This is a genomic window from Streptomyces sp. NPDC001922 (assembly GCF_042891165.1).
In the GTDB taxonomy this organism is placed as follows: domain Bacteria; phylum Actinomycetota; class Actinomycetes; order Streptomycetales; family Streptomycetaceae; genus Streptomyces.
In genome coordinates this window covers 56247-259825 of the sequence record NZ_JBIASV010000002.1, presented here as the reverse complement: position 1 = coordinate 259825, position 203579 = coordinate 56247, and the positions used below count along the sequence as shown (strand labels likewise).

Sequence of the window (203579 nt, the reverse complement as noted above, 5' to 3'; positions counted from 1 at the left end):
TCACGTCTGGCGGCCGGGCGCGGTCCGAGCCTGCGTCCGGCCCCCCCCCCCCCCGCCGCGGGGCCCCCGCGGGGGGGGGGGCGGCCCGGGGGGGGCCCCCCCCCCCGGGGGGGGGGCCCCCCACGGCTGCGGGTGGGGCCTCCCACGACGGGAACGGCGGGCGTCGGCACGGGTCCGCACCTCGCAGTTCCTGTCATTTTGTCCGGACAATCGAACTTCACGACTTCCCGTCATCTGTCCGGGCCACTACGCTCGCCCCGTGGCGAAACAGCCGGATCCGACGGGGTCTCTCCAGCTCAGCGTGGACCGCAGCAGTCCGGTCCCGCTCTATTTCCAGCTCTCCCAGCAGCTCGAGGCGGCGATCGAGAAGGGCCGGCTCGCCCCGGGCAGTCTGCTGGGCAATGAGATCGAGCTCGCCGGGCGGCTCGGCCTCTCCCGGCCCACCGTCCGCCAGGCGATCCAGTCGCTGGTCGACAAGGGTCTGCTCGTGCGCCGCAGAGGCGTCGGCACGCAGGTCGTGCACAGCCAGGTCAAGCGCCCGCTCGAACTGAGCAGCCTCTACGACGACCTGGAGGCGGCCGGTCAGCGCCCCGCCACGCGCGTGCTGCGGAACACCACCGAAGCCGCGAGCGCCGAGGTCGCCGCGGCCCTCGGGGTGCCCGAGGGGTCCGACGTGGTCCTCGTCGAGCGGCTGCGGCTCGCCCACGGCGAACCCATGGCCCACCTGCGCAACCACCTTCCGGCCGGGCTGCTCGACCTGGACACCGTGCGCCTGGAGTCGACCGGTCTGTACCGCCTCATGCGGGAGGCGGGCATCACCCTGCACAGCGCCCGGCAGGCGGTCGGCGCGCGCGCGGCCACCGCCGACGAGGGCGAGCAACTGGGGGAGCCCGAGGGGGCGCCGCTGCTCACCATGGAGCGCACGACCTTCGACGACACGGGCCGGGCGGTCGAGTTCGGCTCGCACACCTACCGCGCCTCGCGCTACGCCTTCGAGTTCCAGCTGCTCGTCCGCCCCTGAGGCGGCCCGGGGCCGTATCCCGGCTCGGTGCCGGAATCCGGGCCCCGCGGCACCCACCCCGACACTCACCCGGTTCGGTGTCACCGGCCCCGGGGTGTCGCTGTGCCGTTTTTTTGAGGTCATCCACCCCCGGCCCGGAGGCCGGGCCACCGGGCCCCCACCGCTTCCCCCGAGCCCGATACCTCCCGCCCTGCTCCCTCTGTCCACCCCGGAAACCCGTCCGCGTAAGAATGTTCGGACAAAGTATTGACGGCCTGTGCCGGCCGCCGTTAGAACTCCACCAGTCGCAATCGGGCGGCTCAGGAGGGAAGGCGGACCCACCATGGCGCGCAGACCCGGAGTCCGGACGGCGGCCGTCCGCGGTGCCCGCTTTCCCCCGCCGCCGTCGGGACCACGGAGGATCCGCGCCTGGGGATCCCGGCACCGCGGCACCCGATGAAACCGGCACGAACAGGGGTGACCGATACTTGGGCGGCCGGGCCCGGGTCCGCACGGCCCGGCAGCCCCGAGGAGCACGCACCACAGCACATGAGGCAGCAGACCGAGCAGCACATCGGGCAGCACAACAGGATCGGACGGCACAACAGGCAGGACGACGAGCGGCGCGGTGACCGGCGGGTACGGTCCGCGGCACCGTCCCGCCGTACGGTCGTCGGTCGGGGAGCCGGCACGGCTCACACAGTCAGGTCACAGCGAGAGAGGCATGTCTTCGTGGCAACGGTTCGGACAGGGGTACGCGCAACAGGTGCCGTGCTGGCGGCGGTGCTCGGCGCGACCCTCGTGGGGTGCAGCAGTACGGGCGGCAAGCGCGCGGAGGAGCGTGCGGCGCAGGCGGCCGGGGGGCGCGCGGCGGTGAACACTCCCCGCTGGACCTTCGCCATGGTCACCCACTCGGGAGACGGCGACACCTTCTGGGACATCGTGCAGAACGGTGCCCAGCAGGCGGCGGCCAAGGACAACATCAAATTCCTCTACTCGCACCACAAGGAGGGGCAGCAGCAGGCGCAGCTCGTCCAGGCGGCCATCGACCAGAAGGTGGACGGCCTGATCGTCAGCCTGGCCAAGCCGGACGCCATGAAGGACGTCGTCACCAAGGCCGTGAAGGCCGGCATCCCCGTGGTGACCGTCAACTCCGGCTCCGCCGAGTCCAAGAAGTTCGGCGCGCTCTCCCACATAGGCCAGGACGAGACCATCGCCGGTGAGGCGGTCGGCGAGGAGCTCAACAAGCGCGGCCGCAAGAAGGCCCTCTGCGTGCTGCACGAGCAGGGCAACGTGGGGCACGAACAGCGCTGCGACGGGGCCCGCAAGACCTTCGACGGCGAGCTGAAGAACCTCTACGTCGAGGGCACCAACATGCCCGAGGTCCAGTCCTCCATCGAGGCGAAGCTCCAGGCCGACCAGGACATCGACGCCGTCGTCACCCTCGGCGCGCCGTTCGCGGACACCGCCGTCAAGGCCAAGGAACAGGCGGGCAGCAAGGCCGAGATCGACACCTTCGACCTCAATGCCAAGGTCGCCCAGTCCCTCAAGGACGACGACCTCGGCTTCGCCGTCGACCAGCAGCCCTACCTCCAGGGCTACGAGGCCGTGGACCTGCTCTGGCTCAAGAAGTACAACGCCGACGTCCTCGGCGGCGGAAAGCCGGTGCTCACCGGCCCGGAGATCATCCACAAGAAGGACGCCTCGGCCCTGGAGCGGTACACGAAGCGGGGGACGCGATGACAGCCCTGGTCAAGACGCCCACCGCCACCGACGAGCGGCTGCTGGAGACCTCGCTGCTGCGCCGGTTGATGGGCCGGCCCGAGCTGGGCGCGGTCGTCGGCGCCGTCGCGGTCTTCCTCTTCTTCTCGGTCGCCGCGGAGAGCTTTCTGCGGGCGCCCAGCCTGAGCACCGTCCTCTACGCCTCGTCCACGTTCGGGATCATGGCGGTGCCGGTGGCCCTGCTGATGATCGGCGGGGAGTTCGACCTCTCCACCGGCGTCATGGTCACCTCGTCCGCGCTGATCTCCTCGATGTTCAGCTACCAGATGACGGCCAACGTGTGGGTCGGCGTCGGGGTGTCCCTGCTGGTCACGCTGGCGATCGGCTTCTTCAACGGCGTCATGCTGGTCCGGACGGAACTGCCCAGCTTCATCATCACGCTCGGCACCTTCCTGATGCTGATCGGCCTCAATCTGGGCTTCACCAAGCTCATCAGCGGCACCGTCTCCACCAAGACGATCGGCGACATGGAGGGCTTCCCCTCCGCCAAGGCCGTCTTCGCCTCCCACCTGACCGTGGGCGACGTCGACGTGCAGATCACCGTCCTCTGGTGGTTCGCGCTGGTCGCGGTGGCCACCTGGATCCTGCTGCGCACCCGCGTCGGCAACTGGATCTTCGCCGCCGGCGGGGGCGCCGCCGCCGCCCGCGCGGTCGGTGTCCCGGTCGGCCGCACCAAGATCGGCCTGTACATGGCGGTGGCCCTGTGCGCCTGGATCTCCGGGCAGCACCTGCTCTTCTCGTACGACGTGGTGCAGTCCGGCGAGGGCATCGGCAACGAGTTCCTGTACATCATCGCGGCCGTCATCGGCGGCTGTCTGATGACCGGTGGCTACGGCTCGGCCATCGGCTCGGCCTTCGGCGCCTTCATCTTCGGGATGACCAACAAGGGCATCGTCTACGCCAACTGGAACCCGGACTGGTTCAAGTTCTTCCTCGGCGGCATGCTCCTCCTGGCCACCCTGCTCAACGCCTGGGTCCGCAAGCGGGCGGAGGCCACCAAGTGAGCGCCCCGGCGAACGCGGCAGGCGAGGCCGCCCCGACGCACGACACCGAGCGAGGAGGCACGGTGACAGCCCTGGTCGAGCTCACCGAGGTGAGCAAGTTCTACGGCAACATCAAAGCCCTCCAGGACGTCTCCCTGGAGGTCCACGCCGGCGAGATCACCTGCGTCCTCGGCGACAACGGGGCCGGCAAGTCCACCCTGATCAAGATCATCGCGGGGCTGCACCGGCACGACGCCGGCACCCTGGCCGTCGACGGCGAGCCGACCTCCCTCGCCTCGCCCCGGGACGCCCTGGACCGCGGCATCGCCACCGTCTACCAGGACCTGGCCGTGGTGCCCCTGATGCCGGTCTGGCGGAACTTCTTCCTCGGCTCCGAGCCCACCAGGGGCAGGGGCCCCTTCCGCCGCCTCGACGTGCGGACGATGCGCGAGACCACCCGCAGCGCCCTGCTCCGGATGGGCATCGACCTGCGCGACGTCGACCAGCCCATCGGCACCCTCTCGGGCGGCGAGCGGCAGTGCGTGGCGATCGCCCGGGCCGTGCACTTCGGCGCCAAGGTGCTGGTGCTCGACGAGCCCACGGCCGCCCTCGGCGTGAAGCAGTCCGGCGTCGTCCTGAAGTATGTGGCGGCCGCCCGTGACGCCGGTCTCGGAGTGGTTCTGATCACCCACAACCCGCACCACGCCTACCTCGTCGGGGACCGCTTCGTGCTGCTCAAGCGGGGTGCGATGGCCGGCCGCCACACCAAGGACAAGATCACTCTGGATGAGCTCACCCGCCAGATGGCCGGCGGCTCCGAGCTGGAGGAACTCAGCCACGAACTGGAGCGGGCGCCCGTCCCGGACCACCTCGCGGCTGCCACCGACGAGGCCTGACCCGGCGGCGCCCGACGGAAGGAGCATCCCGGGCATATCGTCTCATATGTGTGCGTCCGTCCCGGTGTGATCACGGGGTCCCGGGCCTCCCCTCAGGAGGCCCCGGACCCGTGCCCCCTGGCACAATCACCAACAGCACCGAACGACCGCACACGAACCAAGGGACGAGATGAGCACGTACCGCGAGCTCGCGCACCGCGGCTCGGCCAGGGCCACCGTCCTCCGCACCGTCGGGACGCGCGAGCGCCGCTCCCACCTGAGCGCCCCGCGGGTCCCGACCGTCGGCATCGACATCGGCGGCACCAAGGTGGCCGCCGGAGTCGTCGACGCCGACGGCAACGTCCTCGAGAAGCTGCGCACCGAGACGCCGGACAAGTCCAAGAGCCCCAAGGTCGTCGAGGACACCATCGTCGAGCTGGTGCTCGACCTCTCCGACCGGCACGACGTCCACGCGGTGGGCATCGGTGCCGCCGGCTGGGTCGACGCCGACCGCTCCCGGGTGCTGTTCGCCCCGCACCTCTCCTGGCGCGACGAGCCGCTGCGCGACGCCCTCGCCGCCCGCCTCGCGGTCCCCGTGATGGTCGACAACGACGCCAACACCGCCGCCTGGGCCGAGTGGCGCTTCGGCGCCGGACGCGGCGAGGACAACCTCGTCATGATCACCCTCGGCACCGGCATCGGTGGCGCCATCCTGGAGGACGGCAAGGTCAAGCGGGGCCGCTACGGCGTCGCGGGCGAGTTCGGCCACATGCAGGTCGTCCCCGGCGGACACCGCTGCCCCTGCGGCAACCGCGGCTGCTGGGAGCAGTACAGCTCCGGCAACGCCCTGGTCCGCGAGGCCCGCGAGCTCGCCGCCGCCGACTCGCCGGTCGCGTACAACATCATCGAGCAGGTCGGCGGGCACATCGGTGACATCACCGGCCCGCTCATCACCGACCTGGCCCGGCAGGGCGACGCCATGTGCGTGGAACTGCTCCAGGACATCGGCCAGTGGCTCGGCGTCGGCATCGCCAACCTCGCCGCCGCCCTCGACCCGTCCTGCTTCGTGGTCGGCGGCGGCGTCAGCGCGGCGGACGACCTGCTCATCGGCCCGGCCCGGGAATCCTTCCGCCGCCACCTCACCGGCCGCGGCTACCGCCCCGAGGCCCGGATCGTGAAGGCGCAGCTCGGCAACGAGGCGGGCCTCGTCGGCGCCGCCGACCTCGCCCGGCTCGTCGCCCGCCGCTTCCGCCGTGCCAACCGACGCCGCGTGGAGCGGTACGAACGCTACGAGCGCTATGCGCAGAACCTACGAGGGAGCCGAGGATGACTTCCGCCGAGCGACCCGCCGTCCCCCGGCAGACCCCGCCCGCCGGCGGCGAGGGCCCGGCCGGGGCGACCCCGCTGGGCACCGGCCCCAGCCTGCGCCGCCGGATCGTCACCCTGCTGATCGTGGTGCTGCTCGTCGGCATTCCCGCGGGCTATCTCGTGGTCTCCGCCCAGCAGAGCCGGGAGAGCGGCAAGGACAAGGAGGGCAAGGCGGCGGCCACCGGCCTCACCGAGGGCTGGCCGTCCAAGGTCACCCGCCGCATCTACGACGTGCCGATCCAGCCGTACTCCGCCGACGTCGCCTTCTATGAGAGCAACTCGTGGAAGGTCAGCAAGCTGTACGTGCAGTTCGTCACGTCCGACGACGGCCTGGAGCGCTTCCTGCGCACCATCGGCTCCAGCCGCGAGGAGCTGAAGGGCGGCCGGGTCACGATCGGCACCAAGGACGCCGCGACCGTCGGCTGGAACCTCGGCGCCGGGAAGGACTGGGCGGGGACCCGCCACACCCAGCCCCAGCCGCAGCCCCAGCAGGACATCACCGTCGACCTCCGCAACAAGGCGCACCCCAAGGTGTACGTGGTCTCCACCGTGACGCCCTGACGCCCTGAGGCCGTTCCGGACCGGGATATCGGCCCGGGCCGGGGACGCGGGACCGTGTCGGGCCGCCGCTTCCGTGTGAGGTGAGGAGCCCCGTCTGCCTCCTCCCGCACGTTCCATCAGCGCCTCCTGGCGCACGGCTCTTCTCCTCCGCGCACAGCACCACCGCCTTCTCGGGCGGATGGTGGTACAGGCCGGCGACGTCGACGACCGCCAGCGGTTCACCGTCCCCTGCGATACACTGAGTTCGGCGGTGGCCTCTTTGTTCGCCCCGTCTTCCGCGCACCGCAGCACGATCCTCGCCCGCAGTGCCAGAAACTGCGCGGTCTTCGCCCGCAGCGCCCAGCCGTCAACTCCGCCCGCTCGGCCTCGGAGAACGCCGGCTCCGGCTTGCGCCGACCCAGCCGCAGCTCGTCCACCGGGCCCGCCATCCGCCGGGCCACGCATCGCGAGCGCCAGCGCACCGTCTCCGTGGATCCCCTGAAGTCCGCTGCAGCACGTGGCGTGTCAATCCTGTCCCAACTCCCTTCTGGCGGCTGATGCGAGACGCTCGGCCAGGGGATGCGCGCCGCGTTCGGGCAGGACGAGGGAGACCTGTATCGCCGGGGCGTTCTGGAGGGGCACGAATACGACAGAGGAGTGGCTGGTGCGCCGGGAGGCTAGTTCGGGCACCGTGCCAATGCCCCGGTCAGCGGCCACGGCCTCGAGCCATTCGTCGTAGTTGCCGCACCTGACGACCGTCTTGGGGCGGTGCCGTGTCGGCCAGAGGTCCGGGGAGGTCGTTCCGCTCACCGTGTTCTCGACCAACGGCCAGTCCGCGAGTTCCGCCCAGTCCAGGTGGTCGCGCCGGGCCAGCGGTGAACTGCGCGCGACGGCTGCCACCCGGGGCTCTTCCCACAGCGGGACCGCGACGACGGGCAGATGGCCAGGAACGTTGCGCAAGAGGGCGAGATGGGTGTGGCCACTGTGCAAACCGGCGGTGGCGGTGTCGTCGCGCAGGAACTCGAAGTCGACGTCGGCCTCCTTCGCGAATTGAGCGACGAACCGGGAGAATACTTCGGGGAGCAGCCAGCAGAAGCCGATCCGCAGGATCGAGGAGGAGTGCAGTCGGTTGATCGCGCGATTCAACTGGATGTACGCCTCCTGTAAGTCCCCGTGGAACCTCCTGCCCTGCTCGGTGAAAGTCAGGCGACGCGTAGAGCGGTCCAGGAGCTGGGTGTCGAGCGAGGCCTCCAGCCGCTGGATGGCGCGGGAGACAGTGGGCTGGCTCACGTGGAGCTGTTGCGCCGCATCGGTAAAACTGCCTGTCTCCACCACCGCCATGAAGCAGCGAATCTGCGACAGCTCCACATCTGTTTTTGGTGAACGCACCCGTTCGCGAATCATCGAAGCCCCCTTCTGTCCGGTGATCACAGTTCGCAGGAGAAAAAGGGGAGCTTGACGCGACGATTCTTTGAAGGACGGCCCGTCGGCCGTTTTGTCGCAGTAAATCGCGCGACAGACAGCGCCCACCACCGCGCTGCTGTCGCTCCCCCGTTCTTTCTCGGTCACGCACTGCGGGCTGGAGGAAAAGCGCGACATATTCGCTTGTCACAGTGCCGCCACCGCCTGCCCGCTGATGCATCTAACACCATACCTAGAAGGGGGCGGCATGAGTTGAAAGCTCAACTGAGCACATACCTGCTCATTCGGGTTGCGCAGCGCTCGTTAGCTGAACGCCTCTTCACTCTCGGCAGTCAAGCGTGTTCTTTCGGTGTCAATTTTCGTGATGGAGTCGGTTGAGACAGGCGTAAACCTCTGACATGGTCAAATTTTGGTAACAAATTTCGGTGTTCGTCGGCATCCTTCGTGGTCGAGGGTTTCAAGCCGGAAGGCTTGATTTCGCGCATGTCTCGCGCCGGCGTCCGTGCGGATCTGCCGAGGGTCAGGTGTGCCGAGCGGGGCGTGCCGTTTGCCCCGCGTTGATGAATCGCCTCGGATGGGCCCATGGGTGTGGCGTGAAATGGGCGTGCGCTGCATTTATGCACGCCTTGAATAAGTGATGCACGATGATCATTCTGCTTGAAGTTCCAGTCCGCGTGGGTTTGGATGAGTGTCCGGTGCGGCGGCGCCGGCGGTCGAAATGGAATCACTCCCGACACCGAATCCAGGTGGACGGAATCCTTGGTTCCGGGCATTCCGGAATATGTCACACCCAACCGTTCCTTCGGCTCTCGCGTGCGCTGAGTGCCCGCGATTCCTTTTACGTCACCGCAGAGAGTTCTCGCATCACCGTAGAGAGGAAGCACCGTGTCTCCGGTCGCCCGAGACCTGGCCATCGAAGCCGAGATGCAGGCGCGATACCACGTCGCCATCACCCAGGACGCGCCATCCCCGGACAACCTGCTGCTCCTCGACACGGCCGACCTCAGCGGTACGCCGCGTTCGACAGCGGTGACGGCATGCATCTCAAGAATTCCGGAGCCCTCGCCACGGCCGCGATGGCCGGCCTCGGCGCAACTCTGAACAGACGGCATTTCACAAGGCGTCGAGAGCCGGGACCGGCGTCCGGCGGGTGACGCCGACCTGCAACACCGGACAGATCGCGGAACCGTGGAGGGCACGTGAGGCAAACGGGGAACCCCCGGACCGACTTTTCAGGCAACACCCCCGCGGCCCTGCTGGACCTCCTTGACGGCTTTCGCAGAACCAAGGTCCTGGCAACGGCCGTCCGACTCCGTCTCTTCGACCTTCTCGCCGAGCGCGGCGCGCTGAGCACGGCCGAGGCAACCACGGCGCTGGGCCTGGCTGAGCGTCCCACGCACATGCTGCTCACCGCCTGCTGCTCACTGGGACTGCTGGACCGGGACCCGGGCACCGAGCGCTACCGCAACAGCGCCCAGGCCCAGCGGTTTCTGGTCTCCACCGGGCGGCACTACCTCGGCGGCTTCATACAACTGGTGGAGGAACAGCAGTACCCCGGCTGGGAGGACCTGCTGACCGCCATGCGCGAGAACCGGCCGACGGCATGGGACCCCGCCGCGCGTCCCAGCAAGTTCGCCGTGGACGACGCCACGGGAGAAGTCGAGCTGTTCTGGAACGCGATGGCCTCCCTGTCGTCCTCCATCGCCGAAGTGATCGTGCATGCCTACGACTTCTCCCCGTTCCGTCGCCTCCTCGATGTCGGCGGCGGCCCGGGAGAACTCGGCATGCGGCTGTGCCGGCTCAACCCCCGGATGCAGGCGACCATCTACGACCTGCCCGCGATGTGCGAACTGACCGCGCTCAGGCTCAGGGACCGCGGGCTCGACGACCGCGTCCGCACGCTCGGCGGCGACCTGCTCACCGATGACGAACTGCCCCGCGGCCACGACCTCGTCACCCTCACCAACGTGCTGCACATGTGGGACGAGCGCACGAACGAAACCATCCTGCGCAAGTGCCATGCCGCGTTGGACGACGAAGGGGTGCTGGTCATTGCGGAGGGGTTCGTGGATGACGACGGCACAGGCCCGGAACCTGCGGCGTTGATGAGCCTCAACATGCTGGTCGACACGGTCGGCGGAGCCAATCACTCCCGGGCGGCGTACGAGTCGATGCTGGCCCGGGCCGGCTTCGCGACGGTGCGGCGGGTGCCGGTGGCGGCCGACGCACCCACGGGCGTCAACGGCCTGCTGGTCGCCCGGAAGTCCGGGAGACCAAGCCACGCATGACAGCCCGGCCCGGCCGGGAACCACCGGCGCCGACCATGCGCTCCGGTCCGTGCACTTCCTCGTCCTCTCCATGGCACTCACACCCAAGGCGGCAGCATGCCCATTCCCCCTGCGGACATCCTCGGTATCGGCGCGGTCAGCGGCTACGGCTGGTCCATGGACGACCTGTGGTCCGGCCTGCTGTCAGGCAACACCTCGGCCGAAGCCCACGCCGGCCTGGGCGGACGGTTCCCCGATCCGTGCTGGCTGGCCCGCATCCCCGAAGGCGGCGACCCCGAGGCGGGGACCACCCGGTACGCGCGGGCGGTGACGGCCGCCGCCGACGAGGCCATCGCCGACGCGCTCGGCCGCGGCTGGCGGCCGGGGGAGCGGGTCGCCCTGCTGTACGCCACCACTGGGGCCGACCGCGAACGGTGGCGGCAGCGGTACCTCGAGCCGGAGCAAGGCAACCCCCGCCGCCGGTTCGTCGAGCAGGTGTGGACCACCCCGGCGGCCCGCGTGATCGAGCAATACCAGTTCCACGGGCCGTCCATGGTCATCAGTGCCGCGTGCACGTCCGGGCTGCACGCGCTGGCCATCGGACAGCGCCTGCTGGCCACCGGCGACGCGACGGACGTGGTGGTGGTCTCGGCCGATGTCGGCTACGACGGTGAGGAGATACGCGCCTTCGCCGCTCTCAAAGCCCTGGTGTACGACGCTCCACCCAGCGAGGTGTGCCGACCGTTCCACGAGGGCACCCGCGGCTTCATCATGGGCGAGGGCGCGGCGGCGCTCGTGCTGGCGCCGGCGCGGCAGCCCGGAACCGAGGGGCGCATCCGCCTGCTGGGCTCCGCGCTGGGCAACGACGCCTACCACCCGGTCTCCATCGCGCCGTCCTTCGAATACCTCATCCGAACCATGGACACCGCGCTCGGCCACGCCGAAGTCGCCCGGGAGGACGTCGACTTCTACGCCGCGCACGCCACGGGCACCGCGCAGTGCAACGAGGCCGACGCCGCCGTGGCCGAGCACTTGGGCAAGCAGTCGGTCGCCTACTGCTTCAAGCCCATGCTGGGCCATGCCATGGGCACCGCCCCTCTGCTGGAGACCGTCATCACCGCCCGGGCGTACAGCGAGGGCCTGCTTCCCGCAGCAGCCGCCGAGGCCGAGGCACATCCTCAGCTGGCTCGCGGACGGATCACGCACCGGGGCGGCATCACCGCCCAACTCGGCCTGGGATTCGGCGGAAACATCACCACGGCCGTCTACGGCGATGTCGACTGACCGCGGCCCGGGCCACCCGCTGTACACACATGAGAAGGGGAACGACATGGAACCTCTGCGAGCGGAGGTGGCCGACCCGGTCAAGTTGCACATGCGCAACGCAGCCCGCCTCGGCGCGCGGGACGTGGTGGTCGCGGGCTATCCCGGCTCCGGGGCAGCGCTCATCGGCAACATCCTGATCGAGTTGGGGATCGCGTACGTCGACCCGTACACGGAAGCCGTGGGCGAGGACGGTACATCGCAGGTCATCGAAGACCGCCTGGCCTACCGGAGCAGGCTGTCCGCCACCGCCGCCAGCGACCGGAACGCCGGAGGCGGCGAGGGCGGGGCGGACGACGGGCCGCGGTTCTTCAAGAACCACCTGTACCCGGACCACTTCGACCACGGTCGGCTGGCCGGCGCCGTGCTCCTGGTCCGCGACCCGCGTGACGCGGTGCACTCGTCCTTCCAGTGGTTTCGCAGCTTCGCCGCGCAATGGCCGCTCGAGGGTGTGAACGTACAGGGCACGTTCGCCGAGTTCCTCGACGGCCGTGGTGTCAACGACGAACCCCCCATCGCGGGGTGGGCCGGTTTCTACGCCGCGTGGACGGCCGCACTGCCTCGCTTCCGCCGTTCCACGGTGATCCGGTTCGAAGATCTCAAGGCCGACCCGGAGGCCACCGCGTCCCGTCTGCTCGAGGTGTTCGGCGTGTCACGGACACCGGCGGCGGTCGAGCAGGCGGTGCGGCACAGCCGGTACGAGAACATGCGCGCCCACGAGGAGCGGGTCTCGGCGGCGGCCGGTGCCGTCGGCAGCCAGCCCCGGATCATGCGACGCGGCATGGTCGGGGAGTGGCGGGAGTGGTACGGCGACGAGAGCGTCGCCGCCCGCTTCCGGACACCGCGACTGCTGGAGACCGCGGCCACGTTCGGCTACCAGCTGGCGACATCCCGCACACGGGACAGCCGGTAGCGCGTCGGTCGGTCGAGTACCCGGGCTCCGCCACCCCCTGCAATACATCGCGTCACGTCCCGTCGGGTTCCACCGCGTTGATCCCCCCCCCACATCCCCATGAGGAGAGCCATGACCCCTTCGTTCGATTACTCCCCCTACGCCGCGACATACCAGGAGCGCGCGGAGTACGTGCCGAGCGTCATCCGCAGCGTGCTCCGGGCAGCGGGCGTGCGGCCCGGAGACCTGGTCTGCGACATCGGCGCGGGCTCCGGCCATCTGACCGAGCCGCTCTTGGAGTACGGGCTGCGGGTCGAAGCCGTGGAGCCCACCGCCGCCATGCGCGCCACCGGCGAACGGCGCACGGCCCGGTTCAGCGATGTGACATGGCACAACGGCACAGGGGAGACCAGCGGACGGCCGAGCGGACACTACCGCTTGGTGACCTTCGGTTCGTCGTTCGACCGCACGGACCGCCTGGCCGCTCTCAAGGAGACCGCCCGCATCCTGGAACCGGACGGCTTCTTCGTGTGCCTGTGGAACCACCGCGATCTGGAGGATCCGCTCCAGGCACGGGTCGAACGTCTCATCCACGAGCGGGTGCCCGGCTACACCTACGGAACCCGCCGGACCGACCAACGCCCCGTCATCGAGGAGAGCGGGCTGTTCGAGTCGCCCGTTCAACTGTCCGGCCGCACGGTCTTCCGGCTGCGGGCAGACGCGTGGTGCGACGCCTGGGCCTCACACGCCACGCTGGGTGAGCAGGCCGGGCAGCAGTTCGATGAAGTGCTCGACGCCATTCGAGAGGTGGTGCTCGGGGCGGGCGCGGAGCACATCGACGTGCCGTACGTGACCCGGGCGTGGATCGCCCGGGCGAGCCGTGAGGGCGCCGGGTGGTGAACCGCGTCGGCGTCCGCCTGGGCACCAAGGCCGAATCACTGGCGCGCCTGGCCCCGCTGGTCACCACCGCGCGCGTGCTGCCCCTGAGCTACTTCGCGCTGCACGAGTGGCGCATGTCCAGGGAGCGGCTGCTTGATGAGGTACTGCGCCAGGAATGGGCCGCAGGTGCTCTCATCGTGCGCAGCAGCGCGGTGACCGAGGACACCGCGACAGGGTCCCAGGCGGGGCGCTTCCGCTCGCTCACCGGGCGGCGCGGCAGGGCCGAGCTGGCGGCAGCCGTCGACGAGGTGTTCGCTTCGTACGACCAGCGGCGCCAGGACGACCAAGTGCTCATCCAGCCCGAGTTGACCGGGTCCCGGGCGAGTGGGGTGGCGTGTTCCTGCGACCCGAGCAGTGGCGCGCCGTACGCCGTCGTGAACTGGAGCGAGGACGACCGTACCGATGCCGTGACCGGCGGGCGGCCGGCGGCCCTGCGGATCTCCTACGGCGCCGCGTACGACCGGTCGGCCACGGCGCCGACGCCGCTGCTGTCCGGGGTGTGGCAACTGCTGGCCGAAATCACCGAGTTGACCGGACAGTCACCTATTGAGGTCGAGTTCGCCGTCGACGCGGAGGACGAGCTGGTCCTGCTCCAGGCGAGACCACTGGTCTGCGCCGCCACGCCGGTGACCCCGGCCGCGCACCGCACGGTCCTCACGAAGGTGGCCGAGCGGATCGCCGACGCCGGCCACGCCGCGCCCGCGGTACTCGGAGGACGCGGCGTCTTCGGGGTGATGCCCGACTGGAATCCCGCGGAGATGATCGGGCTGCGGCCGCGGCCCTTGGCGCTGTCCCTGTACCGGCGGCTGATCACCGACGAGGTGTGGGCGCGCGCCCGTCACCGCTACGGCTACCGAGACCTGCGCGGCGTCCCGCTGCTGGTCGACTTCGCCGGACTCGCGTACATCGACGTGCGAGCCAGCGCCACCTCCTTCATCCCGCGCGACGTCCCCACGGACCTCGCCGGACGGCTGGTCGACCACTGGTTGGCGCGGCTGGTCGCCTCGCCGCATCTGCACGACAAGGTGGAGTCGAGGATCGTGGTGTCCGCGCATGCCTTCCGGACCGGGGAACGGCTGGCCGAGCTGTCGGACGCGGGGTTCGGAGCCGAGGACCGCGCCACGCTCCGCACCAGTTTACGGAGGCTGACCGACCGGCTGGTCTCAGGGAGCCTGTGGGAGGAAGACCTCGACCGGCTGTCGCGGCTCGACTCAGCGCGCGTACCCGCGGCGCACGCGCCCGGGTGCGCGGCCGGGCAGCCAGGGTGCTGCGGGCCGGCCATGGCGTCCCGGCTCACGGTCTGCGCCGAGTTCGGAACCGAGCCGTTCGCGGCCCTGGCCCGCGCGGCGTTCATCTCCACCGAGCTGCTCGACGACTTGGTCGCCGAAGGAGTCCTGTCACCCGCCGAGAAGGTGGAGTTCATCGGCGGCCTCGGTCTGGTGGCCGGCGAGTTGCAGCGCGATTTCACCGCAATGGACCAACAGCCCTTCCTCAAGAAGTACGGTCATCTGCGACCGGGCACCTACGACATCCTCTCGCCGCGCTACGACGAGGCGCCCGAGCGGTACTTCGACTGGTCCCGCCCACGGCGTGACAGCGGCCGGCCGCCCGTGTTCAAGCCGTCGGCGGTACAACTGCGGGGCATCGACCGGCTCATCGCCCGCGAGGGCTTCACCTTCGACGCCCGACGGCTGCTGCACTTCATCGGGGCCGCGATCCGGGGCCGGGAGAACGGCAAGTTCGACTTCACGTCGGTGCTCAGCGACACACTCGTGGCGATCCGGCAGTGCGGCGAGCGACTGGGATTCACCGCCGACGACATGTCGTACGTGGACTGCGCCACCATCGGCACCCTTACCGGTGACCCCGCCGAGAACCGACGCGTCCTCCGCGAGGCCGTGGACCGGGGGCGCGAGGCGTACGCGGACAGCCGAACGGTCTGCCTGCCGCCCCTGGTCACCAGCGAACACGACGCGTGGAGCTTCGTGTCCCCGCAGGCGCAGCCCAACTTTGTCACCCACGGCCGGGTACTCGCCCACGTGGCCGATATCGACGCCGGGAACCCGCCGCAGGGCGCGATCGCCCTCATCGCGAGTGCCGACCCCGGTTACGACTGGCTCTTCGCCTCTGGCATCCGGGGTCTGGTGACGGCGTTCGGCGGCGTCAACTCCCACATGGCGATACGGGCGCTGGAACTCGGCATCCCGGCGGTGGTGGGGGTCGGGGAAGCGCTGTTCCGCCAGTGGTCGCATGCCCGGGCGCTGGACATCGACGCGGCCGGCGGCATGGTGGCGGTGCTGCCATGACGTTGGTCGGCATCACACAACGGGCCCTGCCGCCCAATGAGTTCGGAGAGCGGCGCTGCGCCCTGGACGCACGCTGGTTCCCCTTCCTGTCGGCCTGCGGAGTCACCCCGGTGCCGCTGCCGAACGATCCGGCTCTGGCGCTGCGCACGGCACACGAGGCCGGGCTGCGCGGTGTGGTGCTCTCCGGGGGAGAGGACCTGGCCGAGTACGGCGGTCCCTCACCGGAACGGGACGAAACCGAGGCGGGGCTGCTGGGCTGGGCCGTGCAGGAGGACGTCCCGCTGCTGGGAGTGTGCCGCGGCATGCAGGTCATTCTGCGGGCCTTCGGGGCCGGACTCGTCCGCGTCGAGGGCCATGTGGCCACCCGTCACGAGATTGTCGGCACCGACGGAGTGATCCGAAGCGTCAACAGCTACCACCGGCTGGCGGCCCGCGAGGTGACGGCGCCCCTCGAGGCCACCGCCTCCTGCGGCGACGTGATCGAAGCGATCCGCCACCGCGACGCCCGGGTCCAGGGGATCATGTGGCATCCGGAGCGGGAAGCCGACTTCGATCCGGCCGATGTCCGCGCGGTACGGGAGTTGTTGGGCGGGGGAGCCGCGTGAAGGCGATCATCCTTGCCGCAGGCCGCGGCTCCCGGCTGGGGCGGCTCACCGACGACCGCCCGAAGTGCCTGGTCGAGATTGCCGGACGGACCCTCCTGGAACGGCAGGTGGCGGCGCTGCGGGCAGGCGGGGCCGAGTGCGTCGGCGTAGTCGCGGGCTGGCATGCCGAGGCCTTCGACGCGACCGGCTACCCGGTCTTCCGCAACCGCGAGTGGGCGCGGACGACGATGGCGCAGTCGCTGGCGATGGCCGAGCCCTGGCTGTCCGAGGACGCCGTACTGATCTCGTACGGCGACATCGTGTACGGTGCCGACACCGTACGCCGACTCGCCGCTGCGGACGCGGAGTTGGCGATTGCTTACGACCCGCACTGGCTCGCCCTGTGGAGCCGCCGGTTCGCGGACCCGCTCAGCGACGCGGAGACGTTCGTCCGGGACGAGGCCGGACACCTGATGGACATCGGCGGCCGGGCACTGAGCGTCGAAGAGGTGCACGGCCAGTACATGGGGCTGCTCCGGATGACGCCGACGGCCTGGTCGGTCATCCGGCGTACCAGGTCCGCTGACGCCCGTGTCGCCGCACTGGACATGACGGGCTTGCTCCGGCACCTGGTCGAGCGGCGACTGCTGGAGATCGCCACCGTGCCCGCCGCCGGACCCTGGTTCGAGTTCGACCACCCGTCGGACATCCCCGTCGGTATCGAGGTTCTGCGGCGCCTCGACGCGGACCAGGCCAACGCACCCCAGGACCCATCGGGCTCGCCCCGGGAGGAGACATCCGAATGAAGCACGGAGTCGTATGGATCACCGGTCTGTCCGGCGTGGGAAAGAGCACGGTGGCGCGCCTGGTGGCAGACCGGTTGATCGCCTCCGGCCGGCGGCCGGTCCTGCTCGACGGTGACCGCCTGCGCGAGATCCTTCCGGTGGTGTTCGGATACGAGCCGGCGGACCGGCGCCGCCTCGCGATGTTCTACGCCCAGCTCGCCCACCAACTGGCCGCCCAGGGCCACCTGGTCGTCTGCTCGACGATCTCGCTCCTCCACGAAGTCCACGACTGGAACCGCCGCCATACCCCCGGCTATCTCGAGGTCTGGCTGCGGGCGCCGATCGAGGAGCTGCGCACACGCGAGGGCCGCGCCGCGTTCTACGGCCCTCAAGGGACGGATGCCGGGGCTCTGCGCGGCGTCGTCGGGGTCGACACCCGCGCGGAGTTCCCCCGCACTCCGGATCTCGTCATCGACAACCACGGTGAGACGACGGCGGAGCGAGCGGCGGACCTCATCGTGCGGGAGGTCGGGCCGTAGTCACGGTGGGGGACAACCCGGACCCCTGGACAGTGAAGCGTCCGTCGTGACGCCCTGACCTGCATCCGGCCCGGCTCCGCTGCCCGCGAGAGGGAGCGGAGCCGGTCGGCCCGCCGGCCGTTCCGGTGCGTCGGGCCGGGTGCGTGAGCAGGGCTGGGACCTGCGGCGGCCGTGCGGACGGAGACCTCGAGGTGCCGCACAGCTCAGCCGATCCGGTTCTTGGTGCACAGCTGCCGGTGAATGTCTTCATTGTTCCGGTTCGTCGCGATACCTGATCCTCCGTGGGACGATCGGCTCCCATGAGCGGTGGTTCTGGGTATGCGAGGAGGCCACAGTGCGCGTCGTGATCGTCGGTGATCGCTTCATCCCTGCCGGGTACTACGTCGACGCCCTGGCGGAGCTGTGCGATCTGCGCCTCGGGCCGATCCGCAGCGTCGACTGGTCGGGAACCAAGGCGGAACAGCATGCGGCGCAGCAGACCATGGAGTGGCACGGGCCCGGGGCCGTGCCGGTGCCCGGCGAGATCGTGGAAGCGGTGGGCGAGGCCGAGGTGCTGGCCGTCCACTTCGCGCCGGTGACTCCGGAGGTGCTCCGGGCCGCTCCGCGGCTGCGGGCCCTCTGCGTCGCCCGTGCGGGGCTGGAGAACGTCGACGTCGCCGCCGCGACCGCCCGCGGCGTGGCGGTCGTACCGGTGCGGGGCCGCAACGCCTCGGCCGTCGCCGAACTGGCCATCGGACTGATGCTCGCGGAAGCGAGGGACATCACCCGGGCGGACGCCTCCGTCAGGGCCGGCGGATGGCGGAAGGACTTCGCCGGCCCGGGCCGGGAGATCGGCGGCAGCACGGTCGGCCTGATCGGTCTGGGGCAGGTGGGACGGGCGTTCGCCGAGCGGATGCGGGGCTTCGGCGCCCGTCTGCTCGCGTATGACCCGTACGTGCCCGACGACGTGCCGGCACGTTACGGCGTCGTGCGGGCAGAGGGGCTGGACACCGTCTTCCGCGAGTCCGACATCGTGCAGCTCTTCGCCCGGCTGACGGCCGACACGGAACGGTTCCTCGGCGCACGGCACTTTGCGCTGATGAAGCCGACCGCGTACTTCGTGAACACCGCGCGCAGCCGCCTGGTCGACAACGGTGCCCTGTACGAAGCGCTGGTGAACCGGCGTATCGCCGGAGCGGCGCTCGACGTGCACGACCAGGAGCCGCTTCCCGCGGACAGCCCCTGGCGCTCGCTCGGCAACGTCACGATCACCACGCACTACGCCGGTGACACGACGACCACGACGCTGCGTTCGGCGCGGCTCGTCGCCGAGGCCGTCGCCGAACTCGCCGCGACCGGCCGGTGCGCCGCGGCGGTCAACGCCGTCGAACTGGGGTGGGTGTGACGTTGGCGCGTGAACTGGTGCTCGGCGTCGACGCGGGACACACCGTGACCAAGGCCGTGTTGTTCGATGCCACCGGCCGAGCGGTGGCGCGGGGCACCGGTACGGTGCCGCTGAACACCCCGCGACCCCGCTGGGTCGAGCGGGAGATGGACGATGTGTGGCGGACGGCGCACGAGGCCATCGCCGCCTGTCTCGCCGAGGCGGGCCCGGATGCGGCGCCGTCCGTCTCCGCGGTGGGGCTGACCGGGCACGGCGACGGCCTGTACGCGGTCGACGAGCGGGGCCGGCCGGTACGGGCCGCGATCGTGGCGATGGACACGCGCGCCGAACCAGTGCTGGCGGAGTGGCGGGGCACTCCGCTCTGGTCCCGTGTCCTGGAGCTGTCGGGCACGGTCCCCTTCGCGGGTTCCCCGGCCGCCCTGCTGGCCTGGCTCGCCCGCCATGAGCCGGACGTGCTTCAACGGGCCCGTTGGCTGTTGTCCTGCAAGGACTGGCTGCGACTGAGGCTGACGGGCGCGGTGGCCACCGATCCCACGGACGCCAGTGCCTCGTTCACCGACATGCGGCAGGGCGGCTACTCGCCGGAACTGCTCGACCTGTACGGCCTCGGCTCGCTCGCCGGCAGGCTGCCGCACGTGCTGGCCTGTGACGCGGTGAGCGGAACCGTCGCCCGCGAGGCCGCGGCGCTCACCGGGCTCATGGCCGGCACCCCCGTCGTCACAGGGTCCCATGACGTCGACGCCGCCGCGCTCGGGATCGGCGCCACGACGCCGGGCGAACTGTGCCTGATTGCCGGGTCGTTCAGCGTCAATCAGGTGATCAGCGAGCGTCCTGTCGTCGATCCGCGCTGGCAGGTCCGTCGCTTCGTCCGCCCGGGGCGGTGGATGACCATGTCCACCTCACCCGCTTCGGTGGCGAATCTGGAGTGGTTCCTGCAGGCCACGGGCGCACCGGCCGAGCACCGGGGCGGCGTCCACGAGGCGATTGGCCGGGAGGTCGAGGCGCACCTGGACGGCCCGTCCGAGGTGCTGTTCCACCCGTTCGTCTACGGCTCGCCGTACTCGCGGCCGACGTCAGGGGCGTTCCTCGGTCTGCGCGGTTGGCACGGCCGCGGCCATCTGCTGCGGGCTCTGATGGAAGGCGTCGTTCTCAACCACCGCTGGCACGTCGACGCGCTCTGCTCGAAGCTGCGGATCAGCGGGGTGGCCCGCCTGACCGGCGGCGCCGCGCGCAGCGAGGTGTGGAGCCAGATGTTCGCCGACGCTCTGCGGCGGCCGGTCGTGGTGGCCGACGTGGAGGAGAGTGCCGCCCGGGGAGCTGCCCTGCTCGCCGCCACCGCCGTCGGACTGCTCGATGACGTGACGGACCCGCGCGCCGCCATCCCCGTGCTCAGACGCCACGAGCCGCACGCCGAACGGGTCGCCGTACTCGACGAGGCGTACCAGGTGTACCGGGAGGCGCTGGAGGCGCTCGGACCGGTCTGGGCCCGCCTCACAGCGCCCGGGGCCACGGACTGAGCACGGAGCGTCTTCGGCGCGAAGCTCGATCAAGATCTCTTAACATGTTTTCCGGGATTTATCGGCCTAAGATATTGCATAAACTTCGGCGTCGGCGTAGACAGAGCCTTACGACAACTCTCGCGGCCCTCTCGAGTCTGTGGCCCATTTCGCTCGTCACTCGACGTGGCATCGCGTTCCCCCAGCCCGAAAGCTCCGGTCATGTCCTCCCACACCGCGCCCCTGGCACTTCCCGGGCCGAGAGCCCTGGTCCCCCCGCACCCTTCCCGGACGGCCCGGTTCACCCTTCCGGCGCAGACGGCGCTCGCCGGCTGCCTGCGTGCCGCCGCCGCCGATCTGCTCGCCCGCTGGCACCTCTCGGATGACGAGTGCGACGCGGCCGTCCTGATCGTGGGAGAGCTCGCTGCGAACGCGGCCGTGCACGGCCGCAGCGAGATGTCACTGTGTCTGACCCTTGATCCGGACACGCTGTGCATCGTCGTCAGTGATCGCGGGGACCCCTCACCGTCACGCGAACCGTCCGCGGGCGACGACCCGGACGAGCACGGCCGCGGCCTCGACATCGTCCACACCCTCGCCACCCGCGTCGACCTGCGGCACGACAGCCACGGGGTCTCGGTCGTGGCCTGGCTGGCCGTCCGGGCGGCCCAGCGGCGAGCTGCCTGACCCCGGCAGCGCCGGCCCGGACCGGGTCACGGGCGGACTGCACCGGGGCCCGCACACCGTCGCGGCGGTACGGGGGTCGGGCCCGGGGGCGACGCCGAGGCGGGGGCCGCCCGGGTGCGGCTGAAAGGCTGCGGCGCCGTCGGCCGTGCGGGTGGGGGTGAGGTTCACCGGCGCGTCTCCGGCGGCGGCGACGGCAGGCTGGTGTGGTGGTTTCCGGTCCGGCGCTCATGCGGGTCCCTCGGCGGCGACAGCGGCATGGCCGGGAGCGTGGGCTGTTCGCTGCCACGCCCGTGACCTGGTCATCAGCCTGCTTCGGCGGCGACGGGAAGCGGAGGGGCGAAGGTGTTCCCAGCTCCTTGCGGGGCGCATTGGCGATAGATGCAGGGAAGTTTTCTCGCAAGATGTGTTAACAACGGCGCAGTATTCTGCTAATAATTCCGCCATCGATATCGCGCCCGACACCCTCAGGGCCGCCTTCCACCCCCTCCCTCCCGAGCCGATCTCTCAGCCGAGCCCCCGACGAACCCCGTCAAGCGGCTGGTTCCGGCAACGAGCGGCGCCGCATGGGCCCCTTACTCCGTATCCCGACCCACCGCACGAGAGGTCCCCGTCATGCGATCAGCCAGATACGCCCTCATCGCCGGCGCCGCCGCCACCGCCCTGCTGGCCACCGCTTGTTCCGGAGCCGGCGCCGGCGGCTCCGCAGGCGGCGGCAAGAGCATCAACGTACTGATGGTCGGCAACCCCCAGATGGAGGACATCACGAAGCTCACCAAGGACACCTTCACCAAGGACACCGGCATCAAGGTCAACTTCACGGTCCTGCCCGAGAACGAGCTGCGCGACAAGGTCACCCAGGACATCGCCACTCAGGCGGGCCAGTACGACGTCGCCACCATCGGCAGCTACGAAGTACCCATCTGGGAGAAGAACGGCTGGCTGCACGAGCTCGGCTCCTACGCCGACAAGGACGCGAGCTTCGACAAGTCCGACCTGCTCAAGCCGATGGTGCAGTCCCTGTCCGGCGCGGACGGCAAGCTCTACGCCCTGCCGTTCTACGGCGAGTCGTCCTTCCTCATGTACCGCAAGGACGTCTTCGCCGCGAAAGGCCTGTCGATGCCCGAGCGCCCGACGTGGCGGCAGGTGGCCGGCCTCGCGGCCAAGGCCAACGGCGCTCAGCCCGGGATGAAGGGCATCTGCCTGCGCGGTCTGCCCGGCTGGGGCGAGCTCGGTGCGCCGCTGACGAGTGTGGTCAACACCTTCGGCGGCACCTGGTTCACCAAGGACTGGAAGGCGCAGGTCAACAGCGGAGGCTTCAAGGAGGCCACGAAGTTCTATGTCGACCTGGTCCGCAAGCACGGTGAGGCGGGCGCCGCGCAGGCCGGGTTCACCGAGTGCCTGAACGCGATGAGCCAGGGCAAGGTCGCCATGTGGTACGACGCCACGAGTGCGGCCGGTGCGCTGGAGGACCCCAGCACCAGCAAGGCCGCCGGCAAGATCGGTTACGCGTACGCGCCCGTGGAGAAGACGGACAGCAGCGGTTGGCTGTGGGCCTGGTCGTGGGCGATGCCGAAGACCACCAAGAACGCCGACGCCGCCTCGAAGTTCATGCTCTGGGCGTCCAGCAAGAAGTACGAGCAGCTCGTCGGTGAGAAGCTCGGCTGGTCACGGGTGCCTGCCGGCAAGCGGGCCAGCACCTACGAGATTCCCCAGTACAAGAAGGCCGCCGCCTCCTTCGGTGACATCACCCTGAAGTCCATCCAGCAGGCCGACCCGTCCGACCCCGGCACCCAGCCGCGGCCCACCAAGGGCATCCAGTTCGTCGCCATCCCCGAATTCCAGGACCTCGGCACCAAGGTGACACAGGAGATCTCCGCCACCATCGCCGGCAAGAAGAGCGTGGACGAGGCACTCGACAACGGCCAGAAGCTCGCCGAGAACGCCGCCGAGAACCACAAGTGAGCCGCGTTGCCCCGGCCGGCCACCCGGTCGGCCGGGGCGCCGTTCCCCACACCCCCATCCCCCGGCCGCCGACGGCGGAGGAAAGTCCATGACCACGCTCATCGATCCCCCAGAGAAGACCATGCGGCCACCTGCCCACCACCCGTCCAAGCCCGTCCGCAGCCGCAAGTGGCGGCGCCGCTTCCCGCTGCTGCCGGCACTGATCTTCACGGTCCTCGTCACCCAGCTGCCGTTCGTGGCCACGCTCGTGATCTCCACCTTTCAGTGGAACATCGTGCGGCCGGGCGACCGTCACTTCACGGGCCTGTCCAACTACACGTTCGTCTTCACCGACGAACGACTGCGCCACGCGGTGCTCAACACGGTCGTCCTCACCGCTTCCGTGGTCGCCCTCAGCGTGCTCCTCGGACTGGGCCTGGCCCTGCTGCTCGACCGGCGCTTCCTCGGCCGGGGCCTGGCACGCACCCTGCTCATCGCCCCGTTCCTGGTGATGCCGGTCGCCGCCGCGCTGCTGTGGAAGCACGCCCTCTACAACCCCGACTACGGCCTGCTCAACGGCACCCTGAACGCCGTGTACCGGCTGTTCGGGGCCGAGAACGGCCCCACCGTCGACTGGGTGTCGAACTTCCCCATGCCTGCCCTGGTGATCGCTCTGGTGTGGCAGTGGACGCCGTTCATGATGCTCATCCTCCTGGCCGGTCTGCAGGCCCAGCCCGGCGACGTCCTGGAGGCCGCCAGGGTCGACGGGGCCTCCGCACTGCAGATCTTCCGCTACATCACGCTGCCGCACCTGCGGCAGTACATCGAACTGGGCATCGTGCTCGGCTCCATCTTCGTGGTGCAGACCTTCGACGCGGTCTTCACCATCACCCAGGGCGGGCCCGGCTCCCAGACCACCAACCTGCCCTACGAGATCTACCTGACCATGTTCCGTAAGTTCGAGTACGGCCAGGCCGCGGCCGCCGGTGTCGTCGTGGTGATCGGCTCGATCGTCATCGCGACGTTCGCCCTGCGGGTCGTCGCCTCCCTGTTCCGTGAGGAGGCGTCCCGATGAGCGCCCAGGCAACCCCCCTCGTCGCACGGATGCTGCGCCGCCGCAGCCGCCCCGGGGACCCCGGGCAGATGTCGCGCCTTTCGCCGCTGTGGACCTTCGTCGCGTGGCTGGCCACCCTGGCCTTCTTCGCTCCGGTGGCCTGGATGGTGCTCACGGCCTTCCACCAGGAGGCCGACGCGGCAACCAATCCGCCCAGCCTGCTGGCGCCGCTCACCCTGGACCAGTTCTCGCTCCTGCTGGAACGTGACATCACCCCGTACCTGCTCAACTCGGCCATGGCCAGCGTCTTTTCCACCCTGTTGGTCCTCGTCCTGGCGGTGCCGGCGGCCTACGCGCTGTCCATCAAGCCGGTCGAGAAGTGGACCGACGTGATGTTCTTCTTCCTGTCGACGAAGTTCCTGCCGCTCATCGCGGCGCTGCTGCCGATCTACGTGATCGTCAAGGACCTCGGCATGCTGGACAACGTCTGGACGCTCGTCATCCTCTACACCGCCATGAACCTGCCGATCGCGGTGTGGATGATGCGCTCATTCCTCGCCGAGGTGCCCAAGGAGATCCTGGAGGCCGCCGAGGTCGACGGCGCGGGACTGCCCACCGTGCTGCTGCGGATCGTTGCGCCGGTCACCATGCCAGGACTCGCCGCCACCTCGCTGATCTGCTTCATCTTCAGCTGGAACGAGTTCATGTTCGCCGTGAACCTCACTGCCACCCAGGCATCCACCGCGCCGGTGTTCCTGGTGGGCTTCATCACCAACGAGGGTCTGTTCCTGGCCCGGCTGTGCGCGGCTGCCACGCTCGTGTCGCTGCCGGTGCTCATCGCCGGTTTCGCTGCCCAGGACAAGCTGGTGCGCGGCCTGTCCCTGGGAGCCGTCAAGTGAGGGCCGCCGTGATCACCGCTCCGGGCGAGGTCAAGCTCCAGGTTCTCGAAGACCCCGCCCCCGGCCCCCGCGAGGTCGTCATCCAGGACGCGCTGGGCCGGGTCGGCAAGGGCGGTACGTACCTGCAGTTCGGCGTCGCCTCGCCCACCGCACGCGTCGCGGTCGAGCCCTACAGGATCTACAGCCAGGAGATCACCATCACCGGCTCCATGGCCGTCCTGCACAGCTTCGAACGTGCCGCGGACCTCTTCGCCACCGGGGTCATCGACCCGGACCTCTTCATCAGCGACCGTCTCCCGCTAGCCGCGTTCCCGGACGCGATCGCCCGGTTCCGGGCGGGCGTCGGCCGCAAGATCCATATCGAGCCCGGCCTCGCCGCAGCGTGAACGCCCGAACCGAACGGAACCCCGCCACCATGACCGAGCAGATCCGCCGCGTTCTCGTCCGCTCCCTCGCCGACATCACCATCGAGCACGTGCCCGCACCCGTCCCCGGTGACGACGAACTTCTGGTGCGCACCACGGTCGTCGGCGTGTGCGGCTCCGACGCCCATGCCGCGGCCGGCCACCATCCCTTCATCGACCTCCCCTACCGTCCCGGTCACGAGGCGGTCGGCGTCGTCTCCGCGACGGGGAAGGGCGCCGAGGACTTCGCGCCCGGCGACCGGGTGATCATCGAACCCAACCTGTACTGCGGCCGGTGCCCCCAGTGCCGCTCCGGCCGCTACAACGTCTGCCAGGAGCTGAAGGTCTTCGGCTGCCAGACACCCGGTGCCATGACCGACCTGTTCACCATCCCGGCCGACCGCGTCCACCGCGTCCCCGACGGCATGACCGACATCGAGGCCGCCCTCGTCGAACCGCTCGCCACCCCGGTGCACGCCGTGACGAAGGCCGGTGACCTCACCGGCCGCACGGTCGTCGTACTCGGCGCCGGCCCCATCGGCCTGCTCACCCTCCTCGTCGCCCGGCACGCCGGCGCCGCCGGGGTCGCCGTCACCGACCTCATGGACGGCAAGCGGGAGCGGGCGCTGCGCCTCGGCGCCGATGCGGCCCTGCCCGCCGACGCCCCCGACCTGGTCGAACGGGCCCACGCGGCGCTCGGCGGTCCGGTCGACGTCGTCTTCGACTGCGTGGCCCGGGAGCAGTCCATGGCGCAGGCCGTCGACCTCCTGGCCAAGGGCGGCCGCATCGTCGTCGTGGGTGTGGGAGCCGCCGGCACGACCCCGGTCCGTCTGGACCTGGTCCAGGACCGGGAGATCCGCATCGAGGGCACCCTGATGTACACCGGCGAGGACTACCGCATTGCCATGTCCCTGATCGCATCAGGCGACGTGGACACCACCGAGATCGTCACCGCCACCTATCCCCTGGAGGACGCCGCCAAGGCTTTCGCCGCGTCCGTGGACCCCGAACAGGTCAAGGTGCTGGTCACGGTGAACGGTCCGTAGGCCCGCGGGCACACGGCTGCGCAAGCAGGCATGTACGCCGTACGCCGCAGCCGCCCGAGGCCCGAGGCCCGAGGCCGGGGGCCCGGACGAGCCCGGGCTCCCCCGGGTCACTGTGGGAAACTACGAGACCGGGACCACGGGGAAGGAGGAGCGCTGTGACTGCCCGTACGCGACTGTCACAGGCCGCCGTCGAGGAGCGGCGGCAGGCCGTGCTGCGGTACGTCGCCGAGCAGGGCGAGACCCGCATCGACGACCTCGCCCGGCACTTCGACGTCAGTCTGATGACGATGCACCGGGACCTGGACGACCTCGCCGGGCGCCATCTGCTGCGCAAGGAGCGGGGGCGGGCCGTCGCCTTCCCCGCCCTCACCATGGAGACGGCCACCCGCTTCCGTGAGAGCACCGCCCTCGCAGCCAAGAACGCCCTGTGCGCGGCCGTCGCCGACCGGATCAGGCCGGGAAGCACGGTACTCATGGACGACTCGACCACCCTGTTCCTCCTGGTCCCCAGGCTGGCCGAGCTGGAGCAACTCCACGTCGTCACCAACTCGGTCGGCCTCGCGCAACGCCTCGGGTCCGCACCCGGCGTGAGCGTCACCCTGCTGGGCGGCCACTACCGCGGCGACTTCAACTCCTGCACCGGTCCCACCGTCACCCGCGCCCTGTCCCAGATCCGAGCCGACCTCGCCCTCATGTCCGCCACCGCCGTTCTGGAAGGCCAGCTCTTCCACCCCTTGAACGACTACGTCGAGGTGAAGCTGGCCATGCTCGCCTCCGCAGAACAGACGCTGCTCCTGGCGGACCACTCGAAGTTCGGCAGGACCGCCACTTACGCCTACGGCACCGTGGCCGACTACCACGCCGTCATCACCGACACCGGCACCCCCGACGCGGAACTCGCGGCCATACGCGACCTCGGAGTCCCCGTCGAGACCGTCGAACCCGAAGAGCCCTCCCCGTGACGCGCACCCTGTTCGAAACACCGGGCGCCTGCCGCCCCTGTGACATCGAGATGGCCGCGCCCGTGCCCCCGGTCCGAGCCGTACTGTTCGACCGCCGCCGGCCATGAGCAGCGGCTGTCCCCTGGGGTGACGACCGCGACGAGGCCGGGGCAGGACGCCGCCCCGGCCTCGTGCGCCGTGCGGATCAGGTGGCGCTGCAGCTTTCCAGGGAACGGCCGAGGGTTTCCGGCGCCATCGCGACCGAGACCGTCACGCCGACCACGGACACCGCGCCGGCCAGCAACATGGTGGGACCGATGCCCCAGTTGTCCAGAGCGATGGGGGTGAGGAAGGTGCCCACGGCTGCCGCGATCCGGCTGAAGCCCGTACCCACGCCGACGGCTGTGGCCCGGATCTCGGTGGGGAACAGCTCGTTCGGATAGATCCACTGCAGCAGGGTGGGGCCTCCGATGGCGATCGCGTACACCGCAAACAGCAGGCCGCTCGCGACCGGAGGCAGCCCCGGCAGGAGCCCCAGCAGGAACAGCGGCACGGTGGCTGTGGCGAACGAGGCGATCAGCAAGGGACGGCGGCCGAATTTTCCGAGTACCGGCAGGAACGCCATGCAGCCGACCATGAAGACCAGCCCGATCGCGGCCGAACCGAGGTTGCTGCTGTCCTCACCGGCCAGACCCAGCGCGGTGAGCAGCTGCGGGGCGAAGGCGTAGATCGCGTAGATCGGCATGATCGAGCAGGCCCAGAACAGGGAGACGAAGAAGGTCCGCCGGCCGTACTCGCCGCGGAAGACCGCGGAGAATTCTGCGGGTTGCGTCGGGGTGCCCAGGTCCTCGGCGGTCGCGGACGGACCGAACACCTTCTTCATCACGGCGTCCGCCTCGGCCCGGCGCCCCTTGGACAGCAGCCAGCGTGGCGACTCGGGGGTGCCGAAGCGCAGGAGCACCAGGATCGCCGCGGGGACGGCAGGGCAGGCGAGCAGCCAGCGCCAGCCCTCCTCGCCGAAGCCCAGCATCCAGTCGCCGGCGAGGTAGGCGGCTGCGCTGCCGACCGACCACATCACGGTGAGCAGGCCGAGCATGGCGCCGCGGTGCCTGCGCGGGGAGAACTCCGCCAGCAGTGAGGTGGCGATCGGATAGTCCGCACCCACGGCCACGCCGATCAGGAACCGCAGTATCAGGAGCTGCTCCGGGCCGGTGACGAAGGCCTGGGCGACGGAGAAGACGACGATCGCGGCGAGATCGATGGTGTACATGATGTGACGGCCGTAGCGGTCGGTGACCCAGCCGAAGACCGTGCCACCGACCAGGAGCCCCACAAGGGCGGCGGCCGCGAGCAACCCCTCCCAGGCGCCGCCGAGACCCCATTGGGGGCCCAGCTGGGTGAGGGCGACGCCGATCACGCTGAGGATCAGACCGTCGAGGAAGGGGCCGCCGGCCGAATAGATCGTGAGCCGGCGATGGAAACCGCTGAGTTTGCTGTCTTCGAGCAGGTCGCGTCCGCTACGGGGCGCGGCCTCCGGGGCGAGCGGGGAAGAGGGCATGAGCCACCTCGGGGAGTCGAGAGGGGCCGGGACCGGTGGGGTCGAGAGTCGGGCGGGGAGCAGGTGGCGGATCTCGACGGCACTCAGGCCGGCAGTGGCGATGAAGCTAGAAATGATTGAACGATCCTGTCAAGGGTGAGGTGTGAATTCTCGCGATCGACGCCTCGCCTTCGCCTGCATATCAGGACAAATGGCTATGCTCTGCGCGACGAGGCTCCTGGCCTGGCTATGGATTGCTGAGCAATCCTGGGGTAGCTTCCTCACATGCTGGATGAAGAGAACGGCGTCGCCGCGCCGCCCCCCTACCTCGCTGCCGAGTCGATCGCCGACCGGTTGCGCGACCGGATCACCTCGGGTGTGCTCGCTCCCGGAAACCCGCTGCGCGACGCGGCCCTCGCTGAGGAGTTCGGCGTCTCGCGCAATACCCTGCGCGAAGCCGTGCGTCTGCTGGTGCACGAAGGCCTGGCGGTCCACCAGCTCTACAAGGGAGCTGCCGTCAAAGGCCTCGACGTCGCGGACGTCCATGACATCTACGCCGCCCGTCGCGCCCTGGAACTCAGGGCGGCCGAGCAGAGCTTCACATCCCCTCAGCAGGCACTCGACGGCCTTGACCGGCATGTCTCGGCCGCCGAACGGGCCGCCGAGGCAGGTCAGTGGAAAGAGGCGGCCACCTGTTCTCTGGACTTCCACCGCGGTGTGGTGCACCTGATCGGCAGCGCCCGGCTCGACCGCTTCTTCCGTACCACCGTCGCCCAGCTGCGCCTCGCCTTCTCCGAGGTGCGGACCGAAGCGGAATTCCAGAGCCAGTGGGTGCCGCGCGACCGCGAGCTGTGCGATCTGCTCCGAACGGGCCGGCGCATCGAGGCCGCCGAAGGGCTGGCCCGCTACCTCGAGGACTCCGAGCGTCAGGTCGTCGACATCGTGCGCGCGGTCCACAGCGCCTGACGGCCTCGCACAGCCGGCACCCGACCGGCAGCCCCGGCCGGTCCTCCGTCCGGCGGAACAGCGGACACACCAGGAAAGAGAGGCACCGATGGTCAGCACCGAAGCCGCGTACCAGGCCACCGAGGGCGGCCCCCTCGACGTCGACAAGGCCTTCTACGACCGGGTCTCCGGCAGCCCCGGCCGCCGACTGGTCGACAGCTTCACCATCCCGATCCGCTCCGGCCGCGCCTGGGAGGTACCCGCCGGCCATCTGTGCCGCATCGTCACCGTGGACGGGCCCCAGGTCGGTGACCTCAACGTATGGAACCGCCACGACCCGCGCGAACGGCTCTGGGCGGCACGAACCCGTCAGCTCCAGCGCGCGCACGTCAGCACTTACGACCGGCTGTGGTCCACCCTTCCCTTCCTGCGTCCGCTGCTGACCGTCACCGACGACACACTCGACGGCTACGGCACCGACGGCGAGGGCGGCAGGGTCCACGACCTGCTGGGCACCCGCTGCGACCCGTACGTCAACCGCATGCTGACCGGCGAGGACTTCGACTTCCACTGCCACTCGAACCTGGTCCGCGCGGTCCTGCCGTACGGGCTGACGGAGTTCGATGTGCACGACGTCCTCAACGTCTTCCAGTGCACCGGACTCAACGCCGACGACCAGTACTTCATGAAGGCCTGCCCGGCCCGGCCCGGCGACCACTTCGAGTTCTTCGCCGAACTCGACCTGCTCTGCGCGCTGTCCACCTGCCCGGGCGGCGATCTGTCCGTGCCGCTGTGGGGGCCGGACGCGCGCGACCCGCTCGAGGTGTGCCACCCGATCGGCATCGAGGTCTACGAGGTCGACGACGCGCTCCTCGAAGACTGGGCACCCCCGCGGCGCGCCGCCTACCGCAACCTCCACGGGATGAACCTCCCTGCCTGGAAGGGCTGACCACGGCAGCAGACCTGACCGGCGCGTGGCTGAAGTGATCGCCCGGCACGCGGCGCCCGTACACCGTGGCCTTCGCCGGCTTCGCGCCCGGCCGTGCGCGAGCCGGAGGGCCGATGCCGATGGAAACGGGTCGGACACGTCTGACCGGTCGGCGAGGCCGTCCGCCTGCGCCGCCCCCTCGCGTGGCGCACGGCGGCCGGTCCCGGACGTCGCGGGGCGGCCCCGGTCACCCTCCGGCCCCGGTCACCGTCCCGCTCCGGCCGCCATGCGGCGTGCCGCCTCGTGCACCGACTGGGCGTGCAGTTCGAACATCGCGATCAGGTTGACGGCGTCCCCGGTGATCTCCCGCTGCACGAACAGGCCGTCGGAGCCCGCTATGGCGTACGTCGTGAGCGTGTGGATCGCGGCCTCGTCCAACTCGGGGAAGAGGGTCTGCAGCATCTCGGCGACCTTCCGGCGCGCGATTCCCCTGGCCTGGAGGAACACGGCCCGGCCGCGGGGCTCGGTGGGCCGCCGCTCCAGGGCGAGCATGAGACCGAGGCGCAGGAAGTCCGGCGCTTCGACCAGTGACCTGGCCACGTTCGCGGCCATGACGGTGACCCGCTGCAGGGACGTGCCCGTCTCCTCGCCCGGCAGTTCGACCGCGGCGAGCCAGCTGTCGAAGCTGCGCTCGATGACCGCGGCGATCAGGTCGTCCTTGTCCTTGAAGTGCCAGTAGATCGAGCTCGCCGGCAGCCCGCACTTCGTGCTGACGGCCGCGATGGACGTGCCCTCGTATCCGCGCTCACCTGCGATTTCCACGGCGGCGTCGAGGATGCGCTGCCGCGACTCCCGTCCGTTCGCCCGCTTGCGGCGTGTCGTGTGGGGCCTGGTCATGGCACTTCCCTCCTGTTGTGCCGGCCCTTGACCGTATCCGGCGTCGTGCTTACTGTAGCGTTCATTCCAATTGGAGTGAACGCTACAGTAATAATCACGAGTCCCGGAGCGGCGATGCCGAGGTTCGCCTCGCGCCCGGTCCGCCTCAACGGAGCCCGGCAGCCGGGCCCCGGCCACGGATGACCGGGGAAGGCGTCCTGCGCCCCGGACGGCCACCCGCCGTACGGCCGCCGCCGCTCGGCGCCCCACGGCTGCACCTGCGCAGCCGCCTCCGTATACCCGACACCCCTCCAGCGGGCCCGGCCTCAGCCGCCGCACCCCGCCCGACCGCGAACACCACCCAGTGAGGACGACACCATGACCCCGCATGGCGGCCTGCCGACGATGCAGGAGACGACGTACGACATCGGCGGAAAGGAGATCTTCGCCGCGGAGACGGGCGACGGTCCGCCCGTGCTTCTGCTGCACGGCGGCGGCCCCGGCGCCTCCGGCGTGTCCAACTACGCCCGCAACATCGCCGAGTTGGCCGAGGAGTACCGCGTCATCGTGCCCGATCTGCCCGGCTACGGGCGCAGCACCAAGGGCGTCGACGGTGCCGACCCCTTCGGCTGCCTGGCCGACGGTATCCGCGGCCTGATGGACGCACTCGGCCTGGACAAGGCCCATCTCGTCGGCAACTCCTACGGTGGCGCCTGTGCCCTGCGGCTGGCCCTGGACACCCCTGACCGGGTCGACCGCATGGTGCTGATGGGACCCGGCGGGGTCGGCAACACCCGTGCCCTGCCCACTCCCGGGCTCAACAACCTGCTGGGCTACTACACCGGCGACGGACCCTCGCGGCTGAAGCTGGAGACGTTCATCCGCAACTACCTCGTCTTCAACGCCGCGGAGGTCCCGGACTCCGCCATCGAGGAGCGCTACCGGGCCAGCATCGACCCCGAGGTGATCGCCTCTCCGCCGCTGCAGCGCCCCGCCGGGCTGCGCACCTTGTGGAAGATGGACTTCACCCGCGACCCGCGCCTGAACCGACTGCCGGTGCCCACCCTCGTCCTGTGGGGCGCGGAGGACAAGGTCAACCGGCCGTCCGGCGGCCGGATGCTGGCCGACCGCATGCCCAACTGCGACCTGTACCTCGTCGCCAACACCGGGCACTGGGTGCAGTACGAGCGCACCGGCCTGTTCAACCGCCTGTGCGCCGACTTCCTGGCCGGCCGCCGATGACCACACATGACGCCCCGTCCGTCTTCGGTGCCGTCCGCCTCGGGTACATCGTCATCGAGACCAACCGCTTCGCCGACTGGCGCCGCTTCGGCACCGATGCCATCGGCATGCACCACGACGCCCTCTCCCGCGACCTGATGCGCTTCCGCCTCGACGACCGGGAATGCCGCTTCCTCATCCGGCGCGGCCCCGCCGAGGACGTCGTCGCCACCGGCTGGCACATCGACGACCACGCCGCCTTCGAACGCATCGAGGCCCGCATCCGCGCCCACGGCGCCCCCTTCACCGTCGGCACCGACGAGGAGGCCGCCCTGCGCGGCGTCGGGCGCCTGCTGCGTTTCCCCGGCCCCAAGGGCATCACACAGGAGATCTCCACCACCCCGGCGAAGTCGGCCGAGCCGCTGCGCATGCTCGCCACGGGCTTCGTCACCGGCGACGGCGGCATGGGGCACATCGCGCTGACCTCCACCAAGCCGATGCAGACCCGGGGTTACTTCAACACCGTCTTCGACGCCCGCCTGACCGACTACATCGACGAGACCTTCGGCGGCGTCAAATTCAAGATTCGCTTCCTGCGCGTCAACGAACGCCACCACTCCATCGCGATCGCCGCCGCCCGCGGCCTGCCGGTCGATGCGGTCCGCACCCGCGTGCAGCACCTCAACGTCCAGGCCGCCACCCTGGACGACGTGGCGCAGAGCTACCAGCGCGTGCACGAACTCGGCTTCGACATGGCCCTGTCCGTCGGTCAGCACACCAACGACAAGGAACTCTCCTACTACGCCCGCACCCCATCGGGCTTCGAGTGGGAGGTCGGCTGGAACCCCGTCGTCGTCGACGAGACCACCTGGGAGCCCACCACTTACCAGGGCATCAGCATCTGGGGCCACCTCCCGGTCGGCCGGACCATCATCGGCAAACTCGCCGAGTTCCAGGCCGGGGCCCGCTCCCTGGGGCGCCCGGAGAGCACGGTTCCGTCGCTGAGTGGCGCAGGCGTTCCCGACGACTGACGGATCCGTCGCCCGGTCACGTACCGGAGCGCAACGCACGGGACAGTCCCAACGCGGCGGTGCGTACCGCCGGAGCGAGCTGGGCGGGCCGGAAGCGGCTGCGGGGCACGGCGACCGACAGCGCCGCCACCGCCACCGCCCCGTCGAAGACGGGGGCCGCGATGCAGCTGACGCCCAGGGTGGCCTCTTCCTCCTCGTAGGCCAGGCCCGCGACCTGAGCCTGCTCGATGGCGGTGCGCAGCCGCTCCGGATCGGTGACCGAGTGCGGTGTGAGGCTGGGGAGGGGTGCGTCCAGCACCTCCTCCGCCAGCTCCGCGCCGGCGAAGGCCAACAGTGCCTTGCCGACGCCGGTGCAGGTCAGCGGGAGCCGGCCGCCGATCCGGGAGGGCAGCCGCAGGGCGCCGTGTCCGTGGATGCGCTCCACGTAGACCACCTCGTGGCCTTCGCGCACCCCGAGGTGGACGGTCTCGTGCGTCGCCTCGAAGAGGTCCTGCAGAAAGGGCAGGGCCGCCTCGCGCAGATCATGCCGGCGCGGCACGAGCGAGCCGAGTTCGAAGAGCTTGCCGCCGAGCCGGTAGTTCTCCGCGTCGCGTTCGAGCAGACCGAGCCGGACCAGTTCGCCGCACAGCCGGAACGCCGTGGTCTTGGTCAGACCTGCACGCTCAGAAAGTTCCGTGAGACGGAACGATCCACCGTCCGGGCGGAAGCAGTCCAACACTGCCACTGCCTTGTCCAGCATGTTTCCCTGTGCGCTGTTCCGTGTCATGGAACATATTTTGCCGTTGCTCACGATGCGCGTCTATACCTGGCCTGCGTCACAGCGACGGCCGGCACACCCGTACCGAGCCCCTCACCGGCTCCGCTCTCTTTCGGAGGTAACCCGCATGTCCATCCCGCAGCCCCTTCGCACTTCCGGCAGGGGCGCAGCATGAACGCCCACGAGCCCGCCGGTCCGGTGGCCGAGGTGGCGGCCGTCCTGGACGAAGCCGCCCGCGCCGGCGTCCCGTGCCCCCCGGTGCGTCATCTGCTGCCCGAGGCGGACCTCGAGGCCGCCTACGCGGTGCAGCGCCGGAACGTCGAGCGGGGCATCGCCGCCGGCCGGCGCCCGGCAGGCCGGAAGATCGGCCTGACCTCGCCCGCCGTGCAACGCCAGCTCGGCGTCGACCAGCCCGACTTCGGCGCCCTGTTCGCCGATATGGCGGTGCCCGAGGGGCAGTTGATCGCCCCCGGCCGGCTGGTGCAGCCGAAGATCGAGGCGGAGGTCGCCCTGGTGCTCGGCGCGGACCTGCCGCACCGGGACCCGACCGTCGCCGACCTGCTGCGTGCCACGGCGTTCGCCCTGCCCGCGCTGGAGATCGTCGACAGCCGCATCGCCGACTGGGACATCGGCATCGTCGACACGGTCGCCGACAACGCCTCCTGCGGCCTGTTCGTCCTCGGCGGCACCCCCGTACCGCTGGACCGGGTCGACCTGCGCGACGTCCGGATGACCCTGACCAGGAACGGCGAGACCGTCTCCCGGGGCACCGGCGCCGACTGCCTGGGCAGCCCGCTCACCGCCGCCCTCTGGCTCGCCTCCACGCTCGCCGGCCTGGGCGAGCCGCTGCGGGCCGGCGACATCGTCCTGACCGGCGCGCTCGGCCCGATGGCCGTCGCCGCCGAAGGCGACGCGTTCACCGCCCACATCGAAGGACTCGGCACGGTCACCACCGCGTTCGCCACCGCCACGGAAGGAACCGGAGCATGACCACGAAGGTCGCCGTCATCGGCTCGGGCAACATCGGCACCGACCTCATGATCAAAACTCTGCGGCTCTCCGACTCCTTGGAGATCGCCGCCATGGCCGGCATCGACCCCGGCTCCGACGGCCTGGCCCGCGCCCGGCGACTGAAGGTCGCGACCACCCACGAGGGCGTGGACGGCCTGGTCGCGCTGGACGAGTTCGCGGACGTGTCCCTCGTCTTCGACGCCACCTCCGCCGGCGCGCACCAGCGCCACGACGAGGTCCTGCGCCGACTCGGCCGCACGGTCGTCGACCTCACCCCGGCCGCGCTCGGCCCGTACGTCGTGCCGCCGGTCAACGGCGACGCCCATCTGAACGCGCCCAACGTCAACCTGGTCACCTGCGGCGGGCAGGCCACCATCCCCGTCGTGGCCGCCGTCGCGGCCGTGACCCCGGTCCACTACGCGGAGATCGTTGCCTCCATCTCCTCCCGTTCGGCGGGCCCCGGCACGCGGGCCAACATCGACGAATTCGTCGAGACCACCTCGTCGGCCCTCGAGCAGGTCGGCGGCGCGGCCCGCGGCAAGGCCGTCATGGTCATCAACTCCGCCGAACCGCCCCTCATCATGCGGGACACCGTGCACTGCCTCGTCGGCGACTGCGACGACGCCGCCGTGACCGCATCCGTGGAGGAGATGGCCGCGCGCGTCCGCACGTACGTCCCCGGCTATCGCCTCAAGCAGAAGGTGCAGTTCGAACGCGTCGCCACCGACAGCCCCCTGCGCTCCCTTCTCCCGGCCGGCTCCCGGTCCGGCCAGGCCGCCAAGGTGTCGGTGTTCCTCGAAGTGGAGGGCGCCGCCCACTATCTGCCCGCCTACGCCGGCAACCTCGACATCATGACCTCGGCCGCCCTGCGCACCGCCGAGCGCATGGCCGCCCACCGCACCACGAAGGTGGTTTCCCCATGACCGCGCCCCAGTCGAACACCCTGTATGTGCAGGACGTGACCCTCAGGGACGGCATGCACGCCGTCCGCCACCGCTACACCGTCGAACAGGCCCGCACCATCGCCGCCGCACTCGACGCCGCCGGAGTCGCCGCGATCGAGATCGCCCACGGCGACGGTCTGTCCGGCTCCAGCATCACCTACGGCGTCGGCGCCCACACGGACTGGGAGTGGATCGAGGCCGTCTGCGGCGCGGTGACCCACGCGGTGCCCACCACCCTGCTCCTGCCCGGCATCGGCACCGTGCACGACCTGCGCCGAGCGCACGCCCTCGGCATCCGCTCGGTGCGCGTCGCCACGCACTGCACCGAGGCCGACGTCTCCGCCCAGCACATCGCCGCCGCCCGCGACCTGGGCATGGACGTGGCCGGCTTCCTGATGATGTCCCACATGGCCGAACCCGCCGAACTGGCCCGGCAGGCCGGGCTGATGGAGTCCTACGGCGCGAACTGCGTCTATGTCACCGACTCGGGCGGCCACCTCACCATGGACGGCGTACGCGACCGCGTCCGCGCCTACCGCGACGTCCTCGACCCGTCCACCGAGCTGGGAGTCCATGCCCACCACAACCTCGGGCTGGGTGTGGCCAACTCGGTCGCCGCCGTCGAGAACGGTGTCACCCGGGTCGACGCCTCCCTCGCCGGTCAGGGCGCCGGAGCGGGCAACTGCCCCCTGGAGGCGTTCGTCGCGGTCGCCGAGCTGATGGGCTGGGAGCACGGCTGCGACCTGTTCCCTCTGATGGATGCCGCCGACGACGTCGTACGCCCCCTCCAGGACCGCGAGGTGCGGGTGGACCGCGAGACCCTCACCCTCGGGTACGCGGGTGTGTACTCCAGCTTCCTGCGCCATGCCGAGACGGCCGCCCGCCGCCACGGCGTCGATGCCCGCGCGATCCTCATCGAGGTCGGCCGCCGCGGGCTGGTCGGTGGTCAGGAAGACATGATCACCGACATCGCCCTCGATCTCGCCGCAGTCCGCGCCACCGGCTGACGCGAGGGACCGCACACCAGTGGCCCTTGTCGACTTGTCGCGTGAGGTCGTCCGGCAAGCTCGAAGCCTCTTCGCGAGCGACGAGTACCGGCGTATTCCGCCTCCGCGTGCAGCCCTACCAAGGCAGCGCGGCTGGAGGCTGCGGGATGAGCCCACCGGATCCGGCGATCGCGGACATGAGGTGGTCGTGCGATTCACGGATTTTTCCGCGAAGCTGCGCACGGCTGTCGCGCAACCGGCCGTCGCGTTTGAGGATCCGGCCCGCGACCATGACGGTGTCCACGTTTCCGGGGTGCGCGTGCAGCACGATGGATCCGACCGGCTTGTTGACCGGCAGCATGTTGACGTCGTCGCCACGAATCATGATGACGTCAGCCTGCTTGCCGACCTCGAGCGTGCCGATCCTTGTGTCGAGACCCAAAACCTGCGCGCCCCAGATGGTCGCCGCACGCAGAGCCGTCTCGGTCGTCGGCCGGATGGTGTCGGGCGCATAGCCGGTGCTCAGGGACTTGTCGTTGGTTATCATGCGCTCTGCCTGCAAAGCCAGACGCATCTGGGAGAAGAGGCAGCCGGAGTTATTTGAAATGACGTCGCAGCCGAGGCCGGGGTGGCCGCCGGCCTCAATGAAGCGTCCAAAAATGGGAAATCCCATGCCCATCTGCATCTCGGTTTCAGGCGTGCACGAGACGGCACCGCCGGTCTCGATGACGCGCCGCAGCTCCTCGTCCGTGGAAAGGTTCATGTGGACCCAGATCAGGTCCGGGCCCAGAAGCCCGGCCTCCTCGAGAAAGGCCACCTCGGAGACAGGGTCGGGGAACAGGGCCGCGTTCGCGTGGAACGTCACCGGGACGTCGAGTTCCCGTGAGATGCCTACTTCGCCGGTGACCCGCTCGATGCCGGCGATATGAACATCGGAGAGCGCGATCCCCATGGTCATCAGCGCATCGTCGGACGGAAACTCCGTAGCGCGGAGGTGCTTGGCGTGGTCGATGCGATGTTCAACGCCACTGAGGACGGGGCTGTCGACCGGAACCTCATTGAGACCGAGCGCGAAGACCGACCGAATGCCCGACTCCCGGGTCCCGCGAATCGCCTCAGTGGCGTGCTCGGGAGAGTTGATGCAGTGAGAAAAGTCGAGCACGGTGGTCACTCCGGCGTTGATCGCTTCCAGCATTCCAAGATAGTTGCCGACATACATGTCCTCGGGCCGATAATGAACCGCGGATTGGAGGCGAATGCTGCGGATGTAGTCCTTGAGTGACCAGTCATGGGTGACGCCGCGCAACTGGGTCTGCCATACATGGCGGTGCGTGTCGACGAAACCGGGCGAGACGATGCAGTCGGTGGCGTCGATGATTTCGCCGTCCATGTCGCGGAAATCGCCGATTTTCGCGATGCGGCCGTCGGCCACCAGAACGTTCGCCCGGCGTGATTCCTCGCCGGGAACCATACTGACCACGGTTCCGTTCCGAAAAATTACACGGCTGGACATGCGGTATCCCCTCCTTTCTCGGTGATGGCCGACGCGGCCGGCAGGATGCGCGCGGTTGCCCCTGTGGAGTGGATGACGCCCTCCGTATCCAGACTGTCGTTCTTGCGGTGCCGTCACCACTGGGGCCGCTCACACAGGCGCCGCCGCCCCCGACGGCACGTACGGCACCGGCCGCTGCAAGCAGGAGCGGGAGGACCACGCCCCAAGCGGTGCCCCGGCCGGCACGCGGTGGCCCTTCCGGACGGCCGCCGCGGGGAACAGCGCGGTCAGCCGCGACGGCGAAGCGGGCGGCGGCGCCCCGGGCCGGTTCGGACGAAGATCCTTCAGCCGCTGCCGCTGCCGCTGCCGCTGCCGCAGCAGCGCTGACCGGGGCGGATCCATAATGGGAGGAAGCGGCCCGGCGAGTACGTCCACTTCCGGCAATGCGCGCCGGGCGTGTGCCACACCCCCCCAGGGCGGATCTCATGAACCCCCAGTTCTCCGAATCGGCACCCCGGGCAGCCGCCGGACAGCCGCAGTGGGGCCGAGCCATGGCATCCGCACTGCGCCACTTGGACGCTCGCCTGGAGGCTGCGACCTGTACCGCCTATCTGCTGACCTCGGACGCCCGGTCGCTGGTCGCGGCCATGACCGTGAGCACGCCCTTGAGCTTCACCATCCTGCCGTCGATGGCGGCGGACGATCCCTCGCTCGCCTCCGCCAGAGCCCACCAGTCGGGTGAGTTGGTGTTCATCGACAGTACGGAGGTCCGGAGTTCCGCCCGGCAAGTGCCGGCGGTTCTCCTGCACATCCCGTTCACCACGGTCCTGGCGTCCGCGCCGGTGCGGACACAACGGCGCCGCTTCGGGGCCGTAACGCTGCGCTGGACGCCTGCGCGAAAGATCTCCGCGGAAAGCCTGGAGCACGTGCAGGCGGTCGCGGACGGGCTGGCAGCCGATCTCGAGAAGCTGGCCGAGCAAGGGGCGGCCTTGGAGCCCCCTCTCGTCCCGCGGTTCGTCTCCCGGTCCCCCGGCACCGCATCCCACCGGCCGACCGTGGCCGTCCCGGAAGCCGCCGCCCAGGACCAGCGGGAAGAACCGGCCGATGGCTTCCTGGCGGGCAACGCCCACTTCTACCAACTGCACAGGCTCGCCTTCGACCTCGCTGCGGCAGGGCGCGTCCGGGACATCGTCGCGGCGGCACAGGCCCATGTGCGGCCCTTGGGCGCACGTGGACTCATGCTGTCCCTCGCCGAGAAGGGCCGTCTGCACGTCGTGGGCGCCGCGGGCTTCTCGCGGGAGGCGGTCCATCAGATCGAAGGAACGCTCCTGTCCGAGCACACCCCCGAGACCGACACCATCACCCAGGCCGAGGCCAAACTCTTCGCCACGGCAGATGAGTTCCGCACGGCGTATCCCGACGTCGGCCACCCCCCGGACCTCCAGAGCCGGGCCTACCTTCCCCTGGTCTCCGCCGCAGGATCGGTGGGCTGTTGCACCCTCGACCTCGACACCCCCGGCAGCACGCTGACCTCCGAGGAACTGGCCGTACTCGTCATCATGCTGGAGCAGGTGGGGCTGTCCCTGGAGCGTGCCCGTTCCTACGAGATCGAGCACGCCCTCACGCAGAGCCTGCAACGCACGCTGCTGCCCAGAAGCCTGCCGCACCTGCCCGAGGTGGTCGCCACGTCCCGGTACCTGCCCGCGAACGAGGGGGCGGAGGTGGGTGGCGACTGGTACGACATCCTCCGGTTGCCCGGCGGCGGCATCGGGCTCGTCATCGGGGATGTGCAGGGCCACAGCCTGGAAGCGGCGGGCACCATGGGCCAGCTGCGCAGCGCGACACGGGCCTACGCCGCCGAGGGGCACGAGCCGGCCGGGGTGCTGGAGCGGACCAACCACCTGCTGGCGGGGCTGGACACCGACCTGTACGCCACGTGCTGCTGCCTGTGGCTGGATCTGGCGCTCGGAAGCGCCGGCCTCGCCACCGCCGGCCACCCGGGGCCGCTGATCAGCGATGCCCAGGGCCGGACCGTCCAGGCGCAGCCGCCCATGGGACCGCCGTTGGGCGTTGACCCGCACGCCGTGTACCAGCAGAGCGAGACCCTCCTGTCGCCGGGGTCGGTGGTGGCCCTGTTCACCGATGGTCTGCTGGACACCCGTCGGTTGGGGGTGGACGCGGCTGTCGAGCGGCTGGCCCGTGTGCTGGCCGACAACTGCGCGAAGGACGTCGAGGTGGTGGCGGATCGTTTGACGCAGCACTGCACTCCGCGCCCACAGCAGGGCGACGACGTCGCACTTCTGGTGATGCGCTACGAAGGAGCCCAGCCCGGTGGCCAGCGCCGGGTGGCACGTACCTCGGTCCAGCGTCATGATCTGCGCGGTGTGGCGCACGTACGCCGGTTCCTGCGGGAGTTGCTGGGCCAATGGGACCTGATGCCCTTGCTGGACGATCTGGAGTTGCTGGTGTCCGAGGTCGTCACCAACGCTCTCATCCATGCGCAGAGCGACGTGGATCTACGGCTGCGGGAGTACCCGGACCGGCTCCGTGTCGAAGTGCGGGACAGCGATCCGCATCCACCGGTGCCGACCGAGATCCTCACCGCCGGTGAGACCGACAACAAGGAGGCCGAGTCCGGGCGCGGACTGCTGATCGTCGATGCCCTCGCGGCCGACTGGGGCAGTTCCCCCGCCGGGCGCGGCAAGACGACCTGGTTCGAGCTCACCACCCGCTGATCCCCCGAGGAGGGGCTGGGAGCGGCGAACCGGCGCGGGCCCGGCCCGGTGAGCGGGGTGGTCGGGACGGCTCCGACGTTCACCCTGCTGATCACGACGGGGGAGTGAGATGTCGGGCACACCCTGCTCCGCCGCTTCTCCGGGCCGGAGGGCCCGGTCCTGTTCATGAGCATGGCGCCGTCCCGTACCGGCGGATCATGGTGAGCCACGGCCCCGGTCACCAGATCTTCTACGTCGTCTCCAGCGGAGGCTCTGACCTGCGCGTACCATGTTCCGGGCGCGGTCGGCGGCCGCGCCCCGGCGGCTCTTCCTGACCCAGGCGTCAGGACGGGGCGGAGAGTCGGTAGCGTGGCCGGGTGAGCGAGACGAAGACCCTTCAGCACCGGATCGACGGCCCGCAGGACGCCCCCGTACTCGTCCTCGGCCCCGCCCTGGGCACCACCTGGCACATGTGGGACCGGCAGGTCCCCGAGCTGACCCGGCACTGGCGTGTCCTGCGCTACGACCTGCCCGGCCACGGCGGCGCGCCCGCCTACCCCGCACCGGCCGTGACGGACCTCGCCGACCGTCTCCTCGCCACCCTGGACGAGCTGGGCATCGAGCGCTTCGGCTACGCGGGCTGCTCCATCGGCGGCGCCATCGGTGCCGATGTGGCCCTGCGGCACCCCCGGCGCGTCGCCGCCCTCGCGCTCGTCTCCTCCGCGGGCCGCTTCGGCACCGCGGACGAGTACCGGCAGCGCGGCGTGATCGTCCGCACCAACGGTCTGGACCCCATCGCCCGCTCCGTGCCGGAGCGCTGGTTCACCCCGGCCTTCGCCACCGCCCAGCAGGCGATCGTCGACTGGTCCGTGCAGATGGTGCGCACCACCGACCCGGGCTGCTACATCGCGTGCTGCGAGGCGCTCGCCGCGTTCGACGTCCGCGGCGACCTCGGCCGGCTCGCCGTCCCGACGCTGGTCCTCGCCGGCGCCGAGGACCAGGTGACCTCGCCCGCCGACGCCCGCGTCCTCGTCGCCGGCATACCCGACGCCCGCCTCGCGCTCGTCCCGGGCACCTCCCACCTGGCGCCCGTCGAGCAGCCCGGCGCCGTCACCGACCTGCTGGTCCGCCACTTCACGACCTCCTGGCAGGACTCGCCCACGACGATCATGGCGCCGGTGCCCAAGCCCGTCGCCACGCCCGCGCCCACGCCCGCGCCCTCGTCCACGGCCACGCCCGCGCCCTCGTCCACGCCGACACCGGCGCCGCAGGCCGCCCCCGCCCCGGCCCCGCAGCCCGGCCCGGTCGCCGAGATCGCCGCCGAGGCACCGCCCCAGGTGCCGTCCGGCCCCCGCCCGGACCCCTACGACGCGGGCATGCAGGTCCGCCGCGCGGTGCTGGGCGACGCGCACGTCGACCGCGCCGTGGCCGCCGCCGACGCCTTCACCGGCGACTTCCAGGAGTTCATCACCCGCTACGCCTGGGGCGAGGTGTGGACCAGACCCGGCATCGACCGCCGCACCCGCAGCGTCATCACCCTCACCGCCCTCGTGTCCGGCGGTCACCTCGACGAACTCGCCTTCCACACCCGCGCCGCGCTGCGCAACGGTCTGACCCCCGCCGAGATCGGGGAAGTTCTGCTGCACACCGCCGTCTACTGCGGTGTCCCGGCCGCCAACTCCGCGTTCAAGGTGGCGCAGGAGGTCATCCGGCAGGAGACCACCCCCGAGGCGTAGGCGTAGCAGGATGGTGCCCGTAACGGATCAGTGGACCGGGAGGACCCATGGAGCTGACCAAGAAGGGCCACGCCTGCATCCGGCTGGAGAAGGACGGCCAGGTGCTCGTCATCGACCCCGGAGCCTTCAGCGAGGAGGACGCGGCGGTCGGTGCCACCGCCGTGCTGGTGACCCACGAACACCTCGATCACTTCCACGAGGGCCGGCTGCGCGCCGCCCTGGAGGCCGAGCCGTCGGCCGAGATCTGGACCCTGCGCAGCGTCGCCGACCAGCTCGCCGCGGCGTTCCCGGGCCGGGTGCACACCGTCGGCCACGGCGACACCTTCACCGCGGCGGGCTTCGACGTCGAGGTGCACGGCGAACTGCACGCCGTGATCCACCCCGACATCCCCCGCATCACCAACGTCGGCTATTTCCTGGACGGATCGGTCTTCCACCCGGGGGACGCGCTGACCGTCCCCGGCCGCCCGGTGGACACGCTGATGCTGCCGGTGCACGCCCCGTGGAACAAGGTGTCCGAGGTCATCGACTACGTCCGCGAGGTGAAGCCGCAGCGGGCGATCGACATCCACGACGCGCTGCTGACCGATCTCGCCCGGCCTGTCTACGACCGGATGCTCGGCCCGGACGGCCCCGGCGTCGGGGGCACGGAGCACCGGCGGATGACCCCGGGGGAGAGCAGCCCGCTCTGACCCCGGGCCCGGCCGCGGGTGCCGCCCGTCCATGGGCCCGTCCCGGGGCCGGGCGGGGTCCGCTGTCCGAGCCGGGCGGTACATTCGGGTCCATGCGCATCGCGACCTGGAACGTCAATTCGATCACTGCCCGGCTCCCCCGGCTGCTGGCCTGGCTGGAGAGCAGCGGCACCGACGTGCTGTGCATCCAGGAGACCAAGTGCACCGACGAGCAGTTCCCGCGCGAGCAGCTCCGGGAGCTGGGCTACGAGGCCGCGGTCAACGCCGACGGCCGGTGGAACGGCGTGGCACTGCTGTCCCGGGTCGGCCTGGAGGACGTCCGCCCCGGCCTCCCGGGCGGCCCCGACTACGACGGCGCCCAGGAGCCCCGCGCCCTCTCCGCCACCTGCGGCGGCGTCCGTGTCTGGTCGGTGTACGTGCCGAACGGCCGGGAGGTCGACCACGCCCACTACGCGTACAAGCTGGCCTGGCTGGAGGCCCTGACCAAGGCCGTCTCGGAGGATGCGGCGGGGGAGCGGCCGTTCGCGGTCCTCGGTGACTACAACATCGCCCCCACCGACGAGGACGTCCACGACCCGTCCGTCTTCGAGGGGCTGACGCACGTCACCCCCGCGGAGCGCGAGGCGCTCGCCGCCCTGCGCGGGACGGGCCTGTCGGACGTGGTCCCGCGCCCGCTGAAGTACGACGTGCCGTTCACCTACTGGGACTACCGCCAGCTCTGCTTCCCGAAGAACCGCGGCATGCGCATCGACCTGGTGTACGCGAACGCCCCCTTCACCCGGGCCGTGAAGGACGCGTACGTGGACCGCGAGGAGCGCAAGGGCAAGGGCGCCTCCGACCACGCCCCGGTGGTCGTGGACCTGGAGCTGTAGCCGCCGGGCCGGGAGCTCCTGCCCCCGGCGCACGGCCCGCGGCCGGGCTCGCGCCGGGGGCGGGGAGCCGTCCGGGCCGCGAGCGGCGACCGGCGTGTGCAACGCCCCCGGTCAGGGCCCTGGCCGGCCCCGGTGCAGGCACCCGGCGACGGGCCGTCGGGGTCACGGCACCAGTGTGCGCAGATCCACGGACTCGGCGAGCGCCCGCAGCCCCGCGTCCCCGGGGTGCAGATGGTCGCCGCTGTCGTAGGCCGGCAGGATCCGCGTGGGCCGGGCCGGGTCCCGGATCACCGCGTCGAAGTCCAGCACCGCGCCGAAGACGCCGGCGCCCTCCTGGCGCAGCCAGGTGTTGACGGCCGTCCGCCGGGCCTCGACCTCCGCCGAACAGTCCGGATAGCCCTCGCAGGGCGCGATCGTCGCCGCCACCACCCGCAGCCCCCGGGCCCGCGCCCGCTCCGCGACGGCCCGCAGCCCGGCGACGACCTCCTCCGCCGGGGTGCCCCAGCGGACGTCGTTGATCCCCTGGAAGACGACGACCGTCCGCGCCCCGGTCGCGGCGAGCACATCGCGGTCCAGCCGGTGCTGGGTGCTCACCCCGCCGGTGTCGGTGCTCACCCCGTCGCCCGGGTAGCGGTCGGTGACCACGCGGTTCGCGGAGATCCCCGCGTTGAGCACCCCGTAGCGGGGCACGGCGCTCTGCTCCCGCAGCCGCCGGGCCAGCACGTCCGGCCAGCGCCGGTTGGCGTCCACGGTCGACTTGTCGCCATCGGTGATGGAGTCGCCGAGCGTCACCACCGAGCCCGGCCCGCCCCCGGTGTCGACCCCGGTGAGCAGCGGCCAGGTGGTGAGCGACCCGGTGAAGGCGCCGCCGTCGAGGTCCCCGGTGCGGTCGCCGCTGCCCGGGGCGCTCAGGAACGAGCGCTGGTTGGTCCGGCTGTGCACCGGAACCGCCTCCACGGTGCCCGGAAGATGGATGCTGACCAGCAGGTTCGTGTCCGGCGGCACCCGGAACGCGAGGGGGTCGCTGTACGCCTCGGCGCCCGCGGGGATCGCGGTGCCCGGCCGCCCGCCGAAGCGCAGCGGCACCGGCCGGGCTGCCGCGCCGGCCCCGGACCCCTGCACCGCCACCGACGCGTGCCCGACGTGGGCCGGCGTCCGCGCGAAGGTGTTGGCGAGCCGGATGCGGACCCGGGGGCCGCCCGCGCTGGTGTGCACGACGAGCCGCAGCGTCCGGTCGGTCCACGGTCCGACCGCGGTGTACCCCGAGGCGGGCGCCGACCAGCTGCCGGTCCATCCCTGCGCCGGTTCCCGCACCGCCGCGGCGAAGACGTGTAGGTCGGGGCCGGTGGCGGGGTCCGCAGGGAGCGTCACGGAGCTGATCGCCCGGTCCCGGGCCACCGGCACGGTGACCGCGTACAGCCGGGCGGTCTCCGCGAGCGGCCCGTCCGGTGTGTTGAGGTGCGGCAGGGCCACGGCCTTGGTGCTCAGCGGACCGGTGCGCCAGTCCGGCGCGGTCAGGGTGTAGGTGCTGCGGGAGCCGTCCCGGTAGCGCACGGTGCCGGTGCCGGCTGCCGTCCCGCCGACCCCCGCGACCAGGAAGGACACCGCGTCGCCGCGGCCGCTCAGCCGTACCTGCTGGCCGTCGGCGCGGACGTTGTCGGGGCGCCCGGCGGCGGACCGCGGCCAGGTCAGCCGGGCGCCGTCGAGCGCGATCCGGCGCCCGGGGGTCCAGCCCGCCGCGGCCAGGGCCTGCGCGGACAGCGACCGGCTGGCCCCGTCGAGGTCGGCCTCCCCGGGCCGGGCGTCGTCGCTGACCGCCCGGTTGTCGAAGAGCCGCTCCAGGGGGAGCGGCTCCGTACGGTGCGTCTCGGCGAGCGCGGGTGTGACGGCCGCGGCGAGCGCCAGCAGCGCACCTCCCGCGACCACCCCCCTCGCCGTCCTGCGTCCTCCGCCTGGCATGGCTGGTCCCTCCCGCATCCGAGCTGGTCCGACGGGTGCGGCATGAACGTAGGGAGCCGACTGCGGAGCGTCAATGATCCCCGCCCGAACTGCGGTTGAATTCCCGCCCGACCGGAACGGTCAGGACCCGGTCGCGCGTCCCTGTGGTGCGGTGCCCGGTCGGGATGCCACCCTGAACGGTATGCACATCCCTTTCCTGGACAACTGGCGCAAGCGGCACGGAGCGGCACACGGAGTTGCCGTCCTGGGCCCCTCCCAGGACGATCCCGAAGGGGTGGCCGAACTCCTCTCCGAATGCGCACTCCTCCGTGACCAGGCGGAGTCCGCGGGACTGGAACTCGACGACTCCCCACGGTCCTTGGAAGCGCTCGACCAACTGCTGCCCCGCTGGCGCGACGACCCCGAGGAGTTGCCCTGGCTCGGCAACGACGCCGGCCTCTACCTCGGCACGGTGATCGTCCGCACCGTGCCGGAGGCCGCCTGGCAGGTGTGGCCGAACGGCCAGCCCGTCGTGCGGCTCCCCTCCGGCCGGGAGGTCAACGTGGTGGAGGCGGGCCTGGACTGGGCGGTCAGTGGCGCCCCCGAGCTGTCCCAGATCTACGCGGAGGCCTCGGAGGACTGACCGGGCCGCGGGTCGGGCGCCGGTCCGGCCGCGGTCCCCGGGGCGCGTCACCGGGCGCGCCCGCCACCACGCCACCCCACCCCCCGTCTCCAGGGGCAAAATACGGTTATTGCCGTACTGGTGCGTGTCGGGGCGAAGCACCGCAATTCGCTGGATAGTTTGCGCTGCACGCGCGACGACCGGGGAAAGGCGGTGGGCCGGGCATGGTGGTCGACGGAGCCGGGACCGTCTCCGCAGCCGATCCGTTGATCGAGCTGCGCGACGTCAACAAGTACTTCGGACAGCTGCACGTCCTCCAGAACATCGACCTCACCGTGGACCGCGGTGAGGTCGTGGTGGTCATCGGCCCCTCCGGCGGCGGGAAATCGACGCTGTGCCGCACCATCAACCGGCTGGAGACGATCGACTCCGGCCGGATCACCGTGGACGGCAGCCCGTTGCCCGAGGAGGGGCGCGCCCTCGCGAAGCTGCGCGCCGACGTCGGCATGGTCTTCCAGGCGTTCAACCTCTTCGCCCACAGGACGGTGCTGGAGAACGTGATGCTGGCGCCCACCAAGGTGCGCGGACGCCGGAAGGACGAGGCCGAGCGGCGCGCCCGGGAACTCCTCGACCGGGTGGGCCTGGCGTCGCAGGCCCCGAAGTACCCCGCCCAGCTCTCGGGCGGCCAGCAGCAGCGCGTCGCGATCGCCCGCGCGCTGGCGATGGACCCGAAGGTGATGCTCTTCGACGAGCCCACCTCGGCCCTCGACCCGGAGATGATCAACGAGGTGCTGGAAGTGATGCGGCAGCTCGCCCGGGACGGCATGACCATGGTCGTCGTCACCCACGAGATGGGCTTCGCGCGCTCGGCCGCGAACCGGGTGGTGTTCATGGCCGACGGCCGCATCGTCGAGGACCGCACCCCCGAGGGGTTCTTCACCGAGCCCGAGAGCGACCGGGCCAAGGACTTCCTGTCCAAAATTCTCAAGCACTGAGCAGGGAAACGGGGACCTGATGCGCCTGCACCGTACGATCGCCGCGCTCGCCCTCGGAGGGCTGGCGTTCCTCGCCGCAGGGTGCGGCAAGGAGGGCAGCCCTCCGATCAAGGGCCCGCAGCCAGACCAACTGCCGGTCTACCGGGTCGACGAGAACTTCTCCCTGCCCTCCTCCCCGACCTGGGAGAAGGCGAAGTCGCGCGGGAACCTGGTGGTGGGCGTCAAGGACGACCAGCCCTACCTGGGCGAGAAGGACCCGGCCACCGGATCCTATTCGGGCTTCGACATCGAGATCGCCAAGATGATGTCCGCCTCCCTCGGCTTCGCGCCCAACACGATCGACTTCCGGACGATCGCCTCCGCCAACCGGGAGACCGCCCTGCAGAACGGGCAGATCGACTACTACGTCGGCACGTACACCATCAACGACATGCGCAAGAAGCTGGTCGGCTTCGCCGGTCCGTACTACGTGGCGGGCCAGCGGCTGCTCGTCCGTGCCGACGAGCGCTCCATCCGCGGGCCGCAGGACCTGGCCGGCAAGAAGGTCTGCTCGGCCTCCGGTTCGACCCCGCTGCAGCGCATCCAGGAGGACTACCCGCAGGCCGAGGCCATCGCGTACGACACGTACTCGGTCTGCGTCGACAACCTCCTCACCCTGCAGGTGGACGCGGTCACCACCGACGACACCATCCTGCTCGGGTACGCGGCCAAGGTCCCCGACGAGCTGCGGGTCGTGGGCAAGGCCTTCTCCAAGGAGCCGTACGGCATCGGCGTGATCCGCAGCGACAGCGCGCTGCGGTTCGCCCTCGACGACGCGCTGGTCGCCAACGAGAAGAACGGCAACTGGACGAAGGCGTACCAGGCGACGCTCGGCCAGTCCGGGGTCCCCGCGCCCGCGCCGCCGCCCGTCGACCGCTATCCGGCGAGCTGAGCCGGGGACCGTCGTGGACGTTCTCACCGACAACTGGTCCCTCTACGGCGAGGGCCTCTGGGGCACCGTGCAGTTGACGATCTTCGCCTCGCTGCTCGCGCTCGGCCTCGGCGTCGTCATGGCGGCGTTCCGGGTCGCGCCGGTCCGGTCGCTGCGCTCCTTCGGCACCGCCTGGGTGACGGTGCTGCGCAACACGCCGCTGACCCTGCTGTTCTTCGCGGTGCTGCTGGGCCTCCCGCGCTTCGGTGTGGTGCTGCCCTTCCAGACCTTCGCGATCCTCGCCCTGGGCTGCTACACCTCGGCCTTCATCTGCGAGGTCGTGCGGTCGGGCATCAACACCGTCCCGGTCGGCCAGGGGGAGGCGGCCCGCAGCCTGGGCATGAGCTTCACCCAGGCCCTCGGCCTGATCGTGCTGCCCCAGGCCTTCCGCACCGTCATCCCGCCGGTCGGCTCCACACTGATCGCCCTGGCCAAGAACTCCGCGATCGCCGGGTCGTTCAGCGTCACCGAGCTGCTGGGGGTCTACAAGCCCCTCAACGAGATGGGGTACAGCATCGTCTGGGCGTTCGTCTGGATCGCCGTCGGCTATCTGATCGTGACGCTCGCCATCAGTGCCCTGTTCAACCTGCTGGAGAAGCGCTGGGGAGTGGCCCGGTGACCGACACCGTCCTCTATGACGTCCCGGGGCCCAGGGCGCGCAGCCGGCACCGCCTCTACGGCGCCGCCGCGTCCCTGGTCATCGCCGGGCTGATCGCCTGGGTCTGCTATCTCCTCGTCGACACCGGCCAGTTCGAGGCGGAGAAGTGGCGCCCCTTCGAGTACGAGGGCATCCAGCGGCTGCTGCTGGAGGGCCTGGGCAATACGCTCAAGGCCTTCGGCCTGGCGGCGGTGCTCTCCCTCGCCCTCGGCGCCGTCCTCGCCGCCGGCCGCCTCTCGGAGCACCGGCCGCTCCGCTGGGCCGCGACCCTGTGCGTGGAGTTCTTCCGCGCCATGCCGGTGCTGGTGATGATCTTCTTCATCTTCGTGGCGCTGAAGGTCCAGCCGCTGCCCGCGCTCGTCGCCGGACTGACCCTGTACAACGGCTCGGTGCTGGCCGAGGTGTTCCGGGCCGGCGTGAACTCGGTCGAGCGCGGACAGCGCGAGGCGGCCTACTCGCTGGGGATGCTCAAGTCGCAGGTCATGACGTACGTCCTGGTGCCGCAGGGGGTGCGGGCGATGCTGCCGGCCATCATCAGCCAGCTCGTCGTGGCGCTGAAGGACACCTCCCTCGGCTTCCTCATCACCTACGAGGAGTTCCTCCAGGCCGGCAAGCTCATCGCCACCAACCTCAACTACGACCTGCCGTTCATCCCCGTGGTGCTGGTGATCTCGCCCATCTACATCGGGATGTGCATGCTGCTGTCCTGGTTCGCCAACTGGGTGGCCAAGCGGGAGCGGCGCAGTGTGAAGACCCGGGGCGCGCAGGTGGCGAAGGCGGAGCCGGGGCCGATGGTGCCGGGCGTCAAGCCCTGACCCCGCCGTCCCCCGGCCGCCGCCGTCCCCGGCCGCCGTCGGCCCGTCCGCGCGCCGGAACTACTTCCGCAGCGGCACCTCGAGGTACGAGGGGTCCTCGGCCGGGGAGGAGAAGCTGAGCTTCGCCCAGCTCGGGTTGTGCTCGATGTAGAGCGGGTCCACGGTGTCGACGACCACCGCGAGCCTGTGCCCGGCCTTCACGTCGTACGCGGTCGAGAAGAGGTCCAGATCCACCCCGAACGGCGTGCCCGGCGTCCGCCCGTGGAAGGTGAACGGGGCGTGGCTGACCAGCTTGCCCATGCCGAGCGGACCCACGTCGTAGAGGTAGGCCACGGCGGTGCCGCTCTCGTGCGTGCTGGTCACCGTGGTGTGCAGCTTCGCGGTGCCCCGGATCCGCTGGGTGGCGTCGTACCGCTCGGACCGCCAGACGGACGCGAAGGCGCGGGGCAGCAGCGGCACCGAGGCCATCGGCGGGATCTTGAGGAACTGCTCCAGGGCGTTCGACAGGATGGCGATGCCGCCGTTGGCGCCGGAGTCGACGTTGGCGAAGATCCGCTTGTCGCCCTCCAGCGGGATCCGCCGGGTCGTGGACGGTACGGCCTTCCAGTCCGGGTAGCCCTCGTACTCCTCGGCGGAGCGGGACTTGAGCTGGACGGGCTGCTCCTTGTCGATGCCGTTGTCCTCGCCCCGGAGGTAGTGGTCGAACCAGCGCCGGGTGTTCGTCCAGGTGTCGTTGGGCAGGCCGAGCAGGCCCAGCCCCTCGGCGGTGGCGTGGTCGCCCGGGCGGAACTCCAGGCGCTTGGGGCCGGTGAGCTTCTCGTAGAAGTCGGCGTACTGGTTGGGCGGGAAGATGCTGTCGCCCCAGGCGTTGCCCAGCATGACCGCCGCGCCGTTGTCGTTGATGCGGTCGAGGTAGGTCGCGGGGGAGCGCTTCCGGCCCCAGGCCAGCAGCTCGTCCTCCTTGTCCAGCCGGGCGGCGAGGAAGTCCTCCGTGACGCGCTCGAATTCGGGGCTGGGCCGCCCCGTCACCTTGCCGAGCCCGGAGAGCAGCCCGCTGGCCTGGAGGTGCTGGGTGCGCTCGCTGTAGATGGAGTCGGTGAGGTCGGCCCAGCCGCTCATCGCGGCCACGGCCTTGATGCGCTGGTCGAAGCCGGAGGCGAGCAGGGTGATGCCCGCGCCGTAGGACACTCCGGCCATGCCGATCCGGTCGGGGTCCGCCGGGGTGTTGGCCAGCGCCCAGTCGATGACCTTGGAGGCGTCGGCGATGTCCGGCGGACCGGCCACCTCGATGTTCCCGCCGGACTGCCAGAAGCCGCGCACGTTGTAACCGACCACGACGTAGCCGGAGTCGGCGAGCTTCTTCGCCTGCGCCAGATACTCCACCTGCGGCATGCCCCAGCTGGTGGGGAGGACGATCACGGGATGGCGCCGCTTGCCGTCCGCGCCGGGCGGGGTGACCACATTGGCCTTGAGGACCGTGCCGCCGTCGCCCTTGATGTCGACGAACCTGACGTCCGGCAGGCCCGGTGCGGACGCCGTACCGGCGGGCGCCGCACGGGCCGCGGCCGGGGCCGCCGTTGCGGCGGCGGCCGGGGCGAAGGCCGTTCCGGCGAGTACGGCTGCCGAGACGGCGCCCACCGCCGAGGTGCGGAATGCCGTGCGCGGGTGTCCCATGGCGGAGCTCCTCCCGTTGCCGCCGGCCTCGTCGCCGACGCGCGCCTGCCAAGTGACCCGACGGTAACCCCAGAGCCTTACCGTCGGTAATGGCCCCGCAAGTTACGTGAGAGTAACGATCGTTGACATCTTGATTACTCGGCGGCGTCACCCGGTTGCGGCGTGCCAGAAGCCGAGGTCGGAGCCGGTGTGGTCGCGGCCCGGGTGACATCGGCGACCAGCTCGACCACATCCGGGCCGTACGCCTCGGAGTTGACCACCTTCAGGAGCAGGCAGAACGTTCCGCTGCCGTGCTTGCGGGCCAACGCGGTGTGGTGCCGGGCGAGATAGCGGGCGGCGGCATGGTTGGCGTTGGAGTGCTGACCGCAGGCGAGGAAGAGCGGACGCCGGTCCTCCCCGGCGGCCACCCGGGCCAGCAGCACGTGTTCGACCGCGCCGGAGGTGAGGCGGTACTGCTCGTTCCCGATCGTGAAGGCGCCGCGCTCCGGTCCCGGTGCGTCGTCGGTGTTCACCCGCATTCCCGGCAGCAGCGTCCGCAGATGCGCGGCCATCCGCTGATTCGACACCGGGCCCCCGATGCAGAACTCCGTGCGCTCCCCGAAGCCCTCCTGCACGGCGTCGTGCGCGACCACCTGCATCTGGGCGCCGCACTCCTTGATGAGGGCGGAGAGTTCCAGCAGGGCGAAGACGTCCCGCCGGGCGACACTCCAGTCCCCGCCCGCCTTGCGGTTGACCACCAGCAGGCATTCCGCGTGGTCCGGCAGCCCGAAGAAGCGCTGCTTGCGGCGGAGCGTGCGCCGCCACAGATAGGTGCGGGTGCACCAGCCGATCGCGGCGGCGACTCCGGTGGCTATGACGCCGAGGACGATGTTGCGCAGGTCGTCGTTCATGGCGGGGGATCGTAGCGGGGCGGCGGGAGCGGTGCCGGGGGCCGGCTTCGGGGAGCCGTGGACCGCACCGGCCGCGGATCGGCGACTGCCGCGCACGGTGCGCCGGACGGGCCGGCGACTCCGGTGCACGGGCCCCGGTTTCCTGTCCCGGAACAGGCTTCCGGCCTCCCCGTGGCGAAGTTAGGCTGCCGGACACCGTTGCCCCGTGGAGGTATGGATGCTGCGTCGCTCCCGTCGTACCGGCCCGACCGCGCGCCCCGCACCGGCCGCCGTACGGACCGTGTCCCTGCTCGCCGCCGCCGCGGCCGTCCTCTCCGCCACCGCCGCCGCTCCGCCGGGACCGCCGGACACCGCTCCCGTGGGCTCCGCGCACCGGGCCGGGCCTGCCGCGACCCCGCCCAAGTCGCCCGTCGCGGTGGGCCACGGAGGCGCCGTCTCCAGCGTCGACCCGGACGCCTCGGCGGCCGGTGTCGAGGTACTGCGGAAGGGCGGCAACGCGGTCGACGCCGCCGTGGCGACCGCCGCCGCGCTGGGCGTCACCGAGCCGTACTCGGCCGGGGTCGGCGGCGGCGGGTTCTTCGTCCACTACGACGCGAAGCACCGCACGGTGCAGACCATCGACGGCCGCGAAACCGCCCCCCGCAGCGCGGAGAAGGACCTCTTCCTGGAGGACGGGAAGCCGGTCCCGTTCGCCGAGGCCGTCACCAGCGGCCTCGGCGTCGGCACCCCGGGCACCCCCGCCACCTGGGACGCGGCGCTGAAGGCCTGGGGCAGCAGGTCGCTCGGCCAGGTGCTGAAACCTGCGGAACGGCTCGCCCGCGACGGCTTCACGGTCGACCGGACCTTCCGGCAGCAGACCGCCGACAACGAGGCCCGCTTCCGGGACTTCCCGGCCAGCGCCGAACTCTTCCTGCCCGGCGGCGAACTGCCGGAGATCGGCTCGACCTTCACCAACAAGGACCTGGCCCGCACTTACGCCGGCCTGCGCAGCGAGGGCATCGGCCCGTTCTACCGGGGAGCGGCGGCCCGCGACATCGTCCGGACCGTCCGCAGGCCCCCCGTCGCCCCCGGCGCCGACCGCGTGGTCCGGCCCGGCGACCTGACGGCCGCCGACCTCCGGGCGTACGCGCCCAAGCGCCAGGCGCCCAGCCGCACCGCCTACCGCGGGCTCGACGTCTACGGCATGGCGCCCTCCTCGTCCGGCGGGACCACGGTCGGCGAGGCGCTCAACATGCTGGAGCGCACCGATGTCTCCCGGCTCAGCGAACGGGACTATCTGCACCGCTACATCGAGGCCAGCCGGATCGCGTTCGCCGACCGCGGCCGCTGGGTCGGCGACCCGGCCTTCGAGGACGTGCCGGCCCGGCAACTGCTCTCCCAGCGCTACGCCGACTCGCGCGCCTGCCTGATCAAGGAGGACGCGGCCCTGACGAGCCCGGTCGCTCCCGGCGACCCGCGCCACCCCGGCCGCGGCTGCGACAGCCGCGGCACCGCCGCCCCGACCACCTACGAAGGGGAGAACACCACCCATCTGACGGTCGCCGACAAGTGGGGCAACGTCGTCGCCTACACCCTCACCATCGAGCAGACCGGCGGCAGCGGCATCACCGTGCCCGGCCGCGGCTTCCTGCTCAACAACGAGCTCACCGACTTCTCGTTCGCGCCCGCGAACCCGGCCGTCCACGACCCGAACCTGCCCGGCCCGGGCAAGCGGCCCCGCTCCTCGATGTCCCCGACGATCCTGCTCGACCATGGCCGGCCGGTACTGGCCCTGGGCTCCCCGGGCGGCGCGACGATCATCACCACCGTCCTCCAGACGCTGACCAACCACCTGGACCGCGGCATGCCCCTCGTGGACGCCATCGCCGCCCCCCGGGCCAGCCAGCGCAACGCGGCGACCACCGAACTCGAACCGGGCCTCTGGAACAGCCCGGTGCGCGGCCGGCTCGAAGCCCTGGGCCACACGTTCAAACAGAACCCGGAGATCGGCGCCGCCACCGGAGTCCAGCGCCTGCCCGACGGCCGCTGGCTCGCGGCAGCGGAGAAGGAGCGGCGCGGGGGCGGGTCCGCGATGGTGGTGCGTCCGGCGGGGTAGGCGCGGGTGGTTCGGCCGTCGTCGTACCGGCGGTGGCTAGGAGGGTCCTCGACGCCCGGTGCCCGTGCGGACGCTCCGGGGCTGCTGCCGGCCCTGCGTGCGGCTCACGGCAGTGTGAGCACCCGCGGCCCGTCGTCCGTGATGGCGACGGTGTGTTCCGTGTGGGCCGCTCGTGATCCGTCCGTGGTCAGCAGGGTCCAGCCGTCGGCGCCGGTGCGGTAGTCGTCGCGGCCGCCGGCCAGGAGCATCGGTTCGATGGCCAGCACCATGCCGTGCCGCAGCGGCATTCCCCGGCCCGGGCGGCCCTCGTTGGGGACGGGCGGGTCCTCGTGCATCCGGCGCCCCACGCCGTGGCCGCCGTAGTCGGCCATGATGCCGTAGCCCGCGTCACGGCAGACCCGGCCGACGGCGTGGGAGATGTCCCCGATCCGGGCGCCGGGGACGGCCGCCGCGGTGCCTGCCTCCAGGGCCGCCTCCGCCGTCGCGATCAGCCGCAGATCGGCCGGGCGCGGGGTGCCGACGGTGAAGCTGACCGCCGCGTCGCCCGCCCAGCCGTCCACGATCGCGCCGCAGTCCACGCTCACCAGGTCGCCGTCGCGCAGCCGCTGGTCGGACGGGATGCCGTGCACGATCGCGTCGTTGACGGAGATGCAGACGACGGCCGGAAAAGGCGTCGGGGCGAAGTGCGGGCGGTAGCCGAGGAACGGGGAGGTCGCACCCGCGTCGCGCAGCACCCCGCGGGCGACCTCGTCCAGTTCCCGCGGGGACACCCCGACCGCCGCGGCGCTCCGCACCGCCTCCAGCGCCTGCCCCACCACACGCCCGGTCGTGCGCATGGCGTCCAGCGCCGTGTCCGTCTTGATCTCCACCATGGGTAGGCCTCCTTGTGCCAATTCTTATACCGGTATTAGTATCACGGTCATGGTCCGTACTCCTCTCACTCCCGAAGAGCGCGAACGCGGTGAACGGCTCGGCGCGTTGCTGCGCGAGGCCCGCGGCGAGCGCAGCATGGTGCAGGTCGCCGCGGCGGCCGGGCTCTCCGCGGAGACCCTCCGCAAGATCGAGACCGGGCGGGCCCCGACCCCCGCGTTCTTCACCGTCGCCGCGCTGGCCAACGCCCTCGGCCTCTCCCTGGACGAGCTGATGGGGCGGTGTGTGCCGGTGGCCGCCACCGGGTGACGGGGGAGCGATGCGGGAGAGTGGTCCCATGACCCCGGAAGAACTGGGCCGCAGCCCCTACGTCAGCCTCGTCACCCACCGGCGGAACGGCACCCCGGTCCCCACCCCCGTCTGGGCGGTGGCGGACGGCGGTGAGCTCTTCGTCTGGACCCGCAGCGATTCCGGAAAGGTGAAGCGCATCCGCAACAGCGGGCGGGTGCGGGTCGCCGTCTGCGATGTGCGCGGCCGGGTCCCGGAGGGCGCGCCGTACGCGGAGGGGGAGGCGAGGCTCCTCGACGCCACGGGGCTGCGCCGGGTCCGCAAGCTGCTCGCGCGCAAGTACGGCTGGCGCTTCCGGTTCGTCGACGGCGGAGGGGCGCTCGTCCGCCTCGGCAAGCGGCCGCACACGGCCATCGCCATCACGTTCTGAGGCCGGTCCGCACACCCACCGCCCGCACGTTCTGCCGTCACGGGTTCTGCGGACCCCCGTGCGTTGCACGAAAACTGTCCGTAGCATGCCTGTCACTCTCGCCTGACGCGGCGGGTGTCGAATGCCAGCAGACCTCGTGGCCCTCACCGGCCCGGGGAGGAGGGGCAGGCAATGCGGGACAGGCAACTCCCCGACGCTGTGGCGGGGTTCGCGGATTATCTGCGCCGACTCCTGGACGCGCTGGATCCGGAAACCGGCTGGTACGGCGTCTTCGCCCAGCGCGACCCCGAGGGGGTACGGGCCTGTCTGGCCGGCTCCGAGGTGCTGCCCTGGGACGTGGTCGACGCCCTCCTCCAGGACCTCGCCGTCCAGCACGGTGAGATGTCCGCCGAACAGCAGCGCCCGCTGGCCGAGCGGCTGCACCGCGCGTCGGTCGCCGCGCACGACCGCCGGGAGGGCGGCCGGGACGCGCTGCTCGACCGGCTGGACGTGATGCGCCGGGAGCAGCAGTACGCCGGGGCCCGCGAGCGGGAGTTGGCCGACGAGCTCACGGCCCGCGGCGGCGCCCCGTCCGACAGCGACGGGCTGGCCACGGATCTCGCCTGGGCCCGGGACGACCACGAACGGGCCGCCGCCCGCTGCGCGGAGCTGCGCAGCCGGCTCGCGGTGCTGGACGAGGCCGTTCCGCCGCCGGGCGAGGGCCCGCTGGGCTTCGGGACGGGACACGAGGACCTCGGGTACCCCGGGTTCCTGGAGCACCACGGGTTCGGCGGGCCGGAGGGGGCGGGCGCGGGCCCCGCGGAAGCCGGCCCGGCCCGGGCCGGTGGGCCGGGACGGGGCGCGGACGCGGCTCAGGACCCGGGCGCCGTCGAGAGACCGGGTGTCGTGGAGAGACCGGGTGCAGGCGAGAACACCGGCGGGCTCTTGCGGGGCGCGCGGTTCGCGGGGCTGGGCGAGCCGGCCGTGCCCGCGGCGGGGCCGGAAGCCACCGGGGGGCCGGAACCCGCCGCGGCGCCGGAAGCGCCGTGGTTCCCCGCGGCCCCGACGGCCGTGGCGTCGGCACCGGCCACGGAACCCGGAGCACCCGCCCCGTCCTCCGAGTTCCGCGACTTCCGTGACATCCCCGAGTCCGCCGAGCACTCCGGGCCCGCCCGGCCGCGCGGTGCCCGCTTCGCCGGTGCCTACGAGGCCCCGCGGACCCGGTCCGCGCAGCGGGCGGAGGCCCGCGCCGACTCCGCCGATTCCGGCACCCGGTGGACGGACCCCGCCGAAGCCGGCCGCGCGGCCGACGCGCGCGCCCCGGAGCCTGCCGCGGACAGCGGCCCCGAGGCTGCCGAAGCCTCCCGTTCCACCCTGGAGGCCGCCCCGTCCACCGCCGGGGCCGCCGCACGTTCCACCACCGAGACCGTGGCCCGGCTCGCCGCCCTCCGTGCCGCGGGCAGCGGCGGCGCGGCGTACGTCGTCCTGTGCGAGGCCGCGGCCGGTCCTCCCGAGCAGCTGCCGTCGCTGTTCGCCGCGCTGGAGGGCGCCGGGCTCGCCGCCGACGTCGCCACCCTGCTCTGGGAGGCGGCCTGTCTGCCGCCGTCCGCCCTCGCCGCCGCGGCCGGAGCGCTCTCCGGCGCGGGCCGCACCGCGGACTGCGGCGCCCTGCTGCGGCAGGCCGTGGCCCGGCCGCCGGCCGAGGTCGCGGAGATCGCCCTCGCGCTGCTCGCCGCCGGCCGCTCGACCGAGTCGGACGTCCTGCTCACCGCGCTGCTGCGGACCCGGACCCCCGAGGAGGCGGTGCGCGTGGCGGAGAGCGAGCCGGGGAAGCTCGTACCGCTGCTGCTCGGCACCGCCCGCCGGATCTCCCGGCACTGCCGCCGGGACCTCGCCCACGCCCTCCGGATCGCAGGGGCACCCGGCGCGCCGAAAACCGTCTGACGGGGCGTCGCGGTACGTCCGATGTGGCCCGTTGCGGTACGAAACTTGATCGACTGCGCTGGTGGACGGCGATGGTCTTGCCACGGTGCGTGACGGGGCTTACGTTCTCCATCTACGTTCGTGTCTACGTGCGTAGAGGCTCTCTGACGTCCGCGGGGGAGCGGGGCGACGCCGCCCCGTACAGCGCAGTGAAGGAGCAGCTCATGGCCCATGTCGTCCGCGCCGCACTGGTTCAGGCCTCCTGGACCGGCGATACCGAGTCCATGATCGCGAAGCATGAGGAGCATGCCCGCGAGGCCGCCCGGCAGGGCGCGCAGGTGATCGGCTTCCAAGAGGTCTTCAACGCCCCGTACTTCTGCCAGGTGCAGGAACCCGAGCACTACCGCTGGGCGGAACCGGTACCCGACGGCCCCACCGTCCGCCGGATGCAGACCCTCGCCCGCGAGACGGGCATGGTGATCGTCGCGCCCGTCTTCGAGGTCGAGCAGTCCGGCTTCTACTACAACACCGCCGCCGTCATCGACGCCGACGGCACCGTTCTCGGCACCTACCGCAAGCACCACATCCCCCAGGTCAAGGGCTTCTGGGAGAAGTACTACTTCAAGCCCGGCAACCTGGGCTGGCCCGTCTTCGACACCGCCGTCGGCAAGGTCGGCGTCTACATCTGCTACGACCGCCACTTCCCCGAGGGCTGGCGGCAGCTCGGCCTGAACGGCGCCCAGCTCGTCTACAACCCGTCCGCCACCTCCCGCGGACTCTCCGCCTACCTCTGGCAGCTCGAACAGCCCGCCGCCGCCGTCGCCAACGAGTACTTCATCGCCGCGATCAACCGCGTCGGGCACGAGGAGTACGGCGACAACGACTTCTACGGCACGAGCTACTTCGTCGACCCGCGCGGCCAGTTCGTCGGCGACACCGCCGGCGACAAGGAGGACGAACTCGTCGTCCGGGACCTCGACTTCGGCCTGATCGACGAGGTCCGGCAGCAGTGGGCCTTCTACCGCGACCGCCGCCCCGACGCGTACGAGGGGCTGGTGCAGCCGTGACCGCCGTACCTCCCTCGTCCGCGCACCAGGCGCTGCTGGGCCGGCACCGGTCCGTCATGCCCGACTGGCTCGCCCTCTACTACCGCGACCCCCTGGAGATCACCCACGGCGAGGGCCGCCACGTCTGGGACGCCGACGGCAACCGCTACCTCGACTTCTTCGGCGGCATCCTCACCACCATGACCGCGCACGCCCTGCCCGAGGTCACCAAGGCCGTCAGCGAGCAGGCCGGGCGCATCATCCACAGCTCCACCCTCTACCTCAACCGCCCGATGGTGGACCTGGCCGAACGCATCGCCGCGCTCTCCGGGATCCCGGACGCCCGGGTCTTCTTCACCACCTCCGGCACCGAGGCGAACGACGCCGCGCTGCTCCTCGCCACCGCGTACCGGCGGTCGAACCAGATCCTGGCGATGCGCAACAGCTACCACGGGCGCTCCTTCTCCACCGTCGGCATCACCGGCAACTCCAGCTGGTCGCCCACCACCCTGTCCCCGCTCCAGACGCTCTACCTGCACGGCGGCATCCGCACCCGGGGCCCGTTCGCGGAGCTGTCGGACGCGGAGTTCATCGCGGCGTGCGTCGCCGACCTGGAGGACATGCTCGCGCAGGTCCAGCACGGCTCGGTGGCCGCGCTCATCGCCGAACCGGTGCAGGGCGTCGGCGGGTTCACCGCACCGCCCGACGGCCTGTTCGCCGCCTTCCGCGAGGTCCTCCAGCCGCAGGGCATCCTCTGGATCTCCGACGAGGTGCAGACCGGCTGGGGCCGGACCGGCGAGCACTTCTGGGGCTGGCAGGCACACGGCGCCGCGGGGCCGCCCGACATGCTGACCTTCGCCAAGGGCATCGGCAACGGCATGTCCATCGGCGGGGTCGTCGCCCGCGCCGAGGTGATGAACAGCCTGGACGCCAACTCCATCTCGACCTTCGGCGGCAGCCCCGTCACCATGGCCGCGGGCCTCGCCAACCTCACCTACCTGCTGGAACACGACCTCCAGGGCAACGCCCGCCGCGTCGGCGGACTCCTCATCGAGCGGCTGCGGGCCGTCGCGGCGGGGCTCCCCGTCGTACGGGAGGTCCGCGGCCGGGGCCTGATGATCGGCCTCGAACTCACCGACGTCGACGGCGCACCGTCGGCCCACGCCGCCGGGCTCGCCCTCGAATACGCCCGGGAGAACGGCCTGCTCATCGGCAAGGGCGGCCGCGAGGGCCACAGCCTGCGCGTCGCCCCGCCGCTCAGCCTGAGCGTCGCAGAGGCCGAGGAGGGCGCCGCCCTGCTCGAGGACGCGCTGCGCCGGGTCCAGGCCGACATGGAGAAGGAGCGCCGGCCGTGACGGGCGCGGACGCCCGGCGCCCGGCCGGCGACGGCCCGGCCCGGACACCCTCTCCGGCCGGGGCCCACCACCCGGCCGCTCCGATCCCCGAAGCGAAAGGACGGCAGCCATGACGCGCACCGTCATCCGCAACGGCCTCGTCATCACCGCGGCCGAGGAAGTCCACGCCGACGTCCTCATCGAGGACGGCCGTATCGCCGCCCTCGCCGCCCACGGCAACGACTTCGCCCGGGGCTGGACCGCCGACCGGACGATCGACGCCACCGGCAAGTACGTCATCCCGGGCGGCGTGGACGCCCACACCCACATGGAGCTGCCCTTCGGCGGCACCTTCGCCTCCGACACCTTCGAGACCGGCACCCGGGCGGCGGCCTGGGGCGGCACCACGACCATCGTCGACTTCGCCGTGCAGACCAAGGGGCACAGCCTGCGGGAAGGGCTCGACGCCTGGTACGCGAAGGCCGACGCGAACTGCGCGATCGACTACGGCTTCCACATGATCCTCTCCGACGTCAACGACGCCACGTTGAAGGAGATGGACCTGCTGGTCGGCGAGGGGATCACCTCGTTCAAGCTGTTCATGGCCTACCCCGGGGTGTTCTACAGCGACGACGGGCAGATCCTGCGGGCGATGCAGCGCGCGGAGTCCAACAGCGGGCTGATCATGATGCACGCCGAGAACGGCATCGCGATCGACGTCCTCGTCGAACAGGCCCTCGCGGCGGGGCGCACCGACCCCCGGTACCACGGCGAGGTGCGCAAGGTGCTGCTGGAGGCGGAGGCCACGCACCGGGCCATCCAGCTGGCCCGGGTGGCGGGGGCGCCGCTGTACGTGGTGCACGTCTCCGCCGAGGAGGCGGTCGCGGAGCTGGCCCGCGCCCGGGACATGGGGCTGCCCGTCTTCGGTGAGACCTGTCCGCAGTACCTCTTCCTGTCCACCGACAACCTCGCCGAGCCGGACTTCGGGGGCGCCAAGTACGTGTGCAGCACGCCGCTGCGGCCCCGGGAGCACCAGGCCGCCCTCTGGCGGGGCCTGCGGACCGACGACCTCCAGGTGGTCTCCACCGATCACTGCCCGTTCTGCTTCGCGGGCCAGAAGGAGCTGGGCCGCGGCGACTTCTCCAAGATCCCGAACGGGCTGCCCGGCGTCGAGAACCGCATGGACCTGCTGCACCAGGCCGTCGTCGACGGACACATCTCCCGCCGCCGCTGGATCGAGATCGCCTGTGCCGCACCGGCCCGGATGTTCGGGCTCCACGGGCGCAAGGGCACGCTCGCCCCGGGCGCCGACGCCGATGTCGTCGTCTACGACCCGCACGCCGAGCAGACCATCTCCGCCGAGACGCACCACATGAACGTCGACTACTCGGCGTACGAGGGCAAGCGGATCACCGGCCGGGTGGAGACCGTGCTGTCCCGCGGTGAACTCGTCATCACCGAGCGGGAGTTCACCGGCCGTGCCGGACACGGCCGGTACGTACCGCGCGGCACCTGCCAGTACGTGGACTAGCGGCCCCCGCACGACACCGTCCGGACCCGACCACCGACCGGACCCGCCCGGCCCGGCACGGCACCCGCCAGGGCCGTACCTCGGGACCGGACCGTACCCCGAACAGGGCAACACCGATCAAGGGCAACACCGATCAGGGCAAGACACCGATCAGGGCAGTACCCCGAACAGGAGCAGCTGTGCCCATGGACTTCGGACTCGTTCTGCAGACCGACCCGCCCGCCTCGTCCGTCGTCAGCCTGATGCGCCGCGCCGAGCGCAACGGCTTCAGCCACGGCTGGACCTTCGACTCGGCCGTGCTGTGGCAGGAACCCTTCGTCATCTACAGCCAGATCCTCGAACACACCGAGCGCATGACCGTCGGCCCGATGGTCACCAACCCGGGAACCCGCACCTGGGAGGTGACCGCGTCGACGTTCGCCACCCTCAACGACATGTTCGGCAACCGCACCGTCTGCGGCATCGGCCGCGGGGACTCCGCCATGCGGGTGGCCGGCCGGCCACCCAACACCCTGGCCCGGCTGGGGGAGGCCATGTCCGTCATCCGCGACCTCGCCGAGGGACGGGAAGCGGACGTCGGCGGAACACCGCTGCGCATCCCCTGGGTGAAGGACGGGAAGCTCCCGGTCTGGATGGCGGCCTACGGGCCCAAGGCCCTCGCCCTCGCCGGGCAGCAGGCGGACGGCTTCATCCTCCAGCTCGCCGATCCGTTCCTGACGGAGTGGATGATCCGGGCGGTGCGCACCGCGGCCGAGGAGGCCGGACGCGACCCGGACTCCCTGACCATGTGCGTGGCCGCGCCCGCCTACGTGGGTGACGACCTGGCCCACGCCCGGGAGCAGTGCCGCTGGTTCGGCGGCATGGTCGGCAACCACGTCGCCGACCTGGTCTCCCGCTACGGCGAGCACTCCGGCCTGGTGCCCGAGGCCCTCACCGAGTACATCAAGGCCCGCGAGGGCTACGACTACAGCCACCACGGCCGGGCCGGGAACCCGGACACCGCCTTCGTCCCCGACGAGATCGTGGACCGCTTCTGCCTGCTCGGCCCGCCGCAGGCCCACATCGAGCAGCTCCGGGCCCTGCGGGAGCTGGGTGTCGACCAGTTCGCGCTCTACGCCATGCACGACGCCAAGGAGGCCACCATCGACGCCTACGGCGAGCACGTGATCCCGGCCCTCAGCGGCTGAGCGCGGGCACCGGCCGCGGGGCTCGTACGGGGGCGTTGCGGCCGGGAGCGCGGGGCGGTGCGGCCGTGCGTACGGGGCGGCGCGCTGTGGGCATCAGCAGTGCGCCGCCCCCGAGGCCCCGGGGGCCCTCCGCACCGCCTCTTCGGCGCCGTCTCAGCCGACGCCTCTCAGCCGGACCGGCTCTGTCGGGCCTGCTCTGTCGGACCGTGTTTCCGTCAAAGCTGTCCCTGCCGGAGCTGTCCCCGTCGGAGCCGTCCCGGTCAGGTCCGTTCGAACCGCCGTCCCGTCACATGTCCCCGCATGTCCCAGCGAACGAATGGCCCGCTCATGACCGATGCCACCGCTGCCCCCGTACCCGTCCCGGCGTCCGGAACGGTCCGCCCCGACGGCCGTGTCGAACTGCCCGAGGGCATCGCGCCGCCCGACGGGCCGTTCGTGAATCCGGATCTGCTGCCCGTCCCCGTCGCCGACCGTCGCTGGACCACCTACAACTTCACCGCCCTCTGGGTCGGCATGGCCCACAACATCCCGTCCTGGACGCTCGCCTCCGGTCTCGTCGCCCTCGGCATGGACTGGAAGCAGGCCGTACTCACCATCGCCCTCGCCAACGTGATCGTGCTGCTTCCGATGCTGCTCACCGGGCACGCCGGCCCAAGTACGGCATTCCGTTCCCGGTGCTGGCACGTGCCTCCTTCGGGCTGCGCGGGGCCAACCTGCCCGCACTGATCCGCGCCGCCGTCGCGTGTGCCTGGTTCGGCATCCAGACCTGGATCGGCGGACAGGGCATCTACATCCTGCTCGGCAAGCTCTTCGGCGGCGGCTGGGCCCGCGTCGGGGAGATCGGCGGCTACCCCTGGACGCTCTGGCTCTGCTTCCTGGTCTTCTGGGCTCTCGAACTGGCCATCATCGCCCGCGGCATGGAGACACTGCGCCGGTTCGAGAACTGGGCCGCCCCCTTCGTCATCGTCGGCGCGGTCGTGCTGCTGGTGTGGATCGCCGTCAAGGCGGGCGGATTCGGTCCGCTCCTCGACCAGCCCTCCCGGCTCGGCTGGGGCGGCGAGTTCTGGAAGGTCTTCTTCCCGGCGCTCATGGGCATGATCGGCTTCTGGGCGACCCTGTCGCTGAACATCCCGGACTTCACCCGCTTCGGCAAGGGGCAGCGGGCCCAGGTCTGGGGCCAGTCGCTCGGCCTGCCCACCACGATGACGCTCTTCGCGCTGCTGTCGGTGCTGGTGACCTCGGGCTCCCAGGCCGTCTACGGGGAGGCCCTGTGGGACCCGGTCGTGCTGGCCGGCAAGACGGACAACGCCTTCGGCCTGCTCTTCGCCCTGGTCACCGTGCTGATCGCGACGGTGAGCGTGAACATCGCGGCCAATGTCGTGTCCCCGGCCTACGACCTGGCCAACCTCGCCCCGCAGCGCGTCGGCTTCCGCACCGGGGCGCTGATCACCGGAGTCGTCGGCGTCGTCATCCTCCCGTGGAAGCTGACGGCCACCCCCGAGCTGTACATCTTCACCTGGCTCGGAGTCGTCGGCGGTCTGCTCGGCACGGTCGCGGGCATCCTCATCGCCGACTACTGGATCGTCCGCCGCACCGCCCTCGACCTGGCCGACCTCTACCGCCCCGGCGGCCGCTACTGGTACACGGCGGGCTGGAACTGGCGCGCCCTGGTGGCCTTCGGCGTCGGCGGCGTGCTGGCGGTGGGCGGCTCGCACTCCGCACCGGGCAAGGGCCCCTTCCCCGCCGACGGCCTGATCCCCTTCCTGAAGCCGCTCGCCGACTACGGCTGGGCGGTGGGACTGGGCGCGGCCCTGCTGCTGTACACCGCGCTGATGCTGCCGACAGCCGCGGCCGGCCCGGCCCGCGGCCTCCGGTCCGCCCGGGATCCTGAGCGGTCGGGGGACCTTGGGCGGTTGCCCGGCGGGACCTGATCCGGGGCGCTGGCGGAGAAGTGCCGGTGCCCAGGGGGAGAATCGTCGCCATGACGAACATCCCCGCACCGTTTCGTATCGGTGAGCCCGAGACGAGGTTCGACGCTGCCGCCGGCTCGCTCTCGGGCTCCGACGAGTTCGTCGACCGGCTGTCCAGGTATCTGGGCAGCGCCCGGGGCTTGATTCTCGCGCCGGGCACCGTGCAGAGCCCGTTCTCCGACAGCGAGAAGGTGCGGGTTCGCGTCGGCATGATGACCGACGGCGTATGGGTGTGGCACGTGGCCTGGTCGGACTACGTCGCTTACCACCGGGTGGCACCGCCGGCCGAGTTTCTTCGGCACATCGAGTCGGTCGACTTCACCGTTCCTGACATGTCGGTGGATCGTGCCGTGGAGATCTGTGAGGAGATCGGGCTTCCGATGCCCGATTAGGGCCTGTCCGCTGGATCAGGTGACCGTCGTGGTCTCAGGCCGTCGGCATGGTCGTGGGGCGGGGAGGACCAACGACGCGGAGTGGGCTCGGCTCCTGCTGCATCTGCCGAAATCCGAGCAGCGTGAGGGCCGTTGGGCGGGTCATCGCAGAATCACCAACGGGGTCCCGTGCCGGTTGCGCACGGCGCGGGAAGGCTGTTGCAACTGCCTGCGCGCCCTTGTTAACGTCGGCTACGACATCTCACCGTAGGGTTCCGCCCTCGCCATTCAGCCTCCTTGTGTCCGGTGACACCAGGAAGGTGGGAGTCACACCAGATACTGACAAGGTGTGCGGCGATGGTTGCGGTTCGGCGAGCAGAAACGGCTTTGGAAGCCGTTGATCTGGTCAAGACCTACTCGGCAGGCAGGAACAAACCCCCGGTCACAGCGCTGCAAGGGCTGAGCTTCTCCGCTGCGAAGGGGACCGTCTTCGGGCTGCTCGGCCCGAACGGGGCAGGCAAGTCCACCACGGTGAAGATTCTCTCCACGCTGTCGGTCGCCGACTCGGGATCGGCACGCGTCGCCGGCATCGACGTCGCGGCGAAGCCGGATCGGGTGCGCCAGGCGATCGGGTTCGTGGCGCAGAAGCCCGGCACGGACCCGATGGGGCCCGCGACCGAGAACCTGCTGCTCGCGGGCCGCATCCACGGGATGTCCCGCCGTGACGCCAAGGCGCGGGCTCGTGAGCTCATCGACAGGTTCGGCCTGGCCGACGCAGCGAACCGGCCGGTGAACACGTACTCCGGTGGCATGGCGCGCAAGCTGGACGTCGCGGTCGGGCTGATGCACCGCCCGCAGGTGCTCTTCCTCGACGAGCCGACGACGGGCCTCGACCCCCAGGCCCGGAGCGAGATGTGGGACGAGATCGCCAGGATGGCCGGGGACGAGCAGATGACGGTGCTGCTCACCACGCATTACCTCGACGAGGCCGACCACCTCGCCGACCGGCTCGCGATCGTCGACCACGGCACGGTGGTCGCTGCGGGCACCCCGGAGGAACTCAAGAGTGAGCTGCGCGGCGACGCGGTGCAGGTCGAGCTGGCCGAGGCCGACGGCAGGGCACGCGAGGTGCTGCAACGGGTGCCGGAACTACGCGATATCACCATCGACGGGTGCACGGTCCGTGGCCGTACCGACGACGGCGCCCGGGCGTTGCCGCCCGTGCTGGCCGCACTCGAAGACGCGGGAATCGTCGTGACCTCTGCGACGCTTGCCCGCCCTTCGCTCGATGACGTCTACCTCCAGCACACCGGTCACAGCCTTGAGGGCGTCGGCGACGAGGAGCCGAAGGCCCTGGAGGCGGCGAAGTGACCACAGCACACATGGAGCCCGTCGGCACCCGTCCGCTGACCTCGATCACACACTCCGCGCTCCTCACCGGTCGCCTGCTGCGCACGCTGTGGCGGATGCCCACCTTCCTCGTCATCGGGCTCGTGCAGCCGGTGATCTGGCTGCTGTTGTTCGGGCAGCTCTTCCGCGCGGTGGTGAACCTGCCCGGGTTCGCGCAAGGCAGCGGCGGCTTTCTGCAGTTCCTCACGCCGGGTGTGGTGATGATGACCGCGCTGTTCGCGAGCGCGTGGGCAGGGACGACCTACCTGCAGGACATCGACCGCGGTGTGATGGACCGGCTGCTGACCTCTCCTGCCGGCCGAGGCGCCATGGTGTGCGCGACCATGGCTTACCAGGCGATCCAGACAGTCGTCCAGAGCCTGGTCATCGTGGGCATCGCGCTGATCGCCGGCGCCCGCTTCCCCGGCGGCGTCGTGGGTGTCGGTGTCACAGTCCTGGCCGCGGTGCTGCTGGCGCTGATCTTCTCGGCACTGTCCAGTGCCGTTGCCCTGCTGACCCGTCAGCAGGCGACGTTGATCGCGATTTCCCAGTTCACCACGCTGCCGCTGATGTTCCTGAGTTCCGCCGTGATGGACCTTCACCTCGCTCCGCGCTGGGTGGGGAACGTCGCCGGGTACAACCCCGTGGAATGGGCGGTCGTCGCGGCGCGGCAGGCGATGCTCGCGCACACCGACTGGAGCACGGTCGGGACCCGTCTGGGACTGCTCGCGGCGGCCGTCCTGGTGATGGGTCTCCTGGCTGCACGGGCATTCCGGTCCTACAGGAAGTCGACGTAGGAGAGGCGAGCCGGCTCACCACCGTGATCCTCCGTTGGGGCCGATAGGTGGGGTGGGTGCGGGACGAGAACGCCTTGTTCGCCGCGGCAGCGTCCGGCCGGGTGCGAACCCCGGTCCGTCCCGCACCTCAACCGCCGGTGTTCCGCCCCGCCAACCGGCAGGTGCGTTCCGCCAGTTCGCTGATTGCGACCCCGTCGAAGCCGAAGACGGCACTGCGCACCCGGTCCTCCAACGGCTCCGTCCACTGGGCGGGGATCGCCGAGGCCCCGCACAGGACGCCCGCGACCGAACCGGCCGTGGCACCGGCCGAGTCGGTGTCCAGGCCGCCCCGGACCGTGAGCGCGATGGTGGTGCTGAAGTCGCCCTCGCCGTAGAGGAGTCCGGCGGTGAGCACGGCGGCGTTGGGCAGGGTGTGGATCCAGTGCAGCCGGCCGACCTCGCGGTCCAGCTCGTCGAGTGTGTCCTCCCACGGCGTTCCCGCGTCGTACAGGGCGGCCGTGTGCCGGACGGTGCGGGCGAGCCGGCACCCCGGCGGGATCTGTTCCAGTCCGGCTTCCAGGGCGGCCCGTGGCGTGGCCGCGGTGAAGGCGGCGGCGACGAGCGCGGCGGCCCACATCGCGCCGTACACACCGTTCCCGGTGTGCGACAGGACGGCGTCGCGCCGGGCGAGGGCGGCGGCGCGCTGCGGATCCCCGGGGGAGACGAAGCCGTGGATGTCGGCGCGGATCAGGGCGCCGATCCACTCCTGACAGGGGTTGTCGACGGTCGCGGTGGCCGGGGGCCGCAGGCCGTTCACGAGGTTGCGGTAGGCGGCGCGTTCGGCGGTGAACGTCTGCAGATAGGGGAGACGGAGCAGCCACAGCTCGCCGACCTGCTCGGTGGTGAAGCCGAAGCCGTGGGTCTCCAGCAGGTGGAGCCCGAGAATCGTGTAGTCGATGTCGTCGTCGCGGACGCTGCCCCGGATGTTGCCGCGGGTGCACTGCGGCCACTCCGGGCGCAGTTCGAACTCGCCCGGTGTTCTATCGCTTCCACTCGCTGCCGTATCGGTTCCGCCCGCTGTCGTACCGGTTCCGCCCGGTGCGGTATCGCTTCCGCCCGGCGGGGGCGGGAGGTAGTCGGTGAGGGGGAGGGCGTCCGTGCGGCGCAGATAGCGGTCGATCCGCTCGCGGGTCCAGTGATCGCCGCGCTCGACGGGCTTGCCGAGCATGTTGCCCGCGATCCGGCCGAGCCAGCCGCCGAGGACCCGGTCGTCGAGGCTGCGGCTGTCGAGGACGGCGGTGCGTTGCGCAGTCATGCCTCCGGTGTACTACCGGTGCGAGCCGAGCGCCGTAATGCAGCGGTCGGTTGAGGCCACGTGTCGGGCAACTGACAAGAACCGGTCCTGGCCCCTTCCTTCCAGGACGACTCCATGCACACCCCCTGACGTGGGACAGCCCGCTGCGTAGGCTGCCCGCAGACGCCAGGGGACCGGACGACAGCACCGACGGGACCGCGCACCGCACCGCGCACCGGGACCGCGCACCGCACCGCGCACCGCACCGGACGACCGGACAGGGAGCCGCCGCCATGTTCACCACCCGGCCCACCCTCCAGGGCACGTTCGGCATGGTGTCCTCGACTCACTGGCTCGCCTCCCAGTCCGCGATGGCGGTGCTGGAGGGCGGCGGCAACGCCTACGACGCGGCGGTCGCCGCCGGTTTCGTGCTGCATGTCGTCGAGCCGCATCTGAACGGCCCCGCCGGTGAGGTGCCCATCCTGCTGGCCCCCGCCGACGGGCCGGTCCGGGTGCTCTGCGGACAGGGCCCGGCGCCGGCCGGGGCGACCATCGAGCACTACACCTCGCTGGGCCTGGACCTCGTCCCCGGCACCGGCCCGCTCGCCGCGGCCGTGCCGGGCGCCTTCGACGCCTGGATGGTGCTGCTCCGGGACTACGGGACCCGGCGCCTCCGGGACGTCCTCGGGTACGCCATCGGCTATGCGGAGCAGGGCCATCCGCCGGTCGACGGCCTGGTGCGCACGGTCGCGGCGGTACAGGAGCTCTTCACGACGGAGTGGACCTCGTCCGCGGCGGTCCACCTCCCCGGCGGACGGCCGCCGGCCGAGGGCAGCCTCGTCCGGAACCCGGCGCTCGCCGCCACCTGGCGCCGCGTCATCGCCGAGGCGGAGGCGGCCGGGGAGGGCCGCGAGGCACAGATCGAGGCCGCCCGGCGCGTCTGGCGGGAGGGGTTCATCGCCGGCGCGCTGAGCGAAGCCGCCGCCCGTCCCACGCGGGACAGCTCCGGAGGGTGCCATGCCGGCACCCTCACCGGCGACGGCCTGGCCGCCTTCAGTGCGACGTACGAGGAGCCGGTCAGCCACGACTGGAACGGCTGGACCGTCTGCAAGCCCGGCGGCTGGTCCCAGGGGCCCGCCTTCCTCCAGCAGCTCGCCCTGCTGCCCGAGGACCCGGCCGAACCGCCCTACGGCAGCCCCGGGTACGTGCACCGGCTCATCGAGGGCAGCAAGCTCGCGATGGCGGACCGGGAGGCCTGGTACGGGGACGCCGACGGTCCGGGCACGGTGCCCGTCACCGCGCTGCTGGCCGGTCCGTACAACGCCGGGCGCCGGAAGCTGATCGGGGACGAGGCCTCGTACGGCCTGCGGCCGGGCCGCCCCGAGGGCCGTGAACCGCGGCTGGGCACGGGCGTACGGACGGCCGCCGACCGGGGGTGCGCGCCCGCGGGGGCGACGGCGCCCGGTACCGGCGAGCCCACTACGACCCACAGCGACGGCACGACGACCCGGGCCGACGGCACGACCCGGGGAGACACCTGCCATCTCGATGTCGTCGACCGCTGGGGGAACATGGTCGCCGCCACCCCCAGCGGCGGATGGCTCCAGTCCAACCCGGTCGTACCGTCCCTGGGCTTCCCGCTCGGCACCCGGTTGCAGATGGCGTGGCTCGAACCGGGTCTGCCGAACTCCCTCACCCCGGGCCGTCGCCCCCGTACGACGCTGTCCCCCTCGATCGCCCTGCGGGACGGAGAGCCGGTGCTGGCGTTCGGCACGCCGGGAGGCGACCAGCAGGACCAGTGGCAGGTGCACTTCTTCCTGGCCGTGGCGCTGCGCCGGCCGGTGCGCGGAGGGCTCGATCTCCAGGGCGCCATCGACGCGCCGAACTGGCATCAGGACGGCTTCCCCAGCTCCTTCCACCCTCGGGGGATGCGGCCCGGCGGGGTCACGGTCGAGTCGCGGATCGGCGCGGAGGTGATCGGCGAGCTCCGGCGCCGCGGCCACGACGTGACCGTCGGGGGCCCCTGGTCGGAGGGGCGGCTGTGCGCGGTGGCCCGGGATCCGGCCACCGGGGTGCTGTCGGCGGGGGCCAACCCCCGGGGCGCGCAGGGGTACGCGGTCGGCCGCTGACCGGGTCGGCGGCGCCGCGCGCCGCAGGCGCTCGGCTCTCGGGCGGGCGCCGGGACACGCACCGCGCCCGCCGCCGCCCCGGCCTCGTCCACGCCCCGAACGTGTCCACGGCCCCGGCCTCGTCCACACCCCCAGCCCGGAAACCGCCCTCCCTCCCAACGACCTCCCGCATCCCCGCCCTGCCCGCATCCCCGCCCTGTGGCCCCCGTCACCCCACCCCGTAGCTCCTTTTCCGCCGTTAACCCGCAGGCCATCGCCCTGTCCCCTGTGCGACGGCCAGGGTGTCGGCGGTGCATGGTTCGATGGGTGAATGATCGATGACTTCGTCTTCGGGGCCGACGCGGCCCGCAACCTGTCCGCCGTAGAGGAAGCGGTCCGCAAAGCGGCCGCGGCCGAGATCCTGCCCAGGTTCCGGCAGCTCGCCGAGCACGAGATCGTCGAGAAGAACGGACCGCACGACCTGGTGACGGTCGCCGACCGGCTCGCCGAGGAGCACCTCACCGCCTCGCTCTCCGAGCTGCTGCCGGGGTCGGTGGTGGTCGGCGAGGAGGCGGTGCACGCCGATCCGGACATAGTCCAGGCGCTGAGCGGGGACGCACCGGTGTGGATCGTGGACCCGGTCGACGGCACCCGGCAGTTCGTGCACGGCGACCCGGGCTTCGCCACCCTCGTCGCGCTCGCGCACCGGGGCGAGCTGTACGCGTCGTGGACGTACGCCCCGGCGTCCGACCGGATGGCGGTCGCGGTGCGGGGCGCGGGAGCCTCCCTGAACGGCGCGCCGCTGCGCTGCGGCACCCCGGATCCGGACGCCGCCCTCACCGTCGCCACCTCGCACCCCGACTTCACCTCCCCGGAGGAGACCGCGGCGTTCCGGCGGCTGGAGGTCCCGGGGCTGGCTCCGCGGCCGTGCGGTTCGGCGGGACTGGAGTATCTCGCCGTCGCGGAAGGGAGCCTCGGCGCCGTGGCCTTCGGCTGGGAGAACCCGTGGGACCACGCCGCGGGGCTGCTGCTGGTCGCCGAGGCGGGCGGGGCGAGCGCCACGGTCGCGGGCGAGCCGTTCCGGCTGGCCGGCGGGAACGCCCTGCCGTTCACGGCGGCCCGGGACGCGGCGTCGGCCCGGCGGATCCTCGGCCTGATGCGGGGCGCGGCCGACGCCTGAGCCCCGCAGGGTCCGGACGGGCCGGCTCCGGACGGGCCGGCTTCGGCGGGTGGCCACCTATCCTGGGCGGAGCCCGAACGGCCGAGCGAGGAGGCCGTGGGGTCCGGCCGTCCGACGAAGGGGTCCTGCGGTGGCGTCGATGCTCGATGTGGTCGTGGTGGGGGCCGGGCCGAACGGGCTCACCGCCGCCGTCGAACTCGCCCGGCGAGGCATGGCGGTGGCGCTGTTCGAGGCCGAGCCCACGGTGGGCGGCGGGGCGCGCACCGAAGAGCTCACCCTGCCGGGCTTCCGGCACGACCCCTGCTCCGCCGTCCATCCGTTCGGCGCCGGGTCACCCGCCTTCAACGCGATGCCGCTGGACCGCTTCGGGCTGGAGTGGCTGCACCCGGAGCTGCCGATGGCGCACCCGTTTCCCGATGGCACGGCCGCGGTGCTGGCGCACACGGTCGGTGAGACGGCGGCGTCGCTCGGCAGCCGCGACGCGGGCGCCTACCGGCGCCTGGTCGCCCCGTTCATCGGGCACTGGGACTCGCTGGCCGCGGACTTCCTCCGTCCGCCGTGGCTGGGGGTGCCCCGCGACCCGGTGCGGTTCGCCCGGTTCGCGGCGCTCGGTCCGCAGCCGGCCACCCTGCTGAACCGGCGGTTCCGCGACCCGAAGGCCCGTGCGCTCTTCGCCGGACTGGCCGCACACGCCATCGCCCCGCTCGGCGGCATGACCACGGGCGGCCTGGCCGTGCTGTTCGCGCTCGCCGCACACGCGCACGGCTGGCCGGTGGCGCGCGGCGGCTCGCAGGCCGTCTCCGACGCCCTCGCCGGCTATCTGCGCGCCCTGGGCGGCACCGTCCACACCGGTACGACCGTCAAGCGCCTCGACGACCTCCCGCCGGCCCGCGCCTATGTCTTCGACACCTCACCCACCGCGCTGGCCCGGATCGCCGGACTCGGCAACACCTACCGGTCCTTCCGGTACGGCCCCGGAGCATTCAAGATCGACTATGCGCTGTCCGGCCCGGTGCCCTGGGCCGCGGAGGAGGCCCGGCGGGCCGGAACGGTCCATCTGGGGGCGTCCGTCCGGGAGATCGGCGACGCCCTGGACCGTGCCGTGCACGGCCGGGCGCCCCGGATCCCCTTCCTGATCACCTCCCAGCCCACCGTCGTCGACCCGAGCCGGGCCCCCGAGGGCCGGCACGTCCTCTGGGCGTACGGGCACGTCCCCAACGGCTGGCGCGGGGATGCCACGGAGACCGTCGAGCGGCAGATCGAGCGGTTCGCCCCCGGGTTCCGCGACCTCGTCCTGGCACGCGCGGTCTCCGGGCCCCCGGAGATGGCCGCCCGCAACGCCAACTACGTCGGGGGCGACATCGGGTGCGGCGCCTTCGACGGCCTCCAGTCGGTGCTCCGCCCCAAGGCGGCCCGGGTGCCGTACGCCACCGCCCGGCCGGCGGTGTTCCTCTGTTCCTCAGCGACGCCGCCGGGCGGGGGCGTGCACGGCATGTGCGGTCACCATGCCGCCCGCGCGGTCTGGCGGAGGCTGCGGGCGCCGCACCTCTGACCGCGGCAATGCCCCGTCACGCCGCCCGTGCGATGTCGCCCAGCACGTCGGCCCGTACGGTCCCGGGCTCGGTGCCCAGCCGTCGCAGCACCTCCGACATCAGCTTGTCCGCGGGGTCGAGCAGACCCAACAACAGGTGCTCCACGCCGATGTGACGGGACTTCAGGTCAACGGCCTCGCGCAGGGAGCGCTGCAGCGCCCGCCGGGCCCGCGGGGCGAACGGGATGTGGCCCCCGCGGTCGCCCTCCCGGTTCCGCCGGCGCCCCAGGGGGAACGGGAGCAGCCTCCACGGCCGCGGGCCGGGCTGCGGCGCGGGTGCGTCGAGTGCGCCGGGCCCGAAGGTCCGCTCCGCGCGGCTGCGCACCTCGTCCAGATCGATGCCGAGCGCCTGCAACGCCTCCGCGTCGTCGGCCCCGTTGGCGTCCGGAGTGTTCCCCCGGCCGAGCACCGTCTCGACGGCGCTCCGGCAGGCCGGGGCCGTGATGCCCCGACGGCGCAGAGTGTCCGCCACTGGGGAACCGTCCTGGGCCAGCACGCCGAGGAGCAGGTGCTCCGTGCCGATATCGGTGTGGCCCAGGCTCCTGGCCTCCTGCTGGGCCTGCACCACGACCGTGCGCGCTTGCCGGGTGAAACGTTCGAACATCCCTACCTCCTGGCGTGCTTCTTGTGGACTGCCTGCCGGCTCACACCCAGCGCTGCCCCGATCTCTTCCCAGGACCAGCCGTGCCGCCGGGCGCTGTCGACCTGGAGCGCCTCCAGCCGTTCGACGAGCCGGCGCAGCGCGGCCACGGCGCGCAGGCCGACGGCGGGGTCGCCGTTCAGGGCGGCCTCCGCGGTGTCCACGGCCTCTCTCGCTTCCGTTCCAGCTGCTTCCGTCATGCCTGTCAACCTAGGGTGACAGGACTCTCTTGTCAACCATCATTGACGAGCAGGGGTGGGGCCCGTTGAGCGCGTCCCGACGTCGATGTCGGATTCTCGCCAGCCGGAGCGTCTGCCGTGCTCAATGCTGGAACCCATGCACACCGAGACCGAGAGATGCGTACGCGCCGTCCGCTCGAAGGACGCCCGTTTCGACGGCTGGTTCTTCACCGCGGTCCTGACCACGCGCATCTACTGCCGGCCGAGCTGCCCGGTGGTGCCGCCGAAGGCCGAGAACATGCGGTTCTACCCGAGCGCCGCCGCCGCTCAGCAGGCCGGATTCCGCGCCTGCAAGCGCTGCCGTCCCGACGCCAGCCCCGGATCGCCGCAGTGGAACGAGCGCGCCGACCTCGTCGCGCGGGCGATGCGCCTGATCGCCGACGGCTGCGTCGACCGAGAGGGCGTCTCCGGGCTCGCCGTCCGCCTCGGCTACAGCACGCGCCAGGTGGAGCGGCAACTGCTCGCCGAGCTGGGCGCCGGGCCGCTCGCCCTCGCGCGGGCCCAGCGGGCCCAGACCGCCCGGCTGCTCATCGAGACCAGCGCCCTGCCGATGGCGGACGTCGCCTTCGCGGCCGGGTTCGCCAGCATCCGCGCCTTCAACGACACGGTGCGCGAGGTGTTCGCCCTCTCCCCGTCCGAGCTGCGCAACCGGGCCGCCGGCCCCGGACGAGCCTCCGGCAACGGGCAGGCCTCCCGCACCGGACGAGCCCCCGGCACCGGACGAACCTCCGGCGACACCGCCGCCCCCGGCACCACCGGGACCCCCGTCCCCGGACAAGGCGCTGCCCCCGGGCAAGCCGCCGTCACCGGCACGCTCTCCCTCCGGCTCCCCTACCGGGCGCCCCTCTGCCCGGACAACCTGTTCGGGCACCTGGCCGCCACCGCCGTCCCGGGCGTCGAGGAGTGGCGCGACGGTGCCTACCGCCGCACCCTCCGCCTGCCCTACGGCCACGGAGTCGTCGCCCTGCGCCCCGAGTCCGGGCACATCGCCTGCACCCTCGCCCTCACCGACCTGCGCGACCTCACCATCGCCATCAGCCGCTGCCGCCGGCTGCTCGACCTCGACGCCGACCCGGTCGCCGTGGACGGCCTCCTGAGGACCGACCCCGTCCTCGCCCCGCTGGTCGCCCGGAACCCCGGCCGGCGGGTCCCGCGGACGGTCGACGCGGCCGAGTTCGCCGTACGGGCCGTCCTCGGGCAGCAGGTGTCCACGGCCGCGGCCCGCACCCACGCGGCCCGGCTCGTCCGGGACTGCGGCGACCCCGTCGACGACCCCGCGGGCGGGCTCACCCACCTCTTCCCGGAGCCCGACACCCTGGCCGCCCTCGACCCCGAACGGCTCGCCCTGCCCCGCACCCGCCGCACCACGCTCACCACCCTGGCCACCGAACTCGCCGCCGGCCGGATCGCCCTCGGCGCCGGCAGCGACTGGGGCGCGGCACGGGAACGGCTCGCGGCGCTGCCGGGCATCGGCCCCTGGACCGTCGAGACCGTCGCGATGCGCGCCCTCGGCGACCCCGACGCCTTCCTCCCCACCGACCTCGGACTGCGCCGCGCCGCCCGGGCCTCCGGCCTGCCCGGCACCCCCGCGGCCCTCACCGCCCGCGCCGAGGCCTGGCGGCCCTGGCGGGCGTATGCCGTCCAGTACCTCTGGGCGACCGACGACCACCCCATCAACCACCTGCCGGCCGGCTGACCCCGGCCGCACCCACCACAGGCCGGCCGCCGCGACGGCCCCGAACCAGGAGCAACCGCATGTCACAGCGCACCCACACCGTGATCGACAGCCCCCTCGGGCCACTGACCCTGGTGGCCACCGACGGCACCCTCTCCGGCCTCTACATGACCGAGCAGCGGCACCGCCCCCCGGAGGACAGCTTCGGCACACCGGACGACACGCCGTTCGCCGCGGCCGTGGACCAGCTGAACGCCTACTTCGCCGGTGAACTCACCACCTTCGACCTGCCCGTGCGGCTGGACGGCACGCCTTTCCAGCGCCGCGTCTGGACCGCCCTGCGGGACATCCCGTACGGCGGGACCGTCTCTTACGGGCAGTTGGCAGGCAATCTCGGAATCCCGTCCGCGGCACGGGCGGTGGGCCTGGCCAACGGCCGGAACCCCATCGGCATCATCGTCCCGTGCCACCGGGTCGTGGGCGCGGGCGGCGGCCTCACCGGCTACGGCGGCGGACTCGACCGCAAACGCCGTCTCCTGGACCACGAGTCGGGCGGCGCCGGGCACACCCTCTTCCCGCGGGCACAGGTGCTGCTCCCGCGGACGGGGCAGGGCACGGCGGCACCCGCCCGGTGACACACCCGACGACCGGGGGAGGGACGAGGCGTTACGGCACGGCAGCCCGGGGGGATCGCCCTGCCCCGGCCACTGCCCCGTTCAGCCCGTCCCGTCGGCCAGTTGCCGCAGCAGGGCGGGGAGCGCCGTACCGATCGGCTCCCGCACCAGCTCGTCGGCGTGCTCGTCGTACGGGGTCGGCTCGGCGTTCATGATGATCAGCCGCGCGCCGTGCTGCGCCGCGGTGCCCGCGAGCGAAGCTGCGGGCTGCACCTGGAGGCTCGTGCCGACGGCGATGAAGACGTCGCACGCCTTCGCGACGCTCAGCGCGGAGCCGAGCACCTCGGGGTCCAGCCGCTCACCGAACATCACCGTGGCCGACTTGAGGATGCCCCCGCACTCCCGGCACGGCGGGTCCTCCTCGCCCGCCGCGACCCGCTCCAGCGCCTCGGACATCGACGAGCGCTCCCGGCAGCCGGTGCACTCCACGGCCCGTGCGGTGCCGTGGAGTTCGAAGACCTTGCGGTCCGGCATCCCGGCGAGCTGGTGCAGACCGTCCACGTTCTGGGTGATCACCCGTACCGGCACGCCCGACCGCTCCAGTTCGGCCACGGCGAGATGCGCGGCGTTGGGCTGCGCGCGCAGCGTGGCGCTGTCGCGCCGCATCCGCCAGGAGCGGCGCCGGATCGCCGGATCGGCCATGTAGTACTCGTAGGTGACGAGCTTCTCGGCCTCGGGGTCCTTCCGCCACAGCCCGTTCGGGCCGCGGTAGTCGGGGATACCGGAATCGGTGGAGATCCCGGCACCGCTCAGGACCGCCACGAGGGGCCGCGTACCGTTGCTCATGCCGCGAGGGTACGCACGGCACCGCCGCTCCGGCGACCGCGTTTCGCCGGGGAGCGCTCGCCACGGGCCGGCCCGCGGCCGACGGCCGCCGGACGGATGGCTTCCGGGCCGACGTCCGATGGCCGCCGAGCCGGTGGGCGCCGGGCCGATGGCTGCCGAGCCGGTGGGCGCAGGGCAGGTGGGCGCCGGGCCGATGGGCAAAGCGGTACGTCCGCCCGGGCGCCGGATCGGTACGCCTGCCGGACCGCCGTCAGCGCCCGGGGGCGGCAACCGGATGGCCGCCCTCCAGCTCCACCGTCCCGGTGCCCGCGGCCAGGGCCCCCAGCGCGGCCCGGACCCGGCGGGTCATGCCGGCCTCGAAGTAGCGCTCGATCTCGTCCTGCGGCACCAGCCGCCAGTCCGTCAGTTCGGCCTCCTGGAGCCGGACCGCCGCCAGCCGCGCCTCGTCCAGCACCCCGCCGTCGTACAGGTACGACACCAGCGGCGGCCGGCCGGTGCCCGGTACCCAGTCGATCGCGAGCAGCCGCCCCGGCTCGATGTCCAGGCCGATCTCCTCCGCCGCCTCGCGCCGCGCCGCCTGCCGGGGCGTCTCGCCCTGATCGGACTCGACGGTGCCGCCCGGCAGGATCCAGGCGCCGTCGTCGCGGTAGTTCGGCTCCACCAGCAGCAGGCGCTCACGCGCGTCCCGGAAGATGACGCCCGCGCCGGCCAGAACCCGTGGGAGCCCGGCGATATACGTCGCATAGTCCATCGTCATTCCCCCGAGGGTAGCCGCTGCCGGGAACCCGCTCGCGGACACGTTTCCGCACCTCAAAGTCCGTTTTCGGCCCGTCCGCGGAGACTGACAGCGCGCCCCTCCGGCGGATAGGGTCGCACCGGCGCGACTGCCTGTTCGAAAATGCAAGGGGTTGGCAAGGTGGCGGACGCAGCAGTGTCTGAGACGGGGCGTGTTCTCATCGCCGCGGACAAGTTCAAGGGGTCGCTCACGGCCGTGCAGGTCGCCGAGCACCTCACCGCCGGACTGCGCAGCGCGGCTCCGGGACTGCGGGTCGAGTCCCTGCCGGTGGCCGACGGCGGCGACGGCACGGTCGATGCCGCGGTCGCCGCCGGCTTCGAGCGGCACGAGGTGGAGGTCACCGGGCCGCTCGGTGCCCCGCGCACCGCGGCGTTCGCGGTGCACGGCGACACCGCTGTGGTGGAGATGGCGGAGGCCTCGGGCCTGCGCCGGCTGCCCGACGGGGTGTTCGCGCCGTTGACGGCGACCACGTACGGCACGGGCGAGTTGCTCCGGGCCGCACTGGACGCCGGGGCCCGCACCATCGTGTTCGGGGTCGGCGGCAGCGCGACGACCGACGGCGGCGCGGGCATGCTGGCCGCCCTCGGCGCCCGGCTCCTGGACGCCGACGGCGACCCGGTCGCCCACGGCGGCGCGCCGCTCCGCGAGCTGGTCACGGCCGATCTGACGGGGCTCGACCCGCGGATCGCCGACACCGACATCGTGCTGGCCGGCGACGTCGACAACCCGCTGACCGGCCCGGAGGGCGCCGCGGCGGTCTACGGCCCGCAGAAGGGAGCCGGCGAGGAGGACGTGGCGACGCTCGACGCCGCTCTCGCCCACTACGCGCAGGTCCTGGAGGAGGCGGTCGGCCCGTCCGCCGCGCAGCACGCCCTCGCCCCCGGAGCGGGGGCGGCGGGCGGCCTCGGGTACGGGGCGCTGGTCGGTCTCGGCGCCCGCTTCCGGCCCGGCATCGACATCATGCTCGACGTCCTGGGCTTCGCGGCGGCGCTCGGCCGCGCCGATCTGGTCATCACCGGCGAGGGGTCGCTCGACGAACAGACGCTGCACGGCAAGGCCCCGGCCGGCGTCGCGGCAGCGGCCCGTGAGCGGGGCGTGGGCGTGGTCGCCGTCTGCGGCCGGCTGCAACTCCCGGAGAAGGCCCTGCGCACGGCCGGGATCCGCCGTGCCTACGCCCTCACCGACCTCGAACCGGACACCGCCCGGTGCATCGCCGAGGCGGGCCCGCTCCTGGAACGCCTGGCGCAGGACCTCGTGCGCGACCTCGTCCGCTGAACCGCTCCGGACCGCGCGCGGTCCGGAGCCCACGCGGACCGGGGGAGACCGACGACGGGCGGACCGCGGACGGGCGGGACCGAGGACAGACGGACCGGGTACGGGGAGACCGGGTACGGGGAGACCGATAAAGCGACAAGGCAGGGCATGCCGCTTTCGCGGGTGATGGCGGGCGGAATCCGCTCGACGGGTACCGAAAGGGACGTCGGCGCAAAACGACGTGAAATAGCGTCACGTTCCACTCCGCGGTAAAAGAAAAGACAAAATCCGGCGGACGGTCCCCCGTCCGCCGGAATATCCGTATCTCGATGCGAAGGCCGGGACGGCAATTCCGCCCGCCGATCCGCGCCCCGGAGCGCTTTCCCGCCGGAAAACCGCGTGACCGAATGCCCCGCCCCGCGAGCGCCCCTGGGCGGGCGGAGCACCCGCAGCCCGTCCGGAGAGCCGTGGGGGACGCCACACGTCGGGCAGGCGTAACCCGCACGACGAGGGCCCCCGAGCAGTCCGCTCGGGGGCCCTCGAGGCCGTCCCACTGCCGCCGTCCCCGGCGGCTCGGCATGCGTCGCGCTACGGCAGCTGTGCCGCCCGCGCCTCGCGCCGGTTGTCCCGGAAGGTGTTCACCCGCCGCGCCGTGGCGAAGAGCGGGATCACCGCGCCCAGCACCACCTGGAGCGCGCAGCCGGTCTGGAGCAGCAGCTGTCCGCCGGGCGCGTCGAACGCCCAGGCCGCCAGCAGGCCCATGCTGAGCACGATCCAGCCGAGCATCGCCACCGCGAGCCGTCCCCGCGGCTTCGGGTACTCCACCCGGCTCACCATCAGCCAGGCCACCCCGATGATCGCCAGCAGCGTCGGGATGAACGGCAGCTCCAGCAGCACGATCGAGACGACCGTCAGCGCGCCGAACGGACTCGGCATGCCCTGGAAGATGCCGTCACGCAGGGTGACGCAGGAGAATCTGGCAAGCCGGAGCACCACCGCCAGCAGCACCACGATCGCGGCCACCGCCGAGACCCGCTGGTGCGCGTCGGGCACGACCATGCCCCAGACCACGACGAAGTACGCCGGGGCCAGTCCGAAGCTGATCAGGTCCGACAGGTTGTCGAGCTCGGCCCCCATCGCCGAACTGCGCAGCTTGCGCGCCACGAGCCCGTCGAAGAGGTCGAAGACCGACGCCAGGAGCATGAGGATCACCGCGGTCGCGGCGCTGTGCCGCGCCATGCCGCCGTCCTCGCTGCCCGTCAGGTGCGGGATGAGGACGCCGGTGGTGGTGAAGTACACCGCCATGAAGCCGCACGTCGCGTTACCGAGCGTGAGCGTGTCCGCTATCGACAGCCGCGTGGACAGCGGCATGTCGTCGTCCTCGACCTCCTCGACGGCCTCGGGGACCCAGGTCGTCTGCGGTTCCGGATCAATCACGGTCAAGGCGAGTCACCCCCGCGATAGTGGGCTGGCCGACCTCGACGGCCGTCTCGACACCCTCGGGCAGATAGAGGTCCACCCGGGAGCCGAAACGGATCAGGCCGATGCGCTCGCCCTGCTCCACCTTGGTGCCCTGCGGCACGTACGGCACGATGCGCCGGGCCACCGCGCCCGCGATCTGCACCATCTCGATGTCACCGAGCTCGGTGTCGAAGTGCCAGACGACCCGCTCGTTGTTCTCGCTCTCCTTGTTGAACGCCGGAACGAAGCCGCCGGGCACGTGCTCGACGGACGTCACCGTGCCCGCCAGGGGCGCGCGGTTGACGTGGACGTTCAGCGGGCTCATGAAGATCGCGACGCGGGTGCGCCCGTCCTTCCACGGCATGATGCTCTGCACCACACCGTCGGCCGGCGAGATCACCCGGCCCTGGGTGATCTCGCGCTCGGGGTCGCGGAAGAACCACAGCATGCCCGCCGCCAGCGCGGTGGCGGGCACAGCGGCCGCCGCCCAGCGCCCGGAGCGCCGGGCGCGGCTGAGGCTGACGGCCGCAGTGGCCACGGTCGGGAGGAGCCACGGCGATGCTCCGCGCGCGAGGCGGACCCGGCCGCGAGGTGCAGAGGTTTGGCTGTGGGGCATGGATGACCTTCGTAGCGGATGAATGCCGCGCACTAATGGGGGACGGCGGCTTTCCGGGATGCTATCGGTTTCGTGCGGCAACTGGGCAAGCCAGGAGCCGAGTCGGTGTCCGAAGACCGATGGCAGGGTGTGATCTTCTTCTCGAAGAAGTTGCCCCAAAGCGGACAATTACCCCTGGAATCGATACTCCTCGAGCAGCCGACGACCAATGATCATTTTCTGGATCTCGGCGGTACCTTCACCGATCAGCAGCATCGGCGCCTCACGGTACAGGCGCTCGATCTCGTACTCCTTGGAGAAGCCGTAGCCGCCGTGGATGCGGAAGGCGTCCTCGACGACCTCTTTGCAGTACTCGGAGGCGAGGTACTTCGCCATCCCTGCCTCGAGGTCATTGCGCTCCCCGGAGTCCTTTTTGCGTGCTGCATTCACCATCATCGCATGGGCGGCCTCGACCTTGGTAGCCATCTCGGCCAACTTGAACTGGACGGCCTGGTGCTGAGCGATCGGCTTGCCGAAGGTGTGCCGCTGCTGCGCGTAGGAAACGCCCAGCTCAAAGGCGCGCTGTGCGACACCGCAGCCACGGGCGGCGACATTGACACGTCCGACCTCGACACCATCCATCATGTGGTAGAAACCACGTCCGGTTTGTCCACCGAGAACCCGATTTGCCGGGATTCGTAGACCATCCATGATGAGCTCGGTGGTGTCAACCCCCTTGTAGCCCATCTTCTCGATCTTGCCGGGAATGGTGAGGCCGGGCCGGACCTCGCCGAAACCCGGCTCCTTCTCGACCAGGAAGGTGGTCATCGACTTGTGCGGGGCGGTGCCCTCGGGGTGCCCCTCGTCCGTCTTGGCCAGCACCGCGACCAGCGTCGACGAGCCGCCGTTGGTCAGCCACATCTTCTGGCCGTTGAGGACGTACTCCTCGCCGTCCCGGACGCCCTTCGAGGTGATGGCGGACACATCGGAGCCGAGCGCCGGCTCCGACATCGAGAACGCGCCGCGCACGTCGCCCAGCGCCATCTTCGGGAGGAAGTGGTCCTTCTGCTCCTGGGTGCCGTGCTGCTTGAGCATGTACGCCACGATGAAGTGCGTGTTGATGATGCCCGACACGCTCATCCAGCCGCGGGCGATCTCCTCGACGCACAGTGCGTACGTCAGCAGCGACTCGCCGAGGCCGCCGTACTCCTCGGGGATCATCAGCCCGAAGAGGCCGAGCTCCTTGAGGCCCTCGACGATGTGCGTCGGGTACTCGTCACGGTGCTCCAGCTCGGTCGCGACCGGCAGGATCTCCTTGTCGACGAAGTCCCGGACGGTGGACAGGATCTCCTGCTGGATGTCCGTCAGACCGTGCGTCTGCGCGAGGCGGCTCATCACTTCACCTGCTTCTTCTCGGCCGGGGCCTGCAGCTCCGGGCGGCCGGGCTGCTCGCCGCCGCGCTCCTTGATGTAGCTCTCGGTCGGCACCATGACCTTGCGCCGGAAGACGCAGACCAGCGTGCCGTCCTGCTTGTAGCCCTTGGTCTCGACGTGGACGATGCCGCGGTCCGACTTGGACCGCGACGGCGTCTTGTCGAGCACGGTCGTCTCGCCGTAGATGGTGTCGCCGTGGAAGGTCGGCGCCACGTGCTTGAGCGACTCGATCTCCAGGTTGGCGATGGCCTTGCCGGAGACGTCCGGCACGGACATGCCGAGCAGCAGCGAGTAGATGTAGTTGCCCACCACGACGTTCTTGCCGAAGTCCGTCGTCTTCTCGGCGTAGTTCGTGTCCATGTGGAGCGGGTGGTGGTTCATGGTGAGCAGACAGAAGAGGTGGTCGTCGTACTCGGTGACCGTCTTTCCGGGCCAGTGCTTGTAGACCGCCCCGACCTCGAACTCTTCGTAGGTGCGTCCGAACTGCATGGTGCTCAGGCCTCCGGGGCTTCGAACTTGGACGTACGGGTCATGCCGGCGGCGCGGCCCTTGCCGGCGATGACCAGTGCCATCTTGCGGCTGGCCTCGTCGATCATCTCGTCGCCGAGCATGGCCGAGCCCTTCTTGCCGCCCGCCTCGGAGGTGCAGTAGTCGTACGCGTCCAGGATCAGCTCGGCGTGGTCGTAGTCCTCCTGGGAGGGGGAGAAGACCTCGTTGGCGGCCTCGACCTGGCCCGGGTGCAGCACCCACTTGCCGTCGAAGCCCAGCGCGGCGGCGCGGCCGGCGACCTCGCGGTAGCCGTCCACGTTCTTGATCTGCAGGTACGGGCCGTCGATGGCCTGCAGGTCGTGGGTGCGGGCCGCCATGAGGATCCGCATGAGGATGTAGTGGTAGGCGTCGGCCGGGTAGCCGGGCGGCTGCTCACCGACGACCAGGGACTTCATGTTGATGGAGGCCATGAAGTCGGCCGGGCCGAAGATGATGGTCTCCAGGCGCGGCGAGGACGCGGCGATCTCGTCGACGTTCACCAGGCCCTTGGCGTTCTCGATCTGCGCCTCGATGCCGATCCGCCCGACCTCGAAGCCCATGGTCTTCTCGATCTGGGTGAGCAGCAGGTCCAGCGCCTGCACCTGGGTGGCGTCCTGCACCTTCGGCAGCATGATGCAGTCGAGGTTGGGGCCGGCGCCCTCCACGACGGTCACCACGTCGCGGTAGGTCCAGTGGGTGGTCCAGTCGTTGACCCGCACGACCCTGGTCTTGCCCGCCCAGTCGCCGTTGTTGAGCGCGTCGACGATGGTGTGCCGGGCGCCCTCCTTGGCGAGCGGCGCGCACGCGTCCTCCAGGTCGAGGAAGACCTGGTCGGCCGGGAGGCCCTGCGCCTTCTCCAGGAAGCGCGGGTTGCTGCCCGGCACGGCGAGGCAGGAGCGGCGCGGCCGCAGGCGGTTCACCGAGGAGGAGGCCGGTGCCCCTCCGTCGAGGGCGGTGGCGGGAGACATGCGGGTCATGCGGGGACCTCCAGGGGGTCGAGCTTGTTCGCTTTCCGGATCTCGTCGACGATACGGCCGATGATCTCCGTGATGCCGAAGTCCTTCGGGGTGAAGACGGCCGCCACTCCGGCCGCGCGGAGCTTCTCGGCGTCCGCGGAGGGGATGATCCCGCCGACGACCACCGGGATATCGTCCGAACCGGTCCGGCGCAGCCGGTCCAGGACGTCCGGGACCAGCTCGGCGTGCGAGCCGGAGAGTATCGACAGGCCGACGCAGTGCACGTCCTCGGCCACCGCCGCGCCGACGATCTGTTCGGGGGTCAGCCGGATGCCCTGGTAGACCACTTCGAATCCGGCGTCCCGGGCGCGGACGGCGATCTGTTCCGCGCCGTTGCTGTGCCCGTCCAGGCCGGGCTTGCCGACCAGCAGCCGCAGCCGGCCGCTGCCCAGGTCCTCCGCCGTCCGGGAGACCTTCTCGCGGACCTCGGCGAGCGGGGTCCCGGCCTCGGCGGCGACCGCGACCGGTGCGCTGCTGACCCCGGTCGGGGCGCGGAACTCGCCGAAGACGTCCCGCAGGGCCCAGGCCCACTCGCCGGTGGTCACGCCCGCGCGGGCGCAGGCGAGGGTGGCGGCGAAGAGGTTGGTGTCCCCGGCGGCGGCCCCCTTGAGGCCGGACAGCGCCTCCTGGGCGGCCCCTTCGTCGCGGTTGTCGCGCCACTCGTGCAGCGCGGCGACCACCCGGGCCTCGTTGGCGGGGTCCACGGTCATGATCGCGGTGTCGAGGTCGGCGGTGAGCGGGTTGGGTTCGGTGCCCTCGTAGCAGTTGACGCCGACGATCTTCTCGTCGCCGGCCTCGATGCGGGCCCGCCGCTCGGCGTGCGAGGAGACCAGCTGGGCCTTGAGGTAGCCGGACTCGACGGCCGCCATGGCGCCGCCCATCTCCTGGATCCGCTCGATCTCGGCCAGGCACTCCTCGACGAGGGAGTCGACCTTGGCCTCGATCACATGCGAGCCGGCGAATATGTCGTCGTACTCGAGCAGGTCGCTCTCATGGGCGAGGACCTGCTGGATCCGCAGGGACCACTGCTGGTCCCAGGGGCGCGGGAGGCCCAGCGCCTCGTTCCAGGCGGGGAGCTGGACGGCCCGCGCGCGGGCGTCCTTGGAGAGCGTGACGGCGAGCATCTCCAGCACGATGCGCTGGACGTTGTTCTCCGGCTGGGCCTCGGTCAGGCCCAGGGAGTTGACCTGCACGCCGTAGCGGAACCGCCGCTGCTTGGGGTTCTCGATGCCGTACCGCTCGCGGGTGATGCGGTCCCAGATGCGGCCGAAGGCGCGCATCTTGCACATCTCCTCGACGAAGCGGACGCCCGCGTTCACGAAGAACGAGATCCGGGCGACCACGTCGCCGAACTTCTCGGCCGGGACCTGGCCGGAGTCCCGTACGGCGTCGAGGACGGCGATGGCCGTGCTCATCGCGTACGAGATCTCCTGGACCGGGGTGGCCCCGGCCTCCTGCAGGTGGTAGCTGCAGATGTTGATCGGGTTCCACTTGGGGATGTTGGCCACCGTGTACGTGATCATGTCGGTGGTCAGCCGCAGGGAGGGCCCCGGCGGGAACACATGGGTTCCGCGCGAGAGGTACTCCTTGACGATGTCGTTCTGCGTCGTCCCCTGGAGCTTGGAGATGTCGGCGCCGTGCTCCTCGGCGACCACCTGATACAGCGCCAGCAGCCACATGGCGGTGGCGTTGATGGTCATCGAGGTGTTCATCTGCTCCAGGGGGATGTCCTGGAACAGACGCCGCATGTCACCGATGTGGGAGACCGGGACCCCGACCCGGCCCACCTCGCCGCGGGCGAGGATGTGGTCGGGGTCGTAGCCCGTCTGCGTCGGCAGGTCGAACGCGACGGACAGTCCGGTCTGCCCCTTGGCGAGATTGCGCCGGTACAGCTCGTTGGACGCCTCCGCCGTGGAGTGCCCGGCGTACGTCCGCATGAGCCAGGGACGGTCCTTCTTGGGGCGCTCGCTCGCCTCCGGGCGCTGGGATCCGCCCCCTGGCTCGCTCGCTGTCTGGCGCTCAGTCATCGAGGGTCTCTCAGACGTTCCGGAAGCGGTTGATCGCGTCGATGTGCTGGGCGCGCTTCTCCTCGTCGCGCACGCCCATGCCCTCCTCGGGGGCGAGGGCCAGCACGCCGACCTTGCCCTGGTGCAGGTTGCGGTGCACGTCGTAGGCGGCCTGGCCGGTCTCCTCCAGGCTGTACGTCTTCGACAGCGTGGGGTGGATCTTGCCCTTGGCGATCAGGCGGTTGGCCTCCCACGCCTCGCGGTAGTTGGCGAAGTGCGAGCCCACTATGGACTTGAGCGACATCCACAGGTAGCGGTTGTCGTACTCGTGCGTGTAGCCGGAGGTCGAGGCGCAGGTGACGATGGTGCCGCCCTTGCGGGTGACGTACACCGACGCGCCGAAGGTCTCGCGGCCCGGGTGCTCGAAGACGATGTCGACGTCCTCGCCGCCGGTGAGTTCGCGGATCCGCTTGCCGAAGCGCTTCCACTCCCGCGGGTCCTGGGTCTGCTCGTCCTTCCAGAACTTGTAGCCCTCGGCGTTGCGGTCGATGATCGCCTCGGCGCCCATCGCGCGGCAGATGTCCGCCTTCTGGTCGCTGGAGACGACACAGATCGGGTTGGCGCCGCCGGCCAGCGCGAACTGGGTGGCGTAGCTGCCGAGGCCGCCGCTGGCGCCCCAGATCAGCACGTTGTCGCCCTGCTTCATGCCGGCGCCGTTGCGGGAGACCAGCTGGCGGTAGGCGGTCGAGTTGACCAGGCCCGGCGCGGCGGCCTCCTCCCAGCTGAGGTGGTTCGGCTTGGGCATCAGCTGGTTGGACTTGACGAGCGCGATCTCGGCGAGACCGCCGAAGTTGGTCTCGAAGCCCCAGATGCGCTGCTCCGGGTCGAGCATGGTGTCGTTGTGGCCGTCGGCCGACTCCAGCTCCACGGACAGGCAGTGGGCGACGACCTCGTCACCGGGCTTCCAGGAGTTCACGCCCGGACCGGTGCGCAGCACGACGCCCGCGAGGTCGGAGCCGATGATGTGGTACGGCAGGTCGTGCCGCTTGGTCAGCGGCGACAGCTTTCCGTACCGCTCCAGGAAGCTGAAGGTGGAGACCGGCTCGAAGATCGAGGTCCACACCGAGTTGTAGTTGACGGAGCTGGCCATGACGGCGACGAGGGCCTCGCCCGGGCCGAGCTCGGGCACCGGGACATCGTCCAGGTGCAGCGACTTGCGCGGGTCCTTGTCCCGGCTCTCCACGCCGGCGAACATCTCCGCGTCCTCCTTGTGGACGGTGACCGCCCGGTAGGACTCGGGGAGCGGCAGCGCGGCGAAGTCGTCCGCGGTGCTGTCGGGAGAGAGGATTGCGTCCAGGATTTCGTTCACTTGGGGCCTCCGGCGAAGCGTCGAGAAACGCTTGAGGGAACGCTGGGGTCTTGATGCGTGGATGTGATGCGCGGTGCCGTCGGTTCGGCGCGATGTGGTGCTGGCAGCGCGGGTCGCGCAGGAGGTGCCTGTGACGCAGGCGTCCGGGCGCGCATGGATTGCGGGGACAGCCGACGCACGAGGGTTGTCTCTGCGCGCCGGCCGCCCGGACACCTTCAACGTATGGCACCGCGTGCCACTCGGCAAGACACTGCGTGCCAAGAATTTCTCTCAGATGTCATCCGGGGGGTACGTATGAGCAACAACGGCCGCCTCTCCTGAGGCGGCCGTTGCTAAAAGTGCTCGAAAATGTGCGGAAAGTTACGCTGGTCATGCTTTCCGGCGTACCCGCCCGGAGGCCCGCTTCCGCCGGCCGGGAGCCGCCGGAAGCCTTCGGGGTGACGGCGGTCGGCCGCTTGGCCGGATCGCGGCCGACCGGACGGGGCGGGACGGCCCGCGGTACCTCCCGCGGCTGTACTCCGCCTCCTGCGGCCGCCGCGCCGCGCTGTGGGGCGTGGGTCCTGGGATGCGACGCCGGGGCCCGGCCGGGTCTCAGCGGTCCTTCAGGGCCCGCTCGATCGTGCGCATCACTTCGCTGAGCGGCGCGTCCGTACGGGCCACCGTGACCAGGACCTCCCCGGTCGTGGACACCGAGGCCGCCGGTTCCCGGTCGGCGGCGGAGCGGCCCGCGCCGATCCCGCTGCCGAAGGTGTCCCGGACGATGGCGAAGGCGTGGTCGAGCTGCGCCTCCACGTCCCCCTTGCCGCCGCCGCGCAGCCAGCGCCGCAGCACGTGGTTGTGGGCCGTCACCACCGCGGAGGCGGCGACCTCGGCGAGCAGCGGGTCGTCGTTGCCGACGTGGTGCGCGCGCTCGTCGAAGTGGCCCAGCAGATAACGGGTGAACAGCCGCTCGTACCGGGCGACCGAGGCGATCTCCCGCTCCCGCAGCGTGGGCACCTCCCGGGTCAGCCGGTAGCGCTCCACCGAGACGGCGGGGGACGACGCGTACATCCGCATGACTTCCTTGATGCCCCGGCACACGGTGTCGAGCGGGTGCTCGTGCGCGGGCGCCGCGTCGAGCACCGCCTCCGCCCGCACCAGCGTGTCGTCGTGGTCCGGGAAGATCGCCTCTTCCTTCGACCGGAAGTGCCGGAAGAACGTCCGGCGGGCGACCCCCGCGGCGGCGGCGATCTCGTCGACCGTCGTCGCCTCGTAGCCCTTCGTCGCGAACAGCTCCATCGCCGCGGACGCCAGCTCGCGGCGCATCTTGAGGCGCTGTGCGGCGGCCCGCCGGCTGCCCGCGCTCTCCGGGGCTCCCTCGGACGCCCCCTTCTCGGACGATCGCAGGGTACGAGCGGACTTCACGGGCTGGGACATGTGGGGAACGTAACACGGTGCACTGTCCGTGTGCGGGGGCGGACTCCCTGAAGGCTCCAGGAGCCCGCCCCACCCCGGTGACCGGTCAGCGCCGGGCATACTCGCGGAAGCCGCGCCCCGTCTTACGGCCCAGGCAGCCCGCCGCCACCAGGTGCTCCAGCAGGGGAGCCGGAGCGAGGCCCGGATCGCGGAACTCCCGGTGCAGCACCCGCTCGATGGCGAGCGAGACGTCCAGCCCCACCACGTCCAGGAGCTCGAACGGGCCCATCGGGTAGCCGCCGCCCAGCTTCATCGCGGCGTCGATGTCGTCGAGGGTCGCGTAGTGCTCCTCGACCATCTTCACCGCGTTGTTGAGGTACGGGAACAGCAGGGCGTTCACGATGAATCCGGCCCGGTCGCCGCAGTCCACCGGGTGCTTGCGGACCGCTGTGCACACCTCGCGGACCGTCGCGTGCACCTCGTCGGAGGTCAGCACCGTGCGCACGATCTCGACCAGCTTCATCGCCGGGGCCGGGTTGAAGAAGTGCATCCCGATGACGTCCTGCGGCCGCGAGGTGGCGCGGGCACAGGCGACGACCGGCAGCGAGGAGGTGGTGGTGGCGAGCACCGCACCCGGCTTGCAGACCTTGTCCAGCGTCGCGAACAGCTGCTGCTTGACCTCCAGGTCCTCGGCCACCGCCTCGACCGCCAGGTCCACGTCCGCGAACGCGTCCAGGGAGCCGGCCGGGGTGACCCGGGCCAGCGTCTCCTCCCGCGCCTCGGCCGTCATCCGGCCCTTGTCGACGGAGCGGGCCAGGGACTTGGCGATCCGGCCCTTGGCGGTGTCCGCCTTGTCCTGGCTGCGGGCGGCCAGCACGACGTCGTAGCCCGCCTTGGCGAACACCTCGGCGATCCCGCTCGCCATGGTCCCGGAGCCGGCCACGCCCACGCTGCTGACCGTGCGGCCGGACCCGGCGGCCGCACCCGCCGGGTCCGGCGTCTCGGCGTCGGGCACCACCGTGGCGCTGCCCGGGGCCTCGTACGTGTAGAAGCCGCGGCCCGCCTTGCGGCCCGTCAGCCCGGCCTCGGCGAGCTGCCCCAGGATCGGCGCGGGGGCGTGCAGCCGGTCGCCGGAGGAGGCGTACATCGCCTCCAGGACGCGGCGGGCCGTGTCGATGCCGACCAGGTCCAGCAGCGCGAGCGGGCCCATCGGCAGACCGCAGCCGAGCCGCATGGCGGCGTCGATGTCCTCGCGGGTCGCGTACTTCGCCTCGAACATCGCGGCGGCCTGGTTGAGGTAGCCGAAGAGCAGGCCGTCGGCGACGAAGCCGGGGCGGTCGCCGACCGCCACCGGCTGCTTGCCCAGCTCGTGGGCGAGGGAGGTCACCGCGGCGACGGCGGCGGGCGCGGTGAGCACCGAGGAGACGATCTCGACCAGCTTCATCGCGGGCGCCGGGTTGAAGAAGTGCAGGCCCAGCACGCGCTCCGGACGGGCGGAGTCGGCGGCCAGCCGGGTCACCGAGAGGGCGTTGGTGCCGGTCGCCAGGATGGTGTCCGGCCGGACGACGGCGTCGAGGGCCGAGAACACCTCGTGCTTGGTCTCGTAACTCTCCGGCACGACCTCGATGACCAGGTCGGCGTCGGCTGCGGCCTGCAGGTCCGAGAAGGTGCGGAAGCGGGCGAGAACGTCCCGCCGCTCCTGCTCGGTCAGCCGCTCGCGCTCCACGGCGCGGGCGGTGGAGGCTTCCAGGGCGGACACGGCCTGCCGGGCCGCGGCTTCGCTGATGTCGATCCCGATGACCTCGCGGCCGGCGCGGGCCAGCACCTCGGCGATACCGGCACCCATGGTGCCGAGGCCGACGACGGCGATGGTGCCGAGAGCGGTGGGGACAGGGGCGGGATCAGGGGTGGACGAACGGTCCATCGCGAGACTCCAGAGGGTGTTCCCCGGGCCAAGGGCGCGGGGAGAGTGACGACTGAGGGTTTTCCGGGGTCGCCAAAGGGCGTACCGCGGGAGGGAGTTGCGTGATGTGATGCACGACGGGCAGCACTGCCCGGAGAAGAAAGCGGCAGGCCCTGTCCCGGAGCCGTGCCGTACTGCGTGCTGTGCAGAACCGACTGCACTGGCGGCTGCGTCACCAGGCCGCCCGAGCGGGTGTGCTCGTACCCAGAGCTTAACCCGTCAGTAACCAGGTACGCCAGAGGACGGGGAGCGCCGGGAGATGTGGCGCCGACCACTGTCGATCAGTGTCCGGGCCACTGCCGGTCACTGGGGAGGACGGCCGATGGAAGAGGACTTCCGCGAACTGGCGGAACGGGTGCGGAGCGAAGCGGCGGGGGCGGCGGAGCGGGCGGAGTACGTCCGGCTGGTCGCGCTCACCGCGGAGCTCACCGCGGTGAGGACGGCCGAGGGGACGGCGGCGGGCGCCGCGCCCACGGAACGGGGTGCGGACGACGGGCCGGCGGGCGCGGACGCGGTTCCTGTGGCGCCGAACGGTGCCGGGGCGTCCGGGGCGCGGACGACGGCCCGGGCGCCGTTGGACGCGTCCGCGGGGGCGGTTCCTCCGGCCGGTACGGGCCGGGCCGTCGCGGAGTTGGCGGGGGTGCTGGCCGAGCCGGGCCGGCCGCTGTGGGCCCGGGAGATCGCGGCGTTCGGCCTGGCGTGCGCCGGCGACCGGCGCGCTTTCGAACCGCTGGTGCTGCTGCTCAACCACCGGGACCCGGAGCGGTGCTCCACCGCGGCCGTCGCCCTGGCCCGGCTCGGGGACCCCCGGACGGCCCGGGCGGCGGCCGCGCTGGCCACCAACCCGCTGCGCACGGCGTACGCCCTGCATCCCGTCCGGCTGCTCACCGCGCTCCGCGCGCCGGAGTCGGCGCCGGCGCTGACCGCGACCCTGCGGCGGCTGCTCGCACCGCACGACCCGTTCTGGCGGATCGCGCTGGCGTGCGTCGAGGGGCTGGGCGCGCTGGGCGACGACCGGGCCGTACCGGTGCTGCGAGCGGCCCGGGACCACCCCCGGCTGGCGGCGGCCGCGGCGGCGTCCCTGGCGCGGCTGGGGGAGGAAGCGACGGGCTGAGGCGACGGGCTGAGAAGAGCGGAGGCGCCGGGGGCCGGATGGGGCCGGGGGCCGCGGGGCGGAAGAGGTGGAGACGGCGGGCTGGAGGGTGTCCGGAGGGAGTGGAGGCGCCGGGCCGCAAGGGGTTGGAGCCGGCCGGAAGAGGGCGAGACGGCCGGCCGGGAGGTGGCTACGGGCCGAGCGGGACGGGTCCGGCAGGTGCCGTGCCGGACAGCCGGAGTGCGTAGCGGACCTCCGGAGCCGGTGCGCCGTCCACGACGTTCGGATCCCGCCCGCCGTCCGGGGTGAAGCCCGCGATCTCGTAGAAGCGGCGGGCGCGGGCGTTGCCTTCGAGCACCCAGAGGCGCAGGGCCGAAAACCCGCGGTCGGCGGCGTGTGCGAGCGAGGCGGCCAGCAGGGCCCGCCCGGTGCCGGTGGAGAGGTGCTCGGGGAGCACGTAGAGGGCGTAGAGCTCACCGTCGCCGGGGCCGGCGTCCGCGTCGCGGCAGGGGCCGGTGCAGGCCCAGCCGATGACCTCGCCGTCCCGTTCGGCCACCAGGTCGGCAGGGGCGCCGGTGGTGCCGCGGCCGTGCGCGAAGATCTCCCGGCGCCGGGCCACGTCCTCCTCGACGCTCATCGCGTCGAGTGTGGCCTGTGGCAGCAGCCCGGTGTACGCGGCCTGCCAGCCGCGCACCCGCACGGCCGACACCGCCCGGAGGTCCCGCTCCGTCATGTCCCTGATGAGCAGCATGCGTTCAGGCTAGGTGCGCGCTACGGCCGGCGCACCGCGGTTTTCCGGGCGCTCACAGCAGCGTGAGCTGCGTCGGCTCCGGCGCCGACGGGGCACTCGATTCCACGGCCGACGGTTCGTCCACGGCCGGCGGTTCGGCGATGCGGCGCGCCGCGCCCGCGCGGAAGGGGCCGATGCCGAACTCCCGCGCGTAGGCGTGGACCTGGCGGGTGATCCGGCGCTGGTACCACGTCGGGGCGTACGACCCGCCCGCGTACATCGTCTCGTAGCGCCGCACCAGGTGCGGGTGGTGGTGCCCGAGCCACTCCATGAACCACTCCCGCGCGCCCGGCCGCAGATGCAGCACCAGCGGTGTCACCGAGGTCGCCCCGGCGGCCGCGATGGCCCGCACCGTCGCGCGGAGCTGCTCGGGCGTATCGCTGAGGAAGGGGATGACCGGGGCCATCAGGACGGCGCACGGGATGTCGTTGGCCGCCAGGGTGCGGCAGACCTCCAGCCGGCGCTCCGGCGCCGGGGTGCCCGGCTCGACGGTGCGCCACAGCTCGTGGTCGAGGAAGCCCACCGAGACGGAGGTGCCGACCTCGGTCACCGCGGCCGCCTGCCGCAGCAGTTCGAGGTCGCGCAGGATGAGCGTGCCCTTGGTGAGGATGGAGAAGGGGTTCGCGTAGTCGCGCAGCGCGGCGAGGATGCCGGGCATCAGCCGGTAGCGGCCCTCGGCCCGCTGGTAGCAGTCGACGTTGGTGCCCATCGCGATGTGTTCGCCCTTCCAGCCCCGGGAGGCGAGCTGCCGGCGCAGCAGTTCGGGCGCGTTGACCTTGACCACGATCTGCGAGTCGAACCCGGCCCCGGTGTCCAGGTCGAGATAGCTGTGCGTCTTGCGGGCGAAGCAGTAGACGCAGGCGTGGGAGCAGCCGCGGTACGGGTTCACCGTCCATTCGAACGGCATCCGGGAGGCCCCCGGGACCCGGTTCACGATCGTGCGGGCCCGGACCTCGTGGAAGGTGATGCCGCGGAATTCGGGGGTGTCGAACGTGCGGGTGACCGCGTCGGTGCCGAAGAGTGCGGGCGCCGCCGTGGTCGCGTCGTCGGTGAGACCGTCCCAGCGCATGGCGCCTCCTTTCCTTGCCCGCTCCACGCTAGAACAGATATTCGATTCATGCCAGACGGCCGGTGCCCCTCGGCCGGTACGGGGTGGCTGGTGCACGGACGGCCGGTGCCCGGCGGCGCCCGGATTTGGGCGGGCGCCCCGCCGGTGGTTGGCTGTGCGGCACCGGATCCGGGCACCGGATCCGGACACCGGCAGGTCGACGGAAGGAACAGCGATGGCGCAGGTCGAGGCCACCACGGAGCGGATCGTCCAGGCGGAACCGGAGGCGGTGTTCACGGCACTGGCCGACTACTCCGGCACCCGCGCCGAGCTGCTCCCCGAGCACTTCAGCGAGTACGAGGTGCGCGAGGGCGGCAGCGGGGAGGGCACCCTGGTGCACTGGAAGCTCCAGGCCACCAGCAAGCGGGTCCGCGACTGCCTGCTGGAGGTCTCCGAGCCCAGCGCCGGACAGCTGGTGGAGAAGGACCGCAACTCCTCCATGGTCACCACCTGGACCGTGACCCCGGCCGGGACGGGCGCGGCCAACGTCGTCGTCACCACCGTCTGGAACGGCGCGGGCGGCATCGGCGGCTTCTTCGAGAAGACCTTCGCCCCCAAGGGCCTCGGCCGGATCTACGACGCGGTGCTCGCGAAGCTCGCCGCCCACGTCGAGAAGTAGCCCGAGAGGTACGTCGGGCGGCGACGGGCTGCGGGCGCTGCTCCCAGGCCTGTCCGGGCCGTCGCCGCAGCGCACCCGAAGCTCACCGGAACGAGTGGTTTTCCGGTGGCTTCGGGCAGGTGCCGCAGATTCCCCGGCACGGCCGAAAGACGCTGATGAGCGCCCGATGTCCGTTCACCGCGCGGTGGTTGGACCCCGATCCGGTCCCTCGTCCCGGTGAATCGTCGCGCTTGCTCCCGGTTGTCGTGCAATGCGACAACTGGCGGCGCAAACGCGACGAGGGGAGCTGTACGTGGGCGGGACCACCTTGGTGAAGGACGCCCGGCCGGCCGCCGCGGCCGCCCCGGCCGGCCCCGCTCCCGCCGGCCCCGTACCGCCCCCGCAGCTCGGCCCGCGCCGGATCCGCGCGGTCTTCCTGGGCCTGATGCTGACCCTGCTCCTCGCGGCGCTCGACCAGACCATCGTCGCCACCGCGCTCCCCAGGATCGTCGGCGAACTGCACGGCCTGGACCGGATGTCCTGGGCCGTGACGGCCTACCTCCTCGCCTCGACCGTCGTGCTGCCCCTCTACGGCAAGTGCGGCGATCTCTTCGGCCGCAAGGGCGTCTTCCAGTTCGCCATCGTGGTGTTCGTCATCGGCTCCGCCCTCGCGGGCCGGTCCGCGACGATGAACGAACTGATCGCCTTCCGCGCCGTCCAGGGCGTCGGCGGCGGAGGCCTGATGATCGGCGTCCAGGCGATCATGGCCGACATCGTCCCGGCCCGGGAACGCGGCCGTTACATGGGCGCCATCGGAGCCGCCTTCGGCCTCGCCTCCGTCGCCGGGCCGCTGCTCGGCGGCTTCTTCACCGACCACGCGTCCTGGCGCTGGTGCTTCTACGTCAACGTGCCCTTCGGCCTGGTCACCCTCGCCGTCATCGCCGTCGTGCTCAAGCTGCCGAAGCCCGCCGCCCGGCCGCGCCTCGACATCCTCGGCGCGCTCCTGCTCGCCGCCGCCTCCACCTGCCTGGTCCTGCTGACCAGTTGGGGCGGCACGGAGTACGCCTGGACCTCCCGGGTCGTCCTCGGGCTCGCCTGCGGGGCCGTGGGCTCGGTGCTGCTCTTCGTCGTCGTCGAGAACTTCGCCCCCGAACCGATCATCCCGATGCGGCTGTTCCGCGACGGGGTGTTCACCATGACCGGTCTCATCGGCATGGTGATCGGGGTCGCGCTGTTCGGCGCCGCCAGCTATCTGCCGACCTTCCTCCAGATGGTCGACGGGGTGAGCGCCACCGAGTCCGGACTGCTGATGCTGCCCATGATGGGCGGCATCGTGGTCGCCTCCGTGCTCTCCGGCCAGCTGATCAGCCGGACCGGCCGCTACAAGGTCTACCCGGTGACGGGCTGCGCCGTCTCCGCGGTCGGCATGTGGCTGCTGTCCCGGCTCGGCACGGACACGAGCCGGGCCGAGTACAGCGTCTGGATGGCGATCCTCGGCGTCGGCATCGGCCTGGTCATGCCGGTGCTGGTCCTGGCGGTGCAGAACGCGGTGCCGCCGGCCGACCTCGGCGTGGCCACCAGCGCCAACAACTACTTCCGGCAGATGGGCGGTTCGGTCGGCGCGGCGGTCTTCGGCACGCTCTTCGCCGACCGGCTCGCCGGCAGCCTGGCGGACGAACTCCCCGCCGGGGTCGCCCTGCCGGAGCCGGACTCGATCACCCCGCAGATGGTGCACGCCATGGAGGCGGCGCTGCGCGACGGATACATCCGCGCGTACGCCGAGGCCATGCCGCGCATCTTCCTCTACCTGGTGCCGGTGCTCCTGCTCGGCTTCCTGCTCGCCTTCCTGTTGACGGAGAAACCCCTGGTGTCCTACCACGCCCCCACCGCCGAGACCATGACCGTCCCGCCCGCACGGTCCTCCTCCGGGGCGGCCGCCGCCGCCCCCGGCCCGGTGTCCGGCACCGGCGCGTCGCCGGCCGGGGTACCGGTCTGCGGCACGGTCCAGCACCACGACGGGACCACGGTCCCCCGCGCCGCGCTCACCCTCATCGACGTCTCCGGCCGGCAGATCGGACGCGGCGCCTCCGGCGAGGACGGGCGGTACGCGCTGAGCACCCCCGGACCGGGGTCCTACGTGCTCATCGCGGCGGCGGGCGGGCACCAGCCGCAGGCCGTGAGCGTCACCGTCGGCGAGCGCCCGGTCGACCTCGACGTGGTGCTCGGCGGCGCGGGCAGGCTCGCCGGGACGGTGCTGACCGCGGACGGCTCGCCGGTGCGGGACGCCACGGTGACCCTCACCGACGTCCGCGGCGAGGTGGTGGCCACCACCCGCAGCGGGCGGGAGGGCGGCTATGTGATGGGGGAGCTGGTCGCCGGGGAGTACGTCCTCGCCGCCAGCGCCCCGGCCTTCCGCCCGGCCGCCCTCGCCGTCACCGTCCAGGCGGCCCGGGAGACCCGGCAGGACGTCGAGCTCGCGGGCGGCGCGGTGCTCCGCGGCACCGTACGGGCGCACGCCGGCCGCGCCGTCGAGGACGCCCGGGTCACCCTGCTGGACGCGGCGGGCAATGTGGTCGACACCCTGACGACGGGAGTGGACGGCACCTTCCGGTTCGTCGACCTGTCGGCGGGTGAGTACACGGTGATCGCCGCCGGGTACCCGCCGGTGGCCACCGTCCTCCAGGTGGCCGGCGGGGGCCGCACCGAACGCGATCTCCAGCTCGGGCACGAGGACTGACGGGCGGTCGGGCGGGGCAGCCGCGTGGTGCGGCCGACGGGTGGTGAGGGGCCTCGGAAGGGGGCCCGTGCCGAGGCGGCCCGCCCTCCGTGCCGGCCCTGCCCGACGCAGGCTTTCGTCCTTGGGGCTGGGTGGCGTTGCCCGTCCGGGCGCTGGTCATGGGCCGTACGGGCTGACTTCCCGCGGCGGGCCCGGTGCGGTTGTCCACAGGCCTGGTTCGGCCCCGCGGCGGCGCGTACCGTCGTGGCATGAAGATCCTCATTTCCGCGGACATGGAGGGCGCGACCGGTGTGACCTGGCCGGGCGATGTGCTCCCGGGCAGTGAACAGTGGGAGCGCTGCCGCCCCCTGTTCACGTCCGATGTGAATGCGGCGATCGCCGGCTTCTTCGACGGCGGCGCGGACGACGTGGTGGTCAACGAGGCGCACTGGACCATGCGCAACCTGCTGCTGGAGCAGCTCGACGACCGGGCGCGGATGCTCACCGGGCGGCACAAGGCGCTGAGCATGGTCGAGGGCGTGCAGCACGGGGACGTGGACGGGGTGGCGTTCGTCGGCTATCACACCGGTGCGGGCACCGAGGGGGTGCTGGCCCACACCTATCTGGCCAACTCCGTCACCGGGGTCTGGGTCGACGGCACCCGCGCGAGCGAGGGCCTGCTCAACGCCCTGGTGGCCGCGGAGTTCGGGGTCCCGGTGGTGCTGGTCACCGGCGACGACAGAACCTGCGAGGACGCCGCCGGGTGGGCACCGCGGGCGCGCGGCGTGGCCGTCAAGGACTACGTCTCGCGGTACGCGGCGGTCTGCCGTACCCCGGCCCGCACGGCCGCCGACATCCGCGCGGCCGCCAAGGAGGCGGCGGGGCTGGCGGTGCGTCACGAACCGGCCCGGAACGGGCCGTTCACCGTGGAGCTGGAGTTCGACGCGGAGCACCTGGCGGGAGCGGCGACGGTGGTTCCGGGGGTGGCGGCCACCGGGGAGCGCCGGGTCGCCTACACGAGCGACACGATGTACGACGGCATCCGCTGCTTCAAGGCCGTCACCACCATCGTGTCCGCGGCGACGGAGGAGCAGTATGGCTGAGCGGACGGCCCCGGACGGGGCGGCGGTGGACGAGACCGCGATGGACGAGGTGGTGCGGTTCACCTCGGAGCTGATCCGTATCGACACCACCAACCGCGGTGGCGGGGACTGCGCCGAGCGGCCCGCCGCCGAGTACGTCGCGGGGCTCCTCACCGAGGCCGGCCTGGAACCGGTCCTGCTGGAGCGGGCGCCCGGCCGGACGAATGTGGTGGCCCGCATCGAGGGCACCGACCCCACGGAGACCGCCCTGCTCGTCCACGGCCATCTGGACGTGGTGCCCGCGGAACCGGCCGACTGGACCGTGCACCCCTTCTCCGGCGAGATCCGGGACGGCGTGGTGTGGGGCCGTGGCGCCATCGACATGAAGAACATGGACGCGATGGTCCTGTCGGTGCTCCGGTCGTGGGCGCGCACGGGGGCCCGGCCCCGGCGGGACATCGTGCTGGCCTTCACCGCCGACGAGGAGGACAACGGCGAGTACGGCTCGGGCTTCCTCGCCGACCGGCACCCGGAGCTGTTCGAGGGCTGCACGGAGGGCATCTCCGAGTCCGGTGCCTTCACCTTCCACGCCAACGGGCGGCGGTTCTACCCGATCGGGGCGGGGGAGCGGGGCACGGCGTGGCTGCGGCTCACGGCCGACGGCCGCGCGGGGCACGGCTCCAAGGTCAACCGGGAGAACGCCGTGAGCAGACTGGCCGGCGCGGTCTCCCGTATCGGGGAGCATCAGTGGCCGGTCCGGATCACCCCGACCGTACGGGCCGCGCTGACCGAACTCGCCGCGGCGCACGGCATCGCGGCGGAACTGCCCGCGGGCGACCAGGAGGCCCTGGCCCGCGCCGTCGACGCCCTGATCGCCGAGCTGGGACCGGCCGGCGCGATCGTCCAGCCGACGGTGCGCAACAGCACGAACCCGACGGTGCTCGAAGCCGGCTACAAGATCAATGTGATTCCGGGCCATGCCACGGGCTTCGTCGACGGCCGGATCCTGCCGGGCGGCGAGGACGAGTTCCGGCAGACCCTCGACCGGCTCACCGGCCCGTACGTGGACTGGGAGTTCCACCACCGCGAGGTCCCGTTGCAGGCCCCCGTCGACTCCCCGTCCTTCCTGGCGATGCGGGAGGCCGTGGAGCACTTCGACCCGGGCGCCACCGCGGTGCCCTACTGCATGTCCGGGGGGACGGACGCCAAGCAGTTCTCCCGGCTGGGCATCGTCGGGTACGGCTTCTCCCCGCTGAAGCTGCCCGAAGGCTTCGACTACCAGGCGCTGTTCCACGGCGTCGACGAACGGGTGCCGGTGGAGGCCCTGCGGTTCGGCGTCCGGGCTCTCGACCGCTTCCTGCGGAACAGCACCACGTCGCGGACCGGGAGCGGCGGACCGGGCGGTACGGAACCGGGTGACGCGGAACCGGGCGGTACGGAACCGGGTGACGCGGGACCGGGCGGTACGGAACCGGATGGTGCCGGTACGGGCGGCGGATCATGACCACGGCCCCCTACGGCGGGTGGCGCTCGCCGATCGATGCCGCGCTGGCCGCCGCGCGCGACGGCCGGCCGGAGTTCCTCGGCACCGTCGGGGCCGAGACCTGGTGGACCGAACCGCGGCCCGGCGAGCACGGCCGGCGGGCGCTGGTGCGGCGCACCGCGGACGGCCCCGCGCACTCCCTGCTTCCCCCGCCCTGGAACGTCCGCAGCCGGGTCATGGAGTACGGCGGCATGCCCTGGGCGGCCGTGCCCCGGGACGGGCGCGGACCGCTCGGCGTCTTCGTCCACTTCGCCGACCAGCGGCTGTACGCCTTCGAACCGGACGCGCCCGGGGCGTCCCCCGGCCGTGGCGGGGCCGGTACCCATGGCGGGGCCGGCAGCCCTGGCGGGTCCGGTGCCTACGGCGTGAGCGGTACCCACGGCATGTCCGGTACCCACGCAGTTTCCGGTGCCTACGCAGCATCCGGTACCCACGCAGCATCCGGTGCCCATGCCGCGTCCGGCACCCACGGCCTGTCCGGCACTCACGGCGCCCCGGACCTCCCCGGTGCGCCCCGCCCGCTCACGCCGCTGTCGCCGGTCGGCCGGGGACTGCGCTGGGCGGACCCGCGGATTCTGCCCGAGCGTGGCGAAGTGTGGTGCGTACTGGAGGAATTCACCGGTGACCGCCCCGGCGATGTGCGGCGGGTCGTCGTGGCGGTGCCGCTGGACGGCTCGGCAGCGGAGGACCGGACCGCCGTGCGCGAACTCACCGGCACCGGACACCGGTTCGTCACCGGCCCGCAGCTTTCCCCCGACGGCCGGCACGCCGCCTGGATCGCCTGGAACCACCCCCGGATGCCCTGGGACGGCACCGAGCTGCTGCTCGCCGAGGTCCTGCCGGACGGCACCCTCGGCGCGCCCCGGACGCTGCTGGGGGCGCCGGAGAGCGGGGGAGAGGCCGTCGCCCAGGTCGCCTGGGCGGACGACGGGACGCTGCTCGTGGCGACCGACCGCGGCGGCTGGTGGAACCTGTACCGCGTCCGCCCGGAGGACGGCCGGGCCACCGCGCTCTGCCCCCGCGCCGAGGAGTTCGCCGGGCCGCTGTGGAAGCTCGGCAGCCGCTGGTTCGCCCCGCTGCCGGACGGGCTGATCGCCGTGGTGCACGGCACGGGCACCACGGCCCTCGGCATCCTCGACCCCCGGACCGGCGAACTGTACGACGCCCCCGGGCCGTGGACGGACTGGGAACCGGCCCTCTCCGTACTCGGTTCACGGGTGACCGGGGTCGCCGCCGGGCCGCGCAGCGGCCACGAGGTCGTCGAACTCGACACCGCCACCGGCCGTACCCGGGTCGTCGGGGCCGCACACCAAGACCCGGTCGACCCGGCGTACTACCCGGAGGTCCGGCACCGGACCTTCCCGGGCCCCGGCGGCCGGGAGATCCACGCCCACGTCCACCCGCCCCGCAACCCCAGGCACGCCGGCCCGGCCGGGGAGCTCCCGCCGTACGTACTGTGGGCGCACGGCGGCCCCACCGGCCGCGCAGCTCCCGTACTCGACCTGGAGGTCGCCTACTTCACCTCACGGGGCATCGGGGTCGCCCTGGTCGACTACGGCGGCTCCACCGGCTACGGGCGCGCCTACCGCGACCGGCTGCGGGGCCAGTGGGGGATCGTCGACGTCGAGGACTGCGCCGCCGTCGCCCGGGCACTGGCCGACGAGGGCAGCGCCGACCGCGCCCGGCTCGCCGTCCGCGGCGGCAGCGCCGGCGGCTGGACGGCCGCCGCCTCCCTGGCCCGTACGGACGTGTACGCCTGCGGCACCGCCGCCTACCCCGTCCTGGACCTCACGAGCTGGGCCGACGCCACCCACGACTTCGAATCGCACTACCTCGACAGCCTGGTGGGCCCGCCGGACGAACTCCCGGCCCGGAACCGCGAACGGTCCCCGCTGCACCGCGCGGACGGGATCAGGGCGCCCCTGCTGCTCCTCCAGGGGCTGGACGACGTCATCTGCCCGCCCGGCCAGTGCGAGCGGTTCACCGCCGAGCTGGCCGCGCGGGGCCTGCCGTACCGGTACCTCACGTTCGACGGGGAGGGGCACGGGTTCCGCCGCGCGGACACCATGATCCGCGTGCTCGAAGCGGAACTGGCCCTCTACGCGGAGGTTTTCGGCTTCGTGCCGGCGGAGCCGCGGGAGGTTCCGGGGGCTCCGGCCGCTCCGGGGGAAGCCGGGAGCGCCGGCCGTGATGCTCACCGTCCCGGGACGGCGGCGGCACGGGGGCTCGGTGTGCCGTGAGGGGCACTCTGCCGCGTCGGCGAGGACGACTGCCTCAGGGGCCACCGTTCCGTGGGGCAACCGTTTTGTAGGGCACGGCTCTGTGGGGCACCGTTCTGCGGGAAGGGCCGTTCCGTCGGGCAGTGCCACTGACTCGGGCAGTGCCACTGACTCGGGCAGTGCCCTTGAGTCAGGGAGCGCCCTTGAGTCGGGGAGCGTCCTTGAGTCAGGCAGCGCCCTTGAGATGGGCGGCGCCGTTGCCGTCGGCCGTTGCTTCCGGGAGTACTGCTCCGTGCGGGGCGGCATCCCGGTGGGCTCGCTGTGGCCGGTGACGGAACCACCGCCGTACGGCAGTTCACCGGCCCACGGAGGGAGGGGGAGGGGAGGGAGGGGGTGGGGGAGGCCGAACCCCCTGGACTCGTGGTGCCACGCTGGTGCGCCGCCGGGTCCGCGGGAAATCCTGGACGCGGCGCGGCAGGGGAGGCAGGGAACGCTACCCCGCTGGACGCAGTGCGGCAGGGGGAAGCGAGGAGGCGGCAGAGCATGTCCGACAGCGGCAGCGACAGCGGCGGCAGCGTCGGCAGTGACAGTGGCAGCGTCGGCAGTAGCACCACAGCTCACAGGGGACCGCGTCGGCGACGAGCGGCGCGACTGCTCACCGCGCCGTTCGTCTCCGGCAATTCGGCCGCCGCGCTGTACGGGGTCGTCGCGCTGCCGGTCGCGCTGGCCGGGGCGGTGCTGGCGGTGGCCGGGCTGCTCGTCGGCGGTGTGCTGTCGGTGACCCCGCTGGGTCCGTGGCTGATAGCCGGTACCGTGCGCGCCTGCCTGGGCGCAGCCGGTGCCCACCGTGCCCTGGCCCGGACCCTGTTGGGCGAGCGCGTCGACGCGCCGGAGCGCCGTACCGCGTCCGGCCTCTTCAACCGGCGCCGCGCGATGCTCCGGGACCCGGCCGGGTGGCGGGCGGTGGGCTGGCTGCTCGCCGCTCCGGTGACAGCGGTGCTCCCGTTCGTCACCGTGCTCGTCGCCTACGTCTACGGGCTGGTGTTCCTGACCATGCCGGTGCTCCAGCGGTGGAACCACACCACGGTCCGGGAGCCGGACGGCACCACCCGCCGCGTCGCCGTGTCCTTCGCCGGTCTGGAGGTCGATTCCTGGCCGCTGCTGGTGGTGTTGTCGGTGGCGGGGCTGGCGCTGCTGCTCTGCGGCCCCCCGGTGCTGCGCGCCGCCCTCGCCCCGCACCGGCTGCTGCTGCGCGTCCTGCTCGGTCCGAGCCCCGCCCAGAGCCGTATCCGGGACCTGGAGGAGACCCGGGCCCATGCCGTGGACGACGCCGCGGCCACCTTGCGGCGCATCGAACGCGACCTGCACGACGGTACGCAGGCCCGGCTGGTCGGCCTGGGCATGCACCTCACCATGATCCGGGAACTGGTGGATGCCGGTGCGGAGCGGCAGCAGCTGCTCTCGGTGGTCGACACCGCTCGCGACCACGCCAAACGGGCCGTTGCGGACCTCCGGGACCTGGTCCGCGGCATCCATCCGCCCGTTCTCGACCAGGGGTTGGGACCGGCCCTGGCCACGCTGGCCGCGGACTGCGCGCTGCCGGTGGAGGTCGCGGCGGACGGCGTCGAGCGGCCGCCTCCGGCGATCGAGAGCATCGCCTACTTCTGCGCCGCCGAACTGCTGGCCAATGTCGTCAAGCACAGCGGCGCAAGCGCCGTGTCCGTGGCGGTGCGGCGGGAGGGAGAGCTGCTCCGGCTGACCGTCTCGGACGACGGTGGCGGCGGAGCGCGCATCGGCGGCGGCAGCGGTCTGACGGGACTGCTGGCCCGCGTCCGGACGGTGGACGGGACACTCGCCGTCGACAGCCCGACCGGAGGGCCTACGGTGGTCACCGTCGTACTGCCCTGCCCTGCTCCGCCCTGCTGATCTGCCCTGCCCGCCGTCGAGTCGACCGCTCGACGCCGTCCCCCCGCTCCGCCCGCCCGGCATCCGCCGGTGACGCATGGCGGGACGGAACGCACGACGGGACGGTGGCGCATGACGGGACGGTGGGGTGTGAGGGGACGGTGGCGGGGCGGCGGTGAAGCCGGGAGCGCGTGCGCCCGGGGCGGGTGACGGGGCGGCAGGTCCGCCCGGGACGCCGGTGGCGGCGCGCGTCCCGAACGGTGACGAGAACACACGGGGGTTGTCCGACGATGCGCGTCGTCATTGCCGAGGATTCCGCGATTCTGCGCGAGGGGCTCGCCGGGCTCCTCGCCCTGCGGGGCGTGGAGGTGGTGGCGGCCGTCGGCGACGCGGCGGCCCTGCACGCCGCGGTGACCGAACACCGGCCGGACGCGGCCGTGATCGACATCCGGCTGCCTCCCGACCACACCGACGAAGGTCTGCGCGCGGCGATCGCCATCCGCCGGGAGACGCCCGAGGTGGGAGTGCTGATCTTCTCCCAGTACGTGGAGACCCGCTACGCGGCCGATCTGCTCGCGCAGGGTTCGGCGGGGGTCGGCTATCTGCTGAAGGAACGGGTCGTCGACATCGGCGAATTCGTCGACGCGCTGCGTCGGGTCGCGGACGGCGGTACCGCCCTCGACCCCGAGGTGGTGACCCGTCTGATGGGCGCGGGTCGACAGCCCCGGGGCCTGGAGCACCTCACTCCGCGCGAGCGCGAAGTCCTGGCCCTCATGGCCGAGGGGCATACGAACACCGGGATCGCGCAGCAGTTGGTGGTGTCGGAGCGGGCCGTCGAGAAGCACATCTCGAACATCTTCCTCAAGCTCGACCTGCCGCCGTCGGAGGACGGCCATCGCAGGGTGCTGGCCGTCCTCCGCTACCTGCGGGTCTGAGCCGACGGCTCGGGGGCCGACGGCCGGGGACCGATGGCCGACGGCCGATGACGGGGGCCGGGGTCCGGGGTCCGGGGGCTGGGGCGCGTCGGTACCCGGATCCGAGCGGATGCCTGCGGATCCGGGCCGGTGCCTGCGGACCTGGGCCGGTACCTGAGGGCGAGTCGGATCCTGCGGGGCAATGCGGCGCCTGCGGGGCGGGACGGCGCCTGCGGGACGGTGCCTGCGGAGCCCGGGCGCCCCTGTGGGGCAGGTCGGGCTTGCGGGACGGCGCCGGTGCCTGCGGGGCACATCCGCGCCCGCGGGGCGGGCCGGGATCTTGCGTCGTCGAGCCGGGATCCGCGGCTGGACGCGGCACCGGTTCCGGCGGGCCCGCCGGTCGTCCGGAGCCGGGCACGGCGGCGGACCGCCCGTGGGCTCACCCGGACGGATCAGCCGACCTCCCCGGAGGGACGGGACCCGCAGGCCAAGCCCGCCCCGGGGGGACATGCTGGACACAGAGGGTCTGCCGATGTCCCTGGAGGAGGGTCCGGACATGAGTCCCAAGACATCCACGAGCAGGGGAGGCAGGAGCCGCGGCGCGAAGGGACGCTTCCTCGAGTCCATGACGCCCGGCCGGGTGGCGGTGATCGTCGTAGCGGTCCTCGCCCTGGTGTTCATTCTCGAGAACACCGCCAAGACCAAGATCAGGCTGATCGTGCCGGAGGTGATCATGCCGCTGTGGGTCGCCCTGCTGGCCATGGTGCTCATCGGCATCCTGTGCGGCGCGTACCTCTTCCGGAGGCGGCGGTGAGACCCGGCGGGACCACGGTTCCGCGGCTGACCGCCGTACTGGCCATGGCCGGAGTCGCCGCCCTCGTCGCGGCCGTCCCACCGGCCCCGGCCCTCGCCCTCACCCGGGGGCCGTCCGGCGTCACCCCCGGGTCGTGGAGAGCTGCGGTCCTCCCGGGCCCCGGCCCGTCCGCCCCTATCGGCCCGTCAGCCCGTACGTCGGCCCACGCGGCCGGGCCGTTTCCCACCGAGCCCGTTCCCACGGAGCCTGTCCCCACCGGGCCCGCGTCCGCCGGGACACCTCCTGTCGGCTCCGCTGCCACCGGCTCCGCTCCAACCGGGGCCGCTCCCGTCGGGCGCACTCCGGACGGGTCCGCCCCCGCCGACCGGAGGCCCCTGCCCGACCTCGTCGGGAAGACGGTGACCGCCGCCCAGGAGGCGGCGCGGGCCGCGGGTTTCCTCACGCCCCGCACCTACGATGCGCTCGGGCTGGGCCGGGCGGTGACGGCGGGCGACCACTGGACGGTGTGCGCCCAGGACCCGCGGCCGGGCGAGGTCGAGATCACGGCCGAGATCACGCTGGCCGTCGTCCAACTGGAGGAGACCTGCCCCGTGGCCCAGGGATGACCGGCGGGGCACTCCGCCCGCTGCCCGTGCCCGCCTGCCCGTGCCCACTGCCCCTGCCCGCCGCCCGTCCGCGCGCCTCCGCCCTCCCGCCGGTCCCGGACGGCCCGACCCTTCGGGCGGCACGATCCCGCCGTGCCGCCCTCGCACCCTGGCACGGAGTGCCAGAATTCCGTTATGGATCATGTGATGGACGGAACGGCGTACGCCTGGTCCGCGCTCGGCGGTGACCGGGCCCTGCCCTCGCGGATCGACTACCGGACCACGGAGGGGGCGCTGCCCTCGTCGCTCCCGGTCATGGAGCTGGCGCGGTCGTGCGTCGCCGCATGCGCGCTGGCCGCCGCCGAACTCGCCGCCCGGCGAACGGGCGGCCCCCTTCCCCGCGTGACCGTCGACGACGCGGCCGTCGCCACCGCGTTCGTCAGCGAGCGCGAACTGCTCGTGGACGGCCGGGCGCCGCAGACCTTCGCGCCGCTCTCCCGCTTCTGGCGGGCGAAGGACGGCTGGGTGCGGACGCATGCCAACTATCCGCACCACCGCGCCCGGCTGCTCGACGCCCTCGGAATCCCCGACCCCGGCGGTGAGGCCGGCGGTGAGGCCGGCGACGACGAGGCGACCGCCGGCCGGCTCGCCGCCGAGCTGACGCTGCGCGCCGCGGAGGAGATCGAGGAGACCGTGAACGCGGCCGGTGGGCTGGCCGTCGCCGTCCGCGGCCCCGTCGAGTGGGCCGCGCACCCGCAGGGCCTGGCCGCCGCCGCGCTGCCGCTGGTGCACCGGGAACGCCTCGACCACGGACCGGTGCGCCCGCTCCCCGCGCTGCCGGCGACCGGACCGGTCCTGCCCGCCTCCGGGGTACGCGTCCTGGACCTCACCCGCGTCATCGCCGGCCCGGTCGCCACCCGGACGCTCGCGCTGCTCGGCGCGGACGTGCTGCGGATCGACGCGCCGCAGCTTCCCGAGATCGCCGACCACCACGCCGACACGGGATTCGGGAAGCGGTCCGCGGTGCTGGATCTCGGCAGCCGCGCCGACCGGGACACGTTCGAGGACCTGCTCTCCGCCGCCGACGTCGTGGTCACCGGCTACCGTCCCGGAGCGCTCGACCGTGACGGGCTGGCCCCCGCCGCGCTGGCCGAACGCCGGCCCGGACTGGTGGTCGCCCGGCTGAGCGCCTGGGGGATGGACGGTCCCTGGGCGGGGCGTCGCGGGTTCGACAGTCTGGTGCAGGCGGCTTCCGGGATCGCCGCGACCGAGACGGGGCCGGACGGGCGCCCCGGTGCCCTCCCGGCCCAGGCCCTCGACCACGGCACCGGCTATCTGCTGGCCGCGGCCGTGCTGCGCGCGCTCACCGAGCAACAGGACGAGGGCGGCAGCCGTCTGGCGACCCTCGCACTCGCCCGCACGGCGGCCTGGCTGCTGACCGGCATCGGCGGCTCGGCGCCCGTCGGGGCCGCGCGGGAAGCGGACCGCACGGGCCGGACGGCTCCCGCCGACGACACCCGGAGCCGGCCGGCCGAGACCACGGGCCCGCTCGGCACGATGCGTTACGCGCGCTCGCCCGTCACGTTCGACGGCTCCCCCGGGGACTGGGCGAGCCCGCCCGGCGTCTGGGGCACCGACCGGCCCGCCTGGCGCTGACGAATGCACCGGCCCGGCCCGTCCGGCGCTGACGAGGGGGGCGCCACTGGAGCCGGACGGGCCCTCGTTCCTACGATGTCCCGATGCCTGACACTCACTACCTCGCCACCGGCCCCCGGGTCGCCATCCGGCACATCGGGCCCGAGGACATGGAGGAGTTCACCGCCGCCGTCCGGGCCAGCACGGCACTGCTCCACCCGTACGCGTTCCTGCCGTCGAACGCCGAGGAGTTCGAGATGTGGAGCGCGAAGTTCCAGGTGCCGTCCGGTGAGGGCTATGTCGTCTGCGACCGGGAGACCGGCCGGATCGAGGCGGGCATCGCCATCAACAACATCGTGTACGGGGCGTTCCAGTGCGGGGCCGTCGGGTACGGGGCCTTCGCGCACTCCGCGGGCCGCGGTCTGATGACCGAGGGGCTGGGGCTCGTCATCCGCCACGCCTTCGGCGCACTGGGACTGCACCGTCTGGAGGCCAACATCCAGCCCGGGAACGTCGCTTCACTGAAGCTGGTGAAGCGGCTCGGCTTCCGGCACGAGGGGTTTTCGCCCGACTTCCTGTACATCGGCGGTGAGTGGCGGGACCACGAGCGCTGGGCCGTCACCAGCGCGATGTTCCGGGACCGGCCGGCCGCGCCGACGGAATCCGTTCCGACGTAGCGGCGCCCTGGGCCCCAGGTCCCTCCTCCTCGCCGGGGACGGATCGACAGGAAGGACGCGACTGATTGCCGTCCGGCCCCGCTGTCGTGGTGATGCGTGGAACTCGACTGGTGCCCGCCACCCGCCGGACTCTCTCCCCCGGCCGGCCCTTTGCACAACCCTGACCAGGAGCGGGCCTGTTCAGCCGGCCCAGGAGCGTGTTCCATGGTCATCGGGGCGCCGGAGAGGCGGCGGCCCGTACCAGGGAGCGAGGTTGCCGTGCCCACGACCGTGCGACGGACCGTACTGACCCTGCCCGGTGTGTCCCTCGGGCCCGAGAACCCGCTGCCCGCCCTCTGGCCGCCGGCCGGCCTCCACCGCGTCGGCGAGGCGGAACGCGCCGCACTGCCCGCCGAGATGGCCCGTCAGGCCGGCTACGGCGCCCTCCGGTCGGTGCTGCCCGTGCGGTTGCGCGACGGCTACGGCCGCAGTCGTGGCCCCGTCCGCCTCGACGCGATCGTCCTCGAGAACGACCGGCTGCGGGCCACCGTCCTGCCGGGTCTCGGCGGGCGGATCCACTCCCTGCTGCACAAGCCCACCGGGCGCGAACTCCTCTACCGCAACCCGGTCTTCCAGCCCGCCGACTTCGCCCTCAACGGCGCCTGGTTCTCCGGCGGCATCGAATGGAACATCGGCGCCACCGGCCACAGCACCCTCTCCTGCGCCCCGCTGCACGCGGCCCGGGTGCCCGCCCCCGACGGGCCGGGCGCCGACGCGGCCGGGGGCGGGATGCTGCGGCTCTGGGAGTGGGAGCGGCTGCGCGACACCCCGTTCCAGATCGACCTGTGGCTGCCCGAGGGGTCGGACTTCCTGTTCGTGGGCGTCCGCATCCGGAACCCGCACGACCGCCCGGTCCCCGTCCACTGGTGGTCCAACATCGCCGTTCCGGAGGGCGAACCCGGCTCCCGCGGCACCGGCTGCCGGGTGCTCGCCCCCGCCGAGGAGGCCTGGCACTTCGGCTACGAGCGCAGCCTGCGCCGCGTACCGGTCCCCGAGTGGCAGGGCACCGACCGCACCTACCCGCTGCGCAGCGCGAACCCGGCCGACTACTTCTACGACGTACCGGACGGCGACCGGCGCTGGATCGCGGCTCTGGACGAGGACGGACAGGGGCTGGTCCAGACCTCGACCGAGCTGCTGCGCGGCCGCAAGCTCTTCGTCTGGGGCACCGGCCGCGGCGGACGGCGCCGGCAGCAGTGGCTGACCGAGCCCGGAACCGGCGGCTATGCCGAGATCCAGGCCGGGCTCGCCCGCACCCGGCTGGAGCACGTCCGGCTGGACGCCCACACGGAGTTCGCCTGGCTGGAGGCGTACGGTCCGCTGTCCGCGGACCCGGCGGCGGTGCACGGCACCGACTGGGGCGCGGCCCGCACCGCGGCGGCGGCGAGTCTGGAGGCCGCGCTGCCGCGTGCCGAGGTCGACGCCGCCCACACCGCCTGGCTGGCCCGCGCCGACCACGAGCCGGGGGAGCGGCTGGCCACGGGATCCGGCTGGGGCGCGCTCGAAGTGGCCCGCGCCGGCTACGCGTTGCCGGGCACGCCGTTCGAGCCGTCCACGCTGGGCGCGGAGCAGCGGCCGTGGACGGAGCTGCTGCGCACCGGCGGTATGCCGGCCCGGGGACCGTCGGCCGACCCCGGGCCGTCGCTGGTCGCACCGGCCTGGCGCGACCTCCTGGAGGAGGCCGCGCCGAGCGCGGCGGTCGACTACCACCTGGGGGTGGCGCAGTGGCACGCGGGCGACCGGGCGCAGGCGGCGCGCAGCTGGGAACGCTCGCTGCACGCCTCCCGGAGCCCCTGGACGCTGCGCTGTCTGGCGGTGGCGGCCCAGGAGTCCGGGGATCCGGAACGGGCGGCCGACCGCTGGCTGCACGCCGTACGGGTGGCGCTCGCCGCACCGGCGGACGGGCCGGACCCGGGGGAGGGGCGGACGGAACCCGCCGGCAGGCCCGGTCCGGTCGTACGCGACGGCGCCGCTGCCGGGCAGCGGCGCCGGGCGCAGGGCCGTTCGGTATCGGGACGACAGGGCGGCTTCTGGCCGGAGGACGCGGTGCTCCTGACAGCGCCGGGCCCGGCCGGTGGGACGGAGGGAACCGGTCCGGGCCGGCCGGCCGCGGAGCGCCGTGCACCGGTCCCGGCGGCGCGACCGGCCGCGGATCCGGGACCGACTGCGGATCCTGGACCGACTGCGGACGCGGGACCGGCCGCGGATCCGGTGCCGGCGGCGGCACTGGCCGCGCTCGGGCGGGAGGCCGTCGAGGCCCTGCTCGCCGTCGGCCGCGCGCCGGATGCCCGCGCCCTCCTCGACGCGCTGACCCCGGAGATCCGGGACCGGGGCCGCTTCCGGCTGCTGCGGGCGCGGATCCTCCTGGCGGAGGGGGACGCGCAGGCGGCTCGGGCCGTCTTCGACGACGGCTTCGAGATCCCCGACCTCCGGGAGGGCGAGGAAACGCTGGAGGACACCTGGTACGCCGTCGCCGAGCAGCTCGTGTCCGGGGGCGCCGTGGTGACCGAGGAGATCCGGTCCCGGGCCCGCGCCGAACACCCGCTGCCCGAGCGGTACGACTACCGCATGCACCCCCGGGAGTGACGGCGGCAGCGTGCGGACCCGGTCCGGACGCCGGCCTGCGCCCGGGGAGGAGGGCCCGCACAGGGGGAGGGGCCGTGACAGAGCGGACCGGACGGGCGCGGGGCCGCTCCTGCCCCGGGAAGCGGACCGTTCCGCTCAGGGGGGAATGATCGGCTCCGGTGCACTGTTCTCCCGGACATGAAGGCAGTCACGATCAACGCATACGGAGAGACCCCGCAGCTCACCGAGGAGCCGGAGCCCAAGGTCGGTCCGGACTCGGTACTGATCCGCACCAAGGCCGCCGGGGTCAACCCGGTGGACTGGAAGGTCGCCGCCGGATATCTGGACCAGGCGCTCTACTGCCACTTCCCGTTCGTCCCGGGCTGGGACGTGGCCGGTGTGGTGGAGCAGGTCGGGCCCGCGGTCACCGAATTCGCCCCCGGCGACGAGGTGATCGGCTACAACCGCCAGGACCATGTCCAGCACGGGACGTACGCCGAGCTGGTGACCGCCCCGGTGCGCACCCTCGCCCGGAAGCCGGCCTCGCTGAGCTGGGCACAGGCCGCGGGCCTGCCGCTGGCGGGGCTCACCGCCTACCAGTCGCTGCGCGCCGCCGGTGTCGGCACGGGGGACACCGTCCTCGTACACGCCGCTGCCGGTGGCGTGGGGTCCCTCGCCGTGCAGATCGCCGTGGCGCGGGGCGCGCGGGTGATCGGTACGGCCAGCGAGCGGAACCACGACTTCCTGCGCTCCCTGGGAGCGGAGCCGGTCACCTACGGCGACGGGCTGCCGGACCGGGTGCGCGCGCTGGCGCCGGACGGAGTGGACGCCGCCCTCGACTTCGTCGGCGGCGCCGCGGTCGCCCAGTCGCTCGAGGTCACCGGGGCGCCGGAGCGCATCGTCTCCATCGCCGACTTCCAGGTGGCCGCGGTGGGCGGACGCTATGTCTTCGTCCGCCCGGACGCGGCCGACCTCACGGCCCTGGGCGAGCTCGCCGACGCCGGGAAGCTGACCGTCCCTGTCGACCAGGAGCTTCCGCTGGCCGAGGCCGCCGAGGCGTTCCGGATCAGTCAGGAGGGCCGCACGCGGGGGAAGATCGTCCTCACCGTCTCCTGACGGCCGGGACCGTCCCGGCGGCCCCGGACTGCGGGTCTGACGTTTCGTCAGCCCTCGCAGTCCGGTCCTGAGGTGTCGTCAGCCCGCCGCCCCGCCCCGGTCGACGTACTCGAAGACCGAGCCGTCGGGGTGGCGGGCCAGCAGGTTGCGGCCGACGGGTGTGTCCAGCGGGCCGGCGATGATCTGGGCGCCCACCTCGCTCAGCACCGCGTGCGCCTCGCCCACGTCCTTCACCGCGATGGTGGCGGTGACCTTGCGCAGCACTTCCAGCTGGCTCTCCGGTCCGCTCATCAGCAGAAAGGCGCCCACGGCCGCCACGGACACACCGGCGCGCTCGAAGCGGAGTGCCTCGGCGCCCGTCAGACGTTCGTAGACACCGACCGCGGCTTCCAGGTCGTCGACGCACACCCGCAGCGAAGTTCCCAAGATCTCCATACGAATGAGCTTAGGGGCCACCGGGGGCTCGCGGTCCCGTTCCGGAATGCCGTGCGCCACGGAAGAACCGCGGACGGAACGGACTGAACGGATGGAACGGACGGAGGGCCGCGGGGGAGGACACCGGTCGGCAGGGCCCGGCGAAGAGCCCTGCCGGAGTCCGGCGAGCGGTCAGAAGCGCGGATCGGTCATGGCGTTGACAGCGGCCGGCGGCAACGCGCGCCGCCCCTTCCCGGTGGACTCGTCGGCTCGGCCGGCGGTGCCGGGGGCCTTGCCGCAGAACTCCGCCTCGATGATGTCGAAGTACACCGCCGAGTCGGCCAGCCAGTCACCGTTGATGTTGAACGTCATCCGGCGCTTGCCGTCCGCCGTGCCGACCATCGCGGACAGCGATCCGTTCGTCCGGCCGGACTTCCCCACCACGGAGACCCCGCAGGACAGCGTGGCGGTCTCCACCCCGAGCCCGTAACCGGTCCCGCCCGCCTCCACGGTGTCGAACATCGCTCGCTGCTGGGCGGGCGGCAGCAACGTGCCGCGCAGCAGGGCCCGGTGGAAGCGATTGAGGTCCCCGGTGGTCGATATCAGGTCGCCCGCCGCACCCAGCCAGGTCATGTTCTGTTCGGTGGCGTCGTGGACCGGGGCGTCGGGGGCGGTGCTGTGCAGCCGGGAGTAGCCGACCGGGTGCGGTGACGGCATCCGGGCCGAGGTGCCGGGGAACGATGTCCCGTGCAGCTTCAGCGGCTTGATGATGCGCCGTGTGGCCTCCGCCGCATAGGAGCGCCCCGTCACCTTCTCGATGACCAGGCCGGCCAGGATGTAGTTGGTGTTCGAGTACCGCGGCTTCCCGCCGGGCTCGGACACCGGAGGGTGCCGCAGCGCGACGGCGACCAGCTCCTCCGGGGTGTGGGTGTCGTACCGGTGCTCCGGGAAGCCCGGACCGGCCGCCTGGTCCACGAACGCGGTGTCCTCGGTGTAGTTGAACAGTCCGCTGGTGTGGTTGAGCAGGTGCCGCAGGGTGATGCGGCTGCCGTCGTAGCCGTTGCCGTGCACCACGCCGGGCAGCCAGGTCTCGACGGTGTCGTCCAGGCTCAGCTTCCCTTCCGCCTCCAGTTGCAGCAGCACGGTCGCGATGAAGGGCTTGGTGATGCTCGCCGCCCGGAAGTGGTCAGCGGGTGAACGTTTCCGCTGGGTCGTGGTGTCCGCGAACCCCGCCGAGCCGAACCAGCCTCCCTTGCTCCCCTGGGCCTCCGCCGCCACGCCGGGCAGGCCCCCGGCCTCCACCGCGCGGCGCAGCGCGGCACGGGTGGCGGCGTGGTCGCGCGCACCGGCCCGGCCCCGTGCTGCGGCACGGCCTGTCGCACCGTCCCGGCGCAGCGCATCGGCCCGGTCGGGCGCGCCGCCCCGGCCTGAAGCGTCCACGCGGACGGGCATGGCGATCCGGTCCGGTGTGTCGGCCCGGTCCGGTCCGGTGGTGGCGTGGGCCGTGCCGAGCGCGGTGGCGCCCACCACGGCCGCCACCACTGCGGTCACTAAGCCGGTACGTCCGCCTCGCTGCATCGTGCTGCTCCTCCCGTCGGCCCGCGGCGAACGCCCTGCCCGCCGCGCAACGCGAGTGACGCGGGGGACGCGGGGAGGGTTGCGTTCCTGCTTCGGCGGGTGCCGGTCTCAGGCGCGGGGTGACTCGGGCGCCGACCGGGGGAAGGCCCGTCGGTAGTCGCTCGGCGATACCCCGATCCGTTTGAGGAAGTGGTGGCGGAGGTTGTTCGCCGTACCGAGGCCGCTCAGCTCGCCGATCTTCTCGATCGGCAGGTCCGTCGACTCCAGCAGGCTCTGGGCTCGGCCCAGGCGCTGATCGAGGAGCCACTGCAGGGGAGTTGTCCCCGTGGTCGCCTGAAGGCGCCGGTGGAAGGTCCGCGGGCTCATCGCGGCGCGCCGTGCCAGGTCCTCGACCGTCAGAGGCCGGTCCAGGTGTGCCCGGGCCCAGTCCAGAACGGGCGCCAGGCCGCCGCCGTCGGTCGTGGGCACGGACAGGTCGATGAACTGTGCCTGGCCGCCCGGCCGATGGGCGGGCACCACCATCCGGCGGGCCAGCTGATTGGCGACGTGCGCGCCCAGGTCCCGGCGCACCAGATGGAGGCAGAGGTCGAGACCGGCGGTCAGCCCGGCGCTGGTGAGCACATCGCCGTCGTCCACGTAGAGCACCGAGTCGTCGACCTCCACCTTCGGGTAGCGCTCGGCGAGTTGCCCGGTGTGCATCCAATGGGCGGTGGCACGCCGTCCGTCGAGCAGGCCGGCCTCGGCGAGTGCGAAGGCGCCGGTGCACAGCGAGACCATGCGGGCGCCCGCGTCGTAGGCGCGGCGCAGGGCCGTGATCAGTGCCTGCGGCAGCGGTCTGCCCTCGTCGACGCAGGGGTCGGGCACCGAGGGCACGATGACCGTGTCGGCACCGGCGAGGTCGTCGAGCCCGTGGCGCGTCGTCAGGGACAGCCCTGTCCCGGCCGGGGAGTCGTCCTGCCCCCGCTCCCCCGTACCGCACAGCCGCAGGTCGTACCAGGGGTCGGCCAGGTCGGGCTGCGGCTTCCCGAAGACGGTGCAGGGGATGCTGAGCTCGTACAGATCCCAGGAGGGCACTCCGATGTCCTCGGGCACGACCACGGCGACGGAACCGGCATTCATGCCTCGAAGCGTATGGCAGGAATTTGGTGGCCGTCGTCACCGGTGTCACTGTTCCCGGCTCCTGCGGGCTGCGACCTTGGTCCGTACCTGACCAACCGCCGCAGGCGGAGACATGGGGAGTCGCGACATGCATTCCGATCATCCGGCAGTGACCGTCATCGGGCTGGGCTCGATGGGTTTGGCGCTGGCCTCCGCCCTGCTGGACGCGGGCCACGCAACCACCGTGTGGAACCGCTCGGCGCACAAGGCCCGGCCGCTGGTCGACCGGGGTGCCCGCCTGGCCGCGTCACCCGAGGAAGCGATCGGGGCGAGCCCGCTGACCATCGTGTGCGTGCTGGACTACGGGGTGCTGCACGCCCTCCTCGACCCCATCGCCGGTTCCCTGGCGGGCAAGGCCCTGGTCAACCTCACCTCCGGCTCCCCGGAGCAGGCCCAGGAGGCCGCCGCGTGGGCCCGGACGCACGCCGTCGACTACCTCGACGGCGCGATCATGACCACCCCGCCGGGGGTCGGCGACTCCGGGATGATGTTCCTCTACAGCGGTGCGGACGCGGTCTTCGCCGCCCATCGGCCGGCCCTGGCTGCCCTGGGCGACCCCCTGCACCTCGGCGCCGACCCCGGCCTCGCCTCCCTCTACGACGCCGCCCTGCTGGGCCTGATGTGGTCCACCCTGACCGGCTGGCTGCACGGCACCGCGCTGGTCGGTGCGGAGCGGACACCGGCCACGGCCTTCACGCCGGTCGCGATCCGCTGGCTGACCGCCGTGGCCGGCTTCCTGGCCACCTATGCACCCCAGGTGGACGCAGGCCGCTACCCGGGTGACGACGCCACGGTCGACGTACAGATCGCCGCCATCGACCATCTGCTCCACGCCGCGACGGCCCGCGGTATCGACAACGCCCTGCCCGAACTCCTGAAGTCCGCCATGGAACGGGCCAAGGCCGCAGGTCACGGCTCCGACAGCTTCGCGAGCGTGATCGAGGTCCTGAAGTCGCCGGCGGTCGGCGCATGACCGTGACGCCCGCGGCTGCCCCCCACGGCATGCCGGACCCGAAGACGCCCGCCACCACCCTGCCGTGGACGGACCTCCTGGCCGCCGTCACCGACGACTGCCTGGCGGCTCTCCTCGAAGGAGCCGGCCAGGACTGGTCACGCAACGCCCATGGCCTCGACTGGACCTGCCGCCGGACCCTCGACCATCTCGCCCTCGGCCTGACCGGCTACGCCGGTCTGCTCATCGCCCGCCCCGACGACCGCTACATCACCCTCTTCGCCTCGCTCGACCCGGAGGCATCCGTCCCCGCCTGTCTCGACGGTCTCCGGATCGCCGCGTCCCTGCTGACGGCCACCGTCCGGGACGCGCCAGCCGAAGCCCGCGCCTGGCACCCCTGGGGGCACTCCGACCCAACCGGGTTCGCTGCCATGGGAATCACCGAACTGGCCGTCCACACCTACGACATCACGCGCGCGCTCGGCTCGTCCTGGACCCTGCCCGACCTCCCGAGCGCGGCCGTGCTCGGACGCCTCTTCGCCGACGCTCCGCCCGGGCACGGCCCGTTCGACACCCTGTTGTGGTGCACGGGCCGTATCGCACTCCCCGGCCTGGCGCGACGGGCCGTGTGGCAATGGGACGGAACGGTGCGCTGAGGGCCGTCCCACGCGTGCCTGGCCCCTTCCCGTGGCGGATCGACGGGATGCGGATCGACGGGATGCGGCGGCGGGGGGCCACTGGCCTCCGCTCGTACGGGGGGTGTTCCGTCCCCGGTCAACCCTCCGCCGGTACCCGGCAGAGCAGTTCGCCGTGGAGCAGGGCGAACCAGCCGTCCTCGGCCTGCCCCCACTGCCGCCACGCGGCGGCGATCCGGTGCAGCTCCGCCTCGGTGGCGTGCCCGCCGTCCACCGCGCGCCGGGCGTAGCCCGACGCGGTCGTCCGGTCCGCCCAGAGGCCGCTCCACCAGGCGCGTTCCTCCGGAGCCGCGAAGCACCAGGCGGAGGCGGTGGCGGTGACGTCGGTGAAGCCGGCCCGGCGGGCCCAGGAGAGCAGGACCCGTCCGGCGTCCGGCTCCCCGCCGTTGGCGCGCGCCACCCGCCGGTACAGCTCCAGCCAGTCGTCCATGCCCGGAACGGCGGGGTGCCACGTCATCGTCGCGTAGTCGGAGTCGCGGACGGCCACGACGCCCCCGGGGCGGCACACCCGGCGCATCTCCCGGAGGGCCTGTACGGGGTCGCCGACGTGCTGGAGCACCTGGTGGGCGTGGACCACGTCGAACGAGTCGTCCGGGAAGCCCAGGGCGTGCACATCGGCGACCGCGAACCCGACGTTCGTCAGGCCGCGTTCGGCCGCGGTCGCGCGTGCCCGGTCGAGGACGTCCGGGGCCGCGTCGACCGCGGTCACCCGGCCGGGGGCCACCAGTCCGGCCAGGTCCGCGGTGATCGTGCCCGGCCCGCAGCCCACATCGAGGACGGACAGGCCCGGCCGCAGCTCGCCGAGGAGGTACGCGGCCGAGTTGGCGGCGGTGCGCCAACGGTGCGAGCGCAGCACGGACTCGTGGTGCCCATGGGTGTAGACGGCGGCCTTCTCGGACATGGCGGTCCCCTCTCGACGGCGGGTCGGGCGCGTCACGGGCAGCCTAGAACCGCGTTCCGCATGACGAGAAGGACGTATCAATATGTGGTCACGAAGGAGAGTGGGTGGGGTGAGGAGGGTGGCGTGGCCGGACGTGCCGACGCCCGCGGTCAGGAGATGACGACGCCCGCGGTCGGGAGCGGGACCGCTGTCCGGTCATGCTCCCGACCGCCGCCGTCGTCCGGAGGGGGCGCCCGGAGGCTGCCGTCCGGCGGGGGGAGGTTCACCCGCCGGACGGCTCCGCACCGGACTGCGCCGCACCGCCCGGCGGCTCAGTCGAAGTCCGGCCGGTAGACCGTCAGCGCCTCCTCCGCCTTGTCGAGGGCGAAGGCCGGGGGAGCGGGCGCCACTTCGCCGTCGAACGCCAGGTGCGTGCCCGGCGCCACACCGGAGATCCGCAGCCGCTGCGTGCGGATGGCCGCGTACACCGGGGAGCTGCGCAGCGCACCGCTCACGGCTGCCGCGAGCAGCCGGGTCCGGGCGAAGTGGCCGCCGTGGGCGATACGGACGTCCAGCAGGCCGTCCGCCAGGTCGTACCGGCGCACCGGCGCGACGCCCACGCTGCGGTAGGCGCCGTTGCCCGCGAACAGCAGCCACATGGACCGCCGCCGGCCGTTCACCTCGGCCTGCACGGGCCGCGACGTCCGCAGCACATGGATCACCCCGAGCATGCTCGCCAGGGGCCCGCCCAGCCGGGGTGACCAGCGCTCCCGCACCCGGACCAGCTCCGGGTACGAGCCCAGGCTGAAGGTGTTGAGGAAGTGCAGGGGCTCACCGCCGCCCGTGGGGGTCACCCGGCCCACGTCCACCTTCACCGCGGTGCCCGCCGCCACCGCGGCGCAGGTGTCCTGGATCGTCTCCACCCCCAGGTCCACGGCGAAGTGGTTGAACGTCCCGCCGGGGAAGACCGCCAGCGGCACGTCGTACTGCAGGGCCGCCGTCGCCGCGGCGTTCACCGTGCCGTCGCCCCCGCAGACGCCCAGCGCGCCGCCGCGCTTCACGGCGTCCCGCGCCGCCTCCTCCAGCACCGCGGGCAGCGGACCGGCGCTCTCCTCGTACAGCACCACCTCCGCCTTCGGCAGCGCCGTCCGCAGCTGGCGCACCGGGTCGGTCACCGTGGGCTGGGCGCCGGAGCCCGGGTTCACCACGACCACCAGCCCGTCGCCGTCGGGGAGCACCGGCGCACCGGTGCGGGGACGGGCCGGGGGCGGGAGCTGGGTCCGGGACGGTACGAGTCCGCGCACCGCGAACGCCGCCCCCGCCCCCAGCGCCGCGCCCGCCACCACATCGCTCGGGTAGTGGACGCCGGTGTACACCCGGGAGAAGGCCACCGACGCGGCGACCGGCGCCAGCACCGCGCCCCAGCGCCGCGATTCGAGCGCCGCTCCGACGGCGAAGGCCGCCGCGGAGGCGGAGTGCCCGGACGGGAAGGACGTGGTGACCGGCTGGCGCCGGAGCTGCCGCATCAGCGGCACCGAGTCCTGCACCGGCCGCGCCCGGCGCACCGAGCGCTTGCCCACGGTGTTGACCGTTGCCGAGGCCAGCGCGAGGGACGCCACGCCCCGCGCCGCGGCGCGCCGCCCCCGGGGGCTGCCGACCGCCCACATGCCCGCCGCGAGGCCGAACCACAGCAGGCCGTGATTGGCGCTCCGGCTCAGCCGTGGCAGGACCCGCTCGGCGCCCGGCCACTCGCGGGCCGCCACCAGCTCGAAGACGGACCGGTCCCGCGCGCTGAGCAGGCTGCGGACGCGGTGCCTCAACTGTTCATCCATGCCGACCGCATACCCGCTGTCGGCCGAGCGATGGGGGAGCCCTGCGTCACGTGGCGCAACGGGCCGCCGCACGGACCCCGGACGGCCGCACACGGTGGGTCTCCCGGCCGCACACGGTGGGTCTCCCCGCCGTGCACCGGGGGCGAGGGGGCGGACACGGGCGACGGCCCGTTCCCGGCGGCGTCCGGCCGCCGGGAACGGGCCGTCGTACCCGCTGCGCGGTTCGCGGTGCGGTCCTCGCTACGCGGTCCTCGTTCACGCGGGCATGCCGCGCCCGAGGGTCGTGACCATCTCCTGCACGTTGTGGAACGTCTCGTCCGGCGGCAGCTCGGTGACCACGTCGATGAGCCCGTCGGGCGCGTGCCGCTCGTGCAGCGTGCGCAGCAGCTCCCGGCGCTTGGCCGGGAACGGCGTCCGGGCGAGGTGCCGGCCGAGCTCGAAGCGGAGCGCTTCCTCACCGGCGGGAGTCCCCGGCCGGGGCACCGCCCCCAGCGCGGCCGGCGGGTCGTCGTCGGCACCCGGCTCCGGGTCGTGCCACTCATCGGCCCTGGTCGGGTGGCCGGAGCGCAGCAGCCCCTGGAGTTCGTGCTTCATCTCCTCGTCGCGGTGGACATTGAGCCGGTTGCTTCCTCGCTCCATTGCTACCTCCGTACTGCTCGGGGCGGACCTGTGTCGGTCCTGCGGGCCGGGTACCCGGTGACCGGGCAGCAACACGGCTGCACTGCGTGTCCGGCGGACCACGCAGGTGACGAAAGGGAGTGCACCATGGGCGACCAGGGACGGCGGAACGGCGGGGTCGACCCGTCCGCACTCGACGAACCACAGCTGCTCAAGGAGCTGGAGACCATCCACCGCACGCGTCACGAGACCCTGCTGTACGGCTCGCAGGACGCCCTCGCCGCCCACAACACCCGGATGGCGCAGCTGGAGGGCGAATACCTGCGACGCCACCCGGACCGCCAGGTGGCGGCCGGCCGGACACGGGAGGGGGCCCGGAGCCGGAACTGCGACGGGGACTCCCCGCACGCGCACGGCAGATGACGGGAACTCCGCGCACGCGCACGGTGGCAGGTGCCCGGATCTCCACCGTCATGCATCCGCTCGAGGAGAACTCCGCCCCGCGCACGGCAGCTCCTGAGCGGGGCCGCCGGAGCGGGGTGACCGCCGGGCCCGCGCGCGTTCACGGGCCCCGGACGCTCGTTGCCCGCCGCTCGCCGCCGGTCTGCGGAATCACTCCTTCCGCCGCCCGGCCGCACGGCGGAGGTTTGGCGTGGGGCATCGCGGCAACCCGAAGATCGGCCGAGCGGTCGTGAGTGGGGAAAACACGGCCCCGGGCCCGGGACATCAGGGACCCCGGGCCCGGGGCCGGTGTGCTTCCGGCCCGCCCCGACCGCCCCCGTGCACCCTGCCTCCGCTGTCCCCGCGTTTGGCTCCGGCGAGGAGGGTCACCCGAAGCGGAGGCCGGCGCGTTCGACGGAGCACCCGGCCCCAGGAGAGGACAGGGCCATGGCGGTACTCGCCGTATTCATGCCGATAGCCATGCTCGGTGTCGTCCTGGCACTGGGCCGGTACGAGGACTTCATCCTGACGCCGACGGCGGTACGCGGCAGTCATGCCCGGCGACTGACCAGGGCCCCCGTGGCCAGGTCGCACAAGGGAGGTGCAGCCCGGTGACCGGAACTGTGCAGGACCGTACGCATCGCACCGGCCGCAGAGGACACGGAGACGGCCGGACGGGTACCGGCGGGCAGCCGCGCCCGGACACCTCAACGGACCGTATGCGCCCCGGAGATGCCCGCGCCATGCCCGGAACGGACGGCACGGCGCCCGGACCGGTCCGGGCGGCCCGCGGCGCGGCACGCCCGGGGGAGCAGCAGCCCGTCGGCGAGCTCGTCAAGCAGGCCTCGGAGCAGCTGTCCGACCTGGTCCGGAGCGAACTGCGCCTGGCTCAGGCCGAGATGGTGCAGAAGGGCAGACGGGCCGGACGCGGCGGTGGCCTGTACGGAGGCGCCGGACTGGTCGCCTTCCTCGGCCTGCAGGCGATGGTGGCCACGGGCATCGCCGCCATCGCGCTGGCGCTGCCCGTCTGGGCCGCCGCTCTGATCGTGACGGGCACGCTGTTCGTGGTGGCCGCGGTGCTCGCCCTGCTGGCGAGGCGGGACACCCGCAACGCCTCACCGCTCAAACCGCAGCAGGCGATCCGCGGTCTCAAGGCCGACGTCGAAGTGATCAAGGAGAGGGTGCACCGATGACGAACACCCCGGAGGAGCTGCGCGGCCAGGTGGCCGAGGCCCGCGAGCGGCTGGGCGCCACGGTGGAGGAGCTCGCGGCACGGGCGGATGTGAAGACCCTGGCGCAGCACAAGGTCGCCGAGATGAAGGAGCACATGCAGCACACCGCCGCGTATGCCTCCGACGTCGTCCACGACACGCCGGAGCAGCTGCGGACGGCCGTACACGCGGCCGCGGAGACGGGACGGCGCCGCCCGGTTCCGGTCGCCGCCGCGGCCCTCGGCATGGTGCTGGTGGCGGCCCTGGCCGTACGCGGCCGGCACGGCCACGCCCCCGCGGCGCACCGGTACGCACGGAGCCGGGAATTCGCTGCCGGCTACTGGCACGCCCTGGCCCGGCGGCACTGACCCAGCTCCTCGGCCCGGCTGCCCGCCCTTCCCCGGCGCGGCGGCCGGCGGGCCGGGGTCTCCGGGCAGCCGTCGGCTCCTCGTAGCAGCCACCCCCCCCGGACCGCCCGGCAGGAGTTCCTGGATCCTGGTCTTGAGCCCCTGCCGGGCCACTCCCTTTCCCGTCCTCCGCAGCTCCCACCGGGGCGGTCCTCCGCCGGTCCCCGCCTCCCGGGGCCCGTCCTCGTGCCGCCCGCTTCCTCGGTTCGTCCTGCGGTTCGTCCGGGTACGGCACCTGCGGTCGGCGGACCACCCCGGCCCCCGGACGGCGCCTCCGGACGCAGCCGTGGGCGCCGGATGCGGGGCCGTACGGGGCGGGCTTACCGTGGAGAGTGCCCGTGGGGCCGACGGGGTCGCCGGTTTGACCGGAGGTCCGACGGGCAGGCGCAAGACGTGCTTCGGACCGAAGGCACGCCCGCGGGAGGCAACCGTGTATGCCCCGGTGGCGCGTTTCCGTTCGGTCGTGCGCGTGCTCCTGCGGTGATCCAGTCCGCCGTCCTGGGAGCTGTCCATCATGACGACCGCACAAATCTCGGCCAAGCGCCCCTCCGCGAAGCACCCTCACGACGACGCCCCCGACACGTCCGCCGAGTTCGAGGAACTCGCCCACCTGCCCGACGGGCCCGAGCGGGACGCCCTCTGCCAGGAGGTCGTCCGCGCCTGGATTCCCATGGCCGAACGCCTCGCCCGGCAGTTCCGCAATCGCGGTGAATCGCTCGAGGACCTGGAGCAGGTCGCGGCTCTCGGTCTGGTCAAGGCGGTCCGGCGGTACGACCCCGAACGCGGCACGGCGTTCGAGAGTTTCGCCGTCCCGACCGTCGTCGGCGAGGTCAAGCGTCACTTCCGCGACCACATGTGGGGCCTCCACGTGCCCCGCCGGGTCCAGGAACTCCGCAACCGCGTCAGGGCCGCCCACCGCGAGCTCTCGCACTCCCTCGACGGGCGCGGCCCCGATGTCCGGGAGATCGCCGAGCACACGGGCCTCACCGAGCAGGAGGTGAAGCTCGGGATGGAGGCCCTGGAGAGCTTCACGCCGCTCTCCCTGGACGCGGAGCTCCCCGGCTCCGAGGACGGCTACGCGCTGGTCGACACGCTCGGTGACCAGGAGCCGGGTTACGACCTGATCGTCGACCGGGAGGCCCTGAAACCCAAGCTCAGCAAGCTCCCGGAGCGGGAGCGGCAGATCCTGTACATGCGGTTCTTCTGCGACATGACCCAGAGCCGGATCGCCGAACAGCTCGGCATCTCCCAGATGCATGTGTCGCGGCTGATCAGCCGCACCTGCTCCGCCCTCTGCGACCAGGTGATGGCCGAGTCGCGCAACTGACCAGGAGCGGCGTCCACGAGCACAGCCCACGAGCACAGCCCAAGAGCACAGCCCACGAGCACGACCCGACAGCACAGCCCACGAGCCGCAGCGCGCCGACGGCGCACGTCCAGGAGACCGGGCAGCCACGGCCCGGCCGGTCCGTCCCGGCCGTGTCGTCCCCTCGGCCGTCCCCGGGTGATCTGCGGAGGTGTGGGTACCCGGCCTGCGGCGCACCGGAGATCCTTCAGGCGCCGGCACGACCCACGTCGGAGGTACGGATGCAGCCGACCGCATCGGAAGGCCGGGGCCCGGCCTCGTTCGGGCCGCCGGCACCCGCCCCGGGCCTGCCGGTCCTCCCCGAGCTCGCCGAGCGGCTCTTCCGGTGTGCCACGGGCGCCGGCCCGGAACCGGTGGGCGGCAGCCGGGACCTGCTGGAGGCGGCGTGCGGCTACTGGTCGCGGCGGGGCCTGGAGACCGACACCTACCACGTCGCCGCCGGGCCGGGAGCCCAGCCGCTGCTGCTCGCCCTGCTCGCCGCGATCGGCGGGGACGTCCTCCTCACCCGCCCCTGCGCGGCCTGGTACGCCGCTCCGGCCGTGCTGCTGGGCCGCCCCGCGTACCACGCGCCCACGCCCGCCGAATGCGGCGGTGTCCCGGACCCGTTCGCGCTGCTCGAAACCGTACGGCGGGTGCGGGCGGAGGGCGGCGACCCGCGGGTCCTGCTGCTGTCCGTGGCCGACGACCCGTGCGGCACCGTGCCCCCGCCCGAGGTGCTGCACGAGGTCTGCGAGGCGGCGCTCGGCGAGGGCATGCTGATCGTCAGCGACGAGACCTACCGCGACACCCTGCACGAGCCGGGCACCGTGCTGTTCAGCCCCGCCGAGATGCATCCGAACGACGTCGTGGTCCTCACCGACCTCGGCGCGGCCCACGTTCCCCCGGGCTGGCCCGCCGCCGTCGTCCGCTTCCCCAACACCTGGCGCGGCGGCGAACTGCACGCCGCCACCCTGGACATCATGGCCGGGCTGCGGACGGTGCTCGCCGGACCCGTGGCCGCGGCCGTGGCGCACGCGCTCACCGAACCCCAGCCGGTCGCCGCCCGGACGGCAGCCGCCGCCCGGCTGCACGGCACCCTCGCCGCCGCGGTCCACCGCACGGTCACCGCAGCCGGAGCCCTGTGCCGTCCGCCCCAGGCCGGCAGCCATGTGTATGTGGACCTCGACCCGCTGCGCCATGCCCTGGAGGCCCGTGGCATCAGCGACTCGGTCGACCTGGAGAACCACCTCAGCGAACGGCTCGGCGAGCCCGTGCCGGGCGGACACCGCTTCGGGGACGGTCCCGACGCGCTCCGCGCCCGGCTCTCCACCGGTCCGCTGCTGGGCGGCTCGGACAGCGAGCGGCTGCGGACCCTCACCGCCGAGGATCCGCTCCTGCTCCAGCACGTGGACCGGGCGTTGGCCCTGCTCCGCGACACCCTGGTGGAACTGGACGACGACCAGCGCGCCGACGCCTGACCGCGCACGGCCGCGCCGGAGTCCCCCGCGCGACCGGAGCCCGGCCCGCACGGGACGGAAGCCGGCGACACGCGGCCGGCCGGCAGGAGGAGCCGGCGACGGGCCCCGGCTCGGTCCGGGCCGGTCCGCGCGGGGCTCAGTCCGGGCCGGCCCGGCGGGCGGCGAGCCTCCGCCACCCCGCGGGCACCGCGCTGATCGCCAGGGTCAGCGCCACGGCCGCCACCACGCCCTGCCACGGCTCGCCGAACAGCGCACCGCCGAGGATGCCGATCAGCTGGTACGTCGCCGCCCAGGCCAGACAGGCCGGCGCGTCGCCGCGGGCGAACCAGCGCATCGGCTTCTCGGCCAGCAGGCACGCCAGCATCACCGGAATCCGTCCCGCCGGAACCAGCCGGGAGAGGACCAGCACCGTGACCCCATGTGCGTCCAGCTTCCGCTGCGCCGTCTCCAGTCGGTCGGGAGCGGCCCGGTGACGCAGCCGTGCCAGCCGCCGCGCGACGTTGCGGGACTCCGCTCCGCGCCGCCCCAGCCAGTACAGGCCGAGGTCGCCGAGGAACGCCGCGGACGCCGCCACCACGAACACCAGCAGCAGGGAGAGCGGCGCAGCCCGGTGGAAGGCCACCACCGCAGCGGAGCTCACCAGGGCCCCCGTCGGCACCACCGGCACCAGGGAACCGAGCACGATCAGCAGGAACAGCGTCGGATAGCCGACGGCCTGGGTGGTCTCCGGAGGCACCGTGCCCAGCAACTCCCGGATCACCGCGCGGTCTCCGGCCGTACGCGCTCCCCGTGGGCCGGCCGGTGCACCGTCACCTCGGGGGCCAGCCGCGCCGCATGCCGGACGAACTCCTCACCCGGCGCGTGGAATTCGTGCGGGCGGACCGCGTCCAGCCCGATCGGCCAGTACGTGCCGTAGTGCACCGGCACCGCGCTGCGCGGCTCCAGCCGGACGAGGGCCTCGGCGGCCCGGCGGGCGTTCAGGTGCCCGGGGCCGAGGAAGGGGCCCCAGCCGCCGACCGGCAGCAGCGCCACGTCGCACGGCCCCACCTCGTCGGCCATCTCCTCGAACAGCCCGGTGTCCCCGGCGAAGTACGTGCGCGCCTCCCCGCTGATCACATAGCCCAGCGCGGGCGACCGGTGCGGGCCGTACGGCAGCCGCCGGCCGTCGTGCGCCGCCCGGACCGCCCGGACCACGGCCTCGCCCACCGCGAGCTCGTCCCCCGGTGCGACCTCGGTGACGCGCAGCCCGCCCTCGGCCAGCCGTCGCAGTCCGGGCAGGGCCCGCTGGGCACCGCGCGGCACGAGCAGCCGGGTGCCCGGCCGCAGCCGGGCCAGGGAGGGCAGGTGCAGATGGTCGGCGTGCAGATGGGAGACGAGGACCGCGTCCGCCACGGCGGCCTCCGGCGGCGGCAGCGCGCCCCGGCGCCGCCGCAGATGGGCCAGCCGCGGTACGAACACGGGGTCGGTGAGGAACCGCAGACCGGAGTCCGCCACGGTGGCGGTGGCATGGCCCCACCACGTGATCTCCACGGGCACGCGCCACCTCCTGCCGCTCCGCCCCGCGCCGCCGGGCCCACGGCCCGTCCACCGCCCGTCCCTGCTGCTCCGGCCCCTCCATCCTCGCTCGGCTTCTTCCCCGTACCCGGCCGGTGCACGCCTCGCCGCGCAACCGCGCAGTGCGGCGTGCACCCGGGGCGTTGTCCGCACCAGCGTTGTACATACCAGTAGGTACACTTGCTGCATGGACACCAGGGAACGTCTGATCCGCAGCACACAGGAGCTGCTCCGGGAGCGCGGGTACGTCGGCACCAGCCCCAAGGCGATCCAGCAGCGTGCCGAGGCGGGCCAGGGGAGCATGTACCACCACTTCCGCGGCAAGCCCGGTCTCGCGCTCGCCGCGATCCGCCGCAACGCCGAGGAGGTCCGCGCCCGGGTGGACGGGCACCTGTCCGCCCCCGGCACGGCGGTCGAGCGGATCACCGCCTACCTCCGGCAGGAGCGCGACGTGCTGGGCGGCTGCCGGGTGGGCCGGCTCGCCCAGGACCCCGAGGTGATCGCCGAACCCGGGCTGCGGGAACCGCTGGACGAGACCTTCGACTGGCTGCGGCGCCGGCTGGCCGAGGTGCTGGCGGAGGGCAAGGAGCGCGGCGAACTGGCCCCGGACCTCGACCCGGTGGGCACCGCCGCCGCGCTGGCCGCCGTGGTCCAGGGCGGCTACGTCCTGGCGCGCGCCGCGGGCTCCGCCGAGCCGTTCCACCGGGCCGTGGACGGCGCCGTCGACCTGCTCACCGCCCGGACCCGCGCCTGACCGCCCAGCGGCGCAGGCGCGGCGCGAGGCGGACGCCCGACAGCCGGCCGGACCGGGAAGGCTCAGGCTCTCGACCTCCGGCGAAGTGCCCACGACAGGAGAACCGTCGCCCGTGTACGCCATGCAGTACGACATCACCCTGCCCGCCGACTACGACATGCGGATCATCCGGGACCGGGTCGCCGGCCGCGGCTCCGCCCTGGACGACCGGGCCGGGCTCGGCCTGAAGGCGTACCTCATCCGGGAGCGCGGGAGCGCGGGCTCGGCGGTGAACCAGTACGCGCCGTTCTACCTCTGGCACTCCCTCGCCGGGATGAACCACTTCCTCTGGGGCGGGGGCGGCTTCCAGGGCATCGTCGCCGACTTCGGCCGCCCTGCGGTCCGGCACTGGACCGGCGCGGCCTTCGAGCCCGGCCCGGCCCTGCGGTCGGTGCCGCGTGCCGCGACCCGTCACACGTCCTTCCTCCCGGCGGACAGCGGGCCCGAGGCGGCGGTGGGGCGGGCGCTCGAAGCCGTCCGGGCCACGGCCGCGCAGCCGGGCGTGCACAGTTCGGCGCTGGCCGTGGACCCCCGCCACTGGGAGTCGGTGCACTTCACCCTGTGGGAGGAGGAACCGCCCGAGGACCGGCCCGGCGACCGCTACGAGGTCCTGCACCTCTCGGCTCCGCAGCTCACGGACCTTCCGGCCGGCCGCTGTTGGTGAACTCCCGAATCCCCGCATCCCTGAACCCCGTGAACACCTGCATCCCCTGAGCGCCAGTGGCGCCGAAAGCCCCGGCGCCCCGAGCCGCCGCCGGCCCGGACCCGGCCCCATCCGCACACCAGCACGAAGCGCGGCAGGCCGGGGCCCGGACGGCGGTTCCTGTGCCACGCTGGGGAGCGCGCCCGCATGCCCGGTGCGGGGCGGGTGTACGAAGCCTCCCGGGGAAGCCGGACGGATGCCGGGTGACCGGTGCCCGGTGCCGAGCGGGCCGGTGACCGGAGCCCTGCTCCGCGGTTCCGGCGGATTCCGGACGGGAGGCGGCAGGCGGGAGCGTGGTGGTGGACGGCAGATGGCGGGCGGTCGGGGGCACGGTCCTGCGGGTGCTCGTCGTCTGGGCCGCGAGTACGGTGACGCTGCTCGTCCTCGCCGCCCTCCTCCCCGACTTCCGGCTGCAGTCCCCGGCCGGTGACAGCGCCACCCGGATAGCGATCACCGCGGCGCTCGGCGCCGGAGCCTTCGGCCTGCTCAGCGCCCTGGTCTGGCCGCTGGTCGTACGGGCGCTGCTGCTGGTGCCCGCCTTCGTGCTCGGGCTGCTGGTGTTCTTCCTCAACGGCTCGCTGCTGCTGGTCGCGCTGCGCCTGGTACCGGACCAGCGGGGCGAAGTCGCCCCGGAGACGGCAGTCGTGGTCGCCGCCGTCATGTCCGCCGTCGCATCCGCCACCAGCACCGCGCTTGCGGTGCGCGACGACGTCGCGTACCGGCGGCGGCTGTACCGGCTCGCCCACCGGAGGCGCCGGGGCGACGCCCGCGGCCGCACCGGGACGACGGCGCCGGGCACCGTGTTCCTCCAGCTCGACGGAGTGGGGCACGACGTGCTGGCCGACGCGCTGCGGGAGCGGCCCGGCCTCGCCGGCGGGCCGCCGCGGCCACCGGTCATGGCGACCGTGGCCCGCTGGCGCGCCGACGGGCGCTACCGGCTCACCCCGTGGCGCACCGACTGGTCCAGCCAGACGGGCGCCAGCCAGCTCGGCATCCTGCACGGCTCCAACCACGATGTGCCCGCGTTCCGCTGGTACGAGAAGGAGACCGGCGAGGTCATGGTGTGCAGCCGCCCCACCAGCGTCGCCGAGCTCCAGCGCCGGGCCGTGCTGCGCACCGGGCGGGGCGGGCTGCTCACCGCCGACGGCGCGAGCCGGGGCAATCTGTTCAGCGGCGGCGCGGACCAGTTGGCGCTCGTCCTGTCGGTGACCGCCCGGCGCGGCAAGGAGAACCGTTCCCGCGCCGGGTACTTCGCGTACTTCTCCGACCCGGCCAACGCCACCCGTACCGCGTGGTCGTACCTCGCCGAGGTCGGGCGGGAGATCACCCAGTCGGCGCGGGCCCGGCTGCGGCGCGAGCGGCCGCGCGTCAAGCGGGGCGGGCTGTACCCGTTCATCCGCGCCTTCGCGACCGTGGTGGAGCGGGACGTGGTGGTCGCCTCGGTCATCGGGGACCTGCTGGTGGGCCGGACGGCCGTCTACGCCGACCTGGTCGGATACGACGAGGTCGCCCACCACTCGGGCCCGCGCAGCCGGGACGCGGAGCAGGTCCTGGCCCGGCTAGACCGGAGCATCCGGCTGATCGCCCAGGTCGCCGAGCACGCGCCGCGGCCCTACCGGATCGTGCTGCTCTCCGACCACGGGCAGAGCGTCGGCCCGACCTTCGAGGACGCCTACGGGCTGACGCTCCAGGACCTGGTCCGGGCCGGGTGCGGGCTGCCGGTGCCGCGCCGGGCGGGCCGCTCGCCGAGCGGAGCCGAGGCGCGGGCGGCGGCCCGCGCGGCCCTGCACCGCCCGGAGAAGGCAAACGGGGACCAGCGGCACCGCCGGGCCCGGGCCACCGAGCCGCTGGTGCTCGGCTCCGGCAACCTCGGGCTGATCAGCTTCCCCGGCCTGCCCGGCCGGGTCAGCCGCGAGGAGATCGACCGCCGCCACCCGGCCCTGCTGCGCACCCTGGCGGAACACCCCGGCATCGGCTTCCTGCTCGTCCGCAGCGAGCGGCACGGTCCGGTGGTCCTGGGCGCGGGCGGCGCCGAGCACCGCCTGGGGGCGGCGAAGCCGGACGGCGGACGGCGGGGGCCCTCGGGCCCGGACGGCGGACACGGGCCGGGCCCGGGGGAGCCGGGTGGCGGGGAACGGAACAGCGGAGAACGGGGCACCGGCGAGCGGGGCCGGGGAGAACCGGGCCCGGGCGGGCGGCGCCGGGGAGAGCGGGGCCCGGGCGAGTGGGACGGCGGAACGGGCTCGCGAAGGCCGGACGGGGCGGCGCCCGGTGCGGACGGGCCGGGCGCGCCGCCGGCGGAGGCCCCCGGGAGCCCGCTCGCGCCCTTCGGGCCCGGCGCCGCGGAGACCGTACGGCGCACCTCGGGCTTCCCGCACGCGGCCGACATCATGGTCAACTCGGCGTACGACCCGGCGACGGACGAGGTCTACGCGTTCGAGGAGCAGATCGGCTCGCACGGCGGGCTGGGCGGCGCCCAGTCCCTGCCCTTCCTGCTCTGGCCGGTGGAGCTGTCCCCGCCGGTCGCCGACGGCCGGGAGCTGGCGGGGGCGGAGCAGCTGCACGCCGTGCTGCGCCGCTGGCTGGAGGAGGCGGACGGCCCGCAGGTGCCGCTGACGCCGCCCGGGGAGCCCGCCGAGCACGTGGGCTGAGGGCCGAGCGCGCGGGCTGGCGTCGAGCACGTGGGCTGAGGGCCGAGCGCGTGGGCTGGCGTCGAGCACGTGGGCTGAGCGCCGAGCGCGTGGGCTGAGCGCCGGCCCGGCGCGGAGCCGGTACGCCCGCACCACGCCCCTCCGGCGAAGCCCCCCGAGCGCCCGCTGGAGAAGAATGCGCGGCCGAACGCGCCCCGGACCGTCCGATTTTCGGCGAAGGGGGTTCCGTCGGCGAACATCATCGGTGATTTGGTGCCGGGTGGACCATGCCCGACCATGGGGTCCCCCGGAAACTCACGGCTGGTGTGCGCCTTCGCGCCACCGGCCGCGGCACGCTGCGCACCGGAAGCGACGCGGACGGGCGGTGACGGCGGGTGACCGTCGGGAGCGGCCCGCCCCCGGCAGCCCCGCGCGGCTCACCACCCGGCGGCACCCCCACGCCGTACCGGCCGTCACGGGCGCGCAGCACAGGAAAGGCACCACCCCATGCACGACACCGGAACCGTTCCGCCGCCGGCTCCGGCCCCGGACGCGGCCCAGGCCCCTTCCGGGGAGGCGGTGACCGCCCCGGCGCCGGACTCCCCGCAGCAGGACCCCGCGCAGCAGGGCGCGGGGAGCCGGCACGCCAGCCGTTTCGGACTGCCGGTCGCCACCGCGCTGGTGATGGGCAACATCATCGGCGGCGGCATCTTCCTGCTGCCGGCGTCCATCGCCCCGTACGGCACGGTCAGCCTGCTCGCCTTCGGTGTGCTCACCATCGGCGCCATCGCCCTCGCGCTGGTGTTCGGCCGGCTGGCGCAGCGGGATCCGCGGACCGGCGGTCCGTACGTCTACGCGCGCGAGGCGTTCGGCGACTTCGCCGGCTTCCTCGCCGCCTGGTCGTACTGGATCACGACCTGGGTGAGCAACGCGGCGCTGGCCGTGGCGGCGGTCGGCTACCTCGACGTGCTCCTCCCGGTGGAGGGCTCGGTCTGGAAGATGACGGTCGCGGCGCTGCTGCTCCAGTGGTTCCCGGCGCTCGCCAACCTGGCGGGGACCCGCTGGGTCGGCGCGGTGCAACTCGTCTCCACCGTTCTGAAGTTCGCGCCCCTCCTGCTGGTCGCCGTCGGTGGTCTCTTCTTCTTCGACCCGGAGAACCTGGGCCCGTTCCAGGGGACGGACGGCAGCGCCCTCGGGGCGGTCTCGGCGTCCGCCGCGATCCTGCTCTTCAGCTACCTGGGCGTCGAGTCGGCGGCGGTCAGCGCGGGCGAGGTCCGCGACCCGCGGCGCAACGTCGGGCGGGCCACCGTCCTGGGCACCCTCGGTGCGGCGCTGGTCTACCTGCTCGGCACCCTCGCCGTCTTCGGCACCGTGGCCCACGAGAAACTGGTCTCCTCCGGGGCGCCCTTCACGGACGCGGTCAACGCCATGTTCGGCGGCACCTGGGGCGGCACCGTGGTCGCCTGCGCCGCCCTCGTCTCGATGGTGGGCGCGCTCAACGGCTGGACGCTGCTCAGCGCCCAGACCCCGTACGCCGCCGCGCGCGACGGGCTGTTCCCGGAGCGGTTCGCGATCAAGCGGCGGGGCGTGCCGACCTTCGGCGTGCTGGTCACGGTCGTCCTCGCCTCGCTGCTGACCGTCTACAACTACACGGCCGGTACGGCGCGGGTGTTCGAGATCCTGGTACTGGTCACCACGTTCACCGCCACGGTGCCGTACCTGCTGGCCGCCGCCGCCCAGCTCTACTTCCTGATCTCCGGGCAGCGCGACCGGGTCCGCCCCGGGCGCTTCGTCCGCGACGTGGTGCTGGCGCTCACCGCCTTCGGCTTCTCGCTGTGGCTGGTCGCGGGCGCCGGCTACGCGGCGGTCTACCAGGGTGTGCTGTTCCTGTTCGCCGGGGTGCTGGTGCACGCCTGGATGTCCGCCCGCCGGAAGCGGGCGGCGAGCGCGGAGCCGGCGGACACCGCGGAGCCGACGGACGCAGCAGTGCCGGCGGACGCAGCAGTGCCGGCGGACACCGTGGAGCCGGCGGACACCACGAAGGCGGCGCCCACCGGCGAGAGCGTCGCCTGAGCCGGAGCCGCCACCGGCTGACGCCCGCGGGGCCGTCGCCTGCCCCGCGGCAGGCGCGGCCCCGCGTCACTTCTGCGCGTCGCGCCGGTTGGTCACCGCAGCCTGGGCCATCGGGGAGAGCGCGCTGACCATGTTCGGCCCGCCCTCCGGGGGCTGGATCAGCGACACCCAGCCCTTGTCCGCCAGGGACTCGAGGTTCCGCCGCGCGTCGTCGCCCAGATCGGCCGCCAGTTCGTCCTCCGTCGGGTTGCCGCCGGCGGTCAGCCTTTCCTGAATGCGGAGGACGAGCGCCTCCTCCGCTTCGGTGATGTCGAAGTCCATGGTTCGACCGTAGGTCCCGGCGCGGTGCCGCGCTCGTCGGATGCCCCCGTACGACCGGCCCGGGACCGGGCGGCGGCGGTCCCGGGATCGTCGCCGCTCCTCCCCGCAGCCCCTCGGATACGCTGGTCGTGAGGAGCCTGCGCCCGAGGACCCTGCGCCCGCGGACGCTGTACCGATGGTGCGTGGGCGGCTTTCCCGCACCGGAACGCGGCCTTCGGCACCGGCGGCGCGGCGGCGGGACGAGCGGCCCATGGCCCAGGATGGTCATGGCAGTGGACACACACGAGCCGACGAGCGACACACCGGAACCGCCCCGGCCCGGGGTCGGGTATGCCGGTGTGTTCCGTGAACTGCTGCCGATCGCGCTGTGGCGGGACGACGCGGACGGACGCATCGTCCAGTGGGCGCTGGCCGCCGAGGAACTGCTCGGCCACGCACCGGAGGACGTCCTCGGCCGCCCGGTGAAGCAGACGCTCGTACCCGAAGAGAACTGGGGCCTCGCCGACGAGCTGACCTGGCGCGTCCGGTCCGGGGAGGCCGTGGTCGGCACGCTCCCGGTGCGCCACCGGGACGGGCACTTCGTCCAGATGGAGATGTGGATCTGCCGCACCGCGGACCCGGAGGGCCGCACCGGCAACCTGGTCATCGCCGCCGAGACCTCCGCCGTCGTCCGGATGCGGGACTCCCTGGCCGCGCTCGAAGGCCTGTTCGCCCAGTCGCCGATCGGGCTGGCCATGCTCAGCCCCGAGCTGGACTACGTCCGGGTCAACGACGCGCTGGCCCGGATGAACGGTGTCTCCGCCGCCGAGCACATCGGCCGCCGGGTCTCCGAGGTGGCACCGGACGTCAACGCCGAGGAACTGGAGACGGTGATGCGGGAGGTGCTGGCCGGCGGCGAGGCCGTGGTGGACTTCCGCCGCATCGGCCGCACCCCGGCCGCCCCCGGCGACGACCGCGTCTGGTCCTGCTCCTACGCCCCGCTGCTCGGCGGCTCCGGCCGCCCGCTGGGCCTGATCGCCTCCCTCATCGACATCACCGAGGGGCAGCGCGCCCATGTGAACGCCGAACGGGCGCGGCAGCGGTTCGCGCTGCTGGCCGAAGCCGGGATCAAGATCGGCACCACGCTGGACCTGCGGCAGACGGCCGAGGAGGTGGTGCAGGCCCTGGTGCCCCAGCTCGCCGACTCGGCCGACGTCCAGATGCTGGAGGAGGTGCTCACCCCCGATGAGACCGCCGCCTCCGCCCAGGGCATGGTGCGCCGGATCGCCGCCGCCTTCACCGACCCGGACGCCCCCGACGAGGAGCTGGCGGTCGGCCGCACCTACCGCATCCCGCCCCACTCGGTGTACGAGCGGGTCGTCGCCGAGGGCCGCCCGCTGAACCTCTACCTCCCGGACATCGCCGCGCTCATCACCGACCCGGGGGAGGAGCGGCTGCGCGGCTACCTGCGGACCTGCCTCGGCTCGGCGCGCATGGTCCCCCTGGTGGCCCGGGGCAAGGTGCTCGGCGCCGTGGTGGCCACCCGCACCCGACGCCGGGAGCCGTTCGACGAGCAGGACAACGTCCTCATCGACGAGTTGGTCGGCCGGGCCGCGCTGAACATCGACAACGCCCGGATGTACACCAGCCAGCGCGAGGCGGCCCTCACCCTGCAGCGCAGCCTCACCAACAGCGCCCTGCCGAGTGTCCCCGGACTGGATCTGACCGGGCGCTACCTGCCCGCCAGCGAGCAGGATGTCGGCGGCGACTGGTTCGACGCCATCGCCCTGCCCGGCGGCAGAACGGGGCTGGTCATCGGGGACGTCATGGGGCACGGCATCCACGCGGCGGCCGTCATGGGGCAGCTGCGCACGGCGGTACGGACGCTGGCCCGCCACGACATCCCGCCGTCCGAGATGCTGCGTTCCCTGGACGCCGTCGTCGCCGACCTGGGCGAGAACGAGATGGCGACCTGCGTCTACGCCGTGCACGACCCCGCCGCCGGCGGCTGTCTGATCGCCCGCGCCGGCCACCCGCCGCCGGCCGTCGCCGACGCCGAGGGCACGATCACCTTCCTCGACGGCCCGTCCGGCACCCCGCTGGGCACCGGGGGACAGGACTTCCGCACCGAGCGGGTGGCGCTGCCCGAGCGGAGTCTGCTGGTGATGTACACCGACGGGCTCATCGAGGCCCGGGACCGGGACATCGACGAGGGCATGCGGCAGCTCGCCCGGTCGCTGCGGCACCTGGAGGACCCGCTGCCGAAGATCTGCGACTGTATCCTCGGGCACCTGCTGCCGGCCGGCTCCCAGGACGACGTCGCGGTCCTGCTCGCCCGGCCGGTGCGGCCGGAGCGCTGACCCGGCGGGGGCCGGTCGTGCCGGGCGCACCGGTCCCGGAGCGGCGGAGCACGGCGCAGCGGCATCCGGCGCAGCGGCACCCGGACCCGTATCCGGGGGCGGACCCGGACCCGTATCCGGGTGCGTACCCGGGTGCGTACCTCCCCTCCGGTACGCCTCCGGCCCCGGCGCGGGAACGGTTCTCCGCGACGGGCGACGGGACGGCCGGGAGGTGCATCGGTCCGTCCCGGGCGCGCAGTTCCGGCCACCGGGGCGGGGCCTGGCGACTGGCTCAACTGCCCCTGGCGCGGCGCACGTTGAGCGGCGAACGATCACGGCGCGCCCCGTCGGATCCGGCCCGGCCGGAGCGGCCCCCGATAGGATGAACGGCGTCGACGGCGACCGCGGGCGCGGCCGTCGCCGCATGAGGGTTCCGGTTCCCTCACTGCCGCAGGAAGCAGCGGAACTCCTCGGGTTCACCGTTCGAGCACCGTCCCGGCACCGTGACCGTCCCCCCGGCGGTCGACGACCCACGAGGAGTCGCCGTGCAGAGTCCGCCCGTCCGTGGCACGTCCACCTCGCTCATGGGCAGGCTCCTGCCGTCCCGCGCGGTGACCGCCGAGTCCTTCGGCGACGACGTACCGGCCGACGAGGCCCGGCTCTTCCCCGAGGAAGAGGTGGCGGTGGCCCGGTCCGTGGACAAGCGGCGGCGGGAGTTCACCACGGTCCGGGTCTGCGCGCGGCGGGCGCTGGCCGGGCTCGGCCACGCCCCGGTCCCGCTGGTGCCGGGGGAGCGCGGTGCGCCGAGCTGGCCGGCGGGGGTCGCCGGCAGCATGACGCACTGCGACGGGTACCGGGCCTGTGCGGTCGCCCGGAACACCGAGGTGGTGAGCCTGGGGATCGACGCCGAGCCGGCCGGCCCGCTGCCCGACGGGGTGCTGGACTCCGTCACCCTCCCCGGCGAGCGCGAGCTGCTCCGCACCCTGGCCGCGGAGGACGCCGGCATCCACTGGGAGCGGCTGATCTTCTCGGCCAAGGAGTCCGTGTACAAGACGTGGTTCCCGCTCACCCGGCGCTGGCTGGGCTTCGAGGACGCCTTCGTCGAACTGCGCCGGGACGGCACCTTCGGCGTGGAACTCCTCGTCCCCGGCCTGGAGGTGGCCGGGGCGCCGGTCCGGATGCTGGAGGGCCGGTGGCTGGCCGAGCGGGGCGTGGTCCTCACGGCGGTCGCCTGTGAGGCGCCCGCCTGACGCTCCTGGCCCCAACGGCCCGTCCCCGGCCCGAGGGCAGTCCCCGGGTGAATGACCGTCCCCGGCTCACCCCAGGTCGAACAGGTTCGGCAGCCCGAGGCCGTAGCGGAACTCGTCGTGCCGCTTGAGCGCGTCGAACTCCGGCGCCCGGTAGAGCGGGGTGACGGTGCACCGCGGCGCCGCTGAACCGGAGGCGTCCAGCAGGGCGTTGACGGCCTGCCGGGCCGCGGCGTTCGCGCCCTCCATCGTCGCCAGGTCGATGTCCACGGCCACGTAGTCCCCGGCGAGGAAGAGGTTGGGCACCGCGGTCCGGGCGGTCGGCCGGTTGAACCAGGTGCCCGTCGGGTGGATCAGCAGCTGGTCGTCGTTGCGTGGCTCGGGCGTGCCGATGCCGTCCACCGCCGGGTCCAGGAACCACGAGTGCAGGGCGCTGTCCCGCAGCACCGTGCGCCCGGTGTCGTTCAGCGCCGCCTTGAGCTGCGCCCACACCTCGCGCGCGACCTCCTCCCGGGTGCACTGCTTGGCCGTGCGGCCGTAGAGGATGCCGGGGCGGCTCCACTCGGAGATGTCGACGGACAGGCAGTCGCGGACCTGCCCGTCCCCGTAGTCGGCGGGGAAGTTCCGGCCCTTCCAGAACTGGGCCTGGCCGACGGAGGTCAGCGACCAGGGGGAGTCGAGGTGGTTGATGTGCCCGTGGATCACGGGGGTCGGCTCGGTCAGATAGAACTGGATCCCGGTCATCCAGTCGGTCTCCAGCCGGTCCGCGCGCCCCAGCTGCGGGTCGGCGGCCCGCAGCGCCCGGCCCCAGACCGTGCGGGCGTGCTCGACGGGCATGGCGCACACGTAGTGGTCGGCGGTGACGGTGCGCCGGGTGCCGTCCGCGTCCCGGACGACGGCCCCGGTGACCCGGCCGTCGGCGTACGGCAGGTCCAGCACGGTCGCGCCGACCTCGAACCGCACCCCCAGGCTCCGCAGATGGGCCACCCAGGGGTCGATCCACGCCTCGTTCGTGGGGGCGTTGAGGACCCGGTCCGGTTCGCCGTCCGCGGTGCGCCCCAGCATGTTGAAGAAGAACGCCTCGAAGCAGTTGGCGACCGTTCGGGTGCTGGCCACCTCGGCCTTGGTGGCGACGATGTTGCGGGTGATGCCGATGGCCAGCAGCTGCTGGTAGTCGGCGGACATCCGGGCGGCCCGCAGGAACGACCACCACGAGGTGCGCTCCCAGTCGTCCAGCCGCCGCTTGTCGCAGCTGGTGAAGAAGACGAGGACCCGGTTGGCGAAGTACGCCACCTCGTGGGCGGGCAGGTTGGCGGCCGTGACGAGCAGCCCCGTGACGGTGCGGAGCAGATCGTCGGGGGAGAGCGGGCCGGGCGGCGTGCCGAGGGTCGAGAAGGGCAGCCGGATGTCCTCGCGCCCGGTCCGGGCCAGCATGACCTCGGTGGAGGCGACGAGGTTGTCGTGGCAGCCGTTCCGGTTGCCCGGGAACGGGATGCGGCGCAGGGTGTCCGGCAGGTTCCGGTAGAAGCCCGGGATGAAGCGGAAGCCGTGCTCGCCGGGCAGCGGCCTGCGGCCGCCGCGGGCGCTGTCCGGCACGTCCATGCTGCGGGCCTTGCCGCCCAGGCCCTTCTTCTCCAGGACGGTGACCGCGAAGCCGCGTTCGGCCAGCTCATGGGCGGCGGTCAGCCCGGCGACACCGCCGCCGAGCACGGCGACGGTCCGCCCGGCGCGCGGACCGCGGGGCGCTGCCGCCGCCTGCCCGGCCGGGAGGGCGGCGCTGCCGGCCGCCGCCGCGGCACCCGTCACGAACGTCCGTCTGGTCCTGCCCGTACGGTGCATGCCGCCCCCTACTACCGCCGGTAACCGCAACGTCCGGCGGAGCATAGAAGCCTCCCGGGTCACCCGGAAGGGAACTCCCGCGCCGGGAGCACATTGGCGCGAATCCGACCCCGTCCGGTGGCAGGGTGGAGGTGTGGCACCCACCGGGGCCGCGACCGGGCACCGAGCACGGAGGGCAGCACCCATGGCACCCGAACCGCTGACGCGCGCACAGATCCAGGACGGCCTCGCGGAGCTGCCCGACTGGTCCCTGCGGGGGGACCGGATCGAGCGGACCTACACCTGCGGGGGACATCTCGCAGCGGCGGCGATGGTCGGGCAGATCGCCCGGGTGCAGGAGGCCCTGGGGCACCACGCCGATCTGACGCTCGGCTACAACAAGCTGACGGCGTCGGTGAACACGCACAGCGCGGGCGGCAAGGTGACGGAGCTGGACCTCGAACTGGCGCACCGCATCGAGCAGATCGCGGCGGAGCACGGGGTGGGCGGCACGGGCTGACGGGGCCGGGCCGCCGGCCGGTCCACCGGGTTCACGAGGTCGGGGAAGCGGCTGCCTCGGTCCCTCGGGCGGCGCAGCCACGACCCATGGCGCCCACCGCCCCCGAGGCGGCCGCGCGGCAGCAGCCGTGATGGAGGGGAGCCTGCGCCGGTGAGGGCGCCGGTCACGGTCCGCTGCCGCCTTCCGGAGCGAGCCCGCCCAAGGACACGACGGCCGGCGGGGCCGGGCCCTCGCCCCCGGGGGCCGCTTCCCGCCCCCGTGCCGTCCGTCGTCGTCCGCCGGTGGTCGCTCACACCCCGCATTCGTCGCGAACCCGTCGGACGGATGGGTCTGCTCACTCGGAAGAGTGAGCGTGCCCCCGCGCTGAAAAAGATCGCGGAACCGACCAATCCGCGACCCCCGCCACACCGAATGAGCTGCGAGGGATCGGCCCGCGGCAGGTGTGGAGGTACAGCGGCATGGCGGTGGAACGGCGGCGGACGGTCGTGGTGGGCGGCGGAGTGGCCGGGCTGACAGCGGCCCACGTGCTGCACCGCTCGCACGAGGTGACCCTGTACGAGGCCGACGACCGGCTCGGCGGGCACGCCCACACCCACGACGTCCCGTCCTCCGACGGCCGGGTGCACCGCGTCGACTCGGGCTTCATCGTCCACAACGAACGCACCTATCCGCATCTGCTGCGCCTCTTCCGCGAACTCGGGGTGACCACCCAGGAGTCCGAGATGAGCATGTCGGTGCGGTGCGAGGGGTGCGGCCTGGAGTACGCCGGGGCGCGCGGCCCGCGGGGCCTGTTCGCCCAGCCCCGCAACGCCGTCCACCCCGCCTACCTGCGGATGCTCACCGAGGTCACGGCGTTCCACCGCCGCGCCCGGAAGCTGCTCGACGGGGACGGCACCGGGGACGGCACCGGCACCGACGACCGCACCCTCGGCGACTTCCTCGCCGAGGGCCGCTTCTCCGCGTACTTCACCGCCCACTTCATGACCCCCGTGGTCTCCTGCGTCTGGTCCTGCAGCTCCGAGACCGCCCTGCGCTACCCGGCCCGCTACCTCTTCCGCTTCCTGGCCAACCACGGGCTGCTCGGCATCGGCGGCTCCCCGACCTGGCGCACCGTGACCGGCGGCTCCCGCGCCTACGTCGACCGGGCCGCCAAGCAGCTCACCGCCGTCCGCACCGCCACCCCGGTGCGGGCGGTGCGCCGCTGCCCCGACGGCGTGGAGATCGTCACCGAGGACGGCGACACCCACCGCCACGACTCCGTCGTCATCGCCGTCCACCCCGACCAGGCGCTCCGGCTGCTCGCCGACCCCACCGACGACGAGCGCGCGGTGCTGGGCGCCTTCCGCTACTCCCGCAACCCCACCCTGCTGCACACCGACGCCTCCCTGCTGCCCCGCAGCGCCGGGGCGCGCGCCTCCTGGAACTACCTGATGCCCTCCTGCGGGGCCTCCGCGGACGCGGTGCGGGTCAGCTACCACATGAACCGCCTCCAGCGGCTCGACGCCCCCGAGGACTACCTCGTCACCCTCAACGGCACCGGCCGCGTCGCCGAGGACGCCGTCCTGGCCCGGATGGTCTACGAACACCCCGTCTACACCCCGGAGTCCGTCGCCGCCCAGCGGCGGCTCCCCGGGCTCAGCGGCCCGGTCACCGCCTACGCCGGCGCGTACCACGGCTGGGGCTTCCACGAGGACGGCTGCCGCTCCGGCGTCGAGGCGGCCCGCGCCCTGGGGGTGGCCTGGTGACCGCCCCGGCCCCGCCGGCCGCCCCCGCCCTCTACGCCTGCACGGTGGCGCATGTGCGCACCCGGCCGCAGCGCTACGCCTTCCGGCACCGCACCTACCTCTGGCTCGTCGACCCCGACCGGCTCCCGCGGCTGCCCCGCCCGCTGCGCCCGCTGGCCCGCTTCGACCCCCGCGACCACTTCGGCGGCACCGCCCCCACGATCCGCGCCGGGCTGGACCGGTACCTGGCCGCCCAGGGCATCGACCTGGCCGGCGGCCGGGTCCTCATGCTCGGCCACGCCCGGGTGCTCGGGTACGTGTTCAACCCGCTGACCCTCTACTGGTGCCACGACCGCGACGGCGCCCCGGTCTGCGTCGTCGCCGAGGTCCACAACACCTACGGCGGACGCCACTGCTACCTGCTCCGCACCGACGCCCGCCACCGGGCCCGGGTGGACAAGGAGTTCTACGTCTCGCCGTTCTTCCCGGTCGACGGCGGCTACCGGATGCGGCTCCCGGAGCCGGGCGACGCCCTCGACCTGACGGTGCACCTGGAACGGGAGGGACAGCGGCCGTTCACCGCCACCCTCCGCGGACGGCGCCGGCCCGCCGGCCCGCTCGGCCTGCTGCGCGCGGCCGTCCGCCACCCCTGGTCCACCGCCGCCGTGTCCCTGGGCATCCGGATGCACGGCATCCGGCTGTTCCTGCGGGGGCTGCCCGTCCAGCCCCGTCCTCGTCACCGAACCCAGGAGGGTCTGCAGTGAGCCTGTCCGCGTCCCCGGACACCAGTACACCCGCCGGCGCGAAGCCGCCCGTCACCACGGGAACCCCCGGCAGCCCCGTCCTCGTCCCCGCGCCCGGCGGCTCCGCCCCCGGCTCCGCGCCGGCCGCCCGTCCGGCCGCCCCCGCCGTGCGCACGGCCGACCCGGAGCGGTGGCCCGACGTGGCCGCCGTGCCCCGGTGCTCCCGGCCGCGCGCCGCCGCCGCGGAGGCGCTGGTGCGCCGCGCCCTGGCCCGGCTGCCGCTCCGGGTGCGCCTCGGCGGCGGCGACACCCTCGGCGCCGGGGGCCCGCTGATGGAGATCCACGACCCGGACGCCTTCTTCCGGCGCGTCGGCACCACCGGCACCATCGGCTTCGGAGAGTCGTACATGGCGGGGGAGTGGGAGACCGACGACCTGGTGGGCGTGCTGTCCGCGGTCGCCGAGCACGTCGCCACCCTGATCCCCGGACCCCTCCAGCGGCTGCGCGGGCTGTGGGCCCGGCGGCGGCCCGCCGCCCAGCGCAACACCCCCGACGGCGCGCGCGGCAACATCCACCGCCACTACGACCTGTCGAACGACCTCTTCGCGCTCTTCCTCGACCCGACGATGACGTACTCCTCGGCGGTGTTCCGGGGCTTCCCCGCCCAGCAGTCCCTGCTTCCCGCCGCCCAGCACCGCAAGATCGACCGGCTGCTGGACCTGGCGCGGGTCGGCGCCGGCACCCGGCTCCTGGAGATCGGCACCGGCTGGGGCGAACTGGCCCTCCGTGCGGCGGCCCGCGGCGCCGAGGTCGTCTCCGTGACGCTCTCCGCAGAACAGCGCGACCTCGCCGTACGCCGCATCGAACAGGCCGGCCTGGCCGACCGGGTCACGGTGCTGCTCCGCGACTACCGCGAGGTCGAGGGGGAGTACGACGCCGTCGTCAGCGTGGAGATGATCGAGGCGGTCGGCGCCGAGTTCTGGCCGGTCTACTTCTCCGCCCTGGACCGGCTGCTGGTCCCCGGCGGCCGGGCCGCCCTCCAGGCGATCACCATGCCGCACGACCGGATGCTGGCCACCCGCACCACGTTCACCTGGATCGGGAAGTACATCTTCCCCGGCGGTCAGCTGCCCTCGACCGAAGCGATCGAGCAGGCCACCGCCGGCCGCACCCGGCTGCGGGTGGCCGCCTCGGAGGCGTACGGAGCGCACTACGCCGAGACCCTCCGCCTGTGGCGGGAACGCTTCACCGAGCGCGCCGACGAGGTCGGCGCGCTCGGCTTCGACGCCACGTTCCGCCGCATGTGGACCTTCTACCTCGCCTACTCGGAGGCGGGCTTCCGGTCCCGCTACCTCGATGTGCGGCAACTGCTGCTGACGAAGGAGGAGACCGCCCGATGACCGGCGCCGCCCACCACCTCGCACCGCTGCTGGAGCAGTTCCTCGGCGGCCGGCTGCCCGTACGGCTGAGAGCCTGGGACGGCAGCGCCGCCGGCCCCGAGGACGCACCCGTGGTGGTCCTCCGCTCCCGGCGTGCCCTGCGCCGGCTGCTCTGGCAGCCCGGCGAACTCGGCCTCGCCCAGGCCTACATCGCCGGTGAGATCGACATCGAGGGCGATCTGGCCGACGGCCTGCGCACCGTCTGGCGGGCGGTCCGCGAGCGCGGTCTGCACGCGCCCCGGCCCTCCGCGGCCGACCTCGCCCGGGCCGCCGGAACCGCCCTGCGGCTCGGCGCCGTCGGCCCGCGCCCGCCGGCCCCCGGCACGCCGGCCGGCCTCAGCGGCAGCCTGCACAGCAAGGCCCGCGACCGCGCCGCCATCAGCCACCACTACGACCTCTCCAACGACTTCTACCGGCTCCTCCTCGACGAGACCATGGCCTACTCCTGCGGCTACTGGACCAGCGAGGACCCCGAGTACGGACCCGCCGACGCCCAGCGCGACAAGCTGGAGCTGATCTGCCGCAAGCTCGGGCTCGGGCCCGGCATGCGGCTGCTGGACATCGGCTGCGGCTGGGGCTCGCTCACCCTGCACGCCGCGCAGGAGCACAAGGTGCGGGTCACCGCCGTCACCCTCTCCCGCGAACAGCGCGACCACGTGCGCGAGGAGATCCGGGCCCGCGGCCTGGAGGAGTTCGCCGAGGTCGAGCTCCGCGACTACCGGGACCTCGCGGGCGGCGGGTACGACGCGGTGTCCACGATCGAGATGGGCGAACACGTCGGCGACGCCGAGTACCCGCACTTCGCCCGCACCCTGCACCTGATGCTCCGGCCGGGGGGCCGGGCGCTCGTCCAGCAGATGTCCCGCGGCGCGAACGCCCCCGGCGGCGGCGCGTTCATCGAGACGTACATCGCCCCCGACATGCACATGCGCCCGCTCGGCGGGACCCTCTCCCTCCTGGAGGGCGCGGGCCTCGAAGTGCGGAACGTGGAGGCCCTCCGGGAGCACTACGTCCGCACGATCGGCGCCTGGCACCGTACGCTCGAGGAGCGGTGGCCGGAGTTCCTGTCCCTGGTCGGCCCGCAGACCGCCCGGGTGTGGCGGCTCTACCTGGTCGGCGCCGCGCTGGCCTTCGAGGAGCGCCGGATGGGCGTCGACCAGATCCTGGCCGTCCGCCCCTCGCCCGAGGGGGTGAGCGAGCTGCCCGCCACGCCGCGCGCCTGGTACCCCGGAGGTGACGGACCGTGAACGGCTTTCCCTGGGCCGCGTTCGGCACCGGCCTCGCCGTCTCGGCGGCCGTGGCCCTCGCCGTCATGCTCGCCACCTTCGGCGTCGCCCTGGCCAAGGGCGTGCACCGGATCGTCGACGTCGCCTGGGGCCTGGCGTTCGCGGCCGTCGCCCTGGCGTCGTACGGCATGTCGGCCGGCCACGGCGACGACGGGCGACGGCTGCTGGTCACCCTGCTCACCGTGGTGTGGGGACTGCGGCTCGCCGGGCACATCGCCCGGCGCGGCCGCGGCCACGGCGAGGACCCGCGCTACGAGCGCATGCTCGCCAAGGCCCCCGGCAGCCGCAACGCCTACGCGCTGCGGACCGTCTATGTGTTGCAGGGCGCGCTGGTCTGGCTGGTCTCCCTACCCGTCCAGGCCGCCGGATACGTCCCCGCCCCGCTGGACGCCCTCGCCGCCGCCGGAGCCGCTCTCTGGCTGCTGGGCCTGGTCTTCGAAGCCGTGGGGGACTTCCAGCTCGCCCGCTTCAAGGCCGACCCGGCCAACCGGGGACGCATCATGGACCGCGGCCTGTGGAGCTGGACCCGCCACCCCAACTACTTCGGCGACTTCTGCGTCTGGTGGGGCCTGTACCTGCTCGCCTGCGGCGCCCCGGCCGCCGCCGCGCTCACCCTGGTCTCCCCGCTGGTGATGAGCTGCCTCCTGATCAACGGCAGCGGCAAACGCCTCCTGGAACGCCACATGGCCGACCGCCCCGGCTACGCCGACTACCGGGCGCGCACCAGCGGCTTCTTTCCCCGGCCACCGCACGGGGGGTGAGGGGCGGCAGCCCGGGGAGAGGGGCCTCGGCTCTCGATATGTATGCGACTTCAGGCCAACTTGTGGCGGGGAATCGACACTCCCTGCACTTCCCCTTCACATGATCCACACATGAAAAGCCGGGCTTGAACTGGCATTTGTGCGCCCTGTGCCGCGAGAACCGGAGCGGCCGCGCTCCTCGGAACGGCCGCGTCGCGCTTTCCTGGCTCTGCCGGCCTGCGGCTAAAGTGGATGCTGCGTGCACGGATGTGGTCTTGGCCATGCCGTGACGCGCACACGTCATTCGGCGGCCCGAGGGACAGGCCCGTCACAGGGAGAGACGCATCGCCATTCGGCGATACCGGCCACATGTGAACGCCGCCATGGTCGCCGCACCCGCTGCCTCTGCGCCGGGACCACGCGCTGACCCACGCGCATCGCCACCAGCTTCGGGCGGGACACCCCCGCCCGCCCACGTTCGCCACAAAGGATGCTTCCTTGCGCCTCAAACCGGGGTTGTTCAAGCCCGAATCACGATTATCCGCAGCGTTCACCTCCACCGTCACGGCCGCCGTTGCCCTGGCTGTCCTCGGCGGCCTCGGCGTCCAGCCCGGTGGAGTCCCCCGGGCTGCCGGACAACGCATGGCTCCGGTCGGGGACTCGTACGACGGCTACGACGCCAAAGCGGCCGAACGGCTGCGCGAGGATCAGTGTGTGGCCGCTGAGGCCCTGCGCATGGGCGGGCCGGACGTGTCCGCCCTCGCGCAGAACGCCATCGGGCTGCCGCCCGACCAGCTCCACCAGAAGCTCGAACGGGACGTCCTCAACGACAAGACGCCGCTGCACCAGGCCTTCAACGCGGACCGAGCGAGCGCGGACCAGTGGGTCGACAAGGTCCAGAAGCAGGGAACCGCGTGGTCCGGTGCCGTGAGCGGCCTGGAGTCCTACCCCGGCGCGCCACGGGACGCGAACAAGATCTACGACAGGACCGGGCTGCTTCCCTGGCTGTACCAGGCGTACTTCAACGGGATCGACCTGTTCTCCCCGTTCCATGACCCGTCACCCACCGCCGACGACCGGACGAAGGCCGCCGCGCTCGCGATCGGCGACCCGCTCTACACCACCGGGGGGACGCCGGAGGAGCGGGAGGCGTGGACCCTGTGGAAGAAGAACTCCGGGAAGATCGAACCGAACCAGATGTTCGTTCCCCGCGTGTTCGCCGATGATGCTCGCCTCTTCCTCGCGTCCGGTGGTTTCCCCCGTACGGCCCCGGCAGCGGACACGGCGGAGTTCCGCGTCGCGGTCGAGGACCTGAAGGCGCGCTACGCGTCCTGTGCGTGGCACGACCCGATCGACCCGAACCGGGTTCTCGGCAAGGAGGTGGCGCAGGCGTCCGCCGAGTGGCAGCAGGAGCTCACCTCGCAGGCCACGCAGCGGCAGCAGATCCTGGCCGCCGGTTCCACCGCCACGAAGGCGTTGCAGGACGGCACGTTCACCCTGGGGCAGATCCTCGGCCAGTCATGGCTCGCGGACTACTCCACCCGCTGGCAGGACTACTGGTCCGCGGGCGGGCTGGGTTGGATCGGCGACAGCCATGTGACCATCGAGATCCCCGGGGCGAAGGGCAACTGCCTGGAGGTCCAGGGCGGTGGCAAGTCCAACGGCACGGCGGTTCAGGTCTACACCTGCAACAACGGCGCGGCGCAGCAGTGGACACTCGAAGGCAGTGAGGGCGATCTCCACCTTCGTAACGTCGGCTCGCAGAAGTGCCTGGATGTGGCGGGGAACGCGTCGGCGAACGGCACGAAGATCCAGATCTCGGACTGCTACAAGTCCAAGGGCCAGTCCTGGGCGGGCGATGTCCGGGCGTCCTCGCCGCTGAAGAGTGTGTCCACGGGCAAGTGCCTCGATCTGAGCGCGTTCACCAAGAACACGGACGCGCGGCTGTGGGACTGCAAGGACACCGGCACGCAGAAGTTCCTGATCAAGCCGTCCGGTCACCAGGGCACCGACGGCCCGTTGTACCCGGAGAAGGCGCAGTTCGACAAGGCGAGGAAGACCGTCACCGATGCCCAGGCGGCGGCGAAGAAGCACGTCGCCGCGCTCAGGACCCAGCTGGAGAACGCCCGGAAGGCGGCCGCCACATCGGACGCCGCTGAGCAGGCGGCCTACGGGATCGCGGACGCGGCCGGTGCCCCGCGAGGTCGTGGTCTGCTGGTCGGTCAGCAGAAGGCGCAGGTCACCAAGGGGTCTGTGGCGGCGCTGACGGCGATGGTGAAGGCCGGTGAGACCGCCGAGGCGACCACCCGTGCCGCGGCCGGTGACAGTGCCACCATCGCGCAGCGTGCGATGGCGCAGGCCGCGCAGGTCAACGCGGAATTCCGCAAGGAGGCCGCCCACTCGGCCGAGCTGCAGGCGAAGGCAGCGGCGGACGCGGCGAAGGAGCACCGGGACAACGCCAGGAAGGACAAGGAGACGGCCGAGGCGAAGCTTGCCGAAGCCCTTGAGGCCGAGGGGGATGCGAAGGCCGCAGCTGCCGACGCGCATGCCAAGCGGCTGGCAGCGGAGGCCGAGGAGAAGACGGCCAAGGCGGAGAAGGAGACCGCCGCCGTCAAGCAGGCCGAAGCGGCGCAGCACAAGAGGACCGCACAGACCGAGGCGGCGAACGCCCAGGACGCCAAGGAGAAGGCCGAGGCAGCCGAGGCGACCGCCTCCGCGCGCAGGGACGACGCGGTCACGGCCCGCAACAGCGCCAAGGCGAAGCGGGACGATGCCTGGGACGCCGAGCAGAAGGCCGACGCCGCCCGGGCCAAGGCTGATGCCAAGGGTGCCTACGCCGACTCACTGGACGCAGGCGACGCGGCAGACGCTGCCCGCGCCGCCGCCGACGAGGCCGGCCGGCATGCGGACAACGCCGAAGCGGCTGCAGGCCGGGCCCGTTCGGCGGCGGATGCCGCGACCGAGGCGGCCGCCGAGGCGGACGCCGCGGCCACTCGCGCCGAAGCGGCCGCCAAGCGGTCCCGTGCGAACGCGGACGCGGCTCAGGCCGCCAAGCTGAAGGCCGACGCCGCGGTGCGGACCGCGACCAGCGCCGCCGCCGACGCCATCAAGGCCTCACAGCACGCCTCCCAGGAAGCCCGGACGGCCGTCGAGCTGGCGGAGGAAGCGGAGAAGCTGGCCAGGACCGCCAAGTCGCACGCCGACGAAGCGAACAAGGAAGCCGCCAAGGCCCTGGTCGCCTCGGCGAAGGCGGCAGGATTCGCCCATGTCACCGCGCAGGCAGCGGTCGACGCGGGCAACGCCGCCGTCCAGGTCGCCAAGCCGGCGAACGACGCGATCCAGCTCGGTTCGCCCTACGCGACGACCGACTCGGCCGCGAGCCTGGTCGTGCTGACCGGGCAGGCGTCGAAGTCGATCGCCGATCAGCAGAAGGCAGTCGCCGACGCCCACGCCGAGAACGCGCAGGCCGAGGCCGCAGCGGCGAAGAACACCGCCGAGCAGGCAACGGGCGACGCGAAGATCGCCTACCAGTACGCGGCCAACGCCGCCGGACACGCGGCGGACGCCCGCACCTACTCCAAGGAGGCCCTGGGCTACGCGGCCGAGGCCGCCGCGGCAGCTGCGAAGGCCTCGGCCTCTCTGGCCCGCACCATCGAGTACGACCACAAGGCCACCGAGGACGCCGACGCCGCCGACCGGGCAGCCGGGCGCGCCGAGGGCTACGCCACGGAAGCCCGGGACTCCGCCGACCAGGCCGCCCTCGACGCCGCCGCCGCCCGTGAAGCCGCAGCCACGGCCGAACAGGCGGCCAAGGACGCCCGCGCGGCCGCCGACCGCGCCGACGCCGCCGCCACCGAAGCCGAACAGGCCGCCGCGGAAGCCGAACGGTATGCCAAGGAAGCCCAGGAAGCCGCGGAATCGGCCGAGCGGAAAGAGGCCAACCGGCAGGTCTCCGAAGGTTCCGGAACCGGAGTCGAACGCGTCTTCTACGTCGTTGACAAGATGACGGAGTCGAAGCCGGCCAAGCAACTGAACCCGTGCGACTACGTTCCCCAGGGCTGCACCGTCACCTACGAGGTGTACGTCGACGTCACGGTCAGCTACTACTACTGCCTCGACCCCGACGTCCCCGCCACTGCGGCAGGCTGCCCGAAGGCGGACACGCTCTTCCTCTACACGGACACCTTCGAGGACCAGGAACAGACCTGGACCCACCACTTCAGTTTCGGTGACATCACTCGGATCGGTTGGCAGAACCTCTTCGGTGAAAAGGCCGGAGCAGTCCTGTACGAGCTGGTGCTCGGTGACGTCGCCCGCTGCTACCACGGCGAGAAGTCCAAGTGCGCCTGGGCCGCCACGATGTTCGTGCCGACCTCGGTCGCCACGAAACTCGCCGAGGCCGCCAAGCTCGCCCTGCGGGCCGAGCACGCCATCAAGACCGGTGAGAACGCCGCGCGGGTACTCGCGGATCTGAAAAAGATCTATGGGGAGAAGGGCGCCCTCCAGGTCGGCGACGCCGCGAGCGCGGCGGGCATGGGGCTGCGTATCGCGACTGCCGCAGCGGAACGCGCCAGGATCGCCCGTGGCACCCTCGACCCCAAGCTGCTCGACAAGCTGAAGGACGCGGGCGTGAAGTTCAACAGGGCGGACACGCTCTGGGTGATCGAGTACGCCAAGCCCGGTGTGCCTCTGGCCTGGCTGGAGAAGGGCACCGTCAACGCCGGCCTGACGCACATCATGTTCCGGCACGCGGGAGAGTTCGCGGAAGCGGGAGTCCGGATCGAGGACGTCCCGGCCCTCGTCAAGGCGGCTCTGACCCAGGGGACGAGGGTCGGCACCCAGGGAGCGGGAAGGCCGATTCTCGAGGTCGTCTTCCAGGGCAGGACCCAGCGGGTGGCCGTTAGCGTGGGCGACAACGGATATGTGATCGGAGCGAACATCGCATGACCCTCGAAGAACCACGGGACATCCTCGTGCAGGCACGGGGCGAGCCGTCTCCGCTGTACGAGCCGCAGGACCCCGGTGCCCACCAGGACCTCGGCGCCTTCACCCGCCACGTCCCCCTGGACGATGACCGGCTGTCCCTCCCGGCGGATCTGGCGGAGGCGCTGCGATCCTGGTCGCTGTCCCGCCCACCAGGGGGATTCACCTCCCGCCCGGACCTGCGCAGGCACGTCAAGCAGGGCCTGACGATCGCTCAGCGGCTGGCAGCCCGCCTCGGGCCGTCGTGGACGGTGCGCTACTGGGACGAGCACCAGAGGACGGCGAAGTGGCTGTGCTGGGGCTGCGACCGCCTGCACTGGGAGCGGGACCGTCACGACGCACCACCGCACCCGGTCGACCTCACGATCGAGGGCGAGTACCAGTACGGTCCGCTGCGCGCCGACGGATTCGGGGACTTCTTCCCCGACGATCCCGCCGCCGCGCTGACCCTGTCCGACGGCCTGGTCTCCGGTCTGTACGCGTGGGCGAAGGGCATCGACGGACTGGTGAACCGCTTGGTGCAGGACCGGGACGAGGGAACGCACGACGAGGAGTGGCAACGGCTGTTCCGCGAGGGGAGGGAACTGGCGAGGCGAGTCGCGCACGAGATCGGCCCCGACCGGCAGGTGACCTACAAGGGCATGGCGCACGGCGGTCTGTCCGTGCTGACGTCGGTCACCTGGCAGGGCGAGCGGGAGGTGTAGGCGGACCTGATACGCCAGTCCGGTTTCGTGGCCTCGGGGTGGCACCCGGCTGGGAACGGGTGCGGCCACCGCGTGATCATCGGGGAGTGTGTGGACTCCTGAAGACGTGCGGTGGCCGCAGGCCATGGCGTGGCCCCTGGCCGTTGGCGGGCGATGTTCGACCAGGCTATGGCCCGGATCGCGGGAGGTTCGGCCTGCTCTCGCTGTTCCGGTTATCCGTAGGCGAAGCGATTTCGCCCCACGGATACCAGCACCCTCGTCTCAAGATCCACCGGCCGGATTTCCGCTGGGCGATCTCGTCATCGACCGCTACCGTGCCGGGCAGGACCCACAGGGGGAAAGGGAGCTTGTGCGCCCAGTGCTGTTGGTGGTGTGGACGGACCGCTGAATCCCTATGCCGCGAAGCCGCGCCGGCGGCCTGCGGGCTATGAGACGCACCGGCTGGTCACGCCTCGCTGGGAGGCGTCCGAGCGGCGCCGACTGACCGAGTGGGGGCTGCCGAACAAGCCAGTGAAGCCGCTCCGGGTGTGGCTCAACCCGAACCACGGGCCGGCGCTGGCCGCGCTCCCCTTCGACCTGGTCTGGGCCACGACGTGGGAGGAGGAGGCCAACGACTTCCTCGCGCCGGCCCTGGGGCTGCCCGCCCTGCCCTACATTCCATGGCCTTCACCACACCCCCGGGCCCCCGGGCGCCCTCACCCGATCCCCCGAGCCTCCTGGAACCGCGCCAAGCCGTCCCCCAGGTCCACCACCGGCTCCGGATAGTCCAGCCGGTCGCGGACCTCCGCCGGCAGGTGCCACGGGCGGTGCACGGCCGGGCCGGTCACCTCGGCGAGTTCCGGCACCCAGCGGCGGACGTACTCCCCGCGCGGGTCGAAGCGCTTCGCCTGGGCCAGGGGGTTCAGGACCCGGTTGGGGCGGGTGTCCGTGCCGGTGCCCGCCACCCACTGCCAGTTCAGCTGATTGTTCGCCACATCCCCGTCCACCAGCAGGTCCAGGAAGTGCTGAGCGCCCACCCGCCAGTCGATGTACAGCGTCTTGGCCAGAAAGCTGGCCGCCAGCAGCCGTGCCCGGTTGTGCATCCAGCCCTCGTGGATCAGCTGCCGCATCGCCGCGTCGACCACCGGATAGCCGGTCCGGCCCTCCCGCCAGGCGGCGACCTCCTCCGGGGCCCGCCGCCACCGGTCCTTCCGGGTCCGGTAGTCCCGGTACGACGCCTCGGGGCGGGCCGCCAGGACCTGGTGGTGGAAGTCCCGCCACGCCAGCTGCCGGACGAAGGCCTCGGCCCCCGTGCCGCCCGCCTGACGGGCCCGGTGCACCAGCTCCACCGGCGACAGCGCGCCGAAGTGGAGGTAGGGCGAGAGCCGGGACGTCGCGTCGCCCGGCAGATCGTCGTGCCGGTCGGCGTAGGCGTCGATCCCGCCGTCCGTCCACGCCTTGAGCCGCCGGCGGCCCTCGGTCTCGCCGCCCGCGGCCAGACCCGGGGAGACGCCCTTCAGGTCCGTCCGGCACGCCAGGTCGTCCGAGCGGATCCCCTCCGGGACCCGTACGACCCGGGGCGCCCCCAGCCGGTCGCGCAGCCGCTCGCTCTCCCAGCGCCGGAAGTACGGGGTGAACACGGCGAAGTGGTCCCGGTCGGACGGGGTCACCGCGCCCGGCGGCAGCGCCGTGATCACGGCGTCGTGGACCTGGAGGTCGCACCGCTCCTCCCGGAGCGCCGCCCGGAGCCGCTCCTCGCGGCGCAGCGCGTAGCCGCTCACGCCGCCCGCGATGTGCACCCGGCGCGCCCCGGCCTCGTACGCCACCCGGCAGACCTGCTCCACCACATCGCCCGTACGGATGACGAGCCGTCCGCCCCGGTCCCTCAGCCGGGCGTCGAGGTCGGCGAGGCAGTCGGCGAGGAACGCCCGGCGGTTGGGGGCGTCGAACCCCGCCTCCCGTACGCCGGAGTCGACGACGAACAGGGGCACCACCTCATCGGCGCCGCGCAGCGCCGCCCGCAGCACGGGCTGGTCGTGCACCCGCAGGTCGGATGTGAACAGGGCAATGGACACCCTCATGCGCCACTCCTACACGCCCTGGCCGGGCGGGAATTCCATCAGTGCGAGGGGATCGGTGGTCGGCTGCTCGGAGCCGCCCGCAGGCTCGACGGTGATGCCCATCCCCGAGGCATCCCCGACCGGACCGCGCATCAGCATCGCCGGCTGTGCGGAGGCTTCCACCAGTCCCGCGGAGCGCATCTTCCCACCGTCGGCGAACCACAGTTGGTACACCTTGCCCGACGGCAGCGGCGGCAGGCCCGAGGCGAGGAACGCCGCCTTGTTCTGGCTGCGGGAGACGACGACCGTGGCGGACGCGCCGTCCTTCAGCTTGCCCCCGGTGGCCCGGGCGTCCGGAGCGGCGAGCACCTTGGTGATCTCCTCCTGCCGCTGTTCCGCCTGGCGGGCCACCTGCCGGGCGTCGTCCACCTGCTGGTGCTGCCAGACGGCCACCCCGCCCAGTCCCGCGGCGGCGGCCAGACACGCCGCCAGCGCGAACCGGTACGGCGACCGGGCGCGCCGCCGGGACGGTCCGCTCACCCGGCGCCGGGAGATCCGCGGCGGTTCCTGACGGACCGTCACGATCTGTCTCATGACCCGGTCCTTCATCTCCGGCGGGGGCACCATGGACACGGCCAGCCCCAGCCGTCCGGCGGTCGCGGTCAGTTCTCTCACCTCCTGGGCACAGGGCGCGCACTCCACGAGGTGGCGCTCGAACTCCTCGCGTTCGGCCTCCGGCAGCGCCTGCGTCGCATAGGCGCCGGTCAGCGTGTGCAGATCCGCGGATTTCACGCGGTCACCCCCAAGCAGTCGCGCAGCCGGATGAGCCCGTCACGGAGGCGGGTCTTCACCGTTCCGAGCGGGAGGGACAGCAGTTCGGCGACCTCCCGGTAGGTGTGTCCCCGGTAGTAGGCGAGGGTCACCGACTGCCGTTGCAGCTCGGTGAGGGTGCGCATGCAGCGGCGCACCTGCTCCCGCTCCAGCCGTGCCTCCACCTGTTCGGTGACCTCGTCGAAGGCGGGGGTCCGGTCCAGCAGGGCCGCCCGGTGCTCCCGGTCCGTCGCGGCCTGCGCGGCCCGCACCCGGTCCACGGCCCGCCGGTGGGCCAGGGTGAGCACCCAGGTCATGGCGCTGCCACGGTCCGACCGGAACCGTGCGGCGGTCCGCCACACCTCCACCATGACCTCCTGTGCCACCTCCTCCGACTGCGCCGGATCGCGCAGCACGCCGCGGACCACGCCGAGCACCGGGCCGCAGACCGCGTCGTACACCCGGCTGAACGCCTCCTGATCGCCCCTGGCCACCATGACCAGCAGCTCCTCCAGATCGGGCCCGGCAGGGCCGGGCCGTGGATGGCTGCGGAGACCAGCGGACCCCATGTTTCCTCCAAGCACCGGGCGGCTCGTGACGCCACCCATCCTTCACGCGGGCAGGCCCGCGTCCGCGCAGGCTCCACGAGTCATTCGGGACCGGGACCGGCGCGGATTGGCCGCGGGAGGGACATCTTTGCGGAAGTGGCACAACTGTTGGTGCACCAGGGGTGGCTCCCGGCATCCTCAACGGCGACAGCGACGGCACGCACCGACCGGAGGCGGGCAACGATGACCGACCATCACCATCACAGCACGGAGATCGACTGGGATGCCATGGGACCGCTCCTCGAACTGGAGGGTGAGGTCCAGATCCCGCTGCTGGAGCAGGCCGCCGGCTGGCTGCGCGGCCGGAGCGGCGGGGTGCGGCGGGTGCTGGACGCCGGCAGCGGTCCGGGCGTCATGAGCTGCCTGCTCGCCCGGGAGTTCCCGGAGGCCGAGGTCGTCGCCGTGGACAGCGGGCGGGAGCTGCTCGACCGGGCCGGGCGCCGGGCCGCCGGTCAGGGACTGGCCGAGCGGGTCCGCACCCACCTCGCCGACCTGCCCGGCGGGCTGGACGAAGTCGGGCCGGTGGACCTCGTCTGGTCCAGCAAGGCGGTCCACCACCTCGGCGACCAGGTGGCCGCACTCGCCGCGCTCGCCCGCTGCCTCCGCCCCTCAGGCCTCCTGGCGGTGTCCGAGGGCGGGCTGCCCCGCCGCTGGCTGCCCCGCGACATCGGGATCGGCCGGCCCGGGCTCCAGGAGCGGCTGGACGCCCTCAACGCCGACCGGTTCACCGAGATGCGCGCCGCACTCCCCGGCTCGAAGTCCGAGGTCGAGGACTGGCCCGCGCTGCTCGCCGCGGCCGGTCTCGAACCCGTCGGCACCCGGACCTTCCTCCTGGACCTGCCCGCACCGGCGCCGCCCGCGGTCCGGGAGTTCGTGGCTGCCGACCTGGCGCGGCTGCGCGAGAAGCTGGCGGACCGGATCGACGCGGATGACCGGGCGACCCTCGGCCGGCTGGCCGACCCGGACGACCCGGAGGGCATCCACCGCAGGCCGGACGTCTTCCTGCTGAGCGCCCAGACCGTGCACGCCGCGCGGCGGCCGGGACCGGACAGCTGAGCGGGTACGCCGCCCCGGTCCGGTGAGTGCCGCCCCGTCAGGGCACCCGGCCGGGCGGCGCATGCGAACGGCGCCGCCGCTCCCGGGGAGCGGCGGCGCCGTGGCGAACCGGCCGGAAGGCGGCCCTTCCGGTGCTGCCGGACCGGTCAGGCCACGTCGAACGTGGCCGGGTCCGGGCCGAGGCGCTGACCGGCGTCCAGGCCCGCGATGGCGTTCAGATCGGCGTCGTCCAGCTCGAAGCCGAAGACGTCGATGTTCTCCTTGATCCGGGACGGGGTCACGGACTTCGGGATCACGACATTGCCGAGCTGGAGGTGCCAGCGCAGCACGATCTGCGCCGGGGAGCGGCCGTGCTTGCGGGCGATCTCCCCGAGCTTCGGGTCGTCCAGCAGGCCCTTGCCCGACCCGATCGGCGACCACGCCTCGGTGGCGATGCCGTGCTGCGCGTGCAGCGCGCGGGCCTCGGCCTGCGGGAACAGCGGGTGCAGCTCGATCTGGTTCACCGCGGGCACCACGGAGGTCTCGTCCAGCAGCCGCCGCAGGTGCTCGGGCTGGAAGTTCGATACGCCGATCGCCTTGGCGCGGCCGTCGGCGAGGATCGTCTCGAGCGCCTTCCACGTCTCGATGTACTGGTCGCGCGACGGCAGCGGCCAGTGGATCAGGTAGAGGTCCACGTACTCCAGGCCGAGCCGGGACAGCGAGGTGTCGAACGCCTTGAGGGCGGACTCGTAGCCGTGGTCGGCGTTCCACAGCTTGGTCGTGACGAAGAGGTCCTCACGGGGCAGTCCCGAGCCGGCGATCGCCTTGCCGGTGCCTTCCTCGTTCTGGTAGGCGGCGGCCGTGTCGATGCTGCGGTAGCCCGCCTCCAGCGCGAGGCCCACGGCGCTCTCCGCCTCGTCGTTCGGCACCTGCCAGACCCCGTAGCCGAGCTGCGGCATCCGGACGCCGTTGTTCAGGGTGGTGAAGGGGACCTTGCTCACGCGTCGATCCTTAGAAAGTAGACGGTCGGATACCACCCTCAACGATCTTCGGGGGCCGCCGCATTCCCAGTGAGCCGTCCGGATCTGCCGGGCCGCCGTTCCGGACGGTTCGGATCAGGTGCCGTGGGGCGTGGCCTCAGGCGTGATAGAGGGCGTCGACCTCCGTGGCGTACGCCTTCTCGATCACCTTCCGCTTGAGCTTGAGCGAGGGCGTGAGCATGCCGTGCTCCTCGGAGAACTGCGCCGCCAGGATCCGGAAGGTCCGGATCGACTCGGCCTGGGACACCAGGGTGTTCGCTGCGACCACCGCCCGCCGGATCTCCGTCTCCAGGTCCTTGTCGCGCACCAGATCGGCGGGCCGCAGCTTGGGCTTGCCGCGCATCTGCAGCCAGTGCTCCACGGCGTCGGGATCGAGGGTGACCAGCGCGGCGACGTACGGGCGGTCGTTGCCCACCACGATGGCCTGCGAGACCAGCGGGTGCGCCCGCACCCGCTCCTCCAGCGGGATGGGCGACACGCTCTTGCCGCCCGAGGTCACCAGGATCTCCTTCTTCCGGCCGGTGATCGTCAGATAGCCGTCCTCGTCCAGTGCGCCGAGGTCCCCGGTCGCCAGCCAGCCGTCCTTGAGCACGGCCTCCGTGGCCTTCGGGTCGTTGAGGTAGCCCTGGAACACCTGACCGCCGCGCAGCCACACCTCACCGTCGTCCGCGATGTGCACCGTGGTGCCGGGGATGGGCCGCCCGACCGTGCCGTAGCGGGTGCGCCGCGGTGGATTGGCGGTGGCGGCGGCGCTCGACTCGGTGAGCCCGTAGCCCTCGTAGACGGTGATCCCGGCACCGGCGAAGAACAGCCCCAGCCGGCGTTCCATCGCCGAGCCGCCCGACATCGCCGTCCGGATCCGGCCGCCCATGGCTTCGCGGACCTTGCTGTAGACGACCTTCTCGAAGAACTGGTGCTGCATGCGCAGACCGGCGCCGGGGGCCGAACCGGTCCCGAACGCCTTGTGCTCCTGCGCCTCCGCGTACCGCACCGCCACGTCGACCGCCTTGTCGAACGGCCCCTCGCGCCCCTCCGCCTCGGCCTTCCGGCGGGCGGCGTTGAAGACCTTCTCGAACACGTACGGCACGGCCAGGATGAAGGTGGGCCGGAAGGCGGCCAGGTCCGGCAGCAGTTCCTTGGCGCCGAGGCTCGGCTGGTGGCCCAGCTTCACCCGGCCGCGGATCGCCGAGACCTCCACCATCCGCCCGAAGACATGGGCGAGCGGCAGGAACAGCAGTGTGGACGCCTCGTCACCGGGCTTGGAGTGGAAGACCGGCTCCCAGCCGGAGACCAGGGTGTCGGACTCGAACATCAGGTTCGCGTGGCTGATCACACAGCCCTTGGGGCGGCCCGTGGTGCCGGAGGTGTAGATGACGGTGGCGGGGGAGTCGGGGGTGACCGCGAGCCGGTGCCGGTGCACCACCTCGTCGTCGATGTGCTCCCCGGCCGCCGTCAGCTCGCCCACCGCGTCGGCGTCGAGCTGCCACAGCCGGGTCAGCAGCGGCAGCCGGTCGATCACCGAGCCCACCGTCATGGCGTGGTCCTCGGTCTCGACGATCGCCGCGGAGACGCCCGCGTCGTGCATCATCCAGTAGACCTGCTCGGCCGAGGACGTGGGGTAGACCGGCACGGGCTGCGCGCCGATCGACCAGAGCGCGAAGTCGAACAGTGTCCACTCGTAGCGCGTACGGCACATGATCGCGACGCGGTCGTTGAACCGGACCCCCTGGGCCAGCAGCCCCTTGGCGATCGCGAGGACCTCCGCGCAGAACTCCCCCGAGGTCACATCCCGCCATTGCCCGTCGACCTTCCGGCCGAGTGCCACCCGGTCCGGATCGTCGGAGGCATGGTCGAAAACGGCGTCCGCCAGGCCTCCGACCTGGGGCGCCGCCTCAACTGGGGGGACGGTGAACTCGCGCAATGACTGCTCCTAGCGTGCTCAGCACAGCGCCGCGACGCTACCCGATCCGGCCCCCGGAAGGGAGAGGCGTCCCGGAATCGGAAATGGCGACATCTGCGCTGGTCAGGCCGCGATGTGCGGTCCTGTGCGGGACAGCTTGGGCGAAACCTGACTCCGGAGTAAGGAGAGGGCGCGGCAATCTCCACCGAATCCGCCCGCGGAAGTCACGGACGCTTTACAGTGCGTGCCTTCATGGGGGCGGATGGGCCGGTCACCGCGGGTCGGGGCGGTCCCGCGAGGCGCGGAGCGAGGGCGTCCGCTTCGGCTCTCCGCGGGCCCGTGCGCCGGGGCGGGGCTCCGGGCCGGCTCCCGGGTCGTGGCGCGGTGCCGTGGCGCCGGTGGCCGCCGACGGTCGCCCTGCCGGCCGGGAGTGCCGACACGGGCTGTACGGGGAGACGGCGTCGGGGGGCCGGGGGTTGCTCCGGCCGCCCGGGAAATTTCGCGAGGGTGTCCGGAGGCCGGGGTCGGCCCGCGGGACGGCGGCGCAACGGTGGTCCAGCTGGGCGGAGGGCCGTGCCGGGCGGCGCACCGGCCGCTCGACGGGCGGCCGACGGGAGGTGACGGGCGGTCGACGGTCCGGGAGTTCTGCCACATGCCCGGCATTCGGCGCTATCTGGTACTCCATTGGACGTCCGGCCGGGTCCACGTGCCGGGTAAATGCGATCATCGGCCTGTTACTGGGTTCGTCCGATTTCGAGCGGTGGCCGTCGTGCAGCAGCGGCCGCCGTCGCTCCGTACACAGAGGAGAACCCGTGAAGTTCACCCGACTGTGCCTGGCTCCCGCCGGGGCCGCGCTGATGCTGGGGGCGCTGGCCGTCCCCGCCGACGCGGCCACCACCGCCGTACCGTGCGACACCGCCCAGCTGATCGCGGCGATCAACGCCGCCAACAGCGGCGACGGCGCCACGCTTGCGTTGGCCGCCGGCTGTGCCTACCACCTGACCACCCCGGCCGACGGGGAGAGCGGGCTGCCGGTGATCGTCAAGCCGATCACGCTCGAGGGCAACGGCGTCACGATCAGCCGCGACGTGGACGCCGACGACGCGTTCCGCATCTTCACCGTCGGTGCGGGCGGTGAACTCACCCTGGAGGCGCTCACCGTCGAGGGCGGCCTGACCACGGCCGACGGCGGGGGCATCCTCGTCCGGAACGACGGGGCGCTCACCGTGGACACCAGCCTCATCACCGGCAACACCGCCGCCGGGGACGGCGGCGGCATCGCCGTCGACAGCGGCGGCACGGCGGCCCTCACGAACACCTCCGTCACCGAGAACTCCGTCGCCGACGCCTCGGCGGCTGTCCCGTCGGCCGTCGGCAGCCCCGCCGCTGTCCCGTCGGCCGCCGCCAGTGCCGCGGCCGCCGCGCCCTCGGCGGCTGCCGCACCGTCCGCTGCGGCCAGCCCGGCAGCCGAAGCGTCCGCGGCCGCCAGCGCCGCCGCCGACACGTCCGCTGCCGCCAGTGCTGCCGCCGACTCGTCCGCCGCCACCCCGGCAGCCAGTGCCTCGGCCGCCGCCACCGCGTCCGCGGACGCCTCGGCCTCCGCTGCCGGCGGCATGGCCGGCGGCATCCTCAACAACGGTGAGATGACCATCGACGGGGGCATCAAGGCCGACGGCACCCGCAGCGTGTCCGCCATCCGTGATGTGCCGACCAGCACGAACGACGAGGACGAGAACTCGGTGACCTACCGGGACAGCCACAACAACGTCACCACCAACGTCACCGGCAACAGCTCCACGACCACCACCCCGGGCACCGGCACGCAGACGGTCTGGAACTTCGGCGTGCCGGACCTCTTCCGGGAGGACGGGCAGATGTCCGGCGCCACGACGATCCGGCCCGAGGGGTACTCGAACGTCTCCGGCTCCGTCGCGCTGGACCGCCGTCAGGTGACCACCACCACGGGCAGCACGGCGGACGGCAGGCTCGCCCTCGGCCTGCCGCTCCCCGGGGTCGGGACCACCATCAGCGCCAACAGCCCGGCCAACTGCACGGGCAGCGCCACCGTCCCCGCCGGCTGCGTCGGCTGACCCTGCGTCCCGGCTCGTCCCCGCCCGTACCGCCCGCCCGCTGGGAACGGGTGTCACTCCGGGCGGCGCCGGGCCGGACGGACGGCTCCGGGGGGCGGCATCACCGCCGCTCCCGGAGCCGTACCGCGGCCCGCTCCCGTAGCCGGGCCCGGGACCCGGCTACGACTCCTCTCCGCGCGGCCCGGCACTTCCTCCGCGCGGCCCGGCCCCGTCCGCACGCCGCCGCGCGGCCCCCTCAGCCGTCCGCCGGGCGCACCCGGTCCAGCGGCAGCCACAGCACCGGGAGCCGGCCGATGGGGCCGCCCCGGGTGCGGAGGCGCTCCAACTCCTCGTCGGAGAGCGCCCGGTCGTAGACCCGTACGTCGTCGAGCGCCCCGGTGAGCCAGGCGCGGCTGTCCGCGGACTGGCCGAGATGGACGCCGAAGGTGGAGGAGCGGCTCACCGTGCCCGGCACGTCCGGCGCGGTCACCTCCGCACCGTCGACGGCGAGCAGCAGCCGGCCGCCGGTCCGGCGCAGCGCGAGATGGTGCCACGCGCCGTCGTTGTGCGCGCCCGGCGTGTTCACCACGGCCGTCGCCGCGGGCCGCGCTCCGTCGGCCGTGGTGATGAGCCCGGTGACCCGCCCGCGGGAGGGCTCGCCGCGGAGCCACACCTGCGGATTCCGGTTCCCCACGCCGCCCATCCACAGGAACGGCTGGTCGCCGGTGGTCGCGGTGTACCGGAACCAGAGGCTCGCGGTGAAGTCCCCGGCCCCGAGGCGCAGCGACTCCCGGAAGGGCAGCCGCACGGCGTCGTCGCCGCCGTCGAACGACAGCGCTCCCTTGAACCGGCCCGCCACCTCCGCCGCTCCGCCGAGCACGGACGCCCCGCGGGCCCACAGGGCCCGGTCCGCCGTGGTCGGGTCGGGGGCGCGGCGCGGGCCCAGCCACTCCTCGGTGAACCGGGCGAAGCGGATCTCGTCGCGGGCGTCCGCCGTGCCGCCCTCGTAGAGCAGGCCGACCTCGTCGTCCGAGAGGGCCACCAGGTCGGAGTAGCCCGACCAGTCGGCGGTGACCCGCTTCCCCCGGTCGGCGCTCTCCCAGGTGCGCCCCTCGTCGTAGGAGGAGCGGATCGTCATGGTCCGGCGCCGGTCGGGGTCGGCGGGTGCGGAGAACAGCAGCCTGCTGTACCCGTCCCGGTCCCGGCTCCGCAGCCGCAGCACGGCGCCCTGCACCATCGGCGTGATGAGGTCGGGAAGGGCACGGAAAGGCGCGGCGAAGTTCTCCCCGCCGTCCCGGCTGACGGCGTACGTCCGGTGGCCCAGGTCCGTGCCGTCCTGTTCCCGCCCGTTGACGTGGACCGCGCCGTCGCTCCGTTCCAGGAGCGTCATCTCGGACGGCTTCTGACGGAACGTTCCGTCGGGGGCGACGGGCCAGGTGTCCAGGGCACCCACCCGCCAGGTCCGGCCGCCGTCGTCGCTGTGTACCAGCGCCGCGTGGTTCGCGGTGATCCGGGCCCCGTCGTGGCTCTCGGCGTTGACCCCGAACACCAGCCGTCCGGCGTGCCGTCCGCGTGTCAGCTGGATGCCGTGCACCGGGCCCGTGGCGTACCAGGAGTTCCAGGCCGGGGGCCGGATCGCCTCGGTCAGGTCCCGGGGCGGCGACCAGGTCGCTCCGTCGTCGTCGCTGTACTGGAGGTGCGGGGTGCGGTCGCAGGGCACGGCGCAGCTCAGCGAGTCGTCCCGGCCCTCGTTGTAGGTGGTCGCGACGAGGATCCGGCCGGTGCGGGTGTCCACGACCGGTGCGGGGTTGCCGTGGGTGTCGCCGGCGCCGTCGTCGACGACCTGGAGCGGGCCCCAGGTGCGCCCGCCGTCCGTGGAGCGCTTGAGGACGAGGTCTATGTCGGCGGCGTCGCCGCAGTTCAGCACCCGGCCCTCGGCGAAGGCGAGCAGGGTGCCCCGGACGGTCCGCACGACCGCCGGGATCCGGAAACACGCGTACCCGGGGTCCTGCGAGGCCTTGAACAGCACCTGCTGCTCGAAGCCGCTGCGGGCCGCGGCCGGGGAGTCCTCCGCGGCCGCGGCCCGCACGGAGACCGCTGGTGGGACGAGCAGCGCGGCGGCGAGTAAGACCCACAGCCGGTGCCACCGGAGCGGGCGTGGACGGGGTCCGGGGCGTGGACGGAGAACTGACGGCATGGCGCGTCCCTTCAGCCGATAATCCGGACATCCCACGTCCCATGTCCGGGCGTCGACGGTACGTGCCGGGCGTTCCTCCTCACAAGCACCGTGCGCCCATCAGCTCGTCCGGAGTAGCCGAGGCCCCGTCGGGCAGGGGGGTGCGGCCGGGAGGGTGGACAGTTCGGCGAAGGCGCCGGTGAAGGCGAGCCCGGTGACCCGGTCCCCGGCGGAGAGCCCGTCACGCCGGCGCAGAGCGCGGCGACGGTCCCCGCCGCATCCCCGCCGAGCACCCCGGGCAGCGGCGCGCCGCCGCGCACCCGGCGCACGGACGGCAGGGGGGAAACCCCGATGGCCTCGGTGCGGGTCAGCAGCTCGCCGACCTGCTGGGGCGACTGGTCCCGGGGTCGATGACGGGGGTTACTGACGACGCTCGAAGCGGTAGCGTTCGATGACGCCCGGCGTGGTCGATCCGCATGAACTGCACAGTCCTTACCAACTGCACAGTGTCATCGATATTTTGACGTCTCGTCATGCCGAGGAACGGCCGTCGGGATGTGCGGGCTGCGGGCGCGTGGCCCGCGGCGCGGCCGCCGTAGCGGGACCGTCCGTCCCGGGCGGTTACGTCGCGTGTCGGCCTCCGTGACCCCCCTCCGCTACGAGGTGACGCGCCGCTCCGTACCGCTGATGCGCCCGGCCGGGCCCGGACTCCCGCCGCAGCCCGCTGTCTCAGCCGTCCTCACCCACCGAAGGGACCCCATGGACACCGCGCCCCGCAACACCGGAGCCGCCTGCCCGCTCGGTTTCGACCAGCACGCCGACAACGCCCGGCTCCGGGACACCGGCGCCGCGGCCCTCGTGGAACTCCCGGGGCAGGTGCAGGCCTGGGCCCTGCCGCGCCACGACGCCCTGCAGCAGGCCCTCGCCGACCCCCGCTTCGTCAAGTCCCCCGAACACTGGAGCGCGCTCGCCGAAGGCCGGGTCCCGCCGGGCTGGCCCCTGATGACCTTCATCATGAACAAGGGCATGACCACGGCCGACGGTGACGAGCACCGCCGGCTGCGCGGCCTGGTCTCGAAGGCGTTCACCCCGCGCCGCACCGCCGCGCTGCGCCCGCGCATCGAGGAGCTGACCGACGCCCTGCTCGACTCCCTCGCCGACGCCGCGCCCGGCCCCGTCGACCTGCGCGCCCACTTCGCCTATCCGCTGCCGATCGGTGTCATCTCCGAACTCCTCGGCATCCCGGAGGACCGCCGGAACACGCTGCACGGGCTCTGCGAGATCCTGGTCAGCAGCACCACGCCGCCCGCCGAGGCGATCGCCAACGTCCGCGCCCTGCACGCCGCACTCGGGGAGATCATCGCCCGGAAGCGGCAGCACCCCGGCGACGATCTCACCTCGGCCCTCATCGCCGCCCGGGAGGACGGCGACCGGCTCAGCGAGGAGGAACTCGTCGGCACCCTGCTGCTGATGTTCCTGGCCGGACACGCCACCACGCTCAACCTCATCTGCAACGCCGTACGGGCCCTGCTCACCCACCCCGGCCAGCTCGCCCTGGTCCGGGCCGGCGAGCAGACCTGGGGCGCGGTCGTGGAGGAGGCGCTGCGCTGGGACAGCCCCGTCGGCCAGTTCCCCATGCGCTACGCCGCCGAGGACATAGAGATCGACGGCACGGTCATCGCCAAGGGCGAGGCGGTCCTGGCCTCGTACGCCGCCGCCGGGCGCGACCCCCGGGCGCACGGCCGGAACGCCGAGCGGTTCGACATCACCCGCGGCCCCACCCGGCACCTCTCCTTCGGGCACGGCGCCCACTTCTGCCTCGGCGCCTCGCTGGCGCGGATGGAAGCGGAGACCGCACTGGAACGCCTCTTCCACCGCTTCCCCGCCCTGCAACTCGCCGCCGCCCCGGAGGACCTCCAGCCCCTGCCGTCCATCGTCTCCAACGGCATCCGGACGCTGCCGGTGACGTTGGGCTGAGGTGCGGGGCCCGGGGCGGGGCGGCGGCTGCTCAGACACGGTGTCCCGCGCAAGGCACACTGCCAGGAGCCGGCCGGGTGCAAGCGACGGCTCCGCCTCATGCAGCTGAGGTGAGAATGCTTCGTGGGTGGCTGTCGGGGTCAGGCAGCCGCCCACGGGCGCGGTTCGCCGTGGAAGACCTGCCGGGCATGCCAGTCGCGGTGAGCTGCAGCAACAGGGCGGGAGCCGGGCTGCGGGCCGATGAGTGGGCGGCCCGCCAGGGCTATGACGTGCTCGCGGGCGGCGGGGCTGTGACCGACGAAGCGTTGTGAGACCAGAATGCGTTGGTCGTCTCCCACACCGATGACGCCCTTGTCGAAGAGCTTGTGGTGCAGCGCGCACAGGCACAGCCCGTTCTCGATCTCGTCGGGGCCGCCGAACGCCCACCAGCGCACGTGGGCGGCCTCCAGCCCGACCGGTACCGCGCCGATCCTGCCGTCGTATCCGCAGAAGGCGCACCGGTATTCATAGGCGGTCAGTACCAGCTCCCGCATCCGTGGGTCCCGCTTCCTGCGTACCGCCGAGAGCTGCTCGGCCTCCGCAGGCTCCAGCTCCAGGCCGACGGCTTCGCACAGTTCTCCGTGCAGGGAAGGTGGGAAGTGCAGGTCGAGCAGCAATCGCGTGATGCTGCCGAGCAGGTCCGGTTCACGTCGCAGCGCCGCTCTCAAGTCCGGCGCGAGCTGCCCGGTGGCGCCCGTCTCACGGAGGTCCCGTACCCCGCTGCCAGGGCTGCCCGGTCCGCGATCGGTGCGGACTTCCCATACGCCGTCGCTGGCCAGGTGGTGGAAAGGGTAGGCGGGTGTCGTCTTGTTGGGTGGGCCGTACTCGATGAGCAGGCGCTGCAGGTCCTGTTCCACCGCGGTGTATCGCAGGCCGCCGTCGGCATCGTCCTGGAACCGGCCAAGGGCGTAGAGGAGCAGCAGCGGCTTGTGCGGAGCGCGGGTACCGCTCCTGGTCCACTGCCTCAGCTTCGCGATGCGCTCCAGCCAGTCCATGGCAGCCGATAGTAGATGGGCTTCAAGCACTCGTGCCGGGGCGTGGCCACCGCCGGCCTCTCGGACGGGCGGTGCGCCGCCTGCTCGGCTCAGCTTCGGTGGCCGTCCCCGGCCACGGCCCCGGCACGGTCCGCCTCCCCGTTGTCGCCGGACGGCGCAGCGTAGGTGATCCGGTCCTCCCCGGCGTACACGTTCATCGAGCTGCCCCGCAGGAAGCCGACCAGGGTGAGTCCGGTCTCGGCGGCCAGGTCCACCGCCAGCGAGGACGGTGCCGACACCGAGGCGAGCATCGGGATGCCCGCCATGACCGCCTTCTGCGCCAGTTCGAACGACGCCCGGCCGGAGACCAGCAGAATCGTCTGTGACAGGGGCAGTTCGCCGGACTGCAGCGCGCGCCCTATCAGCTTGTCGACGGCGTTGTGGCGCCCCACGTCCTCCCGCAGATCGAGCAGTTCGCCCGCCGGAGAGAACAGCCCGGCCGCGTGCAGCCCGCCCGTACGGTCGAACACCCGTTGTGCGGCGCGCAGTCGGTCGGGGAGGGCGGAGAGCAGCGCGGGCGTCACCTTCAGGCGCGGGTCGTCGGCGACGGGCCAGCGCGCCGTGGAGCGCACGGCGTCCAGGCTGGCCTTTCCGCACAGGCCGCAGGACGAGGTGGTGTACACGTTCCGTTCCAGCGTGATGTCCGGGACGGGCACCCCGGGGGCGAGCTGCACATCCACCACGTTGTAGGTGTTCGAGCCGTCCTCGGTCGCTCCGGCGCAGTAGACGATCGTCCGCAGCTCCTCCGCCGCGCCGAGCACCCCCTCGCTCACCAGAAAGCCGGCGGCCAGTGCGAAGTCGTCCCCGGGCGTGCGCATGACGATGGCGAGCGGCCTGCCGTTGAGGCGGATCTCCAGGGGCTCCTCGGTGACGAGGGTGTCCGGGCGCGTGCTGACCGCGCCGTCGCGGATCCGCAGCACACGCCGCCTGTCGGTGACCCGTCCCATGTCATCAGTCCCGGTGTCGTCGGTCCCGGAGGCCGAGTGCGGCCCCGGCGGTGTGGTTGCCGTGGGGCACCGCGCCGGGGGACGGCGAAGTGACCCGCGCGCACATTGTCCTGCACCCGCGTCCGGGGCTGCTGCCCGGTACGGCGGCAGGCACTCGCGGTCCGCCGGTCCGCCGGTGCGGGAGAGGGGCGCCGGTCCGGGAGAAGGGTGCCGCATGACGGCCGGGCGACGGGGCCGACGGCGGCGGAGGGCCCGAGGCGGTACGGGTCCTGGCGGCGGGACCCGTCCGGACCCGGGGGCGGGGCCCCGTCCGGACCCGGGCGGGGCCCCGCAGGCGCGTCCGCGTCCGCCCGGCGCGGGGGCGGGGTTCAGGCGCGGGGTTCGCGCCACATGGGCCACAGCGAGGGCCCGCCCGGCAGGTCCACGGTCCGGCCGCGGAAGACGAAGCCCAGGCGCTCGTACAGCGCCTTGCTCCGGGTGTTGCTCGCCTCCAGGTAGGCGGGCATCCGCTCCCGGTCGCAACGGTCCAGTGCGGAGGCCAGCAGGGCGCCGCCGAGCCCCGCACTCTGCCGGCCCGGAGCCGCGACGATGGCCGGAAGGTAGTAGTGGGCGGTACCGGTGGGGTGCGCCTCACCGGTCAACCGCGCGACGGTGACCGCCCGTTCGTTGCCGGGGTCGGCCGCGGCCAGGAGCTCGGCCATCTCGTCCGCCGGCTCGTCTCCGTCGTCCCCGCCGGCCCCGCCCACGGCCCCGTCCCCGTCGCCGCCGTCGTGGGCACCGGCATCCGGGGTGTCCGCGGCGCTCCCCGCTCCGTCGGCCCCCTCGCCGGGGACCGGCAGCCACAGGGCGGCAGCCGACACGTCCTCGCTGACGTCGACCCATCCGTCGCGCAGCGCCGCGTCCAGCATGACCCCGAAGAACCGGGGGTGTGCGACGCGCCGGTGCGCCTCGTCCGGGAACACCCAGCCGCTGACCGGGTCGTCCATGAACGCCTCCCCCAGCAACCGGGCTATGGCATCCCGCTCCTCCGGGCGGGCACGGCGGATCGTGTGCTGGGCGGCGGTCGGCTGGTCCATGGGCGTCTCCCTGTGCTGCGGGGCCGGTCCATCGGCGTGTACCGATGGTCGTCCCGGGCCACCAGTGGTCGTATCCGGTCCGGTGACAGGCGGTCGTCTCCGGTGCGGACGGGGCGTCTCCGGCGGTGGGGTGAGGGCCAGGGAAGGCGCGTCCTGAAGCCCTGTTCCGCCGGGCGGTACTGAAAAGCGCCCCCAGACTAACTCCGTTGATATCAGGCCCCGTTGAGTGGTCGGATCCAGCCGGTTCCCGCCTGTGGGCCGGGCCGGACACGTCGGCGTTCCGGCGTCGAACGGAGTCGAACGGCACTGAACGGCGTCCGAGCCCGGTCCCGCGGGACGCCGGGCCGGACAGGCCGGGACCCGGGGACCCCACCCGCGCCCCAGTGGCCGCCCACGGACAGGGACACACAGGTCAGCGGACCCGCAGGCGGACGCACGGCGGCATCCGGGCGTGTCCAGAGGTGTCCACGGGGAGGCCGGGATGCCGGGCGGCCGGGCAGGGCGGTGGGTGGCCGGTTCGCCACCCGGAGTGACCTCGCTCATAGTTGAACCAGGGCATGTATCGCTATCCATCGGCCGTGATTACCGTCCAGTAGGACCCGTGAGCGCCACCCCTCCCGTCTGTGCAACGAGAGCGGAGAATTCGATGGCACCGACAGCTCCGAAGCTCACCCTCAAGCCCGGAACCGCCTGGTCGGACGCCTGGCGGCGCTGCCTCGCGGCCGCCCCCGAGGCGTTTCGCGAGGACCGCGTACTCAACCTCTGGAACGGCGCCTGGCAGGCCGACGGGCACCCGCTCCCCGCCACCACCCCCGTCGACGGAACCCCCATCGCCGGACCGCCCCGGCTCGACTCCGGCACCGCCCGGGCGGCCGTACGTGCCGCGCTCGACCAGCACCGTGCCTGGCGGGATGCTCCGCTGCCCGAGCGCCGGGCCCGGATCAGCGCGGCCCTCGACGCCCTCGCCGACCACCGCGACCTGCTCGCCCTGCTCCTCGTCTGGGAGATCGGCAAGCCCTGGCGGCTGGCCCGGGCCGACGTGGACCGCGCCGTCGACGGCGTCCGCTGGTACGCCGACGGCATCGAGCCCATGCTGGCCGGCCGCACCCCGCTCGACGGCCCGGTCAGCAACATCGCCAGCTGGAACTACCCGATGAGCGTGCTCGTCCACGCCATGCTCGTCCAGGCCCTCGCCGGGAACGCGGTCATCGCGAAGACCCCGACCGACGGCGGGCTGGCCTGCCTCACCCTCGCCTGCGCCCTGATCCACCGCGAGGGCATCCCGGTCACCCTGGTCAGCGGCAGCGGCGGCGAGCTCTCCGAAGCGCTCGTCCGCTCCCCGGAGATCGGCTGTGTCTCGTTCGTGGGAGGCCGGGACACCGGGGCCCGGGTCGCCACCGCCGTCGCGGACCTCGGCAAACGCCACATCCTCGAACAGGAGGGCCTCAACGCCTGGGGCATCTGGGAGTACAGCGACTGGGACGCCCTCGGCCGGCACATCCGCAAGACCTTCGACTACGGCAAGCAGCGGTGCACCGCGTATCCCCGGTTCGTCGTCCAGCGCTCGCTGTTCGACGCGTTCCTGGCCACCTACCTGCCGGCCGTGCGCTCCGTACGCATCGGTCACCCGCTCGCCGTCGCCTCCCCCGACGACCCGCCGCCCGAGCTGGACTTCGGCCCGCTGATCAACGCCGCCAAGGCCAAGGAGCTGACCGACCAGGTGGCCGAGGCGATCGACCGCGGCGCCGTACCGCTGCACCGCGGCGACCTCGCCGACGGCCTGTTCCTCCCCGGACAGGACACCTCCGCCTACGTCCCGCCCGTCACCCTGCTGAACCCGCCGACCGGCTCGCCGCTCCACCACGCCGAACCCTTCGGGCCGGTCGACTCCATCGTCCTCGTCGACACCGAGGCCGAGCTGCTCGCCGCCATGAACGCCAGCAACGGCGCCCTGGTCGCCAGCCTCTCCTGCGACGACGAGGAGGCGGCGGGCCGGCTGGCCACCGAGATCCGCGCCTTCAAGATCGGCCTGGGCAAGCCGCGCTCCCGTGGCGACCGGGACGAGCTGTTCGGCGGCTTCGGCGCCTCCTGGCGCGGTGCCTTCGTCGGCGGGGAACTGCTGGTCCGGGCCGTGACCCAGGGCCCGGAGGGGGAGCGCCCGCCGGGGAACTTCCCGGACTACCACCTGATGCCGGAGTGACGTGGTGATGCCAGGCGACGTGATGATGCCGGAGTGACGTGGTGATGCCGGGCGACGTGGTGATGCCGGGGTGACGTCGAGCCGGAGTGACGTAGCGATGCCGGGGTGACGAAAGACCGGCATGACGCGACGGTCCGTCCGGCGGAACCCGGGGCGTCGGTCAGCCGATGCCCTGCCGGTCGGGATGCATCGAGAAGTCCTGCTCGGCGGGGTCCGGAAGGGCACGTGCCACGGCCCGCCCGAGGAGCGTCCGGTGCCGCAGCAGCGGCTCCCGGCGCCCCTCGGGCGCGAGCCGCACCAGATCGTCGAGCACGGCGACCAGGCGCCGCGACACCTGCGGCGCCGCGGCCCCGGCGTGCCGGATCTCCACCAGCCCCAGATCCACCAGATCGGCCCAGGTCGGCAGCGGCTGCACCAGCCGCACCGTGCCCTCCCGGTCCCTGTGGTGCACCTCGCCCAACGGGCGTCGCACCAGCACCGCCAGCAGCTGGTGGATGCGGTCGAGCGCCTGCACCGCCGTGCTCGGGTCGTTGACGGCGGGCGACAGGGCCCGCAGCGCGATGTCGGACAGCTGCCGCAGCCCGTATCCGGGGTCCTGGTGGAACGTGCGCTCCACCCCCACCTGGAACGCGGACCGCACGCGCCGCCCGGTCGGGGCCGGACCGCCGTGCACGGTGCAGACCGGGGTGCCGGGCACGATGAAGTCGCCGATCCGCGGCTCCAGCCGGAGGACCACCCCGTGTCGCCGGGCCAGCCGGACGAGCCGCCCCGCGTTGAGGCTCCGCAGCACCCCGGCCGGACCGGAGTACACGATCCGCCCGCCGGCCTCCGGCAGTCCGGCCCGGACCTCACCGCTGTCGGGGCCGCCGTACCCGGGCCGGCCCTGCTCCCCGGAACCGGCCGGCGGCCGGGGCCCGGGACCGGACGGCTGTGCCGGGGAGCCGGGCGGCCCGGGCCGGGAATCGCCCGGATGCGGTCCGGAAGCCGACGGAAGCGGCCCGGAGTCCGCATCCGACGGAGGCGGCCCGCCGTCCGATGGAAGCGGCTGGTCGCGGAGGGCGGCCAGCGACTCGCGGGCCACCCGGTCGATCACCTGGTGCACCCGCATGAGGCGCAGGATGGCGTGCACGTACGCGATGAACAGCAGCAGGCTGACCATGACCAGCACCAGGCCCACGACACCGGACACCACCGGCACCGAGGTCGCGGTCCTGGGATCGTTGTTGCCCTCGTTCTCGAACTGCACCAGCAGCGTGAAGGCGAAGGTGGCGAGGAAGACCGCGAACGTCACCCGGGTGATCCGGCTCCGGACGTAGAGGCGCAGCACCCGCGGCGAGAACTGGTTCGCCATCTGCAGCGCGACCAGCGAGATCGAGAAGACCACGCCGATGAAGGTCAGCATGGACGACCCGACGGTGTTCAGCAGCGTCTTGGCGTCGTCGGAGATCTTGAGCAGGTCGTCGATCTCGTCGGTCTCGCCCGCGTCCCGCAGGACGTCGATCAGCCAGGCGTCGGCGGCCGTGGTGAGGAGCGCCAGCACGATCGCGCCGAGCAGTCCCACCACCGGGGCGAACCAGAACGCCTCCCGCAGCCACTCACGCAACGGCGAGAGCCGTCTCGTCCGTCGCCGGCCCGCCACGTCGGTCACGTCATGTGTCACATCGTGCACTGTAAGTGCATGGGGCCGAGGTGCTCCACGACGGCCCGTCGGAGCCCGCGCCCCCGGAGCCGGGCCGACCCCCCGGACCTCGGGATACGCAGGTGAAAGCACCTCCGGACCCCTGGTATCGTTACTCCTGTCGCCGCGGGGAACCGCGGCACGACACCTTGTCCGGGTGGCGGAATGGCAGACGCGCTAGCTTGAGGTGCTAGTGCCCTTTATCGGGCGTGGGGGTTCAAGTCCCCCCTCGGACACTTACTCCGAAATACGGCGGACCGTGACTCGAGCAGTCACGGTCCGTTTCGTTTGGCGGCTTCACGCGACGACGCCGATGCGACGGGTCTTCATGGGGCGGCGCTTCGCGGGACGGTTCGCGCAGCGACGCCACTGGGCGCGGGACCGCGGGGGAGAGCCGCCGGCACCTCCGTGAGCGATCGGCCATCGGGCGCGCATCGGCGATGACAGGATCGGCTCATGACAACCGGTGACTTCGAGTTGACCATGGAAGAGCTGCGAGTCGTGGCGCGCTACGCCGCGGAGAGCGCTCAGGAAGTCCTTCCGGTGTTCGAGGGAGCCGTCCCCGGTGATCCACGGCCTCGCGCGGCCATCGACGCCGCCTGGGAATTCGTGAACGGCGCGCGAAGGACCAAGCTGCAGCGCGTCACGTCATTGGACGCCCACCGAGCCGCGAAGGAGGCGGACACCGAAGTCGCCCGTCTGGCTGCGCGAGCCGCCGGCGACGCCGCATCCGCCGCGTACCTCCATCCGATCGCGAAGGCCACCCAGGTGGGTCACATCCTGCGCGCGGCCGCGAACGCGGCGCGCGTGGCCGAGCTGAACGCGGGCGACGACCCCGACGTCGGAGACGAACTCATCGAGCAGGCCCGGCAACGCGCAACACGGGCCCTGCGGGATGTCCTGAGCCGGTACCCGGCCGCACCGCACGGCAAGGGCCGCGTCGCCCAGCTCATGAGCACCTTGGACGCTTCCCTGCGCATGTCCCGCTGAGGGAATCGCCGACCCTACTTCCGAGGAGGCCACATGCGTTACGTCATCGTCGGAGCCGGTGCGGTCGGAGGCGCGATCGGCGGGCGGCTGCACGCGAGCGGTCACGATGTCGTTCTGGTGGCGCGGGGGAAGCACTACGAGGCGCTGCGGGACCATGGGCTGCGGCTCCGGACACCCGACGGCGACCTGGTGCTCCCCGTGCCCGTCGTGGACCGTCCCGAGGCGCTCGAACTGCGGGCCGACGACGTTCTCGTACTGGCCGTGAAGACGCAGGACGGGGTCACGGCGCTGGACACCTGGTCCTCCCGCCCGGTGTCCGGCGGTGGCACGGCGGGGGAGCGGCTGCCGCTGGTCTGTGCCCAGAACGGTGTGGAGGGCGAGCGGTTGGCGCTGCGGCGCTTCCGGCGCGTTCTCGGCATGTGCGTCTGGCTGCCCTCGACGCATCTGGAGCCGGGGGTCGTCGAGGCGCCCTGCGCGCCGTACACCGGGGCCCTCACCCTCGGGCCGTACCCGCCGCGGCGGGGCGGGCGCGGTGGGGCCGCGCCGGGCGCGCGTGATGTGCCGACGGCGGACCCGGTCGTGGAGCGGATCGCCGAGGGTCTGGAGCGCTCGGTCTTCCTCGCACCCGTAGTGGCCGACGTGATGCGCTGGAAGTACGCCAAGCTGCTCGGCAACCTGGCCAACGCCGTCGACGCCGTCTGCGGGCCGTCCGACGAGCCCGCTGCGCGGGCGCTGATCGAACGGGCGAGGGCGGAAGGAACCGCGGTGCTCGACGCCGCCGGCATCGACCGTGCCTCGCTCGCCGAACAGCAGCAACTCCGCGCCGGGAAGATGGAAACACGCCCCATCGGCGGGAGCCCTCGCGGCGGCGGTTCGTCCTGGCAGAGCCTGGTCCGGGGGACCGGGGCGGTCGAGGTGGACTACCTCAACGGCGAGATCGTGCTGCTCGGCCGGCTGTACGGAGTTCCCGCTCCGGTGAACGAGGCCCTGCGGCGGGTGGCGAACGCCTGCGCCCGCGAACGCCGCACGCCCGGCAGCATGACGCCCGCCGAACTGACGGCGATCGTCGACACGGTGTGAGGGGTCGAGGACCTCGCCCGAGGGGGGCAGCGCCGGCCCGCGGGCTCCGCAGTGCGCTCCGGAGAGCGGAGGAAGCCCCTCCGGGCAGGTGGCCATCGGGGAGTCCGGAGGACCGGCGGGTGTGCGTCGTCCACACCGAGGTGTGCCCCGGGCGTGATCGTGGGCAGAGTCAACTCGGCGGCCGGAGTGCCCGGTCGGCCTCCTGTCGTGCGAGCTCGGCGCGCCTGCCGCCGACGGGCTGACCAGGGCGTAGTTGCGTGGTCACCCTCGGGGCTTACCCGCGGAAACCCCTTTTCCTGCAGTGAGTTCTGCATCACTATGGGCACTCCTGTTCCCGGCAGTTACACCAAGAGTGCACTTGCGGCGGCGCAGCGGAAAAACCGAACGAAATGGTAAGAACGAGGGGTCGTGCGGTGCCCGAGCTCCACCCGATCGACCGGAACAACGACCGAAGCTCCGTGGGCGAGGGGTCCGACCACCCCGGCCTGCCGGACTCCGAACTGACCGAATACGTACGGGCCGGCGCCCCGACCGCCGAACCCGCCATGCAGGAACTCCGTCGGCGCCACCTCCCCGCCGTCCTCACCTACGCCCGCCTGTGCAGCAGAAACCAGACCGCCGGCAATCAGCTGGCTGCCCAGGCGTTCGCGCTGGCCTGGCCCGAGGTGCGCAGGGGCATCGGTCCGCGTGGGGCGTGGCGGCACTATCTGCTGACGCTCGTTCAGCAGGCCGCGGTGACCCGGGCCGCGGGCGGTCTCCGGGACCGGCTGGACGGCGACTTCGCCGACTGGATCGACGCCACCACGCAGAGCGGGGCCGACTGGGTGTCGGCCCGGCACACCGCCCTCGAGCAGCAGTCCGTCATGCTCGGCGCGTATTACACACTGCCCCAGCACCAGCAGGACGTCCTTTGGTACGCGGTGGTGGACGAGGAGCCGGACACCGAAGCGGCCACCTTCCTCGGCGTCCGGCCCGTCGAGGTGCCGGACCTCGCCGCACGCACCCTGGTGGCGATGCGGGCGGCCTACCTCCGGACGTATCTGCAGTGCACCGAGGACCGGCGGTGCCAGGGGTTCCGGCGTCTGATCGAGGCCGCCGCCCGGCCGGAGAACCCCCGCCGGAGCGAGGACCTGGAGCAGCATGTGGCCGAGTGCGCCGGCTGCCACCTCACCTTGGTGGAGCTCACCGCGCTGGGCGCGACTCCCCGGGCGGTCCTGGCCGACGGTCTGCTCGGCTGGGGCGGCGCGGCCTACCTCGCCGCGGAGCGGGTACCGGTGCCGGCCTCCCCGGTGCCGGCGCCGTCGGACGGTTCGCCGTCCACCGTCACGCTCCCGGCGCAGCCCCCGGCACCCGAGGCGAACGACGCAAACGCCCAGGAGGCATCGCACGCCGACGCGCCGTGGCAGTCCCGGGCCGAGGCGGGCCGGCAGTGGATCACCCGCCCCGTACCGCTGGCGGCGACGGCGGCCGCGGTTCTGACGGCCGTTCTCCTCACCTTCGTGCTGGCCGCTTCCGACGGCCCCCGGCCGGGTGAGGCGGGCGCCGACATGGGACGGGCACCGGAGCCGCCCCCCGCCGCCACCGTCACCGCGACGGTGTCGTCACCGGCGAGGACGCCGTCCCCGAGCGTCTCCGTCACCACGGCCCCGCCCAAAGAACCGTCTTCGTCCCACACTGCCTCGGCCCCTTCGCACGGCATCGTGGACAACTCGTTCTCCCAGGTGGTGAACGCGGCGTCCGGCCTGTGCCTCGACATCGAGGACCACGAGCTGGAACAGGGCAACGACGTGGTCACCGACCAGTGCTCGGGGACCCCCACCCAGCAGTGGCGCCTGGACTCCATCGGCCTGCTGCACAGCTACGCCGCCCCGGACTTCTGCCTCGACACCCGCGGCGACGTCGATGACGGAATCGGCATCTGGACCTGCGAGTTCGTCGAGGGGGAGGACGGTGAGAACCTGCTCTGGATCTCCGACCGCGCGGGCCTCATCCGGCCCAACATCGCCCCGGACCACGCCCTCGTACCGGACGAGGACGGCCCGGGCAGCCTGCTGGATGTGAGCCCGCTGTCCGGACAGCCCGACCAGCGCTGGCGCGCGGGCGCCGCGCCGTCCGGCTGAGGTCCGTTCGCCCGAAGAGTGGTGTGTCCGGCCGAGCCGCGTTCGACACAGGGGGCCGGCCGGGCAGAAGAACCGAAGATCGGGTCGCGTCCCATGAGAGTGTTCGGGGAGGGCACCCGAACCCCGTCGCCCGGGGAATTCCGCGGACGGCAACCGTGCGGTGCCCTCGCCATCCCGCCCGATGGGAGCACGATGACCGAGGCAGCCGGGACCATCCCGAGACGCAGTTTCAGCCGGCGGATCCTGGCCGGCGGGGCTGCCGCCGCCGCGTTCGCCCAGAGCGGCTGCACAGCGGGCGCCGCGGCCGAGGGGGCCCCGGCGCAGGGAAAGGCCGTGAGGGAGGGCGAGGTCCGCCGGCTGCGGCTCTACGCGGAGAAGCTGCCCGACGGGCGGCTGGGCTACGGGTTCGACAAGGGCAAGGCAACCGTCCCCGGCCCGCTGATCGAGCTGACCGAGGGCGACACCCTGCACATCGAATTCGAGAACACCCTCGATGTCGCCACCGGCCTCCATGTGCACGGACTGGACTACGGCATCGGCGCCGACGGCACCAGGCTCAACAGGAGCGTGGTGGAACCGGGCGCCACGCGGACGTACACCTGGCGTACCCACGCCCCCGGCAGGCGCCGGGACGGCACCTGGCGTCCGGGCAGCGCGGGGTACTGGCACTACCACGATCACGCGGTCGGCACCGATCACGGAACGGCCGGCATCCGGAAAGGCCTGTACGGGCCGGTGGTGGTGCGCCGGAGGGGCGACGTCCTGCCCGACAAGCAGTTCACCATCGTCTTCAACGACATGACCATCAACAACACGTCGGCACCCGACACCCCGACCTTCACGGCGACGGTCGGAGACCGGGTCGAGATCATCATGATCACGCACGGCGACGCGTACCACACGTTCCACCTGCACGGTCACCGCTGGGCCGACAACCGAACGGGCCTGCTCCAGGGGCCGGACGACCCGAGCCGCATCATCGACACCAGGATCACCGGTCCGGCGGAGTCCTTCGGCTTCCAGGTGATCGCCGGCGAGGACGTGGGCGCGGGGGCCTGGATGTACCACTGCCACGTGCAGACCCACTCCGACCGGGGCATGGCCGGACTGTTCCTGGTCGCGGAACCCGACGGCACGGTCCCGGGCCACGAGGCCCACCACTAGGGCACGTTCGGCCGGTCACGAACCGGCAGCCGGGCACCGGCCGGTGCCCGGCTGCCCGCATTCCGGTTGCCCGGGGCCCGGCATGCGCCCGGCCCGGCCCCCGGGGTCGGAAAGGGGGCCGGGCCGGGCGCCGTCAGCTCATCCGCGCTTGATCATGTCCGCGCACTTCTCGCCGATCATCATCGTCGTGATGCACGGGTTGACGGCGGGCAGGAACGGCATGATGGACGCGTCGGCGACCCGGAGTCCGGTCACGCCCTTGACCTTGAGCTGGGGGTCGACCGGTGCCGTGGGGTCGTCCTGGGTGCCCATCCTCACCGTGCCCGCCGGGTGGTAGACGGTGTTGTGGGTCTTGCGGATGTAGTCGAACAGTTCCGCGTCCGACTGGGCGTCCGGGCCCGGGGCCAGCTCCGCTCCCGTCCAGTCCGCCAGCGGCGGCTGCGCGGCGATCTCGCGCGCGAGCCGCAGTCCGTGGGTCATCACCCGGACGTCGTGCTCATCGGTGAAGTACTGCGGGTCCACCCGGGGCTTGTCGCGGAAGTCGCGGGTGCGCAGCCGCACCGTGCCGGAGGACCGGGCGCGGGTGACGTTGGGAGTCAGGCAGAACGCGTTCTCCGTCGTCGGGTAGCCGTGCCGGTAGGTGTTCATGTCGAACGGCACCGAGCCGTAGTGGAACATCAGGTCCGGCCGGTCCAGACCCGGCTGCGTGTCGGTGAAGATCCCGATCTCCCACCACTGGGTGGAGGAGGTGACCATCGGCTGCTTCGCCTCCCACATGATCAGCCCCTCCGGGTGGTCGATCAGGTGCGAGCCCACGCCGGGTGCGTCGACCCGGACGTCCACACCCGTCTCGCGGAGGTGCTCGGCCGGTCCGATGCCGGAGAGCATCAGCAGCTTCGGGGAGTCGATCGCGCCGCACGAGACGACCACCTCGCGGCGGGCGCCGACGGTACGGGAATGGATCAGGTCCGGATCCAGGTACTCCACGCCCGTGGCGCGCCCGTTGCCGTCGAAGACCACCCGCTTGGCCCGCACCTCCGTACGGACCTCCAGGTTCGGCCGCTTGCCGAGGATCGGGTGCAGGTAGGAGACGGAGGCGGAGGAGCGGGTGCCGTCCTCGCGGGCGTTGATCTGGAACCAGTGCGCTCCCCGGATCACCGTGGTGCCGGTGTTGAACGGGGTGGTGGGGATGCCCGCCGCGGCGCAGGCCTCCAGGAGGGCGCGCCCGCAGGGGTCGTTGGGCGGAACGTTGCGGATGCGCACCGGGCCGGAGCGGCCGTGGTGGTCGCCGGGCTCGTCGTTGTTCTCCAGCCGCTGGTAGAGCGGGAAGCACTCGGCGGCGCTCCAGCCGGTGCAGCCCATGGCGGCCCACTCGTCGAGGTCCTCGGCCGGGGCCCAGAAGGCGATGGCCGAGTTGTGCGAGGAGCAGCCGCCCAGGACGCGGGCGCGGGCGTGCCGCATGAAGCTGTTGCCGTTGACCTGCGGCTCGATCGGGTAGTCCCAGTCGTAGCCCGACTCCAGCAGCGCCATCCACTTCGTCAGCTGGAGGATGTTGTCGTCGCCGACATCCGACGGGCCGGCCTCCAGCAGGCACACGCTGACCTCCGGATCCTCCGTCAGGCGGGCCGCCACGACGGATCCGGCGGTCCCGCCGCCGACGACGACGTAGTCGAACGTGTCCACGGGGGCTTCTTCGGGCATGGCGCTCTCCAGCTCGGTGCTCGGTTCTCAGTGCGTTCGGTTCGGGTGGCCTTGCGTCGGGTTGCCTTGGGGTGTGTGGCTCGGCGTCGGGTCGCCCGGCATGCCGTCGAGGTGCACGGCGAGGCGGGCCGCAACGAGGTACGGGACGGGGGCGCGTCGGGTCGGAGTGGGGCGGCCGGGGGCCCGTCAGGTGGCGGGGTTCTGCGGTTCGCCCGGCCCCGTCGCCCGGTGCTCGGCCAGGACGCCGGTGCGGTGCCGCTGGATGAACCAGTAGTAGAGGAAGCCGCCGCCGGCCACGATGCCGATGAAGACGAAGGCTCCCCACCGCAGGTACCAGTGCTGCGGACCGGTGGCGTTGTAGACCTCGGCGCGGGGCCAGGCGAGGTTGAGGGCCATCGCGCCGCCCCACAGCACCGCCAGGAAGTTGACCGGCAGCCCCCAGCGGCCGAGCGAGAAGCGTCCCTTCGCCGGGGTCCACTTGCCGCGCAGCCGCTGGACCAGGAGCGGCGCGGTGACCAGCAGGTAGGCCAGGTAGATCATGATGACCGCGATGCTGGTGATCACCGAGAAGATCTGCGGCTGATTGATGTTCAGCACCAGGATGAGGACTCCGACGATCCCGATCACCACGGCCGGGACGACCGGGGTCTGGAAGCGCGGGCTGACCCGGGCGAGCTTCGAGCCGGCGGGCAGGTTGTTGTCCCGCGCCATGGCGAACATCAGCCGGATCCCGGCGGCCTGGACGGCCAGCTCGCAGACCGTGATCGCGATGACCACGCACCACAGCACGATCTCCCCGATCGTGGAGCCGAGCGTGGCGAGGACCACGTACTGCAGACCGTCCACGGACAACTGCTTGGCCTGCAGGTTCGGCACCGACATCAGGGCGAAGAGCAGGATGAGACCGCCGATGAGGAACGAGGCGATCAGCGCCCGCAGGATGGCCCGGGGGGCATTCCGGCCCGGGTCGAGGGACTCCTCGCCGAGCGAGGAGGCCGTGTCGAAGCCGTACATCACATACGCCGACGCCAGCGACGCGGTCAGGAACGCGCCGAAGTAGCCCAGGGTCTGACCCTCGCCCAGCCCGTAGGTGTCGGTGAGCGTCTCGGCCGGGCCGCGAGTGATGTGCGCGGCCAGCAGGAGGATGAGCACGATGGCGGCGACCAGCTCGATGAAGACACCGGCCGAGTTGATCCGGGCCATCAGCTTCACCCCGAAGGCGTTGACCAGGGTGGTGAAGAGGATGAGGACGGAGCCGAGGAGCACGGCGTTGGCGGCGGCGTCGTTCTCCCCGGTGCCGTCGCCCACGAACTGGAAGAAGTCGTCGATCTGCGGCAGCGTGATCTGGTACGCCAGCGCCACCGCGGCCAGGGACACCATGGTGGCCGTCATCATCATCCAGCCGCCGAGCCAGCCGACGTGCGGCCCGCCCATCGTCTTGGACCAGTTGTAGACCGATCCGGCGACCGGATACCGGGCGGCCAGCTCGCAGAAGCAGAGCGCCACCATGAGCTGGCCGACGAAGACCATGGGCCAGGACCACCAGTAGGCGGGCCCGCCGTGGCTCACACCGAAGTAGAACAGCTGGAACGTGCCGGTCAGGATCGAGATGTAGCTGACCCCGGCGGCGAAGGTGTGGAAGTTGCCGAGGGTGCGCTTGAGTTCCGGCTTGTATCCGAGTTCGGCGAGCGAGGAGTCGTCGTGGTCGTGGTCGTGGCCAGCGGGGCGGTCGCCGGAGCCGGCGGGCTCCGCGGCGGTCACGCGAACCACCTCTGGGGCCGCGGTGCGGTGTTCCGCCAGATGTGTTTGGGCTCCTGGTACTCGGCCAGCCCGGCCGGTCCGAGTTCGCGGCCGACGCCGGACTGCTTCATGCCGCCCCATTCCGCCTGCGGTACGTACGGGTGGAAGTCGTTGATCCAGACCGTCCCGGCGCGCAGCCGGGAGGAGACCCGCTGGGCCAGCTCGCTGTCCTGCGTCCACAGGCCGCCCGCCAGGCCGTAGACGGTGTCGTTGGCCAGAGCCACCGCCTCGTCCTCGTCGCGGAACCGCTCCACGGTCATCACCGGGCCGAACGACTCGTCCCGCACCACCGACATGCCCGGTGTGCAGTCGTCGAGCACGGTCGGCAGATAGTAGAAACCATTCTGCAGAGCGGTGTCGTCCGGGCGCCGTCCGCCGCAGCGGAGCACCGCGCCCTCGGCCAGGCCCGCCGCGACATAGGACTCGATCTTCGCGCGGTGTTCCTCGGAGATGAGCGGGCCGGTCCGGGCGTTCTCGTCGAACGGGCCGCCGAGCGGGATCTCCCGGGCCCGCGCGACGACCTCGTCCACGAACGCGTCGTGCAGCTCCTGCTGGACGAGCAGCCGCGCCCCGGCCGAGCAGACCTGCCCGGAGTGCAGGAAGACCGCCATCAGGGCGTAGTCGACCGCGGTGTCGAAGTCCGCGTCGGCGAAGACGATGTTGGGGTTCTTGCCGCCCAGCTCCAGCGCGATCTTCTTCACGGTGGGGGCGGCGGCCGCCATGATCCGGCGCCCGGTGACGAGCCCGCCGGTGAACGACACCAGGTCCACCCGTTCGTCGGTGGTGATCGGTGCGCCGACGGTGGCCCCGGACCCCAGCAGCAGATTGCCGGCGCCCGGCGGCAGCCCGGCCTCCTCCAGCAGCCGCATCAGCAGGATCGCGGTGTGCGGGGTGAGTTCGCTCGGCTTGAGGACGAAGGTGTTGCCCGCGCCGAGGGCGGGCGCCACCTTCCAGGCGGTCTGCAGCAGCGGGTAGTTCCACGGGGTGATCAGCGAACAGACGCCCACCGGCTCGTGCACCACCCGGCTGTCCACCGCCGGGTCGCCGGTGTCGATGACCCGCTCGGTGCCGCCCGCGCAGACCAGGTTGCCGAAGTACCGGAAGCAGTTCGCGATGTCGTCCATGTCGATTTCGCTCTCCACCAGCCGCTTCCCGGTGTCGAGGGACTCGGCCCGCGCGAAGTCGGCCTTGTCCCGCTCCAGGAAGTCCGCCACGCGGAGCAGCAGCCGGCCGCGCTCGGCGGCCGGGGTACGGGGCCAGGGGCCGCGGTCGAAGGCGTCCCGCGCCGCGGCCACCGCGGCGGCGGCGTCCTTGGGACCCGCCTCGTCCACGGTGGCGACCGGTGTGCCGTCGGCCGGGCAGCGGATTTCGCGTACCTGCCCGTCGACGGCGGCCGTCCACCGGCCATCGATGAAGAGCTCCGGCATAGAGGATTCCTCCGGCTCTGCCCCGGTTCCCCGGCCGACGGGGCTCGGCCGGCTGCCGTGGCGACGCGTACGCGGGAGATTGTATGTGGTGGATGTCACATATGCGCGAAGCTGTTGATCGGATGTTGAGTGTCCGTTGATCGGGGCTCGCCAGAGTGGATGCCATGTTGATCGAGATCAGCGGCCCGGACGGCCGCACGGAGCCCGAGTGGCGGGAGCGGGCCCTCTGTGCCCAGACCGGGCCCGAGTTCTTCTTTCCCGAGGCGGGCGGCTCCACGAGGGAGGCCAAGCGGGTCTGCCTGGCCTGCGAGGAGCGGGTCCCGTGTCTGGAGTACGCGCTCGCGAACGACGAGCGCTTCGGCGTCTGGGGCGGCCTCTCCGAGAACGAGCGGCGCCGGCTCCGCGCCGGCTGACGCCGAAACGATTTGGTGCCACGGCCATGAGCGCGTAGAGTCGGGTTCACCGACGCGGGGTGGAGCAGCTCGGTAGCTCGCTGGGCTCATAACCCAGAGGTCGCAGGTTCAAATCCTGTCCCCGCTACTACGACAGCAGGCCCGGTGCTTTTGCACCGGGCCTGCTGCTGTGTGTGGCCACCCCGCCGCGCGACGGGTGGGTGACGCGTCCCGGCCGGATGCGGGCCCTCGCGCCGTGCGGGGACCGTCCGCCGCGGACGGGCGCCGGACAGGCGCCCACGCATACGGATCGCCGGAGATACGGATCGGCCCCGCTCCCGGACGGGAGCGGGGCCGATCCGTGTCGTGGTGCGGGGCCTGCCGGGCGTCAGGAGGCGCGGGCGGCCCGCCGGGCCAGCAGGGCCTGCCGGCGCTCGTCGAACTTGGTCGCCTGGTCGTCGAGGCCGCCCATGAACAGGCCGAGCTCCTCCTGCGCCTTCAGGCCCTCGGGCCCGAGGCCGGAGATCTCCAGCACCTTCAGGAAGCGGAGCACCGGCTGCAGGACGTCGTCGTGGTGGATCCGCAGGTTGTAGATCCCGCCGATCGCCATCCGGGCCGCCGCGCGCTCGAAGCCGGGCATGCCGTGGCCGGGCATCCGGAAGTTGACGACGACGTCCCGGACGGCACACATCGTCAGGTCGGGGGCGAGCTCGAACGCCTTCCCCAGCAGGTTGCGGTAGAAGACCATGTGCAGGTTCTCGTCGTTGGCGATCCGCGCCAGCATCCGGTCGCACACCGGATCGCCCGAGTGGTGGCCCGTGTTGCGGTGCGAGATGCGGGTCGCGAGCTCCTGGAAGGCGACGTAGGCGACCGAGTGCAGCATGCTGTGCCGGTTGTCGGACTCGAAGCCCTCCGACATGTGCGACATCCGGAAGCGCTCCAGCTCGTCCGGGTCCACGGCGCGGGAGGTCAGCAGGTAGTCCCGCATGACGATGCCGTGCCGGCCCTCCTCGGCGGTCCAGCGGTGGACCCAGGTGCCCCACGCGCCGTCACGGCCGAAGAGCGTGGCTATCTCGTGGTGGTAGCTGGGGAGGTTGTCCTCGGTGAGCAGGTTCACCACCAGGGCGGTCCGGCCGATGTCGCTGACCTTGGACTGCTCCGGCGACCACGGCTCGCCCTCCATGACGCCGCCGAAGTTCCGGCCGTCGCTCCAGGGCACGTACTCGTGGGGCATCCAGTCCTTGGCGACCTTCAGATGCCGGTTGAGCTCGGTCTCGACGACCTCCTCCAGCGCGTAGAGCAGCCGGGCGTCACTCCATTCCCTGGAGCCGTTGAGGTGGGCAGGGGTGATGGACAAAGCGGCTCCTGGCATACGGGGACAGGTACTACACCTACGTAGCCGTAGGTTACGAACCCGTAGGTTAAGGCCCTGGTAAGGCGATGGCCAATGCCGATGGAGCGGCGCCCGGCTTCGTCCCGCTATGCGTACAAATCCCGCAGCCGCACGGAGAGGCAGGTCACGCAGCCCTCCAGCTTTTCGAACTCCGAGATGTCGACCGGCACCGGTTCGTAGCCGAGGCTCGTGAACAGTTCCGCGCTCTTCGGTGCGCTCGCGGCCATCAGCAGCTTTCCGCCGCCGAGCAGCACCACATGGGCCCCGGACTCCTCGGGAACCGGGAGGAAGTGCGGGAACGCCGCGGGGTCGTCGACCAGCGGGGGATAGCCGATGACCGTGCCGTCCGGCAGTGCGGTCACCGCGGACTTCAGATGGAGCACCTTGCTCACCGGCACCGCGACCACGCGTGCCCCGAGCGGCTCGAAGGCGGCCCGCAGCTGCTGCACCCCCGCCGCGTTGGTCCGGCCGCCCCGGCCCACGTAGATGGTCTCGCCGACCTTGAGGACGTCGCCGCCGTCCAGTGTCCCCGGCGCCCACACCCAGTTGATCGAGCAGCCGAGCCGGGCCACCGCCTCCTCCACGGCCGCCGTCTCCGGCTTCCGGGAGTCGGCGCCCGGGCGGGAGATCAGAGCGACGTTCCGGTGGATCACCACCGTGTCCTCGATGAAGACGCTGTCCGGGCAGTCGTGGGCGGGCTCCACCTCGAACGGCTCCCAGCCGTGCGCCATCAGCGCCTGCACATAGCCGTCCCACTGCCGCAGCGCGAGGTCCGGATCGACGGGCGACCGCTCGATATGCGTGACCAGGCCTTCCGCGAGGCGGGGGCTGGGGCGGCGGATCAGCGCCTTCTTGCTGGGCACAGGGGCTCCCTGGGGTCGGCGGGCGACTGCTGGTGGCCCCATCCTGAACGTCACCCGGCGCCCGCTCCACCGTCCCCATCCGCCCAGCGGGCATCATTCCCGGTATTTCTCGGATACCGGACCTCGCCCTGTCGACCGACCGGGTGACCCGTCGGTAACCTGCGGCGGACTGACGTCTCGTCATGGAGGTGTTCGGTGTGGGCCCTTGGTCAGGGCGTGCGGCCCCGCGGGCCGGTCCGGCCCGCGGCCGGGCCGGCACCGTGATCCTCGTCGCTCTGCTGCTCACCGCCGGGGTCCTGGCCGCGCTCGCCGGGGGCGACGGGGGCGACGGCGCGCCCTCGCGGTGCCCCGGCCTGCGGATCGCCTCCTGGTCCGCCGACGACCGCGCCACCGGAGCGTTCGCCCGCTACGGCGACGATCCCGGCCGCCTCGACGACTGGACCGGGGGCGACGGCACCCACTCGGTGCGCCTCCCGGACGGCCGGATCCTGTGGCTGTTCTCGGACTCCTTCCTCGGCCGGGTCCACGGCCCGCCCAACCCGGCGGGCCAGCCCCACGCCTGGCGCGAGGTGCCGCCCGGCGGGCCCGCCTGGGTGCGGAACTCCGCCGTGGTGGCGGCGCCGTCCGGCCGGCCGGAACGCACCCTCACCGGCGGTACGGCCGCCGCCCCCGCGCCGCTGTTCCCCGATGTGTCGGCCCGGCCGCGGCACTGGCGCTGGCCGGTCCAGGCGCTCGTCGAGCCGCGGACGCCCGGCGCGGCGGAGCAGGTCGTCCGGGTCCTGCTGTGGACCCGGACCGAGGGGCCGCCGCCCTGGCTGTACGGGGTGCCGGAGGCCACCGAGGTCGCCACCCTCTCCCTCCCCGGCCTGCGGCTGGAGGGCATCGAGCGCATCTCCGGGCCCGGCGCGCCGGATCCCGGCCGCCGGGTCCTCTACGGCACCACGGCCGTCCGCCGCGGCGGCACGACCTATGTCTACGGCGGTGACGAGGGAACCGGCGCCACCCCGGCCCGGCCGTCCTCGTACGCCTATCTCGCGCGGGTGCCGACGGGCTCCCTCGCCGACCGGTCCGCGTGGCGCTACTGGGACGGATCGGGCTGGCGGCGGGGGCCGGCGCGGGCGCACCCGGTGCTCGGGGACGGCGCGCGCTATGGAGTGGGCAGCGCCTTCAGCGTCGTGCGCCGGGGCCGGACCTGGGTGCTCCTCACCATGGATGCGGGCGGTCCGCGGGCGGCCGGGCTGTCCACCGTCGCCACGTACTGGGCGTGCTCACCGCAGGGGCCGTGGCACGGCCCGGACCGGGGCTTCCCCGCGCCGCTGCCGCCCGACTCGGCGCCCGACCCCAGGACCGCGGCCTACAACCCGCAGGCGCACCCTGGGGTGGGGGCCGGCGGCAGGCTGCTGCTGAGCTACGACGTCAACTGGCTCGGACCGGACTCCGCCGCCCTCGCCCACGTCAACCGCAATGTCTCTCTCTACCGGCCGCGCTTCGTCCGCCTGCGGTTCGGCGGGGCTGCCGCAGCCCCGGCCGCTCCGGTGCGGGCGCCGAGGTGAGCGCGTCAAGAGCCCTGCCGTGCCCCCGTTGCCGGGGCGCCGCCCGGAGCCACCGGCTGCGCCCCGGGGCCTGTCATGCCTCGCGGAGCAGGGCGGCCAGCTCGCTGTCGAGGTCGAACTGCGCCGACTCCTGGCCCGCGGGCACCACGAGATAGGAGCGCTGGAGGAAGCGGCGCAGGTCGGCGGAGTCCATCCGGACCATGGCCGTGCCGACGGTCGCGTGGAACTCCAGGACCGTGGTGTCGGCGCCGAACGGCCGCACATGGACGTCCCCGTCGCCGGCCGGCTCCTTCAGGCCGGCGGCCAGCAGGTCGCGGGCGAAGACCCACGCCACGTCCGAACCGGCCAGCGAGGCCCGCGGCGGGAAGCAGATCCGGACGGCCAGGGGGTCGTCGCGCCGGTAGCGCAGCACCGCCGGGATATCGAGCACCTGCGCTTCGGCGGTGATCAGACCGGCCTGGACGGCTTGGTCAATGACAGGGGACAACGCCTGGCTCCTCGCGCTCGTGTCGGGTCCGTGTCGCGGCACCGGGTGAGACGCCGGGCGAAGCCATTCCGTGCATTCGAGGGGGGCGTGACCTCGGTCACGGGAAAATCAGAGGCTGTTGCGGACCTCCTGCGCGAAACGGGCAGGTCCGACGGTTTCTCCACGCCCCGTCAGCACCGTGAGAGGGGCGCCGTCGAGCTGCACCGTGGGGGTGCTGGAGACCCCGCTGGTGTAGAAGGCCTTGGACACCTTCTTCACCCAGGGCATCCAGTGCTCCCGCTCGACCGCGCGGTCGAAGCCGGGGGCCCGCAGGCCGTCGACCCGGTCCGCGAGCGCCAGCAGGGTGCGGGGGGAACCGAAGGCGTCGTCGTTCCGCGCCGGTTGGTGGGCGGAGAGCACGTGCAGATAGTCCCCGAACGTCCGCTGGCCCCGGTCGGCCGCGGCGCCCAGCGCGTTCAGGGCGCGAGCGGATCCGCTGCCGCCGAGCGATCCGTCCAGGAACGTCGCGAAGTGGTACTCGATCTTGAACATGCCCTGGTCCGCGAGCTTCCGCATGGTGGGGCCGAGCGCGGTCTCCGCCTTGCCGCAGTGCGGGCAGCGGAGGTCGAGGTAGACCGCGAGGACGTGCGCGGCGTCGGCCTTGCCGTACACCACCGCCGTCCCCTCCCGGTTGGTGTGGGCGGGAGCGGCGACCGGTGCGCTCACCACCGGAGCGTCCATCGCCCCGGCCCGGGCGTCGTCACCGGCGCCACCGCATCCGGCGGTCAGCGCCGGCACCAGCGCGGCGACGATCAGGGGCCACTTCTTGGCTCTCACGGACGGCCCGCTTTCCTTCGACAGATCAGGAAAAAAGGTTACCGCCGACCGGGGCGCCGCCCCGGGCCGAGCGGCACCGGATACCCCCTTCGAACGCATGCCTCATGGGGCTCGGCCGTGGCTCCCCGGAGGAAACCGCGCAGAGGTCCGAAGCCCTTCGAACGCGCGCCCGCAGGGGGAGTCCGGCGGCCCCGGTGGGGGAGGGGGGATCCGGGTCCGGGCCGCCCCGCGCCGGTGGGGGGTGAGTGATCGGGGGCCGGACCCGCCCCGGCCACGACCCGCGCGTGGTGCGGACCCGTCCGGCCTGATAGGACAGCCCCATGGGATGGACTGTGGGGGAATGGCCGCGCACCGAGGACGAGGCGGTCGCCGAGCAGCGCCGGCTGCGCGGGCTCGTCGATCTGGACAGCCCCGGCCCGGTGCCGGGCGCCGCGGGCCGGGTCGCCGGGGTGGACGTGGCGTACGACGAGAACTCCGGCCGGGTGGCCGCCGCCGCGGTGGTCCTGGACCTGGAATCCCTCGCGGTGGTGGACCGGGCCACCGCGACCGGCACGACCGAGTTCCCCTACGTCCCCGGCCTGCTGGCCTTCCGTGAGCTGCCGTCCGTCCTGGAGGCGTTGGAGAAGCTGAGCAGCCTCCCCGACCTGGTCGTCTGCGACGGCTACGGCATCGCGCACCCGCGCCGCCTCGGGCTCGCCAGCCATCTCGGCGTCCTCACCGGCATCCCGTCCTTCGGGGTCGCCAAGACGCCGTTCTCCTTCTCCTACGAGCAGCCGGACACCCCGCGGGGCGCCTGGTCACCGCTGGTGGACGGCGGCGAGGTGGTCGGGCGGGCGCTGCGCACCCAGGACGGGGTGAAGCCGGTCTTCGTCTCCGTCGGACACGCCGTCAGCCTCGAACACGCCTGCGCCCACACGCTGCGGCTGTCCCGCCACCGCCTCCCGGAGACCACCCGGCAGGCGGACGGCCTGTGCCGCCGCTCGCTGGCGGCCGCGGGCTGACGGCGGCCACCGGGTGCGCGGCCTCCGAAGGGGCCGGTGGGCCGGTACCCGGGGGTCCGTCCTCCGTCACCGGAGTCCGGACGAGGGGTGTGGCCCGGCGGTGGCCCGCTGGAGCGTAGGCTCGGGATCATGTTCGTACTCGAGCTGACCTACACAGCACCCCTCGACGAAATCGACGCCCTGCTCCCCGCTCACCGGGAGTGGGTGAACGAGCAGTACGAGGCGGGTGTGTTCGTGGTCTCCGGGCGGAAGAACCCGCGCGACGGAGGGCTCATCATCGCGGTGGGCGAGGACCGGGACCGGATCGCGGCCGTGGTGGCCAGCGACCCGTTCGTCCAGGAGGAGGTCTGCGCCTACCGGGTGACCGAGGTCGTCGTGACCCAGGTGGCGCCGGGATACGAGGAGTTGCACCCGCAGCCGGTCGGCTGAGCCCTCCGGTCGCGGGGTGGACGGGGCACCCCGGGTGGGCTAACTTCCGGCGCCATGACGTTACCCAGCAACGTGTGGCACATCGTCGCTGCCGGGCTCTGCGGGCTGCTGCTCGCGGCCTCCCCGGCCCAGGCCGGCGCCACCGGAACCACCGCGGCCTCCGCGACGACCGGGACCGGCTGGCAGCTCACCGACACCGGCAGCACCGCCCGGTTCCGCGGCCTCGCCGCCGTCGGCCCGCGCACCGCCTGGGCGGCGGGCTCCCAGGGCACCGTCCTGCGCACCACCAACGGCGGGCGCCGGTGGCGCAACGTTTCACCACCGGGCGCCGCCGCACTGGAGTTCCGGGACATCGAGGCCTTCGACGCCCGGCGCGCCGTGGTGCTGGCCATCGGCGAGGGCGAGGCCTCCCGCATCCTCCGCACGGACGACGGCGGGGCGAGCTGGACCGAGACCTTCCGGAACACCGACGCCCGGGCCTTCTACGACTGCATGGCGTTCTTCGACCGGCGGCACGGACTGGCGCTGAGCGACCCGGTCGACGGCCGGTACCGGCTGCTCTCCACCGCCGACGGCGGACGGTCCTGGTCGGTGCTCCCCTCCGCCGGGATGCCCGAAGCGCAGCCGGGCGACGCCGCGTTCGCGGCGAGCGGCCAGTGCCTGGCCGTCTCCGGACCCCGGGACGTGTGGCTGGCCACCGGGGGCGGGCCGACCGCCCGCATCCTGCACTCCGCGGACCGGGGCCGCACCTTCGAGCCGGCCGAGTCGACCGTCCCGGCGGGCGATCCGGCCCGCGGTGTCTTCGCCGTGGCCTTCCGCGGCCGGCACGGCATCGCCGTCGGCGGCGACTACCGGCCCGGTCAGCCGTCCCCGCAGGCCGCCGCCACCAGCCGGGACTCCGGCCGCGGCTGGAATGCGTCCCGCCGTCCCCCGACGGCCTACCGCTCCGGTGTGGCCTGGCTCCCGGGCGTGCGCACCGCCGCCATCGCGGTGGGCCCCACCGGCAGTGACCTGACGACCGACGCCGGCCGCACCTGGCGGACCGTCGACCCGGGCTCCTTCGACACGGTCGACTGCGCCCCGGCCCGCTCCGCCGCGCACCGGGGGCGGGACGGTGCCGCGGACAGCGCCCCGATGGCGCACCGCGGCTGCTGGGCCGCGGGCGAGAAGGGGCGGATCGCGCGCCTGGCCCGGTGACGGCCGTCGGCGGCGGGGGTGTTGCGTACCGCCTCTTCCAGGGGCGGGGCGGCGGCGCGGAGTGGACCCGGCCCGACTGCCGACGGCCCGGTGGCGGCGGGGCCGGGGCCGGTTCGCCGCCCCCGCGCCCCGTCCGCCTCACCCCGTCCGGACGACCCGGAACGTCAGCCCCGCCGCCACCAGCCGGGCGGTCAGCGCCTCGCCCATCACCATCGCGGTCGTGACCTGGCCCCGGCCCCGGGAGCCCAGGTCGGGGAGGTCGTCGAAGGCGAGGCACAGCGCCGACTCGGCGAGCATCTTCGCCGTCTCGTCGTAGCCCGGGTCGCCGCCGGAGACCTCCGTGATCACGGAGCGTCCGCCGCCCTCCCCGACGAAGCGGACCGCGAACCAGCTGCCCGCCCGCCGGGCCGGGCTCGGCCCCTCGCCGGGCTTCCGGCGCTCCGACAGCCACTGCCGCGCCGCCGGGAGTTGCGCCAGTGCCCCGACCGCGCCGACCGCCGCCACCCCCGCCACCGCGACGGGCAGCCGGGCCACCGCGGCGTGGTGCCGGTAGCGGAAGTCCGGCCCGTACCGTTCCAGCGCCGCCGCCGAACGGGCCACGATCTGCGGATCGATCGTCGGCAGCGGCAGCGCCCAGGCGTGCACGCTCCGGCTGCGCCGCGGCGGCGCCAGGGCCGCCCGCACCCGGCGGCCGGCCGCCGGGCGGGGTTCGCTGTGCCGCCGGTCCCGGGCCGCCCGCGCGGTCTCCCGCGGCCGGGAGAGCGCGGTGAGCGCGGAGGCGAAGGTGCCCCCGGAGAAGGTCGCGTTGGAGCGGACGAAGCCGTCGATCCGCAGCGGCACGCCCTCGGGCAGCTGCCCGACGGTGAAGTGCACGCCCAGGTCGTGCGGTACGGAGTCGAAGCCGCAGGCGTGCACCAGCCGGGCCCCGGTCTCCCGGGCCCGCGCGTCGTACCGCAGATACATCCGGTCGACGAACTCCGGCTCCCCGGCCAGGTCGACATAGTCGGTCCCGGACTCGGCGCAGGCCGCGACCAGCGGCTCGCCGTGGGTGCTGTACGGGCCGACCGTGGTGGCCACCACCCGGGCCGAGCCCGCGACCTGCCGCAGGGCCGCCGGGTCACCCGCGTCGGCGTGCAGCAGCGGCAGACCGGCGCAGGCGGGGTTGACGGCGGCCAGCCGGTCGCGGAGCCGTTCCAGCTTGGCGGTGCTCCGGCCGGCGAGGGCCCAGCGGCAGGCGGCGGGGGCGTGCCGCGCCAGGTACTCGGCGGTCAGTCCGCCGGTGAAGCCGGTCGCGCCGAAGAGCACGATGTCGTGGGCCCGCTGTTCCGTGGTTCCGGTGTCCGTCACTCGTCACTCCAACGTCGTGCGCCGCTCGCCACACCACTCCCGTGAACGGGGGGTCGCGGCGGGCGGGACGTGGCGGTCGTCCCCTGCCGTCCGTGCTCGGGGCGGGGCGGCCGGGCGCCGTGCCGGCGCCGTGACCCCGTCGTCGCGGCAGGTCACGCAAAGGTAAGGACCCCGGGAGGTGCGGTCAACAGGGGGGGGGGTGTGCCGGCGCGGCTGAGGGCTCCGGCGGGAATGGGGGCCGGCCACCGCACACGCCGCGCCGGGGACGGCCGGCTCACCACGCCGGGCGGCCGCGCCCGGCCGGGGCTTGACGAGGAGTGACGGCTCGGGCACTGTCGGCACAGGACATGGGACGTCCAACGTCCGTAATGTCAGCACCTGGTGATGGTTGTCGGACCGTTGGAGCCGCCATGCCCCTCCCCGCCCCGCTGTCCGGCGTCGTCCCGCCGCTGTGCACGCCACTGACCCCCGACGGCGAGGTCGACGTCCCGTCGCTGCGCGCGCTGGTCGAGCATTTCATCGGCGCCGGGGTGACCGGGCTGTTCGCGCTCGGCTCCAGCGGAGAGGCCGCCTATCTGAGCGACGGTCACCGGCGCACCGCCCTCGCCACCGTCGTCGAGGCCGCCGCCGGGCGGGTCCCCGTCCTCGCCGGAGCGATCGACACGACGACGGCCCGCGTGCTGGACCACGCGCGGACCGCGGCCGGGCTCGGGGCCGACGGGCTGGTGGCCACCGCGCCCTTCTACACCCGCACCCACCCGGTCGAGATCGCCGACCACTTCCGGCGCGTCCGGGCCGGTGCCGGCCTGCCGCTGTTCGCCTACGACATCCCCGTCGCCGTGCACACCAAGCTCCCCGCCGCGACCGTGCTGGACCTCGCCGCGGACGGCACCCTCACCGGACTGAAGGACAGCAGCGGCGACGACGGAGCGCTGCGCCGCCTCCTCGTCGCCCTGCGCCGCCGCGGACTCGACCGGACCTTCACCGTGCTCACCGGCTCCGAACTGGCCGTCGACGGCGCGCTGCTCGCCGGGGCGCACGGCGTCGTGCCGGGCCTGGGCAATGTCGACCCCGCCGGGTACGTGCGGCTGTACGGCCATGCCCGGGCGGGCCGCTGGGCCGAGGCCGCCGCCGAACAGGACCGGCTCGCCGCGCTCTTCGCCCTCACCGACGTGGGGGAGGAGTCCGTCATGGGCCGCAGCTCCTCCGCGCTCGGCGCGTTCAAGGCGGCGCTGCACCTGCTCGGCGTCATCGGCTGCCCGGCCACCGCCGCACCGCAGGTCCCGTTGGGGGAGGCCGCCACCAAGGCCGTGTGCCGCTTCCTCGAGGAGGCGGGCCTGCGGTGACCGGGCCTCCGGCCGGCGCCCCGTCGTCCCCGTCGTCGCCGGGAGACGGGCGCGGGCTCCGCGCGGTGTCGGGCCGGCAGTGGCGGGCGATGGCCGCCGTCTGGGCGGGCTATGTCCTGGACGGCTTCGACTTCGTGCTGATCACGCTGGTACTGACCGAGATAGCCGACGACTTCGGGCTCGACACCGTGCAGGCGGCCAGTCTGGTCTCCGGCGCCTTCGTCACCCGCTGGCTCGGGGGTGCGGCGCTCGGCGCGCTGGGGGACCGGTACGGCCGCCGGCCCGCGATGGTCGTCAGCATTCTGCTCTACTCGCTCGGGACCTTCGCCTCGGGCTTCGCCTGGGACTACACCAGCCTCTTCGTCGCCCGGCTGCTGATCGGCACCGGGATGGCCGGCGAGTACGGCGCCAGTGCCACCTACGTTCTGGAGAGCTGGCCGCCCCGGCTGCGCAGCCGGGCCTCCGGGTTCCTGATCTCCGGCTACGCCTTCGGCACGGTGCTGGCCGCCGAGGTCCACCGCTGGGTCGTCCCGGCGCTCGGCTGGCGCTGGCTGTTCTGGATCGGTGTGCTGCCGGTGCCGGTGGCCCTCTGGATGCGGCGCTCGCTGCCCGAGGCCGCGGACTGGAGCGCCGAGGTGGCCGCCGCGGGAACGCCGGTGAGCCCCTTCCGGCCGGTGTTCGCCGGGCGCACCCGGGCCGCCGTCAACTCCGCGCTCACGGTGGCCGCCGCGACCGCGCTGTTCGGGGTCTTCACGCCCGTGGGCGCAGCCGCCGTGCCGGTGCTGTCGGTGGTGGCCGCGGGCTGTCTGCTGGCCTTCGCGGTGCAGCTGGGCGGCCGGCGCGGCTGGGTGCTGTACGTGGCCCTGGTGGTGACGGTCTTCTGTGCCTTCCTCTACAGCTGGCCGGTCCAGGCCCTGCTGCCCACCTATCTGAAGACCGAGCTGGGGTACTCGCCCGGCCAGGTCACCGGCGTCCTCTTCTGGGCCGGGTTCGGCACGATGGCGGGCTGCTGGCTCGCCGGATACGCCGGTGACCTGCTCGGTACGCGGCGCGCGTACGCCCTCGCGCTGGCCGCCTCGCTCGCCTTCGTCTTCCCCGTCTTCGCGGTCCGGGACAGCCCCGCCGGGCTCGGTGTGCTGCTGTTCTGTCTGCTGGGGCTCAGCCAGGGCATCTCCGGCATCCTGCCCCGGTATCTCGCGGGTCACTTCCCGGCCCGGACCCGGGCGGCGTCGCTCGGCTTCGTCTACAACGTCGGTGCGCTCGGCGGGGCCGTGGCCCCGGTGCTCGGCGCGCGCCTGGCCGAGGGCATGCCCCTGGGCAGCGCGCTGGCGGTGCTGACGTTCGGGCTGACCGCCGTGGTGATCGTGCTGGTCGGCGGCGACGTCCCGCACCGGCTGCACCGGCTGGCCGACAGCGGGGCCCGGGCGGACCATCTGCTGCCCGCGCCGTTGTCGGTGTCCGGGGTTAGCTTGGGCCGTACCGGCCGGTCCGGCGAGCTGCCGGGCTGACCGCGACCCAACGACCGCCGGCCGCTCGGCCCACCGGGTGCGCCTCCGGCCGGCCGACCCCGGAGGACGACATGGCCGCGGCGAAGGACCCTGCCGAGACCCGAGTGGAAGCGGCGCTGGAGGTGCGGGAGCAGGTCAGGGAGTTCGCTCTCGGGCTGCCCGGCGCGGGGGAGGAGTTCCCCTGGGGCGAGAGCGTCATCAAGGTGAACCGGAAGGTGTTCGTCTTCCTGGGCACCGGGGACGGCAGTTGGCCGCCGGGCATCACGGTCAAGCTCAAGGACGACGCGGTGCACGAGCACGCGATGACGTCGCCGGGCGCGGAGCCCGCGGGCTACGGGCTGGGCCGGGCCGGATGGGTGTCGGTGCCGCTGGCCGAACGCGGCGCTCCGGAGGCCGAGCTGCTCTGCGACTGGGTGGAGGAGAGCTACCGGGTGATCGCCCCCAAGCGACTGGTCGCCGAGCTGGACGCCCGCTCGTAGGCGCTGCCCCCGTCAGCGTTCCCGCTCGGACACCAGGGCCCGCGGCGGGGGCGCGCGGCCGGGCGCCGGAGGTGATCCGGACCACGCGTTTCGCGGCCGCCGGGGCTTGTGCGAAGTGGAACACGTTCTTAGCATCGTTGATGTTACATCAAATGTGTCACAGTCCTGGGGGCTTGATGGGAGCATCGGGGAACGGCCCGCTGGCCGGGGTGCGCGTCGTGGAGCTGGCCGGCATCGGGCCGGGCCCCTTCGCCGCCATGCTCCTCGCCGACCTCGGCGCCGACGTCGTCCGCGTCGACCGCCCCGGCGGCTCGGGGCTGAGCATCGACCCGGCGTACGACATCACCAACCGCAACAAGCGCTCGGTGCTGCTCGACCTCAAGTCCCCGGACGGCCCCGCGGCCGTACTGGACCTGGTGGACCGGGCCGACGTCCTCATCGAGGGCTACCGCCCCGGCGTCGCCGAGCGCCTCGGCGTCGGCCCCGACGACTGCCTGGCCCGCAATCCGCGCCTGGTCTACGGGCGGATGACCGGCTGGGGCCAGGAGGGTCCGCTCGCCGAACGGGCCGGGCACGACGTGGGCTACATCGCCATCACCGGCGCCCTCGGCATGATCGGGCGCGCCGACGAACCGCCCGTGGTGCCCGCGAACCTCCTCGGCGACTACGCCGGCGGCTCGCTCTACCTCGTCATCGGCGTCCTGGCGGCGCTCCAGCACGTCCGCGGCGGCGGCACCGGCCAGGTCGTGGACGCCGCGATCGTCGACGGCACCGCCCACCTCACCTCGATGATCCACGGCATGGTGGCGGCCGGCGGCTGGCGGGACCGCCGCGGCGCCAACCTCCTCGACGGCGGCTGCCCCTTCTACGGCACCTACGAGACCTCCGACGGCGGCCACATGGCGGTCGGCGCCCTCGAACAGCGCTTCTACGACGAATTCGTCCGGCTCCTGGGCATCGCCGACGCGGCGCCCGCCCGCAAGGACTTCGAACGCTGGGGCGAGCTCCGCGCCCTGGTCGCGGCGCGCTTCCGGACCCGGACCCGGGAGGAGTGGACGGCCGTGTTCGAGGACTCCGACGCCTGTGTCGCCCCCGTCCTCTCGCTCGGCGAGGCGCCCCACCACCCGCACCTCGCCGCCCGCGGCACCTTCGTCGACCACGGCGGCATCACCCAGCCCGCTCCGGCACCGCGGTTCTCCGCCACCCCCGGCGCCGTCCACCGCCCGCCCGCCCAGCCCGGCGCGGACACCGCCGAGGTGGCCCGCGACTGGGATCTCCCGCACCTCACCGGCAGGGCCGCGCAGGCCCCTCAGGAGGACCGTTGAAGCGCCAGATCTTCACCGCCGAGCACGACGCCTTCCGCGACACCGTCCGCACCTTCCTCACCAAGGAGGTGCAGCCGCACTACGAGCAGTGGGAGCGGGACGGCATCGTCGACCGCGCGGTGTGGCGCGCCGCCGGACGCCAGGGGCTGCTCGGGCTCGCGGTGCCCGAGGAGTACGGGGGCGGCGGCGCCACGGACTTCCGCTACGCCGCCGTGCTCCACGAGGAGTTCACCCGGGCGGGGGCGGCCGGTCTGGCGATCGGCCTGCACAACGACATCATCGGCCCGTACCTGACCTCGCTCGGCACCCCGGAGCAGCGGCGCCGCTGGCTGCCCGGGTTCTGCAGCGGCGAGCTGATCACGGCGATAGCGATGACCGAGCCCGGCGCCGGCTCCGACCTCCAGGGCATCCGCACCACCGCCACCGACGAGGGCGACCACTGGCTGCTCAACGGCTCCAAGACCTTCATCTCCAACGGCATCCTCGCCGACCTGGTGATCGTCGTCGCCCGGACCACCCCCGAGGGTGGCGCGAGGGGCCTGAGCCTGCTGGTCGTCGAGCGGGGGATGGAGGGCTTCGAACGCGGCCGCAACCTCGACAAGATCGGCCAGAAGTCCCAGGACACCGCCGAACTCTTCTTCCACGACGTCAAGGTGCCCAAGGAGAACCTGCTCGGCGAGCTGAACGGGGCGTTCATCCATCTGATGACCAACCTCGCCCAGGAGCGGCTGGCCATCGCCGTCGCCGGGATCGCCGGCGCCGAGCACCTGGTGGAGCTCACCACCGAGTACGTGAAGGAGCGCGAGGCGTTCGGCCGGCCGCTCGCCAAGCTCCAGCACATCCGCTTCGAGATGGCCGAGATGGCCACCGAGTGCGCGGTGACCCGGGCCTTCCTCGACCGCTGCATCGAGGACCACACTCGCGGCGAGCTCGACGCCGCGCACGCCTCGATGGCCAAGTGGTGGGCCACCGAACTGCAGAAACGGGTCGCGGACCGGTGCCTCCAGCTGCACGGCGGGTACGGCTACATGACCGAGTACCGGGTCGCCAGGGCCTTCACGGACGGCCGTATCCAGACGATCTACGGCGGCACCACCGAGATCATGAAGGAGATCATCGGCCGTTCCCTGCTCGACTGACCCCAGAACCTCTCCCGCGGACCGGACCCAGGACCGGTCCGCGCCCCCTGATGTGAAAGGCCTGACGTGAGCACCGAAGCGTATGTGTACGACGCCATCCGCACCCCCCGGGGGCGCGGCAAGGCGAACGGCTCCCTGCACGGCACCAAGCCCATCGACCTCGTCGTCGGGCTGATCCACGAGCTGCGCGGCCGGTTCCCCGGCCTCGACCCGGCCGCCATCGACGACATCGTCCTCGGCGTCGTCAGCCCGCTGGGCGACCAGGGTTCCGACATCGCCAAGGTCGCCGCCATCGCGGCCGGGCTGCCGGACACGGTGGCCGGCGTCCAGGAGAACCGGTTCTGCGCCTCCGGGCTGGAGGCCGTCAACCTGGCCGCCGCCAAGGTGCGCTCCGGCTGGGAGGACCTGATCCTCGCCGGCGGCGTCGAGTCGATGTCCCGGGTCTCCATGGGCTCCGACGGCGGAGCCTGGGCCATGGACCCGATGACCAGCTTCGAGACCGGCTTCGTGCCGCAGGGCATCGGCGCCGACCTCATCGCCACTGTCGAGGGCTTCACCCGGCACGACGTCGACAGCTACGCCGCCCGCTCCCAGGAGCGCGCCGCCGAGGCGTGGAAGGACGGCCGGTTCGACCGTTCCGTCATTCCCGTCCGTGACCGCAACGGCCTGACCGTCCTCGACAAGGACGAGTTCCTGCGCCCCGGGACGACCGCCGAGAGCCTGGCCGGCCTGAAGCCCTCCTTCGCCACCATCGGCGAGGCGGGCGGCTTCGACGCCGTGGCGCTGCAGAAGTACCACTGGGTCGAGAGCATCGACCACGTCCACCACGCCGGCAACTCCTCGGGCATCGTCGACGGCGCCGCCCTGGTCGCGATCGGCAACCGCGAGGTGGGCGAGCGCTACGGGCTGACCCCGCGCGCCCGGATCGTCTCCGCCGCCGTCTCCGGCGCCGACCCGACCATCATGCTCACCGGCCCGGCGCCCGCCGCCCGCAAGGCGCTCGCCAAGGCCGGGCTGACCGTCGACGACATCGACCTGGTCGAGATCAACGAAGCCTTCGCGGCGGTCGTGCTGCGCTTCGTCCGGGAGATGGGCCTGAGCCTGGACAAGGTCAACGTCAACGGCGGCGCCATCGCGCTCGGCCACCCGCTCGGCGCGACCGGGGCGATGATCCTCGGCACCGTCATCGACGAACTGGAGCGGCGTGACCAGCGGTACGGCCTGGTCACCCTCTGCGTGGGCGGCGGCATGGGCATCGCCACCGTCGTCGAGCGCCTCTGACCGTCCGTCCCATTCCCCTTACGGAGCACACCACATGAGCGAGTCCACCACCATCCGCTGGGAACAGGACGAGACCGGCGTCGTCACCCTCGTCCTCGACGATCCCGACCAGTCGGCGAACACCATGAACGCCGCCTTCAAGACCTCCCTCACCGCGGTCGCCGACCGCCTGGAGGCCGAGCAGGACTCCATCCGCGGCGTCATCGTCACCTCCGCCAAGAAGACCTTCTTCGCGGGCGGCGACCTCAAGGACATGAGCCGGATCGGCCCCGAGCACGCGCAGACCGCGTTCGACATGGGCATGGGCATCAAGCGCGACCTGCGCCGGCTGGAGACCCTCGGCAAGCCCGTCGTCGCCGCCATCAACGGCGCGGCGCTCGGCGGTGGTTACGAGATCGCCCTCGCCTGTCACCACCGGGTCGCCCTCGACGCCCCCGGCTCCAAGATCGGCCTGCCCGAGGTCACCCTCGGCCTGCTCCCGGGCGGCGGCGGTGTCGTCCGCACGGTACGGCTGCTCGGCATCACCGACGCGCTGCTGAAGGTGCTGCTCCAGGGCACCCAGTACCCGCCGCGCCGCGCCCTGGACGCCGGGCTCGTCCACGAGGTCGTGGACTCCCGGGAGGAACTGCTCGCCCGGGCCCGCGCCTTCATCGACGCCCACCCCGAGTCGCAGCAGCCCTGGGACGTCAAGGGGTACAAGATCCCCGGCGGCACCCCCGCGCACCCCAAGTTCGCCGCCAACCTTCCCGCCTTCCCGGCCAACCTGCAGAAGCAACTGGCCGGCGCGCCCTACCCGGCGCCGCGCAACATCCTCGCCGCCGCCGTCGAGGGCGCCCAGGTCGATTTCGAGACCGCCCAGACCATCGAGTCCCGCTACTTCACCGAGCTGGTGACCGGCCGGATCTCCAAGAACATGATCCAGGCGTTCCTCTTCGACATGCAGGCCGTCAACTCCGGCGCCAACCGGCCCTCGGGGATCGAGCCGCGGACCGTCCGCAAGGTCGCGGTGCTCGGCGCGGGCATGATGGGCGCGGGCATCGCGTACTCCTGCGCCAAGGCCGGCATCGAGGTCGTCCTCAAGGACGTCTCGACGGAGGCGGCCGAGAAGGGCAAGGCGTACTCCGCGGGGCTGCTCGCCAAGGCCCTGGAGCGGGGCCGCACCACCGAGGCGAAGCGGGACGAGCTGCTGGCCCGGATCACCCCCACCGGGAACCCGCAGGACCTCGCGGGCTGCGACGCCGTGATCGAGGCGGTGTTCGAGGACCCGGCCGTGAAGCGCAAGGTCTTCCAGGAGATCGAGGACGTCATCGCGCCGGACGCGCTGCTCTGCTCCAACACCTCCACCCTGCCGATCACCCTGCTCGCCGAGAACGTCCAGCGTGCCGAGGACTTCATCGGCCTGCACTTCTTCTCGCCCGTCGACAAGATGCCGCTGGTGGAGATCATCAAGGGCGAGCGGACCGGCGACGAGGCCCTGGCCCGCGCCTTCGACCTGGTGCGGCAGATCCGGAAGACCCCGATCGTGGTCAACGACTCGCGCGGCTTCTTCACCTCCCGCGTGATCGGCCACTTCATCAACGAGGGCGTGGCGATGGTCGGGGAGGGCATCGACCCGGCCTCCGTCGAACAGGCCGCGGCCCAGGCCGGCTACCCGGCCAAGGTGCTGTCGCTGATGGACGAGCTCACCCTCACCCTCCCGCGCCGGATCCGCAACGAGTCGCGGCGCGCGGTGGAGGAGGCCGGCGGGGTCTGGGAGGCCCACCCGGCCGACGCCGTCATCGACCGCCTGGTCGACGAGTTCGACCGCCCGGGCCGCAGCGGCGGCGCCGGCTTCTACGACTACACCGACGGCCGGCGCGCCGGGCTGTGGCCGGGGCTGCGCGAGCACTTCACCCGGTCCGAGGTCTCCGTCCCCTTCGAGGACATGAAGGAGCGGATGCTGTTCGTCGAGGCGATCGACACGGTCCGCTGCCTGGAGGAGGGGGTGCTGACCTCGGTGGCCGACGCCAACATCGGCTCCATCCTCGGCATCGGCTTCCCCGGCTGGACCGGCGGCGTCCTCCAGTACATCAACGGCTACGAGGGCGGTCTCCCCGGCTTCGTGGCCCGCGCCCGGGAGCTCCAGGCCGCGTACGGCGACCGGTTCGCGCCCCCGGCGCTGCTGGTGGAGAAGGCGGAGCGGGGCGAGCGGTTCCAGGACGCCTGACGCCGGGGCACCACCCCGCCGTTCGTGCCGCGCTCGTGGGTGCGGCGGTGGGGTGGCCGGAGGGTGTCGTACCCGTGCAACGGCTTTCGCCGGGGCACGGGAGGGGCGGTCCGGCTGCGGGGCTCTGTGGCCGGACTGTACCGGTGGGCGGCCGGAATGTAACCGTTCATAACCGATCCCGGCAGGGCACCCGAACGAGTTTGCGACGGTGGGGAACGGTCCGCTTGGATCCTTGCATGAGTGAACACCCGCCGCCGCACGGCGGTTACGGCCCTCCGCAGCCTCCGCAGCAGCCCCACGGTCATCCGCAGCCGCCGTACGGCTACCCGCAGCAGCCGCCCGGGGCGCCGTACGGAGCTCCCGGCCCCTACGGAGGTCCGCAGCAGGGTCCGTACGGTGGGCCTCAGCAAGGCCCCTACGGCGGGGCTCAGCAGGGCCCGTACGGCGCCCCGCCGCCGCAGCCGCCGTACGCCGGGTACTATTCCGCGCCCCCCGGAGCACCGATGGGCGGCCCGCCCCAGGAGGCCCTCGCCAACCAGGGAGCCCGGCTCGGCGCGCGGCTGCTGGACGGCCTCATCCTGATCGTGGCGTTCGCCGTGGTCCTCGGCGTCGTCGTCCTGCTCCAGCTGCCCGGGCGCGACAACGACGCCTACATGATCACCATCGCCGCCCTCGGCATCTGCTGCTGGGTGGCGCTGCTCTTCTACGAGCCCGTGATGACCTGGAAGTACGGCGCGACGCTGGGCAAGCGCATCTGCGGAATCCGGGTGGCACGCCTGGAGGACGGCCAGAACATATCCTTCGGCCGCGCCATGGGCCGCTGGGGGATCACCTTCGCCATGGGCTTCATCCCGCTGCTGCCCCTGCTGAACGTCCTGTGGTGCTGCTGGGACGAACCGTTCCGCCAGTGCCTGCACGACAAGGTCGTGACGACGGTGGTCGTGAAGAACC

The 203579-nt window shown here is 72.7% G+C and carries 166 protein-coding genes, 2 tRNA genes and 4 pseudogenes (1 of these 172 only partly in view); 118 read left to right on the top strand and 54 right to left on the bottom strand.

Annotation, left to right across the window (positions count from 1 at the left end):
• The first annotated feature begins 301 nt into the window (after window positions 1-301).
• The 6 genes from ACFYYR_RS04585 to ACFYYR_RS04560 all read left to right on the top strand — a co-directional run bounded on the left by ACFYYR_RS04585 (window position 302) and on the right by ACFYYR_RS04560 (window position 6569).
• Window positions 302-1021, top strand: a complete 720-nt coding sequence (locus ACFYYR_RS04585) for a GntR family transcriptional regulator (protein WP_388847269.1) — start codon at window positions 302-304, stop codon at window positions 1019-1021.
• Window positions 1022-1732: 711 nt separating this feature from the next.
• The gene (locus ACFYYR_RS04580; protein ID WP_388846843.1) at window positions 1733-2743 is read left to right on the top strand and encodes a sugar ABC transporter substrate-binding protein; all 1011 of its coding nucleotides are present in this window, start codon (window positions 1733-1735) and stop codon (window positions 2741-2743) included.
• Window positions 2740-3786, top strand: coding sequence for an ABC transporter permease (locus ACFYYR_RS04575; RefSeq protein ID WP_388846841.1), 1047 nt, complete (start codon window positions 2740-2742; stop codon window positions 3784-3786). The genes ACFYYR_RS04580 and ACFYYR_RS04575 overlap by 4 nt, the downstream gene beginning before the upstream one ends.
• Window positions 3787-3848: 62 nt before the next feature.
• Entirely contained in the window at window positions 3849-4661 is an 813-nt protein-coding gene (locus tag ACFYYR_RS04570) for an ATP-binding cassette domain-containing protein (protein ID WP_388846839.1), read from the top strand.
• Window positions 4662-4830: 169 nt separating this feature from the next.
• On the top strand, window positions 4831-5970 hold the full coding sequence (locus tag ACFYYR_RS04565; RefSeq protein WP_388846837.1) for an ROK family glucokinase: 1140 nt from the start codon (window positions 4831-4833) through the stop codon (window positions 5968-5970).
• Window positions 5967-6569 carry a hypothetical protein gene (locus tag ACFYYR_RS04560; RefSeq protein ID WP_388846836.1) on the top strand — a complete coding sequence of 201 codons (603 nt, stop codon included), beginning with the start codon at window positions 5967-5969 and terminating at the stop codon, window positions 6567-6569. Before ACFYYR_RS04565 ends, ACFYYR_RS04560 begins: the two co-directional genes overlap by 4 nt.
• Window positions 6570-7073: 504 nt before the next feature.
• On the opposite strand, the gene ACFYYR_RS04555 is transcribed toward ACFYYR_RS04560, so the two are convergent.
• Entirely contained in the window at window positions 7074-8117 is a 1044-nt protein-coding gene (locus tag ACFYYR_RS04555) for a LysR family transcriptional regulator (RefSeq protein ID WP_388846834.1), read from the bottom strand.
• 738 nt (window positions 8118-8855) lie between these two features.
• Here ACFYYR_RS04555 and ACFYYR_RS04550 point away from each other — a divergent pair.
• The 18 genes and pseudogenes from ACFYYR_RS04550 to ACFYYR_RS04465 all read left to right on the top strand — a co-directional run bounded on the left by ACFYYR_RS04550 (window position 8856) and on the right by ACFYYR_RS04465 (window position 27478).
• Window positions 8856-9071: a hypothetical protein gene (locus ACFYYR_RS04550; RefSeq protein ID WP_388846832.1), complete on the top strand. Its 216-nt coding sequence runs from the start codon at window positions 8856-8858 to the stop codon at window positions 9069-9071.
• Between the two features lie 98 nt (window positions 9072-9169).
• Window positions 9170-10258: a methyltransferase gene (locus ACFYYR_RS04545; RefSeq protein WP_388846831.1), complete on the top strand. Its 1089-nt coding sequence runs from the start codon at window positions 9170-9172 to the stop codon at window positions 10256-10258.
• A 96-nt stretch (window positions 10259-10354) separates the two neighbouring features.
• On the top strand, window positions 10355-11521 hold the full coding sequence (locus tag ACFYYR_RS04540) for a beta-ketoacyl synthase N-terminal-like domain-containing protein (RefSeq protein ID WP_388846830.1): 1167 nt from the start codon (window positions 10355-10357) through the stop codon (window positions 11519-11521).
• 46 nt (window positions 11522-11567) lie between these two features.
• Entirely contained in the window at window positions 11568-12473 is a 906-nt protein-coding gene (locus ACFYYR_RS04535) for a sulfotransferase domain-containing protein (protein ID WP_388846828.1), read from the top strand.
• 111 nt (window positions 12474-12584) lie between these two features.
• On the top strand, window positions 12585-13352 hold the full coding sequence (locus ACFYYR_RS04530; RefSeq protein WP_388846826.1) for a class I SAM-dependent methyltransferase: 768 nt from the start codon (window positions 12585-12587) through the stop codon (window positions 13350-13352).
• Entirely contained in the window at window positions 13349-15697 is a 2349-nt protein-coding gene (locus tag ACFYYR_RS04525) for a PEP-utilizing enzyme (protein ID WP_388846824.1), read from the top strand. Before ACFYYR_RS04530 ends, ACFYYR_RS04525 begins: the two co-directional genes overlap by 4 nt.
• Complete coding sequence (locus ACFYYR_RS04520; protein WP_388846822.1) at window positions 15694-16302, top strand: gamma-glutamyl-gamma-aminobutyrate hydrolase family protein; 609 nt, start codon at window positions 15694-15696, stop codon at window positions 16300-16302. The genes ACFYYR_RS04525 and ACFYYR_RS04520 overlap by 4 nt, the downstream gene beginning before the upstream one ends.
• On the top strand, window positions 16299-17087 hold the full coding sequence (locus tag ACFYYR_RS04515; protein WP_388846820.1) for a phosphocholine cytidylyltransferase family protein: 789 nt from the start codon (window positions 16299-16301) through the stop codon (window positions 17085-17087). The genes ACFYYR_RS04520 and ACFYYR_RS04515 overlap by 4 nt, the downstream gene beginning before the upstream one ends.
• Window positions 17084-17605, top strand: a complete 522-nt coding sequence (locus ACFYYR_RS04510; RefSeq protein ID WP_388846818.1) for an adenylyl-sulfate kinase — start codon at window positions 17084-17086, stop codon at window positions 17603-17605. The genes ACFYYR_RS04515 and ACFYYR_RS04510 overlap by 4 nt, the downstream gene beginning before the upstream one ends.
• 334 nt (window positions 17606-17939) lie before the next feature.
• A complete protein-coding gene (locus ACFYYR_RS04505) occupies window positions 17940-18989 on the top strand; it encodes a 2-hydroxyacid dehydrogenase (RefSeq protein WP_388846816.1) in 1050 nt (349 codons plus the stop codon).
• The gene (locus ACFYYR_RS04500) at window positions 18986-20506 is read left to right on the top strand and encodes an FGGY-family carbohydrate kinase (protein WP_388846814.1); all 1521 of its coding nucleotides are present in this window, start codon (window positions 18986-18988) and stop codon (window positions 20504-20506) included. The genes ACFYYR_RS04505 and ACFYYR_RS04500 overlap by 4 nt, the downstream gene beginning before the upstream one ends.
• Before the next feature lie 201 nt (window positions 20507-20707).
• Window positions 20708-21172 (top strand): ATP-binding protein, encoded by a 465-nt coding sequence (locus ACFYYR_RS04495; protein ID WP_388846812.1) that lies wholly within the window; start codon window positions 20708-20710, stop codon window positions 21170-21172.
• 612 nt (window positions 21173-21784) lie between these two features.
• Window positions 21785-23134, top strand: coding sequence for an ABC transporter substrate-binding protein (locus tag ACFYYR_RS04490; protein WP_388846810.1), 1350 nt, complete (start codon window positions 21785-21787; stop codon window positions 23132-23134).
• 88 nt (window positions 23135-23222) lie between these two features.
• A complete protein-coding gene (locus tag ACFYYR_RS04485) occupies window positions 23223-24188 on the top strand; it encodes a carbohydrate ABC transporter permease (protein WP_388846808.1) in 966 nt (321 codons plus the stop codon).
• A 68-nt stretch (window positions 24189-24256) separates the two neighbouring features.
• Window positions 24257-25066, top strand: coding sequence for a carbohydrate ABC transporter permease (locus ACFYYR_RS04480; RefSeq protein WP_388847267.1), 810 nt, complete (start codon window positions 24257-24259; stop codon window positions 25064-25066).
• 80 nt (window positions 25067-25146) lie between these two features.
• Window positions 25147-25452: pseudogene (locus ACFYYR_RS04475) on the top strand (alcohol dehydrogenase); the annotation flags it as partial.
• Window positions 25453-25481: 29 nt separating this feature from the next.
• A complete protein-coding gene (locus ACFYYR_RS04470) occupies window positions 25482-26516 on the top strand; it encodes a zinc-binding dehydrogenase (RefSeq protein ID WP_388846806.1) in 1035 nt (344 codons plus the stop codon).
• Between the two features lie 155 nt (window positions 26517-26671).
• A complete protein-coding gene (locus ACFYYR_RS04465) occupies window positions 26672-27478 on the top strand; it encodes a DeoR/GlpR family DNA-binding transcription regulator (protein WP_388846804.1) in 807 nt (268 codons plus the stop codon).
• Between the two features lie 184 nt (window positions 27479-27662).
• On the opposite strand, the gene ACFYYR_RS04460 is transcribed toward ACFYYR_RS04465, so the two are convergent.
• A complete protein-coding gene (locus ACFYYR_RS04460) occupies window positions 27663-29015 on the bottom strand; it encodes an MFS transporter (protein ID WP_388846802.1) in 1353 nt (450 codons plus the stop codon).
• A gap of 264 nt (window positions 29016-29279) precedes the next feature.
• On the opposite strand from ACFYYR_RS04460, the gene ACFYYR_RS04455 reads away from it, so the two are divergent.
• Both ACFYYR_RS04455 and ACFYYR_RS04450 read left to right on the top strand, forming a co-directional pair.
• Window positions 29280-29960 carry a GntR family transcriptional regulator gene (locus ACFYYR_RS04455; protein WP_388846800.1) on the top strand — a complete coding sequence of 227 codons (681 nt, stop codon included), beginning with the start codon at window positions 29280-29282 and terminating at the stop codon, window positions 29958-29960.
• Window positions 29961-30048: 88 nt separating this feature from the next.
• Window positions 30049-30888 (top strand): urea carboxylase-associated family protein, encoded by an 840-nt coding sequence (locus tag ACFYYR_RS04450; protein ID WP_388846798.1) that lies wholly within the window; start codon window positions 30049-30051, stop codon window positions 30886-30888.
• 243 nt (window positions 30889-31131) lie between these two features.
• On the opposite strand, the gene ACFYYR_RS04445 is transcribed toward ACFYYR_RS04450, so the two are convergent.
• Entirely contained in the window at window positions 31132-31764 is a 633-nt protein-coding gene (locus ACFYYR_RS04445) for a TetR/AcrR family transcriptional regulator (RefSeq protein WP_388846796.1), read from the bottom strand.
• Between the two features lie 357 nt (window positions 31765-32121).
• Here ACFYYR_RS04445 and ACFYYR_RS04440 point away from each other — a divergent pair, with 357 nt between their 5' ends.
• Together ACFYYR_RS04440 and ACFYYR_RS04435 are read left to right on the top strand one after the other, a co-directional pair.
• Complete coding sequence (locus ACFYYR_RS04440; protein ID WP_388846794.1) at window positions 32122-32985, top strand: alpha/beta fold hydrolase; 864 nt, start codon at window positions 32122-32124, stop codon at window positions 32983-32985.
• On the top strand, window positions 32982-33995 hold the full coding sequence (locus ACFYYR_RS04435; protein ID WP_388846792.1) for a VOC family protein: 1014 nt from the start codon (window positions 32982-32984) through the stop codon (window positions 33993-33995). The genes ACFYYR_RS04440 and ACFYYR_RS04435 overlap by 4 nt, the downstream gene beginning before the upstream one ends.
• A gap of 16 nt (window positions 33996-34011) precedes the next feature.
• Here ACFYYR_RS04435 and ACFYYR_RS04430 read toward each other — a convergent pair whose 3' ends face one another.
• Window positions 34012-34734 carry an IclR family transcriptional regulator gene (locus ACFYYR_RS04430; protein WP_388847265.1) on the bottom strand — a complete coding sequence of 241 codons (723 nt, stop codon included), beginning with the start codon at window positions 34732-34734 and terminating at the stop codon, window positions 34012-34014.
• A gap of 189 nt (window positions 34735-34923) precedes the next feature.
• On the opposite strand from ACFYYR_RS04430, the gene mhpD reads away from it, so the two are divergent.
• Genes mhpD through dmpG form a run of 3 tightly spaced genes read left to right on the top strand, consistent with a single transcriptional unit; the run spans window position 34924 to window position 37714 of the window.
• Window positions 34924-35742 (top strand): 2-keto-4-pentenoate hydratase, encoded by an 819-nt coding sequence (mhpD, locus tag ACFYYR_RS04425; RefSeq protein ID WP_388846790.1) that lies wholly within the window; start codon window positions 34924-34926, stop codon window positions 35740-35742.
• Window positions 35739-36686, top strand: a complete 948-nt coding sequence (locus tag ACFYYR_RS04420; protein ID WP_388846788.1) for an acetaldehyde dehydrogenase (acetylating) — start codon at window positions 35739-35741, stop codon at window positions 36684-36686. The genes mhpD and ACFYYR_RS04420 overlap by 4 nt, the downstream gene beginning before the upstream one ends.
• On the top strand, window positions 36683-37714 hold the full coding sequence (dmpG, locus tag ACFYYR_RS04415; protein WP_388846786.1) for a 4-hydroxy-2-oxovalerate aldolase: 1032 nt from the start codon (window positions 36683-36685) through the stop codon (window positions 37712-37714). The genes ACFYYR_RS04420 and dmpG overlap by 4 nt, the downstream gene beginning before the upstream one ends.
• A gap of 115 nt (window positions 37715-37829) precedes the next feature.
• Here the strand turns inward: dmpG and ACFYYR_RS04410 are convergent, their stop codons facing one another.
• Window positions 37830-39206 (bottom strand): amidohydrolase family protein, encoded by a 1377-nt coding sequence (locus ACFYYR_RS04410; RefSeq protein ID WP_388846784.1) that lies wholly within the window; start codon window positions 39204-39206, stop codon window positions 37830-37832.
• Window positions 39207-39736: 530 nt separating this feature from the next.
• On the opposite strand from ACFYYR_RS04410, the gene ACFYYR_RS04405 reads away from it, so the two are divergent.
• From ACFYYR_RS04405 to ACFYYR_RS04390, 4 genes are all read left to right on the top strand, one after another.
• Entirely contained in the window at window positions 39737-41920 is a 2184-nt protein-coding gene (locus ACFYYR_RS04405; protein WP_388846782.1) for a SpoIIE family protein phosphatase, read from the top strand.
• Window positions 41921-42276: 356 nt separating this feature from the next.
• A complete protein-coding gene (gene pcaC, locus ACFYYR_RS04400) occupies window positions 42277-43635 on the top strand; it encodes a 4-carboxymuconolactone decarboxylase (protein ID WP_388846780.1) in 1359 nt (452 codons plus the stop codon).
• Between the two features lie 47 nt (window positions 43636-43682).
• Window positions 43683-44327 (top strand): MBL fold metallo-hydrolase, encoded by a 645-nt coding sequence (locus ACFYYR_RS04395; protein ID WP_388846778.1) that lies wholly within the window; start codon window positions 43683-43685, stop codon window positions 44325-44327.
• Between the two features lie 92 nt (window positions 44328-44419).
• Window positions 44420-45199 carry an exodeoxyribonuclease III gene (locus ACFYYR_RS04390; RefSeq protein WP_388846776.1) on the top strand — a complete coding sequence of 260 codons (780 nt, stop codon included), beginning with the start codon at window positions 44420-44422 and terminating at the stop codon, window positions 45197-45199.
• 162 nt (window positions 45200-45361) lie between these two features.
• Here the strand turns inward: ACFYYR_RS04390 and ACFYYR_RS04385 are convergent, their stop codons facing one another.
• A complete protein-coding gene (locus tag ACFYYR_RS04385; RefSeq protein WP_388846774.1) occupies window positions 45362-47158 on the bottom strand; it encodes an SGNH/GDSL hydrolase family protein in 1797 nt (598 codons plus the stop codon).
• Window positions 47159-47339: 181 nt separating this feature from the next.
• Between ACFYYR_RS04385 and ACFYYR_RS04380 the strand changes: the two genes are divergently transcribed.
• From ACFYYR_RS04380 to ACFYYR_RS04360, 5 genes are all read left to right on the top strand, one after another.
• On the top strand, window positions 47340-47780 hold the full coding sequence (locus tag ACFYYR_RS04380; protein WP_388846772.1) for a DUF6278 family protein: 441 nt from the start codon (window positions 47340-47342) through the stop codon (window positions 47778-47780).
• A gap of 203 nt (window positions 47781-47983) precedes the next feature.
• Window positions 47984-48754 carry an amino acid ABC transporter ATP-binding protein gene (locus ACFYYR_RS04375; RefSeq protein ID WP_388846770.1) on the top strand — a complete coding sequence of 257 codons (771 nt, stop codon included), beginning with the start codon at window positions 47984-47986 and terminating at the stop codon, window positions 48752-48754.
• 19 nt (window positions 48755-48773) lie between these two features.
• Window positions 48774-49685 (top strand): glutamate ABC transporter substrate-binding protein, encoded by a 912-nt coding sequence (locus tag ACFYYR_RS04370; protein ID WP_388846768.1) that lies wholly within the window; start codon window positions 48774-48776, stop codon window positions 49683-49685.
• A 13-nt stretch (window positions 49686-49698) separates the two neighbouring features.
• Window positions 49699-50343: an amino acid ABC transporter permease gene (locus ACFYYR_RS04365; RefSeq protein ID WP_388846766.1), complete on the top strand. Its 645-nt coding sequence runs from the start codon at window positions 49699-49701 to the stop codon at window positions 50341-50343.
• The gene (locus ACFYYR_RS04360; protein ID WP_388846764.1) at window positions 50340-51197 is read left to right on the top strand and encodes an amino acid ABC transporter permease; all 858 of its coding nucleotides are present in this window, start codon (window positions 50340-50342) and stop codon (window positions 51195-51197) included. Before ACFYYR_RS04365 ends, ACFYYR_RS04360 begins: the two co-directional genes overlap by 4 nt.
• 60 nt (window positions 51198-51257) lie before the next feature.
• On the opposite strand, the gene ACFYYR_RS04355 is transcribed toward ACFYYR_RS04360, so the two are convergent.
• Together ACFYYR_RS04355 and ACFYYR_RS04350 are read right to left on the bottom strand one after the other, a co-directional pair.
• Entirely contained in the window at window positions 51258-52871 is a 1614-nt protein-coding gene (locus ACFYYR_RS04355; protein ID WP_388846762.1) for a CocE/NonD family hydrolase, read from the bottom strand.
• Between the two features lie 134 nt (window positions 52872-53005).
• Window positions 53006-53761 carry a hypothetical protein gene (locus ACFYYR_RS04350; RefSeq protein WP_388846760.1) on the bottom strand — a complete coding sequence of 252 codons (756 nt, stop codon included), beginning with the start codon at window positions 53759-53761 and terminating at the stop codon, window positions 53006-53008.
• Between the two features lie 217 nt (window positions 53762-53978).
• Here ACFYYR_RS04350 and ggt point away from each other — a divergent pair, with 217 nt between their 5' ends.
• Window positions 53979-55856, top strand: a complete 1878-nt coding sequence (gene ggt, locus ACFYYR_RS04345; protein ID WP_388846758.1) for a gamma-glutamyltransferase — start codon at window positions 53979-53981, stop codon at window positions 55854-55856.
• A gap of 104 nt (window positions 55857-55960) precedes the next feature.
• On the opposite strand, the gene map is transcribed toward ggt, so the two are convergent.
• Window positions 55961-56728, bottom strand: a complete 768-nt coding sequence (gene map, locus ACFYYR_RS04340; RefSeq protein WP_388846756.1) for a type I methionyl aminopeptidase — start codon at window positions 56726-56728, stop codon at window positions 55961-55963.
• A 49-nt stretch (window positions 56729-56777) separates the two neighbouring features.
• Here map and ACFYYR_RS04335 point away from each other — a divergent pair, with 49 nt between their 5' ends.
• From ACFYYR_RS04335 to ACFYYR_RS04285, 11 genes and pseudogenes are all read left to right on the top strand, one after another.
• Entirely contained in the window at window positions 56778-57035 is a 258-nt protein-coding gene (locus ACFYYR_RS04335) for a helix-turn-helix domain-containing protein (protein WP_388846754.1), read from the top strand.
• Window positions 57036-57063: 28 nt separating this feature from the next.
• Window positions 57064-57444, top strand: coding sequence for a PPOX class F420-dependent oxidoreductase (locus tag ACFYYR_RS04330; RefSeq protein ID WP_388846752.1), 381 nt, complete (start codon window positions 57064-57066; stop codon window positions 57442-57444).
• Between the two features lie 171 nt (window positions 57445-57615).
• Window positions 57616-59367 (top strand): hypothetical protein, encoded by a 1752-nt coding sequence (locus ACFYYR_RS04325; RefSeq protein ID WP_388846750.1) that lies wholly within the window; start codon window positions 57616-57618, stop codon window positions 59365-59367.
• Between the two features lie 203 nt (window positions 59368-59570).
• Window positions 59571-60413, top strand: a complete 843-nt coding sequence (locus tag ACFYYR_RS04320) for a nitrilase-related carbon-nitrogen hydrolase (protein WP_388846748.1) — start codon at window positions 59571-59573, stop codon at window positions 60411-60413.
• 56 nt (window positions 60414-60469) lie between these two features.
• Window positions 60470-61747 carry an aspartate aminotransferase family protein gene (locus ACFYYR_RS04315; RefSeq protein WP_388847263.1) on the top strand — a complete coding sequence of 426 codons (1278 nt, stop codon included), beginning with the start codon at window positions 60470-60472 and terminating at the stop codon, window positions 61745-61747.
• 109 nt (window positions 61748-61856) lie between these two features.
• A complete protein-coding gene (hydA, locus tag ACFYYR_RS04310) occupies window positions 61857-63257 on the top strand; it encodes a dihydropyrimidinase (RefSeq protein WP_388846746.1) in 1401 nt (466 codons plus the stop codon).
• 185 nt (window positions 63258-63442) lie between these two features.
• Complete coding sequence (locus ACFYYR_RS04305) at window positions 63443-64444, top strand: TIGR03842 family LLM class F420-dependent oxidoreductase (RefSeq protein WP_388846744.1); 1002 nt, start codon at window positions 63443-63445, stop codon at window positions 64442-64444.
• A gap of 327 nt (window positions 64445-64771) precedes the next feature.
• Window positions 64772-66375: pseudogene (locus ACFYYR_RS04300) on the top strand (NCS1 family nucleobase:cation symporter-1).
• Between the two features lie 50 nt (window positions 66376-66425).
• On the top strand, window positions 66426-66806 hold the full coding sequence (locus ACFYYR_RS04295) for a hypothetical protein (RefSeq protein ID WP_388846742.1): 381 nt from the start codon (window positions 66426-66428) through the stop codon (window positions 66804-66806).
• Between the two features lie 336 nt (window positions 66807-67142).
• Complete coding sequence (locus tag ACFYYR_RS04290; protein WP_388846740.1) at window positions 67143-68156, top strand: ATP-binding cassette domain-containing protein; 1014 nt, start codon at window positions 67143-67145, stop codon at window positions 68154-68156.
• Window positions 68153-68971 (top strand): ABC transporter permease, encoded by an 819-nt coding sequence (locus ACFYYR_RS04285; RefSeq protein ID WP_388846738.1) that lies wholly within the window; start codon window positions 68153-68155, stop codon window positions 68969-68971. The genes ACFYYR_RS04290 and ACFYYR_RS04285 overlap by 4 nt, the downstream gene beginning before the upstream one ends.
• A 127-nt stretch (window positions 68972-69098) precedes the next feature.
• Here the strand turns inward: ACFYYR_RS04285 and ACFYYR_RS04280 are convergent, their stop codons facing one another.
• Window positions 69099-70265, bottom strand: coding sequence for an ADP-ribosylglycohydrolase family protein (locus tag ACFYYR_RS04280; protein ID WP_388846736.1), 1167 nt, complete (start codon window positions 70263-70265; stop codon window positions 69099-69101).
• Between the two features lie 272 nt (window positions 70266-70537).
• On the opposite strand from ACFYYR_RS04280, the gene ACFYYR_RS04275 reads away from it, so the two are divergent.
• The 3 genes from ACFYYR_RS04275 to ACFYYR_RS04265 all read left to right on the top strand — a co-directional run bounded on the left by ACFYYR_RS04275 (window position 70538) and on the right by ACFYYR_RS04265 (window position 75084).
• Window positions 70538-72373, top strand: a complete 1836-nt coding sequence (locus tag ACFYYR_RS04275) for a gamma-glutamyltransferase family protein (protein WP_388846734.1) — start codon at window positions 70538-70540, stop codon at window positions 72371-72373.
• 310 nt (window positions 72374-72683) lie between these two features.
• Window positions 72684-73532, top strand: coding sequence for an inositol monophosphatase family protein (locus ACFYYR_RS04270; protein ID WP_388846732.1), 849 nt, complete (start codon window positions 72684-72686; stop codon window positions 73530-73532).
• A 130-nt stretch (window positions 73533-73662) separates the two neighbouring features.
• A complete protein-coding gene (locus ACFYYR_RS04265; protein ID WP_388846730.1) occupies window positions 73663-75084 on the top strand; it encodes a phytoene desaturase family protein in 1422 nt (473 codons plus the stop codon).
• A gap of 16 nt (window positions 75085-75100) precedes the next feature.
• Here the strand turns inward: ACFYYR_RS04265 and ACFYYR_RS04260 are convergent, their stop codons facing one another.
• The 3 genes and pseudogenes from ACFYYR_RS04260 to ACFYYR_RS04250 form a co-directional block, all read right to left on the bottom strand.
• Complete coding sequence (locus ACFYYR_RS04260) at window positions 75101-75448, bottom strand: Clp protease N-terminal domain-containing protein (RefSeq protein WP_388847262.1); 348 nt, start codon at window positions 75446-75448, stop codon at window positions 75101-75103.
• A gap of 87 nt (window positions 75449-75535) precedes the next feature.
• Window positions 75536-75727: pseudogene (locus tag ACFYYR_RS04255) on the bottom strand (Clp protease N-terminal domain-containing protein); the annotation flags it as partial.
• 2 nt (window positions 75728-75729) lie between these two features.
• A complete protein-coding gene (locus tag ACFYYR_RS04250; protein ID WP_351505724.1) occupies window positions 75730-75963 on the bottom strand; it encodes a hypothetical protein in 234 nt (77 codons plus the stop codon).
• Window positions 75964-76099: 136 nt separating this feature from the next.
• Between ACFYYR_RS04250 and ACFYYR_RS04245 the strand changes: the two genes are divergently transcribed.
• Complete coding sequence (locus ACFYYR_RS04245) at window positions 76100-77698, top strand: AlkA N-terminal domain-containing protein (RefSeq protein ID WP_388846728.1); 1599 nt, start codon at window positions 76100-76102, stop codon at window positions 77696-77698.
• Between the two features lie 59 nt (window positions 77699-77757).
• Window positions 77758-78312, top strand: coding sequence for a methylated-DNA--[protein]-cysteine S-methyltransferase (locus tag ACFYYR_RS04240; RefSeq protein WP_388846726.1), 555 nt, complete (start codon window positions 77758-77760; stop codon window positions 78310-78312).
• A gap of 81 nt (window positions 78313-78393) precedes the next feature.
• Here the strand turns inward: ACFYYR_RS04240 and ACFYYR_RS04235 are convergent, their stop codons facing one another.
• Together ACFYYR_RS04235 and ACFYYR_RS04230 are read right to left on the bottom strand one after the other, a co-directional pair.
• Entirely contained in the window at window positions 78394-79137 is a 744-nt protein-coding gene (locus tag ACFYYR_RS04235) for an NAD-dependent deacetylase (RefSeq protein ID WP_388846724.1), read from the bottom strand.
• Window positions 79138-79387: 250 nt separating this feature from the next.
• Complete coding sequence (locus ACFYYR_RS04230; RefSeq protein WP_388846722.1) at window positions 79388-79894, bottom strand: NUDIX domain-containing protein; 507 nt, start codon at window positions 79892-79894, stop codon at window positions 79388-79390.
• 141 nt (window positions 79895-80035) lie between these two features.
• Here ACFYYR_RS04230 and ACFYYR_RS04225 point away from each other — a divergent pair, with 141 nt between their 5' ends.
• Window positions 80036-81208, top strand: coding sequence for a glycerate kinase (locus tag ACFYYR_RS04225; RefSeq protein WP_388846720.1), 1173 nt, complete (start codon window positions 80036-80038; stop codon window positions 81206-81208).
• Between the two features lie 567 nt (window positions 81209-81775).
• Here the strand turns inward: ACFYYR_RS04225 and pssA are convergent.
• From pssA to ACFYYR_RS04180, 9 genes are all read right to left on the bottom strand, one after another.
• The gene (gene pssA, locus ACFYYR_RS04220) at window positions 81776-82630 is read right to left on the bottom strand and encodes a CDP-diacylglycerol--serine O-phosphatidyltransferase (RefSeq protein WP_388846718.1); all 855 of its coding nucleotides are present in this window, start codon (window positions 82628-82630) and stop codon (window positions 81776-81778) included.
• Window positions 82617-83264 (bottom strand): phosphatidylserine decarboxylase, encoded by a 648-nt coding sequence (locus tag ACFYYR_RS04215; RefSeq protein ID WP_388846716.1) that lies wholly within the window; start codon window positions 83262-83264, stop codon window positions 82617-82619. Before ACFYYR_RS04215 ends, pssA begins: the two co-directional genes overlap by 14 nt.
• Window positions 83265-83432: 168 nt before the next feature.
• On the bottom strand, window positions 83433-84638 hold the full coding sequence (locus tag ACFYYR_RS04210; RefSeq protein ID WP_388846714.1) for an acyl-CoA dehydrogenase family protein: 1206 nt from the start codon (window positions 84636-84638) through the stop codon (window positions 83433-83435).
• Complete coding sequence (locus ACFYYR_RS04205; RefSeq protein WP_388846712.1) at window positions 84638-85165, bottom strand: MaoC family dehydratase; 528 nt, start codon at window positions 85163-85165, stop codon at window positions 84638-84640. The genes ACFYYR_RS04210 and ACFYYR_RS04205 overlap by 1 nt, the downstream gene beginning before the upstream one ends.
• A gap of 5 nt (window positions 85166-85170) precedes the next feature.
• A complete protein-coding gene (locus tag ACFYYR_RS04200; RefSeq protein ID WP_388847260.1) occupies window positions 85171-86172 on the bottom strand; it encodes an HpcH/HpaI aldolase/citrate lyase family protein in 1002 nt (333 codons plus the stop codon).
• Window positions 86173-86177: 5 nt separating this feature from the next.
• The gene (locus ACFYYR_RS04195) at window positions 86178-88247 is read right to left on the bottom strand and encodes a protein meaA (protein WP_388846710.1); all 2070 of its coding nucleotides are present in this window, start codon (window positions 88245-88247) and stop codon (window positions 86178-86180) included.
• A gap of 10 nt (window positions 88248-88257) precedes the next feature.
• Window positions 88258-89595 (bottom strand): crotonyl-CoA carboxylase/reductase, encoded by a 1338-nt coding sequence (gene ccrA / locus ACFYYR_RS04190; protein ID WP_388846708.1) that lies wholly within the window; start codon window positions 89593-89595, stop codon window positions 88258-88260.
• Window positions 89596-90186: 591 nt separating this feature from the next.
• Window positions 90187-91011, bottom strand: coding sequence for a TetR family transcriptional regulator (locus ACFYYR_RS04185; protein WP_388846706.1), 825 nt, complete (start codon window positions 91009-91011; stop codon window positions 90187-90189).
• An 85-nt stretch (window positions 91012-91096) separates the two neighbouring features.
• Window positions 91097-92914: a 3-hydroxyacyl-CoA dehydrogenase family protein gene (locus ACFYYR_RS04180; protein WP_388846704.1), complete on the bottom strand. Its 1818-nt coding sequence runs from the start codon at window positions 92912-92914 to the stop codon at window positions 91097-91099.
• Window positions 92915-93527: 613 nt separating this feature from the next.
• On the opposite strand from ACFYYR_RS04180, the gene ACFYYR_RS04175 reads away from it, so the two are divergent.
• On the top strand, window positions 93528-94067 hold the full coding sequence (locus ACFYYR_RS04175) for a HEAT repeat domain-containing protein (RefSeq protein ID WP_388847258.1): 540 nt from the start codon (window positions 93528-93530) through the stop codon (window positions 94065-94067).
• Window positions 94068-94236: 169 nt separating this feature from the next.
• Here ACFYYR_RS04175 and ACFYYR_RS04170 read toward each other — a convergent pair whose 3' ends face one another.
• Together ACFYYR_RS04170 and ACFYYR_RS04165 are read right to left on the bottom strand one after the other, a co-directional pair.
• A complete protein-coding gene (locus tag ACFYYR_RS04170; RefSeq protein ID WP_388846702.1) occupies window positions 94237-94797 on the bottom strand; it encodes a GNAT family N-acetyltransferase in 561 nt (186 codons plus the stop codon).
• A gap of 52 nt (window positions 94798-94849) precedes the next feature.
• Window positions 94850-95905 (bottom strand): Rv2578c family radical SAM protein, encoded by a 1056-nt coding sequence (locus ACFYYR_RS04165; protein WP_388846700.1) that lies wholly within the window; start codon window positions 95903-95905, stop codon window positions 94850-94852.
• A gap of 214 nt (window positions 95906-96119) precedes the next feature.
• Here ACFYYR_RS04165 and ACFYYR_RS04160 point away from each other — a divergent pair, with 214 nt between their 5' ends.
• From ACFYYR_RS04160 to ACFYYR_RS04100, 13 genes are all read left to right on the top strand, one after another.
• The gene (locus ACFYYR_RS04160) at window positions 96120-96563 is read left to right on the top strand and encodes an SRPBCC family protein (protein WP_388846698.1); all 444 of its coding nucleotides are present in this window, start codon (window positions 96120-96122) and stop codon (window positions 96561-96563) included.
• Between the two features lie 292 nt (window positions 96564-96855).
• Window positions 96856-99279: an MFS transporter gene (locus tag ACFYYR_RS04155; protein ID WP_388846696.1), complete on the top strand. Its 2424-nt coding sequence runs from the start codon at window positions 96856-96858 to the stop codon at window positions 99277-99279.
• 248 nt (window positions 99280-99527) lie between these two features.
• Window positions 99528-100361, top strand: a complete 834-nt coding sequence (locus ACFYYR_RS04150; protein WP_388846694.1) for a M55 family metallopeptidase — start codon at window positions 99528-99530, stop codon at window positions 100359-100361.
• Window positions 100354-101844, top strand: a complete 1491-nt coding sequence (locus ACFYYR_RS04145; protein ID WP_388846692.1) for a M20/M25/M40 family metallo-hydrolase — start codon at window positions 100354-100356, stop codon at window positions 101842-101844. The genes ACFYYR_RS04150 and ACFYYR_RS04145 overlap by 8 nt, the downstream gene beginning before the upstream one ends.
• Window positions 101841-104123: an LpqB family beta-propeller domain-containing protein gene (locus ACFYYR_RS04140; RefSeq protein ID WP_388846690.1), complete on the top strand. Its 2283-nt coding sequence runs from the start codon at window positions 101841-101843 to the stop codon at window positions 104121-104123. Before ACFYYR_RS04145 ends, ACFYYR_RS04140 begins: the two co-directional genes overlap by 4 nt.
• 522 nt (window positions 104124-104645) lie before the next feature.
• Complete coding sequence (locus tag ACFYYR_RS04135) at window positions 104646-106028, top strand: sensor histidine kinase (RefSeq protein WP_388846688.1); 1383 nt, start codon at window positions 104646-104648, stop codon at window positions 106026-106028.
• A gap of 269 nt (window positions 106029-106297) precedes the next feature.
• On the top strand, window positions 106298-106942 hold the full coding sequence (locus ACFYYR_RS04130) for a LuxR C-terminal-related transcriptional regulator (RefSeq protein ID WP_388846686.1): 645 nt from the start codon (window positions 106298-106300) through the stop codon (window positions 106940-106942).
• Between the two features lie 535 nt (window positions 106943-107477).
• Window positions 107478-107735, top strand: a complete 258-nt coding sequence (locus ACFYYR_RS04125; protein ID WP_388846684.1) for a DUF1049 domain-containing protein — start codon at window positions 107478-107480, stop codon at window positions 107733-107735.
• Window positions 107736-108133: 398 nt separating this feature from the next.
• On the top strand, window positions 108134-108340 hold the full coding sequence (locus ACFYYR_RS04120; RefSeq protein WP_388846682.1) for a hypothetical protein: 207 nt from the start codon (window positions 108134-108136) through the stop codon (window positions 108338-108340).
• 186 nt (window positions 108341-108526) lie between these two features.
• Complete coding sequence (locus ACFYYR_RS04115) at window positions 108527-109975, top strand: CoA transferase (protein ID WP_388847256.1); 1449 nt, start codon at window positions 108527-108529, stop codon at window positions 109973-109975.
• A gap of 83 nt (window positions 109976-110058) precedes the next feature.
• Entirely contained in the window at window positions 110059-110631 is a 573-nt protein-coding gene (locus ACFYYR_RS04110; RefSeq protein ID WP_388846680.1) for a GNAT family N-acetyltransferase, read from the top strand.
• Window positions 110632-110835: 204 nt separating this feature from the next.
• The gene (locus tag ACFYYR_RS04105) at window positions 110836-113256 is read left to right on the top strand and encodes a DUF5107 domain-containing protein (protein WP_388846678.1); all 2421 of its coding nucleotides are present in this window, start codon (window positions 110836-110838) and stop codon (window positions 113254-113256) included.
• Window positions 113257-113433: 177 nt separating this feature from the next.
• Window positions 113434-114351, top strand: coding sequence for an NADP-dependent oxidoreductase (locus tag ACFYYR_RS04100; protein ID WP_388846676.1), 918 nt, complete (start codon window positions 113434-113436; stop codon window positions 114349-114351).
• Between the two features lie 78 nt (window positions 114352-114429).
• On the opposite strand, the gene ACFYYR_RS04095 is transcribed toward ACFYYR_RS04100, so the two are convergent.
• The 3 genes from ACFYYR_RS04095 to ACFYYR_RS04085 all read right to left on the bottom strand — a co-directional run bounded on the left by ACFYYR_RS04095 (window position 114430) and on the right by ACFYYR_RS04085 (window position 117462).
• Window positions 114430-114786, bottom strand: coding sequence for a VOC family protein (locus tag ACFYYR_RS04095; protein ID WP_388846674.1), 357 nt, complete (start codon window positions 114784-114786; stop codon window positions 114430-114432).
• 171 nt (window positions 114787-114957) lie between these two features.
• On the bottom strand, window positions 114958-116343 hold the full coding sequence (locus ACFYYR_RS04090; RefSeq protein ID WP_388846672.1) for a serine hydrolase domain-containing protein: 1386 nt from the start codon (window positions 116341-116343) through the stop codon (window positions 114958-114960).
• 108 nt (window positions 116344-116451) lie between these two features.
• Window positions 116452-117462, bottom strand: a complete 1011-nt coding sequence (locus tag ACFYYR_RS04085; protein WP_388846670.1) for a GlxA family transcriptional regulator — start codon at window positions 117460-117462, stop codon at window positions 116452-116454.
• A 127-nt stretch (window positions 117463-117589) separates the two neighbouring features.
• On the opposite strand from ACFYYR_RS04085, the gene ACFYYR_RS04080 reads away from it, so the two are divergent.
• Both ACFYYR_RS04080 and ACFYYR_RS04075 read left to right on the top strand, forming a co-directional pair.
• Window positions 117590-118474, top strand: coding sequence for an NAD(P)-dependent oxidoreductase (locus ACFYYR_RS04080; protein ID WP_388846668.1), 885 nt, complete (start codon window positions 117590-117592; stop codon window positions 118472-118474).
• Window positions 118471-119109 carry a maleylpyruvate isomerase N-terminal domain-containing protein gene (locus tag ACFYYR_RS04075; protein WP_388846666.1) on the top strand — a complete coding sequence of 213 codons (639 nt, stop codon included), beginning with the start codon at window positions 118471-118473 and terminating at the stop codon, window positions 119107-119109. The genes ACFYYR_RS04080 and ACFYYR_RS04075 overlap by 4 nt, the downstream gene beginning before the upstream one ends.
• Before the next feature lie 118 nt (window positions 119110-119227).
• Here the strand turns inward: ACFYYR_RS04075 and ACFYYR_RS04070 are convergent, their stop codons facing one another.
• The 3 genes from ACFYYR_RS04070 to ACFYYR_RS04060 form a co-directional block, all read right to left on the bottom strand.
• Window positions 119228-120049: a methyltransferase domain-containing protein gene (locus tag ACFYYR_RS04070; protein ID WP_388846664.1), complete on the bottom strand. Its 822-nt coding sequence runs from the start codon at window positions 120047-120049 to the stop codon at window positions 119228-119230.
• Between the two features lie 311 nt (window positions 120050-120360).
• Entirely contained in the window at window positions 120361-121860 is a 1500-nt protein-coding gene (locus tag ACFYYR_RS04065; protein ID WP_388846662.1) for a bifunctional phosphatase PAP2/diacylglycerol kinase family protein, read from the bottom strand.
• Window positions 121861-122115: 255 nt separating this feature from the next.
• Window positions 122116-122499, bottom strand: a complete 384-nt coding sequence (locus ACFYYR_RS04060) for a DUF2795 domain-containing protein (RefSeq protein ID WP_388846660.1) — start codon at window positions 122497-122499, stop codon at window positions 122116-122118.
• A gap of 126 nt (window positions 122500-122625) precedes the next feature.
• Between ACFYYR_RS04060 and ACFYYR_RS04055 the strand changes: the two genes are divergently transcribed.
• From ACFYYR_RS04055 to ACFYYR_RS04030, 6 genes are all read left to right on the top strand, one after another.
• Window positions 122626-122901, top strand: coding sequence for a DUF6158 family protein (locus tag ACFYYR_RS04055; protein ID WP_388846658.1), 276 nt, complete (start codon window positions 122626-122628; stop codon window positions 122899-122901).
• A 465-nt stretch (window positions 122902-123366) separates the two neighbouring features.
• Window positions 123367-123534 carry a hypothetical protein gene (locus ACFYYR_RS04050; protein WP_388846656.1) on the top strand — a complete coding sequence of 56 codons (168 nt, stop codon included), beginning with the start codon at window positions 123367-123369 and terminating at the stop codon, window positions 123532-123534.
• A 128-nt stretch (window positions 123535-123662) separates the two neighbouring features.
• Window positions 123663-124112 carry a phage holin family protein gene (locus ACFYYR_RS04045; protein WP_388846654.1) on the top strand — a complete coding sequence of 150 codons (450 nt, stop codon included), beginning with the start codon at window positions 123663-123665 and terminating at the stop codon, window positions 124110-124112.
• A complete protein-coding gene (locus tag ACFYYR_RS04040; RefSeq protein ID WP_388846652.1) occupies window positions 124109-124498 on the top strand; it encodes a DUF3618 domain-containing protein in 390 nt (129 codons plus the stop codon). Before ACFYYR_RS04045 ends, ACFYYR_RS04040 begins: the two co-directional genes overlap by 4 nt.
• A 553-nt stretch (window positions 124499-125051) precedes the next feature.
• On the top strand, window positions 125052-125864 hold the full coding sequence (locus ACFYYR_RS04035; protein WP_388846650.1) for a SigB/SigF/SigG family RNA polymerase sigma factor: 813 nt from the start codon (window positions 125052-125054) through the stop codon (window positions 125862-125864).
• Between the two features lie 260 nt (window positions 125865-126124).
• Window positions 126125-127360: an aminotransferase class I/II-fold pyridoxal phosphate-dependent enzyme gene (locus ACFYYR_RS04030; RefSeq protein WP_388846648.1), complete on the top strand. Its 1236-nt coding sequence runs from the start codon at window positions 126125-126127 to the stop codon at window positions 127358-127360.
• Between the two features lie 136 nt (window positions 127361-127496).
• Here ACFYYR_RS04030 and ACFYYR_RS04025 read toward each other — a convergent pair whose 3' ends face one another.
• Both ACFYYR_RS04025 and ACFYYR_RS04020 read right to left on the bottom strand, forming a co-directional pair.
• Window positions 127497-128120 (bottom strand): DedA family protein, encoded by a 624-nt coding sequence (locus tag ACFYYR_RS04025; protein WP_388846646.1) that lies wholly within the window; start codon window positions 128118-128120, stop codon window positions 127497-127499.
• Window positions 128117-128896, bottom strand: a complete 780-nt coding sequence (locus tag ACFYYR_RS04020) for an MBL fold metallo-hydrolase (RefSeq protein ID WP_388846644.1) — start codon at window positions 128894-128896, stop codon at window positions 128117-128119. The genes ACFYYR_RS04025 and ACFYYR_RS04020 overlap by 4 nt, the downstream gene beginning before the upstream one ends.
• Window positions 128897-129101: 205 nt before the next feature.
• On the opposite strand from ACFYYR_RS04020, the gene ACFYYR_RS04015 reads away from it, so the two are divergent.
• The 4 genes from ACFYYR_RS04015 (at window position 129102) to ACFYYR_RS04000 (ending at window position 135113) form a co-directional block, all read left to right on the top strand.
• Entirely contained in the window at window positions 129102-129668 is a 567-nt protein-coding gene (locus ACFYYR_RS04015; protein WP_388846642.1) for a TetR/AcrR family transcriptional regulator, read from the top strand.
• 112 nt (window positions 129669-129780) lie between these two features.
• Window positions 129781-130371, top strand: coding sequence for a DUF4865 family protein (locus ACFYYR_RS04010; RefSeq protein ID WP_388846640.1), 591 nt, complete (start codon window positions 129781-129783; stop codon window positions 130369-130371).
• A 335-nt stretch (window positions 130372-130706) separates the two neighbouring features.
• Window positions 130707-133061: a phage holin family protein gene (locus ACFYYR_RS04005; RefSeq protein ID WP_388846639.1), complete on the top strand. Its 2355-nt coding sequence runs from the start codon at window positions 130707-130709 to the stop codon at window positions 133059-133061.
• 486 nt (window positions 133062-133547) lie between these two features.
• On the top strand, window positions 133548-135113 hold the full coding sequence (locus ACFYYR_RS04000) for an amino acid permease (protein ID WP_388846637.1): 1566 nt from the start codon (window positions 133548-133550) through the stop codon (window positions 135111-135113).
• 66 nt (window positions 135114-135179) lie between these two features.
• On the opposite strand, the gene ACFYYR_RS03995 is transcribed toward ACFYYR_RS04000, so the two are convergent.
• The gene (locus tag ACFYYR_RS03995) at window positions 135180-135434 is read right to left on the bottom strand and encodes a hypothetical protein (protein WP_388846635.1); all 255 of its coding nucleotides are present in this window, start codon (window positions 135432-135434) and stop codon (window positions 135180-135182) included.
• A 266-nt stretch (window positions 135435-135700) separates the two neighbouring features.
• Between ACFYYR_RS03995 and ACFYYR_RS03990 the strand changes: the two genes are divergently transcribed.
• Together ACFYYR_RS03990 and ACFYYR_RS03985 are read left to right on the top strand one after the other, a co-directional pair.
• A complete protein-coding gene (locus tag ACFYYR_RS03990; RefSeq protein WP_388846633.1) occupies window positions 135701-137773 on the top strand; it encodes a SpoIIE family protein phosphatase in 2073 nt (690 codons plus the stop codon).
• 563 nt (window positions 137774-138336) lie between these two features.
• The gene (locus ACFYYR_RS03985) at window positions 138337-139002 is read left to right on the top strand and encodes a 4'-phosphopantetheinyl transferase (RefSeq protein ID WP_388847254.1); all 666 of its coding nucleotides are present in this window, start codon (window positions 138337-138339) and stop codon (window positions 139000-139002) included.
• A 66-nt stretch (window positions 139003-139068) separates the two neighbouring features.
• Here the strand turns inward: ACFYYR_RS03985 and ACFYYR_RS03980 are convergent, their stop codons facing one another.
• Complete coding sequence (locus ACFYYR_RS03980; protein WP_388846631.1) at window positions 139069-140838, bottom strand: FAD-dependent oxidoreductase; 1770 nt, start codon at window positions 140836-140838, stop codon at window positions 139069-139071.
• A 184-nt stretch (window positions 140839-141022) separates the two neighbouring features.
• Here ACFYYR_RS03980 and ACFYYR_RS03975 point away from each other — a divergent pair, with 184 nt between their 5' ends.
• From ACFYYR_RS03975 to ACFYYR_RS03935, 9 genes and pseudogenes are all read left to right on the top strand, one after another.
• Entirely contained in the window at window positions 141023-141337 is a 315-nt protein-coding gene (locus ACFYYR_RS03975; protein ID WP_388846629.1) for a 4a-hydroxytetrahydrobiopterin dehydratase, read from the top strand.
• A gap of 458 nt (window positions 141338-141795) precedes the next feature.
• Window positions 141796-143082, top strand: a complete 1287-nt coding sequence (locus tag ACFYYR_RS03970) for an NAD(P)/FAD-dependent oxidoreductase (RefSeq protein ID WP_388846627.1) — start codon at window positions 141796-141798, stop codon at window positions 143080-143082.
• Window positions 143079-143825: a DUF1365 domain-containing protein gene (locus ACFYYR_RS03965; RefSeq protein ID WP_388846625.1), complete on the top strand. Its 747-nt coding sequence runs from the start codon at window positions 143079-143081 to the stop codon at window positions 143823-143825. Before ACFYYR_RS03970 ends, ACFYYR_RS03965 begins: the two co-directional genes overlap by 4 nt.
• 146 nt (window positions 143826-143971) lie before the next feature.
• Entirely contained in the window at window positions 143972-145204 is a 1233-nt protein-coding gene (locus ACFYYR_RS03960) for a class I SAM-dependent methyltransferase (protein ID WP_388847252.1), read from the top strand.
• A complete protein-coding gene (locus ACFYYR_RS03955) occupies window positions 145201-146490 on the top strand; it encodes a class I SAM-dependent methyltransferase (RefSeq protein WP_388846623.1) in 1290 nt (429 codons plus the stop codon). Before ACFYYR_RS03960 ends, ACFYYR_RS03955 begins: the two co-directional genes overlap by 4 nt.
• Entirely contained in the window at window positions 146487-147290 is an 804-nt protein-coding gene (locus tag ACFYYR_RS03950; protein WP_388846621.1) for a DUF1295 domain-containing protein, read from the top strand. The genes ACFYYR_RS03955 and ACFYYR_RS03950 overlap by 4 nt, the downstream gene beginning before the upstream one ends.
• A 621-nt stretch (window positions 147291-147911) precedes the next feature.
• Window positions 147912-152216, top strand: coding sequence for a ricin-type beta-trefoil lectin domain protein (locus ACFYYR_RS03945; RefSeq protein ID WP_388846619.1), 4305 nt, complete (start codon window positions 147912-147914; stop codon window positions 152214-152216).
• On the top strand, window positions 152213-152956 hold the full coding sequence (locus ACFYYR_RS03940; RefSeq protein ID WP_388846617.1) for a hypothetical protein: 744 nt from the start codon (window positions 152213-152215) through the stop codon (window positions 152954-152956). Before ACFYYR_RS03945 ends, ACFYYR_RS03940 begins: the two co-directional genes overlap by 4 nt.
• 358 nt (window positions 152957-153314) lie before the next feature.
• A pseudogene (locus ACFYYR_RS03935) lies at window positions 153315-153646 on the top strand (hypothetical protein); the annotation flags it as partial.
• Window positions 153647-153651: 5 nt separating this feature from the next.
• Here ACFYYR_RS03935 and ACFYYR_RS03930 read toward each other — a convergent pair.
• The 3 genes from ACFYYR_RS03930 to ACFYYR_RS03920 are packed head-to-tail and all read right to left on the bottom strand — an operon-like array spanning window position 153652 to window position 156374.
• Window positions 153652-155016: a cryptochrome/photolyase family protein gene (locus ACFYYR_RS03930; RefSeq protein WP_388846615.1), complete on the bottom strand. Its 1365-nt coding sequence runs from the start codon at window positions 155014-155016 to the stop codon at window positions 153652-153654.
• A gap of 9 nt (window positions 155017-155025) precedes the next feature.
• Window positions 155026-155787, bottom strand: coding sequence for an anti-sigma factor domain-containing protein (locus ACFYYR_RS03925; RefSeq protein ID WP_388846613.1), 762 nt, complete (start codon window positions 155785-155787; stop codon window positions 155026-155028).
• The gene (locus ACFYYR_RS03920) at window positions 155784-156374 is read right to left on the bottom strand and encodes a sigma-70 family RNA polymerase sigma factor (RefSeq protein WP_388846611.1); all 591 of its coding nucleotides are present in this window, start codon (window positions 156372-156374) and stop codon (window positions 155784-155786) included. Before ACFYYR_RS03920 ends, ACFYYR_RS03925 begins: the two co-directional genes overlap by 4 nt.
• A 222-nt stretch (window positions 156375-156596) precedes the next feature.
• Between ACFYYR_RS03920 and ACFYYR_RS03915 the strand changes: the two genes are divergently transcribed.
• Complete coding sequence (locus tag ACFYYR_RS03915; protein ID WP_388846609.1) at window positions 156597-157469, top strand: class I SAM-dependent methyltransferase; 873 nt, start codon at window positions 156597-156599, stop codon at window positions 157467-157469.
• Window positions 157470-157615: 146 nt separating this feature from the next.
• Here the strand turns inward: ACFYYR_RS03915 and ACFYYR_RS03910 are convergent, their stop codons facing one another.
• Both ACFYYR_RS03910 and ACFYYR_RS03905 read right to left on the bottom strand, forming a co-directional pair.
• Entirely contained in the window at window positions 157616-158449 is an 834-nt protein-coding gene (locus ACFYYR_RS03910) for an aldo/keto reductase (protein ID WP_388846607.1), read from the bottom strand.
• A 136-nt stretch (window positions 158450-158585) separates the two neighbouring features.
• Window positions 158586-160409: an AMP-dependent synthetase/ligase gene (locus tag ACFYYR_RS03905; protein WP_388846605.1), complete on the bottom strand. Its 1824-nt coding sequence runs from the start codon at window positions 160407-160409 to the stop codon at window positions 158586-158588.
• A 791-nt stretch (window positions 160410-161200) separates the two neighbouring features.
• On the opposite strand from ACFYYR_RS03905, the gene ACFYYR_RS03900 reads away from it, so the two are divergent.
• Window positions 161201-162478, top strand: coding sequence for a hypothetical protein (locus tag ACFYYR_RS03900; RefSeq protein WP_388846603.1), 1278 nt, complete (start codon window positions 161201-161203; stop codon window positions 162476-162478).
• A gap of 235 nt (window positions 162479-162713) precedes the next feature.
• On the opposite strand, the gene ACFYYR_RS03895 is transcribed toward ACFYYR_RS03900, so the two are convergent.
• On the bottom strand, window positions 162714-164654 hold the full coding sequence (locus ACFYYR_RS03895) for an exo-alpha-sialidase (protein WP_388846601.1): 1941 nt from the start codon (window positions 164652-164654) through the stop codon (window positions 162714-162716).
• A gap of 738 nt (window positions 164655-165392) precedes the next feature.
• On the opposite strand from ACFYYR_RS03895, the gene ACFYYR_RS03890 reads away from it, so the two are divergent.
• On the top strand, window positions 165393-166610 hold the full coding sequence (locus tag ACFYYR_RS03890; protein ID WP_388846599.1) for a cytochrome P450: 1218 nt from the start codon (window positions 165393-165395) through the stop codon (window positions 166608-166610).
• Between the two features lie 140 nt (window positions 166611-166750).
• Here ACFYYR_RS03890 and ACFYYR_RS03885 read toward each other — a convergent pair whose 3' ends face one another.
• From ACFYYR_RS03885 to ACFYYR_RS03875, 3 genes are all read right to left on the bottom strand, one after another.
• Window positions 166751-167644 carry a phosphorothioated DNA-binding restriction endonuclease gene (locus ACFYYR_RS03885; RefSeq protein ID WP_388846597.1) on the bottom strand — a complete coding sequence of 298 codons (894 nt, stop codon included), beginning with the start codon at window positions 167642-167644 and terminating at the stop codon, window positions 166751-166753.
• An 89-nt stretch (window positions 167645-167733) separates the two neighbouring features.
• Complete coding sequence (gene fdhD / locus ACFYYR_RS03880; protein ID WP_388846595.1) at window positions 167734-168630, bottom strand: formate dehydrogenase accessory sulfurtransferase FdhD; 897 nt, start codon at window positions 168628-168630, stop codon at window positions 167734-167736.
• Window positions 168631-168998: 368 nt separating this feature from the next.
• Entirely contained in the window at window positions 168999-169706 is a 708-nt protein-coding gene (locus tag ACFYYR_RS03875; RefSeq protein ID WP_388846593.1) for a GNAT family N-acetyltransferase, read from the bottom strand.
• A gap of 646 nt (window positions 169707-170352) precedes the next feature.
• Here ACFYYR_RS03875 and ACFYYR_RS03870 point away from each other — a divergent pair.
• Window positions 170353-171906, top strand: coding sequence for an aldehyde dehydrogenase family protein (locus tag ACFYYR_RS03870; RefSeq protein ID WP_388846591.1), 1554 nt, complete (start codon window positions 170353-170355; stop codon window positions 171904-171906).
• A gap of 160 nt (window positions 171907-172066) precedes the next feature.
• On the opposite strand, the gene ACFYYR_RS03865 is transcribed toward ACFYYR_RS03870, so the two are convergent.
• Window positions 172067-173566: a DUF2254 family protein gene (locus tag ACFYYR_RS03865; RefSeq protein WP_388846590.1), complete on the bottom strand. Its 1500-nt coding sequence runs from the start codon at window positions 173564-173566 to the stop codon at window positions 172067-172069.
• A 169-nt stretch (window positions 173567-173735) separates the two neighbouring features.
• Between ACFYYR_RS03865 and ACFYYR_RS03860 the strand changes: the two genes are divergently transcribed.
• The 5 genes from ACFYYR_RS03860 to ACFYYR_RS03840 all read left to right on the top strand — a co-directional run bounded on the left by ACFYYR_RS03860 (window position 173736) and on the right by ACFYYR_RS03840 (window position 178938).
• Window positions 173736-173820, top strand: a tRNA-Leu gene (locus ACFYYR_RS03860).
• Between the two features lie 220 nt (window positions 173821-174040).
• A complete protein-coding gene (locus ACFYYR_RS03855; protein ID WP_388846588.1) occupies window positions 174041-174574 on the top strand; it encodes a putative immunity protein in 534 nt (177 codons plus the stop codon).
• 33 nt (window positions 174575-174607) lie between these two features.
• Complete coding sequence (locus ACFYYR_RS03850; protein ID WP_388846586.1) at window positions 174608-175654, top strand: ketopantoate reductase family protein; 1047 nt, start codon at window positions 174608-174610, stop codon at window positions 175652-175654.
• A 413-nt stretch (window positions 175655-176067) separates the two neighbouring features.
• A complete protein-coding gene (locus ACFYYR_RS03845) occupies window positions 176068-177774 on the top strand; it encodes a ricin-type beta-trefoil lectin domain protein (protein ID WP_388846585.1) in 1707 nt (568 codons plus the stop codon).
• A 192-nt stretch (window positions 177775-177966) separates the two neighbouring features.
• Window positions 177967-178938, top strand: coding sequence for a multicopper oxidase domain-containing protein (locus tag ACFYYR_RS03840; RefSeq protein WP_388846583.1), 972 nt, complete (start codon window positions 177967-177969; stop codon window positions 178936-178938).
• A 138-nt stretch (window positions 178939-179076) separates the two neighbouring features.
• Here ACFYYR_RS03840 and ACFYYR_RS03835 read toward each other — a convergent pair whose 3' ends face one another.
• From ACFYYR_RS03835 to ACFYYR_RS03825, 3 genes are all read right to left on the bottom strand, one after another.
• Entirely contained in the window at window positions 179077-180639 is a 1563-nt protein-coding gene (locus ACFYYR_RS03835) for a GMC family oxidoreductase (protein ID WP_388846581.1), read from the bottom strand.
• A 186-nt stretch (window positions 180640-180825) separates the two neighbouring features.
• A complete protein-coding gene (locus ACFYYR_RS03830) occupies window positions 180826-182400 on the bottom strand; it encodes an APC family permease (RefSeq protein WP_388846579.1) in 1575 nt (524 codons plus the stop codon).
• A complete protein-coding gene (locus tag ACFYYR_RS03825) occupies window positions 182397-183866 on the bottom strand; it encodes an aldehyde dehydrogenase family protein (protein ID WP_388846577.1) in 1470 nt (489 codons plus the stop codon). The genes ACFYYR_RS03830 and ACFYYR_RS03825 overlap by 4 nt, the downstream gene beginning before the upstream one ends.
• Before the next feature lie 164 nt (window positions 183867-184030).
• Here ACFYYR_RS03825 and ACFYYR_RS03820 point away from each other — a divergent pair, with 164 nt between their 5' ends.
• Complete coding sequence (locus ACFYYR_RS03820; RefSeq protein WP_388846575.1) at window positions 184031-184279, top strand: WhiB family transcriptional regulator; 249 nt, start codon at window positions 184031-184033, stop codon at window positions 184277-184279.
• A gap of 53 nt (window positions 184280-184332) precedes the next feature.
• Window positions 184333-184406 (top strand) — tRNA-Met (locus ACFYYR_RS03815).
• 240 nt (window positions 184407-184646) lie between these two features.
• Here the strand turns inward: ACFYYR_RS03815 and ACFYYR_RS03810 are convergent.
• Window positions 184647-185615: an acyl-ACP desaturase gene (locus ACFYYR_RS03810; protein WP_388846573.1), complete on the bottom strand. Its 969-nt coding sequence runs from the start codon at window positions 185613-185615 to the stop codon at window positions 184647-184649.
• Window positions 185616-185737: 122 nt separating this feature from the next.
• Window positions 185738-186514, bottom strand: a complete 777-nt coding sequence (gene ddaH / locus ACFYYR_RS03805) for a dimethylargininase (RefSeq protein ID WP_388846571.1) — start codon at window positions 186512-186514, stop codon at window positions 185738-185740.
• Window positions 186515-186711: 197 nt separating this feature from the next.
• Between ddaH and ACFYYR_RS03800 the strand changes: the two genes are divergently transcribed.
• Window positions 186712-188067, top strand: coding sequence for a DUF4185 domain-containing protein (locus tag ACFYYR_RS03800; RefSeq protein WP_388846569.1), 1356 nt, complete (start codon window positions 186712-186714; stop codon window positions 188065-188067).
• 73 nt (window positions 188068-188140) lie between these two features.
• Here ACFYYR_RS03800 and ACFYYR_RS03795 read toward each other — a convergent pair whose 3' ends face one another.
• Together ACFYYR_RS03795 and ACFYYR_RS03790 are read right to left on the bottom strand one after the other, a co-directional pair.
• Complete coding sequence (locus ACFYYR_RS03795) at window positions 188141-188554, bottom strand: SsgA family sporulation/cell division regulator (RefSeq protein WP_388846567.1); 414 nt, start codon at window positions 188552-188554, stop codon at window positions 188141-188143.
• Window positions 188555-188662: 108 nt separating this feature from the next.
• Complete coding sequence (locus ACFYYR_RS03790; RefSeq protein ID WP_388846565.1) at window positions 188663-189370, bottom strand: thioredoxin domain-containing protein; 708 nt, start codon at window positions 189368-189370, stop codon at window positions 188663-188665.
• 320 nt (window positions 189371-189690) lie between these two features.
• On the opposite strand from ACFYYR_RS03790, the gene ACFYYR_RS03785 reads away from it, so the two are divergent.
• The 3 genes from ACFYYR_RS03785 (at window position 189691) to ACFYYR_RS03775 (ending at window position 191997) form a co-directional block, all read left to right on the top strand.
• Window positions 189691-190371 (top strand): endonuclease V, encoded by a 681-nt coding sequence (locus ACFYYR_RS03785; RefSeq protein WP_388846563.1) that lies wholly within the window; start codon window positions 189691-189693, stop codon window positions 190369-190371.
• Between the two features lie 129 nt (window positions 190372-190500).
• A complete protein-coding gene (locus ACFYYR_RS03780) occupies window positions 190501-190800 on the top strand; it encodes a YciI family protein (RefSeq protein WP_388846561.1) in 300 nt (99 codons plus the stop codon).
• A 54-nt stretch (window positions 190801-190854) separates the two neighbouring features.
• Window positions 190855-191997: an oxidoreductase gene (locus tag ACFYYR_RS03775; RefSeq protein ID WP_388846559.1), complete on the top strand. Its 1143-nt coding sequence runs from the start codon at window positions 190855-190857 to the stop codon at window positions 191995-191997.
• Between the two features lie 138 nt (window positions 191998-192135).
• Here the strand turns inward: ACFYYR_RS03775 and ACFYYR_RS03770 are convergent, their stop codons facing one another.
• Window positions 192136-193344 (bottom strand): saccharopine dehydrogenase family protein, encoded by a 1209-nt coding sequence (locus ACFYYR_RS03770; protein WP_388846557.1) that lies wholly within the window; start codon window positions 193342-193344, stop codon window positions 192136-192138.
• 410 nt (window positions 193345-193754) lie between these two features.
• Here ACFYYR_RS03770 and ACFYYR_RS03765 point away from each other — a divergent pair, with 410 nt between their 5' ends.
• From ACFYYR_RS03765 to ACFYYR_RS03730, 8 genes are all read left to right on the top strand, one after another.
• Entirely contained in the window at window positions 193755-194690 is a 936-nt protein-coding gene (locus tag ACFYYR_RS03765) for a dihydrodipicolinate synthase family protein (RefSeq protein ID WP_388846555.1), read from the top strand.
• Window positions 194691-194779: 89 nt separating this feature from the next.
• The gene (locus tag ACFYYR_RS03760; protein WP_388847250.1) at window positions 194780-196198 is read left to right on the top strand and encodes an MFS transporter; all 1419 of its coding nucleotides are present in this window, start codon (window positions 194780-194782) and stop codon (window positions 196196-196198) included.
• 71 nt (window positions 196199-196269) lie between these two features.
• Entirely contained in the window at window positions 196270-196677 is a 408-nt protein-coding gene (locus ACFYYR_RS03755) for an MmcQ/YjbR family DNA-binding protein (RefSeq protein ID WP_388846553.1), read from the top strand.
• Window positions 196678-196853: 176 nt separating this feature from the next.
• The gene (locus ACFYYR_RS03750; protein WP_388846551.1) at window positions 196854-198002 is read left to right on the top strand and encodes a CaiB/BaiF CoA transferase family protein; all 1149 of its coding nucleotides are present in this window, start codon (window positions 196854-196856) and stop codon (window positions 198000-198002) included.
• Window positions 197999-199141, top strand: a complete 1143-nt coding sequence (locus tag ACFYYR_RS03745) for an acyl-CoA dehydrogenase family protein (protein ID WP_388846549.1) — start codon at window positions 197999-198001, stop codon at window positions 199139-199141. The genes ACFYYR_RS03750 and ACFYYR_RS03745 overlap by 4 nt, the downstream gene beginning before the upstream one ends.
• Before the next feature lie 66 nt (window positions 199142-199207).
• Window positions 199208-200422, top strand: a complete 1215-nt coding sequence (locus ACFYYR_RS03740; RefSeq protein WP_388846547.1) for an acetyl-CoA C-acetyltransferase — start codon at window positions 199208-199210, stop codon at window positions 200420-200422.
• A 34-nt stretch (window positions 200423-200456) separates the two neighbouring features.
• On the top strand, window positions 200457-202628 hold the full coding sequence (locus ACFYYR_RS03735; RefSeq protein ID WP_388846545.1) for a 3-hydroxyacyl-CoA dehydrogenase NAD-binding domain-containing protein: 2172 nt from the start codon (window positions 200457-200459) through the stop codon (window positions 202626-202628).
• A gap of 503 nt (window positions 202629-203131) precedes the next feature.
• On the top strand, window positions 203132-203579 hold the 5' portion of the coding sequence (locus ACFYYR_RS03730; RefSeq protein ID WP_388846544.1) for an RDD family protein. 8 nt of this gene lie beyond the right edge of the window; 448 of the gene's 456 nt are visible here — the first part of the coding sequence; its start codon is at window positions 203132-203134; the stop codon falls past the right edge of the window.

Excerpts from the sequence above, each read along its gene's own strand:
- ACFYYR_RS04575 (WP_388846841.1), top strand. The coding sequence starts at position 2,740 with ATGACAGCCCTGGTCAAGACGCCCACCGCCACCGACGAGCGGCTGCTG.
- ACFYYR_RS04565 (WP_388846837.1), top strand. The coding sequence starts at position 4,831 with ATGAGCACGTACCGCGAGCTCGCGCACCGCGGCTCGGCCAGGGCCACC.
- ACFYYR_RS04560 (WP_388846836.1), top strand. The coding sequence starts at position 5,967 with ATGACTTCCGCCGAGCGACCCGCCGTCCCCCGGCAGACCCCGCCCGCC.
- ACFYYR_RS04540 (WP_388846830.1), top strand. The coding sequence starts at position 10,355 with ATGCCCATTCCCCCTGCGGACATCCTCGGTATCGGCGCGGTCAGCGGC.
- ACFYYR_RS04535 (WP_388846828.1), top strand. The coding sequence starts at position 11,568 with ATGGAACCTCTGCGAGCGGAGGTGGCCGACCCGGTCAAGTTGCACATG.
- ACFYYR_RS04530 (WP_388846826.1), top strand. The coding sequence starts at position 12,585 with ATGACCCCTTCGTTCGATTACTCCCCCTACGCCGCGACATACCAGGAG.
- ACFYYR_RS04520 (WP_388846822.1), top strand. The coding sequence starts at position 15,694 with ATGACGTTGGTCGGCATCACACAACGGGCCCTGCCGCCCAATGAGTTC.
- ACFYYR_RS04510 (WP_388846818.1), top strand. The coding sequence starts at position 17,084 with ATGAAGCACGGAGTCGTATGGATCACCGGTCTGTCCGGCGTGGGAAAG.
- ACFYYR_RS04495 (WP_388846812.1), top strand. The coding sequence starts at position 20,708 with ATGTCCTCCCACACCGCGCCCCTGGCACTTCCCGGGCCGAGAGCCCTG.
- ACFYYR_RS04490 (WP_388846810.1), top strand. The coding sequence starts at position 21,785 with ATGCGATCAGCCAGATACGCCCTCATCGCCGGCGCCGCCGCCACCGCC.
- ACFYYR_RS04485 (WP_388846808.1), top strand. The coding sequence starts at position 23,223 with ATGACCACGCTCATCGATCCCCCAGAGAAGACCATGCGGCCACCTGCC.
- ACFYYR_RS04480 (WP_388847267.1), top strand. The coding sequence starts at position 24,257 with ATGTCGCGCCTTTCGCCGCTGTGGACCTTCGTCGCGTGGCTGGCCACC.
- ACFYYR_RS04470 (WP_388846806.1), top strand. The coding sequence starts at position 25,482 with ATGACCGAGCAGATCCGCCGCGTTCTCGTCCGCTCCCTCGCCGACATC.
- ACFYYR_RS04460 (WP_388846802.1), bottom strand. The coding sequence starts at position 29,015 with ATGCCCTCTTCCCCGCTCGCCCCGGAGGCCGCGCCCCGTAGCGGACGC.
- ACFYYR_RS04455 (WP_388846800.1), top strand. The coding sequence starts at position 29,280 with ATGCTGGATGAAGAGAACGGCGTCGCCGCGCCGCCCCCCTACCTCGCT.
- ACFYYR_RS04450 (WP_388846798.1), top strand. The coding sequence starts at position 30,049 with ATGGTCAGCACCGAAGCCGCGTACCAGGCCACCGAGGGCGGCCCCCTC.
- ACFYYR_RS04445 (WP_388846796.1), bottom strand. The coding sequence starts at position 31,764 with ATGACCAGGCCCCACACGACACGCCGCAAGCGGGCGAACGGACGGGAG.
- ACFYYR_RS04440 (WP_388846794.1), top strand. The coding sequence starts at position 32,122 with ATGACCCCGCATGGCGGCCTGCCGACGATGCAGGAGACGACGTACGAC.
- ACFYYR_RS04435 (WP_388846792.1), top strand. The coding sequence starts at position 32,982 with ATGACCACACATGACGCCCCGTCCGTCTTCGGTGCCGTCCGCCTCGGG.
- ACFYYR_RS04430 (WP_388847265.1), bottom strand. The coding sequence starts at position 34,734 with ATGCTGGACAAGGCAGTGGCAGTGTTGGACTGCTTCCGCCCGGACGGT.
- mhpD (WP_388846790.1), top strand. The coding sequence starts at position 34,924 with ATGAACGCCCACGAGCCCGCCGGTCCGGTGGCCGAGGTGGCGGCCGTC.
- ACFYYR_RS04420 (WP_388846788.1), top strand. The coding sequence starts at position 35,739 with ATGACCACGAAGGTCGCCGTCATCGGCTCGGGCAACATCGGCACCGAC.
- dmpG (WP_388846786.1), top strand. The coding sequence starts at position 36,683 with ATGACCGCGCCCCAGTCGAACACCCTGTATGTGCAGGACGTGACCCTC.
- ACFYYR_RS04410 (WP_388846784.1), bottom strand. The coding sequence starts at position 39,206 with ATGTCCAGCCGTGTAATTTTTCGGAACGGAACCGTGGTCAGTATGGTT.
- ACFYYR_RS04405 (WP_388846782.1), top strand. The coding sequence starts at position 39,737 with ATGGCATCCGCACTGCGCCACTTGGACGCTCGCCTGGAGGCTGCGACC.
- ACFYYR_RS04395 (WP_388846778.1), top strand. The coding sequence starts at position 43,683 with ATGGAGCTGACCAAGAAGGGCCACGCCTGCATCCGGCTGGAGAAGGAC.
- ACFYYR_RS04390 (WP_388846776.1), top strand. The coding sequence starts at position 44,420 with ATGCGCATCGCGACCTGGAACGTCAATTCGATCACTGCCCGGCTCCCC.
- ACFYYR_RS04385 (WP_388846774.1), bottom strand. The coding sequence starts at position 47,158 with ATGCCAGGCGGAGGACGCAGGACGGCGAGGGGGGTGGTCGCGGGAGGT.
- ACFYYR_RS04380 (WP_388846772.1), top strand. The coding sequence starts at position 47,340 with ATGCACATCCCTTTCCTGGACAACTGGCGCAAGCGGCACGGAGCGGCA.
- ACFYYR_RS04375 (WP_388846770.1), top strand. The coding sequence starts at position 47,984 with ATGGTGGTCGACGGAGCCGGGACCGTCTCCGCAGCCGATCCGTTGATC.
- ACFYYR_RS04370 (WP_388846768.1), top strand. The coding sequence starts at position 48,774 with ATGCGCCTGCACCGTACGATCGCCGCGCTCGCCCTCGGAGGGCTGGCG.
- ACFYYR_RS04355 (WP_388846762.1), bottom strand. The coding sequence starts at position 52,871 with ATGGGACACCCGCGCACGGCATTCCGCACCTCGGCGGTGGGCGCCGTC.
- ACFYYR_RS04350 (WP_388846760.1), bottom strand. The coding sequence starts at position 53,761 with ATGAACGACGACCTGCGCAACATCGTCCTCGGCGTCATAGCCACCGGA.
- ggt (WP_388846758.1), top strand. The coding sequence starts at position 53,979 with ATGCTGCGTCGCTCCCGTCGTACCGGCCCGACCGCGCGCCCCGCACCG.
- map (WP_388846756.1), bottom strand. The coding sequence starts at position 56,728 with ATGGTGGAGATCAAGACGGACACGGCGCTGGACGCCATGCGCACGACC.
- ACFYYR_RS04335 (WP_388846754.1), top strand. The coding sequence starts at position 56,778 with ATGGTCCGTACTCCTCTCACTCCCGAAGAGCGCGAACGCGGTGAACGG.
- ACFYYR_RS04330 (WP_388846752.1), top strand. The coding sequence starts at position 57,064 with ATGACCCCGGAAGAACTGGGCCGCAGCCCCTACGTCAGCCTCGTCACC.
- ACFYYR_RS04325 (WP_388846750.1), top strand. The coding sequence starts at position 57,616 with ATGCGGGACAGGCAACTCCCCGACGCTGTGGCGGGGTTCGCGGATTAT.
- ACFYYR_RS04320 (WP_388846748.1), top strand. The coding sequence starts at position 59,571 with ATGGCCCATGTCGTCCGCGCCGCACTGGTTCAGGCCTCCTGGACCGGC.
- ACFYYR_RS04315 (WP_388847263.1), top strand. The coding sequence starts at position 60,470 with ATGCCCGACTGGCTCGCCCTCTACTACCGCGACCCCCTGGAGATCACC.
- hydA (WP_388846746.1), top strand. The coding sequence starts at position 61,857 with ATGACGCGCACCGTCATCCGCAACGGCCTCGTCATCACCGCGGCCGAG.
- ACFYYR_RS04305 (WP_388846744.1), top strand. The coding sequence starts at position 63,443 with ATGGACTTCGGACTCGTTCTGCAGACCGACCCGCCCGCCTCGTCCGTC.
- ACFYYR_RS04295 (WP_388846742.1), top strand. The coding sequence starts at position 66,426 with ATGACGAACATCCCCGCACCGTTTCGTATCGGTGAGCCCGAGACGAGG.
- ACFYYR_RS04290 (WP_388846740.1), top strand. The coding sequence starts at position 67,143 with ATGGTTGCGGTTCGGCGAGCAGAAACGGCTTTGGAAGCCGTTGATCTG.
- ACFYYR_RS04280 (WP_388846736.1), bottom strand. The coding sequence starts at position 70,265 with ATGACTGCGCAACGCACCGCCGTCCTCGACAGCCGCAGCCTCGACGAC.
- ACFYYR_RS04275 (WP_388846734.1), top strand. The coding sequence starts at position 70,538 with ATGTTCACCACCCGGCCCACCCTCCAGGGCACGTTCGGCATGGTGTCC.
- ACFYYR_RS04270 (WP_388846732.1), top strand. The coding sequence starts at position 72,684 with ATGATCGATGACTTCGTCTTCGGGGCCGACGCGGCCCGCAACCTGTCC.
- ACFYYR_RS04250 (WP_351505724.1), bottom strand. The coding sequence starts at position 75,963 with ATGACGGAAGCAGCTGGAACGGAAGCGAGAGAGGCCGTGGACACCGCG.
- ACFYYR_RS04245 (WP_388846728.1), top strand. The coding sequence starts at position 76,100 with ATGCACACCGAGACCGAGAGATGCGTACGCGCCGTCCGCTCGAAGGAC.
- ACFYYR_RS04240 (WP_388846726.1), top strand. The coding sequence starts at position 77,758 with ATGTCACAGCGCACCCACACCGTGATCGACAGCCCCCTCGGGCCACTG.
- ACFYYR_RS04235 (WP_388846724.1), bottom strand. The coding sequence starts at position 79,137 with ATGAGCAACGGTACGCGGCCCCTCGTGGCGGTCCTGAGCGGTGCCGGG.
- ACFYYR_RS04230 (WP_388846722.1), bottom strand. The coding sequence starts at position 79,894 with ATGACGATGGACTATGCGACGTATATCGCCGGGCTCCCACGGGTTCTG.
- ACFYYR_RS04225 (WP_388846720.1), top strand. The coding sequence starts at position 80,036 with ATGCAAGGGGTTGGCAAGGTGGCGGACGCAGCAGTGTCTGAGACGGGG.
- ACFYYR_RS04215 (WP_388846716.1), bottom strand. The coding sequence starts at position 83,264 with ATGCCCCACAGCCAAACCTCTGCACCTCGCGGCCGGGTCCGCCTCGCG.
- ACFYYR_RS04210 (WP_388846714.1), bottom strand. The coding sequence starts at position 84,638 with ATGAGCCGCCTCGCGCAGACGCACGGTCTGACGGACATCCAGCAGGAG.
- ACFYYR_RS04205 (WP_388846712.1), bottom strand. The coding sequence starts at position 85,165 with ATGCAGTTCGGACGCACCTACGAAGAGTTCGAGGTCGGGGCGGTCTAC.
- ACFYYR_RS04200 (WP_388847260.1), bottom strand. The coding sequence starts at position 86,172 with ATGTCTCCCGCCACCGCCCTCGACGGAGGGGCACCGGCCTCCTCCTCG.
- ACFYYR_RS04195 (WP_388846710.1), bottom strand. The coding sequence starts at position 88,247 with ATGACTGAGCGCCAGACAGCGAGCGAGCCAGGGGGCGGATCCCAGCGC.
- ACFYYR_RS04185 (WP_388846706.1), bottom strand. The coding sequence starts at position 91,011 with ATGTCCCAGCCCGTGAAGTCCGCTCGTACCCTGCGATCGTCCGAGAAG.
- ACFYYR_RS04180 (WP_388846704.1), bottom strand. The coding sequence starts at position 92,914 with ATGGACCGTTCGTCCACCCCTGATCCCGCCCCTGTCCCCACCGCTCTC.
- ACFYYR_RS04170 (WP_388846702.1), bottom strand. The coding sequence starts at position 94,797 with ATGCTGCTCATCAGGGACATGACGGAGCGGGACCTCCGGGCGGTGTCG.
- ACFYYR_RS04165 (WP_388846700.1), bottom strand. The coding sequence starts at position 95,905 with ATGCGCTGGGACGGTCTCACCGACGACGCGACCACGGCGGCGCCCGCA.
- ACFYYR_RS04160 (WP_388846698.1), top strand. The coding sequence starts at position 96,120 with ATGGCGCAGGTCGAGGCCACCACGGAGCGGATCGTCCAGGCGGAACCG.
- ACFYYR_RS04150 (WP_388846694.1), top strand. The coding sequence starts at position 99,528 with ATGAAGATCCTCATTTCCGCGGACATGGAGGGCGCGACCGGTGTGACC.
- ACFYYR_RS04145 (WP_388846692.1), top strand. The coding sequence starts at position 100,354 with ATGGCTGAGCGGACGGCCCCGGACGGGGCGGCGGTGGACGAGACCGCG.
- ACFYYR_RS04140 (WP_388846690.1), top strand. The coding sequence starts at position 101,841 with ATGACCACGGCCCCCTACGGCGGGTGGCGCTCGCCGATCGATGCCGCG.
- ACFYYR_RS04135 (WP_388846688.1), top strand. The coding sequence starts at position 104,646 with ATGTCCGACAGCGGCAGCGACAGCGGCGGCAGCGTCGGCAGTGACAGT.
- ACFYYR_RS04130 (WP_388846686.1), top strand. The coding sequence starts at position 106,298 with ATGCGCGTCGTCATTGCCGAGGATTCCGCGATTCTGCGCGAGGGGCTC.
- ACFYYR_RS04125 (WP_388846684.1), top strand. The coding sequence starts at position 107,478 with ATGAGTCCCAAGACATCCACGAGCAGGGGAGGCAGGAGCCGCGGCGCG.
- ACFYYR_RS04115 (WP_388847256.1), top strand. The coding sequence starts at position 108,527 with ATGGACGGAACGGCGTACGCCTGGTCCGCGCTCGGCGGTGACCGGGCC.
- ACFYYR_RS04110 (WP_388846680.1), top strand. The coding sequence starts at position 110,059 with ATGCCTGACACTCACTACCTCGCCACCGGCCCCCGGGTCGCCATCCGG.
- ACFYYR_RS04105 (WP_388846678.1), top strand. The coding sequence starts at position 110,836 with ATGGTCATCGGGGCGCCGGAGAGGCGGCGGCCCGTACCAGGGAGCGAG.
- ACFYYR_RS04100 (WP_388846676.1), top strand. The coding sequence starts at position 113,434 with ATGAAGGCAGTCACGATCAACGCATACGGAGAGACCCCGCAGCTCACC.
- ACFYYR_RS04095 (WP_388846674.1), bottom strand. The coding sequence starts at position 114,786 with ATGGAGATCTTGGGAACTTCGCTGCGGGTGTGCGTCGACGACCTGGAA.
- ACFYYR_RS04090 (WP_388846672.1), bottom strand. The coding sequence starts at position 116,343 with ATGCAGCGAGGCGGACGTACCGGCTTAGTGACCGCAGTGGTGGCGGCC.
- ACFYYR_RS04085 (WP_388846670.1), bottom strand. The coding sequence starts at position 117,462 with ATGAATGCCGGTTCCGTCGCCGTGGTCGTGCCCGAGGACATCGGAGTG.
- ACFYYR_RS04080 (WP_388846668.1), top strand. The coding sequence starts at position 117,590 with ATGCATTCCGATCATCCGGCAGTGACCGTCATCGGGCTGGGCTCGATG.
- ACFYYR_RS04075 (WP_388846666.1), top strand. The coding sequence starts at position 118,471 with ATGACCGTGACGCCCGCGGCTGCCCCCCACGGCATGCCGGACCCGAAG.
- ACFYYR_RS04070 (WP_388846664.1), bottom strand. The coding sequence starts at position 120,049 with ATGTCCGAGAAGGCCGCCGTCTACACCCATGGGCACCACGAGTCCGTG.
- ACFYYR_RS04065 (WP_388846662.1), bottom strand. The coding sequence starts at position 121,860 with ATGGATGAACAGTTGAGGCACCGCGTCCGCAGCCTGCTCAGCGCGCGG.
- ACFYYR_RS04060 (WP_388846660.1), bottom strand. The coding sequence starts at position 122,499 with ATGGAGCGAGGAAGCAACCGGCTCAATGTCCACCGCGACGAGGAGATG.
- ACFYYR_RS04055 (WP_388846658.1), top strand. The coding sequence starts at position 122,626 with ATGGGCGACCAGGGACGGCGGAACGGCGGGGTCGACCCGTCCGCACTC.
- ACFYYR_RS04050 (WP_388846656.1), top strand. The coding sequence starts at position 123,367 with ATGGCGGTACTCGCCGTATTCATGCCGATAGCCATGCTCGGTGTCGTC.
- ACFYYR_RS04045 (WP_388846654.1), top strand. The coding sequence starts at position 123,663 with ATGCCCGGAACGGACGGCACGGCGCCCGGACCGGTCCGGGCGGCCCGC.
- ACFYYR_RS04040 (WP_388846652.1), top strand. The coding sequence starts at position 124,109 with ATGACGAACACCCCGGAGGAGCTGCGCGGCCAGGTGGCCGAGGCCCGC.
- ACFYYR_RS04035 (WP_388846650.1), top strand. The coding sequence starts at position 125,052 with ATGACGACCGCACAAATCTCGGCCAAGCGCCCCTCCGCGAAGCACCCT.
- ACFYYR_RS04030 (WP_388846648.1), top strand. The coding sequence starts at position 126,125 with ATGCAGCCGACCGCATCGGAAGGCCGGGGCCCGGCCTCGTTCGGGCCG.
- ACFYYR_RS04015 (WP_388846642.1), top strand. The coding sequence starts at position 129,102 with ATGGACACCAGGGAACGTCTGATCCGCAGCACACAGGAGCTGCTCCGG.
- ACFYYR_RS04000 (WP_388846637.1), top strand. The coding sequence starts at position 133,548 with ATGCACGACACCGGAACCGTTCCGCCGCCGGCTCCGGCCCCGGACGCG.
- ACFYYR_RS03995 (WP_388846635.1), bottom strand. The coding sequence starts at position 135,434 with ATGGACTTCGACATCACCGAAGCGGAGGAGGCGCTCGTCCTCCGCATT.
- ACFYYR_RS03990 (WP_388846633.1), top strand. The coding sequence starts at position 135,701 with ATGGCAGTGGACACACACGAGCCGACGAGCGACACACCGGAACCGCCC.
- ACFYYR_RS03985 (WP_388847254.1), top strand. The coding sequence starts at position 138,337 with ATGGGCAGGCTCCTGCCGTCCCGCGCGGTGACCGCCGAGTCCTTCGGC.
- ACFYYR_RS03980 (WP_388846631.1), bottom strand. The coding sequence starts at position 140,838 with ATGCACCGTACGGGCAGGACCAGACGGACGTTCGTGACGGGTGCCGCG.
- ACFYYR_RS03975 (WP_388846629.1), top strand. The coding sequence starts at position 141,023 with ATGGCACCCGAACCGCTGACGCGCGCACAGATCCAGGACGGCCTCGCG.
- ACFYYR_RS03970 (WP_388846627.1), top strand. The coding sequence starts at position 141,796 with ATGGCGGTGGAACGGCGGCGGACGGTCGTGGTGGGCGGCGGAGTGGCC.
- ACFYYR_RS03955 (WP_388846623.1), top strand. The coding sequence starts at position 145,201 with ATGACCGGCGCCGCCCACCACCTCGCACCGCTGCTGGAGCAGTTCCTC.
- ACFYYR_RS03945 (WP_388846619.1), top strand. The coding sequence starts at position 147,912 with ATGGCTCCGGTCGGGGACTCGTACGACGGCTACGACGCCAAAGCGGCC.
- ACFYYR_RS03940 (WP_388846617.1), top strand. The coding sequence starts at position 152,213 with ATGACCCTCGAAGAACCACGGGACATCCTCGTGCAGGCACGGGGCGAG.
- ACFYYR_RS03930 (WP_388846615.1), bottom strand. The coding sequence starts at position 155,016 with ATGAGGGTGTCCATTGCCCTGTTCACATCCGACCTGCGGGTGCACGAC.
- ACFYYR_RS03920 (WP_388846611.1), bottom strand. The coding sequence starts at position 156,374 with ATGGGGTCCGCTGGTCTCCGCAGCCATCCACGGCCCGGCCCTGCCGGG.
- ACFYYR_RS03915 (WP_388846609.1), top strand. The coding sequence starts at position 156,597 with ATGACCGACCATCACCATCACAGCACGGAGATCGACTGGGATGCCATG.
- ACFYYR_RS03895 (WP_388846601.1), bottom strand. The coding sequence starts at position 164,654 with ATGCCGTCAGTTCTCCGTCCACGCCCCGGACCCCGTCCACGCCCGCTC.
- ACFYYR_RS03890 (WP_388846599.1), top strand. The coding sequence starts at position 165,393 with ATGGACACCGCGCCCCGCAACACCGGAGCCGCCTGCCCGCTCGGTTTC.
- ACFYYR_RS03885 (WP_388846597.1), bottom strand. The coding sequence starts at position 167,644 with ATGGACTGGCTGGAGCGCATCGCGAAGCTGAGGCAGTGGACCAGGAGC.
- fdhD (WP_388846595.1), bottom strand. The coding sequence starts at position 168,630 with ATGGGACGGGTCACCGACAGGCGGCGTGTGCTGCGGATCCGCGACGGC.
- ACFYYR_RS03875 (WP_388846593.1), bottom strand. The coding sequence starts at position 169,706 with ATGGACCAGCCGACCGCCGCCCAGCACACGATCCGCCGTGCCCGCCCG.
- ACFYYR_RS03870 (WP_388846591.1), top strand. The coding sequence starts at position 170,353 with ATGGCACCGACAGCTCCGAAGCTCACCCTCAAGCCCGGAACCGCCTGG.
- ACFYYR_RS03855 (WP_388846588.1), top strand. The coding sequence starts at position 174,041 with ATGACAACCGGTGACTTCGAGTTGACCATGGAAGAGCTGCGAGTCGTG.
- ACFYYR_RS03850 (WP_388846586.1), top strand. The coding sequence starts at position 174,608 with ATGCGTTACGTCATCGTCGGAGCCGGTGCGGTCGGAGGCGCGATCGGC.
- ACFYYR_RS03840 (WP_388846583.1), top strand. The coding sequence starts at position 177,967 with ATGACCGAGGCAGCCGGGACCATCCCGAGACGCAGTTTCAGCCGGCGG.
- ACFYYR_RS03835 (WP_388846581.1), bottom strand. The coding sequence starts at position 180,639 with ATGCCCGAAGAAGCCCCCGTGGACACGTTCGACTACGTCGTCGTCGGC.
- ACFYYR_RS03825 (WP_388846577.1), bottom strand. The coding sequence starts at position 183,866 with ATGCCGGAGCTCTTCATCGATGGCCGGTGGACGGCCGCCGTCGACGGG.
- ACFYYR_RS03820 (WP_388846575.1), top strand. The coding sequence starts at position 184,031 with ATGTTGATCGAGATCAGCGGCCCGGACGGCCGCACGGAGCCCGAGTGG.
- ACFYYR_RS03785 (WP_388846563.1), top strand. The coding sequence starts at position 189,691 with ATGGGATGGACTGTGGGGGAATGGCCGCGCACCGAGGACGAGGCGGTC.
- ACFYYR_RS03780 (WP_388846561.1), top strand. The coding sequence starts at position 190,501 with ATGTTCGTACTCGAGCTGACCTACACAGCACCCCTCGACGAAATCGAC.
- ACFYYR_RS03775 (WP_388846559.1), top strand. The coding sequence starts at position 190,855 with ATGACGTTACCCAGCAACGTGTGGCACATCGTCGCTGCCGGGCTCTGC.
- ACFYYR_RS03765 (WP_388846555.1), top strand. The coding sequence starts at position 193,755 with ATGCCCCTCCCCGCCCCGCTGTCCGGCGTCGTCCCGCCGCTGTGCACG.
- ACFYYR_RS03760 (WP_388847250.1), top strand. The coding sequence starts at position 194,780 with ATGGCCGCCGTCTGGGCGGGCTATGTCCTGGACGGCTTCGACTTCGTG.
- ACFYYR_RS03755 (WP_388846553.1), top strand. The coding sequence starts at position 196,270 with ATGGCCGCGGCGAAGGACCCTGCCGAGACCCGAGTGGAAGCGGCGCTG.
- ACFYYR_RS03750 (WP_388846551.1), top strand. The coding sequence starts at position 196,854 with ATGGGAGCATCGGGGAACGGCCCGCTGGCCGGGGTGCGCGTCGTGGAG.
- ACFYYR_RS03735 (WP_388846545.1), top strand. The coding sequence starts at position 200,457 with ATGAGCGAGTCCACCACCATCCGCTGGGAACAGGACGAGACCGGCGTC.